Below are 215,727 nucleotides of genomic sequence, written 5' to 3' on the forward strand. Positions count from 1 at the left end.
ATAAAGTAGAAATTGCGAAGCCGGCGCCGATACAACCATTTTCTTTAAGTTCATTAATAAAAGGCTCAATTTTATCATTTTGAAGCATAAATTTATTTTTCTCGATCTCATCTTGGTTAGAGTCTTTATATTCAGTTGCTATTTTTTTTATTTCTGTCGTCAGTTTTTTAATATCTTCTTCGAGGGCTTTTATATTAGGGTAATGCCGCCTTTTATATTCATATAAAACTTTTTCAAAAGAATTATTTGCGTTAAAAACGATGTTTTCCAAATCTTGTTTAACGTTATTAATCTTTTTAAATTCCTTGGCTATTACAAATTGCTTATTTTTATTGTACTCTTGGTATACTTGCGCTGGAATAAATAATTGTTCTTTTGATATCTCTTTTAATAGATTTAAAGCACTTTCTGACTTTGATGGTGCACCCCTATATAAGTCAAAAATAGAACTAGTATCAATTATTAGAATAGGTTTTTTTCCCCATATACTTTCAAATTCCTCCTGAGATAATTTTTCCAAAATATTACACCCGCCTTTATTTATTTCTAATTTCAAAAAGATGAACTTGATTATTTTATAATATTAAAGGAAAATGCTAAAGATAATACATAAAAACTAGTATCAATTACCGTTAAATAGTAATTGAAACTAGTTTTATTATCCATTATTACCTAATTAAACTATAACATTTCAGCATCGGGTTTCGTGGAAACTTTAATTACATTCACAATTTTGCAAGACTTGCTTTACTATTAAACGATTCGTTTTCTTTGGAATTTCATTTATAAAGTCATAAGTTATCAATTCAAGCAATCTCTCTAAACTAAAGTCATGATCGGGATAAAGCTCAGCCATATCATCCAAGAGTACTTCACCCCGAAGCGCCTCATTTCGATCTAACTTAATGGGCACACAACCCATCCGCTTCTTATCTACGTCTTTATATATACCTGTGGCAGTTCTTACTATTGGTAAAGAAGTGGTGCGCACCAACACTCTATTGTATAGTTGATCAAGCCCCTCTCCGTTTCGAACTTCCAAAAGGAATTGATCATACAACAAACTGATTAAGTCAGAAATGGTAAATGCCTTTTCTAAATTCCCAATTATACTAACGTCCTCACAAAGTACTTTTGCTCTAATAATGGATGACGAAGGCAACCTAAGTGTAAGACTTACTTTTCTACTCTTTAATAAAGTAGAGAGAAAACGATCTATAAATCCATTATCTTCGAATGCACTCATTTCTTCTTCTAATAAATCCAATCTGCTATAAACCCTTTCCATTAAGCAACACTCCCACGTTTTTCAGTTAGAAGACTTATTAAGATACGGTGAGTAGCACGCCGAATACTACAATCCCATTCTGCAGCTAGAACAACCAATTTATCGTAATGTTCTTTCGATAACTTCACATGGACATATAATCTTTCATTAGGATAATCAAGCTCTGGCAAAAAGTTTATATACCCCCTTGATAAACCTTCTTCTACTAATGTAGAAGTATAGCTTGTAATACTCGGCGAGATTGATAGTGCTCTTATCTTTAGTTCGGATTTTTCTACTAAAGAAACACGTACTTTTATATCGCGCTTTGAGTCACTCCTCTTCTTTCTAGATCCCCTTTCAGATGATGATGTTCTCTTAGTCACAGGTTTAGAAAACATAGGATTTAAGTTTTTACTCATAAGTGTTTTCCTCGCTGATGCTAATACGAATTATTCCGTCATAACTGGACGTATAAACTGGCTTTACAGGCTTTTTCATATCATCATGAACCAGGGATTTTATGTAAGCCTGGAAGTTTCCTTTTGCATTGACAAACTTTAAGATCTTTTCATCTTCCACCTTATCCAAATTAAATTTTATCGTTTTCACCTTTTCCATAATCTTATATCCTCCTGTCCTATTGTTCTTTGTTCTAAGCTATGAGAACAGGAAAAAGATAATTCACATCATACTCATTTAGTTGTTTGCATATACTGAACAACAAAAAGGCCCCTACAAAGTAGGAGCAATGTGTGGGAGCTGCGAAGCATTTAAAGTATCACAGCTTTCGATATAGAAGTTGCAATTGTTCTAATTATAATTTACGTCCATTTTCAACTGCTTTTTTTAATTTTTGGGTTTTAGATTGTTTATAACGAATCATTAGTAACACCTCATTTACTAATAGTAATTAAAATTAGTATCACCATTAAAAAGGAGGAACATACATGGATAAAGTTGTTTATCAAATTGAAGTAAGTAAAACTACTGATTCAAAACTTAGAGATTGTGTTATTAACCTACAATGGGGACAATCCAACACTAATGAACCACCAATTACAGTCGAGGATATTATTAAAGGAGCAATTTGGGAGTTTTTATCGCAATTTGAAGAGCCTAAACAATCTAATTCTATAATGGCCATCTTGCTTGATGCTAAGAATACTAATTATCTGATACGGAACAATTTTAAAAGTATTATGCGAGAAAAAAAGATGAGACAGGTGGATCTTGTTGCTGAAACAGATATCAACAAGACCAATCTCTCTCAAATTTTAAATAATAAGTACGCTCCTGGCCTCGACTCTTTCCTCCGAATATGGGCAGCTTTAGATTTCCCTAAGATTACTGATTGCATTTATATAGAATATCTAGATTGATCATGACTATAACTAATTTGATACCGATAAATAAGTTGGTCTAGCTCATGACTGACTGCTAATGTTGATTGATGTGTAAACCCATATTCATTCACTTGATTACTTAATATTGTTTTCTTCTCCTCAATAAGAGTAAGAAGGTCTAGTTTTTCAAAACATCTAATTGGCGATTTCATCGCTTCCTTTCTTTAATTTGGTGTTAGATGCTGAGGAATGTTTAAATAGGGTATTATATATCAGTTTTAAAGTGTAGGCCAATAAAACCGAACCAAGAAGTATGACAATATAAATGACCATTAATACTAGAAATTCGGCAAGCAACATCAATAAAATATTATCAAAGTATTTCAAGTAATAGTAATTCATGTAAGAGTCTACTATATTCTGTAAGGAAAAAACATAGAAAAAGAAGTAAAGCGGGAAAAGATATTTGTGTGGCAGGTCTAATAGCTTATTTAACATTATTTTGTCTCCTTATTCCATCAAGCCTTCAAGTAGCTCAAAGGCTTGAAATAGATCATTATAGTTTGTATCCTCAATATGTTCTACATCTATGTATGTATTAGTAACGGATACATCAAAACCATAATCCGTAACATACCCAGGTATAGAGTGAATCTTAATTTTATTACGTTTTGCTACTTTTTCAGCCTGCTTATAATCATCTACATATTTGAACTCATCATGTAAATAAGCCACTCTTGCATAACCACGTTCAAGTAATATTTTTTGCACGCTTTCGCCTTCTAATGTGAAAAAGTGAGCAAGGAGTCGGCCATACTTATCATATGTTGCCTTATTATCGATTTCGATGAAAACTGATTTGTCTTCAAGAAGAGTTGCAGCGAATGTGGACGCTTCTTTTCCGTATGGTTGAATAACGTTGATGCTTTCCGGTCCGTCTATTGCGATCAAACGTGTTGGAATACGCCCAATTAAATTTAAATCTGATATAAGGGCTTTAGTTTCTTGCGATGGATCTATTCCCCTAAAGTCATATAATTCAGCGGTATCGGCATCGACCTGCTTAGCAACCTTTGCCTTAATCCACTCATTATTAGAAGCACGCTTCAATAAAAGTTTTTTCTTTTGTGAATCCAAATCACTTTGTTTTTGCGACAACTTCGTTAGTACTTCCATTTGGTTTAGGTAAGCCTTCTGGTGAACTGAGAGCTTGATAAAGCAAAAATAGTAAACTGCTAACTAAAATGGATAAAATAAAAATTTTGCGTCCCTTGCTCACTATACTAATTCCTTCATTTCTAACGTGGTGTCACTTATTTTCGCTATATATTCTAGACACTCTTTCACTGGGTATTTAACCAAACTATCATGCTGGGAAAAAATAACCCCTTTATGCTTCATTATACTTAGTAGTTGATTTAGGGTTATATCCCCCCGCTGAATACGATTAAAATGGATTAATACAATGTGCTTCCATTCGCTTGAATCAGTTGCAATGTACGCTTCTCCCGTCACTTGATAACTTAGAATTAACTCTGTTTTCTTAGTACGTTCTTTCATTTTTTTATCATCCTGTTGGTTCACTTTCTTTTCCCCTCCCAACAAAAATAGACCCCTTTAATGAAAGCAGCAGAACTTTATCCGCTGATTTATTAAAGGGGTCTTCCCTAATTATTAATTTAGTATATAATACCATATTTTTGCAACTTAAACTACAGATGTTTGAATTTAAGTAATTATTAGGCATCATTTCTAGTTCATCAATAGCTTTACTAATTTATGATTAAGATAGTTAAATGACGAATTCTTTAATGCGAATTAATCTTCACAAGCGACCTCTTTACATTCCTCTTTAATTTCTGGAAATCCTTCTCCTTCACTAATTCCTCCTATAAATAAACTATCGTCAACATCCATTTCGAACTTAGCATTACCATTAACCGTCCCTCTAAGTGCAAAATTCCCCATAGGACTACTGTGATCATCACTAAACTCCACTGTCTCTACACCATTATAGTTATTTCTTATATACTTTTCTGCCTTCTCTTCAGCTTTTGCGACAAAATCTTCATTATGAGTTTGATCGTTAGAGTTCACACTGCATCCTCCTAAAAGTATAATGAATACAATAGCAAAAATATGGATTTTTTTCATAATATCACCTCTTTTTGGGAAATAGTAACTTTAATTTGAGGAGGAAAAAATGATGAAACTAAGAGATTATGAAGCTGCTTACATTTCTTTTACCACATATTCTCCTTTTAAAAAAATCATAAGAATAAAAAATGTGAACGGAGAAATTTCTACTTGGAAAACAATTGATAAGATTACGGATGTTGATACTGGGCTTCAAGGCTTTGTTATACAAAATGTTAATACAGAAGAAGTTGTTATTAGTTTCCGAGGTACAGAAATGCCCACTTCAGAAAAGAAAGAAATAAAATCAAAATATGTTGGTTCACCATACCAGGATGCTATGTTAGCGTCTGGAGAGGCACAAATTGAGAGCGGCAATATCATATATGAAAAAGAATCTATGAACCCGGCTAGTATAATTGAAGCCGACAAAGACGTCACCGAAGACGTGGAAGGGATCATCCTTGGAGATTCCAATTATACCAAAAAGAGGTATGGAACAACAGTTTATTCGGGTACACCTTCGCAAGACGCTAGTCTAGTAAGTGGTAAAGCTGAATTGGATCATAAAGCAGGTACAATAACTTACATCCATAAAAATCAATTTACGGAAGCAAAGGATAAAGTAGATCAATATGTAGAAAAATTTGGTGCAAAAAACATTACTTTTGTAGGTCACTCATTAGGAGGAGGTTTAGCACAGTATTTCGCTATTACTAACGACTCAAACTCAGTAACATTTGCAGCAGCTGACATCTATTCTTTGCTAACTCCAGAACTACAAAAAAGGGTGGATAATGGGGAGTATAAAGACAACTCAATAAGTTACACGTTTCCTGACGATGTTGTAGGCACACATTATAAAAAATCAACAGGTTCCGTTTATTACATGAGTGATCCTAGTAAATCAGGTATGCCATGGATCGAAAGTCACGGAATCACAAACTACTTATCAAAGAAACTATATAATGAAGATGGATATTTTGTGCCGGAAGTACTTTACGATGAAAATATTCAAGCCCAACTTACCACCTCTCCTCTTGCACTTAAAAATAGTGGAGTTTCTGATTTTCAAATAAAGATTCAGGAAGGTTTAATGAGGGTTTATGTCCAAGAGATGAAACAAAGCGAGGAACAAATAGAAGCAACTAAACAGGCTCTAATAGAATTCTTAGATACTTACATGAACAAAATGAGAGATATTAAAAGCAAATACCTTAATGCAGTGGGTAGTGGTCAATTTGATAAATTAAATACATCAGATGTAGAAGGGAACTTTCAAGAGTTCACTAGACCTCCAGAAGAAGGAGTACCTATGCTTTTTGATATCCAAACTTTTGATAGCTTGATGACAGCTTTGGGTGAGACTCATCAGGATACTACAGACCTTGCATATAACATGGAGAGAATGAGCGATGACTTGGAGCGAGCAGACCAATTACTTGCCCAATGGCTACGATACGAATCTTAATATGGATGGTGAGACAATGGATTTTGATATTGATTGGTGGGATAATTTCTGGGAGAAACAAAGGCAAAAAGAAGCATTGAGAATACAAATTAAAAACGAACTAGTTTCCGAAGCAGAACTATTAACTTTACATCTTGAGCATTGTTATGCGGTTAGTAATCTGAGCGAACGCCATAGAACAATAGTCGATCAGTTAGAACATAATTTTGATGGCCAAGCAAACAAAGCTATCATACAGCGTTTTGAAGAAAATCAAACGAAGTTACTTCAACTAAAAATGATATATGAAATGCTCCGTGACAGCATAAAAGTTCGATAAAAATAAGAAGCCTTTAAATATAATAACGGGTGCGTTTTGAGGTGCAAAAAAACATCCGTTGGGTAGTGACCCCTAAAAGTTAGAGTTTTTATTATGCAGCTGTTTGGCTGGTTTGAGTTCGGTATTGGATCGGACTTAAACCAACCAATTTTCCTTTTACGCGTTCATGATTATAATAGTCCACGTATACTTCAAGTTTTCTTTTCAGTTCTTCATAAGATACAAGTTTTTCTCCATAATACATTTCTTGTTTGAGAATCCCGAAGAAGTTCTCCATTGCCGCATTATCGGCACAGGTTGCTTTTCTGGACATACTTTGAAAGATTCGATTCTTCTTTAATGTTTTCACCCATTTGTTGTGTTGATAATGCCAGCCTTGATCTGAGTGAATGGTGGTCCGGTATTTGGCTTCCGTTCGTATGGTGGCCAACGCTTCAGTCAATGGCTTTAATACAAGGTCGAGAGTTGGTCGGTTGGAAATCCCAAACGAAACAATTTCTCCATTGAATTAGTCCATGAACGGGCTCAAATAAAGCTTTTCATTTCCTGTACATTTAAATTCAGTCACATCGGTGACGAGTTTTTGGAGCCGGATTGGCGTATAGAATCTGCGTTTCAATCGGTTTTGAGCCACTTTCCCCACCGTACCTTTGTACGATTTATACCGGAATTTCCGAGTGAACTTTTCACACTTTAATCCCAATTCATTCATTATCTGTTGCACTTTTTTATGGTTGATGACATACCCCTGGTTTCGAAGCGCTAAGTGAATGCGACGATAGCCGTATTTTCCCTCGTGCTCATCGAAGAGTTTGGTGATTATTTCTTTCCACTCTTGATTTGGGTCTTCGTTCTTTAATTGCTTTACCTGGTAATGGTAGGTGGCCTCGGGAATGGCTACGCTCCGTAAAGCATCTTTTAATTTGAATCCTTCTTTTTTGAGTTCGAATACCAGCGCTGCTTGTGCTTTTCGAGATAGGCATTCGGGTTCTCCTGAAAAGCTTTTAACTTTTTTAGATAAAAATTCTCTAATCGCAGAAGCTCATTTTCACGCTCTAGTTGTTCTTCCCGCGTTAACTCTTTTTCTGTTTTCGATGACTTGTTTTTATGATTTTTTGACATAGAGGGCCGTCCTTTCGCTTTTTCGTGGAGGCATCCGATTCCTTCCTTCTGTAATGTCCTGGACCAATTCGCGATTAGTGAAGGATTGTTTATTTTGAAGGCAATCGCAGTCTCCCGATGAGAAGCGCCTGTCTGTTTCATAAAGTGTAATACATTTAACTTAAATTGGACAGGGAAGACTTGTCTTGAACGCTTTCTCCTCAATCCCTCTTTTCCAAAAGCTTGATAAGCACGAACCCAACCCATGATTGGAGATTTATCAGGCATTCCGTACTTTTTAGCTAATAAAGTGTACCCTAAAGACCCTTGGAGATACTCCATTACCACTTCTAATTTAAAATTCTCACTATACTTTGCCATACAAAAACACCCCGGAAGTTAGTTTTTTAACTCTAACTTCCGGGGTGCACTACCTTGGTGGTGCTTTTTTTAGAATTACCTTATCTGTTTAATATATCTTGTATTAACCCAACCTCTTTCAAGTTCACCATCACCATTCTCATATTCCACAAACGTCCAATTACGGTTCTTTTCAATAATTCTTACTATGTTACCAATGTTTAGTACATCTACAATATTAGACTGTTTCTTCTTATTAGAACGAACATAAAGATTATCCTTTATCACTAAACGATGTTGCATCTTAAAGTAGGTGGGAATTGTCATATCTTCTACTACTCTCTCAGCTACTAAAATCTTTTCTTTAGATGATACATTATCTGAACTATTGATAGCTATAGTTATTTGTCCAGATGCAACACTAACTATTAGACTTAAAATCAAATTAATAACAAGATGTTTCTTACCTGCACTTGAGTCTGTTGCCCAATAAACTATTTTATTAATTAAATTCGGGAAAGCACTGACCGACTCCATATTCTCTTCTTCAGTGATTCTGCTAATTTCTAATTCGATTTCTCCAGAAATCTCTCTTAACTCTCCATCATCTAAATAGCCTATATCTGACTCTATATCAACACTATCTATAAAAGCATTAAGTGCTTCAAAGTCAATACTTTGGGTAATACTTCTTAATGTGTTTGCTTGTTCTGCAACTGTTAAAAGAATTTGATGAAGTGCAGGACGATAACTAATCATACTCTTACGAATATCAGAAAGAACAACAGTAGTAACCTTTGCCATTTCGCGAATAGTATTATTATACTTTCTATTGGCTTCTATTATCATGGGCCTTAGCTCTCTAAAAGATTCGATTTGTTTAACAGTCTGCCTTATCACTCTTGCAATTTCCTGATCACTATAAGAGAGATTAATATTCATTCGATCACCTCAACTAATGATAGATTAAGCTTACCAGAAAGTTCAAGTTAAAATAAAAATTTGTAGAATGCATTCAATTATATCTATACGCTTTTAATAGGCTCAATAATCAAGTTAATACCTTCAACTGTTCCTTCCCTATATCTTCAACTATCACTATTAAGGTTTTGAAGTTCACCTATAATTTTTACCCCCAATTAGAATTTCGGAATTAAGATTATGTTTGTCTATTAATTTTCTCATTCCCTTATCAGAATAAGATATGTTATATTTTTCCTTCGCTATATTTATTAATTGCTTAATGGTATAACTGTTATCTTTGATGATCTTTTTAAATTCTTTTAACTCATTATTAGATAACTTACAATTTGGACCTGGAACAAGGTGCGGTTTGGATAAAGTAGGGTCAATTCTGTGTATTTCTATGTATTTATCTATGGTTACTCTACTCATACCTGTTATTAGTGAAATAGTTTTTTTATTATATCCCATAAAATAAAGCATGCACGTTTGATAAAATACATATTTAGCATTTTCATATCTGTTTATTTTCATTAAATCTCTCAGTCTACTAACTTCTTCATCAAGCTTGAAATCATTTTTTGTACTAATCATATTTACACCTCCTATCGATTACCCTTCTAGAATCAATAAAATTCAAGATTTCCGCGTACACTAATAGTTCAACCTTAGGAAAAATACATAAATACTCATGCTATCATTTTTATATACTACCAATCAGGAGGATTATTATGTTAAACAATTACCAGGATTACAATAGTCAATCACAACACGGATTCCATCAAGACCATTTCAATCAAAATCATCAAGACCTACAAAAATATCAACAACCAACCCAATATTTCCATCAGTCCCAATGGGATGATTATAATCAGAACACTCCGCAAAATTATAGTGTCGAAACTCATCCAATCCATGAATACCAATATCAACAGAACTATCAAGAGCAACAGCAGCCTTACTATCCAGAGGATCATCATGGATACGATCATGATCTCGTTGAAGAAGTTTTTTCGACTAATAGATTAAAAAATATACTTCAAACAGATTTATCTTTCACTATTCAAAATATTGCTGACGAAATAAGAGAAATGAACGGTTATCAATTACTTATATTCAAATCATATGACTCAAAGAAAAAACTCATAGAGTTTAATACCACGAACAATGTTAGTTTCCCTTCTTCGAGTAATCAAATGTACAAAGTAGATAACGTAATATTACGTTCACTTGGCGAGGTAAAAGTGTATTTTTCATTAGTGAAACGTGGAGTCATGATTTTCCCTAATTGCCTTGCTGTAATAGGAGAAGAAAAGACCGAACCGGATTATATTGTTCAAACTAAAAAAGGTAATGCTATCTTAGATATATTAAACAAACTATACTCATAAAGATAGGGAAAAAGATGCTTTATTAACTAGAAAGTATCAAGATTCTGGCTTACAAACTAGATCATATACTTCTCAAGAATGTTTGGAAAAGCCTGATTGGGTTGTTAACGATTTCCTAGAATGGTTGTATACTAAATAAGAATTAGAAAGAAATGATAAAAAAAGACTTATCGGAATAAATTCATAAGCCAGGAAGCTACAATTTAGTCGCCACCTGGCTTATTTAAACGAAGATTCTCTAGTTATTCAGTAGAAGCAGCTTTTAATATTTAAGTAACCAAAGAATCATTTCAATGTTTTCTTCTTCAATTTCTTTATTTGACTTCATTTTTCTCTCTTCGTTGCTATTCTATATACTTTTTGACATCTTCTTCATAGAAAATTCCTAGAGTTTGATTTGGAAACCCAACCTCATAACAAATTTTTCCATTTGGTAATATTTTAACACTTTTTATTGTCCCTTTTTTTCCGGCAAATGAGGAAATATAATGAAAGTCTTCTGGATCGAGGGAAGGCTCCGGCTGTCGTACTTCAATCATCTCTTGTAACTTATAAAGTGGTGAATCATCCGGTATGGGAGCAACTTCAACTGTCTTTTCATTTACTTCTTCAAATAAATTTAATTGATCAAAGCCCATGCCTTGCCGCCTTTCATTTCATTTGTATTCTTCACCTATTTCAATCAATTCCCTTAAGTATGCTTCTAATGAAGTGTTGTGTTCTTTAGCCTGATTCATTAATTCTTGTTTCTTATTAGAAGTCAAATAGATAGGAACAGGTTTTAAATCACTGTCTATATAGACATCTTCATTTCGATTAATGATTTTTCCCTCAACTAAATTACTCTCTAATAATGATACTTCTTTCGAATGTTCTACTTCATTTAATGGAAGCAAGATAGGCTTAACTTTCACTACTATATCTGAATCAGTATGACTTACTTTAATGTTTCTTGGTCCCAGATACTGATAAAGAAGTTCAATTAATGCGTAAATTGGAGATGAGATGTGTCTTGGTTTAGTGAAGGAAAACGTGGCATAACCTTTCTTGCCACCGATGTATTTCTTAAGTTCAATTGGATGTTCAATTTCATAACCAGATTTTTCTGCTTCAGATATAGGCAATACTTCTCCATCTTCAGTAGTTATTAAAACCTGACTTCCGTCAATTTTGGTAATTCGCGCAGCCCCATTGCTAGGATGAATTAATCGTTGATAGAGAAAGTACTTATACTCTTTGTCCTCTACCACATAAAACTGCTTTGCATCTTTGTATTCGATATATAACTTACTTTCAATAAATTTTTCTAGTTCTTCCTCCGTTACAAAATATCGTTCTAGCCCTCTGTAAACTTGTTTGAACGACTTTATAATCCCTTTGTTGAGATAAGATTTGACCGTAGGCAAAGGCATGTCTAACTTATTTGCTATATCTCCTGATGTATAACCTGGTTTCTTACGGCTATCTTTAAGAGTTTGAACATCTTCTTTTCTGAAGAGCTTAGTATTATCGATCCGCCAATCTTCATGAACAGGTACAAGCTCCTTTTTCTTAATCCAGCTGTACACCGTTTCAACTGCTACATCTAATTCTTCAGCTACTTGTATTGTTGTAAGGTAATTTTCATTATTCATGTGGGACAAACTCCTTATTTGTTCTAATATCATCGATATTTTATTTTTCTGTTACTATACAGTATATCGTAAATTGGTAGGTTACTTTAGGCATAAAAAACCATGAATTTGCCATGAGTTATTAGTTAAAGCATAAGTTTTCCATTTTTAAAGCAGACGTTTACCAATATCGATTCAAGTTCTTATAGTAATGAAATTTCCCTGCTTGCCTTATCCTCGTAATTTTAGCAGCAAGCGCTTTAGGTGGCCTTGCTAATGCCATCCCCATCGAGTTCATACCATCGGAAGCATATTTGCATAGGTACTCTTTTTCTTCTTCCGTAAACCGCTTTCCAAGATTTTGGTGGTAACAGGGGTGATACTTCATATATCCTTGATCATCGTATTCCACTCCAGGACAGAAGATCCCCTTTTCACAATGACAAGGTTGGAAAAAGGTTAATTGTTCCTGCAATTGTCTTTCACCCATAATCATAACCTCCTAATACCCTTATTAACTAGACAAGTTCTCTCAATCCTTTGTTCCACTAAGAAAGTAAGGAAGCCACTACTTTTTACGTGACTTCCTTACTGAAGCTACCTTTTTTGGAATGCTTCTGCTTCTTTTCTTGTAGGGAATATCATTGCAAGCTGGTTGTTTGTCAGTTTGTAATAGGTACCATTTGGTTCGTGAGTAATCGGAAATACGTGATGAGAGGATTTGGTTACTTTATTAAAGACGATCGGAATAACTCCCTCGTTTGTTGATATAAATGCCGTGTCACCTTTTGTATACCCTACGTCTTTTCGCCATGCTTCTCTCTCAGCCACAAACTTATCAAGCTTATGTCTTTTGTGGATCTTCTCAAGTGATGCCGGTAACCCCACCATACTCTGTCCATTATTAAGAATATAATCAATCGGAAGTTTTTTCTTAGGGTTGATGCTGATAATAATGCCTAGTTCACCGGATTGTTTATCTCTTATTGGCAAACCTGGTATCGCTTCTTCTAAGGTAAGTGAATCTCCACTAGTGATCATGTAAGTAATAGGAGGAAATTTCTTCTGAAGTGTTTTTATTACTTCTTCTTTGGCACTCGACAGTATTTGAGTTTCCGTTAACGTCTCCTCTCCATTTACAGTTACAGTAAATGGTTGTTCAAATCGAATCGTTACAGTTCTTACTTCGTTCATTTGGAACACCCTCTCTTAAAGTTTGTTATGGAGGTCTCAAAATCTTTCCACCCATTAGACCTCGGCAGCCCTATATCAATGTGTACTAGATTACTAGCGACACATAAAAAAGGACGAGCGCATTGTACAGATAGTCATTTCTTCGAATCTGACCATCCAATATATATCGATAATTCCAATTAACTATTTAAATAGTTATATTTATCTGAATTACCAACTTAATGAAATTGTATCACATACTTTAAATATTAAAAAGCATTATATATATAAATGGATATATTAATATTATTTTAAATATCTATTAATATAAAAGAGCAAGACTAATTTAGTATTTTTCTGTTCGTATGTAATTATTAGATATACATACATGATAGAATGTAAATATGTTGTCTTATATAATAATTAAATGTCTAAAGTGTTATTTTGTTTTCCGCAATGTCTTTCACATTAAATAATTTAAGTGATATATCTAGTCTCAATATCTATATAAAGCTAATATCTGAATAGGAGGTTAATACTTATGAATGAGCAAGATAATTATGAATTAGTTCTGGATTCACATGGTTTAGCAGAACAAAAGAATGCCATCCTTCCCAACCGTATGCTATCGCTTCAAAAACAGATGCTGGATAGTAGTCGTTATACTCAATTAATGGACCAAACTGAATACGATCCCGACTTTGATTACTCTGCTGTTTTCAATGACCTCGAAATGATTTATTTGTTTGTACATCATGAGCGCGATCTAGATAAACAAAAAAACCGAACAAAAAAAACAAAAAAAGAATATTTGCGAGAGTTGCTCTTCTTCTATAACCAGATATCTGCTGTAGGCGACTTGTATAACTTTGATTCTACAAAAGCAGACCTTTTTACATTATTGAAGCAATTAAAACCTAAGCATATAAGGAAGTATCAAGCCTGGTTGAAAGAAGTAAAGTTAGGAAGAGTAAAAAAGAGGGATAACGATAAGCTGGTAGAAAATAAAGAAAATGAAGACAAAAAAGGAACCTATTCTGTAGCAACCTTATCGAGAAAAACGGTCATACTAAAAGCTTTTTTTGAATTTTTATATAAACGGAAGTACATATCTAGAAGACTTCATGAAGCACTTCAGACTAGTAATGTTCATGAAAAGGACCGTCCTAATCGAGATTTATACGAGGCTGAAGTACTGCAGTTGCTTAAATACTTTAAAAATAATATCGTAGAGCATACCATCATCAGTGTTCTAGCCAGTACTGGACTTCGAGTGAAGGAATTATGTCAAGCTCGTATTTGTGATCTTTCATATTACGAAGGTAAACTGTTTTTAGAGGTTATTGGGAAGGGTAATGAAAAAAGAGAAGTATTAATTCACCCTAAGATATGGGAGCGGATTGTGACTTACCGTTCGAGGAGAAGGTATCCATCTGAACTAGATGGGAGTGATAAGACCCCCTTATTACCAGATGCAAAAGGAAAGGCTTATAATGAGAAATACCTTTCATCATATATATCCAAAGTAATAAACCGTGCGCCTTTGCCGTTCCTTAAAGCAAGAAGTGATAGAATTTCAGCTCATCATTTCAGACACTTTTTTAGTATATATAGTTCTCAACAAGGTGCTAGTATAGAAAGTATATCAAAGACCCTTGGCCATAAGAGTCTTGCTACCACACAGATCTATTTACAAAAACGATTATCTCGAATGGATAATGCTGCCCACACATGGATAGATTCAAGCTTTATTGATGATATGTAAATAAAAAATATGGGGTGACGATGACGATATGTTAGATGCTCTAAAAAGGTTATTCGGAGGAAGAGATAGTGAGAAATTTCGTGCTGACCATAATACCGTTAGGCATATAGAAAATAATTAAAACCTTACAAAATCAAAAGAAAAAAGGCTATCAAAGAATTCACCTTTAAGGGAGACATGGTTGAAGTATAATCATGGAGAACTTTCTGAACATAAAGGGATTAAGCTATTAGCAGAAGAGGCTGAAAAATATGAAGGTCAATATCCAATAGATATGCATTATGTGTATTTGACACTTCAGAAATATTTTTATACAAAGCGAGAAAAAGGAGCAAATTTAAAAAGATGTCAAAATATACCAGAAAAGGATATGGCCATTTATCCTGAGTTTAAAAAAGCGTACTTAGAAGAACATGATTACTTCGTAAACTATCCTGCATTTAAACTAATGGCTATAATACTTGAGAAGCAAGGGAAATTTGAAGAAGCTATCCAAGTATGTAATAGAGCGATAGAGTTAGGTGTAGAATGTGATACGAAGAGCGGATTTGAAGGTAGAAAGAAAAAATTAGAAAAGAAATTAAATGATTGAATGCAAGATTCATACATGATTTGTGAAATCCCTTCCTTTAAACGCTACATATATTAGAGCATTTACGTTAACTACATAGATTAAAGGAGAACTACAATTGAATACATCAAAGATAAACGTAGGTGTTCCTCAAGACTATCAGGAAGAAACTCTCTACCAGGATCTTGCTAAGTGTCAAAAGATTAAGCTCACAGATATTAAATTAAATTCAATAGATTTTTTCTTAATAGAATTACGAGACTTTTTTCAGATTTTACCGATTAAAAAGTCTTGCAACTGCAAAATTATAGTCCTATTTAATAAAGGTGAAGAGAAATGGGTAACGGATGTAATTAATAGCGGTGCAGCAGCTTATGTAAAAAAGAATACTTCGCAAATTTATAAAGCTTTAAAGATGATATCAAAGTACAAAATATATATAGATGAGATTGCTATGAAATATTTTATAAATGACTATCGATTTATTAAAGATGCTGATATTCCAGAACCGACAACTATTACCATAAAAGAAAAAGAGGTATTACAAAGCTTAGTTGATGGATATAGTACCTATTTAGAACTATCTAAAGTACTTAAAATTAGTGAAAAGACTGTAAGCAATCACATCCATAACATTCTCCAGAAGTTAAATGTAGAGAGCCGTACTGAAGCTATAGTAAGGGCTTTAAAACAAGGTTGGATAAACATAACCAAGTAGAAAAGCAGCTCAAAAGGGAAACCTTATGTGCTGCTTATTTATCTCTAAAGCTAAGCTATTTAAGAAGCGCCACTGATTTCGCCAGTGATTACACTTACTAGCTTTGATCTATATCTTCAAGTTTTTTGGTGCACCTGGTTTACTGGAATTTTCAAACCTAGATTTTCTCTTAAAGTCATTCCCTGATAATCAACTCTAAATAATTCTTTTCGTTGGAGAATAGGAATTACTTGTTCAACAAAAATGTTTAAATCCTCAGGAAGTGTTACAGGCATGACGTTAAAAGCATCCGCTCCTTTTTCTTTAAACCAGACTTCCATGTGATCTGCCAAAGCTTCGGGTGTTCCCACAAAATAGTTATGACCATTTCTACTTGCTACGTACTGACCTAATTCACCTAAAGTGAAGTTGTATTCATCACTAATTGTCAATAAGTACTCATACTTGATCTCTAACTCCCAATTAAAACTAAAGTCTATATTTTTCGGCAATGGTTTTTCAAAACTATAATTGTTTAAATTAAACTCATTTAGATACCTCGAGAGAGTCTTTTTGCCCGTAGATAATGGAATTAATCGAAGAAGTAAATCATATTTAGCCCTCGCTTCTTCATCGGTATCTCCTAACAAAGGCGTGATGCCTGGCATGACAATAATATCCTCTTTACTTCTACCAAATACTTTAGCCTGCTCTTTAATACTTTTATAAAAAATTTTAGCATCCTCTAAAGAAACTTGATTCGTAAAAACTACTTCTGCATACTTTGCTGCTAAACGTTGACCTCTAGGTGAAGATCCTGCTTGGATTAACACTGGGTGCCCTTGCTTACTCATTGGTAAGCTTAATGGACCCTTAACAGAGAAAAATTCACCTTCGTGTTCTATTGAATGAAGTTTATTATCGTTAAAAAACTCTCCGGTTTTTACATTTCTTGTTAGAGCATCCTCTTCCCAAGAATTCCACAAACCTTTAACGATATGAACAAACTCATCTGCTCGTTCATATCTTTTTTCATGTTTCATATGTTCTGCATTACCAAAATTACTAGCTGATTCTGGATCTGCAGTTGTTACAATATTCCATGCAGCCCTACCATTTGATAAATGATCTAAAGAGCTTAATTGTCTTGCGGAATTATAAGGTTCGCTATATGTAGTTGACATAGTGCCCGCTAAGCCAATATTGGTAGTAGAATCTGAAAGGTTAGAAAGCAGAGTAATAGGTTCAAAATCGACTAAAATGTTTGGGTGAGATTCTTTGTTTATTGATAACCCATCGGCAAAAAACACAAAATCAAACTTTCCTTTCTCCGCTTTTCTTGTTAAGTCTTTAATAAAATCTAAATTTAACGCTCCGTCTGATGGACTCGTTGGATACCGCCAAGAGGAAATATGATGTCCTGTACCTGCGATGAATAAAGATAATTTCATTTCTCTTTTCTTATTAAACATATTAAACTCCTCCTCTGTTCATAATTACTAATTCTACTAAACATTATACATAAAGTGAAATTATGTTTAGTTTATTAAACTACATTTTTCTCTAAAATATGCACGGTTTATTTTTAAAAAAATTCAAATAAATTGATTTTTCGAGTATTTAAGAGGAAATAACCGGAAATTAAAGGAAAAAAGATAATTGTCGAGTTATTTAACATTATACAACATTTTACTAAAATTACAGCAAGTATTAATATAGTTATTGAGATCAAGCAAAGGAGGCGATATTATGTTGAAAGAACTAGCTAAAGCTATTAAGGAAAACAACGCACCAGCTTCAGTTCAAGGTTATGCTAACGATTATTACACTCGTCAAAGCATGTGTGACCGTCAAGTAGAATGACACAAGTTCTGCTGATTAATTTGAAACACCTTGTTCACCAAAAATCGTTTTTCTATGCTTCATTCTCCAACTATCTTCATTTAAATGAATAATTTCTACTCGATGTAAGATTCGATCCAAGATAGCTGTCGTAATCGCTTGGTCGCCCAATAGTTCTCCCCACTCTTTTGGCCCTTTATTTGACGTTAATATGATCGCTGTTTGATTGTATAGGTTATTAATCAGATGGAAAAACATATTCGCTTCCTGTTTATTCATTGCCATAAACATCAAATCATCTATGATAACTAAATCTGCTTCTCTAATTCGCTTCATTCTTGTTTTCGATTTCCTCGTGATTTCTTCTGTTTTTAACGCTTGAATTAGGTCTCCCATGGTCGTGAAAATGACCTTATAACCTTGATTTAATGCCTCAATACCCAGACCTATCGATAGGTGGGTCTTTCCGACACCTGGCGGTCCAAGAAAAATAATGTTATAAAGCTGCTCAATCCATGTTAAATCTTTTAATTGGTTTAACTTCTTACTACTTAAGGATTTTTGCTCCTTTACGTCATAATCATCGATTGTATTATGGAAAGGGAAGGTCGCCCAATTAAAACGTTTTTCCAGTTGCTTCTCATCTCTGCGATTTTGTTCATAGGTGGCAAGATCCAGGAGAAACTGAGTAAAAGATAAGTTCTTTTTCTCAGCTTCTCTGATCAATTCAGGCAATTGATTTGCGGTCTCAGCTAGTCTTAAAGACCTTAGTAAATCTTGTACTTGCTGGAACTGACTCAATTTGCCTCACCTTCTTCCAATAAAACCGTATAGGTATCTACGTTTCTTTTTTGTGCTTCTGTTTCCATCGCCCAACCAGATACGCTCTTTAATGGTGAAACAATCTTAGCGTTATCATTCGGTGTCTCATGATCCTGTCGTTGTCGTTGAAGGTATAAAATGATATCGCTGAAATCTGTTGCACTATATAAGTTTCTTTTTATACATTCTTGTAGAGCTGCCGTTAGAATCTGTGCGTTTTGTTGTTTTGTTTCTCTTAGGATCATTTGTAACTGATCGCGAATATATCGTGGATACTTCTCACGAAGTTTATCCAGGTAATCAAACGCCATTGTTGTTTCCTCAAACCGTTTAGCTACGTTATCTATAAAGGCATCTATCCCTTTTGTACGATCTCTCGCATGCTGGCGATCTTTCATTAAGCGTCCTCTGCCATCCGGGATCTGATGTTTGGCTAGAAGTTCTCCTGTCTCTCGGTGATAGATTAATAAGTGTCGGTCATCTGTTGCCTTGATTGAGACCGTTTCATATTTATGAAACGTTCCTAATGGAAGAGAGTACCTGTTAGACAAATACCGTATGGTATTGTCCTTATGCACACTTCTTGTTATACTGTTTTCATAATTGTTTAGGAAATGAACATTTCCTTTGACTGGTCTTAAGTGTTGCTTTTCCAAGGAGAACACTTCGACCGGTCTTTTTTTGTTGTATTGTGGATTTTATAGTTACCTGTTCGATGCAACCATTCCCACCCTTGTTCATTCCACGCATCAATATTCTGGAACACTCTATGTTTTGCGAAATTGTACTTGATAAATCCGACCACATTTTCGATCTTTCCTTTGCTTTCTGGATCAGCTTTACGACAAACCCGGAGGTTTAATTTCCTCGTTTCTCTATATTGCTGAAACTCTTTCGTCAAAATAAGATCGCCACCATTTTCGCTCACCACTATAAGGCTATCCTGGTCATAAACTAATTCTTTTGGAATCCCACTGAACCATTGAAACGCATTTTCATGTGCCTGAATGACATCCTGAGTGGTAAAAGGTCGATCTAACCATTCCTGGTATTTATATCTTGAGTTAGACAAAACAAAGGCAATAAAGTTTAGTTTCATTTCTTTATTATCAGATGTTTTTTGTTTTGTATGTCCAAAATCAACTTGAATCTGCTGCCCCATGGGTGAATCAGGTATCGCTTCGTATTCTCTTGGTGACGTTTCTTTTGTTATTTGATAGTCTTTTCGTAACTCTCTTACGAAAGCACGAACCGTGCTCTCACCAACTTTAAGATCTTTGTGCCTCTCCATTAACCAATCTTGTACCTGGGCTGCTGTAAGATCAGGATGCTCATTCAACCAAGATAAGATTAACGCCTTATAAGGGTCTAGAATCTTCTTTCTTGTTTGTAAGGATTCTACCCATACGGCCATGTCCGAAGGAGATTTCTTAAGGTGTCGATAGACAGTCGATCTTGATACTCCTAGCTTGTTTGCCACTTTAGACTTACTAAATCCCTGTTTGATTAGCTGTTGAATTTCCATATACATTTCCCACTTATCCACCTTTGTTCGGCCCTCCACTGATCTATGATATAAACTATCTAATCATACAATGGAAGAGCTTTCTATTTAACTGGTATATTAGGGTAAATAAGTGTTTCATCTTAAATAGCGAAAACTGTCTACTTTAGTTTAGCAGTCACAGCATGCCACTAGACAAAAAAGACAAGTAATAATTTGTCTTAATAACAATTGAGTAGTACCACATTTATTGTGGTACTATTCTAATTTATGGAGGAGTTAAATAATGAGTAAACTTCCCTTTCTATTAAATTTCCCTAATAAAGTGATTAGTTTAAATAACTTAGGTGGCGGTCTAGATTTTAGAGCGAATATGGTTGAAGTGTATGGTAAAGAGATTCTATCCTCTAAGTATGATGAAGAAACGATTCTGATATTAACCAGAATCCATGATCAAGAAGCAGATATGGTAGGTTTAGAACTTGCTTCAAAAGGGATAAATTATATCCGCATTAATATTGATGAGGTTCCTCAGAAATATAATTTATCAATTCATTTTCAAGAAGGTGCTCCCAAAATTACAATAGAAGGACCGGACTTCAATAGACTATCTTTAACCGATGTAGACGTTGTTTGGCTTAGAAGGTTCGTAGATTATGATAACTTCGGATATAAGTCAAACAATATAATTGCTGACAAATATGTTCTAAATGAATGGAAATACCTTTTTGAATCTTTGTATACAAGCGACAAAGTAAGATGGATCAATCATCCTCAATCAGAAATTCGACTTAATAAAATAAAACAATTAGAGGTCGCTGCATCAAAAGGAATGGTTACTCTTCCTACATTAATCTCCAACGATGAAAATGATATAAGAGATTTCCGAAACATACATAAAAGGGTAATCGCCAAAACCATGTATTCTCACTATGTTGAGCATAACGAAGAGTTACATTCTATCTTTGGTAAAGAAATTACTGAAGATGAATTAGAATATATGGATACCACTGGTGACGCTCCAGTTATTTATCAAAAGTTCGTTCCGGATGCACAAGAAGTAAGAGTTACTGTAATTGGAAATAACGTTTTTTCTGCGCTCATTCCCAAAAAGAGTCATACAGATGATTGGCATAGGGATGAAATTAAAGATGTAAAACTCATACCGATAGACATACCTGATGAATTAAAACAAAAATGTCTTTCTTATATAAGCTCAGTAAAACTGGACTACGGAGCATTTGATTTTATGTTAACTGAGGATAATGAGTTCATCTTTTTAGAAGTAAACCCAACAGGTGATTGGCGCTGGGTTGAAATATGTACAAATCAAGCTATCACAGACACGGTTGTAAACCACCTGATCCAGAAAGCAAAACGGTGTCTAAATTGAGCATAAAAATTAAATTGGTAGATAACATTGTCTTGTTCTGGGAAGGTGACGTACTCGTTTGTGACGATTATGTGCAGCATAAACAACATACTCTCAATCCATCAGTTATTGAGATTTTAGATTATTTTAAGAGTTGGAAAGATATAAATGAGATTTCCGAATTAAGAACAGAAGAAGATGATGATTATAAGGAAGTAATAAATACGATTGGCTATTTAATGAATGAGAAAATCTTAGTAACTAACGATGATCAAGGTAAACCTGATTTATCCCTCTGGAAAGAATGGGGAAAGGCCGCAGAGTATTTTCATTATTACTCACGAGGAGGCAAAAACGATTCGTACATTTTATCAACAGACGATTTCGAAAGACTTAAGAACAAAACAGAATACCAAAAGCCTCCAGAGATCACAAAAAATTATCCTAATTCCTTAAAAACAAGTTTGCCCCTTCCAATAGTCGATTATAAAAAATCTTTTTTAGATGTTCTATTTAATAGGCAAACCATTAGAACGTATAACCCTTCAGAATCAATAAATAAAGAGGAGTTGTCTTCCGCATTATACTACGTATGGGGAGCTGTCGCTTGCTGGTTAGATCAAGGCATGGGAAAAGCTTTATTGAAAACCAGTCCTTCTGGAGGTTCCAGGCACCCCATAGAAATTTACCCTTGTATCATGAACGTTGAAGGTGTTGAATCTGGTCTATATCATTATTCTGTGGAAAATCATGAACTCGAACTAATTGACAAACCAAATGATATTCGTAGCCTATGCAAAGAGATGTGCGGAGATCAAAAACATACTCAGTTGCCTGCAGTGGTCTTCTTTTATAGCGCAGTAATAGAAAGAGAAGTTTGGAAATATAGCGTTCCTAAGGCTTACAGAGCACTCTACATGGATCTCGGACATTTAAGCCAAACATTATATTTAGTAGCTTCTTATCTACAATTAGGTTGTTTTTATACCGCTGCACTGAGGGATGAGTTAGTTGAAGAAAAATTGAAATTAGATTGGACTAACGAAGTAGTTATTGGAGCATCGGGTATTGGAGCATTAACCGATGAAGTAAAGGGGCAAAATAACTTAGGCAGATTTGTTAGAAACGATGTAAATTACTAAAAATAAGCTATCGATTAGATAGCTTATTTTCAAATGAATATGGGAAGAATGTCCTCTTTATCATTCTGTTTAGTACTGTTTAATAATAAATTAGCAGCTTGTTGAAAGTCTTCTAATTCATAATGAACCTTGGACATCCTTTTTATAGCTACTTCTTCTCCCCACCATATATCATTGGATTCAAATATGTCAAAACCCTTCGTATAATTTTCGAGTGCTTTTTGATGGTTAGTTCTTATCATTTCAACATCTCCAAGTATTAAATAAGTATAGCCACGATATTGTTCTTCCAGCGGTTGTGATATTACTTCAAAACATGTTTTTTCTGACTCTCCATATTGTCCATTTAAATAAAAGGCTTGAGCTAATCCGGTTTTAGATAAGAGAACTCCCTTGGAATGTTTAATTCGTTCAAAAATTGAAATTGCCATTAAATATACTTCAATAGACTTTTGATAATTACTGAATTTCATATACAAATTGGCTAGGTTATTATAGACACTGGCTTTACTTTCAGAATCTTCAACGGACTCAAAGAAACTCAATGCCATTTTGTTAGATTTTTCTGCTTTTTCTAATTCATTGATTTCCTTATAACATAGAGCGAGTAATAAATTTATTTGTCCGGTCTTAACATATACATGTGTTTCTTGATTAATTACCTGGGCTTCTCGTAAAATTCTGATCGCTGAATGGTACTCCTTCATATTTAAATGAGCAAACCCTAGATTAATTAACAGAGATGTTTTAATAGCTCCACCAACCTTTTGCTGGATGGAAAATTCATAAGCATCATTTAACAACTTAAAAGCTTCAGCATGTTTCTCTAATTTGATCTTAGTATACCCAAGAGAATCCATCGCTCTTACTTTTTCTTTGTGACTTTGAGTTACATTCATTATATCTATGCTGATCTCAAAATTCTCCTCAGCGATTTCCCAGATTTCTTTATTTTCGGCAATCTTTCCTATGATCCAATAATATAAACCTCTATCATAATTACTTAAATCTTCGATGTCAGTTATCTCAGAAATAGTCCTTTGCGCATCAAGAAACTTTCCATTTTCAATTTTACTTTCGGCTAATACTATTTTTTGTTTAGTTTGAGAAGTTATCAACGCTTTATTCCGAGGCTCTTGAAAAAAGTCCTCGACGCTACACTCTAACTTTAATGCAAATTTCTCTAAAGTGTCATAAGAGGGTTGAAATGAACCCTTTTCAATTTGACTTAAATAACTTCGGGTAATTATATCCTCTGCTAAATCTTTTTGAGTAAATCCTTTCCCTTTTCGTAATTCCTTTATCCTTTGCCCAATAACAGACATTTTCATGTCCTCCATTTCAAAATTATATTCTATTTAAGTTCACTATAACATAGAATGATCATTACTTAAACAACTTAAACTTTCCGTGTATAAAATAATAATGTTCAATAAAGTAAATAAAATAGAATTAATCATTAAGTAGTTCGATTCTTTTTTAAGTATATTCCTATCAATGTTATTAGTTATTTGTTAAACTGATTTAAAGATATTAACGAAACTAAACAAAATAACAAGATAAGCATTAATGTTATATAAATTAAATAAGGGGGATGAAAAATGTTAAAGATGAAATTTCTTTCTGATTTAAAAACACTTCCATTAACTCTTAAATTCATGTTTGCTTTAAATTTTTTAGTGTCATTTTCTAAATTTATGGTAATTCCCTTCTTAGCAGTATTTTTTAAAAATGACTTATCAATGAGTGCCTCTGAAATTGGATTTTTACTTGGCCTTACCCCGCTAGCATCTATGATATTTAATTTATTAGGTGGAAGGTTAAGTGATGTTTATGGAATTAAAATACTATATGTAATTTCTTTGTTTGTCTCTGCTCTTACCATGGCGTTATATGGGGTATCAGTAAACTATTTATTCCTAGCATTTGTTTCTGTTTTCTCAGGGATTGGCTGGAGTATTTACAATTCAACTAACCAAGCTTTATTATCTAAATTCTCTCCCAAAGAGCTAATCCAAAAAACTTTTAATATCAATTATTGGTTTTTTAATTTAGGAGGCGTAGCTGGTCCTCTTGTTGGAGCAATACTTATTGGATATAGCAGTTTTAAAACCCCCTTATTTAGTTTTGCAGGTATCCTCTTTATTATCGCAATTATAGCAATGTTTGTAATCAAAATTAAGGGAAATGAAAAATCAGGAACAACAATTGAAGATCAAGACAATAAGTTAATTAGCAAGGAATTGGTTCATAAAATATTCAAGAACAAAAGTTTGCTCTTACTTTTCAGTTGTTATTTCCTACTTTATTTTATCGAATCACAAATGGATACTAATATTGTTCAATATGCAGAGGAATCATTTCAAAATGGAGTATTACTATTTGCGAAGTTACTTACTTTAAGTATGGTTTTGATCATTATTCTCCAACCTATCGTTGCTTTAGTCGGTGAGAAAATAAAAACCTCTGTTTTAGTTTGGACAGGAGGCTTAATGTATTTTACTGGTCCATTATTATTACTAGGTATCAACTCAGAATTTTTTTGGTATGCAGGTTTCACACTGATAACCTTAGGTGAGATTATTTTAGCTCCCACGCTACAAGCACAGATTGCTAAGCTACCTGATGATGGTTATAAAACAACCTACTTTTCCTTTGTAAACATGGGCGGTAATATGGCATTTTTTGTTGGACCTTGGATAGGCGGAATCATATTTGACAGCATATTTATCGGCATACTATTTGGAATTATGTCTGGAGCAGGTCTTTTAGCTTCTACATTAATTCTATTGGCTAATAAAAAACAAAAAACGAAAGTAGGTAATCTGAATTACACCAGTAAAACAGAACAAACAAGTTCTTCCTAATCTTTAAGATAGAATATATATTGAACAACGCTATTCTTCTTTAAAGAATAGCGTTGGTTTATTAAGAGTATTTTTAGCAAAAAAAAAGACAAGAGTTAACTTGTCGCAAGTTTAAATCCCCTGGTTATCTAGTTCTTGTCTTAGAATTTTTACGCCCGTAGAACTTAAAACTAGTTTCCCGTTACCATATGTTTTATTATCGTCATTAATCTCACCGGTAATTGCACATGCTAAATTTGACTTATGCTTTTCAAGAATGATCTTGTCATCATCTACAAGTATAGCTATTGGATCTTTTTCCTCTATCCCTAATGCTCTTCTTAACTCTATGGGAATAACGACTCTACCTAAACCATCAGTTTTGCGAACAATCCCTGTGCTTTTCAAATAGCTTCCCCCGATTCTCCCTAGTAATAAAATGCTTTAATTAACGAAATTTATATTTACTGATTCTATCTATAGTTCTTGTTTCTCCATTTTGTTTCTCTTCCACTGCATCTTCTTCTTCATTTTCTAGATTCAGTACTCGTAATCCTAATCCACTTAATAATTGAACTTCACCATCTATGGTTTTAGCAAATACAAATTCAGTATCGATCGTGTCTTTTCCCTCATACTTAAACGGTATAATTAATGCTGTAACATTGATAATTGGATAGTTTACTTCTTTCCATTCAGCCAGTAATACCTTGGATTTATCAAATACTAAATTCAACTTGCATCCTCTTTCATAGACTTCGCTTATCATGCCATCAGTTTCTTCTCGACAATCATTAGGATCTTCCACAAAATCATCTTTTCCGGATGTATTGTCATGATCAGCAGCAATGCTAACACTTATATCACGACCTGGAATAGATTCGCCAATTCTTTCAGTAATCATATTCTCTACTTTTTCATTGACCTCATCATCTTCAGAGGAGGTGAAATTTTGCTGTTCTTCCTCATACACGTTAAGTACTTCCTCAATCAAATGACGAACTGCATTCATATCATCACTGCTAAAAACACTTTCCTGAGAATTAGAATTTGAATTTGTTTCTTTGCTTAGTACTGACGTATTAGAATCGTTACTACAAGCTCCTAAAACCAATAGAAGAACGAATACTAAAGCCATCAAAGACATATTTTTCATTACATTTCCTCCATTATATAGAAATTTTTTACTGTAAGTCTATAAAAAAATGACTTAAAATCGAATTATAGTAAAGTTACTAATAAAAAGGGGTAGACTATGATTTGGGAAAAAATCGTTTTCATCTTTATAGCAGGTGTGGTTTCATATAATGCATTATTAGGAATTAAACTGCTCTTAAAAGGGCGCTATACAACCTGCATTTTCCCTCTATTCGGTGTAACTCAAGAATGCTATTATTGCGCCAATTAAAATAGCTGCAACAGGAAGAGACAAGTAAAAATATGTCCTCTGTCTCTCTTTCCTATATCTTATTTGTTCTGGAGTGTCCCACATGCTGCTTTTCATTAAAAATCCCCCTATATCTCTCTATTACCCATCAGTTTATGGACCTCTCTATCAATAATCGGCGCAAAAACCGAAAAAGTTTAGCAATTTTAAACAATTGCTATGAGAATTTAGATTCTTAATCTTTTATAATTAATATTTAGTACGGTATATGAAATTTTAAGGATATCATAATCTTGAACTGAAAAAACCAGTTATTGTAATCAGAAAACTATTTACCCTGGCGATAGTCATGAAAGAAGATATTAAAGAAATTATTGGAACAATAACAAGAGCAAAAATACCAAAAGCGATCCTCGCAGAATAAATAAGTTCTCTTAAAGGATTAGATGCTACTTTCAAATCGAAAAGTGCAAATAGGAATTCGTAAGGGTAGATATTATATTGGATGTATAAATAAGAGCAGGCTAACACAAACACCACAAAAATTGGTGAAATAAACAAAACGTAAAACTTAATAAACTTCTCTACTCTACTTCTCAAAAGATTTCACCTCTTTGATATTTCAAAAATTCATTGTTAGAACTTTATTTTTCCACAATACGCTCTATTGCAGTATAATCCTCTTTAAACTTTACTTTATATTCTTTCTTATCAGGAAGGCTAGCAATAAAATAATGATTACTTGAAGATTCGCTTCCCACTTCAGTTAACCAAATATTTTTTTCATCAACACTAAAATGTTCTCCTACTAATTTGTACATTTGCTCCTCAGCGTTCTTTGAGTCATTTACATCATTAATTGAAGGAATTACTATGATGGCCACAATTCCGGCTATACATATCATTACTAAAGCTAGTGTTTTCCACATTTTCAAATCCATCCCTACTATTTACTGAGTTATTTATACAAATTCTATAAATTTGTCTGATTTTATTATCATTTTTGTAGTATTTTTCTCGTTATATGTATTTTTCCTAAGAAAACCATACGAAAGGATGTTCTTTCCTATTAAGTTTGCATCCGTATAAGAAAAATTCTTCTCTTGATCGTCCACTATTGAAGAAATAGGAATTTTGTTACCTCTTACAGAGACCATAATTGAGCTTAAGATATCTGCTTCATAAGAAATTAGCAGTTTAACGATTTATTTAAGTGATCCTATACTAGACAGAGGTTTACTTTCTTGCTTTACTTTTACTTTCGCTAGGATCCTTTTTCTTTTGGTCCGTTTCTTCTCTTTCAATAATCCGACTTTCATAATCAGGATCTAACTTGTTCAAGTTAATACAGATGATCTTTTCACTCATTACCTGCTCTTCATATTCAGTTTGAAATTGTTCCACCTTCTTAACGGTTTCAAAGAAATTCAGAGGCTTGTAAAAAGCACAGTGTTCGTTATGACGAGAATCACTTTTTCCAGTAGTTTTGTAATGAACAGAAGGAATATATCTCAAGTGTTCATGGCACTCGGCTTTAGTGGTTTATTTCTTATTTCTTTCTGGGAAATGAAAAATCACCCTCTTTCGTTCTGCGCTCCATACTAGGAAGGCATCAAAAGTTCCTTCCCTATTTCTTTTTTTAAACCCTTTTATCAAAGGACTTACCCCTTTTTGTAACAGAACTTTAACCTGATGATTGGTCAACTCCTTACCGCTAACCATCTTGTTAACCTTAAATCTACAGTTTGTATCTTTGAAACTACTACAACCAAAAAACTTCCCTGCATCTAGCACAGCTGATCCACATTCCAGACAAGCACCTACTTCAACATTTACTTTACTTGCCTCTATGTGGTTATCTAATTCCCAATTATCAGCGCTTTCTATTGCTTTCTTGACTTCTTCTTGGGTGATCTGCTTCATTCGATTCATGAAAACGGAGAAATCACTCTTCCCTGCTCCAATCCCAGACAAATATTGTTCCATTTTTCCGGTTGTTAATACCGAAGTTAAATAACTATCTAATCCTAAGGATTCAATTAACATGCGACCTTTTGGCTCTATATAAACTTGGTTTCTCTCGATTCGAATATATTTACGTTCAATAATTTTAGTAATAATCGATGCTCGAGTAGCTACGGTACCTAATGATAATTCGTCACTCTTAAATCCTTTTCTCTCATCCTTGGAGAGGGAATTAGCAGCATTAGCCATTAAAGTCACTAAACTACCAAGAGTGTAACGAGCGGGAGGACTTGTTTTACCTTCAATTAATTGAACCTCATTAACGGTACCTACCGCGCCTTCTTCTATTGTTGGTAGTACAACAGCGTTATCTTCATCTAACTTTTCGTTCTCATACACTTTTCGCCATCCACGTTCATCAACCCGTTTACCCTTAGTCATAAAAGAAAATTTCTCATCCACTACACTGATGATTTCTGAGTGTGTCTCTATCGCATCAGGATAATGAGCAGCTATTAATGATTTTGCGATCATATCGTAGACAATGACTTCACTCTTTGATAAGCGGGTGAAATCCACTATCTTTTCAGTGGGTATAATCGCGTAGTGGTCATCTGTTTTCGATTCATCTATAAATCGCTTATCTTCCGAAATATCTTTATACGGTAACTTCAAAAAGCTTTTGTACTCAGCTAATGTAGATAAGTTATTAAGTATCTCGGGGAAGTGAACAGCTTCGGATGGATTTACATGAACGGGTGAGCTCCTTGGATAACTCACTAGAGATTTATCATATAAACCTTGCAGAATCTTCAATGCGCCATCTGGTGAAAGACCTAATTTCTTATTTATTTCAACTTGTATAGTCGTGAGGTTATAAAATTGTGGGGGACGAATTCTTTTGACTTCACTTTTAACAGAATGAACTTTTGCTTCTTTCCCTTCACAATACCCTTTCAAATCCTCAGCTAGATTTTTTTTAAACAAGTGATCACGTTCTAAGGTATACCATTTACTTCTAATTTCATTTTGATGGTATGTTATATTGGCTTCTAAATCCCAATAAGGTTTGCTTTTATGGGCTTCTATAGCTTGTTCTCTTGTGCTAATTAGCGCTAACAATGGAGACTGGACACGTCCACAACTAAAATTTGTATCTTTAAGAGACTCTTTCACTCCCTTTTTATTAGATAAAAGTAGAGTCATACACCTGGTCATATTCATACCAATCAAAAAATCGGCTCTCTGCCTTGCAAGTGCTTCATAATATAAGGGCATATCTTGGTCAATACTTCTAAGGTTTTTGAAAGCTTTTTGAAGAGATTCTTTCGTTAAACTGGAGGTCCATAGACGTTTAACTGGTTTTTTATTGTTCAAATACAGTAATACTTCAGTAACCAGCAGACTACCTTCTCTCCCGGCATCGGCAGCATGAATGATGTCACTGACTAGAGGATCGTTGAGATACTTTTTTATGTTATTAAACGCTTTATTTTTAGATGGTGTAACTTTTAATTTGAATTGGTCAGGGATGATAGGCAGCCTCTGAAGATCCCACGCCTTGTCTTCCGCATTATAATCTTCAAATGAATAAAGCTCCATAATATGTCCTATTGCATGAACAACAATAGCTCCACTTGGAAAAGTTGAACATTTAGGGATTTCTAGGTGAGTACCTCGGTCTACTCCGTTAAATGCTTCAGAATATTTCTTGGCTTGCGAATTTTTTTCAGCAATGATTAGCGACTTCCCCATGCCCTGCTCCTTTCGTCCTCTACTATTTCAACACATATTTACTATGCTGCAGATTGCATCTCAGACATTATAGTTATACAACTTTGGATAGCTCCAGAAGCTCCAAAACCATTATGGTAGACGATTGTTTTATTATTTTTCTTACTTATTTCTTTAACCACATCCATCGACACGTGACCGAGTGCACCAACTAAGCAAACCACTATATCCGCTTTTTTTATAATGTTCCTAAACTCCTTTTTGTTTCCACCATTCCTTGTTTTTCCTTGATGAAAAAGAACTTTACAACCATGTTTAGCGCCGATCTTTTGATACGTTTTCTCTTGGCTTCCTCCGAAAATAGCAATTGTTTTATTCATAGCAAACACTCCTTGTGTTATTAATTTATAACAAATATACCACAAATAGAACAGTTTGCAAGTATCATTGTCTTAATATCCTACTAAGGAGTTGTTATCTTATATGATTGTTCTTCCGTATTTCTAACTTTTCCAAAGTGTTCCTGGTAGTCATCTAATAGAATATTGGCGACTGATGGATGAATAAATCGGTCTCCCCCAAGAATAATTCTTATACATTCTAATAATTGCTCTGTTTTCATGTTTTTCAATAAAAAGCCTTGAATATTTCTTTTAAGCAGCTTAAGAATTGAATTATGATTGCTACTTTCTACAGTCGAAAGTACAATTACCTTGGCATTCTTATGAATCAGCGAATCAATCCAAGATAGATTTTTCTGGAAGTTCAAGCCTGGTTCAAAAATCACTAAATCGGGATGAAACTCTTTTTCCATTGGAAGCGATACGCTGGTGGTTTCAATTATAAAATTGGGAAATGTGAGCTCTAGAAGCTGTTTCACCCCTCTTCGATAATTAATTTGCTCATCAATAATCAATACCCTGGTCATAATGGCCTCGCTTTCTGAATTTGAATTAATAGCGCTCTTGAATCATATAAAATGATACAAATGAAAAAGGGATAGAGATAAACAATAAGAAGTTTATCGTTTTTTCCATCTTTCCTGGGATAAAGTAAAAATTGAAGTCGATAATAGCCATTATTAAAAAGGCTAAGAATAACGAAAGAACAAAAGTTAGGATATATGCGAAGGAATATTGCCCGACAATTTTAATAGTTCTGTTGATCATTCTTCCTAATTTGGACATTTAATTCATTCCTCATCAAAAAAAACGCACCCACAATATAATAGGCGTAAATCTACCTAAATATTATGGGTGCGTCCCAATCTATTAGTCTATATAACAATTATAATGTAATTTGTCTTAACAAATCAATATATCTTTATTCGGGCCAATTCAATGGTTTAGGATGAGATATCATAGAGATTTTACCAGCACACAATAAAGCATATTGTCCATACCCCTCGTTATCAACATACCAAACCATCCGTGATGATAGCGCTAAAGAAGAACGATGGTCATGTAAGGGATATGGAGACTTATATACTTTTTCATTCCACCCCTTCTTAGCTTGAGAGGTATCCGATACAGATAAGAACTTTTGTGGTGACTTGTTTACAATCCAGCAACCATATTGATTGTCTGGAGCTACATACCAAAGTGCATCATCTCTCTTTGCAGGAACATCTGGTTTCAAAGGATAATGAGTATGTTCATACGAAATTGTCTCACCTTTAAATTCGTTAAATACCTCATCCAGTTCATCTTCATTTTCAAATTCTTCGTTATAAAATTCATACTCCAGTGGTCTCTCCCAGGGAGTAATATCCTGATTTTCGTTGTCTTCTTTGTAAATTATATCTCCGCATCTATAAGCAATTTTAGGATTGTCAGGATCATGTACCTCATGAACTCCGCACTCGTTTGTAAGTGAATCAAATAGATCGCAATTGACGCGACAAGTTATTGGATTTTTCCTCTTATTAATCTTGGAATTATTTATGACTAGCTGAAGTGTCATTCTCCTGACCTCCTATAGTTGAATTTAAATTGATCTCAAGACAATTGGCATGATGGCTGTTAGTGCTATTAAACTAGATGAACCTATAAACAAACGCTTGCTCCATCTCCCGTATTCAGGATGATTGAGAAATTTATGAAAGAGTTTCATGAGCAGCCCTATAAATAACATGCCAATAGCTGCATAAAATGCTGATTTGATAAGTAGGTTCATTACATCAGTCACTAACTGCGGTATTTCTGATTCAGTTGTTGTAAATGAGATGATGAAAAATAATCTTATGGTTAAAACAAAAATTGGAACGCCTATTAATATCCCAGTAGACCCTTTAAGAACCATTCCGGTTTTAGTAACGAGAGCATACGCCATTCTTATGACGCCAATTAGGAACATGATACTAAATAATGTAGAGATGGTGAGAGATATCATAGGCGCTTTACTATTTAAATCATCTGTTAAGTTTGCTACAGTCTGATTCATAGTAGTTCCTTCTTTTTTCTCCCCGCTGTCATTTTGAAAAATCGGGAGATTATCCGATGCAGCTAGTACATTCATGGGTAAAGACCCTATGGACAGTAATAGAGTCAAGGCTAAGAAGAGTGACTTAGCCTTTGAACCTATCTTAAACATTTGTTGGATCCTCAAAGTTTAATGGGATATATTCTGACACTAATTCTCTAGTTACTTCGTAATGAATTTTTCCGCTTACCACGGGATACACCACTTCCATTACTTCTAAAGTGCGGTTATCTTCTCCACATTTTGCAATCATGTACATCCACTGCTCTACCATTTTTTTATTTCCTGGTGATTGCTCACGAATTGCCTTCGTGATCTTTTTGACATCAAAAGTAAAATCAAATTGCAGGGTGTGTATTTTCCCGCTCTTCCCTTTAACCTTTACACTATGTAGAAACTGGTTGAATTTCGACAAATCATTAAATCTACGATATAGAAAAGATGATCTCGATGATTGCTCATTCGGCAGAATTACATTTACAGATAGATTTACTTTATCATGATCAAAAGTTCCATCGGGCAATACATCAATTGTAATATCCATGCGCTTGAACATTTTTGCAAACTGATCAATCCAACTAAACCCAGAAAATGTGATGTGGTCACGAATATTTTCATAGTACTCTTCATCTTGCATTACGTTTGGTATAGCGTGTCCTTGCAACAGTACATATTGATGTGAATAACGGATCATAATTTCTTCAAGGTTACTACTGGTCTTTTTAATCTCTTCCACAAAATTATCTATTTTTTCGTCCTTTAAAATCATTAAGGCCACCTCTTTTTATTAGTAGTAGAATTGTAGCATTGAAAAAGCAATAATAACGACAGTATTTATAAAAACTTAATATTCTGATAACTTTAGTATATTACTCGTTTGATTTTCACTAAAAAGTCCTGAAAACTAACGATGACATCACCCATATTGAGTGATGTCATCTTTTTTATTATCTTATGTTAGTTTTCTAGCCCATTCCCCCACCTGGATCTCTAACCATCTTAGTGGTGATACCAGAATCAGTGGAGTCTCCTTTAACAAAATCATAATGAGCAAAAGGTGAGAACATAAATGCAACAATAGTTAAACTAGCAATAAAACGTGTTGTTTTAGACAACGTAATCCCCCTTGCATGAAATTATTCAACTATATTATACCATAGTAAATTGAAAAAATTTCCCTTAAATTCCAATTCACCAAATTAATTCTAACTTTTCATCTTTATCTTTACTAAGCTTCTGCAATTGAATAAGAGGCAATTTAAGATAGAATTTATTCCCTTGTTTTCTGAAAAGCTCAAGAGATTTTCTATACAGTAAAGCATCATTCTCTAGCAATCCCTTATAATAAATCTGAAAAGCAGATAGTCGACCATTCTTTTTTTCTAAGTATTCAAGTAAATTATGCGCCTCTTCTTTCTTTCCTTCTTTAACCATTAAATGAAGCCGTTCTCCATCATTAAGCTGCCTCTCTTCTTCCACATTCTTTGACCAGTAGACCATAGCAAAATCGTATGTTTTGTTAATTTCTTTTTTACGGGCAATCATCGTCGGGGAAGAATATTTTTCTAAAATGCTCAGACCAGCTTTAATGTTGTTTTCAATTTCATCGAAGTTTTCAAACAAATAAGATTGTCCTAAAACATGATAACCTGTCGATACAAACAACGGAAATTTCGTTGAATAACCCCCTCTTGTAAGCTCAAGCGCTGTTTTCCTTGCATTCTCTAAGTCATTATCTCTTAAGTAACCATGAGCGTAACCTTCAAGCATCCGAACGTAATAGGCTTCCTTTATGTAAGGATCTGAAATTGTACTAATGACTTCAGGGAGTTCCTTTGTTAATTTCAACATGCTACCATGTTCATCCATATCAAAGTAAGCGTACATTTTAATAATATGGACCAAGATGCGCATTTCATTTTGTTTTAATTTACGTTGAGTCGTCAAATCTTCTGTTGCTTTGAGAAGTTCGGCTCCTCGTAAATTTCCTTTGATTCTCATCAGTAGTAAGTAATAAACTGCCGCCCATTCATCATTTGGACGTTTTCCATTCAGTTCTTTTTCAATAATATATTGAAGGATCTCAGTTTCTCCGTTCATATACGCATATTCCAAACCTAATCGTAAATTAATTGGGCGATCTGTAGATCGAATAAAACCAAACAACAATTCCCTTTGAGTTTCTACATCATTCTCGTATACCAACTCGATTAATTTTGTGAAATGGAATAAACCTATTCTTATTTGTTCACCTTCAGAGAAATATTGAGTAACTGCCCCTCCTGATACTTTAAGAGCTTTGGCAATATCATTATTCTTAATTCTCATCCTTTTTTTATCCTGGCATATTTTCTTCATCAGGTCGTTACTCATACTAGTTCCCACCACCATCATTAAATTTTAGTAGCAATTACTGCTACAGGAAAATCATGTGAGAGCTATAAATATAGCTTAGCAAAAAGTAGTTACTTTAAGTATTGGGAAATGTATAGTAAAAACTGCTCATAAACCGGCACTTTTGACACGAGGTTTCCCAACATGGTTAAAAATAGAGGTTTCAATAGCTATCTACTAGGAATATTGGGAAACCCCTACGCTAGAAGCACAAAATTATACTTCTAGCGTAGGGGGCGACGAACCTTCGTCGCTTCCCTCCTATTGCGCTAGATTACTTCTTGTAAATCGCTATATTCATATCTCATTTCATCTGGAATCGAGTATTCTTCAGAGACACCAGTTTCCAAACTCATTATATGTTTTACATCGACCTTTTTACCTACTTTATTAATATCAATTGCTAGAACATTTCCTTTTTTTATTCTCGCTGCATAACTTTCCCCTACATTCAACCACATCCGACTACCGTCCGTAACATGAATGAAGTTCCCTTCGATTCCTACTACATTCACTACCCACTGTTGCACTCCATCTAAAGCATCACTTATTTTGGCTGTTGCGATCGTTGGATATGTCTCAGGGATAGATTCGACTGGTTCATCATGAATGTCATCAATACTTAGTAGATCTTCCTCCGCAAAATACGGTTCCATAGCAAAATTATTATGGTCAGTTGGAGGTACGTCTTCATCTGTATAGGCAAACATGTCATTAGTTGTCTGTTCGCTCGTTGTGATTTCATTTTCAGGTTTAACCGTTCCTAATTCTTTTTGAAGGTCATCCAAGAAAGAAATGGATTCATCATCAAGCTCTGATACTTCAGGCTTATAATCCAGATGCTCATTTTTTATGGATGCAAAATTATCTTCATTTGGAGCGAGATTTGAAATACCTTCCCGCTCCATTGTACAATCAGAAACTTTTAGTTCTTCTACCATTAAAAAGAACTCAACTTGCTCTTTCATACGCATTTCTATTACTCTTTCAAATACGTATTGTTCTATGAGCAAATAAATAATAATGTAAATATCCTGAAGAGCTATAAACATTTATATTCCTCCCAAAAGTTTAATCAAATAAACTGAATCCAAGCTGTCCATCAACTGGTGCGCTCCGTTTCTTTCGCTTCGAAATGGATTCCTCTTCCTGTACTTCAAAAATGTTGGCATTGTAAGAAGTTCTTTTATCAGCACGTCTTTCAACACTAACCAGATGAGAGAGAATTGCACCATCAGCAACCAGTTCAATTCCAAACGCTGCAATCAAATCTACTTCAAGCACTCCGTTGTGAAATTCAAAACCTGCAACTTCACATTTTTGAATATTGGCTGATATAGTATCTGCCTTTCTCACCAACACATTACGAGTTGCTTCAGTAGAGATATGCTGTCGTACCCAATTAATGAATTGGGTTTGAAGATTAGGTTGTTTCTTCTTACCGATACCAGCTAAAATGGCTCTCGCTCGATCGGACGTTTCTGCAACCCATTCCTCTGTAGAACCTTTCAGCTTTTTGCCTTTTTTAATGGATTTGATTAACATGCTCTGCAGGTCACCTTCATCTCCCAACATTGCGGAAAGGCCGTCTGTAGATACATCACCATTAATTGCGCTAGCTGCTTTATTTTTCATCGCGATCAATTCAGCCATTTGCTCTTGATAGGAATCTTTATAAGCCAGGTAATACAACCGGCATTCTTGATCCTGACCAATACGCCATGCCCTTCTTGAAGCTTGATTGATTGTAAAGAGTGACCAGGAGAACTGGTAAAAAATAAGTGTCGGCGTCACTAGTAAATCCAGCCCCACTTTTACTAGTTCCTGAGATACGATAATGACATCGTTGCCCTCTTTCTCAATCTTTTTCTTTAACCATTCACTCCGCTTATTAGTTTGAGTCGATGAAGTATCTAAGATGTCTACCTTAGCTCCAACTTCTTCTAATACTCTCTTAATGCGTGGTCTAACATCTCTTCCTGCTACTGAAGAGCCTGTATCTCGGACATAAATGATACTTTTCCGTCCCTCATTCATTTCTCCCTTGATAATTTCCTGTAGCTTTTTCTCTTTGTTCAACAACCGGTCCTGAGATAAGTGATCAGGTGTCCAAATGACCTCTCTATCGCCTTCCTCGTTTTTAAATAATACAGAAGGATAAGTGAATGGATTATCGGGATAAGCAATACCTGTAGAAGTAAGTGGTAGATAAAGCTTATGACCGTCATCTCTACTGTCAATTTCACTTTCAAATGTAGAGATCATTTTCTGATATTCTGTTCTTAACTCACTATCCATATCTACTAGAATCGTCGGGACATTGACCAACTCTACGGGATCTGGCCAAACATCTACCAAACGAACCAATAATGTATTTTGAACAAGGAATTTACCAAAGACAAAAGGAGATATACCAGGTAAAACCTTCTCCGTTCGTTTGGTCCCGCCTCTACTTTGTTTATTTGAATACTCGCCACGATCATCAAAGTCCACTGTAGTCGTTTCAATATTCCCGAACTCTTCATTCCATTTGCGAACCTCAGAATACTTATAACCATTCTTCACCATTTCATGTGGGAACAGGCGCCAAAGTAAGTAATAAACATCCTCTGCTTTTCCTCCGAAAAGAGTACCGGTTCCTCCAACTACTTTTTTAGAGGCTGCCACTAAACTCCCTAATGAATTTCCTTGAGCACTCATTCCGGACTTCAATAGCAATAGGTAAGGCTTTGAAATTATCTCCACCTTTTCCCCTGCTCCACACCGTACATGAACCTTTCAGCTCATACGGCGTTCCATCTAAATTTATCTAATAGTGATCCTTTCGAGTTTACATAGCTTCCTGAGTTGGTTTAGCTTATATATTTGTTTTGTGTGAAGGCTAAATCTATTAACATACTTAAATATGGTTTCTTCCTTAATAGCATGTACAGCAACATGAATATCCTTATGAACTATAACGAGATTATTAAATTCATCAGTACCACCTAGACCTACAGGTACCTTATGGTGACAATGAACGTCACTAGCTTTTAATGGAATACCAGTTATATGACACTTACCTTTTTGAGCTGAGTATTTTGATAGTCTATTATCCATATACTCCACACTTCGATTGGTAAGTCTGGATTTCATAAGCTCTGCAACTTCTTTATCCCAATCGAAATTTTTCTCGTCTTTATAAGGGTTTAACGACTGTGAGTAGTTAAAGTTATTTGTTGTCTGTACTTGTCCTATAGGAAATAGATAAACCTTTGCTATTCTATAAGTTTTACGAGTATTTCTATAAAACTTAAGATAAGCGCCCTTTTGCGGGAGGTTTTTAGGAATCCCATATTTTGATATATTCCTTAGCCGATTTTTCAGAGTGCGTAGAACCCTGTACTCTATGTCACCCATATCTTTAACAATATGAGTAGCATACTTAAAGTTGTTCTGAACACCTAGCACTACTGAATTGTAAAGGTTAACTTTACTAGCCGTAGGCTGTCTTTGTATGTCATAGATTCTTTCTTTAATCTTTCTGACGATCTGTTTCTTCTTTTCATCATCAATATGAGAGAAAAAAACGCGCTTATTCTTCTTGATAGCTGTTTTGAATTTATAACCAAGGAAAGTTGATGATTTCTTCCTAAGGTTAATAACCCTAGACTTTTCTGGTGATATTGCAAGTTTTAGCCTATTATTCAGAAAATCTGTAACAGCATGAAACCACTTTATAGCCGAATCATGGTTATTAGTCATGATCCGAAAGTCGTCAGCGTATCTCACAATAAATCCTTCTTTGAGCTTAGAGTTACGTCTAAGGTTTACATATTTGGAATAATTAGCAGAGTATTGGTGTTTTGTTTGAAAGGTTTCCCACTGATCCGATACCCAATGGTCTAAGTCGTTAAGGACAACATTAGATAATAACGGTGAAAGAATTCCGCCTTGCGGGACTCCTTTAGATGGGATACCTTCTCCTTTAATAGGAGCTTTTAGCATCTTTCCAATCACCGCAATTACCCTCTTATCTCTAATACCAATATTCCAAATTTGTTTAAGAAGAATCGAGTGATTTACATTATCAAAGAAGCCTTTAATATCAATATCTACCGTGTAATGGTATTTATTGATGTTAACTAAGGTTTGTACTCTTGCTACAGCATGTCTGGTAGTTCTTGAAGGTCTAAATCCATAAGAATGACTATAGAACTTCCCTTCACAAACGGGCTGAAGAACATTCAGAAACATCTGCTGTACAATTCGGTCTTGGAGACACGGAATACCTAAAGGTCTTTTTCCTTTTCCATAATTCTTAGGTATCCATACTCTTCTGACTGACTTTGGTACATAATTAAGCACGAGTTTCTTCATATAAATAATGAAAGCTTCCTGTTCCTTTTTAGCAAGATCCCAAATTATCTGATCATCAGTACCAGGTGTTTTTGCACCTGTATTGGATTTCACCTGCCGATAGGAAAGTAAGATATTCTCGTCTGAAATTATTAACTCCATTAAATTCTTGAAGTTTTGAGTTCCCTCACGACTTCTCTGAAATAGATTATTTTGGATTCCAGAAAAGTCATAGTATTGTTTTTGCCTCTTGGCTACTGTGCTCATTGGTGTAGAAATCAACTCCTTAAGTGATTTCCAACTCACCTTCTTACCCGAAAAATGAGCTACAACTCTTACTCGAATGACTATTAGTAAACTTAGACTTGGGTCTATCCCTCCACTATGTTTCCATAGCTTCACCGGTACTGTGACCCTACTTTCACAACCACAAACACACTTCGGTGCAATAAAGAACCTTATAGTGACCTCTCCACTGATAGGTGTTTATATAAGAGTTGGTTGCTTACCACGTTCCGATATATCTAGCTGTGCATATACCCTTAGATGGTTGCTTTACACCTGTGAGCCTTATAACCTCATAGTTGGTTATTCCGATTTTCATAACGAACATTCTTACTCATCGGTATCTCACCCTACTTAAGTAGTACGGTAGGTTTCCCAGCCGTTAATCCTCTAGGCGCGTACATTCGCAAACTTCGTCAGTTCCCCACGGAACATTCTCATCTTAGGTATTTTATAGCGTCCCGACCTATCTCTATCCATGACTTCCTATCAATGATAGTAAGCTTTAGGACAGATTCAGCCGACTTCACCTAGTTCCATACAAAATGCAAAAAGTTTCTATCAAAACACATGCATGTAGGAGTATCAGACTGTTGGTTTCAGCTCAACATGAAGGCTTTCATTCCCAACATCGATATATCAGTTGTACCTAGATTAAATTAGGCCACCTATTTCATATCCGCAGATATTTATAAGGTAACGTGTCACACATTCATGAATCTCATCTACTAATGAAATATCGAAGAAGTTATTCATCTTTCTTCGGATATACTCAATCGTAGCGATTCTCCTTGGCTTACCAGTTGCTTTAGGAATCTCCTGCTGAGTGGATTGTATTTGTTTAACTAAGCGTTCATTACCATCCTTCGCAGCATGAATGACTTTCTTTTCGTGCTTGCTCCACTCTTTAAAAGAAGAGTAGCGACTGATAACCTTCTTAGTCCAAAAACTACTACCACACTCATCACAAAAGGCATTTGCTGGTTGCTTTGAATTATGAATCCTTCTAGAGTTACCAAATTCACCGTGTTTCATAGGACGCTTGATTGTCTCGGTTACTTCCTCTCCATTTTCTTGCACATTAACACTGGAAGATTCTTTAACCTGGACCAAACCTCCACAATCTGGACAATAGTATCCATCGCGGTAAGCCTGAGTTCCTGAACTGATTTGCAACTCTGTTTTAACCCGTTTATACTCCGGAACTGCCTCTAAAGCACAATCCCCACGCATAGTAGTAAACGAAATAACAAAGAAAGTAGGACGCTTGGGTTTCGGACGTCCAGCATTAGTCCATTTCACATGAAAATCAACCAATTGTTTTGTTTGGCTAATGACATGTACCTCAGCATTCGGAATGATTTCTTTAATTTCCTCTGGCCATTTCTTTGTAAGGGATGGTGGAACCATCACACAAGAAAAGAAACCGCTTTTTTGTTTTCTTTGGTAAAATCCATCAGCTAAAGCTACAAGCATACTTGTTTTGCCTGTACTCATCTCCCCTTGTATAATTAAGCTTTTTTGCGTCTCCAGACGTTTTGCAACAGCTGTAGCCACATGTCCTTGAACTGGAAAAAGAGGCCTCTTATAAGAATCGAACTGTTCAAGCACCTCATCTTCCATCGGATTATGGGTTGGTTGAACTTGTTCTGACACTTTATCAACCATTTGGTCTACAAAGTCCCCCATATAGCCAGTAAGATCCTTAGTTTCTTCTAATGCCTGTCCGGTGCCGCTCTGAGGAAACGTTAAAGTTCCTTCAGAAATCAATTCCGATACCAGGGTATCTGCCTGCTCTTCTTCTAACATCAGCTTATGAAGCGCGAACCCATCATTGAATAAAGCGGGATCGCGATAAAAGTCTATCTCTTCAAGAAAGCCGCGCACTTTTAATTCTTCATAGATGCGATTCTTCCACTCGGGAAGGATATGAAGACCAAACTTTCCTCCGCCAAATATTTGACGAATATCTTCTGCCGGGTCTCCTTCAAAGGAAAGAACATAATCATTATTTCCTAAAAGGCTATCATGAACCATGGCAAGAGCTTTTCGGTTTTGGTTGATTGTAATAGGGAACTTTTCATAAGCTCCTTTTTCTGCAATCATCTGAAATTCTCTGTTAAATTCATAATCAGTAAGACCCTTAACTCCATGACCGAAAGATAAACCACTACTACCAATATCAAATGCTGCTTTAATCGATTGTAGTGTAGTATCATTTCCTGAAATAATGGCCATTAGAATCTTTGGAAACTGTCCTTCACGTTTTGGTTCTTCCAATGCTAATGCATAGCAGAAGGCATTCTGCCAGCTCTGATCCAGGTATACTTCCAACATCTTCGGTTGTTCATGTGTCTCTTCAATAGCATTCCAATCAATCGCGCTCATATAACTCCCTTATCGAAAGGAAGGTGAATGAGCATCACCTATCCTTGAGATAGGGAACACCTCCCTTTAAATGTTGATTATTGTAATCACGTTGTTAACTTGTAATATCCTTCAAATTAAGCAGGGACTGATTCCATCTTCTCTGCTTTTTCTTTTTCCTCGAGCTCCTCAAATTCTTCAATAATCTTCTTTGCAGTATCACAAATCTGAGAGCCGTACTTTAGTAAGGTTTCTTGTTCACCATTCGCCCAGCCTTTCACATAGCGAAACGAATAATCAGAGGTATCAAGATTGAAATAGGAACAAACGACGAATGCTGTTCCTTCAGCCACAACCTCTTTTTCCGTTCTTGATGAACTTCGATCATAGCGATGTACTTTTGAATGAACTAACTCATGTACCAATGTTTTGCATCGGTGATTCATTGGAACCTTATCCGACACCACAATACGATGTTCGGAAGGTACATAGTAGCCATAAGCATCATCTGAATTGCCGTACTTAATTGGACAATTATCTTTTTCAGCAATCGCCTCAGCCCAGCCAATGATTTGGCGGGCTTCCATACAATCACCATCTACCTCAATTTTGATACGCTCGATAGGTAAAGGTTCACCTTCAGTCTGCGAAACATCAAATACAGGTACAGGGATAAATCCAGTAAGCCTATTTTCGTCTTCCTCATCCTTCTTAAATCGAGGAGCTAAAATTCTTAAGCTCTTGGATCCTTTCTTTACTTTCCTACCAAGTGTATTCCAATGCTTAAATGAAGCTAAAAAGCGTGCTTCAGGTAGTTGAGCTTTAGCAAGAATCAAATTTCTAAACGAATAGGAAGGCATAATTGCTTTCATTTCCAAATAGGCTTTGAATTCGTCAGGCGTATATGAAAACTCTGCAACACCAATCTCCAATTTTTCGTTCAGCTCTTTAATTCTCTCTTCTCTAGTTTGTTCACCCATTTTTGTCTTCCAACGTTTTGTCGTCAAAAGAAACACCCTCTCTTAAAGTTTTATCTATATAAAAAACGAGAACGATAGACTCCTGGCAGGAATCTTTCATTCTCGTTTGGACATGCACAAAGATTTATATGAACACAAAAAAACCTTTGAGTTTAATAGATAAATAAGCACACATAGAGCGCTTATTTCTATAACCCAAAGGTTAGTGTCTTTTTTATAGTTACCGCTAATCCTCTAATGGATCGCACAAAATTTAAAATAAAATCAATATATGGGTATTATACCTTTGATATTGGAAATCTACAAGTCAAATAAACATCCATAATAGATTAATTCTATAGTTATCTTTAGACTCACTTCGTAATAAATATACTTCGTAATCCATACCTTGTAATACATAAAGATAGTAATACATTGGGTAAAATAATTTTACCACCCTGATAAAATAATTTTATTACCCCTCATAAAATTATTTTACTACCCCTGGTAAAATAATTTTACCGGGGAACATACATTCTAGGGGGTGAAATTATTTTACCACCCCCCTAAATCTATTTTACTGGGTTTTTATCCATATTTAAGGTAATAAACCCAGTAAAATAATTTTACTACCCCCCTGGTAAAATTATTTTACCCCCCCTAAATTTATTTTTTCATATATTTTGTGGATAATTGTGGATACCTATACATGTTAGCTGCGTCACTTTAATTTTGAGTTTAACTTGAACTTGACCCTTTCTTTATCAAATCCAAATAAAATAAGGCAAGGAGTGTGCTCACTCCTTGCCTTATTACTACGTATAGATAATCTATGAGAAATCTCTTTCTTGTTCTCAGGCGTTCTACTGGAAACCGTTATTTATTTGTTTTTCGTAGATATCAAACTGTAATTCGGAACACTTGAGGCTCTGCTCCTCCATCACTTTAAGAATCATTGATGAATACCTTGATTCAACCCATTCACAAACGAATTGATTAGGAAGCGTAATAAGCCAACTATGATTTTCATCAGTATAGGCAACTGATTTACTCAACCATGTTTCAAAGGAAGGTTTACTGATATGTTCTGAAATGACATTGAGCACGTTCTTCCAGGCGTCTTCTTCTAGAATAGTCATTTTCTTTTTAGCTGAACGATACTCTTCATCGTAATCCTCCAACTGGTCTATCTCTTCTTTTAGAACACCTGTAGGATTCTTAACGCTAATAACCTCATTACGCAGTTGCTCATACACATCATGGTAGTTATGACTTAAATCAAACTCAAGCTTACTTTCCCTCTTGATCTTTCTTAGGAAACGATCATGCTCTTTCCTAAGAGATTTAGGAAGTTCATTATACTGATTACGCGAAATGAGCGGGAGTGTTTGCCTTACTTTAACAAGTATAGTTCCGCTCTTTCTTTCATCATCATCTTGCTCTCTCCAAAAGCGAATAATAAAGCCTGCTTTTTCAAGGATCTCTAAATATTTCCGCACTGTTGGTCTGCTACTGGTTAATTGTTTAGAAAGCGTATCTAAACTAATCCATGTATAGTCTTTATCCCAACAATAGCTTAATAGAAGAATATATGTATACGAAACGATTCCACCACACTTGGAATCAAAACTTGGTCCCCAAAAACGCATAAGATAATTATTGACGATCGTCTTATTACCGTTCATGTCAGGGAGCAACTTCGCGTGACTTTCAAGATCAAATCTTAGGATTGAATCTTCACTATAATACTCTTTCTTTGATTGCCTTACAGGGACCTTTTTCTCTTGTACACCGTGTTTACGTTGATATTTTCGAGTTACTTCATTTACAACGTCAGATTCAACTAATCTGTAATATCGGTATTTTGTTGCTTCTCCAGTTTCTAGCCTTTTTTCATCTTGATAATCCATGTTCATTCCCCTTCTTTTCCACCTTGAAGGGTTGCAAAAAAGAGGGACTTCACTTGTAAAAATTTATTGGTTTGTGATAGAATCATCCTATAAACAAATACTTGTGAAAATCCCCGCCTCTCCATTTCATTTAATCTTTCAGCGGCCAAACTGTCGAGATTAAATGAAACCCTGGTGGGTTTTTTTATGTGCAATTTTGTCTCTAATAGAATAATAGAAAGTTCTTCCTTCTGCTCTATTCTTTATGGTAGCAGATTGGAGATTAAAATTCTATATTTCACTGGCCAAGAGACAATGTTTTTTAAGCTAATTGTGAAACAAATGCAATGACAGCACCCATAAAAATCGCACCGACTGGAATGAGCGAATAACCTATTTGCTTGTTTCGGTCTTTTCTTGCTTTAATTTCTTCTGGTGTAATCCATTCACGATTCATAATTTTCCTCCCTACACAAAAATCCCCACAACAAAAATGACCGTCTATGCGGCGTTTTTGTTGTGAGGATCTCTCAGCTACTTAATTTTATTTGTCTATCATTATATCATGAGATTGAAAAATTACAATATTAGTCAAAGCTACCCAAGGCGGTATTAAACCACCTTAATCCACCAAACTCACAAGCACAAACGGCTCTACAGCATTCATTTGTACAGATTAATAGAGCTGGGTTTTGTTTTTCACAATCTCCTATCAAGCACATCTTATAGTGGCAGTACTTACACTGCAAATCGGCTCCTCCTTATTAATAGTTCAGGAACGAAGATGAATATACCATAATATAAATTTATTTCCAAATGAAAAGCCAATCGTAATTTTATAAATTTCTTATGCAGATATGTTCAGTAGTTGTATAGGTGAAAATGAAAGGGTAAAAGCGGATGTAAATCACATCTAAAATTAACCCTTCGTATAAAAGGAGGAAATATAATGAATGAATTCGAAATGATTCCGTATGACTACTTAGCCATCCAACATTGGATTGAGTTAGAAGATGAAAAAGAACAAATGGACATTTATGATCTGAGCCATTACGAAAGTCGCGATGAACTTTTTGAGGAATCAACTAGATATCTAGATAAATTATGGATGGGGGAACCAATAAGTAAACCTAAACCAAGACGGAGTTCTTATATGGAGGTCTTGAATGGCTTTACTGCGAAATCTAACTTAAAGGAAGAATACCTCGTGAATAAGAAGGAAAAGTCTAGGGATAGAACACTAAGTGAAGAATTGAAAAGTCTTTATAATTTCACCTGTCAAATTTGTGCTACACGTGTAGAAACAGGAATTGATAAATATTATTGTGAAACTCACCATATCCATCCAAGGGGGGTAAATGGACCTAATGGGAATTCCGGCCCTGATATTCAAGAGAATATGATTTGTTTGTGTTCTAACTGTCATGATCAATTTGATGCTGGGGCTATCACTATTAATTTGAAAACTAAAAGCGTGATACATAAAAATAAAATTAATGAGATGAACAATTATGTTGTAACCATGAAACATAGTATTTCAGAGGAATATATCGATTTTCATAACAAGTACTTTGGTTTCGCAAACTAAGGAATCCTAATCTATATTAGCCCGTTTAATTACAATGCCATAAATAATCCTACTAATATAATAGCTAAACCACCATTAATCAACATGACTAAAGTTACTACTTTGTCTGTATTTTTAATTTTTTTCTGTAGTTTCAATGTAAGAAAAGCACTTAACAATCCAAATAGGATAATCACTAGCCAATATAAAAATCCCATGAATAACCTCCAAATTTTATGGATCATTACTGTAATCCATTTATTACAAAGCATTATATATTATTACATTTACCCTTCAAAATTTCTATATTTCTAGTTAGAAAAAAATAATAAAAAGAGCAAAACTCATGCTCTTTACACTTCGAGAATACTTTAGAAAGAGAGATCTTTTTCTATTTTCAATGACACTGTATCTTTAGATTGGTCTAAATTAATGATAGTGATTTTACCTTCATAATCAGGAGGTACAATTTTTTTATCCTTTTCAATCCGAAAAATTAAATTTCTAAAGTTGCTTTCTGATGAAGATACACCCTCTTCTGGATATGAAATAGATATTCTTTCTTCATCTATAAAGCCATCAAATACAAAACTATTATCTATGTTCTCACCAGGTGTTAAAATTTTTGTCTCTTCAGCTCGTTCAGCGACAGATATGAAACTTACGGCACCATTATAATCTGTAGTGACATTATATTTAATGCGATTAGTTGGATCCGTTACAATTAAATTTCCCGCTACTGATTTTTCTACCTTTAATTCTTCAATATCTTTCCCTAATTCATTTTCTATTTCTTGATAAAATATATCGGGTTCTGCAGAAAAAGCATCATCATATAGTTTAAGCCATGCCGGTACAAGTGCTCCAAAAATAAACACCAATCCTAAAGTTATTCCTATATTTTTCATTATGTATTACCACCCCTCACCATTAATAATAGCAAAGGTTTTTCAATACTTTTTCAAATGAACAAAAGGTATGCTTTAAAGCATACCTTTTGTTTATGCTAAGTAATGTCGATAATCTATGAAGCAGCTTTCACATTAACCATTCATATTATCAAAGTAACGTATTACCGGCTTTTCTTTTAAGTATATTATGTTTCTGATCCTAACATTATAGAAAGTATTATTTTGATGTGAACAGCTTACAAAGTAATAAAGATCTCTACCATGTCTGAATAAAGTTTTTTCTTGTGAAGCTTTACCTACGTTTTTGATATAGACTTTTCCAACAGCAATATAGCCTTGATCCTCCATCGCTGCAAAAACGCTAAAGTATTCTTTCGTTTCATCTGTTTCTATTGTTTTGTATTCTGGCATATGAGTATCCCTCTTTTAATTTGTACTTATTTCTCCATCCTCATTAATAAAAGAAGACTTAATTATTTTTACACCATCGAAAAGACTGCCCCCATCTTCATATGTAAAGCCAACCAGTTCTGGTACATCGTCCCTACAAATGAATACTGGGCCTCCACTTAATCCACCGAGTCTACTTAATTCACTAATTTCTTTCAGACCTAATGACTTTTTCCAATTCTCACGATTAAAGCCTGAAACTATACGCCTATCAGTTACATCCATTACTTCCTCACGAATTCCTGTATAATAAACTGAAGAAAACATCTTCTCATCTTCTCTAAAAACTCCTGGGAAACCAACTATAAATACTTGGTCCTCTGATTCACAAGTTGAAGATGGCCATGATTTAGGCTCGAAAAACATCTTTCCAGTATCCTCTAATTCCTCATTTAAGCCATCGGATAAGTCTAATACAGCAAGGTCTAACTCATCATTAATACTTAGAATTTTATTTTTAAGATCCTTAACCTCCACATTCCCAATTAATACTCGTTCTTCTTTAATTGCCCCTTTTATCACATGAGCATTAGTTACCAAAAAATCTTTATTTAATCTAAGCAAACAACCTGAACCATTATTTCTAGTCTCACCACCAAATACTATGGAAACAGTGAAATTCTTAAAGTAGGTAACAAAGATTTGTGCGATAGCGTTCGTTCTACTTTTCCCTTGTTGTAATTGCCTGGAATAATTTTTCACCACATTAATTATTTCCTGAATATTCTCCTGTTTTCTTTCTATATTTCCTTCATTATATGCTTGTTCCATTGCATCAATTATGATACTTTCAAAAGTTCTCTCCATACTAATTCCCCCTATAAACTATTTCACCCGTTTCTACGCTACAATACAAAAGTAGACCTTTAAAAGATAATCTTAATCAACAAGTATATTCGTTTATACAATCTATATACTCTCAAATAATACCATATAGATCCTATTTAGCCAGTTAATCAATTTTATTTAAACTCCTTATCTAGTGACGATATATACATATAAATCGCACATAAAAAAGGTGTGCTCTTCAGCACACCTTTTTTATAAAATACTAGAGTGACAAGTAAGTATTCTCCATTAAAGAGTCACCTACCACTTCACTGTTAAATACCACTTTATAAGCTCTTTCATCATTTCCAAGTTCCTCTGCCATCCTCTTAATTAATAGGTCCCGCTCAGCAAACCGCTGCATTTTTACTAAATCAAATTCAATTTCTTCTGTATTCATCTATTATCGCTCCATCCGGTTTCATAATCTACTCACTTAGTACTGTCGCACTTGAGATTGAGGTACTCTCCCCAGAACTTTCTTATCCGCAAGACAATGAGGCATATTCGCTTTATATCCAACAACGTATTCTTTATCTGAAATATTACTTCTTACTAAGAAGTGATACGTAGAAATAGTTGAATTAGGCTTTGTCTCGACTGAAACTAGCTTAATGACCGTCTGCGTATAACCTACTAGTGTATCTATGACGTCCCCCTCTTCGAACTCAGGGGGATATTTCATATCGTCGTAATAAGCCATCTTATGACTCCCTTTCCTCTGTATGTTAAATGTACTTTCTATTTTTAAAGCAACTCTATTTTCTTTAAAGCTTGAAAGAAAGCTTTAAAAGCAGTGTGTTGATCTCTTTGCGTTGTATCCCATTAGGATAAGCAAGGCTATGAGAAGTACGGAACACAAGGTAATCATTCTTTCTGTTCATACTTTTCAGAGTATCCTCAATAAAAGCTTCAAACGCGCGAGCTGCCAGTTCAACATCAGTAGCATAATATTTGATTTTCCCTCGATCTAACGTAACTGCGTTCGTAAAGAACTCACTTTTATCGGAAGGGAAAGGAATGGAATCGACCCGCTCACCTGTTCGCTTTTGATGTAACCAGGCAACTGCTTGAGCATACTTATTTAACTCTCTTTTGTTTCTCTTTAGTATCTTTTCTTTATCTTTCTCACTGTTTGAATTTAAGTAGTGGACCATACTTAAACGACGTTCCAACGACTGATCCAACTGTTTTTTGAAGTTCTCCATCACAAGAAACAGATCCCCATTAAAACGTTCGTAGACACTGGTTAAGCCAGTAGAAATACGCCAGGAGTCTTCCTCTTTGTTCTTATTAGGAATGTACTCTTTGCTATGTCCTGATTTAATAGCAGCCATTAGGTTTTGAATACAATCTTTTATAGTGGGATTCAATATTCCTAACCCGGATAATTCAGTTACAAACCCAATCTTCCCGTTCTTGTGAGAATGAGAATAATCAAAAAGGTAGTTGTCTAACGCATGAAAGAACTCATGAGCGAGTACACCATTGCAACCTTTATCTCGAGTTAAATTGATTACCTTAGCATTTGCATCAAAATGTCCAAGTGCATTACCGCGACCCCTAGATCCAAAAGAGACACTTAAATTTGCATTCAACGAAACTGCATAGTAATGGTCTAAGTCAAGGGCATCACAAAGGTCATAAAACCCTTCAGAGCTTCTTAAAATATGTTCTTCTGCTTTGGAGTCGTCTACATAATGTCCAAATTCGATTGATCGAAACCCATGATTCCTTTGCAAGTCTTCTGGCTTTCGAACACTCGATGCAATTCCACCTACTCTGTCCGGGCGTTCTGCAAAAGTTCGTTCCCATAGCTTTGTCGATTTTTTTCTCGTACTCGTATTGCTTTTTTTCTTAAGCAGGTCTTCCCAACTAGTCACACTTTTCTTTACATTGTTAATCGTGTTATTACCGCTCTTTGCATTCAAAAAGAAATTTACAAATTTCTTACCAAGACATCTGAGCGGGAGCTTATTAGCTTCCTTAATTTTTGCTAGAAGATTGGAATATTGTTCAAATGTGTCTTTAGCTTCCATCCACTCAGCAAAGCCTTCATTTACACGGTTAATGACTCTCTCAGATTCTTTTATTTTATTTAAAGCGTAAGAACAATCCGTATTTTCATAATGAATTCGCTTTCGAATTTCATAGTAAGTTGATAGAAACTCATCGAGTGTAGTAATGGATCTCATAATAGATTGAATGTTTTCGCAAGCTAACATGTAGGCCTTTCTTTCTTCAGGTGAATCAACAGCTGGTTCTTTATCGATTCTTTGAATGACTAATTGCTTTACCCTGGCCACGACTGGTTCAGTGCCCAACTCTTTTTCAGCTTCTAAGGAAAAGCAACTAAATAGTTCTTCCTTCTTTACTAGAGATGATGCGAGTAAAGGACTAAGACCTTCAAGCTCCTCTAGAGACGTTACTGTGTGATTTTCAAGAAAAGCTTTTCTAAGAGCTGCCTCATCCTTTCGAGACCCGCCAATTTTAACTCCTACATCGTAAGCAACTTTTCTGTTTTGTTGCTTCTCAGACCTAATATCCTCTTTACTCGTTTGTACTGCTTCTGCAAATAGGTTGATTTGTTGATTCATTATTCTCTCATCCTCTCAAATTTGTATAAAAAAAAGAGAAAGCCAGTATGCTTTCTCTTCAGACCTCTCTATAGCGTGTTGACTGTTAGGACAGCATCTTCTACTTCTTTACGAATCAAAGCCGTAAGACGCTTTGATGGATTACCTGTTATAAGAAGATTTACACCGATAACGTTCGGACTTCTAAGGAAACTAATACGGGTGAAACGCTCATCCTCGGTTTCCATAGTAAAGAAAGTCCAACCATTTCCTGACTCGATATACTCTCCTATACACTTGTAATCGCAATTTTCAAGTAAAGTAGCAAGGATGTGAAATCGTCGGTCAGCTGAATACAGGATTCTTTCCTTTTTTACACTCAAATTTTCTTGAACTACCGCCATTATTAATCCCTCCAGTATTGGTTTGCTAGATTGAATCTATTTCTGTTTCATTGAGTTTAATTACATATCGTTTCTCTTTACGTCTTAGACCAGCTTACGAACTAAACCGTTAGGCGTAATTACTTTGACACTGACACTTCTCTTTGTACGAGATTTAGTTATGATCGTCTTTCCACCGCTATCATGATGACGCACTTCTTCCTCATTATCTTTAGTTACAAGCTCCAATCCTTGTACAAGGTGGTAATGGTCTCCTTCTCCTACTTCTCCATTAACTGCACCAGAAGCAAGTAAAAGCGCCATTTGTCCTTGGTTAATAGGAAGGCAAGGGTCTCCACCGATAACGAGCTGTTTAGGCTTAGAGCGCGCTTTAAAAGCTGCAAAACCTTTAGAAGTTGAAATCCCTTCATAAAAGTTCTCTTTGCTCTCTAACTTGGTATAGAAGGTCTTCAACTCGGTTACACCGGGTGGAACCTCCCATTTATTTCTACCAACCATTAAATTGATCGGTGTGACATTTTTTTGCACAAATTCCTCTCGATCCATCATCGTCAGAAAATCAAAGAGTTTTTGATTAAATTGATTATGGTTTCCGGTCTTTTTATTCCCTATGAAAATGCACTGCTGGAAATCGTGATAATCCTCTTCAGAAAAGCGTACAATCCCAACATTATAGAAATGTGTAGCTAAGTACCTGGCAATTTTCTTATCTGCGAAACGGTAGCTTGGTATGGTGTATAACATTAAGCCCTTCTCCTTCAGATAACGAACATTCCGTACTAGTTCAGTCCATTCCTTGCGTTCCGCTCCATCATCACCCAGGGCTTTCATAGAAAAGTCATAAGGTGGGTTAAGATATAGCAATGAAACAGCGTCGTTAGAGATTACCATGCTTTCGATCGGAGCATTTAAACAATTATCAAGTAACTGTTCTGCTTCTTGTGCTCTCGCTTTATCTAACTCCACTCCATAGGTAGTAATAGAACAATCCTCAGAACGAACAGCAGCTGCTAATTGATGAAGAATTTCACCTTCACCACATGTGGGATCTAAAAAGCTACAATCGCCTTTTACTTCTATTAATTTTGATAAGTAATTTCCTTGTAGGTCAGGTGTTTTATAAAAACCACTGCGAAGTTTGTTTCCTATATGTGACAATGTATATTCCTCCCCAAAAAATAATAAAAGAGAATGGATGGCCATTCTCTTCGACTCTCAACAAGGGCTAAAAACCCCGAATTTGTTTGTTAAATATATAGTAATGAGGTGCTATCTGTTACAAGACCAAGGATATTAAAAACTACAAATCGCTGGTCAGAAACAGCCTCCCATATATCACAGTGGGGACACGTTATTACTATCAATTCAACCTCTGGTACCTTAATAATATTTCTCGCTTTACCATACTCAAATGGAAAAACCTTCATACAATCTACGCATTCAATAATATAAGTTTCAAATTCTTTCACAATGACATACAATCCTCGCTTATTATATTATTAATAGTTTTCTACTAAATCATTAGTATTTGATATAGAAAAAGAGTGCTTACCCTTAGGATAATGCACTCTTTAAAACGTTTACTTTACCGAAATGAATTACACGACTTTATAAAAGTCATGGTTCTCAAAACGGCAAATCATCGTCACTAATATCAACCGGCTTTCCATTATTTGCGAATGGGTCATCTCCATAGTTTGAAGAGCTACCCTGGTTGCGATTTTGATTACCGCCTCCGTATCCACTGGAAGAACCGCTATTACGTTCATTATCTCCATTGCCCTGGTTGGACCCTTTAGGCTCAAGAAACTGAACACTCTCAGCCATGACTTCTGTGACAAATACTCTTTGTCCCTGGCTATTATCGTAAGACCGAGTTTGCACTCGTCCATCTACACCCGCAAGGCTTCCCTTTTTCAAAAAGTTAGCCGCATTTTCTGCTTGTCGGCGCCATACCACGACGTTAATAAAATCAGCTTCTCGATCTCCTTGCTGATTTGTGAACGGACGATTCACAGCTAGTGTGAAATTTGCAACCGCTACTCCACTTGGTGTATAGCGTAACTCCGGGTCCTTTGTTAAACGTCCTACCAAAACCACTCGATTCATCATAATTAATTCCTCCCATTAATGTGTTTTTAGAAATACCCTAATTCTTTTAAGCTCTTAAATCGTCCATTACTCCCAATGATGACATGATCTAGTAGATCAACACCCATTGTTTCTCCGACATCTTTCAACCGTTTTGTAACTTCAATATCTTCCCTGCTCGGTGTCGGATCACCTGAAGGATGATTATGAGCTACAACAATAGAAGCTGCATTTACTCTAAATGCTTCTCTATATACATCACGAGGATGAACAATAGAACTATTTAATGTCCCTCTAAAAATGTTCTTTCTCGAAATAAGTAGGTTTTTTGTACTTAGATAAAGAACATCGAAATGTTCTTGTGGAAGTATACTCATGTCTTCCAAATAGTTAGCAGCATCTTCAGGCGAACGAACAATGTACTGTTCATCCTTTTCATACTTTCTAAGATAAGTTGCGATCCCAAAAGCTGAAAGAATTCGATTAGCTGAAATTTCACCAATTCCGGGATAACTAATCAATTCTTCTTTACCCATAGACACAAGTCTCTTTGCTCCAAGCGCGGCCAACTGTCCAGTAATAGATGGGTCGGCCTTACCTCCAATTAGAACAGCTAACATATTTTGAAAACTTGTACAATCTGGACCATATAAACTCATCTCTTCTTTTGCTACATCATAATAACTTTCCATAACGAAACACCCTCTCTTAAAGTTTCATAATCGTAATATTTAATTAACCAGTAAACGCAATATAAAAATCCACCCATGTTCGTTCTCCTGGTTAATAATGAATCTCATAAAATCAATCTTCTAAATCAAAAAATGAAAGAATCGCCGTTTTAAGATTATTTCCTCTAGATTTAGATACTGTTTGCTGAGTACTTAAACGATATTCTTTTTCACTTTTAATCCTCCACATCACAGTATCGCCAATCGCTTGTTCTAAAGATGCTACGAAGATAAGAATTTCTTGTTCAGCATCCTTTTTCTTAGTGGCGCGAGTGCGATACATACGTCGAGTCCCATCCCTTAAAATAACTTCTCCAAAAATACGTGGAGCAAAAGATGAAAATAAGGGGTTAGACTGAACTGATTGTTTACAATCCTCCACAACGTCTCTTCTACCAAAAACCTCTGCTAATGTTACTGCCATAATAAATCATCCCTTCTTCTAAAGTTTTTTGAAACGCAAAAAGCGCCCTCCAGAATGTCTCATTAATAAAACACTGATCATACGATCGGAAGATCATATGATCTGACAGTGTTTTATAGAGTCATCCACAGAGGACGCATACGTTTCATAAGTTAACCGCTAATCCATAAGGATTGCCAAAAAATAAAAACAAAAAGTAATACAACTTAATAATACTATTCAATTTCATTTATGGCAATGTTTTCTAATAATATTATTATCAATAATGATTGTCTTGAGTATTTTATTTTTAGGTTATAATGAGGACAAATATGAGGCTACAAGATGGAGGCTGCTATGACTTACATAGTCACTTTATGTGTTGCATTCTTAGTGTCAAGAATACCTGTTGTAGGGAAATACATTGGAGGTATTGATACACTTCTTCATGAAACTGGACATGCTTTAATGGCTTTAATTACGAGCGGGAGAGTAAGATCAATCCAACTTTTCTATGATAAATCGGGTCTAGCACAAACAGGACAATCTTCATGGCTTGGTGGTGTCTTAACAACATTATCAGGATATGTATTTTCATCCGCTATGGCATTTGGACTCTTTTATCTCTTTAACCTTCAGAAATACGAGTGGATCATTTATGTATTAGCATTTATTGTTCTTTTGAATTTAGTCCTATGGATCCGTAATCTATATGGTTTCTTTTGGTTAATTACATTTGGAGGAATTCTTACATATCTTTGGTTCCATCTTCAAGAACCATTTGTACCTCTAGTGCTATTATTCTTCATATGTGTAAACCTTATGGAGAGTATTTACTCTGCAGCTGTTATATTAGTTATGTGTTATAAAGATCGAAGAAACGCTGGCGATGCATCTATCCTTGCTAAAAAGACATTCATACCTGCTATAGTATGGGGCATAGTGTTCTTTGCACAATCTTTATATTTCGGATACATGAGCATCATGCAGATCTCTTAATGACTCTCTAAATAATATTTAATCTAAGCTCAATTACTACACAAAGAAACTCTTCCAAATTATTTGGAAGAGTTTCTTTTGCTAAAAATATTCAAGCATATAGGGATAAAACTTATATTTAGGTTAGAGGACTTTAACGCTTGGTATTAAAAGAACCACTCATATTAGACATATCTAAAATGTTTGGTCTTAATTTGATCTCATCTTCAACTAACGCTCCGAGATAACGGAATAAGTTTATCTCTGAAATTCCATTCTGGCTTTTTTGATAATGTCTTTAATGAATGGTTCTTTTTGTTGGGTGTATGCTGGTCTGTCATACTTGTATTTAGTAGCTAGTTCACTTTTTAACAGGGCATATTCCTCAGCAAATTCAGGGTACTTTCTAAGATAATCACGAAATACTGTTTTTTCAATCCATTCTGTACTATGTATTTCACAAATATGTAAGTGACAAGTCCCTTGCCCCCATAATCCCTTTCTGAAAAATCTTCTATCTGTTAATTCTGGTTTTGGAACATATTCAAATTCTATTTCACTTAAAGGTTGCACGAAAGCTGATGTACTTTTTAAATCCTTTATCCCTACCATAATGTCAATAATCGGCTTAGCTTTTAATCCTTTTATTGAAGTGCTTCCAATGTGTTCAATTCCAGTTATTGGATCACCAATAGCAGCAATAATTCGCTTTCTCTCATAATCGAATTGACTTTCCCATTCAGTATTATACTCATTCAAATTTACAATCGGTTTTGTCATTACTACTCCCACCAATAAATAGACCTTTAAATTAAATTCTATGTAATATGACACGAACCCTTCTATAATCTTATTTCCGTAAACCTACTAGAGCGCTTACTTTTATTAAATAAACGCTCCGATTTAACGGAACAATGGACTCAATTCACTATTCTTGAGTGGCCCCTAAACATAAACTCAGTTTCAAAACAAAACTACAGCTGCAATGAGTATAACCTGGTTCTTGTTGTTTGATATGGGAATTATTTGGTTACTAGTTATTATAAAGAAAGGGTGGCTATTATGGAATTCTTAGCAGTAATATTGATGACTATAGGATTAATCGCAGCTCCTGTGATCGGCTTCTATTACCCCAGTTGGAGGAGTATGAAAGGGACTGCTTTGTCAGAAAGTCAACTTTATGGAGTAAGAGCTTTAGGAATTGGAATTTTACTTCTTATGTTTGTTTTCAGTCAACTCATTTTATAAAAGGGCAAAGGTTTTATTATACTTCTACTTTTAATTTTTCAGCTATGTTAAAGATTATTGTTAATATTGGAGCTAAAAAAGGGAACCCCCGTCCAAAATGGGGTTTCTCCAGTTATTCAAAAATAGCTCCGAGTTTACAGAAGACTCGGATTCAAGATAATACACAAAGATTCATACAATAATGCATTACCTTCAATGTGATATATATTATTTATTTTTCTGTAACAAGTCTAACTTTTGTTCAAAGTAATCTAATTATTTTTTTGTTTTCCTTTTAAGTTTGCTCAATTAACAACCCGTTACGTGATGATTAGTAACGGGTTGTAAGATTATTTCAGTGATTCACTTTCTATTATTTTGCATATATTACCTTCATTATGATCTACAATGACTTCTACCTGCTCATATCGGTCAATTAGTTGGGACCTGAAATCTTCAAGCCTCTGGATACGGTTAATTACATCTCGAATATGGCGTTCCAGTAAGCTTTTCAGATGTTCGCACGGACGTATATTATTGGAACTAAGATTGATTAACTCCTTAATATCATCTAATGATAGACCGAATTGCTTTGCCTGTAAAATAAAGCGGAGCTTACTTTCGTCTTCATTAGAATAGATACGATACTTTGACTCTGTTCGCTTTGGAGGATTAATTAAGCCTATTCGTTCATAGTACCTTATTGATTGAGTACTAATATTAAATTTCTTACTTAAATCTCCAATTAATAGGCCCTCACTCAAAAAATCACTCCCTTAAATAATTAACAGTCTTAGCCCTGACCAATTCCTGCTTTCTCCAGTTCTTCACGAGTTATGCGTTGTTGCTGCTGACAACAATCTATAAGCATTCCATCAACCACTACTGCTGGGACTCGAGTAATCCCATATTCTTTTGCTTTTTCCAGACCTGCTTTTTCTTTACTTGTTTCATTTAAATTATAGTAAGAAATAGAACAGTGATCACAGCTTAACTCTTCCACCAAACTTACGGTTTCATCACACATTGGACAGCCTGCAATAAAAACCTCTACATTTCTTTTTCCCATTTCATAACACCTCCAGTAGATTTACCATAAATATAAACCTTATACTAAACTACAAGGTCAAGAGGTTAATTTAAAATCATATTGAACAAGGGTCAACCCTTACTTCTTCTGCTGTGTTTCGCCAATAAACCTTTCTTATAAATTTTAATTAAAACGATACTAACGATCAAAACGAATAAAATGATGAACCCCCAATTCGTTTGTAGCGAGTTTATATACAACCAGCCCATCACCATCATCGGCGGAATGATTCCCAAAGCTGTAGACCACGTGAACTGCCAAAAAGTAATGGATACTAATCCTGCCCCGTAATTGAGTAAATTAAATGAAAATAAAGGAATTAAACGTAATATAAACAAACCGAACGTTCCATTCTTTTGAAACCACCGATCAAACTTTTCGTGCTTTTCTATGGAAACAAATTTTTCTACTAATGGCTTTCCAAATAAACGAGCTAAATAAAAAGATAAATAGGCACCAAGCATTGAGCCAATCCAAGTATATAGGAGTCCTAATGCAAAACCATAAATATAGATATTTGCAAACAAAATGATTTCTGAAGGAACAAAAACGACGCTGTGTAAAACCATTAAAAAGATAGCGAAAAGTGGACCCCAAAAGCCTAATGATCTCATGTAAGTTTTCAGACTTTCAACGGCATCAGTTGAAAAGAGAATGGGAATTATCTCTCTAAATGATGGAACCATCCATACCATCAAAAAGAAAACCACGAGTCCTACCACAACAACCGAACGAATATGTTTTATACAATCACTTCCTTATTTTTAAAATTTGTTTATTCTTTTCGCTAGAAAAGAAACTTATTTTTTATTTCTTCTTTTGTACTTTATAAAGTCATAAACCATGTAGACGGTGGCGACGATTATCAATATCGTATTAATGGTTTGAAATTCTTTTCCGTAGTAGTTAGGATTCCAATAAGAAACGGGACCTTTTATCACAAAGTCACTGATTGGATAGAAAATCGGTGTAGCGTCTGTCACATGCGTCAGTAAATCTGTAATAATATGACCTACCCATCCAAATAAGAGCGCATGTAACCGGGTTAACTTTAGACCTTTTCTCCATACAACCCCACCGTATACAATTCCCCAGATAATGAGTGAGTGTCCCGTTTTTCGGAGCATATCTACTACTGGATTATTGAACATTTCAAGAATAAAATCGTGCAATTGATTCACTGATTTACTAGATGAATCCATTTCGAATCCAGACATGACTAACTGAAATACGTCTACGAATAACTGAGTGTTCAGAATTCCTTTTTCAATGGCAAGGAAGAAGAACATAATGAAATAAATCACATCTGGCCCAACAGCACCTAACAAAAACCATTTCACTAAGTTCTTTTTTTTTTCGAAAAACAACGTATGTCCAAAATCCATGGTGAATGGTATTCAATCTTTATGACCTCGTTTCTGGGTCTTTTAAGACCTCATTTATTCAAATCATGACTCATTAAAGCGTGTTTCACCCGGAACTACAATTCTATAAGGAATTTGTATTTCCTTTCCGTTTGTCAACTCAACCGAAATGTCCATCTTTAACGTCCCTGCTGCATGTAGTAAATTACCTGTTAGCTTATAGGTTCTGTCATCAACTGCAAACGCTTTTCTTTCTACTTTCCAGTTAGGAGGCATACTAAGAACAACAGAAACGTTGCGAATAGTTGAATCCTCTTGGAACTGTAAGGTAATTGTATTTTGTCCAACATGAAACGGCGTAACATCTACATCGAGAGCTAAGTCTTCTTTAACATTTTTCTCAAGATAGACCCCTTGCTCACCGGCACCAGGATTGGTTGCGACTAACGAAGCTGCAAAAAAGAGAGTGATAATTCCAAAAAACACCTCAGCTCTTGTTCTTACAAAGAAAGAATGATCAAATTTTGAACTCATATTCAGGATCGTTTTTCGCTGAACATATCCTATCACTACCAGGATAATAAATAATGTTGTTTTTATAACAAGAGCTCTTCCCCACTCACTTACGAACAGACTCCCTAAAGAAAAAGAAGGAAGAAATTGAAAGGTCATCGCGATTCCTGAAAAGATGATCACTAAGACACTTGATAAAGCCCATTTTGTAAAGGGCACTCCAGCAGTTTTTATCCATTTTATATTATTTAGGCCTTTAGGTTTTAACAATAATGCCAAAAGACCTCCCATCCAAATTGCAACGGCTAGCACATGAAGATAGGAAATAGCCATTGTTACATAACCACCATATCTTGGATAAGAGGCATGTCCTATGACAAATGGCAACATTAATAATGTTAGTCCAAATAATAATAGCCTTATCTTTTTGATTAAAAAACCAAAAGAAAGTAAAAGAAATTGAACTATAGGAATCCAAGTGAACTTTAGTTGAATGAATTCGACTATGGATAACTCATGTAACTCTGTCCTTTGATAAATCACCATTAAAGTGATACCTAAAGCACTAACTATAAAAAGTAAGATATTTAACGTTAAGGACTGATAATGCCAAAACTGATTTTTAGTCACCACAGTATGAAACCAGTTAAAGCCGAATAACAGTGATAAACCAATAAAAATGAACCAATATGCTATTTGTTTTAATTCAAAAGTAAAATCAAGTATTGACCATATGAGGCCTCTATCTACTAATCCTGCGCCTTGACTTAATGAAGAAAACTCATCGACTGCAAAATAAAAAACGCCCTGTTTATTGTTAGAGAATATCTGCTTGTCTACTTCAGACGGAGAGGCATACCAGGTAACCTGGTATGTTCCTTGATCAAGTTCTTCTGAAAATGGAATAATGATATGGGAAGGATTTTCGGAATTAGCCATTGGAATTTTCATTTTAATTACTTCTTGTTGGTCATTAAAAAGTCCGAATGCTGACACTTCTGCAGGATGATTAAACCATAATTCCAATTGGTCTGGGGACCCCTTAATGATTTCCCCATCTCTAATACTTGATCTTATTAGTTTGAAATCCATGTCTTCTTCTACTGAAGCCCTTTTCTGGATAAAAAAATTGAATTCTTCTTTAATCGAATATCCATCTAATGCTAAGACGTTTATCCTGACAATATATTTTCCAGGCTCTAGTTTACTTTCTAAAGCAACATTGATATTTCCCGCATCTTGTGAACTAAGTTTGGTTTCTTTTATTTGAACCTCGGATCAGGTTCCATCAATGATCTTAACCGATTCTGAATGTAAAATAACAGGATCTTGAAACGTAATCTCTATTACTGAAGGTGATACTTCCAATACCTCTCCATTTTTGGGAGACGTTTTTTCTAACGAAGAGTGTGCATCCACTATGGATGAATCAACAATAAGTAAGAATAATGCTATTACAAACAATGGTACTACTTTAGTAAGTTTTATCCTGTGACTCACTGGAACACTTCTCATAATTGTTCATGACCATTCTTAGGATTGCTATCAGTATCTTTTCTATTCACACCTTCTATGACCAAAAAAAGGCCCTTATAGTAAGATTCTACTCTCACAACTTCTATATTGGATGCTTTCAGTAATTCCAACGTATTGCGATTTAGATGACATCCATCACAAATTCGCTTCCATACTGGGGTCAAAATATCTTGTGTTTTCCCCAACAATGATTGATTCATTTTGACATGTTCAAATAGCAATATGGAAGAATTAGGTCTACAAACACGTTGGATTTCATCAATCGCTTTTTGAGGGTCCGGAATGGTGCAGAAGACAAGTGTCGCAACAGCAGTATCAAACGTGTTATTTTCATAAGGTAATATCTCAGCATTGCCATTGGTCATGTGTATAGAAATTTTTGATTGTTTCAACCTTCTTGTAGCTTGTTTCTTCATCGAGGGATTCGGTTCAATTGCATCTACTCTTGTTACTTTATGATAAAGTGGGAAATTCACTCCAGTTCCAGACCCAACCTCTAACACTCTTCCTGTTGCCTTATTGATTAGAGTTGCTCTAATTTTCCTAAACCTAACTTTCTCTAAAGGAGCCATAGTACAATCGTATAGCATTGGACCCCATTTCTTCATAACTCATCGCTCCCAACTTAACTGTTAATCCTCACAAAAATAGTTAAGGCCTCTAAACGAGGCCTTAACAAGATCGTGTATTACTTTGAAGTATTACTTTTTTCTACGTTGCCTTCTTGAGATTCCATAAAGTTACCACAAGCCTCTATCATTTTCTCTCCCTGAGGAGAATTCATAGCATTCATCATGCTAGACATGTTTCCATTTTCCATCATTTTCGTCATTCCGTTACCATTCATCATGTTCATCATACTGTTTCCATCCATATTGCCCATCATGTTATTGCCATTTGCTGAGAAACCCACTCCATTATTCTCAGCTCCTTCTGCAAATGCAGCTTGTCCGACTACTAAAAGTGCGGCTAGTGCAAAAGAAAATATAAATGACCCTTTTTTTAGTCTCATCATCTTCACTCCTTTTATTTGATAATCCTAAGTCTACTCTTTAAATTTGTTGAATTTGTGAAGATGGCTAACAGTATGTTATTTCTTACAACCGACATAAAGCACTCATAATAATTTAATCTCTACTCTTTAAAATGGCCCTTTTATCATTGTATTCTTTTTCATCTATTTCTCCTTTAGCTAAACGATCCTTTAATATTTGGAGAGAATGATCTTCCTTTTTATCAAAAGGCTTTCTAACTAGTACTGTGATTCCATATATGATAAAACCTAGAATAACTATCCATAAAAGCATGCTAATTACATCCCAACCCATCATCATATTTTCCACTCCTTAATTGGTATTATGAAACGACTGACACTAAAACAAGTCACATATAGGATTTAATTCTCATTTCGGTATTGCTTCCATATTCTATAGACACTACCTTAAGGCATCATGTCATTAAATCTGACCCTGTTTTGTTTGTTCGATTTTCAATTTATGACCATACATTTATCCTTTATTATCTTCACACACAGTAACTACGCTCCCCTATGGCACTTAGTAGATATGAATACAGGGTATCAATAGCAAATCAACTAAATGCTCATTGAACTCAAGGATTTTTTCCCACTAATCACTTTCATCAAAGTACGTGGTAGTGTACACAGATCTAAATTTATTTACTCAAAGTCGAAGATGAATCATCCCTCGTGACCAAATTTGAAAAAATCTGTAGTCTCAAACTTTTGGCCATTATTAGATGACGTTACTGTTTTATATTAGTTAGAAGTGGCCACTCCCTTTGTCGCTATCCGTTCCCAATTACTACCATTTTTCCTAGTGAGAAAAATATCTTTCAGGAAAGTTGTAAATACTACTTCATTTGAATCTTGCGGGTTTATTGCAACATAGGAAATCGCATCCCCATCACTTAGTCCAGGTATAGGAAGGGCCGTTTCTTCTCCTGAATTAATATTCACCTTAATTAAAGAAGCTTCCTCCGTAATAGTCCCTACGAATAAGTCTCCTTCTTCAGCAAAAGCTAAAGAAGTAGCTGCAATATCCATTAATATTTCAAAAGTATTTCCATAGTCTTTCGATAAAAACACCCCTTCATTTGTACTAATAACTATAATGTTCTCCAGAGTAGGATGTACAGCCATAGCTGCTGGTTGACCACTTACACCATTCATCTGACTTTTCTCCCAAGTTTTAGTATCATCTAATGTGTAATATAGACCTGTCTCTTCCATTCGTGAGTTTGGTTCAGGGTTCTGAACATAAATAACATGCGAATAATATCCAGCCGTCATGCTATGGAAGTCAATTTCACCATATAAATTTAGCCTTTCAAGATTTCTCCCCATATTATCGCTCTTTACAATTCCAAAGGGGTTCTTCATATTGGATGAAGGCGATGGATGACCGCTGCTGTAAAAGCCCTCATCAGTTATTGAAAATCCCATATAGTCATGTTTTTCTCCCTCAGGGATTCCCCATTCGTCATGGGAAAAGATCCTTAGTCCATCGTGCGCTGATATCTCTCACGAATTGCGAACTCCAATTTCATATCTACAGGGATATGCACAGGTATTACGAGAGGGTTACTACCAGAACAATGATGAAAAACAACAGTATCTAAAAATTATTCAGGATGAATCGAAGCGACTAACTCAATTGATTAATGACGTATTTGAACTATCTAAAATGGAAGAAGCTCGTATTGAACTCAATTTTGACTATGTAAATATAAGTGAAATAGCTGAGCAAGCACTTTCAAAGGTACAAAGAGAAGCTCAGATTAAAGGATTAAATACATCCCTTAGGGTAACCAATCATTTACCTCTGATAAAGGCTGATTCAGTAAGGATGGAACAAATATTTATTAATTTACTAAGCAATGCGATACGTTATTCAAATGAAGGATTGATCAAGATGGAAATAGTATTTAACCATAAATACCTAAAAGTAGATATTGCAGATAACGGGATCGGTATAATGATCCAATTTGATTCAATAATATTTCTCTTGTATACACTTGATTTGGTTGACTAACTAAAAGATGAAACAATTCAAACTCTTTCCGAGTGAACTCAACTAATTGCTCGTTAACCTTAACCTCTCTACTAACACTATCAATGGATAACCCATCTTGTATAAAATAAGGAGTAGAAGAGGATTGACCAATTTCATGGCGTCTTAAAAGTGCATTTACACGTGCCACCAATTCCTCAGGAGCAAACGGTTTAGTTAAATAGTCATCTGCACCCAAATTCAAGCCTCGAACACGATCAGTTATATCGGTTCTGGCTGTCAGCATCAGAATTGGGACATTTTGAAATTCTTGAATCCTGTAACAGACCTCCCATCCATCAATATCTGGCATCATAATATCTAAAATGACCAGGTCATAGGAAGATTGTGAAGCCATATCGACTCCAACAGTACCATCTCCTGCTTCATCGATTATACGAAAGAAGATGCAATAAATAATGGTGATATAACCCCTACGAATATAACCGCTACTCAGCGAAGTAAAATCAATAAATTTATGGAAAATGTTAAACAAAAAAAACCAGACTTCATTCGATTTGTTCAATTTTCTTCAAATAATGAGGCTATTATTACTGAATTTCAATTTAATGGAGAACTAATTTACTATCTTTACGACAGTAGCCGAAACAAGAGAGGAGAGCATAATACTATTTTAGAAGACGGGAGTCGTAAGGTAATTATGGAAGACTATTGTAGAGAATTAGTGCCAGATTCATATATGCCTTATATAACTGACTGTTATAGATACGAGGCTCACGAGTTTTAAACTTGAAAAAAATGAATTAATGGCAATAAATTTCAATACTTGCTCCAGAAAATCGGAACAATTGCTTAATAAAAGTAAGCGCTCTAACTAGGGTTAGCGCAGTTTAATTGAAAAGTAGTTTTGTTTGAGGAAGGAGGGAGAACAATGACCCAACTATTATGCTGAGATTCTTCGATCTTTGCCTCCTCCAATGTGCCAACCCCTTTGTTTTTCCATGATTGGAGAATACTTTTCACATAACCCTAATTTGGTTTATTTCGATACAAAGACCTCTTGAAATAATTCACTATGAAGGATTTTACGATGAAGTTTTATCCAGCCCTGCATCTTATACATCCTTTCAAACTTCGTGATGTTAAATTAAAGTCAAATCACCTGATGATTCATCTCTTGTTCTCGAACCCAAATATCTATCGTCTCTTTGGAGAAAAAAATTCTTCTTCTAATTCGAAAATGCGGAATTTCTTCCGTTCTAACCATTGTATAGATCGTATCATTGCATACACCTAAATAATCAGCAGCTTCATTTACAGTTAAGGTTCTTCTTTCCATTAAAATCCTCTCCTATTTTAGTTTTGATAAATTACTTATCATTTTTGAGATAAAAAAATCCCATCAGTAGACTTATTCCATTAGCATCAACTAAATTTGTGCCATAAATAAATTCTCGATCAGGATTGATAGTGAGTTATTATAATAGTAATCACTAGAGAATATGCTCTTGTCTCTGGTTTAAGCAAGCTTCTTCATACGTTTTCAATATATATATAATCTTATTGTTTCTATTTAGTCCCTCTCTACTGATAAATAATTTATCTAACTTAACTAAACCTTACATGATAAAAAACTTATCGCCAATGATTTTTGATAATTTTTTTATCTATACTAACGATAGAAGGGGTGTGAAAACCTTGTTAAGTAAAAGTTTAAAAGTATTGAGAGGATCAAAGACTCAAAATGAAGTGGCTGATGCACTTGGAATATCAAGGGCTAGATATTCTCACTATGAAAACGATCATGTTGAGCCAGATATTCAACTACTAATAAAAATGGCTAATTATTTTAATACAACGATAGATGATCTTCTTGGCAATACCGCTGGTTTGTATTTAGGGGTACCACCAACAGTTTGACATAAAACCCACGCTAAGCAAATTTCGAAATAAAATAAGCCGATGATTCCTACGCTAAGGAATCATCGGCTTATTAGTAACTATTCTAGTCGTTTTATTATCTGTATAAATCCAGACATCTTTCCATTTGGTTATTCATGATAATCAATCCAAACATGCTGGTACTTGCCATTTTTAGGGTTCCTTTGTGGTAACTCCTCAGTTTTTTCTATTGAAAGGGTAGTTAGCCCCTGTGTTGCAAAGTAATCTAATAGGGCTTCATAAGGTACACTCTGTATTAGTGACAGGATATGACCAAAGCTATTTTTACTTTAATGATCCACTAACAAACACAAAGAATAAAAAGGTCAAAATAGCAGACTTAGTTGGTTAAGATAGATTCCATTATTTGGAAGAAGAAAAACAAAAGCTCCCTACTGTTAACCAGAGGGACTTTTGAAGATTGTTTTTTAATTTATTAAACTCAAAAGGGCACTGAAAGTTTCGTTCTCCACCATGATATAGATTCCTAAACCAATAAAGACAATGGGTATAATCCACCTACCATAATTCTCTAAGGTTTCAGAGACATGTTTAAAAGCTGCCAAACGATATCCAATAAAACACCAAATTGCCACCATAATAAAGAAAGTAATAACCGTTACTGCTAATTGGTTCATGGTTAAAGTAGAGAAGAAAGGAACATATATTCCAATGTTATCTCCGCCATTAGCAAATGTTATAAATGCTACACTTAAAAAGACACTATTATACTTTCCAGAATTTAAACTTGAAAGAATTGCATTTTCATCATCGTCTTCTCCCTTGATAAACAACATACTCCCTAAATAGATTGGAATTAGTCCAAGTAATCCTACCCATTTCTCTGGAATTAACATAACTCCAAAAGTTCCTAAGAGACTAACTACTACTAACAAGGCAAAACCTAGATATTGCCCAATAACTATATCCTTAGGGGATATATGCTTATTCTCTGTCCGCTTACCTTTTAAACCTTCACTCGTTTTCACCTGTGCTTTTGCCTGTGAGAATAGCAGCATCAAAACAAAAATATCATCAATATTGGTAACTATAAATGCCCCTATTGCAGAAATAACGTTCAAAATTAAAGTCAATTATATCAACCCACTAACTGATTTTTTATTACGATAATTTAATTGTTAAGATTTATAGCTGGGAGTTATTTGTCGATAATTTCAAATTGTACTGAATTAAAATTTAGGCTTATTTATTTCCCTTAAGTTATTTTTTATTTAACATATGAATAGCATGTCCCATAACTCCTTCGGCTGCTTCCATAAGTGGTTCAGGCAAAGTTGGGTGTGCATGAATTGTAAGGCTGAGATCTTCTGCAGTTGCCCCTGACTCAATTGCAAAGACTGCTTCAGCAATAAGCGAAGATACATCTGGTCCTACCATCTGTACACCTAACAACTGATTTGACTCCTTATCCGCCACGACTTGGACAAATCCATCGGCATCCGATACAGATAATGCTCTGCCGTTGGCTTGGAATGGAAAACGGCTGGAAACTGTTTCGTATCCTCTTTCCTTAGCTCCCTTCTCTGTTATACCCGTATAGGCTACTTCAGGATCGCTGAAAATAACAAATGGCATGGACTGAAAATCAATCACACTGTTTTGACCGCAAATTACTTCTGCAGCTATCTTACCTTCATAACTCGCTTTATGAGCAAGGAGATAACCACCTGCACAGTCACCGATTGCATAGATCAATGTTTGTTTGACATTTATCATTAATCTTAATAAATTTTCGTTCATCTAATTCTACACCGATATTGTCCAGACCAATTTGCCCGGTATTCGGTTTTCTTCCAATGGATACTAAGCAATAATCACCTTTAACAATTTCTTCTTTGCCATTCACTTCAACACCGATTTTTACTTCATCACCGATATTTTCTCCGCCTTGTACGCGATGGAGTCAGTACCAGGAAGAATCGTATCTGAACCCTCTAGAATTGTTACTTTTGCACCAAACTTAGCATAATCTGTCCACAATTCCAAACCGATATAACCACCACCTACTACTACTAAATGTTTCGGTACTTCTTGTAACATTAATGCCTCCGTAGATGAAATGATTCTCTTCTTATCAAATGGCATACTTTTTAATTCGAAAGGTAGGGACCCTATCGCAAGGATTAAATCTTTGTAGGAATATACCTGTTCTTCGTTTCCCACTGTGACTTTTGCAGTATGGGACTCGGTGAGATAAGCTTCTCCACTAATCACCTCAACTCCATTGCCTTTCAGCAAGGTCCGAACCCCATTCGTTAGCTTGTTTACGATTCCTTCCTTCCACTTCACTACTTCCGGCATATCCACTTCAACTTTACCAGATACTTTGATTCCCATTGTATTGGCATGTTTAATATGCTTTACTCGTTCAGATGCACTAATTAGGGCTTTTGATGGAATACACCCACGGTATATTTATACCAATATGTAATATAAAAACTGATGTTTTACTTATACCCAATCTTTCTATTTTTAATTAGGCTGGAGGTTTAGAAGTTACACTATTAATGAAATTTTTTTTAGAAAAGGGCTTTCCTCTGTCTGGAAAGCCCTGTTTCCTTTATTCTTTCACTTTCATAAGTCGTAAACTATTTAATGCTACCAGAAGTGTTGCACCCATATCTGAAAGGATAGCAATCCAGAGCGTTAACCAGCCTGGGATAACCAATAGTAAGGCAATTAATTTAATAACAATTGCAAAAGTAATGTTAGTTTTGATGATATTTAGAGCTTTTCGGCTAAGCTTTACAGTGAATGGAAGTTTTGTTAAATCGTCTCCCATTAGAGCGACGTCTGCCGTTTCCAGGGCTGTATCTGTACCAGCTCCTCCCATTGCGATCCCAACTGTAGATGCTGCTAAAGCAGGAGCATCATTGACACCATCTCCAACCATAGCTACGTTTCCGTACTCGGACCTCAATTGTTTAATATAGTCTAATTTGTCCTGAGGCATAAGTTCTGCTTGAATATCTGAAACTCCGACATGCCCACCTATTGCACTCGCAGTACCCTTATTATCACCTGTAAGCATAATTGTCTTTTTAATACCAAGTTGATGTAGTTTTTGAATGATTTCTTTACTTGACTCACGTACTTCATCAGCTACAGCAATAATAGCGAGCATTTCTTTATCAGTTCCAACAACCATCGCTGTTTTCCCTTGATTTTGAAGAGTAGTAACATTTTGCTCTAAGTCTTTATCGAAATCAGCAGTCAATAATTCCTTAAAGAGTTTCGGGCTGCCTATATAATAAGTCGTCCCGTTTACAATACCCTTTATACCCTTTCCTGTTATAGAAGAGAAATCCTCTACCTTTACGTCAGAATAAGTAATGTTTTCTTCTTCTGCTTTTTTCATGATGGCTGAAGCAAGAGGATGTTGAGAACGATACTCCAATGCAGTAATAATGGATAGCAATTCTTTTTCATTTATCTGTTTGTTCAACACATTATAATCAGTTACAGCTGGGACCCCTTTTGTTAAGGTACCTGTTTTATCAAATGCAATAGCCTTTAAGGCACCCATTTCTTCTAAATACACTCCTCCTTTTACAAGGACACCTTTTTTCGCAGCATTTCCAATTGCTGATACAATAGAAATAGGAGTCGATATGACCAACGCACAAGGACAACCAACAACAAGAACAGCTAATCCTTGATAAATCCATGTTTCCCAACTGCCATCAAAGAAAAGTGGAGGAACAACTGCGACTAAAGCCGCAATGATCATGATGATTGGCGTATAATATTTTGCGAATTTCTCAACAAATGCTTGAGATGGAGCACGTTCACCCTGTGCTTCCTCTACAAGATGAATAATTTTAGAAATCGTTGTATCTTCCACAAGTTTCGTTATTTTTACTTCAAGTAATCCTTCTTCATTTAAGGTACCTGCAAATACTTCATCATCAACCGTTTTCTCAACAGGGACTGATTCACCTGTAATAGCTGCTTGGTTAACGGCAGAGTATCCACTTACAACTACACCATCCATTGCAATCTTTTGACCAGGTTTTACAATCATGATATCCCCAACAGCAATATCATCAACATGAATCATTATTTCTTGTCCATTACGTCTAACGAGCGCCTCTTTAGGAGCGATATCCATTAATGAACGAATCGACTGTCTTGCTCTATCCATAGAGAATCGTTCAAGTGCTTCACTAATTGCAAAGAGTATGACAACAAGGGAAACTTCAGCCCATTCTCCTATAATGGCACCACCTATAACAGCTACTGTCATAAGGGTTTTCATGTCAAAGTCAAAATGAATCAAGTTTTGTAAACCGACTTTAAAGAGTGATAATCCTCCGATTAACATAGATGCTACAAATAATAATGTAGTAACAATGTTCTCATCCCCATTAACAGATGAGGAAAGGTAACCAAAGACAAGAAATAAGGCTGAATAGAGTAAAGTGCTGTGTTTTTTATAGAACGGCACTTTTTCTTCTTTTTTAACCTCTTTCACCTCTTGTGAATCTTGACGAGCAAATTTTTCAGGAGTCACTTTAAGATTCTCAAATGCACCTGCTTTTTCTAGTTCTTCTATCGTTGCATTACCATAAACAGCAATTTTAGATGCACCAAAATTTACTTTTGCATCCTCAACTCCAGATAGCTGTTTTACATTTTTTTCGAATTTACCCGCGCAGTTTGCGCAAGTAAAACCTTGTACACGATAGGCCTTCATTTCTTGTTCAGATGTTATTGCCTTTTGATCAGACATTGACATTCACCTCTTTCTTATGTTCTAGTACAATCATCATTATTTGTCTAATATGTTCATCGTCTAACGAATAAAACGCTAGTTTTCCTTCTTTTCTATATTTTACAATCCCCTGCTTATGAAGGGTCCTTAAATGATGAGAAGCATTTGCCACCGTAATACCAATAATATTTGCTATATCACACACACATAACTCTTTGTCTTGACACAAAGCATAGGTAATCTTTGCCCTATTTTCATCCGCAATTGCTTTTAACAATTGGGCAACACTAACAATATCGATTGTTTTTAAATCACCTTGTATTCGATTGACCTTTTCCTCGTCATAACAAAAAATTTCACAAGTATCTTTCTTATTCACATTATCACCCCATTAATATTCAAGTGTTTACTTGAATATAGTATATCCCTTTCCTTGGTTAATATTCAAGTGAAGATTTGAATGAAAAACATAAAATGATTTTTTATAACAGTAATTCCCATTAACGAATGTTTAAGGGAAAAATTTTACCTATCTATAGTACACATGGTTTTTGGCGTTTTCTAATCCCTAAACCATTCCCGTATTCATCTTCCCTAAAATTGACTTATAATCCGAATTAGGGAACAATTATTCTTGGGGAGGGAATTTAATGGGGAAAGTTTTTGGATATGCTCGTGTTTCTACTCAAGATCAAATTTTAGATCTTCAAATTGATGCTTTAGAAAAAGCAGGCGCAGCTGTTATTTACAAAGAGAAAATAACTGGAACGAGAAAAGAACGTCCAGAATTAGAACAACTCCTAAAGGCTATAAGTAAAGGTGATTCTGTGGTCGTTTATAAGTTGGATCGTATCTCAAGGTCTACAAAACATCTAATTGAATTGGTTGAAACCTTTGAAGAAAAAAAGGTCAATTTTATTTCCATACAGGATAATATTGATACATCTACAGCTATGGGACGTTTTTTCTTCCGAACAATGGCCAGTATTGCTGAACTAGAACGAGATATTATCAGTGAGCGTACAAAATCAGGATTACAATCTGCAAGAATGAGAGGCCGAAATGGGGGGAGACCTTCCAAAGACCCCGAGTTGGTGGAACGTGCTTTAAAACTACATTCATCTAAACAATATAGCATCAAAGAAATTACGGATATGACGGGTGTTAGTAAATCAGTGTTGTATCGAGCTTTGGAAAAAAATTAAACCTTCGGGTTGGATTAAGGGGGATTTTCCTGTGTATCTAAGAGCAAGAGAACTACTTACACCTGAGATCAAAGAAAGGGTTTTTTGATAATCCCGTCTACTTTAAGTAATTGGGAATTAGCGTATTACTATACCCTTACACAAGATGATATTGAGGTAATAAGACGTAGAAGAAGAGATCATAATCGATTGGGATTCGCTATTCAAATTTGTCTTTTTCGTTACCCTGGTTGGTCTCTTTCAGATATCAAGAATGTTCCTGATAAGGTGATAAACTATGTTGCTAATCAGTTACAAGTAGATGCAAGTGAATTTAAGCTATATTCTGAACGAGTGCAAACGAAACATGAACATATGGAGGAAATACGAAAGTATTATGGTTTTTCTAATTTTTCAGCACAGTCATATCGGATTATTTCACAGGCATTACTCCCCCATGCAATTGAAAATTCAAATGCACTGTTCCTAATAAGGATGACTTTAGAAGAAATGCGAAAGCGAAAAATCATTCTGCCTGCTATGACAACGATTGAAAGATTAGTATGGGAAACAAGGCGAAGGGCAGAGGAGAAAGTATATAATTCACTCTATAAACCGTTATCTCCATGGCAAAAACAACAATTGGAGAAATTAATTGATACCCCTTCCGCTAAATCCAAAACTAGGCTTGGATGGCTAAGGGAAATACCAGGTCAATCATCACCAGATGCTTTTTTAAAAGTAATTGAGAGATTAGAATGTGTTCGTTTATTAAATCTTTCAACAGAGTCCGAAAATAATAGCGTACTTTTTATTCTCATTAAACCTCCGAAAGGAATGAGGTTCATATCGGGCGCCTAGCCTAGCAAGCTGAAGCAGCCTATTCGACCCTTGGGTGGACGATTACTAGACGCATGAGCAAGGTGTTCATCGAATCCTGTCCAATTTGAAACTTTCGCCATTTATTTATATGGTATGGTAGCTCCTATTTTCGCTACTAGGTTATATTTCTTCATAATGCGGCGAATTCGTTTAGGATTCATCCCCACTCCATAGTCATTGGATAGAAACATATTGATGGACAATGCGCCCACTTTTCCCTGGTGTTCATCATAAACGTCTTAATAAGACTATAATCGTAATCGTCTTTTTGCTTTTTCAACTTTTTCAACTGGCGCTTTTCCTCTGAATGTAACCAATTATAGTAACCTGAACAACTAACGCAGGGTCGACCTAAAGAACCTTTACCTCTTTTTCTGTATAAGATTTTTCTTCTCCAAATTACTTAAATAACTTACGCCAACGCTTTAAACTTTCTTTTGGTTTGTCAGCACCGATGACCGTCATATCAAAGCCACTCTCCGAAACATTTGATAAAGGCCTTTACCGTCTCAAGATTCTCCTTAACAGCTCTCACCCTAAAATCAGGATGATAAGTAATCGTTCGATCGGAAACCTCTCAACATTGGGGTTCGTTTCTAGTTGTCTCATTTGAAATCTATTAAAAATAATATTACTCATAACCTACAACTTCGCTCCAATTTATTAATATGATTATAAAGGGATTCATTCACTCTTTAAACACAAAACCCCGAATAATGGTTCACTTTTTAAAAGTGTCCATTGTTCGGGGTATAGTTCATTAAGAATCAAGAGAGTTATTTTTAATAAATTGGAAACGCTCAACCTGCATTATGGGTTAAGCTTTTAATAATTTGGCATTAACCGCAACAATAATAGTACTCAAAGACATGAGAACAGCACCTACAGCAGGACTTAGCACGATACCAAAAGGATATAAAACCCCCGCTGCAAGTGGAATCGCGATTATATTGTACCCAGCTGCCCACCACAGGTTTTGAATCATTTTCTTATAAGTTGCTTTCGACAAATTTATAATAGATACTACATCTTTTGGATTGCTTTTGACTAGTACGATATCTGCCGTCTCCATCGCGACATCTGTTCCTGCTCCAATCGCGATTCCAAGATCGGCGTTGGCTAACGCAGGCGCATCGTTTACGCCATCACCTGTCATGGCCACTTTTAATCCTTTTTCTTTCACTTTCTTAATTTGATCCGCTTTTTCGTGTGGCAATACCTCAGCGTAAACTTCGCTCAGATCTAGTTGATCAGCCACCCAGTTTGCTACTTGCTGGTTATCTCCAGTTAGCATCATAGAAGATACGTTTTGATCCTTTAACTGCTGAATGGCATTTTTCGCACTTTCACGAATCATGTCTGCGAGGGCAATCATCGCTTCTAATTTTCCATTAATTAATACGAAAACAACCGTTTTCCCTTGCTCGGCAAGTTCGGTATACATTTCTTTTTGAAAGTCGACTTTTTCATCATTCATGTAGCCAGGGCTTACTACCATCACCTTTTTACCTTCGACTGTTCCTTCTAGCCCTTTACCTGTGATCGATTGAAAATTTTCTACTTCATTCACTGAAAGGCTTCTCTTGTTTGCTTCCTCAACAATTCCCCGTGCTATGGGATGTTCAGATTCCATTTCAACGGATGCAGCCAGTTGAATAACCTGATCTTCATCCATGTTTTCGGTAATGACGTTCGTCACACCGAACTTCCCTTCAGTAAGTGTACCTGTCTTATCGAACACAACAGCACCTAACTGCCGGGCACCTTCAAAGCTAGCTCGATTCCGAATGAGCAGTCCTTGTTTCGCAGATAATGCTGTTGACCTCGCTACCACAAGTGGTGCAGCTAACCCTAAGGCGTGAGGACAGGCAATTACCATCACTGTAACCATACGTTCGAGCGCATACACAAAATCATACCCAAGTAAAAGCCATACGAATAACGTGGTAAAACCTGCTCCAAGCGCCAGGTAAAACAGCCACTTTGCAGCGCGATCAGAGAAATTCTGTGTTCTTGACTTAGATTCTTGTGCTTCCTTCACCATTGTCACAACCTGGGAAAGGTAACTATCTTCACCAGTTTTCTTAACTTTAACCGTTAGTGATCCTTCTCCATTAATCGATGCTCCGATCACTTCATCTTCTTTTCCTTTCTCAACAGGAACAGATTCTCCGGTCAACATCGACTCATCGATGGATGATTGCCCTTTTATGATAACACCATCTACCGGTACCTTTTCACCTGGTTTAATAAGGACATTGTCTCCTTCTTGTAGTTCAGAGGTTGGAACATCTTTAATTTCTCCATTCTGGTCGATCCGATGAGCTTCAGAAGGCATGAGCTTAACCAGTTCCTCTAACGCCTTCGATGCACCCATGACAGATTTCATTTCGATCCAATGTCCAAGAAGCATAATATCAATCAGGGTTGCGAGCTCCCAGAAGAAATTCTTGCCCGATAATCCGAATACTGTAAGTGAACTATATCCGTAAGCGACGATGATTGCTAGTGCAATCAACATCATCATTCCGGGGTTCTTATTTTTCAATTCACTCCAGGCACCTGTTAGAAATGGCCACCCTCCATAAAAGAAAATGAAGGTTGAAAGCGAAAATAAAATGTATAAATCCTCTGTAAACCTTAGATCGATGTTTACAAATCCTTGTAACATCGGGGATAGAATAAGAATAGGTAGCGTTACAAGCAATGAAATGTAAAACCTCTTCTTGAAATCCTCAACCATATGTGCGTGGTGTGAGCTATGGTCGTGCTCATTCCCCCCGCCGTGGTTATTTTCTGCATCGGCATGGTGATGACCATGTTCATGATTTGAGTGGTTCATATGATCCTTCTCCTTCTTTTCAATATTGGTATTATTATTCTCTCCTATATCTCTCATTAGTTCCCGATAATTGTCCAGAAATCATCAAGAAAGCGTGAAAATAAAAAAAACTGCCTGATTAGGCAGCTTTTGAAATGAAGTATAAGTGCACATAATAGAAGAAATTTTTGCTGTTGAGGGGCTCCTGATATATCGGCGATAATTTGAAAATTTATCAGCGAAACTGGATTAAATCCTATCTTACTAGTCAAATCTTAACCTAATTCTTCCACTTATAACCGACTCCCCAGATTGTTTTTAAATGTCCTTCAATCTGAAATCCTGATTGCCGACATTTCTCACGAAGGTTTCGAATGTGGGAATCAATCGTACGACCTTCTGTATTAGACTCGAACCCCCAAATCAATTGAATGAGGTGCGCTCTACTGAATACCTTTTCAGAATTTCTCATAAAAAGGCCCAGAAGATTAAATTCGATCGGTGTCATTGTAATCGTCTTTCCTTTATAGGAAACCCTGTGCTTATCCATTTCCCACATTAATCCATTCATGACTAGCGTGTTTTTGTCTACTTGATTAAAACGCCTCGTAATCGCTTCTATCCTTGCAAGAAGGACGTCTTCATCGAATGGTTTCGTTATGTAATCATCTGCCCCAAGCTTTAATCCTTTTACAATTTCATTCGATTGATCTCTTGCTGTTAACATAATAATCGGGACATCTGACATACTACGTATTTCTTTGCATGTTGTCCATCCATCCATTTCGGGCATCATAACATCCAGTAGAACAAGATCAATTTTGTCTGTTTTTATTTTTTCAAGTGCTTCAAATCCTGTGCTTGCTTTATAGATCGTATAGCCATGTGGCATTAAGAACAGAGCTATTAAATCCACCATTCGCTCTTCATCATCTACTATTAAGATACGCTGCATATTACTCAACTCCTGGGATCACTATTTGTACCGTCGTGCCTTCTCCTACCCTACTTTTAGCAGAAATCGTTCCTTGATGTTTTTCAATAATATCCTTAGCAATGGCAAGTCCTAGTCCTGATCCCCCATATTTACGAGACCTGGATTTGTCTACACGATATAGACGATCGAAAATATATGGTAGATCTTGTTCCGGAATCCCTTCTCCTTCATCAATGATTTCTACTTTTACCTCCCCCTCTATTTTTACTGCTTCAATGCGGACGGTTTTCCCGCTTCCTGAATAGTGGAGGGCATTGTCCAATAGGTTAAGCAAGACTTGGGAAAACCTCTCTGAATCACCTGAGATCGTAATATCTTTCTCACAGTTTGTATAGAGTGATAAACCTTTGTTTTCAAATGCTGGCATCACTTTTTCTCTAACTTCAAATATCAATGGACAGAGCTCAATGTCCTCACGTTCGATTGAAAATCCTTTTTGATCCATCTTTGCCATATCAAATAAGTCTTTCACAAGATTTGTGAGATTTTGCGATTCTTCCTTGATAATCGTCAAGTACCTGCTTCTATCCTCAGAAGAAAGGTTCTCCCGCTTGGCAATTTTTGCATATCCGCTTAAATAAGTTAAAGGTGTTCTCAACTCATGAGAAATACTTGATAGGAAATTACTTCGCTCGTTTTTTAAACGAAGCAAGTCATTCGATAAGCTTTGTATCGCTCTAGCCAATTCTCCTAATTCATCATCCCTCTTTTCTTTTAATGAAACGTCATGCTCACCGCAACTCATTTTCTGTGTAGCTTCCTTCATATGAATGAGAGGTTTCGTAATAATTCTAGACAAGTAGATAATCGTAATAATTGTGAGAAACAATGCAAGACCCATGACAATCAAGAATTGAGAAGTCAATCTGTCATGAACATCTCTGATTCCAGCAGTGTCTAAGAACATATATACATATCCGACGAGCTCGCCATTTACGTTCACAGGTGAAACCGAGGAGATGAAAGGCGATTTTCTCCAATCGCCGTCAATGATTCCACCATCTACCTGCTTTCTATCGACTGATTCGATGGTATCTTTTATGTCTGAAGTAATTTCATTAGAGTGTGAGAGGACATTGTTAACAGCATCCGTAAGGACAACCTGTGTTTCAGCTTCAGATTCCATTAACGCGACGTGCTCTCTCGTACTACGATCGAAATGTTTCTCCAGTACATCTCGGTGACTGTTCCCACGGGCAATCAAAGCATCCGTCTCCACCATCACTCGCTCATTTAAAAAGCCAAAATAGAGTACTACAAAAAGAATCCCTTCTAATAGCATGATACTTGTAAGAAAAAGCACACCTAACTTTGTGGCTAGTTTATTCTTTCTCTTGAATCGCATAGTAAAACCCTTTTACGACTTATCATATCACTGTTGTATCGAGAAATTGTGCATCTCGCTTTATACATTTCATCTAATAATACGTCGAATAAAATAATAAAAAAGCTACAACGACCGTTTTGTAAAACTGTACGGTCGTTGTAGCTTCTGTTAAAAAATCTGCTTTTATTACGCTGCTAGTTTTTTACACTCTTCCGCACATTTGAAACAAGCGTCTGCGCATTCTTGGCAATGTTTATGGTCATGTTTCTTACACTCATTACCGCAAGCTTCACAAATTGTTGCACAAGCCTGAGCCATTTCTGCAGCAAAAGGTGTACCTCTTACTAATGCTTGTTCAAGGAAGCCACAAATATCTGCACATTCTCGATCGAGACGGATACATTCAGCCATCATCTTAACATCATCTTCTTTTAAACACGAATCATAACAATGGTTACAAGCCGTCATACACTCATGAAGGGTTTCAATCATGGATCCATATTTTTCGTGTGACATATTCAAATTCCTCCTTAAATTTTGTTTACACTCTGATATTTTGCCAGAAACGATTAAAATAAAACATGAAATTGAAAAATAATGGATATAATTGAAATTTCATTCTTTATGCATAGTTTCTCGATATTTTTTGGTTATTTATAAACGTTACAATACTTAATGAAGGAGCTGTAGCAACGATGTCGATGATGAACAAAACGGAGGGAATCGAAAGTAGTCAGGGTACTACAAATGGACAGAAAGTGAAGGTCATCTTACTACTTGCTTTTCCAGCGATTATAGAAAATTTCTTTCAAACGATCCTGGGGTTTGTCGATACCTATTTTGTATCTAAGCTAGGCTTAATCGAAGTATCAGCTGTAGGGGTGACAAATGCCCTACTGGCAATTTATTTCGCTTTATTTATGGCTCTTGGTGTAGCCGCTAACGTCTATATCGCAAATTTTATTGGAGCAAATAAAGTAGAGAAAGCAAGACACATTGCTCAGCAATCGATTATCATTGCTGTTACGTTCGGCATTTTAACGGGCATCATTACTTTGTTGTTTGCTGAACCATTACTTAAATTGATGGGGATAGAAGATAATGTCCTCGATTCTGGAGCTACATACTTCCGTATCGTCGCTATTCCATCTGTGTTCATGTCATTAATGTTTGTGATCAGTGCGATTTTGAGAGGGGCCGGAGATACGAAATCTCCTATGAAGGTCAGCATCTTCATTAACGTCATTAATGTAGGTTTAGATTATATATTGATTTTTGGGCTTTGGTTTATTCCAGCGTACGGATTATCTGGTGCAGCAATCGCAACAGTCGTAGCCAGGTTGATTGGTGCAATAGGTTTACTATTGTATACACAGAAATCTGAACTCTTGAAATTCAAGCCAGAGTACTGGAAACCAGACCCCGTTCATTTAAAAGAATTGATGGAATTAGGTAGTCCTGCGGCAGGTGAGAGATTAATTATGCGGGCCGGCCAAATTATTTATTTCGGATTTGTTGTAACACTCGGAACAAACGTGTTTGCCGCACACCAAATTGCAGGAAACATCGAGGTGTTTTCCTATATGATGGGATATGGATTTGCCACAGCAGCAACAATCCTCGTAGGCCAACAAATCGGTGCAGGTCGTCTAAAGGATGCGAAGCAGTATGCAAAACTTAGTTTGTATCTAGCTGTCGGGGTCATGACGTTGTTTGGTGGTGTTCTATTTTTTGCAGGGGCATGGGCCGGAACGTTCTTTTCTGAAGATCCAAATGTTACAAGTAATATAGGGACTGCCCTAAAAGTTTCTGGCGTTTTCCAACCATTTCTTGCAGCTGTGTTAATTCTAACTGGTGCCTTTCAGGGAGCAAATAATACTAAATTCCCTATGTACTTAACTGGAATCGGAATGTGGGCGATCCGAACATTGTTTGTTTACTTACTAGGTGTCAAACTAGGCATGGGGTTAATGGGCGTATGGATTGCGATAGGACTCGATATTGGATTTAGAGCAATCGTCCTTGCTATTCAATTTAGTCGAGACAAATGGATTATTCAAAAAGTGGATCCAATAGAAGTTCCAGAAGCTCATTGTCATCCGAAAACCACAAAGGACGATTTACCCGCTTGTGTAAATAGTTATTAATCTTCTTAAAATCTTTTGGATGGGAAATCAACTATGCAACTAAAAAAACTGATCCAGAAGGAGTGCTGGATCAGTTTTCATTATTTTAAAGTTAAATTAATGGCCACTCCCGGATTCGGGGACAATTTCTAACTTATCATCGATAATACCTTGCGTTTGAAAGGAAACTTCTTGAACAGTACCTACAAGATAACCATGATTATAAGGGCCTGTTGTAGGATCTTCTGTAAAAGTCGGCTTTATTAAAGCTAAAAACTGATATAGCTCTTCGGTTATTTCACCATTTTCTAACCAGAGAAGTGGTGCATGCTTACCAAGGTGTGAGAACGGAGCAGCAGGGATAGCCTGGTCTGAATTTGCGGTTGAAATGAAAGAAATCCCTCTGCCTGGTTCATTGATGCCCCATCCGAACCCCGTTCTTTCATCCTTGAATTTTGCAAAGGCTACAGATGTTGTGATTGGATCATCTCCTGAAATCCGAGTTACTTTTCCATACTCTCTGAGTTTTTCCTCTAGTTCTATACTTAGAATCTTCTCAGGACCTAAAAGATATAAATTGGCGTTGTTATTTCGCTTCTCTAATGCTTTTATCGTTTCCTCCGGGATCTCGTTCTTTTTGACATACAAGATGGGCTCTTGCATATGAGCGATCCAATTAGACGCGATCAATGAATAATCCTTTGCCTCTTCTTCTTCAGATACGATAATGACACTGCTCGGGTATTCACTGTTCGTAATATTTGCGTATTGTTCATCAATTTCCGCTGCAAACTCTGCTGAACTCTCAAATGGAATTTTCTCGATCCTGAATTCTTCTAACTGATCATCCACCTTTTCAGGAGCAGCTCCGACGACCATAATCTCTATGTTTTCGACGTTGCCTTTTGGATTTAATCGATGTATTTCATTTAATACATCAATCGGCACTTCCTTATGATCATAATACATAACCGGTCCATTATTAGGATGATGCACCAAATCAACCGATGCAAGGCCGATTTGCCATTTATCAAGCGGTAATAGAATAACGGTGCCCGGTCTATTATTGGCATGCGTTGATGGCCATATCGTTTGTGAAACTAGAATAGAAGTTGTTATAGGGTCATTGCTTGTTATCCTTGTTACATTCTTAGTATTTAACGTTTGGAGATTCTTAGAAGCTCCTTCATTTAATTCTTCTGGAACTTGTGCAAATTGCTGTTTTTCTTCTACTTTCATGACGATCCCTCCTATTTGTGATTCATAAGATGGTGTACCCAGTACTTTTGCAGAAACGATGCATTTTGCTATACAATTCTAGGAATTACGATGGAAGAGTCCTTCCACTTATTGACTTCTTTGTTTTCACCAAACAACTCATACATATCATGAACACGATGGTAGTCCAGATCATACTCGAGGTCCCAGGGGTCAGGCACGCGCCTGAGCCCTTCTTTATAAATTTATGGGATAACTAAAGAGAGACAGAGGAACGGAAGAACCTTTCCTCTGTCTCTCTTATACTACTAATCACTAAATAACCTGTTATCTTCCTATACAACATCAACTATCGTAAATATAAATTTCTTTGTAGAATATCAAATTAGCATTATTTATATTCTAGAGCTGTCATCATGCCTCCATGACCTTCAGTACCATTATTAGACATATGATGAGGTGTATGACAATGGAAAGGCCAAATACCAGGATTATTCGCATTTACAATTAAATCAAATATTTCACCTGATGCCAGAGTTACACTGTTTCTTTTCATTTTCATCGCTTCTGGAAGGGGATTACCATCCTGAGTTTCAATGTAAAATTGATGGCCATGAATGTGCATAGGGTGCGAACCATGTCCTAAACTTCCAAGTCTAATTCTCACCTTTTCTCCATGTCCTGTTTCAAGATGACTTAAGTGAGGAAAGCAACGACCATTGAGTGTGTAGAAATTGAATGAATGGGAATGTGGATTTATTGGATAGGTACCCTTTTCCAACTTTCCATGTTCCAAATCTTTTACTGCGAATTCCTGTAATAATAAGAAGTAGTCATTATTAATTTCGTCATTTTTTTCCTTGATGATGAACCCTCCACCAAGACCCATCATCAATTGCTTCATTGAATTAACATGAGTATGGTACATGTGGGTGCCTGGTGGATTGGTAATCTTGAACCGATAATCAAAATATTCACCTGGTTTTATGCTAGGAGAAGACTGAACCTCCACTCCCCCGTCTACATTTTCGTGTAAATCCATTCCATGCCAGTGTACACTTGTTGATTCCGGTAATTCATTGTGCACTCTTATGGATACTTCATCACTCGGATTTACAACTAGTGTTGGTCCAGGAATTGAACCATTATAACCCCATCCTTCAATAAAAATTCCATCCAATATTTCTTGTCTTACAGGCTCGGCTGTAAGTTCAAAATGTTTTACTCCATTCACCATTTCTCCAAAAAGTTGATTATTATTAGGTGTCAACATGAAAGTCCTCCTTCTTTTATCTTTTTACTAATTCTACTATTGACTAACCCTAAACAATTAAGCTTAAACAAATAATTACATAACGTTCACTAAACACCCGTTTGGGCTTCATAGCCATTCTTCACTCTTCCCTTCTATCTCGTAAGAAAACCCGTTCTACAACAAAAATAAAGATGATAAACATGACAGAGACAACGACGATTAACCAGTCGGTTGTGGCTTTCACCCATAAAAAGGCTAATAATACGACCATATCAAGAATTAAAGCCGTCCATACAATTCCGATTTTTGCATTTATCTTATCACGTAAATGCTTAAGAACTCCCCAATGTACGATCATATCCATTACAAGGTAAAGGATTGCTCCAACTGAAGCAATTCTACTAAGATCAAATACAACTGTTAAAATCATTGCGAGTACAATTGTATATACAAGTGTGTGCTTCTGTATTTGTCCTGGCATGCCAAAATGTTTATGGGGAATGAGCTTCATGTCTGTTAGCATGGCAAGCATTCGAGAGACGGCGAAAACACTGGCAATTATTCCAGAAATTGTGGCAATAATAGCTATTCCCACAGTGAACCATACACCATACTCTCCAAAAGCCGGTCTCGCCGCTTCAGCTAATGAGTAGTCTTTTGCAGCAATAATTTGACTTAATGGAAGGTTGCTTGAAACAGCCCAAGCTAATAATAAATAGATGACCAAACTAATTAAAATCGAGGCAATAATAGCGCGTCCAACATTCTTTTTTGGCTTTACAATCTCTGAACCACTATTTGTTATTGTGGTGAACCCTTTAAAAGATAATATGGTTAAAGCTACTGAAGCAATGATGCCAACCGCAGTAGAATTCTGAGCTCCACTACCACCCTCGGCCGGCGAAATAGAAAAACCTGCTACCCATAATCCACCTATTGCAAAAATGACTAACCCCATGATCTTCAAAAGTGAAACAATTGAAGTAAAAGTTTGAATAAAACGATTGCCTGAAATATTAACGATAAAAGCAAAGACCAAAAGCCCAACTCCCAATAATGGGACTAGAACGCTCGATTGATCAATTTGAAAAATCTGCAATGTATATGTTCCAAATGTTCTCGCAACTAAACTTTGATTTATGACCATTGATATGGCCATCAACAGAGAAGCTGAAGCTGTTAATGTCCCTTTTCCATAAGCTTTAACTAAGAACATTCCAATTCCACCAGCTGATGGAAATTCATTGCTCATCTTCACATATGAATAAGCACTAAACCCTGTGACAATGCCTCCGACAATAAATATAAATGGAAACCACATTCCCGCAAGCTCTGCTACTTGACCCAATAATGCAAAAATACCTGCACTAATCATTACTCCAGTTCCTAAACCAATGGCACCTAGTAATGTGAGACTGTTCTCCTTATAATTAGACAATTTCCTCACCTCTTCAACATCGTTTACAAGCCCTTCCCTTATAGTATGCAGATATTGTGCATTTTAATAAATGACTACTATGTTAGCTTGTTTTGTTGATTGTTCGATTTTTTTGGCTCATAAAATGAAAAAACCAGAGTAACTGAATGAATCACCGTTAATTGGTTAATAATAGATTAGTAGTTGGGAGGGGAGATTAGTGAGATACATAAGAACAAAAAATACTCTACTTATTATTAGCATTTTGAGCTTATTCCTATTTTTATTCAACTTTGAAAATTTATTTAATCAGCCTTCCAATGAATACCCTTTATCTTTCATCAATGATATAGAGAGTTTTAGTGGTACTGTTACCGAATTTAAATTAGCTCATTCTAGTGAAATTTCCGAATACTTGAGTGAAAAAAAGTTTCGATCCATGAGAAAAACCTTTCAAGAATCTTATGACGTGAAACTTCTTCCTGTCTTTCATCCAAGAAAACATAATGTTATTGAATATTTTGGAGAAAAAAGATTCTCAGATTCCACAAAAGTTCAGGTGAAGTGGGTAGCAAAAGAAATGAATGCTCTTAAATTCCCTGGAAAGTATACCGGGTATCTTTTGATAAATATATCAGGAAGTAAACGAGATGATTTTCAAAACGAATGGGTTTTTCTAACGCGTACATTGCAAACCATGAATATCAATCCAAGCCTTAATTTTTCTATAGCTATAGAACTAAATCAATTGATGTCTCAAACTAAGCAAACCAAATACTTAGAAGATACATTCCAATCATTAGAAGGGAACATCTTGAATAGATATAAAGACAATAGTCAAATGATATATGATGGCTATACAAATGAAATTAGTAGTTATGTTATGGCTAACGATAAAAAAACCAACTTACAGTTGTCTACACAAACGGACATAGCCAATGAAAAAACGGTCGTTAACATAGGATCCCCTTTGCTAATCCTTGAATAGAGAGAATGGTCGCTTTACTGAGAATCAGAAAATCCTCCTATAAATTTGTGAGCGTCAACTAAATAAGCATAAACATAAAAGCTCCAAATCCCTATTTATGATAATGGGTTTTGGAGCTTTTGCTGTATTAAGACCTCGGAGATATCATCAAGTTCCTTCTTACGGTTACTTTAGTATTTTTCCTGAAATGAATAATCTTAACCGGCATTTCGAAAAAAATGATGATGATAAGAACTTCCTAGGTCACGAAAATACAACTAACAAATGAATATTCTTGCACTGCTTAAAATACTACAAAACCTATGCATTTTGTAATTCAGCCGGATCGTCGGCGCCCTGTTTATAACGATGAAAATTTTTCATTGATTTTACTTCTTTATTTTCAATAAACAACTGATGCCATAATATGAACACGAGAGTAGTCCAGATTTTACGGCTGTAATCCTTCTGTCCAGTTCGATGTTCTTCAAGTAGCTTAAAGATCTCATCTTTGTTTAATAAATAATCCATTTGGCTTTCTGAGATCAATTGATATGCCCAAGGATAGAGCTCGTCTTTAAGCCAGTGTCTAATCGGAACGGGAAACCCTAATTTCTTCCTATTCAGAACGTGTGAAGGGATTACTTCTTTCATAGCCTGGCGTAATAAATATTTTGTCGTATTATTCGAGATATTATGAGTCGTCGATAATTGAGAGGCGATCGTAAACACTTCTTTATCAAGAAATGGAACCCTTAATTCCAGCGAATGAGCCATGGTCATTTTATCAGCTTTAACGAGAATATCGCCTCTCATCCAGGTACAGATGTCGATATACTGCATTTTCTTCACATCATCATATTTCTTTGCCTTTTGGTAAAATGGCTCAGTGACTTTTCTGAAATCAAACTTAGATTCATATTGCTTTAGTATTTTTCTTTTCTCTTGTTCGTTATAAATTTTTGCGTTACCAAGGTACCGATCTTCAATTGCTGTACAACCCCTTTCAATAAAGCTTTTCCCTTTTGTGCCTTCAGGGAGCATATTTGCGAATGAGGTCAACATCGTTTTCGCTTGAGCTGGAAGATAATTAAAGGAATTTAACGATTGAGGCTCTCGATAGATGTTATAACCTCCAAACAATTCATCTGCGCCCTCACCCGAAAGAACAACTTTCACATGTTTACTTGCTTCCCTTGCTACAAAGTAAAGAGGTATAGCTGCTGGATCTGCAACGGGATCATCCATATGCCAAATAATTCTGGATAGTTCGTTAATGAAATCTTCTGGGGTAATTTTGTAGTGAATATTTTCAACACCTAACGCCTCAGCCGTTTCTTTCGCCACATCGATCTCACTGTAGCCTTCTCTTTCAAAACCAACGGTAAACGTTTTGATAGCAGGATTAAACTTTTTTGCGATTGCAACAATACTTGTTGAATCGATTCCACCAGAAAGGAACGCACCTACTGGAACGTCACTTCTCATATGAGCCTTAACTGATTGATGCAAGCTTTTCTTTATTTGTTTCATTTGTGTTTGTGCGTCTGTAGTGGAAACGTGAAATTCAGGTTCCCAGTAAGATGTTACCTCTAACGGTTGACCTACTTTCTTTCTAATATAGTGGCCAGGCTGAACTTTATGAACGTCTAGTAACATGGTTTCAGGCTCTGGAACGTATTGAAACGATAAGTAATGATGTAGCGATTCTCGGTTCACTTGATTGTCACTATATTCCATGAATAAACTTTTTTGTTCTGATGCGAAATAAACTTTTTCATTTTTTTGCATCATGTATAACGGTTTGATTCCGAATCGATCTCTTGCACTAAATAGCTCTTTATCCTGCTTGTCCCAAATAACGAACGAAAACATTCCTCTTAAATCTTCTAAACACTTTTCTTTTTTATAAGCATAAAGAGCAAGTAAGACTTCTGTATCTGAGTTGGTTTTGAATGTTAGACCAACTTGAGTTAATTGGTTTCGAATTTCAACATGGTTGTATATTTCACCATTAAATATGATCCAGTAACGATGATCTTCAAAAGATAGTGGTTGATGACCGCTTTGTAAGTCTACAATGCTCAAACGCCTAAACCCGAATCGAACGTGGTTATCAGTGTAATAACCTTCATCGTCAGGTCCTCTATGAGTAATGATTCGATTCATATTCATTAAGTTGTTGTACTCTATTTCACTAATTTCTTCGTTTTTGTCTTGTATATATCCAATAAAACCGCACATCTCATTTGCACTCCTTTTAATATCAAACTAACTCACTTTAAAGGATACGTTGCAAATGAGAAGATTCCGTGCAGAAATGGATAAAATATGATTACATTTATGGCAAAAATAAACCCCTTAAACGAGCAGAGGTTTAGATGTTGCTGTATATTTATTTAGAAACAACCATACTCCCAAGCATGCCTGCTTCCTTATGTCCTGGTAACGTACATTCAAATTGATATGTTCCAACCGGTAAGTTAAGGTGTTTTTGCTTTTCTTCTCCTGGAAGGGCGTGAAGATGAATAACCGATCCATCTGCAGCGGTTAGTTCTAAATCATGTTCAATGTCGCCAATATTTTTCATAATGAGAGTAAAAGGTTTTCCGCCTTCAATTTGTATGGTTTTGGGTGAATATGAAAATTCCCTAGCAACTACCCTTGTTATGTTGTCTAAAGAAGCAACACCTCCCTTTGCATTTGATACTTCTTTCCCTTCCTCATGTATCGTATGTGAGTTAGTCCTCTCCTCTTCATTGCCCACTTCTTTAGGAACGTCAAGTTGTCCAATAGCTAAAAAAAATAATACGAGGGTGATCGTAAGAAGTATTGGACTTCTTATTAGTAATGGTAATTTGAGTGTGATAACATCATATAAAAGATAAATCAGGATAAGTGTAAAACATATAAACAGCCAAAACATATATTCAAGAAGAATAGACTGCAGATTGGATGCGACCATATCTCCAAGCATCACTCCCATCATGCCTCCCATCAGCCCTGATAAACCTCCATCTAGCACAGCCATCGTTGTAAATGGTAAACCTGTAATAAACCCACCAACCAAACCGATTAATACCCCAATTATAGTAGAATGCAAGAGTCCCCCAGGATTTAATACCCCAACAGTCACTCCACCTAATAAGCCAATCAACATTCCCATCGTCATGGCAGTCATCATACCTGCACTGGGTGATATTTTATTTCTATATGTGAAGACCGTTTTCATTATCCACATCACAATAATGGCTGCTATAACAATTTCTACGGATATCATCATGTCCATTCCATTCATCCTCCTTCACGGTTGTCCTCTCTTATTTATATAAGGTTTGATGATTGTACATGACAGATCTTATGGCAATAAAAAGAAGCAACGATCTAATAGCATAAATGCTACTATTAGATCGTTGCTCTTTTAAAGATTTAATCAATGTTTCAATAATACATAACCTTTTATTCTGGCATATTCTCAACATCACCACTACTTTTATAAAACTCTTTAAAATCGTTATATTTTACCATCGTTACCATTCCGTTAGATGCATGGTGTAAATCGTGGCAATGAAATAACCAATTACCTGGATTATCAGCTAAAAAGGCAACTTCGTATGTCTCACCCGGCTTGACGTTAAGCGTATCTTTAATGATCGGAGCACCTTTTAATTCTTTCCCGTTTTTACTTAAAACTTGAAAAAAGTGACCGTGGAGGTGCATAGGATGAACTGATTTATCTTTACTGTTGTTTGTTAAGGTTACTTTCACTTTATCATCTTTATTCACTTTTAATGGACTGGTATCGGGGAAAGTTTCATTGTTGATAGTCCATTCCATATCCATTGACTCATGGTTCATTTTCACACCCAGGTCCATCTTATATTCGACATCGAACTGATCATCTAAAGAAAATGGTCCTTCTTTATTTTCTCCGAGTTTGTTAAAGTCAATTATTGAATCTTCATCATCCTGATGGCTGACCATGTTAAGAGATTCTCCTTCAAAGACGACATTAATTTTCATGTTTTCTGCGCCTTTCATTTCACCGTGACAATCAATCGTAAAGTTTCCATTTTGATCTGCTGTAAACTCAATATCATATCGCTCTCCTGGAGCAATTTCTAGTATAGACGGTGACTGAGACTTTGGTTTATTTATTTTTTGACCGTCAACATGCGTAACTCGGTAGTTTACTGGAATGTGCATTTTGTGAGCCATATAGCCTGCATTAATAAATCTCAATTTAACTTTTTCGCCTCTTTTAACTTTTAATGGTTCAACACTTTCAGATGTTTTTCCATTTATCGTAAATAAGTCGTAAGAACTCATATCATGTGCCATCATCTCATCCATCATTCCACCAGAACCTTCATCTTCGCTATCCGTACTTTTGGGATCACTCGACTCGCTCATCATATTATGGTCTTCAGAACTTTCTTCACTTCCTGACTCCCATTCATCAAGAACTAACGTATAATCCTTGTTCACACTTTCTCCTTCTTTCGGCTCAACTATGAGAGTCCCATATAATCCTTTATCAATTTGGTTTACACCATCTTGATGAGAATGGTACCAATATGTTCCGGGATCATTTGCTACAAACTCGTATGTGTAGTCCTCCCCGGGTAATACAGCATCTTGAGTAACCCCCGGAATACCATCCTGTTTATTTGAAAGGGGAACACCATGCCAGTGAATGGAGGTTGGCTCTTCTAATTTATTGATTAATGTCGCACGAATAGCTTCTCCTTCTTTTACCCTAATTTCTTTACCAGGAACTGTTCCACCAAATGTCCAAACAGAAAGAGATTGTGTGGAGTTGAATTCCCACTCCCCTTCTTGGGCAATTAGTTCAAATTCTTTAATTTCCTTGCCATCCAAATTTTCATTTTTTGCTTCCACTTTCACCTGATTATCATTGTCCGTTGAGACTGTCTGAGTAGACTTATCATCTGCGCAAGCTGCTAAAACAAATAGTAATGATAAAAACAGAGGAATTGCTGTTTTGTTCACAATGAGTCACCTCCAAAAATGTTTCTTCTCCATTGCATTATATGGAATCATTATGCAGAGATCGTGCAAGAGAAATGTATTTTTGGACAAATTTATGTTGTAATATACCGCAATCATTGCGATAGTCTCTTAATTAGTAGACTAGCAACTGTTAAAGAAATCAAAAAAGTAGATTCACACAACTTATCTTTTCATTCTTTATTGAATGGAGGCAAAACACTAATCTACCAAATAAAAAAGGTTGCGAAGAATTATACCGCAACCTCTCATACTTTAATTGATATAGCTAAGTGGATTCACTGCATTTGACTTAGAAGAGTTCCAGGCACCCTTATGAAGTTCAAAATGTAGATGTTGTCCAAAGGAGTTTCCTGTGTTTCCTTGATTCCCAACCTGTTGGCCCTGAGAAACGCTTTGCCCTGTACTTACCGTACGGTCTCTCATATGTGCATAGACTGTCGTGTATTGCTGCCCATTAATATAATGAGTGATAAACACGACATTTCCATAGCTTGTTGAATAATAAGATCGACTGACAGTACCCGCAGCTGATGCTACAACTGGAACAATTCCAGATTTCGCTATATCAATACCTGCATGAAATTTATTCCATCGTTCCCCGATAGTTGAAGTTAATCTTCCGGCTGTAGGCATCATAAATCCAGATTCACTCTTCTTTACTAAAGCTTCGGCGGTCTTTTCATCGTTGGTAGAACCCTCTTTTTGAGGTGAGTGATTCTCATTTGATGAGTTGTCATTGTTTTCTCCTGAATTGGATGTAGCGTTTGATACTGGTTTTTGCATTGTTTTTGGTTGTTCCTCTTCAACTTCTTTTTCTACATCTTCCTTAGCTGCTTCTTTTTCTGCCCTTTCCCTGGTGGCTTCTTCCTCTGCTTTTTTCCTTGCAGCTGCTTCACGTTCTTGCTGCTTTTTCAATTCTAGTCGAAGTGCATCCTCTTGAGCATTTAAATTCGATTCGATTTCTCTAAGGTCAGTAATCTCGTTCGAAATTTGCTCCTCTTGTTCTTGAAGGCTATTCATTAGTCGGTTCTTCTCTTCAATCTTGCTATTTAAAGCATCTTTTGCTTCTTCAAGTGCAACCAACTGATTCTCTAACAATTTACTCATACGTTGCATTTCCTTTTTTTGTTGTTCCAACAACTTTAAATCAGCTTCATGTTCTTCTATAATGGTCTTATCATGCTCCGCAATTGTGCTTAGAGTAACAAAGCGCTGAACTAAATTCCCGAAATTTTCAGCACCTAATAATACATCTATGTATTGAATTGAGCCACCTTTTTGATATATCGATCGAACTCTTCCTTTTAATAACGTATTTCGTTCCTCAATTCGTTCTTCAACCTTATTAACTTCCAACTTCAAGGTTGCTATTGCATCTTTATTATCTTTAATCTCATCTTGTTTGTTTTCTATTTCTTCACTTGCTTGAGTAATGTCTTCATCTAGTCTTTTTATCTGTGTTTCAATAGTCATTTGCTCACTTTGATTTTTTTGAAGTTCGTCTTGTTTTTCTTCTGTAGTGGTTTTTGTTTTATCTTTATCCTTTTGTATTTGATTAATCTTTTTCTCAATTTTATTCTCACTAGCATATGTAAAACCGGGTGGTGAGGCTCCTACTATTAAAATAGTAATTCCTAACAAAGTAAATATTCTTCTCAATTTGTTCATCCTCCTATTAGTTACATCTTTAGATATTTTATCTACTGAATATGCAGAAACCGCCAATTTTCGATGTCAGTAACATTTCAATCTTGTTACATACCAAACGAATTAAAACGGAAATTGTCTATTCATACAATCATTTTGGGTAGATTTACACTACTAAACAATAAAAAAACCAGACCATTCTCTGGCCTAGTTTTCAAAAAAATATTGCCCCGATTCGTAAAAGTAAGTTCACCTTTCTGTCCTTTCATGAGAGTTATCTACATTATGAAAAAGAAATCTTTTCAAAGCTTAAGACTTATCAGCATAGTTAGGTAGTGAATTTATTTGTTTTCTACGATAGTAGATTAAGATCATACTCAATATAATTAACGTGACTGATATAGCCTGTGCCATTCTAATAGAAGAAGTTAACATCAAACTGTCTGTACGCATCCCCTCGATAAAAAACCTTCCAATTGAATACCAGATCACATAGCTAAGGAACAACTCTCCTCGTTTTAAGCTCACTTTTCTTCGAATAATAAGTATCAGGATCAAACCAAGCACATTCCAAAGTGATTCATATAGAAAAGTAGGGTGGTAATACGTCCCCTCTATAAACATTTGATTCACTAACCAATCAGGTAGAGCAAGACCTTCAAGAAAGCTCCGTGTGACTGGACCTCCATGAGCTTCCTGATTCATGAAGTTTCCCCAGCGACCTATTGCCTGTCCAATTAATAAGCCTGGAGCAGCAATATCAACTAGTTTCCAAAATGAAACTTTTTTTATTCTCGAAAAAACCACTGTTGTTAAGACAGCACCAATTAAAGCTCCATGGATCGCGATACCGCCTTCCCATATTGCAATAATATCTCCTGGATTATCTTTATAGTAATCCCAGCTAAATAGTACATAATAGATTCTCGCAAATATTATTGATATAGGAACAGCATATAAGATTAAATCTATAAATATTTCTTTATTAAAACTTAATCGTTCAGCTTCCTTCAGAACAAAAGATAATCCAAGAAATGCACCAAATGCAATAATTACTCCGTACCAGTAAACGGTGACTGGACCTACTTCAATTGCAATACGACTTAGTGGTTGAATGGTAGACTCCATCTAAAGCACTTCCTTTTCCTACTATATTCTCGTTTTATATCATTTGAATAAACGAACGTTCTGTCAATCATCACTCCCTTGATCTTCTTTTATCATTAATGGATTTGGAGATAGATTACTAAATAATTATGTAGAAATGATGCAGTTTTGCCATTTTAAGTTTTTAAAGAATAAACAGCCACTCCCTGCCAGTATGCATATCATTCAGTCTCATCGTAAGAAAGACATGTTCTGATCGTCCATTGTTTTAAATTTCCCTTGTTGAATTATACCCCTATATGGGTATAATTGGTTTGATATTGAAGAAAGACAGATTGAACAAAAGTCAAGTCCAATATATGATTTTAAAGTTATTAGTAGAAAGTCTATTTATTAAAGTTTGGAGGTGAAGTCGTGGTTGATGTGAGTATCTTTCTGGCGTTCGGAGCGGGCTTGCTTTCGTTTATTTCTCCCTGTTGTCTACCTTTATACCCTGCTTTTCTTTCATATATTACTGGGATTTCTGTAGATGAAATCAAAGAAGGAAATGGGATGTTACAGCGCAGGGCAATTCTTCACACCCTCTCTTTCTTACTGGGATTTTCCATCATTTTCGTCGTACTAGGTCTATCAACATCCTTAATAGGGACTCTTTTTATTAAATATAACAATCTAATTAGACAGATTGGCGCTGTTATCATCTTCTTTTTTGGGTTGGTAGTCGTAGGGATTTATAAGCCTACATTTTTAATGGGTGAAAAGAAAATCACTCTTAAAAATCGGCCTTCTGGTTACGTTGGTTCTAGTTTGATTGGAATGGGTTTCGCTGCCGGATGGACCCCATGCACAGGTCCTATACTAGCTGCGGTAATTGCGTTAGGAATTTCGAACCCAGGTCAAGGATTAATCTATATGATTGCTTATACGGCTGGATTTTCAGTCCCCTTTCTATTAATGTCTTTTTTTATTGGCAGAATGAAATGGATAAAGAAATACAACCGCAAAATAATCAAAATAGGTGGTTTCACAATGATGTTGATGGGCGTTCTTTTATACTTTGATTTCATGACGAAATTAACTTCATTTTTAGCTGGGCGTTTTTTTGATGGATTTACTGGATTTTAGATGTAGGAGTAAAGGCTGAACGTCGATTCGTTCAGCCTTTACTCAATTTCTAACGATTCTATTGTTAAAATGATATACCAACCCATTTTTAGACTCATCCAATCCACTCAAATCCTGTGCACCAGGATTCATATCACATAAGTACCCTTTATCATTGAATATAAAAATACCATCAATACTTGAATCGAATAGTTGTTTTGCTTCTCTTTCTTTTTTCATTCCTGGGTGGTGATTCATTATTTTAAACGTTAACAGATCGCCTGCCCTTTTCTATTAAACAATCCTGGATGCATCTGGCATATTTAGAAAACTTCATTTCAGAAATAGAAAAACGAATTGACCAGCTCTAGAAGTAACAAGAAGAAGTGAACCTTCTGATCATAATGCCTGGAATCAAAAAAGACACAGCTACCATCATTATCACTGAATAGGGGTGGCCATGGGCCAATCCCCAATGGCCAAACACCTTGCTTCCTGGACAGGATTATCACCAGGAAATCATGAAAGTGCTGGAAAAAGAAAAAGCACCCAATCTATCAAAGGTAATCCTCATATTAAAACCGCCTTATGTGAATCTGACTGGGCCGTCTCAAAAAGTCGAAACAAACGATTAGGTATCGTCTGCTGTTATTAGCCTCAAGAGGAAGAAAGAAAAAAGCACTCGTTGCCGTGTGGCATCGAATGCTTACTATTGTCTATCACATGCTTCAAAAACGTGAGCCTTACCACAAGACATCAGTAACGTAACAGGATAGACAGAAAACACTATCGACTGGAAAAAAGCGCAGTTTCAATGGATGTCGTTAAACGTTTTTCAATATCACTCGCTATGTCGCTCAATTTCTGATTATTAATAAAATCAATTAAAGCAGTTGGCCTTGGCAGACCAACAAATGTTTCACCATCTTCTTCGTAGACGACAATTTTACAAGGCAAGAAGTATCCGACCATTTTATTTTCATTCAGCACACGTTCAGCTTCTTTAGGATTGCATACTTCAAGTACACGATATGGCGTATTGAAATCCATGCCCTTTTCCTGAAGCTTACCTGTTAAATCAAAATCCCAGAGAACTCCAAATCCATCCTCTTTAAGCGATTGCTCAAGTGAACTTACAACTTCATCAATTGCTAAAGATGTTTTGAGCGTAAAATCGAATTTCACGACTATCTTCTCCCTTCATTATGGTTTAAATATGTTGTCTGTTACTATACTTTAAAAATGTCGAGAATCTGTGAATGAATTAGGAAGATCGTTAAATACCTACTTTTCCGTTAGCTTTTACAGCTATACCACGTCATATCCTTGATCTTCGACTGCTTCATTCATATCAGAAACAGTAACCTTTGATGAATCGTATGATACATCTGCTTTACCTTTTTTCACATCTACCTCTACTCCTGACACACCATCTAACTCAGTTAATGCCGTTTCAACCGCCGTTTTGCAGTGATTACATGTCATCCCTTTGATAGTGATTGTTGATTGTTCCATTAAGAAAAACTCCTTCCAAGAATGAGATTATATTTTAACTCGCTTCAAACGAAGTGAGTTCGTAACTACAGATACTGAACTGAAAGCCATTGCGGCACCAGCTACCCACGGTGCTAATAGACCGAGTGCAGCGATCGGAATCCCGATCGAATTGTAGAATAATGCCCAGAATAAATTCTGACGAATGTTTGTCATTGTTTTTCGGCTTAAGTTGATTGCTTTTGGAATATGGTCTAAATCCCCACCGACGAGGGTAACATCGGCCGTCTCAATCGCAACATCTGTGCCAGTACCGATCGCCATTCCTATATCAGCTGTCGCAAGAGCTGGCGCATCGTTAATACCATCACCTACCATAGCAATTCGTTTCCCTTGACCCTGTAATTCTTTTACTTTATTTGCTTTGTCTTCTGGAAGAACTTCTGCAAATATACCAGTGATATTTACTTGCTTTCCAATCGCTTCTGCCGTTCGTTTATTATCACCAGTAATCATATAAACATCGATACCAAGTTCTCGCAATTCATGGATCGCTTGTTTCGATGTTTCTTTCACTGTATCAGCAACAGCGATGATACCCATAACGTTTTGCTCAATGGCGATGAACATGGCAGTTTTCCCCTCTGTTTCATAGGCTGCCATCTGATCTTCATGATGAGTATACTCCACATTCTCACGTTTCATTAGTTTTCTGGTTCCGATTAGAACCCTTTTGCCATCGATCATAGACGTAATTCCGTGGCCAGGTATCGCCTCGAAACTCTCTGCCTCTTCCAATTTAATTTTCCTCTGTTCACCATATTGGACAATCGACCTTGCAAGTGGATGCTCAGAAGCTTTTTCTGCTGCAACAAGAGAGGCTAAGACCCCTTGTTCATTTCCTTCAAAAACAGTGAAGTCCGTCACTTCCGGTTTCCCTTTTGTGATCGTTCCCGTTTTATCTAGAAGAATTGCATCGATTTTGTGTGTGCCCTCAAGATACTCGCCACCTTTGAATAGTACACCCATTTCAGCACCTTTCCCTGTGCCAACCATGATCGAAGTAGGTGTCGCTAGTCCAAGTGCGCATGGACAAGCAATAACTAGAACGGCAATCGCCACTTCAAGTGCTTGTGGTAGATTGTATGGGTTCACCCATAAATACCATACGAGAAAGGTTACGACTGCGATCCCTACAACGATTGGAACAAAAATCCCAGAGATAATATCTGCCATTCTTTGAATAGGTGCTTTGGAGCCTTGAGCTTCTTCTACAATTTTGATGATACCTGCTAATGCAGTATCTTTCCCTACTTTTTCTGCCGTTAACGTTAATGTACCATTTTCATTCATAGTCGAACCGATGACGGCATCACCATCCGTCTTTTCAATTGGTATCGACTCTCCGGTAATCATCGATTCATCTACGGACGATTTCCCTTTTTGGACGGTACCATCTACAGGGATCTTTTCACCCGGCCGAACGATAATAGTATCCCCAACTACCACCTGGTCAACAGGAATCTTCACTTCTTCACCATCTCTGATGACACTAGCCTCTTTCGCCTGTAAGTTAAGAAGCTTTGTGATCGCCTGAGTCGTCCTACCCTTAGCAAGATCTTCAAACAACTTACCGACAAGAATAAGGGTAATCAATATAGCACTCGTTTCAAAATACAATTCAGGATTATACCCTGGTGTAATAAGTAGTCGAATGCCTTCCACTACACTATAAAAGTAGGCAGCAGATGTCCCTAGTGCAACGAGAACATCCATGTTTGCACTTTTATTAATGAGTGCGCGATAAGCTCCGACATAAAACGGAGCACCGATATAGAACTGTACAGGTGTAGCTAATAGGAATTGAAACCATGGATTCATAAAGAGTTCAGGTAATGGAAGAGCAACATCAAAAGGAAGATGAGCAATCATGGTGTAAAGCAGTGGCAATGAAAGCAAGATCGATATACCGAGCTTTACCTTCTTCTTCTTTATTTCTTCTTCCTTATGCGATTTCTTCTCTTCGCGATCCTTCTTAACGATTGCATCGTATCCTAATTTCTTTACTTTCTGAATGATCTCATCTACCGTAACCTCACTTGGCTGATACTCCACAATTCCTGATTCTGTCGTAAGGTTTATTGATGCTGAATCTACTCCAGAGGTACGATTCAACCCTTTTTCGATTCTAGTCGAACAGGCAGCACAGGTCATACCATGTATGTCTAGTTCAACTTGTTCTTTACGAACACCATAACCGAGCTTTTCTATTTTATTTACGATGTCAGAAGCTTTAACTTGTTGTTCATCAAATTGAACATCAGCTCTTTCCATCGCGAGATTCACATTAGCTTCAACACCGTCCATTTTGTTTAGGACTTTTTCTATACGCTGAGAACATGTAGCACAGGTCATACCAGTTATATCGAATGAAACTTTTTTCGTACCATCCATTTCATCACCTTCTTATTTGGAGAATTGTTGGATTACTTTCATCAATTCCTCTATCTGATGATCACCTTTTCCTTCTTTAATCGAGCTCGCTACACACGTTTTAGTATGTCTCTCAAGTAAGGAATATCCTACTTTTTTCAAAGCTGCTTGAATGGCAGATAGTTGAATAAGAATATCAACACAATAGCGATCATCACCGACCATTTTCTGAATTCCACGAATTTGCCCTTCTATTCGCTTCAAGCGATTTTGTAATTGTTGCTTCTCTTCTTCCGTTCTGTCCTCAGAAGGCTGTTTATCCGGTTGAAGCGGAAGATCAAGGTCCAAATCATCATTCATTCAGTTCATCTCCTTTTTTCTATTTTAACTATAATATACCCCCGTTAGGTATTATAGTCAAGATATAAATCTTAATTATCTTATACTGTATTAGACTTAACCGCACTTAATTTTTTATACCCTCATAGGGTAATTGTTTAAACGCTATAATTTATGGGTAACACCTTAAAAGATCGTTCATAGCGAACATATTAATTAAACTATTTCAGGAGGGATTCACAATGCTTGAAAAAATCGGAGAAGCTGCCTTCTCATCAGTCGGTTTTTTCTGGAAAACTGGTTGGGCTTTTGTACTAGGATATTTAATCAGTTCGATGATCCAGACATTCGTTTCAAAAGATAAGATGGTGAAGTACATGGGTGACGATAGCTTAAAATCTGTTAGTTTATCTGCCCTGTTTGGAGGAATTAGCTCCTCTTGCTCATTTGCAGCACTAGCTGCAGGAAAGAGTTTATTCAAAAAAGGAGCTCATTTTATTCCTACCCTCGCCTTTCTCTTTGCATCCACGAACCTAGTTGTGGAATTAGGTATTCTAATTTATATTTTCCTGGGTTGGCAATTTGTAATAGCAGAAATCATTGGAGGAATTCTCCTTATCCTTATTATGTGGGGTATTGTGAAAGTTACATACCCAGAAAAGTTAGTCAAAGAGTCTCGTGATCGTCTTGATGATGAGGAGAAAGAAGAATTTAACTGGAAAGAAAAGATAAAAAGTAAAAAAGGCTGGTACCAGGTTGGCATGGAGTTCGTGATGAATTGGCAGATGGTATGGAAAGAGATAATTATCGGATTTACTGTTGCTGGAATAATGAAAGCTTTTGTACCCGAAAGTGTTTGGAAAACCATTTTCTTGGCCAATCAAGATAACATCGGTTTTTGGAAACTCCTTGAAAATGTACTTATCGCTCCATTTGCCGCGGCTTTGACATTCATTGGTTCGATGGGGAATATTCCTATTGCAACGATCATTGCTTCAAGTGGTGTGACGTTCGGAGGAATCATGGCCTTCATTTATTCGGACTTAATGGTGCCTCCGATTGTTAAAGTTAATGCCAAATACTATGGTAAGAAAACAGCTATGTATATAGCAGGTGTTTTCTTTATCGCTATTGTTATTACAGCATTAACCCTGCATGGCGCGTTTTCTGCCCTAGGTATATTGCCTGACTCTGCGAAGCAGATTATGAAGGAAAATCCTTTCAAGATTAACTACACGTTCTGGTTTAACATGTTGTTCATCGGATTAACCATCGTAGCTCTTGGATTAAACCGTAAGTTTAAGAAGTCAAACAGCGGAATGCACATGAATCATCATCATAAAGATTCAGTATTTATGAATATTGTTACGTATGCTTCTATTTTATTTGTAAGTATTGGGTTTATCTTACATTTTGTACTCTGACTATGAAAAGGAGCTGTCCCTCCGAAGATGGACAGCTCCTTTAATATTAGTTCTTTAGAGAAGAAGAGATTTGATCCTTTCTTCATTGTTTTCAAAACCGGTAAATTTGTATTCTTTTCTTTTTAATTCCAATAACGAAACGACAGTGATAATTATTCCCGGGACGATTCGATTTCCAAATTGTTTAATCATGCCTTTTTCTTCATTGGGAGAAGAGGATACGTCGTGTTCTTCAAAAGATATCGATGAATTTGAAAGAAACTCTTTCAACTTTTGGCAATCACCTCAAGTTGGCCTTGTATAAACCGTGACTACTGTCTTTCCCATTTATATTTCCCTCCCTTTTTTCATAAAACTTTTTAGAACCAGTACGTGATCGCATCGAGGAGCCCAATCACAATAAGTGTAATTCCCGCAATTCTTTGTAAAGTAACTCCAATTTTTTTACTCCTTTTAAGAAAGGCGCCACTTAATCCGAAATACCAGATCAAGAACATCGCGAACATGAACGGCAATGACGTGCCTATCGCGAAAGTAGCCGGGAGGAATGCACCATACGGACTTGCAAGAACAAGGGGCATAAGTAATATAAAAAACAACGAAAACATTGTAGGACAAAATCCTAACGAAAAGCTTCCTCCCATTAGAAAAGCTCCCCATTTGCCCTTCTTCAGAAATCTTTCTGGAACCTCACCAAGCTTTACACTCCAGTTCATTTTAAATACCCCTAACAGATATAAACCTATTGAAATGACGAGAGGTCCGAATAATTTCCTTGCTACTGGTAAAACCTTTGTGAGGCTTTGCTGAAACTCTTGCCCAAGGATCCAAACGATTAAGCCCAAGCTTGAGAAAACAACGATTTTACCTAAAATAAATGAAAATACTTCGCTCCAGGCAATTCCTTTTTGAAATGAACGACTCCCATAGAACGTAATCGCGCCAATATTTCCTGTAAACTGGCAAGGCGCGGTCGCTCCAAGCACTCCAAGAATGAAAGCTGATAACAAAGGAATCGAATTAGTCTGGTATGCCAGTGTAGTCAGAGGTCCACTAAGAATTTGACTTAATGAATTAAAAACATCATACATTTTAAGCTCCTTACTTCAGCCCCGCTTAATCAGCGATTTCCCCTTTTTAACGAGTTGTTCCCATTCTTCCCCTAGATTGGTCGTTCGATAAATCGATTCGTTTGTGGTATGAAAAACAATCTCTTTTTCATTTTGAGGATTCACAGCGATATGATCGATCATTTCAATTTCATCATTTGGCATTGGTAACTCCTTCTCATCCCCCATACTAAGATCTTGAATAACTAACCTGTTATTTTCTTTAGCATAAACAAGTTGGTTTCCCATAAATGAGACTGAGCTTACAGCTACTTCATCAGAAACACGCTCAAAAGAACTTCCCTTATTACTTGAAAAATATAAACCAGTTGGAGATGTTATTGCTAGTACGTTTGATTCAACGGGGTGAGTCGCTATTCCAGATAATTGATTAGGAGTCCCTTTTAGCTGAACTTGTTCCCATTCTTTTGCATCTTCACTAAAATAAACTCCAATATCCATCTCACTATTCTTTTCTTGATTCACTGCATAGATAGCATGACTCTCATAACCTACTGTGAGGTAATGGAAGTCTGATTCTCCCTGGAACCCTAGCTCTTCTATCGTATTTCCTCTATCCGTACTTTTAATTAGCCCCATCGGGTTTAGAAGGTCTGATCCCACTCCTGGATGGCCACTACTATAAAATCCATCAGATACCGCATTAAACCCCATGTAATCATTTTTATTTTCTTTCGCTTCATACCATGTATCCTCATAATTGATGAGGGGTCCATTGTGAGTCGCAATCAATAATTCATTGCGATTGCCAGGGTATCCGATCCCATGAACATGTTCTATTTTTTTATCTTGTAATTCCCCATATAAATTAGACTCTTTTAATGAAACAAGCTTTGCTTCTCCCTCTTCGACTTGAACTACTTCAGTGTTTTCTTCCGTTTTTGTTTCCTCATCATTCTGACATCCTGCACTAATTAGTAAGATTGTTGTTCCTATTAAAGGAAACCATTTTGTTTTCAAATCATGACCATCCTTTTTCCTGTATTCACATTCACAAATACTCTAACAAATAATTATTGAGAATATGTGCAAAATGTTAATTGTTCCACTTTTTAAGGCAGAATAGATGCATGATAAAAAACAGGGCTAGAATAATTTCACTCTATTTAACGGTTAGTTCAGATTCTGTAACCCATTTATGATTGGTTACTTCCTCTCCACCTGTAGTAGGCATATAATCTACCATATAGACAGTGGTAGAATTTTCCGAATCGATGATGGCTTTAGCTCCGTTCATACCCTCCATGTGTGAAGCCGTAATGGTAACTTCCATTCCTTCTTCTAAATTTTCACCGCCAGCTTCTTCTATTTCCTCTTGTATGACCCACTTGTGGTTATCTACTTTTTCACCACCGGAAGTAGGTGTATACGAAATCACATATGCTGTCGTTTGATAAGCACCTTTGATCGTAGCCTCAGCACCGTCCATCCCTTTCATATGATTTGCTGTGATGATGGCATTACTACCAACTTCATATGTTGGGTTGTTTGCTTCCTTTAAGCCTTCTGGAATGTCACTAGACTCTGCATGATTCATGCTGTCCATACTTTCTCCTGAATCAGAATCCATGTTTGAAGATCCCGTATTTGTACCCTCATTCATGTTTTCATTATTACCGCATGCAACCAAAAATAATGAGAGTATAAAAAGTGTAAAGGCTATTGCGCTTATATTCTTCTTCATAGTACTCCTCCTACTTCCGTTATCTTCCTTTTATTATACCGTAATGTGATGGCTCAAGAAAATATTGCCTTCAGAGTATGAATTTAATGTGCAGAAAATATGTTTTTTTAAGACAAAAACTATGATTGAATCAAACTGATCTATAAATCTCTCGCTCCCTTGACAATTAAACTCTACCACTCTTACAATCACTACCGATTTATATGTTATTCCAATTATAATCGCAAAGGCTTTATCGTTAGTCATGGTATCTTGGATTGTTTCAGAACTCTTCTACGTAACAAAGAGAATATTATTATCAAATAAAAAGGACCCCGATATTATACCGAAGTCATCCAGAAACAATTTTAATTTGGCTGGTTATTGTGCTCTCCACTAAGCTCGAAAGGTGAATAGACACCTTTGTAATCTACGATTGTTACCATTCCACGAGCAGCGTGGTTGTTATCATGACAGTGAAACAACCATTCTCCTTTGTTATCAGCTTTGAAGTAGATTGTGTATTCTTCTCCTGGCTTAACGTGGATTAAATCCTTTACACGCGGTGCATCATATTTGTTGCCATTTTTTGAGGCTACCTGGAATCGATGGCCGTGTAAATGCATGGGATGATTCATATTTCCTGTATTCGTTATTTTCACCTTAACGATATCTCCCTCTTTCACGTCGATAGGAGGGGTATCCGGAAAGACCTGATCATTAATTTGAAAAGCTACACCTTCCCCCATGTCCATTCCCATGTTCAAGTCCATATTATACGTGACGTCAGGTTCAGGTACTTCTTCAAAAATCACCTCTTCACTTCCAAATGAAGTGCCAGTTGCAACATCAGAGCCAGAGGATGAAATCGATTGATTGCTTGGAACAGAAGCATCCTCTTCACTGGAGACAACAGGGATTACCATATCATCTGCATTTTCTCGATTAGAGTTCTCTTTAATTATTGTAGCTTTACTACTCTGTCTTGTGTATTCTACATCGATCCGTTCGCCAGGCGCGATTTCTAGTACGTTCGAGGTACCACCTGAATTCTTAACCTTTTCACCATCAACTTCGATCACTTTCATTGCATTTTCAGGGAACACCAATTGATGTTGCTGGTAACCTGCGTTGACGAAGCGCAATCTTGCCGTTTCTCCTTCTTTCATAACAAGTGGTTCAACGGCCTGTCCCGCTTTTCCGTTCACTGTAAAGGTATCATACATCTGTTCGGTATCAGCTTCGCCGTTCCCTGACATAGCGCCCTTCATCATGCCACCCATATTCGTGATGTCTCTTTTCTCCTGGTTGACGGCCCATTCATCAAGGATGAAAAACTCCTCTTTTTCATATTCTTTTTGCTTCTCTTCAATCACTAGTGAACCATATAGACCTTTATCCACCTGTTTAGAACTATGCTGGTGCGAATGATACCAGTATGTTCCCGCATCATTGGCAATAAATTCATATGTGAATGACTCTCCTGGTTGTACAGCATCCTGTGTGAGCCCTGGAACACCATCCATTTTATTTGGCAGTAACATCCCGTGCCAGTGAATTGTGACTGGCACATCCAATTCGTTCTTTAAATTAATTCGAATGAAATCTCCTTCTGTAACACGCAAAGGTTCCCCAGGCACCGTCCCGTTGTACGTCCACGCATTGACTTTCTTACCTTCACTGATGTCCCATTCAGTCTCCTCTGCAATTAGGTTGAACGTCTTTACAGGTCGATCCTCTGGCCCCTGTGCATTCACTTCTAGAATACTCGTCTCCCCTTGTGTAACCCCCTCAGGTAAGGTTGAACCTCCACTACTATAGAAAGGAGAGTTGAGAAAGACCGCTCCACCAATAACGAGTAGAGTGACGATTAAGATTGATCCGATTACTTTTCGCTTCATTCCGTTTCACCTCTTATATGGTTTTGTTGACGTTAATATGGAGTTCATCATTTAAGGATGAACTCCAGGATATTTTTAACATTATAAATTAGCTATTAAGTTTCCTTTTTAACCGGTCATATTCTTCTTCTGTAATTTCACCTTTCGCGAGACGTTCTTTTAACGTTTCCGCAGAATTAGTTGAAGAAGACTTACTACTTGATCCCGGATTCCTCATCCAAAAAACGACAACGATTATTGTAATAATGATAAGAATAAAAAGGAAGCCAAAACCAAAGAAGCCACCTCCCATTCCACCCATTCCGCCACCGTTCATCATCTTGATCCACTCCTTTTAAAACTTCTAATATTAGATTCTATCTCTTGTAAATTACAAGCTATTAGTCTTATCCCCGTACTTTATGCAGATTTCATGTATTTTCAATAAAAAATGCTATTCTTTTGTTTGCCCCCTATTACTCGAAGCCGCTACTTTATTACCATTCACCTTATCTAAAAATAAACCGCTACTTTTTTTAATAAAACGCGTAACGGTTTTAACAATTGACTATGAATTATCCTAAAAGCTCTATCCAGATTTTGATCGCGGTTCCCAAAATCAATAGTGCTAAAATAATCTGGAGAATTTTCGTATTTACTTTCTTCCCGAAGTTCGCTCCTAATGGAGAAGCAATTAAGCTTGCTACGATCATGACCACTGCAGGAATAAACAATACCTGTCCAGTAAAGACTTTACCTGCCGTCGAACCTATGGAAGAAATAAATGTTATTGCAAGTGATGATGCGATCGTCATACGAGTTGGGATTTTTAAAACTAACAGCATGATTGGGACAAGAATAAAAGCACCTGCTGCCCCAACAATTCCAGCTCCGATACCGACTAGAAATGCAAAAAAAGCTGCTAACCATTTGTTAAAGGTTACTTGATCCATCGGCATATCATCATTATCTTTCTTAGGAATAAACATCATGATCGCAGCAATGGTAGCAAGTATGCCATAGACGAGATTTACGCCACCATCTGTCATGAATTTTGAGCCAAATCCACCGATAAAGCTACCGATCAAAATGCTAATCCCCATGTAGATGATCAATGTTTTGTTTAAATAACCGCCTTTTCGATATGCCCATACACCACCAATTGTAGCAAACAGGACTTGGACTGCACTAATACCTGCCACTTCATGGGCAGTGAAGGCGGAAAGTCCTAATAATGCCGGGATATAGAGCAGCATAGGGTACTTGATAATCGATCCACCAATTCCTACCATTCCAGATACGAAGGAACCGACAAAGCCGATTAGAAAGATGACGGTTAAGAAATAAATACTATATTCCATTTCCATGTTTTCACCTTCTTATTTAAATAAGGACCCAATGGGCCCTTATTATTTTTTTATGCTTTTTTAATCCAGAATTTTAGTATTCCATCTTCTTCTGTATCTTGTAGTAGTTCATGGCCTCCAGATTTCACCCAAGCTGCAATATCACTTTTTGCACCTTTGTCTGTCGCATGAACCTCTAATACTTCTCCTGAGTTCAATTCCTGAATTGATTTCTTAGTTTTAACGATCGGCATAGGGCATGCCAGTCCTTTTGCGTCTAATACTTTAGTTGATTCCATTGGTATCCTCCTTATTATCCGTGAACCGCACAGCGGTTTGGCCCAATTTCCATGTCTCTCTGTTCTTCATTATCAGGGGTTACTTTCCCCATGTTCGTTTTTCTGATTTTTTCATAAGCATTAGGTTGCGGTGGAAGGTTGTCCGTCACCATACTTCTGAACTTCTCTTCATCCTCAACCCGAAGACCTGCGTTCTTCTCATAAAGATCTCCTAAACGTGCAGATACTTGTCCACCTTCACCTAATTCACTAGAGAATGAGAAGTGTGCAGGTAATACGATCAAGTCATCTGAAAGCTCTTTATAACGTTTATATAACGTGTTACGTAAATCTCTTACCCAGTCTTCTGCTTTACCTGCAAGGTCAGGTCGTCCAATGGACTCAACAAATAGAATGTCTCCTGTTAGAAGATACTGATCATCGATAATGAGCGACGTACTTCCAATTGTGTGACCAGGTGAGTACAATGGCTGAACTTTCATAGTCGTATTTCCCACAACTATATCGTTACCTTCTTCAAGTGGATGATATTCAAACGTCACTTCTGTAGCATCCTTTGGAGGAAGATTGTATGTTCCACCAGCTTTTTCTGCCAAACTACGTCCACCTGAGATATGATCAGCATGAAGGTGGGTATCGATCAAGTGCTTGATTTGCACACCCTTTTCTTCAGCGAATTTTTCATAATTACCAATCATTCTGTTGGCATCGACAATCGCAGCTTCGCCATCAGATTCAATAAAGTACGATAGACACCCTTTTCCTAGGCGTACGAATTGATATAGGCTTCCACCGCCAGTAAGATCTGCGATTTTTGTCGGCTCTAAATGTTCACTCCATGCTTTCATTCCGCCTTCAAGGGAATAAACATCTGTAAAACCAGCTTCATCGAACATTTCTGCTACCATTTGTGAGGAGCCGCCCTTTGCACAGACGACGATTATTTCCTGATTCTTACCAAGTTTATCTTCTACATCTTCAATTCCATCTAGTAAATTAAAGTACGGTTCATTAATAACATCTACTTTTCCACCTTCAATTTTCCAATCATCAAATTCATCAGTGTTTCGAACATCTAGTATTGTTGTTTCTTCGTTATTGACAACCTTTTTTGCTATTTCATTTGTTGTAATCGTCTTAACAGACAAGCCGAATTCCTCCTTTGTTTAGAATGTTAAAGAGATATTAGCATCTTTCGCATAGTCAATGTATGAGGCTGCGCCGCCTACTTCAATTCCATCAACGAATTCTTCTTTTTCAAGCCCCATAACGTCCATTGTCATCTGACAAGCGATTAATTTAATATCTAACTCCTGTGCAACACCAATAAGCTCTTCGATTGAAGGTACGTTTGTTTTTTCAAACCCTTCCTGGAAGTGCTCTTTTCCTTCAGGAATTGGTAAGTTTTTGTGTCCTTCTTTATGAATTAAATTAAGACCTTCAAATGTAAAAAAGATACCAACAGCTGCATCAGAAGCTGCTGCAGCTGTTGCCACATTTAATACTTTATACGCGTCAAAGAGACTTCCGTTCGATGCGATAATTGCTACTTTTGTATTAGCCATTATAAATTCCTCCACTTAAAAATAATTTAGTTATTTTTCTTTGTAGGTCCCTGCCACTCAGACATCCCTGGCACAATATTCTTCACGTTTTTATAGCCTTTTTCACTTAACTTTTGCGCAGCTAAATCACTACGGTTACCTGTACGGCAAATAACGTGGATCTCATCACCTTTGTTTAGTTCTTCATAACGTTCTTCTAATTCCCCGAGGGGTATATTAACTGCTCCTGGGATATGTCCGAATGCATATTCAGCCGGTTCACGTACATCTAGGATCGAAATGTTTTCTTCTCCATCTATCTTGTTGCGAAGACCATCTAAATCAAGAACATCTTCATGTTTTTTTTCTTCAGACGTTTCTCCTTCACTTGCTTTTCTTATATAGTGCTTCAATACTTCTCCATCTTCCACAGTCCCTAAATAGTGATGTCCTGTGGATTCGGACCATGCTTTAATGTCTGCAGTTGATCCTTTATCAGTTGCTTGAACTTCAATAACTAGACCTGGACCCAAATTTTTCATTGCTTTTTTTGTTTTTACAATTGGCATCGGACAAGCCAACCCTTTTGCGTCCAATGTTTCATTTGCAACAACACTCATCTTGAATCCTCCTTTATTTATCGACTTCATCTTTCCATTCAAGCATGCCGCCTGTCATATTCCGGACGTTGTAGCCTTGTTCATCTAATAATTGGTATGCTTTTCCGCTTCGTCCACCTGAACGGCAAACCATGATATGTTCTATTGATTGATTGATTTCATCAAGACGATCTGGTAATTCACTTAAAGGAATATGAGTTGCGCCAGAAATCTTACCCTGAGCCACTTCTTCGTCCTCACGCACATCAATGATACTTACACTCTCATTACTATTTACTTTCTTTGCTACTTCATCTGGTTTAATTTCCTTCATGTTTCTTACCTCCTTGATTATAGATTATTACTCATTCCCAAAGATAATAAAGATTATAATTACCCCAGTGGGTATAAGAGAGAATAAAAAAATATAAAATATTGTTTGTTAAACAGTGATGCCATTATATACCCCTACGGGTATATTGTCAAACCCAGTTGAACAATAAATTCAATCAACCTCCTTAGTACTATTACCAATTAGCTTATAGACTTAAACATGAAATATTTTTATGAATTATTCTATATGGTGTTTAAATAAAAAAACGTTACGCTTTAACAGTGGCTAACAGCATCGTACAGCTTATTTTATTCACCCCCGTCTCACTCGTTTTATTACCATTACCTGATTAAGTTAAAGGCTTAAATTTATCTGGTTGATCTTGAATAAAGATCGACTAGTTTATATTAGCTGCTATAGTTTATAAAAAAGTTAGTCAATACTTCTATTCTAATTTTCTATGTTGTTCATTCCCTTAGCAATTGAAGACTTCTTCCATCTTCAGTTTTTTATTTGGTTAATTAGATATGAAAGATGAAGTTCAAGGTGAACAATACATAAATTAATGAATAGCTGTTGTTTAGGGAAAAAAAGTAATAATACACAAAAGTAAATGTAAAAACTGCAAAAAATTCTCCTGTAAATAGATACACAAGCCTATTTTTTACCCCTCATTTCCTCCTTCCCTTGACTAAACGAGCTCTATGTTATTGTATTTCATAGTCAACGATATGCTCCTTCCTCATTAAATCATTTTAAACTCAACCATTTACTCCCCTTTTCATGAAAAAAGGGGGAATTTCTTTCTGTGGAATTGGGACCGATAAATGAAAATCGTTCATCAACATATACGTTGCTATGATTTTGCAGAATTGCTCCCTTTTTTAAGAATGAGCACAACCAACCTCATAAGAATGCCCTCTTCAAAATATCGTGATTATTTTATTTACAAACAGGTAATGAGAACGTGAAAGTGTGACAATTCCCTTCTAACTTAACGCCAATTTCACCTTTATTGTGTTCAATGATTTCTTTTGATATAGCGAGTCCAAGTCCTGTTCCCCCTGAATAACCCCTTCCACGTGAAGAATCTACACGATATAATCTCTCGAATATTTTTTCTTTTGCTTCTCTTGGAATTGTTTGTCCGGACCACCGATAGATAACATATTGCTTCCTTTTTCTATTTCCCCTTTTACCCTTATTGGTCCTGTTCCTTCATAATACCTAATAGCATTGTCAAGCAAGTTATTCATCACTTGTGGGATACCCTCATTATAAACATTAACTATTCCTGATTCGGCTTGAATTTCCACTTTAATTCCTGCATTCTTTAATGACCAACGAAACATCCCAACAGATTGCTCTACTAGAAATTGCATATCCATAGGTTCTTTCTCAGAGTATGTTTGTTGAGTGAAATAATCCCATTCCTTCAATTGTTCAAGCTGTTCAACCATGTGAATAAGTCGTTCTGATTCATTATGAAGGGATTGATACATTTTTTGATCCACTTATCACACCATCTTTTAAAGCACCCAGGTAGCCCTTTAGATTGGTTAATGGTGTACGAAATTCGTGAGATAAATCTAAAATCAATTCTTCCCTATGTTGTTGTGTATCTTTTAATTGTTTCACTAAGTCATTAAAATGACTGATCAATTGTCCCACCTCATCCTTAGAATTCACTTGAATAGGTCTGGGATATTGACCTTCTTTCATTCTTTTAGTAGATTCTATCAACTCTTTTAATGTAGGTATTACTTTTTTTACTAAGTAATAATGAATGAGGCAACACTAAATATCTATAAATATTGAAAATTCGTTGGTATCATCTGTTGACATGGTAGAATCATATAAAGCACAACCAAACATACCTTTTACAATAATAATAAGAATTGTTTTTTTCATCTTTGTTGCACTTGACGATTATTTATCCTAACTGCGGCGAGACCAAATCACAACAGGTATAAGAACTAATGATAAAAGCCCGCCACCTAAAGATAATGTAGTGAAACTTGTATTCGCTACTACCATTCCCGAAAGAGCACCTCCGGAAGCACCTGCTAATGCAATAAAAACATCAAGTGTTCCTTGAGTTTTCGCACGAGTGGCAGGCATTGTCGAATCAACAACTTGAGCAGTGCCGCTGATCAATCCAAAATTCCACCCTAATCCAAGTAAAGAAAGAGCGATTACTAATAGAACGACAGAATCACTTGGTGCTAATGCTGCTAATAAACCAGCAAATAACAATGTAATACCTGAAGCTATACTCATGGCTATTCGTCCTATTTTATCAACGAGGACTCCTGTTATAAGTGAAGGGAGATACATTGCGCCTATATGAAAACCTATAACAATTCCGACTTCAGATAAGCCATGACCTTGATTTCCCATATGGACAGGTGTCATGGTCATTATTGCGACCATAACAATTTGGGTTAGAACCATGACTGTAGCACCGATCGTAAGTCCTCTTTTGTTTAATGTTTTATCAATAGAATCCAAATCAATTTCATACTCATTTTCTTGATTATATACTGCTATCTTGTTTGCAATAACTAGTGGATCTGGACGCAACATAATAAAAAGTACCAGACCGGCTAGGATATATGCTATAGCAGATAAAATAAATGGACCTGCAAGTGCCGGAACACCAATGAAAAGCGCAATTCCCCCCATAACATCTACTAGATTCGGACCTGCAACGGCCCCAAATGTGGTCATAACCATCGTAATGCTTATAGCAGTTGCTCGTTGTTTCTGATTAGCTAAGTCAGTGCCTGCGTAACGAGCTTGTAAATTTGTAGCTGTACCTGCACCGTAGACCAACAAAGAAGCAAATAACAGTATTACACTATTCAACACGGCTGCAAAAACAATTCCAATTGAACCAAGTCCCCCTACAATAAAACCCGTTGCTAGACCTGTTCGACGTCCATATCGTTGTGAAAGTCTTCCTACGATTAAAGCTGCACCTGCAGACCCTAAAGTAAATAAAGCTGCAGGTACCCCTGCAAAAGTGTCATTACCAAGCATTTGTTGAGCTAAAAGGGCCCCTACAGTAATACCTGCTGCCAGGCCAGCCCCTCCAAAAATTTGCGATATACTCACAACAACTAATACTTTTCTATACATCTTTTTTAATTTTTCAGGAGAAGCTATAAAATCCTGAACTGCATCACGAATGTTATCGGCCACATAAAACACCTTCCGATTCCTTTTTTACCTTCACCCAAAAAAAATTCTAAAAAAACACCAAATAAGTATAATTTCACACTTACTTAAACATTCAACTAAACAATTGAATAGTTTTAGACTAGAGTGAAATGAAACAATTGTCAATAATTTTATACACGATAAACCGCACATCAATATCCTACTCATTCATTATTCTTTACAAAACCTCTTTCATAATGATATTATTCAACCATTCAGTTAAATAGTTAAAAATAAGGAGATGGATTTAAATATGAATGCAAGATCATTTAAAGATACCATCTATAACGAATTCGCTCGGATTGGTAAGGTTTTATCTAGCCCTAAACGATTAGAACTGCTCGATTTACTCTCTCAATCACCGAAATCCGTCGAAGTTTTATCTAAAGAAACAAAAATGTCTATGGCCAATACATCTAAACACTTACAGGCATTACTGGAAGCTCGTTTAGTGATTTACAAAAAAAATAAAAATTTTGTCATTTATCAACTCGCAAACCCTAAGGTAACGGACCTTCTATTCTCTATAAAATCCATTGCTGAAGAACAAATTGCTGATGTCAACCTTCTACGCAAAGACTTTATTATGAGAGGCGATGAATTAGAAACGTTGGAGCTGGAAGATTGGGCAGAATGTAAGGAAGAGGAAAGCCACGTTTTAATTGATGTCCGACCAAAAGCAGAATATTTAAATGGACATTTAGATGGAGCGATTTCCATCCCTATGGAAGAGCTAAATGATTATATACGTGACCTTCCAAAGAATAAGAAAGTAATTGCTTATTGCCGTGGCCCATACTGTGTCTATGCAACAGAAGCCGTTGAGTATTTGAAAGCAGAAGGCTTTGAAGCAGCACGTTTGGAAGCAGGTATTCATGAATGGAACCTGTATAAAGAAAATTTAACACACTAAATCAAGGAGGAATTGAAATGCTATTTCGTCAATATGTGCACACAAATCCTATCGCAGTTTCCTATTTATTTGGATGCGGTAGTAAAGCATCAGGAGTTGTTGTAGACCCGTAGCAAGAAGAAGTTGATTTCTATATGGAAGAAGCTAAACGTTTAGGAATGAATATTGAGTATGTCATTGATACTCACCTTCATGCCGATCACATCTCAGGAGGACGTTCTTTAGCGCAAAAAAGTGGAGCAAAGTATATTCTCCACGGTTCTGCTGATACCGATTATGACTTTACTGCTGTAGAAGATGGTGAAGAACTTATGGCAGGGAACACGAAATTAACTTTCTTACACACACCCGGTCACACACCTGAACATCTATCTACTCTCGTTACAGATACGACGAGAGGTGATGATCCGTGGTTTGTATTAACAGGTCACACATTAATGGTAGGAGATGCTGGGCGTACGGAACTGGCCTCTTCTCTTGAAGAAGGTGCAGCGAATCTTTATGAAAGTCTTGAAAAGATTACGAGTCTAGATGATCATATCGAGCTTTATCCATGCGCGTTTTCAGGTTCCGTATGCGGGCGCAAGTTAAGCGGAAAACCTGCCTCAACCGTTGGGTTTGAAAAACGCTTTAACCACGCTTTACAAATAAAAAACAAAGATGAATTTATCAACCATATGACCAAGGACGTGCCTCCTCAACCAGAAAACTTTAAGGAGACACGTAAAACAAATCAAGGAAAATAACAGACTAAAGAACCTGATGACTCGATCAGGTTCTTTTTAAGGAGGAATATGATTTGGGAAATGTTCAAGTAGGTGTCAGAGAAAACATTACTCAATTTGTTTTATTAGTGGTCATTAACCTATTTGTCGGATCGATGGTCGGTTTAGAGAGAACCATTCTACCGATTATAGGAGAAGAACGGTTCGGATTAGCATCCATGAGTGCAGCACTATCCTTTATTATCAGCTTTGGTTTTTCAAAAGCGATCGTCAATTTCTTCGCAGGTGATCTCGCCGATCGGATAGGAAGAAAACAAGTGCTTCTCTTGGGATGGGGAATCGGTTTATTCGTTCCCATCATGGTTATTTTCGCTCATGCTTGGTGGGTCGTGATTGTCGCAAACATCTTGTTAGGGATTAACCAAGCGCTCACTTGGTCGATGACCGTTAACATGAAAGTCGATCTTGCCAAATCAACCCAGAGAGGTTTAGTTGTTGGTTTTAACGAATTCGCTGGCTATATCGGTGTTGCGATCATGGCAGTTGTATCGGGTTATGTCGCTTCTACTTATTCTTTAAGTCCGGAACCTTTCTATATTGGAATCGCACTCGTCATCGTTGGATTTATTTTATCTCTTATCGTCCAAAATACTGACCAACATGTGAAAACACAGACTAAACAACAGAAGGCAGGTTCAGATCCTGTTTCTACATGGGAAGTTTTCAAACGTACGTCATGGAAAACCCCTAATTTAGCAAGTAATAGCTTCGCTGGACTGACAACAAACTTAAAAGACGGAATGGCCTGGGGACTTTTCCCGATTTTTCTTACTTCCGGCGGGTTAAGTGTCGGACAGATTGGTACAGTGGTCGCGATTTATCCAGCAGCCTGGGGATTGTTTCAGTTATTTACCGGTTTGTGGAGCGATAAAATAGGACGAAAAAAACTAATCGTGCCCGGAATGTTTGTTCAGGCATTATCTTTGTGGTTTATCTTAATCGTAAATACTTATTCTTTATGGATCATTGGTGCAACACTACTAGGAATAGGAACGGCCATGGTTTATCCGACGATTCTCGCCTCCATAAGCGATGTGGCTCATCCAGAATGGCGTGCCACATCCATGGGGGTTTATAGGTTCTGGAGGGACAGTGGATACGCCTTTGGTGCATTAATCGCAGGAATCATTGCAGACATCATTAGTGTCAATTGGGCCATTGCCCTTGTTGCCGTCCTCCCGTTTATTTCCGGAATCATAGCCTGGTCAAAGATGAAAGAAACGCTTCTAGCGAAAAATTAAATATAGTTAAAAGATATAAAAACACGCTCCCCCAAAAAATGGATAGATCGTGTTTCTGTAAATACCCGATTAAATGATAATTATCTCGAGACTGAGTCTTCCACAATGCTGCCCAAAACCTATATAGGACGCTTACTTTTATTAAGCAAACGCTCCGATATAATTGAATAAACAACTTCTATCTATTTTCTAATGGTTTACAAACTTTAGTATAAATTAAATTTTGAATTTGAATATTCTATTTAATCAAGTAAAAAGTCATTTACTTTTTCAACAGTTATCTGTATCTTCTATGTGGGGTATTTTATGAAAATATAAATTCATATTTTATATTTCATAACGAAACTACAGGAGGATACCATTAAATGTCCAATGAATTTAAACACTTTATATTGGCACTTACTTTAACAACTATCGGCATGGTTATTATTTTTAATAGTTTCAATCTAAGTGTATCTACTTACATTTGGTTTTGGAATGAAGCTAGCGACAGTAAAGAATATTATCACCCGTATACTATTGGTTTTATTGTTTACCTTGCATTTGGGATCTTGATTAGCAATACGGGACTGAGGATTTTTGTGAAGTGGCTATTTAATAAATATTAAATAATTTTTACTCGAACAAGAATATATGATAATCAGCCATTCCTCAATTGAGGAATGGCTTTATTTCTATAATACATTATTAAGTTGTGTAGCTTAGTTGGATGCAATTCTAAAAACCTCTATAATGATAACAATGCCTCACCTATAAAGTACTATACAATTCAAACAAGATGATCGGTTTAACCACTTCTGAAATTGTCCTAGAGCTAACATTCAAAATTATATTTTCAGTTTTTTTATCCTCTTTTATATTGAATTCAAGTCTTCAGCAATGCTGCACTAAACCTCCACAGAGCGCTAACTATTTATTAAGCAATTGCTCCGAGTTAAATGAAAACTCAGTTTCAAGATATATTAACAGTTATAATTCATTTGTTTTTTTTATTTTCTCCCTGGATTTAAAAGTTTAACATCCGGTTTTGGAGAGATTTTAATTTCCCACGGTGTATTACTTTCCTGTCCATCTTTCAATTATGTGTTTAAAACCTAAATCACCGACCCAACTTTTTTGCCATTCATTATGAAAGTCTACGCTTTGTGATTTTGGGGCAGGGTTAGGCATTTCTTCTTTCGCAACAGAAGGTATTATTACAGCATCACCTACCATAATAAACTCCCCTGAAGATAAATTTGGAAGTATGTTAGCAACCCCATTAGAAGTGTCCGGCAACAACCTTCTTATATAATTTTGGTCATTATAATTAGTAAGTCTAAGTGCAATGAAATTATTGCATTGTGCAAATATTGTCTCAGAAACTTCTGATGGTCTTTGACTTACTACCATTAGACTTAAACCATATTTTCTTCCTTCTTTAGCGATTCTTTCAATGGATTTTTTCGATGATCTGTACTGAGCACTTGTATTATTGGGCACATAAATATGTGCTTCTTCACAAACTATCATTATTGGAACATCATTTAATAAATGATCACTATGTCTAATTTTAGAATAATGAAAACTAAAATCGAAAACTACCCTAGAGATAAGACTAACTGTAATACTTAGTACTTCGAAGGGGATACCGCTTAAGTCAACAATTGAAATATTAGATTTATCCAAATATCCAATAAATTGTTTTATTATATCCTCAAATTTGTCGTCTTCTTGTTTAGGAGATTGAAATAAGAAGCTTAACCTTTTATCCTCTATTTTATTTTTTAGTCTTAAGATAAATCTATTAAATTCACCGTAGTAAGGACCACCTGAAGCTTTATCAGCTTTTGCAGTTGATTGGGGAACAAACTCGTATAAATCTTCGAAATAACTAACCCGATCTGAAATTAATTCTCCATTAGTCAGTTTGGGCAAATTTTCCCCCTCTAGCTTACTAATCATTTCGTTGTTTAGATTTTCAATATATTTACACACTTCTTCCATACTAAAATATACTGGTGTATCGTATGTTAGATCATTCAAATCCGGGTTGTATTTCTTTTTATTTAATATTACTGCCCTTCTAAATTGTGATACTTGATTATGTGAATTTGATTCATTGCTTTCAATAAACATGTCTTCCAGTTCTTCAGAGTTCATTAGCCAATAAGGTAGTTTAATATTATTTACATCTAAGATATTTAGATTGAATTTTTCTTCCTCTCTCAGAAAAAAAGCTGATGCATATTCAGAATGGATGTCAAAAATAATTATATGGCTGTTTTTTTGATCTTCTTTGTTAGTATTCATGTTATCTTCAATCCCAACGCTCTTTTGGAGTAACTTTGCAACAGTGCTTGACTTACCCGATCCTGTGGATCCAACAACCCCAACATGTTTACTGAAAAATTTATTACCATCTATCATTAAATTGATTTCATTATTTTGTATAAGTTTACCAAACTGAAAGTTATAACTCCCATTGCCATTGAAAATTTTATACATGTCAGATTCGGAAACTATATATGCTGGTTCAGTAGGTACTGGTAATGTCATATTCCCTCTTTTAAAGTTTCCATCATTATTTAACACACCCACAGGTTGAGTATGTATGTTAAATCTGAAATAGGGATTATTATCTTTATCTAGTTGGTGTATCGCCTTTACATTTGAAATAGAACTTATTATATGCTTTGAATTACCATCGAGGATTTTAATATATTGGCCGACCTGTAAAAAGCTTTTATTCTTTTCGAAAGTTCTAACATCCTGAACTTCTATTACTATATCAAGCGGAGAACTGTCAATAACAATACCTAATACTTCATTACTCATAGGTATCCCTCATTCCTAATACAAATTTTATTGCATTAAAATCACGAAGCTCAATTTTTTCATAGTTAACATCATTACTATCAAGCAAATAATCATTATCTGATAGGATAAATAGATCATCAGCTTTATATCTATTCAAAATTTCATGCCGTTTAATATGTAACATTCGTATTTCAAATTCTCTACTAATGATTTGGCTCTTTTTATAGTTAATGATAGGGTCTCCAAAGAAATATGCTTCATCAAAACAATCAGATGCAACCAAGCCATGGTTTGCTTTTACATTTTTCTGACGTAGCCTTACTAAAATTTCATTAAATTTATGTTCTGAACAATCTAGGCAAAATAACGGTGTTCTATCATGTACAATTTTAAAGTGATATTTATCTACATATTCCTTAATGAAAGTTACAATATTTTGATCAAAATCCTCTATGAATTCTTCTTTGATAATAAAGTATCTTAGTCTAGAATTTTGATGCAAATTTACATTAAGTTGTTTTTTTCTAGTTTGTAATATTGATCGGAAATTCCTTAAGGATAGAGTCCATTTTGACAATGCTGTTTTTTTTATTTTTTGTAAATGTTTTAAGAATTCCCCAATGTTTATCGTTCTTTCTTTTTCAGAATGGAGTGTACTAGTTTCTGCAATGAAATTCACCGCATTTGGATATATTAAATTATCGACATACTCTTCTTTAAATCCTAAGTCTATGAAGTTCGTGATAATTTCTTTTTTTATATCGTCCATCGAATAACCAAATTCAAACTTAAAATTCTCTAAGAATTCTTTAATGTTTACTTTTCCTTTTAGGTTTGCTGCTTTAATGGATAATTTCTCATTTTTAGTAGATAATATTTCCTCAATATTTTCTGTTGTTAAGTTTATTTTCTCCTCAACCATTTGAGGAAAATACGCATAAAGTATGTATGTTACGCCATTATCTTTATTTCCAGAATTATACCAGTGTTCCAACATCTGAATAATAGGTTTATATACCTGAGATAGCGTGAACTTATCAATAGATTCATGATACTTGCATTGGATTGCTTCTGTTCTACCAGCAGTGGCTACCTCTACATCTTCAATAATACCTTCTATTGAAACAAACGCCTCAGATGGCTTGCTTTGAATTTCCAATAATGTTTTGTGAAATTGATATAAGAATCCCTGTATTGTGTAATCAGCTGTTCTTGAAATAAAAATCACCCTTCAAACTTACAATTTATATATTATTAATTGTGTCAAATTCTAAATATTTCCACAAGATATTTTTTCAGAAAACAGTCTAAATCTCTTTTATTACACAAAAACCTTATTCAACAATCGTAGCAATAGGTAAGCGTTTGAAGTTATCTCCGGCTTTTCCCCTGCTCCACACGGAACGTGCTAGTTTCCCAGCATTCCGCGCTCCATCTACTGATTTGTACTAGATTATAAGTTCCTCGTTACATTGGCGATTAGGATATTACGATTTTTTCCTGTTCACATACCTTCCGGTATTGATTGATTTTATTTAAAATGGGTCTTGAGATGTTGAGCTTACTAAGGAATGACTCTATCTTCTCCATGTCAGTAAGGTGGATTAATCGGTGTATGTCCTGATGAAGAATTCGCAGGTTATGAAACTTATCGTTTCCTCCTAGTGACTTTGGGAGATAGTGATGACAATGCACTTCAAATGCCTGTAAATCCCAGCCTGTAATTTCACATTTCCCCATTTTCATACTGTATCGGCTTATTCTATTATCCGTGTATTCAACTGACCGATTAGGAAGATAAGAGTTCATCAGTTTACTGATTTCCTTTTGGATATCAGGATGAAGTTTTTTATATAACTTGTTCCGACCTTCCTCCGTATATGGTGTTAGCTTCGGGCTGAAGTTCATCGAGTTGACCGTTTTAACAATTCCCAGTTGGAACAGGTAAACTTCAGCTACTTTAAATGTCTTCATATTTACACTGAAGAACTTTTTAAATAGAGGAGGTGGGTTACTTGGATGTTCGTGCTTCCCAACCGGTTGAAGTCGGTTGTATATGAACGACTTTAAATCGTAGGCAAGACGTGAGAACTCCGGATTCACATGTGTCGCTCGCTTAAAATAATTTTGGGTGCCTAGTACAAAACTGTTAAACCGTAGAACATTTTGGGAAGTTGGTGAAGCTTTAATCCGACGGATGAGCCTTTTAGCTTCTTGTTTGATTTGTTTCTTTTTCTTTTGTATAACACCGGTATGTGCTACTCGTTTCTTCCCTTTTTTGTTCGCTCGTATTGTAAATCCGAGAAATTCAGATTCCCTTTTGCGCAAGTTAAGAATTTTAGATTTCTCTGGCGAGATATCAAGATTGAGCCGTTCCTTTAAATAACGACGAACCGCATAATACCATTTTTGAGCAGTCTTTCCATCACGACAAAGAATTTTGAAATCGTCCGCATAACGGACGAGGTATCCTTCCTTCAGATTAGTCCGTTTCTTTGCGTATCGTTCGCCAACTTTTGATTTGTATGATTTGTGCAGGGGAAAGTACTCCCATTGGTCAGCAATCCATTGATCTAAATCATTTAACACGATATTAGAGAGAAGGGGAGATAAAATTCCACCTTGAGGTGTCCCTTTTTCCGGGATTCCTTCTCCATCAATTTCTGCTTTTATCATTTTAGAAATACAAGCTAATACTTTATTATCCTGTATTCCTAGATTCCAAAGCTGCTTCATTAACCGTGTGTGGTTTACATTATCAAAGAAGCTTTTGATATCAATATCAACGACAAAATGAAGGGAGGCTTGGTTAATTAAAGATTGAATCCTTGCCATTGCATGATGGGCAGACCGTAGAGGTCTAAATCCATAACTGTGCTTATAAAACTGAGCTTCCGCAATGGGTTCGAGAACTTGCTTGAAACTTTGTTGGATAATCCTATCCAAAATACAGGGAATACCTAGCGGTCTTCTTTTTCCATTATCCTTTTCAATCCATTCTCTTCTGACTTTCTTTGGTTGATAGTTTTCCAGTAGTGTACGCACCTTCAAGACGAGTTCATTTTCGGATGATTCCTTGATATCCGATATCGTCCTTCCATCAGTCCCAGGTGTGTTTGAGCCCTTGTTGGACTTGATGGTACGATAAGCAAGTAAGATGTTTTCCCTTGAAATGATGATATTATAAAGGAAGGAAAAATTGTATCCTTCCTTAGCTCACTCATATAGTTCTGTGAATGTCTCCGTCATATTGTAGTAATCCCAATATCGCATTGTTGGCACTGTGGCACCCCTCCTTATAGAAGTGATGTCCCCACATTCTTACCCGACCGGCACCATTCACTTATAGGAAAATAATCGTTTCATTCAGTAGACTTGGGGCTGTTCCTCCACTTTCATTACAAAAGCTTCTTCAATCGTACCCCTACCCTCACAAGGATAAATGCCTTTCGGAAACCTTATAACAAACGTTTTGAGTGACAGCTCTTTTCTCAACGTTCCTTGTTTTCCAAGTACCTTTCAACATAGCTATACATACTAGAAACAGGTGCTTCCTTTAAGCCTGTGAGCATGATACCGCCATTGTCCGGTATAGCGTATTTCAGAGGGCAGAATTTTACTCTACACCACTCACCCCATCGTAAGATGGGACATAAGTTTCCCTATGCTTTAACTATAGACCCTTACATTCAGAAGTTCGTCAGTTCATCCCTCGATGAACAATTCTCACCATATCCAGTTTTTCAGCCGTGCGGCATATCCATTGGCATACCTCATCTAACCATAGATTGGCTTCAGCCTTTGTTCTGCCGGTTCTATCTGGCTTCACACCCTAAAACCTGTCAGTCTTAACGCATGCAGAAGTCTTGACGAGATGGTTTCCAGAAACGTGGTTCTGTCATTCCCACCTTCTGTTGAAAAGTTAAGAATTTATATTGAATTCTCCTGAATTTCGTGCAAATTACACTTATATCAGAACTTGTCGCGCCTGCCCTTTAACGGAATTGAGATATTATCTGCTTCACAATCACAAAATTTTTACTCACCTACAAGTCCATCACCATCTCGATCGTCCATAAATTTATATAGCCAATGATGATTGTCTATGGGCATACTGAAACCTGCTGCTTCTGCTTCTTTAATAGTCACTTGACCATTACCATTTGTGTCAATACTAGAAATATCACCCTCTGTGTCTGAACTAGCTGAATCTTCAGGTTCACTCTCAGTTAAACCGAGTGCCGCATTGACTTCATCAGGGTTCACATTGTCAAATGTATCTTCGATCACATTTCCGTTCAAAGTATAGGTGTACTGATAACTTGAAGGAATCTGCGTTTCCGTATTCGGATAAGTGATGATTGCTTCAAAATTAGTAGCTCCACCTGCACTACGGATCGCCTCTTCTAAATAAGCTTGATCACCATGCCGGTTGAGTGTACTTTCTTGAGGAGTAATATTATAAGCATTCGATACACCGCCGAGAGAATCAGCAATGATGTGTCCTTCGTCTAGGACATCACTTTCGACCCCAGGAACTTTTGCCTCATCAGAGAAATATCTACCTGACGAAAGTACAGGCTCGTTACTGTCATCTTGTAGAACAATACGTTCAGCAATAACTTTCACAAGCTGTCCATATTCGTTAGTAAATGCCCAGTATTCTCTATCTCCAAAACCAATATCAACAACGACATTAGATTCGCGGTATCCGGACAAATCTCCACCGTCCACCTCGATTAATTTGTATCCTGAGAACAGATCATTATTGGATTGGGCTGTTGTTTCCTCTACTGATGAGTCATCAACTGATTCCTTATCAACTGTATCATCAAGAGTTTCTTCTTTTGTACTTTCCTTTGTTTCATCTTTAGAATCTATTTTTCTAATTGTTTCATTTTGTTTTTCAGTTTTTGCTTCTGCATTTCCATTTCCATCTGTAGTAGATACATCTTCTACATTTGTGCAACCAGCCATAAAGGTAATCAATAAAAGTAAGATTAAATAAGTTTTTTTCATTTTATGACTCTCCCATAATATTCAACCGTTTCATCTAATTTTGAAAATGGTTTAGCTAAAGCAGTAAATAAATGATTTGCTAATAACTCGTTTTTTAATTCTACTTTACTATCCTGATCAAATGAAATAAAGTGACTGTCTTCTTTTACTTCAATAGTTTGCTTTACTGGAAAAAATGAAGGTTTCTGTAAGAGGAAATAGGTCTTTTCTCCATGATTGTCAACTTCTATGTAAGGTCCAACAAAAACTTTCACAGGGTTAAGCCCTAAAAACCTTCTGACAGAGCTCCATTTGTAGTGCAGCAGCCATCGTTCTGGTTTATACTTTTTATAAATTTCATTGTTTTCATTAAAAGAAATATTAATCGTAGGTGTACTATTTTGTGTATTTAACTCCCAGTAACTGATCATACTATTCTCTCCCATTAGGTTTCGTCATATAGAGTACTCTGATTACTATTCTCTAATTCTAATAGTTTTTTATGTTCTGCTTGTTCAGCCTCTTCTATAAAAAATTCTACCATTCCTTCCATTCTATTTACATTAGGCACTTTGTTTTCGAGAATATTAATGTATCGTTGCTTCCTGACTGGGTTGAGATATTCCGATTCTATGACTCTTTTCATAAAAAACTGCTCAGATTTGTTATGTAGCTCTTTATCATGCAAGCTTTTTCTCCTCAAACTCCATACGAAAGAGGTAATTAAAATAATGATTAAGATACCAAATAGGATTTGAATACTTGTAGAAGCCGCACTTCTAATTTGATTTATATCCAAAAACAATGTAAACAACATAGATGTTAATATTGAATTGATAATTAAAGATAGAGTATTATACCTCTTCCTCCACTTTAGATGTTCATTTAATTCAGAAATCATAAATTCCTCTCCCTACATATATTCTATTTAGTGATATCGGAAATTGAGTGTAATTGTTTAGGCTATCTTTATTGTACCAATATTCCGCTTTTGTTTATAATTACTACAAATGGCAAAATAAATCCTAAAATAAGAAGAAATATCTTTATTCCTGGTGAGCTTAAAATGCCTAGAACGTAATAAATTGAATCGTTTGATGGATCACTTTCAGCAGAATTAGTAAATGTTAAATTCTTCACATCACTGGGGTCTTCTTGATATACTACTTCCTCTGTTCTCTCTTTTTCATTTGTTTCCTCGCTTTTCTGATTTAAGTCGTCTAGTTCCACTAAAATAAAAAATAAAATTACTGCAATAATTAATAAAAATGTTCTCATGTCTGCTCCCCCTTAGTTTTGTTTAAAATAAAGATATCATTGAATTTATCTCTCTTATACAATTTTAGTTAAAATTTCCCAAAAGATGCTTTTATGTAAATGTAAACTGATTTACTTTACTTATTCAAATAAAAAAACGTTCACTAAAAGTCTTATACTGACTAATAGGAACGTTTTCTTATTCTATATGGCAAGCCCTAATTGTCCATAATCATTCTCGGTGAATGTTGGAAAAGAATATTGAATTTTACTATTCTCTTCTACTTCTTTTAAGCGCAATAATAATAAGTTTACTCTATCTAAATAACTCATTTCCTTCACAAGATTACCAGACTCTAATAGATAATCATCTTCTTTCCAGATTAATTCTATATTTAAGTCATGTTCGATTAATTCTATTAATCGGTTTGCCGATAACGTTTTGGAATATGCAAGTTGGTCTTCTTCTAATTTTGGTACATACATACCTTCTACTTCTGAATCCCACTCTTCAAAGGGAGGATCGTATAAATCTGAATTAAAGTTATCTTTCCAATCTAACCAGGAATACACATAATGTTCGGCTTCTTGTAGAGTATTAGCAAATGGGCTACATACGATAAACGTATATTCATTAAAGGCCATTTGGTGTTCCTGACAGTCCATGGATTTAGAAAAGTAATGAATGGATTTATTTGTCTCCTTAACTTTGTTCTGAACATAAGTGACAAATTCAAAGTCATTGAACTGAGTCTGAACTTGTACATAAAAGAGCGGGAATGATGTAACTGTAGATTCTTTTTCATTCACCGATCCATCAGGTAATAAGATAAGCTTTTCATCATGTTTATATCTGTTTGGAATTACATCTTTGGGATCAATATCATATCCATCTTCTTTCCACGTTTGATATATCGCTTGAAGTTCTTCGTCTTCAATGAGTTCTTCTCCTATCTTGTTTTGCGTCCATAATAGATACTCCAGCATTCTTTTACGAGCTTCAATTGTAAAACCACCAGGTGCATAATTGAATGTTGCCTTATTAAATGTCTCATAACGGTGGAGTCTTCTTTGTTGGGAATCTTCAATACAATCAATCGAGAAAAGTGAAAAATCATCTTTCGATAGCTCGGCCTTCTTTTGATGTTTATTAAATTTTTGACGTTGTGTTGGTAGACGAAAGCGAACATCGTTCCGAATATCTAACATATAGTTTTTCCACTCTTGTAAATAACTATAATTTGTATACCCCTCATCAATCATGGCACTTAGCATTTTGTCATTCTTTCCGGCAAGAGGACATGTGAAACAACCAGTTCTTGATCCAACTTGCCCGCAAGAAGCACCTACTCCACCTTGCGATCCTTCGGTAATCGAACATTCATGACCAGTTTTTCCGTACATCTTCATCATGTCTGATACGTTACCACCATAAGGAAATTCACCGTTTGGTAGAGCAAGCAAGTAACTCCATAGAGCATCCAATTCAATGTTCTTAATAGGGTGCATAACTCGAATACGGTCATCTGTAGCATGTTTCGCATAAAAGTCTTCAACTGAATGTTTTTTCATACTTTCAGCACGCGAAACACTTTCAGAAGTCCGAACTCCCAGGATAGAAGTGATAGCATATGAGTTCTCGCTAAAACAATCCTGCTTTTGAATTGTTTGATTAATTATTTCATTAAGTAGGCGTTGTATTGGTAGGATTTTCATATGAAATGTGCAAGGACGAGTTCTAGAGTTTGGTGTTGCTGGTGGATATCCTCTACCCAAGGTTCGAAAAAAGAACCTTCCTTTAATTGAAGGTTTTACTAAATGAACTTTAAAAATATGGTCTAATTTTTGTTCAACCACTGTAGTTTCTATGATTTTCATAATGCCTCTTTGATACCGACTCATCACCGGAGTCTCAGCCGCAGCATCACTCATAACGACGTGAATTTCTCTTTTTAATAAATCGGTAGGTAATTTCATGATCATTTGCCAAACTAACGTTAGCACTAAAGAACTATCTTTTCCACCAGAATAAGAGATAATAAAGGGTTTTATATTATCCTCTAGGTATTCATTTTTCAAAAACTCTTTAATTTCATCAAACTCTTGAAATACATTAACTTTTGAATATCTTTCTTCCCATTCTTTCAATTTCGCGTTATTCATTTAGCTGTCCAATTCGCATAGAAAAAGAGATAGGGGCGTACGTCCGCTATCTCAATCTCTAGCGAAGGGACTACCCTCCCTTTTTATGTTTTCTACGCTCTCAGACGATTCTGAGCCGCCTGCATTTGTCTTCTCTGGAATGCCTCAATGATTCGTCGTTCTGAATCAAGATCCATCACTACGAATTCAAGAGCAATATCCTTTACTGTTTTAAATTGTTCAATGTCATTTTTAGTCAACATACCTCGTGTCATAAAGTATTGAAGCTGTTCATGATTAGGTTTACCGTATTCAATTAGCAAATCGCTTCCCATTTCGTTATAAATCGAAGCAATATCGTATAACGGTGCGTTATTGACAAGTGAAACTGAACCATATTTATAAGCTAGCTTTTTGTCTGTTTTTAATTTCTCGCACTTTATCATTTCTTCTTTTAACGTTTCGTATTGCTTTTTATAAGAAGAGTACTTTGCATCCATCGTGCTACAGGTGAAAGCAAGCTCTTCAACGCTCCAACCCTCGTTTTTTAATTCAGGAACTTGATTTAAACTCTTTCCCAATTTATTAAAGGAGGGTTTAACATAGTGAGTGGGCTCCAACTGATAGGCTTTTAATTGCTCCAATATCATAGGTTCTTTTTTCACTCGTTTATGATCAATTTCAAGTATATGTGCCAATAATCCAAGATCCTCAAGATAAGTATTCAAACCTACATAATCTATATCGCTTATTTTTTTCGGAACAAATTTAGCAACCAGATTCACTTCATTGAATTCATGCCTTCTTTCTTCTGAAGAAAGCAATTTAGATTTCAATGTGTCTTTAACCTGCTTCAAATGTTTCTCATAAAGTTTTAACGTAGGATAGGTACCTTTCATCATGAAAGATTCCATCAAATCGGCAGCGGTAGGAATTGGTTCAAACAATGCCTTTTCCGTTCTGGAGCAACGCTTGCACCTTTTGAGGTCAAATTCAGGTCTTCCAGATTGAAAAATGCAATTATCACATTTCTTAACTTCTGACATAACGTTCATTCCTCTCAATATGCACTCCCCACCTAGTACCTAGGGAGTAAAATTGAACTCCCTACTAGGAAGGGATATATTGATTACTTGTTAAGTTGTTTATTCATGGTCAATGTCATTAGGACGCGCTTTGCCACATCTGGCTTTAATCGTTCTACAATTGTGAAAATCTCAAATTCTGTTTCAGCTGAAAGAATTTTTCTATAAGCTTTGGAAGATTCTTTATCGATCATCGCTAATGAAGAAGAACGATTACTCATGAGATTTTCTCCTTTCTTCTTTTACGTTCCACACTGACAATTTTTATGTTTTTATTCTTGTATCGTTCAAGTACAAACCTTTTTGCTGAGTTACTGTCTACAGCTTCCATATCGTAGACTATTGGCACTCCATTAAGGGAGTACTTTACTCTATATAAGAACTTCTGAGGCTCCCGCTCACCATCGAAATATTCATGTGAAGGCAAGACGGACAGAATACAATCTGTTTTAATAACAACAGGTGGTACAAAGTCATGCTCATGCACAATGAGATAGGCCGGGAAACCTAAGAGAACTTGAAATAGAAATACTTTACCTTCAGCGATCACTTCACCGTTTTTCAAAACACTATTCTCTGCAATAGTAAACTTAGACACTTTCGTATAGAAATCGAAAGTCATATTGCCACACCTTCTTCCAACATAGACAATAGATCTTGTTCTACCGGTTTTAATTCTTCCTTAATCGATTCAATTTGCTTTAAGCTAGGTAATAGATTCAATTGACTTCCCTTTGAACTTCTCAACTGAAGAACAACTTCATCATTCACGACAACAATACCAATTGGTCCTTTTTTAAAGATCCCCTTAGTATCAACTGTTGAAAATGAAGAGCGGGACATTAGATCTTTAATCCAATCCTGGCTAGTAATATTAGAGTGAGAAAGTGAAAATTCAATACCAGTTATAGCAGGATTGATCCAGCTAAGAGCAAAATCATAAAGAAAAATTGCACCATCAATAGAACCATTAAAATATACTCGGTAACCCTTCATGTTAGTGCGTGATTGATTCTTGAATGGTTCAATGCGAAAAACATGCCCATCAAGATACCATTCAAATCCCTCTTTCTTCTTCGTGAATTGTAATCCTTTTAAACCATCCCATAACTTATCTGGAGTAATAGGAGCAAAACATGTGACTTTAAACATGCAGCTCACCTCGCTTGCAACAATCTTCGTTCTTACTCTTTAATAGAAACATTCTGAACACCCTTTCAATTAAGTTTTTTAAACTCCACCCATTTAATTGACAATCTACTTATCAATGTAATGCTTTTTACATCACCTCCTTAAGAGCACAAAAAAAGCCCCTGAGAGAAGGTTTCAAGCATACAAAAAATGCTTGAAATCCAGCCCCAGAGGCTTCATTATGTTTAGTCGTTTTACCCGCAAATCTCTATAGAGATCGCACAAAAAGGAAAATTAAATCTTAATGGTTAAATTATACCATTGGATAAAAACGACCACAACTTTATTTAGTTTGTATATTAATTTCAAATTAAGAGGAGATAATTTTGAATGATAATTAATTTAGTTGATAGAATCTAATAACTCTTTATTCACATCAAATAAGTTATTTTTATATTTATTAAGAACAATATCTGCCTGATTTTTACTAAGTTTATATTCTTCAATAATGGTATCTTCAACCTTCAAATATTCGATAAATGATTTAGATATGTTAGTAGTAGATACTTCTCTGGAATCTGATTCTACAACTTCTGTTTCTACTTTTGATCTTTTACCAATTTGACGAGTCGATTCCATTACTAACGTCACCATTTCAACATATAAATTTGCATCTAATAAGAAATAGGTTCTTCTGAAGTAATATTGCTGATTCATATTTATATAGAATGTTTTCATTCTAGTTTCGTTACTCATACTGGACATAAAATCCTTTGATAACATAAGAAACACCTCTCTACAGATAGAAGAATCTATCATCATTTTAAATTTAAATTCATCTATAAACTACCTTTATCTTTGATTTATAAATATCATAGTATATAAGCTCTATAAAAATTGTAGAATTCCAAAGTAAAAATTAAATTTTTTTGGTATATTTAGTCGAAAAAAGACATAATTAGATAAAATTCCACCAATATAAGTGTAATATAAATAACGGAATAGTGTTAGTTTAATGTTGGAAATAGGTACTAAATGGCTAGCAAACAAATCCTTTATTTCACTTTACCCTAATAAATAGTAAAAAAAACCATTTAATAATTAAAAAAGCCCTATATATTCAACAGTTATAAATTGTTAAACATACTAAGGCTGGTTGCACTACTTGCTCCTCTATTTCCAAGTGCCCAGATACGGAAATAAAATCATTGCATCCTTTATGTAGAAAACCTACATTTCAAAATCGAAAAGGTCCATTATTCTTATGTTTAAACTTTTTGAAAGTTTATTGATGTTTTCTAAAGTTATATTCCGTTGTCCTCTTTCTAACTCGCTAATATATGTACGATGTAAACCTGATATTAAAGCTAAATCCTCTTGAGAGTACTTTCGAAACAGACGATAGTATCGAACTTTAGAGCCAAATTTTTCTTGTATGCTCATATTACTCTTTATATTACAAATTATACTGACACCTCTTTCTTTTATCCACTGTATAAAGTAGACATTTAAACAAATTTTATGTTTTTATTTGGAATAAAAAAGAAAATATGTAGTAAATTATTATCATCATTAATTAATCTATTAATTTACTTATGTATTTAAACACAAATGTAATTCTTTTAGTCTATTTATTATGAGGTTTTTTACAATAAATTGAAATATAGTGGGTAAAAAGAGGTGTGCGCATTATAAAATGGTTTATTTTTACTATAAACATAATTATTCAAATTTACAATAACCAAATATTAACTATAATGCTTTTTTCTTTCTCTACAATTCTTCCACAAACAAAAAAGCTGCAGTATACCAGTACTAAAATCAATCATAGTACTCATAAACTACAGATTTTCGTATGGTTATTCCTTCTCCTGCAAAGTATCTTGGACTTTTAGTAGATACAACCGCGATGATGCTTGGTCCATTTAGTGTATCTAAGATATCATACTTAGGATTTGAATAAACTTGAGGAAAAGAACCATCATCATCGTCAATAAACTCTAAATGTTCTACATAAAATGGTTCCTGATAATAAGAGCTTTCTTTTGGGAAATATACATATCCAGCACCAGATTCAAGAGCGAGATTCGCTTCTAAGCTCGCTTTAAAGTTTTCTACCGCTTCCCACTGGTCAAATACGACTTTTCCTTGAGAGAGTTGAGAGTTGTCTAATGCTAAAGCCGCATCGTGAACCGCTAGCTCTAGTCCATTCTTCATTTGTCTTGTTGAGGTCCGATCTGAATCTAAATTGTATTGCATTATCATGATTCCAGCAAACAGTAGCATAAGGAACATGACCTTTAATGAATGCGCCATTTACCCTCACTCCTACCCAATGTATTCACTCATGACCTTTGTATTTTTCTTGATTTTATCTGGACCAGAATTAAAAATATTAAAGATGAAAATGATTCCTCGTGGTACCTCAATGCTTGCTTCAATATACTCATTTCGAGTTTTTAAGGTTTGAGTAGCATCTATTATAATTTTATCCTCTTCAAAATTATAATTATCGACTAACTCTTGTTTCATATCGTCAACTAATTCATTTGTAAATCTACCTTCAATCGCTGCTTTTTTAGCACCCTCTTGTAAAACAACTTCTACCGCTTCTCTATGTAAGCTGTCTATATAAGCCAGGATTGGAGCAAACATAATATTGGCCATAATAATTAAGGTCATCCATTTTGCTAATGTTGTAGACAAATTATCCACCTCTTATAAGAAAAATAATAGGAGGGACAAGCCCTCCTTATATTCGTAAAGAATCATAAGCTAACGTTTAGATAAATACCTAGTAAAAAGGTCTATTGTTAAGGTGTAACCGATGATGTAGTTGGAACATCGTTTGTTACTGCATCAATTTGTCCTTCATATTCTCCTGCCTCTTTATCGAGCATTTGGAATCCTACTCCGAATACCAAAATGGAAATGATCAATGCTGTAGCTGCTAGTCCTAGAAATGTGCTTAGTGAGTTTTTCATTTGTTAATTCCCCCGATTAGTGTTTTATTTTTAAATTCTGAGTGACAATAGAAAGTTTAGTTATGGAGTTACCGAAGAAGTTGTTGGAACATCGTTTGTTACTGCATCAATTTGTCCTTCATATTCTCCTGCCTCTTTATCAAGCATTTGGAATCCTACTCCGAATACCAAAATGGAAATGATTAATGCTGTAGCTGCTAGTCCTAGAAATGTGCTTAGTGAGTTTTTCATGTGAATTAAATCCTCCTATTTATTAATTAATTTTTAGATTGTACTCATCTTTAATAATTTCTTGATGTTCATCATTTTTGTTAAATAAGGACGAAGAAACACTGCCAATTAAGACAAACAATATAACTGCTGTAACTGCAATGATCATGAAAGTCGAAAGTGATTTATTCACTTATAACCCCCCTTCGATTAAATTAGTTCTTTTCAATATAAATGCTTATACCATCTGACACATTTCCCATCTTGTCATAAAGTGCACCATACACTAATAGTCCAATGACTAAAGCGGTAGCTGCTAATTTCATAAAGGTCGATAAGGATTTATCCAATACTTTTCCTCCTTTATCTTAATCACCTTAAATAGTACCGGACTTACCCATGATCAAATTAACCATGACTATAATGACCACTAAAAAATTGAGTACTATTAAAAAGTGAGTAATTTTAATTGGCATTGAAGCAAAATCAGTTGTTACTTTCCTTCTACGACGATAATTTTCAATTTGATTTCTGGCAAACATGTTATTCATGCCTCTAAGAGACTGTAATGCTGTTTCACGTTCAACCTCATCCAAGGTTTTTAAGACACTTACTAGGGTTCTAGCTTCTTTAGTACCTAGTTCCTTTGCAAATGTTTCAAGCGCTCTGCTTGGCCCTTCATCAGTACTCCAACCTGTTAGAAGTTTGTTAAAAGGAGTGCTGATCATTTCAAAATACGGTTGTATGTTTCTTAAAATGCTATATGCGTTGATTCTTGAATGTTCCATCATGTCCAATTCGTTTATAAGAAGGTCGTACAGCATAAAAACTTCAGCATTACGCTTAGTTTGCTTGTATTCTGCTAAACGCTTTAGAAGAAATCCTATTAATAAGGGGCGCCAGGGCTGTAGAATGACAAAGATCCCTGTAACCATCAATGCACCAAACAGCTCGTATTTACCATTTAATATAATAGGAACAATGATATAGTTTACAATCAAAAACAAGAGTATTAAACCAAACAAAATATAGTATCTAAATGCATTGAATCCAAGCGGATAATCCGCTATCTTTAAACGTTCCTCCAAGGAAGATTGATTGACCGATTGAATCATTTTTTCGCGATTGGATCTCATAGATTGTTTAATTCTCAATCTGGTTTGAATTCGTTCTGTTTGTGATGACATGCCACTGTAAACCAGTCTTGCAGAAGTGATGGCCAAGATGAATGTAATGCCATAAAGCACGTAAGGAATTAACTTAAAGAGTATCGAAACTGACAAACAACCACCTCTTTACAAATCGTTTTTAGGACGCTTCACAATAGATGAAATTATGAGTGAAAATACGACACCTATTGAAGATAGCGTTAACGTTAGTAAACTCCACTTATCCTCAAATTGGAGAGCCACCCAATCTTGAGCTCCCGATACATAGAATCCAAGAACAAGCGATGCAAGGAGAATCACCAGAGTAAAATAACCATTGTATACCGTATCAAGTGCAGTGGACTGTTCTTGTTCTAGCATTTCTTCTGTATCCTCTATTTGCTTCGTTAGGATCAATAACGTTTTCAAGACATTTTCGTTATATAGATAAGACTTGATGATGATGTTTCCTAGTCTTTTCGCCCAGCTGGTACCGGCGGTGTAAACAAAAACTTGAACTGACATACGTAACTCGGACTCGTTTCTTGCTACTTGAAGATCAGAAACCAGCTTTATCATTACTTTACGTAAATGCTTGTCCTCTATACCTTGCTGCGTTTCACGTAATGCATAATACATATCATAGTGATTGGCATTGTAATTCTGAGTTAGCGAATGGACAATTGGCAGAAATTCATTTCCCATCAAAAACCTAAGTTTCCTTAGTTTTATATGAAGCATCATGTAAGGTACTATACTGACAAGAGTTCCTAGAATAACTCCCAGAAAAGCATCCTGATACTTTAAAACAACAATGAAAGTTGAAAAGAGAAAAAGTAAGGTTGAAACTATTAAAAAGGAAACAACATTCATTTCTGTATTCTGCTTACTTGTCGTTTTAATCAGGAGATATATGTGTTTTAAAAAACGATTTTCGTATTCTATAGCCGTGTTTTTTTGCTCTGTCGCTCGAATTTTTCTTAAGCGGTTTAAATACTGCCACTGACTAAATCGTTCTTTGAAAGGCAATTCAATGATGCTTTTAGTTGTCCATAATCCAATTACTATTAAGATAAAGTAAAGCGTATAGAAAACGCCGTTTGTCCAAATCCAGTGAAGTAGCTCCTCCATTTAAAAGTCTCCTAATATATCTTTTAAAAGGTCATCTGCAATTTGTTGATAATCACTCATGGGTGAAGTCTTTTCACGCATTTTGAGTAATCTCACAAGATTTTTCGTTTCTTCTAAATTCTCTTCAGCCATAAGGTGTACCAAGCGATTGGTAATGTTAGAAGCATAATAGTATTTTTGGGTAACGTTGCTATACCTAATAAGGTCATTGGTGGAATACTTTCTTTCATCTGGATCCCAGATAATTTCTGTGACACCAACCACACGCTTTTTACGGCGATCTCGTTCTGTGCTCATTGTAATTATGATGTCGATGTTACGGGCTACACGCTCCAGTTCATTCTCAAAGTTACGGTTTGGGAATTCATCTAGTAAATGCCGTGTGATTTGTGGGACAATACTTTCAACGTCAGTTAAGTGATAAGTTGAAGCAGCTCCACGCTCTCCACGTTCACAAGCCATTAGATAACCTTCTGTCTCTAAACTTCTAATTTCTCCTACCACTATATAATCGTGTTCCATTCTTAATAGGCGTGGTACGGCTTGATGAAGGTCTCCTTCTTTTGCTTGAATTTCAAAACATAAACGGTCTGGAAGTTGAGCGCTCAACCCCAACTCGAAGTGCTTTTCCATTGAAGCCACTACATATTTACTATCACGTTCTCGAAGTAAACTCTTCATAAAAGTCGATTTAGCTGAACGCACCCTACCAGCAATAATAGTGTTTGGCATTGTTCTAGATAGCGCTTTGAAAATATCAATATCTTCCTCCTTTATGGTGGATAGATTAGCCTGCTCATAAAGGCTGATATCCTTTACAATAAAACGACGGAACATAATATAGTTCTCTCTTGATCGAGGACTCTGCAACATCGTAATCCGGCTACCGTCTTCTCTTTCCATCTCAGCTTCAGGGGTTTGTTCATTAATGACAACATCTTTAGAACGCATCGTGAATGCTTTCTTAACACGTTCCACAGCCGTATTGTTTTCAAAACGCTCTGGCTGTCGAATAAACTGGCCATCAATATCAATCCAAAGTTCAGTACCTCTTATTACAGCAGCTTCACTCTTAGGATAGTTCTCCCACTTGTGAAGAATACTGATTCCCCAAACTTCATGAAAGATAGCCTCCTCTAATGTGGAATAAAAATTAGGGTATTCAGTAGATGTAATGTTCTTATTAGAAAGGACTTGTTTTATTTTATTAATAAAGTATCCAACCGCTTGCTCATCTCCGATTACAGCCCTATGTTGGAGGTCAACAAATTCAATCTCTCGTTTCTTTTGTTCATCCTGTTCTTTACTTTTAGTAGTACTGGGTTCACTATCGTAGATCTTTTCTAGTTCATTCCTTGTAATTGAACAGATGTCTTTAAACTTCTTTTTAAGCGCGTAAGTGGTAATCGTTCCTTTAGGTGATAACCCTTGCTTCTCAATCTGATCACTCACCCAAACATTTGGATCATACGGTGTATCATCAACGAGCAGAGTATCAAGTTCTTTAAATATGTCCTCTGTATTTTTATCTAATACCTTTGACATTAGGAAACACCTGCTTTCTTTCCAAATAACCCGAACAAACCTTTTTGTTTACGTCCTTCTTCTTCAAGCGGCTTTTCGGTTAACTCTCCCTCTGAGATAATCAGGTTGCATATGGTATCAACTCCTCTTTTGTATTTAGTATCTGCTAAGTCATAAAGAAACTTTTTCTGTCGAAGTGCCATTGATCCTAGAATATCCATGTCAGGAATAGTTGCGATTCGATTCATATCAAGCTCTGATTCGAGGTCCTTTTCATTAATAAGAGACATATTTGTCTGGAAACGATTTAGAATTAACATGAAGTCAGAACGCTTACCACCTGCTGGCTCAATCAATTGTTGGAAGACATGGGGGAAATACCCTCTATATCCCTTATCATCTTGATTAGTGACCACAAATCGAAGATTGCTCGAAACATATGCTTGTGTCGCACAAGCCGTATCAAAATGAGTTCCTCCATCTATAAGGATGAGGTCAAACATTTCTTTTGCTACATCAATTAAATGTGCAATTTCCTTATTGGTATAGTACCTCTGAAGCTTAATATCTCGATTTCCAGCAAGATGATATAAGTTCTGATATTGATGAAGTGATTCACCTAGTTTAGCTTGAGTTAAATTTTGTGACTTTAAATCAAGTTTTAAATCGTTTAAATAAGCACCCTTGTATTCCGTAAAGTAATCAGCGGGGTCCCAGGCATTCAAACTAAGCACCAAAACTTTCTCGTGTACTCGGTCAGCAATGGCTTTTCCTACATTCATAGTTGTGGTGCTTACTCCCGCTCCACTGTGAGTTCCAAAGAAACTGACGATTCGCTTTGATGAAAAAGTATCTGAACCAAAAAGCTTCGAGCACATATCACTCACAACTTGCTCCATCGTATAGTTCTCATGAATAGGTGTAATCCGATGCCCGCTGCAAATTCGTTCAATATTAATCGTGCGAACGTGACTTGAAATATTATGCATTTTATAGAAAATAGGGATTTCCGGGTAGACTTCACGGATAAAAGATAATTTATCGTAAGATACAGCTTTACCATCTAGCAAAAGTGCTTCTAGTTCGACTGGAGTATTATGGTCCTCATTTACCTTATCGAATAGCGGTGCTAATTCAATTTCTTCCTGGGCTTGTAGCAATTCTTTATATTTACTATCAAAACTAACGACACCAACGATCATGGTTAGTTTCCCCTTTCCTAATTGTAGGTAATGTAGAGTTTGTTCTTATTTTCAATTACAGCACTCATTAATTTGTCAAAATCCTCTTGATTTAGAATTACTTCTAAATCTGAAATGTTTCCAGTAGCGTTCAACCGTTCGTTCTCTTCTTTTGATTTAGTTTCAGTGTCTGTTACAACTTCCTTATTCGATGAGTCCTTTGCATAAACAACTTTCACATCTGTTAGCAAGGGGTTTTTAAGAGTTGCTCCGCTAGCGACAGCTTCTTTCTTTTTATCTGAAGATGAAGAAGATGCTGCACTGTCCTCTTTGGCGTACTGACCAATTAATGAGTTACTTACCAAGTAAATATCGATTGTGTCTTTACGTCTTACAGAACCCGGCATAGCAAAGATCATGTCGCTTACTATTGGACGAATAGCCTCTCCATCTTTCTCATTAGGCACTAACTTATCGTAGTCCACCATGTTTTTTGAAATAATGGCATTTCCGACTAATAACTGTCCTGCATCATAACCAATAACTTGGTTAATATCACTTGCTAAAATGGTTCCTTCTACGAGATCTTGCTTTCTTCTACTTTCAACCTGTAGCTTATCAGCTGTAATGGGTTCAGTCGCTTCTATTTCATTACCTGCTTTAACAACCACAACATCTACACTATCGATTCGATCTTTTATGTAAATGTCATATATAGGTGTAAAAGCCATTACGATGACCGCCAGTAGAATCCCAAACGCTATTTTTAATCCTTGTTTCATGAGTTTCCTCCCTCACTTGCCTGTTGAATTGTGATTTTTTTATTGAATAATCCTTTTACCAGTCCATTTTTTCTGCGCCGAGCTTTATTTAGAAACTCTTTTGGAAGGAATTCCGATAGGAGCGGGTTCAATTGTGTCGCTATCAGCTTCGAGTATTGCCTGGTATCATTCAAAAACGAACCTTTGTATTGAGTATCAAAAACATCTTTACTTGGAAATGTTGGAATTGATGCAATCAGCTTATCCGCATATAGTTCTCGAATGACTTCATTTTTCAATATTTCTGGATCAAAGCGGTTCCCAATAAGAGAGCTTTTCTCATTCTCCATATATTCATGAAAATAGGCTGTTGCTGTATTTTCTGGGTCTTCTAAATGTTGAATAGAGCTTATATCCGGTTCTACTACAAAGAAGGCGTTTGTCGCGATATCAAAAATATCTCTATAAATTGGTTTATTCCAATCTGTCCCTACGTCGATAATTGTGACGTTTGTGGGAGCAGAAAGGATGACTTTGATAAAGATGTCAAAAGGGATGTCATCTGTCTCGTAATTAGGCTCTTCTGAAGGATTCCTAATGATTAAATTAATACCATCTTGAATCCAATCAAAGGAAAGTTCGTCCTTATACTTTGGATTTTTAGCCAGTTGATAAAATTTACTTCGATAATTACTTGTTCTCTCGTGGCCAATAAATCGATCATAGGTATAACAAGACCCGTAAGGATTCTCGATATAGGAAACTGTCACACCTAGCCGCGCTAATTGCCTAGCAAGTAAGTGAGAGATAAATGTGCTCCCTGTACGAGAAAAGTGACTCCCAATCATCACTAATTTTTTTTCAATAGGAACTCCTACGATCCGCTCAACTTGGTTACTGACTTGAATATTGAAATCGCGTTTAACAACCTGTTTATTGACAACTTTCTTGGTGATTTCTTTCTTTACGATTGGTCGTGGTGGCTTTTCAGGCTTCTTTTCCTTAGGTGGTCGGGGTTCTTTTTTTTCCTTAGTCTTTTTCTTAGGGGGGGCGGTTAACTCTTCATTTTCTTCCTCATCTTCTTCATCTGAATGTGGAGCAATTGGCACTTCTTTGGTAACGAATTTTGCTACTCGTTTAAAACGAGGCTTATCTTTAAGCTGCTCAATAAAGTCTTCCATATCGATCATGCGACTATTAAAGATGTCTAAAACGTTCGTGCTGACCAAGTAACTGAGAAATGGATCACCCTTCTCCCGCTCGCATAAGAAGACAATGCGTAAATGATTATCATACTTAGCTCTGACGCGTTGAATAAATGAAAGCCACTCTTCTTCCCTTTCTTCTTGAGTGGACTTGTCACTTGGTAGATGATAGTCATGGACAATTAAGATATCCGGTTTTTCAACCTCGATCAGTTCTTCTAAATACCGATGATGCATCACTTCTTGGTTGGCAATGTGAAAGGAATCTAAGTTATTCTCCAGGTGTTTCAGTATGATAGAACTAAAACTCTTATTACCAATGGCTAAAAGTACGTTTTCCATAGAATCACTCCGCATAAAAAAATCCCCGAAAATTTTATGAGGTTACCAGCTTAATAGCTTGGTAGCTCATAATATTTTCGGGGATCTCCCGTCTATAATATAGTTTAATAGTTAACTTGTGTAAGTCATGATTGGTAGTATGTAGATACCCCGCCGAATGGGTGGTACGGCAAGGGTAATGAAGGAACTACACTCTTAAAAAACTTTAAGAGAGGGTGTTCCTAATGAAAATAGTACCATTAGACCTATGGATAGTCAACTAGTGTGAGGGAAATATTTCCTATTTAATTGAGTGCAACATCCTCTCAAAGTCCTCAATAAGACCTGGCTCATATGCACGGCCTTGTAAACGAGTCATGTCATTTATAGCTTCCGAAACAGTAGATGCATTTTGATAAGTACGCTCATTTGTAATGGCATCGAAACTATCTACAATTCTAAGGATTTGGGCAAAGAGAGGTAGTTGACCACCTTTCAATTTGAATGGATACCCGGTGCCATCATAATTTTCATGATGATAGAGAAGGCCACTCAAGATATTACTTGAATAGCCTTCTCCAGTTAACATGTTATAGCCAATGACGGGGTGCTGCCTTAACAACTGCCATTCATCCGTTGTGAGAGGCTTACTTTTATTCAATATTTCACGTGGAATCTTAGTTTTACCTATATCATGCAAGGCTCCGAGTTTATATAAATCATCCTGATATTCTCTAGGCATGTTTAAAAATTCACCAAATCGCTTAAGGCGATCGGCCACTCTAAGCGAGTGTTGAAATGTATATTCATCATGCTCCCAAAGTTCTTGGAGAGGTTTAAATAATAGTGATGGTTCAATTACCTGAGTCATGCTGCCTCCTTTCTCCAACTGGCTTTTCACTCAATACATTATGGATTTCCCACAGGCTCTTTCTTTTCTAATTTCTTCAAGAAGTCTAGAGTAAATCTTTGTAAGTCCTCTTTAACTGGACGATAGAAGGCTTTATCTAGTCCATCTACAGTCATATCTTCTTCGATACAAAACCATACTATATACGGAAATGTGTCTAACATGACTTCTTTATGAATTTGTTGCGCCATTGAAATTGTCGAAGCAAAGATAATAACTGTGGGAACGTTTTCTGCAAAATCACTAATAGGAAGCTTATTACCGTATTTTTGATAAACTTTCTTCCAATTGTGCAGTTTATCTTTTAAATATCCTATATAATTCTGATTCATCTGAGGACGATCAATTAAAAAGTTAATATTTCCTTTCGGAGTTACAATTTCAGCTACACCCATTGGTTTTTTAATAAGTTTGTTATCAGCGATGAGAGCATTCCACTTCCAACTGGAAGCCGCTCTAGCTTCAATCAACCGGCATCGAAATTCATTTACTGCGACATATCGCTGTACTGCCCCAATTCCTAACGAATCCCAACGGTTCGGGTCCATGAAGAAGTCTTGATTATAATAGTGTTTTAATAACTTGTAACCAGCAATTCCTAATACGAAGGGAGCGGGTGGTTTATACTCTTCGTCTGTCCTAACCCTGACCTTCCATCGTTCAACAAAAGCCATTTTACGTAGCTTATCCAGGCGTTTCGATACCTGGGAGCTCGTAAGTTTAGTAGAAAAATAACGTCTCAGCTGATCCTCATTGCAGCAGATCGCATCTCCAAGCACTTTTAAAATCATTATATCGGTTTCGTCTATCCGCTTTCTAGCATATAGGGATAATACTGCTTCAATCGTCGCCACAGGTCTATAATCTTTAGGAAGAAACTTATAACCGTACATCTGGGGATGGTCCCAAAAAGGTACCTCCCCTTTCTTTGTATATAGGTACGGATATTCAATGGATTCATCGTGCAAGGCTTCAACGGGCATTTGTTTCAAAGAGAAATGCTCCCATATCTTTGCGTTTCTTCTTCCCTTGCGGATAACCTGTAATGACTACCTTACAGCGGCGATTGTCTTTATCAATAGCTTGTATTCGACAGCTTACAATATCATCTACCAGTGGTTCCTCAAGATTTCTGGGCTTGCTCCCTTTGACTTCCAATCCATTTGCTAATTTAACGAAGATACCATGAATTGGGTGAACCGCGCTGATTTTTCCTCCAATGACATCCATGCTTTTCAGTTTTTCTAGTTCGTCGAATGGATCATCAAACGTTGCTTTGCGACTAACCTGGACTAACTTTCTTTCAAGATCGATTCGTTCCACCTTTACATCGACTCTGCTACCTCGGTCAATTTGACTAGCAATATCCCTAACACGGCCATGATCCCAATCGTATTTAAGCATGAAGCAATCGACGCCATTAATACGAACAAAGATACGTTCAGTTTCTGGATTAAAGCCTGAAATAACTCCTTCATAAGTATTTTCAGATAAAATCCCTTTCTGTTCCTCGTACTGCAACTGACTCCAAAATTGATCGTGTTTCATTTGATCAGCTTTCTTTACACTGACAATAGCAATGCGATTTTCTAAATCTAATTCATCAATGATAAATTCTTGTTGAGTCGTTACGAATCCGGATAAAGAGCGGTACTCTCTTTCAGAAAACTCATGAACAGGACAGTATGCTCTTACTCCGCTTCTAAGGTCAAAAATAGCGACCTCTACATCTTTTGTAACTCTTCGTCCATTTTCCTCAATGGGCATCTTTAGAAATCCTACTGATTGAACAAATCCAGATGTGATTGTTCTATTACGGCGAATCCTCGCAAGTTCTTCTAGTTCTTCATCACTCTTCCATGATTGCTTAAGTTCTTCCATGGTTATCCTCCCTATTAGTAAGTACTCTGCTGAAAGTAATGAAAAACACAAAAAGCCCCAAAACTATACATAGCGCCTAGTAGCACTACATAGTTTTGGGGCAGTCCCATTATTTATAGAGTTGTGTCTTTAAATTTGAATTCATTACTTTACTTACCAATGATTTTACATGAGAGATAATGAATAGGCAAGAAAGTTTAAGTAAATGATGATAGAAAATCCCCGGAAAAAGGTGATTTAAAAGTAGTATAGTCATCCTTCCATCTTTTTAGACCAGGTATTTCATTTTTCTCCCGTATTTATTGCTAATAGACTAGACGGTGCAAATACTTAAATAGGTGGTGCAAATGTTTATTCAACCAATGCTATTACAACCCAGTCTCCCATTTAATGACTCAAATTATTTAACTGAACTTAAAGCTGACGGGATAAGACTTATTTACTCTCACTTTGATAACAAAGTTAACTTATATAGCCGTCATCACAATAACATTACTTATACATTCCCCGAAATTATATCTGAGAAGATACCGAGCGGGACAATTTTAGACGGAGAACTTATACAAACTGATGAGAAAGGCAAGCCCGATTTTGAATCGCTAATGTCTCGCTTTCATCTAGCGAACTCCAGCAAAATTAAGTATAGATCCGTACATGAGCCAGTTACATATTTACCTTTTGATATTTTATACCATCGAGGCGTATCAGTCATGAATCTACCTCTAACGGAAAGAAAACAATTGCTTCATGAGCTTTTACCGGAAGACACTGGTCAAATTGTAAAAGTACGGTACCAGATAGGGAAAGCGGAAGAACTATTTAATCTGTGCAAGGAAAACGACTTAGAAGGTATAGTGATGAAAAGGCTAAGCTCTGTGTATGAGGTCAATAAGCGCTCACATTCGTGGAAAAAAGCTGTTAACTATCATAAAGAGACATTCTTTATTATGGGGCAGCGGAAGAAAAAATATGGCTTGCTTCTCAGTGAAGAAACTGAATCCGGCCTTCGTCCAGTAGGCGTGATGGAATTTGTACCTCCCGAGGCCCGAAGAGCTATTTATGACTTAAAAACACAATTATTGGACCGAGAAACAAGTGAGATGATTTACTTTAAGCCACGTTTACGCTGCTTAGTAAAATACCGCAACCGTACTAGTAACGGTAATCTTAGAATCCCTTCTTTTGTAGAATTCGATATATAAATTGACTCAAATATACCTTGAACCATTGGGAAAAGGTTATGCCTATCTTTATTCCTTTATTTTCTATTATGTTTTTTTTTTGTTGAGAGAAACTAAGGAAAAGTGAATGGAATAGAAAGGATGAGCTTCATGCATACGATGTGGAAAGGCGCTATTAGCTTTGGGTTAGTAAATATCCCTGTGAAGCTTTATGCTGCGACAGAGGATAAGGATATTAAGATGCGCTATCTTCATAAGGAATGTCATACTCCGATTAAATATGAAAGACGGTGTCCAGAATGTGATAAAGCTTTAGAATCCGAGGATATCGTACGTGGGTATGAATATGAAGATGGAAAATACGTCATCATGGAGAAGAATGAAATTGAAGAGCTAGCTGGAGAACAAAATAAATCAGTTGAGATAGTTGATTTCGTTGAACTGACTGATATTGATCCAATTTATTTCAACCGCTCTTATTTTATTGGTCCAAACGAGAATGAAAGCAAACCATACATGCTATTGAAACAAGCAATGGAGGAGTCTGGAAGAATCGGACTTGCTAAAATTACGATTCGTTCCAAAGAGCATTTAGCAGCAGTCCGTGTGTATGAAAAAGGGCTAATGCTTGAAACCATGTATTTTCCAGATGAAGTGAGAGACTTTAGTAACGTTCCTGATATTCCAAGTGAGTTAAAGGTTAGTACAAAAGAAAAAAAGTTGGCTAAACAACTGATAGAACATCTCACAACTAAATTCGAACCTACGCAATACAAAGATGAAAGACGTGAAGCTATTCTTGCCCTTATAGAAAGTAAAATTTCAGGGAATGAAATTAAGGTTGTAGAAGAAAAGCCTAAGAGGAAGGTGGGGGATTTGATGGATGCTCTTCAAGCTAGTCTGGATACAGGCGCCGCTTCAAAAGCTCCGCAAAAGAAAAAGGCACCATCAAGAAAGAAAAAGGTCGCTAAGTAATGCCCTCTTCAATCTCATGATACCTGACTATAATTGCTTTAAGATGAAATATTACTTTCCTTCCGGGATAAATTTCCTTCAGGGATAAAAGTTCCCATTAGGGATTCAACACCATCTTTATCCAATTCATCTTCTTTATCGTTATTAGATAGTTCTTGCTCCATCTCTTTAAGGAGTTCTTCATGTTCTTCTGATAATTGACTAACCTCAAGTTCTTTTTCCTTTTTGAGTTCGTTATGAAGTTCTTTACCTTCATCAGTCCCAAATATATCACTTAAAGGGTCATATTCACCATCACCAATTTCTGAAGCGTCGGTATCTTCTTCTCCAGAAGCAGGGACTGCTAAATTCTCTGGTACAGTAGGTGAACTTACTTTAGTTACTTCCGCTCCTCCCCCTTCATTATCTTTCTGAAAGTCATGGTCACTTATTCTATCTGATTGTTGTTCCAAAGCTGAATTATATTTCGTACTCGAAGAGCGGTATTTCAACTCCATCGGTTGTTCATTTGAAGGTACGATCGAAGCAAACGTGTCTTCTTCCTCTTCTTTAAGAGGTGTAGTTTCAGGTTCAATTTCCTCTAACTCTACCTTTTCAATACCCTCTTCCATTAATTCAATTGTATTGTTTAAAAAGCGATTCCGTTCTAACATCCATCTGTCTCCAGCTTCTTCAACAACTTCAAAAAGTGATGCCTTAAATTCCTCTCTTGGAACAAAGTTAGCATCGATTTGTCGTACAGGTATAGGTCGGTTATTTTGAACAATCTTAATGGCACATTGGAATTCTTTCTGATACATAATATCTGACGGCGACATGATAGCTTCAACTGTTTTAGTATAAGAACTTCCCGCCCGAGTAACGGGCTGCTCCTGTAAAGCAGATACGGCTTGTTCACTCATTGATTCTTCAAACCGCTCCTCTTCACCAAATATCTTTGAAAAGATTTCAGCATCATAGTCTGGAATATCCCCATAAACCATTTTGTGACGAAGAGTACCTAAAAGAGTGTGCATATAGCTTTCTCCGTATTTATCAGCTAACTGTGCGATGGTTTGAGCAACCACAGTAACAATGGTTTTGTATTTTCGGCTTTGAGCGGGGAATTCTTTAAAGGGCTGATAGATATAATCAGGAAATTCATCGACTAGAATGTGATGGAAATTTGAAGTTGCAGGCTCTCGACGGAAAACGGCATTTTGCAGACTAAGTAATACCAATTTACCCAATACGTTGGATAGTCCCGCTAACTCCCCTTTTGCTGTATTGACGAGTAATACTCCTCCAAATTCAAGATGTTTATCAAAATTAAAATCTGACTTTCCGAACAGCACTCTACGAATGAGCAAATTGGATCCGATGTCATTTAGGATGTTTCGGAGCCCTTGTACATACTCTGATTTTGCATCGTAGTAAGCATCCTCTCCTCTATGAATTCCATGTGTGACTTTTACAGGTGCTCCATTCCGCTCAGTCATAGGTAATAGATTAGCATCAAACCACTCATCAATTTGTTGAACGATTTTCCAGTGGTTCCGTTCATCTCTTCCTTCAATGGAATCAATGTTCTCTGGAAAAGTTGCTTTTAGAGTCTCATGCATTTTTCTTACGAGTTGAGAGTTGTTATACATATCAAGCAGCATATCGAACGTTACTTCTTTCGTAGGTTCATGCAATTTCAATAGATAGATATAATGTTTTAGGTGATTTCGTTCTGATTGCTGGAAGAAGAAATTCCCGCCGTCTCCCCCTTCAGCTAGACCCGCGATTACCATAGCAAAAGCTTCCGCTACCTGCTCAACTGGACCTTGCATTGGATTTATAGATGGCGTATTTGGATCAGTTGGGTCAATATAAAAAACGGCTTCTTCTGGTATATGGTGAGCTTTAACTAGCTGAAAGAGTTTTTGACACAAATCATTCGATGGCTCGATAACAGAAATACCATTAAGGTAACTCCCTTTCACATCTTCGGAATGATAATCTTCTCTCTCATAAAGAGATGGATACGCGTTAATAAACTTTGTCATCCAGTGTAAGTCCTGGTTCAAAATTGGGAGAACTAGAGCAGCTGTTTTACCTGTACCGATACTACCGATAATGCAATTGTTCAATGTCCTATCTTTACCTAGTTGAATGATCGATTCATTTGTATCACTATCTGGACCTAGAACAACATCTGGAAACTTCTCTTCTTCCACCTGTTTGAAAAATTTTTGTAGCTTTCTTGATTTAAATTCAAACTCTTCAAATCTCGTTTTCAAGTCTTCATTATGCATCGAATACTGTCCAGTTGCCCAAAGCATTAACATAGTAACAATGATGGATGGTACGAATACTAAAAGAATGATCAGGTTGTCTACATTTCCGGTTAATATACCATGCCATACGTTTACTACATCGAGTTTTGATTCCTGTTCTAGCAAGTATGGTGCAATATGGTTATATACAGGAGCGGTTACGTACCAAGTGTAGTATGTAGTAATACCTAGCAACATAGAGAAAAAGATCGTATATCGCCAAGCAATGGTTTTATAGTTTTCAAGTTTGGTTGAAATTAACCAAGCCGAAATAGAAATTAGCGTAAAGAGAATTAAGCCTACGAGAGTTGGTTTTGTAGGGTCACCTATGAAAGGAATGACGGGAATTGTCTCTCTAAACTGACCGATCATTAGGAATGCGAAATTAATTAAAGTCCTTAGTGCTAGTAGGATCATTAAGACAATTAAGGCTGTAGTAATGGAGAATGGTGCTTTTCTAATTAAGTTATCGCGCATGTCCTCTGGGATTTTATCTTTTAATTTCTCGATTAACGACTCAAGAAAATTTTGTTCCTTTTGAGAATCTATTGCAGCCTCTTTTTTAACCTTCATAGGTTGTCTCCTCCACAAGTAGTTTCGTCTTATGTCTATAAAAAACAGGAACCTGGTCTGATCCTTCCATTAGTGATTGGTTATCTATATAAAGGACATTATCAGTGAGCATACCAATTACATCATTTGAAAGCTGCTCTTTATCTGGATAGATCCCCATTATCTTATGGACTTTCTGCTTAAAATAGTTTTTATCTATAGCGGTAGAGAGGTATTGAAGTCTTTCGTAAACTTGCGCATTTCCCTCATCTAAAACAATGAACAGTACTATTTCTTTAAAATTACCCAGTGGGTGAACAACTTCATAAACTCGGTCTGCGTATAAAGAATGATCTACGTCATGTAAATAAACGTCCTTGTCGTCAATAGGATTTAATTCAAATGCAAAATATTCGTTATGTTCATGGAGAATACTCCAGGTTGTATCAAGTTCCATATCCACATAAGACACCGGTAATGGCTTGTCACCTGTAAGCAGTTGAGGTATTACTTCACTCGCTCTTGAAGAATGTAAAACATATACGCTAAGATTGCTCTGCAAAAGGTTGGATAATTGATATAGTTTTTGTTTCATGTTATCAATTCTTACTTGACGTTGTTTCTGCTCTTCAGATGGTGAGAAAAACACATCCTTCTCCTCTATTACAGAAAACAATACAATGTGATTCCGCTCAGGATACTTCAAACTTAATTCAATGTATTTTTTCACTTTGTTCTCAATTACCTGGAGTCTTTCACTTCCGCTATCGACTTCTATATAGACATATCTGTTTTCCGAACGTAAAACCCAGTCAGGAACAATGAACTTCGGTTCGATTTTATTAACCAGTTCATGATAAGGCTTATCGTAAGGATTAAACGATTCAACCTTATCTTCCTCGCATTGTAGTACCGCATCCAACACTAGCTGTTTTGTTCCAAACAAATGAGCAAGTTGTTTTCTTTCATAACCGTTTTGAATTTTAATAGGAAGTGCACTTTCAGGAATCATCCCTTCATTGACTAAAATTTCAGCTCCCCATTTTCCTAGTTGGTATATATAGAATGCAAAACCATCTTGCCCCAATCTAACCTTCTGGCCATGAACGACATCATAGTTTCTCCATCTAGCCATTTTGTTTCCAAAAGATTTCTTAGTAATACTAAGCTGATTTGTAAGGAATGCATAAAGGTCCTCTCCTCTTAACATGCTTTGTTCGAATAAAAAGGAAAGCATTTTCAGTTCAACTTGAGTTAACTCGACCCCTTTTCGGTTCATTCCCTTAATAAATTTCTTTTTCTCAAAGTCGTTAATATGCTTCAAAACAGAACCTCCTAAACTAAAAAAAGATGCACCTAACTTCATAATTGATCTGTTTGATCAATTACGAAAGTTTAGGGTGCATCCCTTTTGATATTAGTTAACTGCAAAATACTGAAATTGAATGAACTAAAGTTTAACTCCAACGATTATGAGCGTTATATACAGTACCTCCAATTTCTTGTCTAAAGTTATCATACATTAAGGGCTTATATATGAAAAGAATGAAATAGGAAAATCGATATTACGAGGGCAAAAAACAATTTGCAATTTCTAATAAAAATCTACAGGAATTTAGGGTAATAACAGGTTGCTTCAGATAGTTAAGTCTGGGTTATCTGTGGGCTAAAAAACCTACTTATGAAAGCCTGTCACCCTATGGAAGCAAATATAGACCCAAATCCACAGGGTGCCATATGCATTTGAGCTTGTAGTTTTGACCCTATGGATGGATCGATTAAATTATCTCTTAAGAACAAGCAAAATAACCTCTACTCCCCACCTCTGAAGCACTCCCCTTGCGACCGAACGACCAAACGACCCTGGGATAAAACAGATTATATTCAATTTCAATCAAACAAAAAGGAGCGCTTTTGATTGTCCATGATTGCGCTATAACCTATAAACGATTTATAGCGTTAATTACTTTATTAATATCAAAGCTGCATCGAGATCAAAAATCATTACAAAGATACAAAAAAATGTACTTATAAACATTTATACAAAATTACATATGTTTTTTTGTCTTTAAAGTATAGGTTTTCTTTTGTTGGGAACAATGGTTAACAGATAACCAGTTATCCAGTTAACTCAAATATTGAAAGGAGTATTTGTATGGGGAAGGAACAATACGCTCAAAAGGTAGATCCTTATGTGAAAGCTGCAATTGAAGGATTAACTCAGCAATATATTTCTGATAACCGAATACAAGAAAAGGGAGAAATGATTTCTTTGCTTTACAACGATCATTTAGAGAGAGAGAAAGAACGATTAATTGTTAACAGCATTAGTAAAGGTGATGTGCTTTCATCGTATTTAAAACGAATCGCTGAATTGTTCTTATCAAGCGCTAGAGAGCATGACTCTATCATTGAAATGTTAACGTCTAATCATCAAGAAGAAATAGAGTTTTTAGAAATGAAGATGAAAAAATTAGAAGGAACTGTTTCAGAATTGACTAGGCAATTAGAAGAGAAAACAATTGAGAAGAAAAATGCAGAGGTCATAATAAAAAAGTTAAAGCAAAAGACTTTACAGTAAGATCAATGGTCCGGGCATATTAAACTCAATATTTACCGCAGGGACAGTAACTATCTAAAGAAATCATGTATAGATACATCTGGATATCGTTAGAAGAAGATGAAAAACAATTGGTAATCACATAAAAAGCGATGAATTATGCAGCACTGGTTGAAAACAATTAGGCGTAAATGGAGGAATGAAAATGGAATTAGACAAGAAATACACTGCAAGTGAAGTAGACTACGCTTGGATCGAAATCGCCTGGGAAGTACGGTCATTTTTGCAAAGCGATAACCCCGATAGGCTATCTGAACCAGTGTTGAAAATCTCTCATGATTACTATAAGAGTTGGAATACAAATGAAGCGATTGTTGATTACTACTTTCTTTTCATGTTGGATGCTGACATTTACACGATGATTCGTTACGACGCACGAACAGGAAGTACCATCAACTTACCTTTTAACAAATTTGATTTACGAGCAATCAACGCTCTTTGACCGCTTGGATCGTCCAAGTGGTATTTATTTTGTTAATACGTACACATGTCATACACAATGGGAACATAAGCATAACTGTCTACTTCTAGCGGTTCTTATTCCCAAAATAACACCTATTAACATTATTATACTTTTGGAAGAACACCTAACAGAATAATTACTTCCCATTTTACCCCAACCAAGAATATATACAGCAGCCTTATCCTTATCCTGATCTTAAATAGCTCAGTGAATACATCTTTTGAAATGTCATTATTAGTATCAATCTCCATGATTTATCTCAGTTTTAATCTCCCAAACAAACATCTCCTTCTTAGAGTGTAATTATTTCTATCATCAATCACAAAAGTATGAAAACGCAAAAAAGACGGCTGGCAACCGCCTTTTTTTAAATAAGATTTGCTAAAAAGATTAAACTTTATTTACCAACTTGATACATCTATATTCCGTTGAACCTTCTTTCCTTTCTTCTTATCTGGATTATCATTCTCTACGGAATCGCTTTTAACTTGTATTTCTTCGCGACCTTCAGCCAGTTCCTCAGTTACAGGATTGATTACAGATTCAGAAACATTTTGCAATTCATAATTCTTCTTCTCCAGGTGAACCTCTGGAGTTCCTTCTTCTTTTTCACTTGAGGATATAGGCTTATTACCTTCGCTTGGTTTTAAAGCTGAATGTTCCACAGGTCTATCGACTTCATGTTCTTTATTGGCCACTGGAGCTGGTGTGCCTTGTGGTGTACCAGGATGGATCTGTTTGTACATCATTTCTTCTTTTAAATCGCGTATCCCATTCTCTGCAACATCCTTTTCTATGAGATGACGAATAGATTTACTGAAATTTGACTGGCTATTTATCCAATCCATAATGTACTGGGGTTCATTTTGCTTTGTCCGTAACATACAGCTTTCCCCACGCACTTTTGGTTTTTTACGCAATTACATTCACCACCATTCTAGAGAAAGACAGACATAACAAAGTGTTATGCCCGCCAATTTTTTTATTTAAGCTAACTCTTTCTTCTTTAATTCCGGTAATACTGTCTTTAAGAAGATGTTCAATCCATTCACATTCATTAATGGAGCGTACTTTTCTGGTACCCATAACAGCTCAGCTTGTAACTCAGAGCGGTCACATAGCTTTTTTAGCATTGGATAAAGGTGATCTTTCATCATGATAGATCCTCCCCCGTAAACACATATTACATCAACCTCATTGGAAGCTCTTTTTACTTCATCTTGAATATGTGAAAAGATAGTTTGTACTTCAGACCTCATTGATTGTTTTAACAACCTTACTGTATCGTCGTGATACTTGTGTCCGGTATCTTTTATATAATCAATAAATTGCTGTCTTGATACATTGATGCTTGATACCTCTTCTTTAAATAGCTCAATTGCTTTGTTTATCGAATGACCAATGCCAGTTGAAATACCATTTACGAAATCTCTATCATACTCCCAACCTACTGTAAGAGGTGTATCCGTTGTTCCATCGCCAATATCGACATGTTTAATTCGTTTCCCTTGGAAATACTCTCCATCGACTTCCTTTTTATATTCCCAATTAAACTCTTCAAACAAATCATCAGAACGGTAGTTACCCTCTTGATCCTCAATAAGAGTAAATAACACTGGTGTTCCTTCTGGAATAACCTTAACGTATTCGAAGTTCAAAGATACCTTAACTTTTTGGTGTCCAATATAAACGATGACAGTATGAAAACCTTCTGTAAATTTCTTAGCGAATTTATCAGCATTCTCTCTAGTCCATTGGTTAACTGGAAGCGCTGTGGCCATATCAACTGTAAGGTTAATCTCTTTTGGTATTTCCTTCTTATTTTTAAACGCTTGTTGGACAGCCACTGCAGACAAATTACCTAGCGTAGTTATCATTGGCAAATCGTGCTCATATTTCGTTTCACTCTCAACACTCATAGTATGGGAAACATGTTTGCTTTTAATCGCCTTTCGTCCAATAAAGTAAAGACCTCCAAAGTTCATGCTATCAGATTGAATGTCTACTTGAAGCTCTTCTAAAAGGCCATCTACTAGTTTATGAGGTTCAGTATTATCTTCGAAAGATGGTTTGTTTGGTAATGCATATGTATTAGGTTGTCTGTAGAGATCACCGTTAACAATTAACGCTTGTTCACTATTTCCATTATCATTTGCTACTTTAAAATTCATCTTCATTATTCAGCACCCTTTCTTTTATCAGTACATTTGTATTGATTATATGATATAAATTCTTCAATGTCCATGCTTTACCAACTTTAACGCAAGTATACTTATATATGTATTGATTATTATACATATAAATATCAATACAAATAATTTAATATATATAAATGTATTGATGTTTTTATATACAAGAAAACTCGTAAAGTTTAACTATTTACTACTTGAGAGTTACAACTTCGTTGATTGAGTTGTAGCGCGCTGAAACTCAATCGAATACTAACACCCAGTCACTATAGGTATCGACTGGTGATAAGACCACCAATTCACAGTCATATTCTCTTTTTATTAATTTTGATTTTTAATCTATCAGAAAATCGCTCTTCATTTCTGTTTAACCTTTGATGTGTAAATTTTTATCGGATCAGTCGATATGAAAAGTTTAATCTGCAAATCAGGAATCTCTAGCGCTATGCAGCGCAATACAACGGTAGCGCTACAGAAAAGCCTTTGAGAACAATGTGCGCTACGGTAAAATCAACTACCCAAAACAACTATAGTTGCGCTACAATCACACAAACGATGTGCAGCTATGCCGCTTCCTATCGTTTCCTAAGCTATCAACCTCGCTTGAGTTAAAACTAACGAAATAGAATTTTATGTAGCGTTGCGGAACGCTTGCGTTACATTCAACAAACTACACGTAACTAGTGAGCTGTGAATCGTTTGTGGTTTCATAGCGCGCAAGCAATCCTTGATATATTGCTGGTTTGCAGATAAAATAAAGATAACTTAATACGAGATTGCGCTATAGCGGAGGAGGTGCCTCGATGGAATACAATATGAAAGAACTATTGGAAGAAAATTTTAACGATGATCCCATATTCAGAGAAATACAGATTAATAAAATTGATTTGGATGACGTCTTCACTGAGAGTATTCTAGAAATGCATCCTGAAACTACATACAGTACGGTGGAAGCTGGGAAAATAATTGGAAGAAAAGACAGTACTTTAAGAAATTACTTTAGAACAGAACTCGAGGATTATGTAGCACCAGAGAGATCCGGTAAATATTACAGATTAAACTACCAAAGTGTCTTCCGTTTACACATGATTTTACTTTTAGTAGAGAAAGCTAACAAAACAACGGTAGACATTGGATATGCACTAGGGATTTCTGCATTATCATCCACTGGTAGCAGTATTAAACCCAAACGACGTACGACTGATAGCGCTTTGGAACCATCTCAAGAGAATAATAATGCCCAACTTAATGAATTAAAAAAGATGATGCTTATTCAAAACATGAGACAAGTAGAGCTCCAGGAGAGGACAAGCCTTACCGACTTGAAGGTTGAATTAACAAATTTGAATAGAGAAATAGATTTTATAAACCATAAAATTGAGATTGTAAAGCTAACGAAAGAAAAAGAACATGCTACTAATAAATACTATAAAGTCTTAGATTATTCACTCAGAAATACGAGAGCAGGAAACAAAGATACAAAGAAGGGCTTCTGGAGCATTTTTAAGCCTCAAAGTGAAGAGGATGAGGTGGACATTGATCAAGTTCTAAGGGAAGCTTCTATTAATGCAGAAAAAGAAGTAGCAGCTACAACAGAGTTAGAAGAGGAAACTAAAGAACTAAAAGCAAAATTAAAAGAATTAGACGAAGAAAAAAATAAAAAAGAAGAGGAAATTGAAAACCAAGTATTGAAAATTTCCAAGGTAGAAACAAAAGTGAAATATCTAAATGATCCTAGTAACGAAATATCGATTGACCAGCTATCTAAATTTTTGATTAATTCCAATGAGGATAATGATGACATGTTAACATAATACTATTAATAAATAGTAAGGTGAGGTGTTTAAATGCTAGCTTTATTAAAAGATAAAACGAAAGAAAAATTGGATACAGCAATATTGGGCCTAGCTTTAGTTACCCTAACAAGTGCAATAGTTATTACTATTTTTGAAAAGTTGAATTGATCTATTGTTTTAAATGATATTAATAAGAAAAGGCACTCTCAAAATGAGAGTGCCTTTTCTTATTAATATGTAGTCAATGGTTTTTTTCTAAAGTTATTTGGATCTAATTCTTCTTCATATTTCTTATAAATTTTAAATGCTCCATGATAATCAAGGTTAAATTTCATCTCGATTTCTTTAATAATCTCGGATAATATAATTCCATGACTTTTATTAAGTAATTCATTGCGATAACCTTTTAATTTAAACTTATTTTTTACTTGGGCAACCACCTTGGTTTCTTGCAATTCCAGGTCAACTTGTTCTTCCTCTTGGTTATCTTCTTCTGATCCTTTTTCAGGATGATTGTACCCTTTTTCTAAAACGGAATTAATGTATCCCCCCTTATTTTTAACATGATCCCGTTCAATTGAATATTTGATAACTTCAATTACTGCTTCCTTACCATGTGAAGATAACCACCGTTCCAACACATCGTTAGAAACGTCAATTTGGTTATCTAACAATAATTTCTGAATAATATGCCCCGATGACTCATCAAACATAGATAATTGATGGTTTCCTTTGGGTACTGTTTTATTCTGAAGGATGATAAACTTCAATTTCACTACTTTTCTTCCTTTTTTTATCTCTTCTAATTGGAAAGAAATATCAGTCTTATCCTTAAGTTCTTCTTGGGCGCGGAGAAGAACTCTTTGCTTAAAGTTTCCGTACACTGGATACATATCTTCAATGCCCAGCATTTCCCTGAGTCGTGATAGTTCAAATGTCCGTTCTTTAACACGCTCATATTGTTTCAATAATTCATACAGCCGAATAGAGTAGGAGCTTTTTAACTTAATGACGTTTTCAAGTCGGTAACTTGTGAAATGACTTTTTAGTTCTAATAGATATGGTTTAAGGAAGGGATCGAATCTTAAATCTACTGTTCCTTCATTTTCGTTATAAGTAACAGAAGAGAGCCAGCTTACCTGGTGAACCCGATTATCTACTCGGACCTCAAAACCTTTTTTTACTAAAGCATAAGTGATTTTTCTGATTTCTTCGTACTTGGATTTACTTGATATACCTAATAGTTTCGCAAATTCATTTACACTGAGACTGTAAGTCTTAAATTCTGTATCACTAGGTTGTAACTTGCTTGCAAGCATAAGTATAATCTTCTGCTCTAAGACACCCAATTTATAGTTAGCTTCAACTAATGCATTAGACTTCGTTATTAGATGTTTCTGATCTACTGACACATAATTCACCTACCAAGCTTTTCCTATCTTAATTTTATTATGAAGGGCAGACTTAACTATTACAAGACCCTGTTTTTGTTATAGTTAAAAGTTAACGATTGAAAGATTACTGTCTAGAGCCCTGTTTTTGTTATATTTCACTATTTTTATTGGAAATCGAGAATAATTAACCCTGTTTTTGTTATAGTTCGGGACTTAAATCCTTATTTTTGACTATATCTTATAAGTATTGACCCTGTTTTTGTTATATTTCAGTGCTAGACAACATATTTTTTATGGCTCATTATCTTGTATCTTATTAAGTTCGCCCTGTTTTTGTTATAGTTAATTGGTTTTGTACGCTAAAAAATAAGTGATGACCCTGTTTTTGTTATATTTCACTCAAAAAAACGCCACTATACAACATCTGGAATCTTTTAACCCTGTTTTTGTTATACTTAGTAACAATATTTAACCAGATTCTACCTAAAAACAATTATTCAACCCTGTTTTTGTTATATTTAAAAAGAAGACTTCGTCTGAAACTAATAAAATTTACTTGACCCTGTTTTTGTTATACTAACCCTGTTTATGTAATGTTGACCCTGATTTTGTTATCTTTAACCCTGTTTTTGTTATAACTAAGACCCTGATTTTGTTATACTTAACCCTGTATAGGTAATATTTAACCCTGTTTTTGTTATCTTTAACCCTGTTTTTGTTATAGCAAACTACTATAAACGCAATGCTGACAGTAGTTTAATAGATCCGAAAACAAACAAATCATTTAAATATATTAAAACAATATAATATAAAACAACAAAACAAGACTCTAAATGTCTTGTTTCCTCTTAATTTTTGTATTTTTTAATTAAACATAATACTGAAAGTCGAAAATCACTAACTATAACATCTATATGAATAGTGTGGTAATACATTCTTTATAATGGAGTGATAGTCATGCCATACGGATATACTTCCTACATGGAAAGAGAAGGATATAGCACTGAAACTATAACAAGCTACGTTAAAACGGTAAGAGCTTTCTTTAGGTATATAGATATGAAATATGAGAAAAATAAAGAAGTCTTTGAGATAACACCTAAAGATATTAAAACGTTTATTGATTCATGTTTGAGCGATGGCCATAGCAAAATGACATGTAATAAGTACTTGTCTATCTTGAAGAGCTTTTTTGATTACTTGTGGCAAAAAGATAAAATTGCTGCTGATCCAACAGTTAAGATAAAACGATTAGTGCTAGAAGATACTAAAAAGACAGAAATAACCTATCAACAGTTGCTAGATATACTTCCAGATATTTTATCTAATCCAACTTATAGTTCACTTCGAAAAGCGATATATGTTTTAACACTTAAAGGATTACGACATTCTGAATTCCAATTTATTAAAGAGAATGTAGTAGATATGGGAGATAGTGTAACTATTAAATTAAAAAAGCATGAGATTAATTTAACACATGATGCGGCTGAAACTTTTATGAGTTATTATTATGAATCACAGTTTAACGGAACTCCATTTGTTTTTATTACAAAAAAACATGATTCTACTTCAGTACCCATAGAAATTATGTCTTTGTATGCTCATATAAATGCGATATCCAAAGATTACGGTTTACCTACTAAATTGAATTTAAATATGATCAGGAACGCTTATGCTTATTATTTATATAAACAAAAGAGATATACCATTGAAAGTATCTCAACTATTCTTGGTATAAAGCCAGCAAGTGCAGCCCAATTAGTAAAAACTAGTATGGTACGTTACCAATAAAACAATTCTTACCTTGAAGAAACTATTAAAAGAGTAGTAGAATAAAAGAATAATATAAAAAGCGAGAAGGTCTCTCAAATAAATCACAGCCATTGGTCTGTGATTATTGAGAGGCCTTTTTTATTTTGAAAGGGGGCCAGTAAATGCTAGTAAATGAGTTAGCAAAAGAAGATCTAATAACAGCAGCACTAATTGGTGAAGGGTATCTTGATACGTACAACAATGAGGCTGAATTAGTGATTCCATTTGCAAGAGAAAAATCCTTTTACTTATATAATTTACTCAAAGATAAAACTTACAAAGATTCTATAAAATTCGAAGCGAGAAGAGGGCAATTTAAAATTGATATAAGTGACAATTTCTCTCTAGTTGATTCCTGGTATGAAAAAGGGCAAAAAGTTTTTAAAAAAGAGTTAGCTTTTAAGTACCTTTCTTTTAGATCTGTAGTAATAGCAGTAAATATTTTTGGCGAACGAAAAATTGAGGGTATATCAGTACCCTCAACAATTCCTTCAAAATATATAAGAACTCTCTCATATTGCATTGAGCGCAAACTTAATCTCACCGTTGTTTCAGGAAAGAATTGCATTAAGATTCCAGAAGTCCCAATTCTCTTTTTAGACACTTATAAAAATCTGGACACTTTTGACAGCACACAACTATTAAGCTACTTAACTAAAGCAGAGAAGAATAAATTAGTTGAAATTAGTATCAGAAAGAGTGGGGAGTATTATGTCGAAAATTAAAGCGCCTATTCTTCTGCTTGTTCTGACCATGACGATAGGTTGTAGCAATAAATTAATCGATGAGGCTGAACAAGTAAAAGCACAAGCTGAAAACTCAGTTGAAGAAAAATCAGAGGACACGAAGAAGTCTCAAAAAGATCTTGAAAAGGTTTATGAAGACATGGAACGACCAGTTAAAGAGGTCTTCGAGGAGAATGACTTCGAAAAAGTTAACCAGTTGATAAATGAAGATGGAATCGAATTAAAAAAACACTACGAGGATAGTACTGCTTTTGCTATTTTTGCTGGAAACATGCTTTATAATTTCCAAGCATCAGAAATATCTCCCTCAGCCTTCTATGATTTCTTAAAACAGTATGGGAGTGAATCCATTCAAGAGGGATTACAAATCGATAGAAAAGATGCCATAACAAGTTTTGAAAATGTACAGGATATTTATAAAAACAGTAAACAACAGCCCAAGTCATATGAATTATCAGAAGTCCAAATAACTGCTGGTTTTAGAGAGGGATACTTTTACAGAAAAGTGGCTACCAACAAAGGCGATGACTATTACATTACTACAATAAAGCAAGAAGATGGAAATTGGAAATTTGTTGACGATAGCCCGTCACCGCCTTATGAAGCAGCAGAAGTAATGGAAAAAGGGGAGGAAGATTCTAATGACAAATCAACAAATTAATCATCAAGATATCTTGACCTACACAGAAAATAAGTTGAAAGTACTTTTTCAAAATGACCGCGAATTCAATTTGCAGTTTATGATCATGTTTGAGTTTTATCGAAAGAAATTTAACCAAAATATTAAAGAAACATATAGAGAAGAGTTTAAAGACCGTTTCTTCAAAGTAGCGAAAAGTCAATTTTTTAGTGGATACTTTATAATCCGGGAGTACCTAGAATATGATAGTAGTTTCATATCAAATGAATGGTTGGAACAGAAGGAAGGGCTCATCACGGAACAAATACCAGAATTGATTCGCCAAATTAGTTCCGGTGATTATGAGGAAATTATTGTTACAGCTGAAACTAAGCAATTTACAGGGTGGGCGATTAGGACTTTTGAAAATGTACTAACACTAATAAAGCAAGCATCGTTTGATATCGCATGTCTAGGTGCAAGACAAGCCTTGTTAGATGAAAGAGACCTTAGAAACATAGAATCGCTAGAAGAGACTAATCAGGGACTTTTAGCGCCATACAATGATCTTTCTTTCGTTTCTCCACAAACATATTTATCTCTTTCAGTGATAACAGATGAAGTAGAAAAGTGGGATTTAAATTGGTGGAATGCCTTAAATAAGCAAAATACTAAGAATGGCGAGATAAATATAACTCGAATATTTAGTGGTGATAGAGTCGAAGATTCAACTTACTTAATGGATGTATACCTCAGTGTAGAGCTGAACGAAACAGAATACACGATGCTCCTTGAAAGTATTCTGGCACTTTTCATGGAAAGAAGTAAGGTACCAAGAGAAAATATACAATTAAACTTTGCAAGAATTGAAGAGTTCTATATTTTCAGACCATAAAATCGAGTAAACTTTGCAAAGAAAAAGGATCGAGACAATAGCTCGATCCTTTTATTAATTCTCCTGATATTGCACTGTTTGCATAGTTCCTTCTTTTGCATTGAAAAAAGTAATATGCTTTGATATGGTCTGGTTCTCTAAAATCTCAGATAGATAGCAGCCTAATGTTAAAGTAGCCATACGATTCGTCATAATCCTCTGACGGTCATGAGAAGCGATATTGCTACATGCTACTTCAGAAGGTGCTATTTCATCTTTGTCTTCCATCATTTCAGGGAATACTTCTCCAACAGGCGGCAACAAAGTTTTTTCTTCTAACTTCACTCCGCAAACTACTTGGCCATTCCATCCTGTGGCGTTGTAAATATTCTTTTCTTGCTTTGTCCATTCGGACATGGGACGTCGAGGGAAGTCCTTGGGTACAGAGGAACTGCCATTGCCCGCATCAATTAATATCATTCTATTAACTTCACCAAACAATTGATTCATAATTTGACGTGTATAGTTATTATCCACCGCTCCGATAAGGATGGGAAGGATTAATCTATTCGAATACCCTCCGCTCAAATTGTGATAATCAGTAGTAAATAGACTTAATAAGGTGTCTTTATCTTCTATATATCCCTTCGTATAACTCGCAATTTGTAGATTGTAAGCTGCACGATATCTATTTGCCAAAACAGAAGCTTTGCATTTACCTACGTCCCTTGGTAAGAAAAGCTGGTTGCTTAAATTCTTCTCTTCTACAACATCTGGGTCAGCAATCAAGTAACTTCCGGTTACATTTGTTGAAGATAGTAATTGTGCTATCTGCTGTACAAGAGCTGCTCCTGTGCCTCCCGCTCCCAGCTGTACAATTACTGGGTAGAGGGAGTTATAAGTACGAAGGCCATGATTAAGTAAATCTATTGTGTGGCTCATTTAACCACCTCCACAACAGTTAAGTCATGCTTTATTTGAGACATAGAAAAAGGATTCTCGAAGATCTTCCAGGCATTTAAAACAATATGTTTTTGATTTGTCATATCGAATGTTCTAACTGTTATATCCGGGAAGAACTTTTGTATATTCCCTACGATTGCATAAAGAAGGGGACCTCGTTCACTTTCATTATCCTGTTGAGAAGGGAAAGGTTGCATTGTGTGATGTGAGTGGATCTCCATCACTTTCACCCAATGATTTTCTATTGCTTTCAAAGCGGATATCTCTGGTTGCTCTGTGACAACTACCCAAACAGGATTAGCCAGTTGCTTAGGAATATCCAATGAAAACGATCCGTCATTTGGATGAAAGTATACATCACCATGAACCTCAATACCCAAGTCATCAGATAACTTCTTTGAAATAGCGATGAATTCCTGCAAAATAGGAAAGGGAATTCTCATAAAAGGAGAAGAGGACCCCGTAGTATCGGGCTCCTCTAAACAATTTCCCTTCTTCTTTCCTTGAAGGATTATACTCAACATATTCTTTTTTTCGACAAAAACTACCATTGCTCCAGCATCCATTACAGGATAGCTCTTCTTCAATCGCTTTTTCACTTCTGATTCATCGATCTTTTTGTAAGAGATTTCGCCAGTATCAGTGTCTTTTCTCTCAAGCCCATTAGTAATTTCTTCTACTGAAAAATAATCAGTGATAGGAGACTGTTGAGTATAGAAGAATACTTGAGTTTCTAGATTCAAGTTATATTCTTCTTTCTTCGCAGTCTTAGAAGAAGATGAGCTGTTAGTAGTTGTTGTTTTTCTCGCCTCAGCAAGTTGCTTTTGCGCTTCTTCCGCTTTCTTCTTCCGCTCTTCTTCTTCTCGTTTCTTCTGCTCTGCATACTCGTCGTGAATATCGAACATAGAGAAGATGTTAGTTTGATCTACAGGATTATTGTTATTGGCCATTATAGGTTCCTCCTAAGGAATCAATTTTTTATTTGTCATATCCAATGTGAAAGAAGTCATTAAATGATGCTTTACTGGGAACTAACCAGTCATCATTAAAATCCTTATCTTCCATATCTTTTATCAGTTCTTTCATACTCTTTCCCGTTAGCGTCATAGTTCCGTAATCAGTGCCAAATTCAGCTGCTAAAAACAGAAAATGCATTGTTTCTAGGTGAGTTAAACACTCCACTTTAGGAAATACATTTGTACCCATGCAGATTTCTCCAGAAGAATGATAAACGTTAGGTAAAGGGAAGTAGAATACTTCAGTTTCACTTTGAACGCTTTCAGTACCCTTTACACATATCACTTTTACGTTTACGATACGTTCCGATTCGATCCGATAATTAAATATCATTCGCGGTAATCCTACCATTACTCTTTTACCTTGAAACTCTATCTGCCATTTTTGCTTAGAAACATCAATAAAGACTTCATGGCGACTATGATTTCTAGTGATGTACTTAAAGCAGTTTTTGGGCAACAAAGGAGATTCATATGATACTCCAGATTCCATGGATGAAGTAAGTGCTGCGATGAAATCACTAAACCTCAAAGAATAAGAGTCAATTTCAGCTCCATTCTCATGCTGCTGAACCACTTGTACATGCTCTTGGATACTACGCAACTGATCGGATATCTTTATTAGAAATTCCATTTTCGTCCTCCAATTTTTTCTTTATCTCCTTAGCTTTTAATAAGCAGTTTACTATCACAAAAGCCATCTCATGTAGATCACCTGGAAAGTAAATAGCAACATAGATCCCTGTATTATCCGGGAGAAGTTCATATGATGCTTCCAAGTCTGTAAGGGAGTGGCTCTCAAAACAATCTTTCATTTCTCCTCGATACTTACTTTCTAACACCTCTTTAAAGACAGAATGATGTAATAGAAAGGTATGCTCGGGCTCATGTTCGCTTATTAGGTCTGGATATTTCTCATCTACACTTTTATTATCTGAATCATAAATAGCAGATGATTCTTCCTGGTAACCAAATGATTTCACTTCTTCAAAAAGTTGCACACTACAAGTGTGAAAAATATCGAAGTCTGTATAATACTCAAATTGAATGTCAGTCATAAAAAATTTATTGTCCTTTTTCACATCTACACCAGCATCATGAAAGATCTTCATCATTGCCAGATTAGAAATTGATTTCAAATAGGAATAATGTTCTTCCATTCGCATCTCTAAAAAACTCATTGTAAACCGCTCCTTATTATTAAATAAAAATCTCATCGTCTTCCTGCGTATACAACCGTCCTTTAACATTGTGTAGGTTGAATATGAGTGTTTCGATATCGTTATAAACCATAAAGGCATTCCCTGGATCGCAAACGAAGACTTCACCACCATCATCGTCACAATATCCTTCTATGTTAGCCATTTCATCCAAGGCTGAAATTACGTCCTCGTATGTGAAAGAATCAAAGTCAACACTGGAAACACTAGCATGGTTCCAGATCTCTTTTATAACGACAGCAGTTCCTGGCCTCCGTTTCGACCTAAATTGCTCGGTTAAATCGGCTTTTTTTATTTCTTCCAGAAACTTATCCGTGTTAAATTTCATATTTTACCTCTCCCTTAAAGAAAAGAGGGGAGTATCCCCTCGTGATTAGTAAGTTCTTACTGGCAGAATGAGTTGAACTTCATCTACATCTGATTTTTCGGTTGGTTTCAACAGAAACGGTTTCATATCTCCTTGAAAAAGGAAAGAGACTTCATCACAATCAAAAGCTCGCAATGCTTCAATTAGAAACTTTGCTGAGAAGTTTATCGTGAACTCATCCTCACCTTCAAGCTGGTTATAAATCGTTTCCACACGTCCCTTACCCGTTTGAGCTTGGTGTGAAGAAAGAGCGGCGACACCGTTAACGTGAAGCTTAACAACCCCACCTTTACCGTTATCAGCCACATTCGCAATTTCTTTCACATGCTCAATTGAGTCTAAAAACTCTTTTCTAGCGATTCTCATATCCGCTTTGTAACCCTGGGGAATCAATCTACTCGTATCCGGATAATTCCCATCAAGTAAGCGCGAAAGAAACTTGGTCTGGCCATTCTTAAGTAGTATCATTTGTTCATCAGCAATAAGCTCTACATCCAGTTTAGAATCGAAAATTTTAATGCAATTTTCTAGCGCTTTAGCCGGAACAACTATATTAAATTCCTTCTTGCTTTCTTTCTGATACGATAATTTTCCTAGCCTATGGCTGTCCGTACTGACTAACTCAATACAATCAGATTTAATATTGATTGAGACACCAGTAAGAACAGGTCTAGTTTCGACTTTACTAGTCGCAAAAGCTGTCTTTTTTACAAAGCTTGAAAATCGCTCACCCGACAACACAAGGTGAGGTTGTTTTTCATCCATTTCTGGAAACTTTGGATACTCTTCAGGATCAAGACAATTAAGCTCAAATTCGCTTTTACCTGAAGTAATCGTTGTTTGGAATCCTTCTAATGAGAAAGTAATCTGTTTTCGAGAACGTTTTAGAATATCTAAAAGTTGTCTAGGAATTACCGTTTTACCAGTATCAATTACTGAAACAGATTGACCGTCCACAGGAATAGAGTGAACAATCGTTTCGTCTGCATCAGAACCAGTTAAACGGATTTCATCAACATCTACTTCGAATAGAACCCCTTGTAAAATAGGGAGAGAAGCTTTAGCTGAGACAACTTTACACACCTTATTAAGTCCTTCTACAATCAGATCACGGTTAATTTCAAATTTCATTTTTAATTCCTCCTAAAGGTTTAGTTAAAATAAAAAGCACAAAGAGAGCATGTTTAATCGCTCTTTTGTGCTTTATCCCAAGTTAAGCAGTCTGTCCGGATTGGTAGTCTGCTTTTATTTTGTTTAATACGGTCCCCACATCGTTTTTATTAATATTAAAAAAGAGGTGGAAGATGCCGCTATAATGATCTCTGTGTCCTAATTGATTGACATAGTTAAGGACTGTTTCTTTATCACAATGGTGTTCCAGACCAATTTGAATCAAATCATAAACCGGCCTCAAAGCATCATAATAGTTTTTCATTTCACTAAAGGCAGCCTTTCGAATCTCTTGAGGTAATCTAATTTGATGATTAGGATTAGCCTTGTTGAAGATCCGCACCATAAAATCAGGTTGACTGTTCAAGTCAAGTTGTGGCTCCATCTGATTGAGGTAATTGATCATCTGTCTCAATTGATTATTGCTTACGTCCTGGTTACTCCTGTCCTCTGGTACATTCGTAGTTTGATTTGATGCTGATTGCTTATCATCTTGTCCCTTAACGTCTACTTCAGGCAATGCCCATTTTGGAAGACGTGGAGGAGCGAAATAACCTTTAATTTGAGGAGTATTTCCCTTCGCCTTTTGAAAAACATAAATCGCATCTGGAGTAGGCTTGTTCTTTTTTATTTCAACAAACTCTTCGGAAAGATCGTAAATATATCGACCAATTCCCCACTCCACTGCAGCTCGTTTCATTGCACTTGAAACGCCGCCCTTAGTTGGTTCGATATTGGTTATATCAGCACCATCCCATTTGATACGAGATTTTGTATCTGAATAATGAATTCGTATGCCACAAATTACTCCATTAAGAAGTGGTTTAAATTCATTCTCCCAATTTTCCGGTCCAACAACATCGTCCAGGCGGTTCATAATAGCCCTGTTTTGCAAATAGGCAACTACAATCGCTTTAGGTACCTTATCTTGAATAAAAGTCCTAGAGACACGCCATTCAATGTCCTCAGCAGGAAAAGGAGCAGCTAACCTTTCTTTGATCACGTTTGCTTCCATACAATTTCCACCCATTTAGAAAACACCCTTCTTAAAGTTTTTTTTATCCATCCATCAAAGTTTTTGACACGCAAAAAGGCCTTTGAAGTATCATGATTAAACCTTTCTACGCAGAAATGCGTAAAAAAGTACCATAATGCCTCAAAGGCCTCTAATTGTTTGGTTATAATCCCGCGAACTCAAATAGAGTTGCTCAAAAACTAAAATGTAAATGAATATATTGTAAGTATATATGATGTTTTGAAAATTCTCAATGCAATATAAATTAGTTTATAGATAACTAATTATCTAAACCACAGCATTCAATAAGTCGTCATATCTACTTAATGAATTTTCTAAAGCAATTAGAAAGACATCCACTTTACATGAAATCACAGGCTCTGAAACTTATTTCTTGGTTATTAACAAGGATCATGTAGAGGAATATTTTAAGAATGGTGAAGGTAGAGCAATCTAGTTTTATAGATTATTTGTATTTACAATACCTTTGTTGTGTAAGAAGGTGTGTTATAATTTTGAAAGAATAACTATTAAGTATAAATTAAATACACATAGCGAAGACCGCTAAATACCACAAGTCGTGGGTATTTAGCGGTCTTTTTTGTTTATTTGTAGAAAGGATTGGACCTTCATGATTGATAAATTTGAAGAAATTAAAATAGTAGAAAGCGATGTAGAACGACTAATAATATTAAGAAAACGCTTGGGGAAAAGCCAATATCAATTTTCTAAAGATATAGGGGTTTCCTCAAGTTACTTAGGACAAATTGAAAACTATAAATATCCTTTCACACTAAATTTGAAACAAAAAATCAATAAATTTTTGAGACAGGAGAGGGCGGTTGATGAACGAGATTTATTTAGCAGCTTCAAATAGAACGGAGATAAATCTTCTAGCTAAAGCCATCTACAATAGATCAAAGGATGCAAAAGTCACTGAAGTCGCTACGGAAGACTTTCAAAGGGTTCTTTATGGTGAATATCAATTACTAGTGATATCCCCTGAATATTTAAAGGATCCTTCTTCGATGGACTTTGATAAGTTAGTAGGGAAACAGATTTGCTACTGGCACTCAGATTATATACCTCAAATTGTTAATGAAAAGTTATATGTTTTCCCCGATGTGAAAGCAGCTTATCAGTGGATCTATCAAGGGGAAGCATATAACGATTCTATTGCATTTACACATACTACAAACAACGAAATACTTAAAAAAGGAGAAAAGAAATCATCCGCTCCAGCCCCAAGGAAAAAAGATGATGTTAAAAACGATGAGGAACCAACCAAAAAGGATAATAAAGTTGAAATAAAGAAAAGTAAGTCGGAACAAGAATCAGCTTCTTCAGTAGAAGAGGATGCTAATGAATTTAAACCAGTTTCAGTAAGCGATCCCTATCCCGCATTAGATAATGAGATAAAGGAACGAATCAAAAGTGAAATTCCAGATAACGTGGAAGAGGAATTTGAAGATAAAGATATAACCGAAGAACATCATTCATCTCCACAAACTGATGTTCACTATGAGCACGATCCTTTTTCTGAGAGAGCAGTAAAAATTCGAAAAGAAGCTTTTTCACATGCCAATTGGGATAGGAATAAAACGATCGGAATATGGTCACCTCTTCATCGAGTCGGCGTCACTACACTTATTTTCACGATAGCTTTGCATTTCGGTAAACTCAAGGTTCCCACTGCAGCTGTTGAAGGACTTACAAATAACCAACTATTTAAAACCTTGTTAAGTCAGTATTGTAATGTACCAGAAGGGTGGACTTCATTTTTATCTGCCTTGCAAGATGAGAAAGCTGAAGCTCACAAAGTAGAATGGACATACAATAACGTTCATTGGTTACCAATCGGGGATAGAGATATTGATAAGCATGAGTGGAGTAAAGAGCATATTAAGCATTATCTCCGTAGTGTTAAATACTATGATGTAGTATTTGTAGATTTACCTACAGGAAAAATGGCGCAACATACATTAGATACACTTGAACATCTGGACGAACTGTTCATTTTAATCGACGGTTCCTATCAACAAGTATTAGCATGGAAAACTTATATTCAGTCAGTCATAAAAGAGTACAACATTCCAGTTAATCTTATTTTCATAAAAAAGTACTCTTTCAGTAAACCCCAAAAAATAGCAGAAAAACTGGAACTCCCGCTTCTAACAGTTTTTCCAGATCTATCAGAAGCTATTTATCGAAATTACCACGAGAAAATACCGCTGATTGACCAAAGCGACTCCTACCGCTTATTAGAGAAGCCTCTTACTACTATTACTGAGCATATCCTGGGTGAAGAGTATACGTTTAATCAAAAAGTTCCCATTCTCAAAAGGCTCAAATGGTTTCTCAATTCGTAACGTTCTTGATTCTTTCGATTCCATAGGATATAGTTTAATCATTCAGATTTTACTTTGACTTTTATGGCTACCCTCTTTGGGTTAGCGGGAATGAATGAATCAATAAGCGGTCCTTGGATCGGTAGTAGTGTTCCACACTATTTCTTTTAGTGTGCACACGTCACAAACTACCTCCAAGACCGCTTTTTTGCGTGTCAAAAATGAGGAGGTGTGCGAATTGAATCAAGAACAAATGAAGAAGAAACTAAAATTAATTAAGAAGGTTTTAATGAGTGGAAATGGGTACATTCGGTTAGGATCACATACGAAAGAAAGGCTCTTTAAAAGAGGTTATACAAAAGGAGATTTGGTATGTGGCATCATGACAGGAAGCATTACGAGAGTACAGACTGGTTTCAATCATGCGTTAGGAAGAACAGCTCTTACTTATACCATCGAAGGTCAAGATAGGAGTCATAACCCAGTAGTCGTTATTCTTTCTGAAGAGGGGTCTCACGGATTCTTGATTGTAACTGTCATGCCACCGATTGATCATTCGCGATTTCATGACTGTATTGGTTAACTAAACTATTTAGAGAGGTGTTTTCTATGTTACAGGATATGCGTAGAACGAGAATTAATGGATGGTTTGAGTATTATCGAATTGCATGTCCTATATGTGGTCATACAGGTGGTTGTATGCAACATAAGGACGGAAAAGCTATTGCATGTATTCGTATCCAGAGCGATCGTTACTTCAGCAAAAATTCAAGCCTTCCTTCCTATCTTCACATCTTAGATAGCGAACAACAAAGGAATAGAATTAAAGATTCTCAGGTAGCGCCACAAGGATTGCAGAAGAAAGAGGATACCATATTACAAACTGTCTATTCAACAATGTTAGAATGCTTAGAGTTAACTGATGCTCATTATACTCATTTAACTTCAAAAGACAGGCAGCTAAGTGATGAACAAATTAGAATAAGAGATTATCGCTCTTTTCCAGAACAGCCCTGGAATACCGTTAAAGAAATGCAGGAATTGCTTGGTGTTCAGGGTTTTGAAGGAGTACCAGGATTTTATTTAGCGAAAGGAAAGTTTGGACAATATTGGTCTATAAGTGGTGTAGACGGGATCTTAATCCCTTACAGAAACGTTAGAAACGAAATTGTTGGGTTCCAATATAGACTGGATTCACCTCCTAATGATGTGAAGGTACAGCAAATTCGCGATGGACTTTCTGCTAGGGTCATTAAACAACCCAATCTAGTGCAGGTTACTTACAAAGGAGAAATTGTACTAGAAAAAGAATTTACAATGAAAGAAACTGAAAAAGTAAAATTAGGAGATGATGTGATCGGGTGGGTTACATTAAAGAAGGGTAACCGCTATTATTGGTTAAGCTCAGCTAATAAACCTCAAGGTACCGGTTCTGGAAATCCCGCTCCCGTTCATATCTCAGTTCCAACCAAAAAACTGAGTTCTTGGGAAAGCGGAAAAACGTTAAAAGCTAAAACGGTTTGGCTATCCGAAGGTCCACTGAAAACGGACATTGCAGCGGATTGTATAGAGAAGCTGTTTGATCCCGAAGAAATAGATGTAGTAGGTGATACATTTATTGCTTTACCAGGTGTTAATTCTTGGAGAGTTTGTCTACCCGTTCTAGAACAGATGGAAGTGGAAGAAATAAACTTATGCTTTGATTCAGACGTTGTTAGCAACCCTTTCGTCCGTAAACAACTTATGGAAGCTGCGAAAGAACTTCACAGCCGAGGCTATAGAATGAACATGGTAATCTGGAATGCTAAGGACGGTAGTGGAATAGATAATTTATTCTTGAGATCAAAGCTTCCCCAGCTAAAAAGACTAATGTGATTTCTAAATTGTTGATTTTTCGAAGTCGTGACCAATACTAGTATTTAGACAATGCAAGTAGACAAAAAAATGGTGTCATATTAAATAAGTCTAATAATCATATCAAAAGAGGTACAGCCATCGTTTGCGCTGTGCCTTTTTTAGTGCGCGTATATAAACTTAGCCATGATTGTTGTAAGATAAAGTAAACAGAGTATAAATATTGGAGGTTTAATTATGGAGTTTGAACAGTATAGTACGGAAACTAGACTTAATAATTTGGAAGAGTGGATGACTAAAGGAAAAACAGAATGGGAAGACCTCCAAAAAATATATTACCATTACATAGGAATTGAATCGGACTTATATAATGCTGGTCACTACTTAAGTGAAAAACTAAAAAAATCTCCTTCATCCCACATTGTACATTACAGAACTAAAAACCCAATACACCTTATTGATAAGGTTGTACGCAAAAGAGCAGAGAAGGAAATTGATATAAACCAGGATAACTATTTACAAGAAATTACTGATTTAATTGGAATTCGAGTTATTCATCTTTATAAAGAGGATTGGTTAGAAATTCACAAGTACATAAGCGAGATTTGGACTCCATATGAAACTGCTACTGCTATAATCAGAGAAGGAGATAAATACGATCAATACAAAGAGCATGGCTGTGAAATTAAGGTCAGTAGTGCAGGTTATCGATCAGTTCACTACTTATTAGAAACGAAGCCCTTTAATCAAATCTTTATAGCGGAAGTACAGATTAGAACGATCTTTGAAGAAGCATGGAGTGAGGTAGATCATGATATACGCTATCCGCTTCACACTGACAATGATTTAATAAACGGTTACTTAGTCAATTTTAATCGTATTGCTGGAAGCGCAGACGAATTAAGTAGTTTTTTAAAGCAGTTAAAAGGCCATATTGAAGAAGAAGCTAAAAAACATAAATTAGAACTTGAATCAAAGAATCAAGAAATAGAAAAGCTTAAAAAAGAAATAGAAAAACTGAGTATAGATACTGAAGATAAAAATAAATTAACGGATATGATAGAGGAAATAGGTGAAAAACTATCTTCCACTTTGTGGAATAATAATATTGATCTAAGTCAGTATGATTTTTCTAACAAGGTTAAACTACCAGATTTTGATTTATTTTCAGATCAAGAGAGATTAATTGCTATTCAAGCTAAAAACATTTCCAATAGTGTTGATGACACCTATAAACCACCAGAAGAACATTAAGGTGAGCTAAAAGTTTCTATGGCAACTAATTTACTTAATTTCACCTCTTGCAATTTCCCTTCTATTACAATAAGATAGTAATATACTTCCTGAGAAAAAATTGGAAGTGCTGAAATATTACTTAAAATAATAATTAGTTTAATAGACCGGGAGGCCCCCGAAAATTTAGCAAAATGCTTTCAAAGCATTGGCTAATATTTTCGGGGCCTTTTTTTGTGTCTATGGAAGGAGGTGAAAAGAGTGAGCAGTAAAAAGAAAAATATCTTTGCATTCCTTGCGCTAGTGACGATTCTTGCATTCACTTTTACTTTTACAGGTGGTGATATGGCTAGTGCAGCATCAAATGATCCTTGGGCTGAAGCTGGTATTGAAGATGGCGGTGGATTTGAAGGTAGTGGTGTTTATGGTGATTTAACAAACATCGTATACTTCGTTATGGCACTTGGAGGCTTCTGGATCATTGCAATGCTTGTAATTGGTGGAATGCTTCTAGCTGGATCTAACGGAAACGCTCAGAGACGTACTGCTGGACTAGCAAGTCTTGCGTGTACTTTCTTGGGTGGTTGGGTAATTATGAAAGCTTATACCATTGCCGGTTGGATTAACGGCTTAGGTGGCGGAACAATCTAGCTTCAAAAATAATGACATCTCGAACCCTTACTTAACTCATACTCCTTAATTGATGCCCCTCTATCCAGTAGAGGGGTCTACTTATAGAAAGACGAGGTGATATCGCTTTGAAAAAGGTTACTGTTCCTATTGATATGTCGAGTGAACAAAAGGAAATCTTAGGTCTGATTTCTAAACGTCAACTCATCTATATGATAGCGGGAGGTGGGCTAATTTATTCATATATACCAGTTGTTTATAATCTTATCCCTAACTTCTTTATCGGCGCCGTTATGTGTGTATTCGCTGCCTTACCTGTAGCAGTACTAACAGCAGTGTTAGCTTTCGTAAAAAAGAGTAAGTACCACTTAAACTATGATCATTACTTACTTATTAAATTCAGCTATAAAACACAAATCGGTGTTTGGCGAAAGGGACCTAAATTAACCAAATAGGCTGGAGGAAATTTGATGGAAATTCTTATGATGGCTGTATTAGGCATTATTGTCTACGTAATTGCGCGAATGGCAATGAAGGAACCTATTCTGCCCTGGAAAGATAAGAAATCGCAAGGAACAAAATTTACAAAAAAGCAAGAAAAAAAGAAGAAGCATAATGTAGAGCTGGATGAAGAACCAAGTATCTTTCAAGACCTACTTCATGATGTTAAAGAAATTAAACACCATATGATTCGACACCATGATGACACTTTCATCATGTTTGCTGAAGTAGAACCGGTAAACTATTTTCTTCTGAGTGATAAAGAGCAAGAAGCCATCGATGTAACAATGGAAACCTGGCTCTCGCAAGTTAATTATAATGTAAAACCCTATTTGCAAAATCGCTTCATTGACCTTTCAGATCCTATTGAAGAAATGCGCCAAAACATGATGAAGGCAGAGGATTTACATGAAAATGCCTTAGAGTATGGAAAATCAATGGTGGATGATCTTACTCGTTGGCAGGCGATAGCACCAAGGTATGAAACAAAACGATATCTCATTTTTTCTTATAAAGTCAAAGTTAGTGATATTACAGCAGATGATAAAGAGGAATTCGAAAATAAAATCATTGATAAAGCATTTGCGGAATTATACAGGCGTGTGAATACAGCTAAAAGTCAGCTAAGAAAAGCAAGAATGTACGTTGAATTGCTACCTGATGAAGGAATTCTGGACGTTCTATATCACACTTTTAACAGAAGAAAAGCAGTTCGAAATCGCTTTAAAGATTTTGGAGCAAATGAAATGTTAGCTCTCTACGTTACAGCTGATCAAGATGATACACGCATTGAATTAGTGAAGGAGGCCATTGAAAATGAATTTTCTGAAGAAGAAATCGAACTCAAAGATGAAGAAAAATCCGAACTCGAAGAAGATGAAAAAGCAAGCTAAAAAAGATCACAATTCAGAAGAAGAGATTGATACACAACTTGACACAAAACCAACGACTTGGGATCTTATTGCCCCCGATGGTTTAACAATCAATTCAGAAGATCACGGAGTAATCAAGCAATCTTTAGGAACAAAAACGTATTTCCGACCGTGGTATATCCCAAGAGACGGCTATCCTCGAAAAATGCAGACGAATTGGCTTTATTCTATTACATCTAGTGGGGAAGCGGATGTGATGATAGACATTAATAAAATGCAAAAGTCCGCTGCTATCCGCTCATTGCAAAGACAATTGACCATTCTTCAATCTAACTTAAACTTCCAACGTAAACGGGGCAACATCGATCAGATTAAAGATATTGAAACCAAAATAAATGATACAGAGATTTTAATGGATGAAATCCAATTCTCAGAAAATGATATTTACAACGTTTCGACTATGGGGATGCTCTACGGTTCAAGCGAAAAAGAACTCAATCATTATAGTGAAGCACTAGAGGATGAGATGAGTGGGATGTTCTTCAAACTGGCTACAACATGGAGTCGGATTAGAAAGGGACTTCGAAGTACGATTCCAATTGGACTGAATGAAATCCCTGATGCTCAAAGAAATATCGACAGACGCGCATTAGCTACCTTCTCACCTTTCATTAGTGGTAGTGGAAAGTACATAGGCGGTGTCCCGCTAGGTATAAATAAAATAACCGGACAATTAGAGTTTATTAATAGTTTTGGTACACCTGAAGTACGCCCACAAAACTACAATATCGGTATTACAGGAATACCAGGGAGCGGTAAATCACTTGCTATGAAACTTAAAATTGCTCGTGAGAAAAGCGGGGGGGATGTATGGGCAGCGATTATCGATCCCGAAGCGGAATTTGTGAAGTTAACCAAACGTCTTGGAGGAATCAACCTCAATATAAGTGAGGAAGAAGATATTTGTATTAATCCATGTGCAGTTAGTACGACTGACATTTTACTTGATGATGAAGATGAAGAGCTGGAATGGTTAGAAGAAAGTGATGAAAAAGAACTTGTAGAAAAAGAAGGGAAAATGTATGTCCGATTTGTCCCTCTTAGAGAAAAGCAAAATGAGATCCTTAACTTTTTTGACATCATTGCCAGAGGAAAAGATGGTGAAGACGAGGGACTAGATGTATTTGAGCGCAATTTCCTTGAAGAATCTATTAAAGCAGTTTTTGAGAATGCTGGTTTTACTTCTCATCCTTCTTCACTTTATGAAAATACTGTAGCTGAAATAGATGGACAATTGATCCAGTCTCAAGTGAGAAAGCCTGAACCTACTATTTCGGATATCAATAATCACCTTGTTGAAACATATGGAGAAGATAACAAAGCGGAAAGATTAATAGCGATAATTCGACCATTTCTTAAAGATGGTAGTAAGCCAATATTTGATGGCCAAACCTTCCTGGGTAAAGGAGTAACTCAATCTCTCACAAGTGCTCGGTTAATAAACTTTAATATCAGTCAAATGGAAGAAGGCTTTCTTCGTCCTATTGCCTATCACGTTATTCTTAACTATCTATGGGAGTATTTCGCAAAAGCAAGTGAGAACGCAACAAAGAAAAAGTACATTTATGCCGATGAACTTTGGCAATTTATTGATTCAGAAACAACCGTCACTTTCTTTGAAAAGGTTGCTCGTCGCGCTCGTAAGCGGAACTGCGGTTTATGTTGGGCAACTCAAGATTTTGTCAGGATATTAGAAAACCCAAAATCAAGGGGTATCCTTTCTTCCACCTTTACGATCCTCTTTATGGAGCAAAACAAAATTGATAGAAAGAAAGTTAAAGAGAATTTTGATTTAAGTGATGGGGAGTTAAATATCCTTTTTAACAATCCGGATAAAGGTGAAGGGATTTTGAGGACTGGTAAAAGTTCAGTCTGGTTGCAAACCAATCCTTCAGAAGATGAGTTAACCTTCATTGAGTCAAATGCTGCTGTCCTAGAGCAAATGATGAAACGTAAAAAGATGAAGCAGACGTAAGGAGGCGGTAACTATGATGGATATAATCGGCGATAAGCTCGCGGATGTATTTAATCCATTATTTTCAGTTATTTATGCATGGATTGTAAAGCCTTTTTTGGAACTCAAATTATTTAAGACGTTAATCTATGGAAGTTCTGAAGATGAAGATTTAGTATTTAATACTTTCACTCCTGATGAAATAGAAAAAATAGTGAAGCCAGGAATGGATGTCATAATGATATTAGCCGTGTTTTTACTGCTAATCGCTATAGTTTTGGCGGGAATGAAAATGTCCTCTGTCGCCATCAATCCTGCTAATCGGACATATATTATTGAATTCTTTAAGGATTTCGCGATCGTTGCCATTCTTTTATTAAACTTACCAACACTTTATAGCTTGATTTTTGGAGTAAACGACGCTATTATCTCTGTCTTTTCCGTAGCTCATGACGATGCTCTCATGGAAATGAAAGAAACCATTGAGCCGGGTGATGACGTCCTAGGTCAGATGATCATTCAACTTTGTTTACTCGGTCTTTTTATTTGGGGTAATTTTTATTACATGATGAGGAAGTTAACACTAGTCTTATTTATGATACTAGGACCGCTTATGGCAGTTATGCTTCTTATCCCCCAAACAAAAGGAATCACGATTGGGTGGTTAAAAGAATTCATTGGTACCGTTTTTGTTCAATCAGTTCATGCCTGTCTTTACTGGGTTATTGCTCTAATGAGTATTACAGAAAGTGGACTTGAAGCAGTAATTCTCTATATTATTTTCATTCCTACCGCAGAAGCACTTCGATCATTATTAGGTTTAGGAGGACAAATGAGTAATGGACTTTCAAAAGCAGGCGCAATGTTTGGAATGTCAGCTCTTGCAGGTATGTATGGAAGTATCAAAGGTGCTGCTAATGATAAGTCAGTGACTGGTGCTTTGCGTGGTGCTGCTAATGGAGTTAAAGATGGTGCAGGACGTACTGGCGAATCGGGTTCAGATGAAAACACAGAAAATAACGTTAAAAGCGCCCTCGGTGGAAATACCGGAACCGACACGGGTACAAACTCTCTTGCTGAAAGAATGTTAAAACCAGGTGATGTAACTAGTAAAATGGGAAAAATGGCACTTGGTATGGCTGGTTCTATTGCTGGCTCTCCTATGGGACCTGCAGGAGCTATAGCTGGTTCAACAGTAGGCTTTGGTGTAGGAGGAGTTGTTGGAGGTGTAGCTGGTCGTGTAGGTGGAGCAGGAGTAGAAGGAGTCAAATTAGGTGCTAAACAGCTAGCTAAAGGCGCGAAAAGCGGTTGGCAAAATGCCAAGGATAGTTACAATGCAGAATCACTAGCTGATGAAAAATTAGCTAACGAACTTGCCGATGCTGATACCACTTCCTGGGCTTCCAACAATAAAGAACAATTTATGGAACAAATGAAAGAAAAGTTTCCAGACGCTCATGAGGAATCTTTAGAAGGAATGTGGAATAGCAAAGTCAACGACAAGAAAAGCGATTTCTTAAAACAAGCACGTCAAACGGTTGGCGATATTAAAAAGAATGATGGTGCTTTTGGTAAGGCACAACAGGTCGCAGATAAAGCAACCGGTCGTTTAACTGAAGCATGGGCAGATAACAATAAAGAGCACTTTATGAATGAGTACGATAGAAATAACCCTATAACGGAAGAGAATGACCTAGCTACACACAACATGAATAAACAAGCCTCATGGAATAACGCTCTTGAGAACAAGAGAAATGAAATCGCTGATCTTTCGAACGAAACTGCTAAAAGCATGAGTAACGGTCTCCCTGAAAACCACGCCTACATTAATAAAGAAGATTTTGCGAATATGGTCGGCGCTAAAATGTTAAACAATGAGAAATCAGCATTTAAAGAGCAATACCGTGAGCAATTTAATCCGGACGCTACGGATAATGAAATCGACTCGCATTTTGATCAACAGCATGGTGGTCAGAGAGAAGCTTATGTCTTAGCAGCTATGGGAGCTGTTAAAGGAAATAAACCTGTTAAAGCAAGTGATTTGGTCAATGAGTCTACTGAAAATATGACTCAGCAATGGGCAAGTGATAACAAAGAACAGTTCGTTTCAGCTTATCAACATAATAATCCTTCCGCTAGTCCTCAAGAGGTATCAGAAGCATGGGAGAAGGAATTAAGGAGCCAAAAAGCTGTATTCTCTAACGTGTCTAATAAGGCAGCTAAAAGTATGACAGATGGAAACGATCTTTCACAAAACATTGATCCTAATCAGTACGCAGAGCATGTAGGAAATGAACTATATAATAGCGAAAAGGCCAAGCATGTGGCTTCAGCCCCTCCTATGAGTGAAATGCAACAGGAGAAGCGATTTGATGAAGAGCATGGCGATAAAAGGCAACAATATATTCAGTCTGCTAAAAAATCCGTTTCCACAGATTCCGGAGTTCAAAATGCTCAATCTCTTGCAACTGCTTCGGCAGACAATATAACAAAGCAATGGGCGGACCAAAATAAAAATCAATTTGTGACTACTTATAAACAGAGTAATCCAGGTAGTAGCGAAGAGGAAGTTGAAACAGCGTGGAGTAATGCTGTTAAATCGAAACGTACTGAACTTGGAAACATTGCCAATACGGTCGCGAGTAAAATGGCGAACGGTAAAGATCTTAGCTCTACAAACATTGATTCTGATCAATTTGCCAATAATGTTGGTCAACAAGTATATGACAATGAGAAGGCAGCTTATGTAACTACTTCTACTTCAAATTTACAGAAAGAGTTTGATGAAAACAATCGAGATAAAAAAGAACAATTAGTTCAAACTGCAAAGCGTTCAATTTCTAATTCACAAGGAAGCCCTAATGCTCAATCACTTGCTTCTACTTCAGCTGAGAATATGACAAAAGAGTGGTCTGACAACAATAAAGGACAATTTATCACCTCATATAAACAAAGTAATCCTGGCAAAAGTGAAGCGGAAGTTGAGAAAGCTTGGAGCGAAGCGGTAAGTGGTAAAAAACAAGAATTTGTTGGTATGACCAATATGGTTGCAAGTAAAATGTCAAATGGGAAAGATCCATCTTCCACAGAAATTAATCCAGACCAATTTGCTACTAATCTTGGAAAGCAAATGTATGACAAAGAAAAAGCAAATCATGTTTCTTCCGCTACAGGTACTATACAAAAAGAATTTGATAATAATTTTGGTAGCACAAAACAAGATTATATACAATCTGCTAAGCAATCGATACCTACTAAAAACGCTAACCAAAATGCTCAAACTTTAGCTACTACATCTGCAGATCATATGACAAACGAGTGGTCTGCGAATAACAAAGGACAATTCGTTACTTCTTACAAGCAAAGTAATCCTGGCAAAAGTGAGGAAGAAGTTGAGATTGCATGGGATAACGCTTCGAAAGAAAAGAGAAAAGAATTTGTTAGTATGGCTAATTCCGTCGCGAGTAAAATGACGAATGGTAAGGATATTTCATCTACTAATATTAGTACTGATCAATTCGCTACTAATTTAGGACAAAGAATGTATGACAATGAAAAAGCAAACTATGTAGCCTCTGCTCCTCGTAAATTGTCTAACGAGCAAATAGAATTAGAATTTGATAAACAGAATGGATCTAAAAGAGTAGCTTATGTCCAATCTGCAGAAAAAGCAGTAGGGAATTTCACGAAGGTTAATGCTTCGCAATTAGCTAACGAAACTGCGGAAAACATGACTAATGATTGGGCAAATAAAAACCAATCGAACTTCTCTAAGGATTACAAGGTTCAAAAGCCTGGTGCAAGTCCAGCTGAGGTTGACGTAGCATGGACCAAACAAGTTGATGATAAACGAAAAGAAATGATCACCGTAACAACTGGTTTGGCTCAGAAAATGAGCAATGGCCAATCGATTCAAAATACTCAACTAGATAGTAAGACTTTTGCAGGTAATTTAGGAAAAGAACTATACGAAAATGAAAAGATGAATTATCGATCGAATTACAAACAACAAGCTAGCGCTTCAGACCAACAGCTTGAAATTGAATTTGAGAAGGGACAAGCAGGAACAGGGAGAGCTTATTTCAAAGCTGCTCGAAATGCTGTAAAAGATGTTAATGGTGCCCAAATTTATGATAAGTCCGATCTATCTCATGAAGTAAATACTCCTTATCTTGTTTCTCAATTGGCAACCAGGGCAACTAATCAGGAGAAGCAGAAATATATTACGGAACAGATTTCTAATATCGTTCCTAAAAATGTGGCGGAAGAAAATTGGCAAACACAAAAAGCTGGTCCTACTTATCAAAGAAACCTCAAAAGTGTTTCTTCTCAACTACCTAATCGGATTCCTCTGGATAAACGAATTAATGATGGAGCCGTTAAAAAAATGGTAGGCGCCGGTTATAACGGTGGGGTTCACGCCATTTCTTCAACTCTGGAACTTCCTAAAATCACGAATTTTGTACAAGATACAAAATTAGGTAAATTGGCTGTTGCTGGAACACAAGGAGCGCAAGCAGGCTATCAAAATGCTTTATTAAATCCTCCGAATGGTGTCGTTTCTAAAGCAATAAATCCCATTGTCGGTGGTACTTCTGGAGCAATGTCTGCTATGAAAACATCTTTCCAAGAAAAACATGTACCAGAAAATGCGGTTGAAAAGCAAGCAGGTTTCAGAAATGCTGCTGCTTACGCAACGGGTATCGTTGGTGGAGTACGAGGTTATAAGAAAGCTAGCACCCTAGCATCTAAACATAATCCATATAATCGCCCGGTTAATGATCAAATCGCAGAAGTATCGGATATCAAGCATCTAGCCCAACAGGTTGATGACGGTAACGGAAATATGGAAATTGCTAAAGGTTCCGTTCAAATGGTCACGACAAACGACAAAAGCTTTATACAAGTACGTGATCGTACTGGCCAAACACGGGTTATTTCTAGGCATGGTTCCGGAGATAGTGCATTGAAGGAAGGAGATACAGTATATCAGGATTTAACTGTTAAGGATGATACTTTATTACAAGATTCTAACCCATATCGTTATGATTCTGCCGGTGGAAAATCTGAATTAAATCGTCGTATTAACGTTTCTCCTAATAATTTGTTGGCAAATCGAAATACACGAAAAAATCCAAGAGTCGTTCAAGAAGTTCAGGCTTATAATCAGCAAGTCGATAGTGGACAATTCTATTCCAATGATGTTCAAACTCAAATGAAAGACCTGAAAATGGTAGTAACAAAAGAGCGCAGCTATATGATAGGAACAGATAGTCAAGGACAAAACCATCGTGTTTCTCCGTATGGATCAGGAGATGCTCGTTTAAATCCAAATGAAGCACGTAAAGTAAATTATTCTGTTAGAAACAGAAGATATAATCAGGAAGATGCATTCGATGAAGCAGATGAATCTATTAGTTACACTACATCTCTTACCCCGGATGATTTGATTCCAGTTAAGAGCAATAAAAGAGCATCTCGAAGGAATGATTTTGAGGCGGTAAGGCATAAGTCTCTTGGAGGTACTTTTTAATGGCACTTCCAAAACCTCCCGACGAGAATCAAGGGTCGCAACTACAGCAGATTGCGAAAGATAAAATTAAAAATGCTGCCGCTAAAAAAGGTAGAAAACTAGCTAAAAAGATTGCAAAAAAGGGTGCTAAATTAGCTCTTAAAGTTGTTAAACACGCAGTGGCCGCTTTAGTAAAACTTCTATTATCCTTATTGGGAGGCGTTAGCCTCCCTGTAATAGGGATCATGATTGGAGTATTTGTAGTAATTGTGGTTGCTTTTATGGTTTCTTCTCTAATGTTTGGAACAGGAACAGGATTAGAAGGGGATGAATTAGACCTTCATAAGTATATAGTTGAACAATCAGAAGGAACTGTCGATATGGATGACCCCCTTCAAAGGCCATATAGAGTACCTGAAGAATTAATAGCAGCTGTTATTCAATTGGATACGGTTAAACAAAAAGATGAAGATGAAATTAAGGAACTCATAAGAACAATGGCTGATGCACTCGCTCCAGAATTTATGTATGATGACTTCAACGAATGGACGGAAACGAAAACCAAAGTATGTGAAGATGGAGACTGTGGCTCTTGGAGCAAAGTAAAAAGAAAAGATAAGTGGGTTACCAAATTAACCTCGGTTGATTACTGGAATGGTTCGACAACCTTTACCCACACTCAAAGAACCACTGATTGGAAAAGTAAAACAAAAGTAAGCTATCGAACGGACACTTGGACTGAGACTGAGGAGTACGAAGTCACAGAACGATATCCTTACGTAACTTATGAAAATGGTGTGAGAGTAATTAGGTATCGCGATCGTGTTGTTACGAAAACGCGAGAAGTAGAAAAATCAAAGAAAGTAAAAATCGAAACAACAACTAAAACACGTTATCAAAAATTCGACACCTCTGAAAACACTACTGAAGATTACAGCACATTTGATGCTATTTTGAATTCAAATGGATTTACTATGAATGATAAAAGGGTCGTAGAAATTAATTATCTTTTTGCAGATGGACAAATGGCTTATATTGACTGGCTATCAGGTATGGGAAGTGGATTTGGAAATTATACTGGGTTTGATGGAACTATCATTCCTGGGGAGGGAGTACCTCCACAATACATGCCATTCTACTTAGAGGCAGAAAAAAAATATGCAGTAGATTGGTTTGTTTTAGCAGCTATTCATTTTGTAGAGACCGGTTTCTCTACCCACCCAACTATGACTTCAGGAGTTGGGGCAGAAGGTCCGTTTCAGTTTATGAAATGTACTTGGCTAGGATGGGCATACCCAGGTTGTACTGGCGGTTTAGGGAATGCTTCTATCCCAAATGAAATTAAAACTAATCCTGCAATGATCAATAGATATAATGGATATGGTCGAGATGCAAATGGAGATGGAAAAGCAGATCCTTGGGATATTGAAGATGCAGTAGCAACAGCGGCTTATTATTTATCAAAAAACGGGTATTCCTTAGATCAACGCAAAGCAGTATATGCTTACAACCATGCAGGTTGGTATGTTGATAAAGTCATGAAAAATGCTGATAAGTTCAAATCACAGGCTACGTATGTACCAGGTGAAGGCAATCTACCTCCCGCTACTAGTGGTGATTTTATGAGACCAGCTACAGGTAGTATTACATCAGGGTATGGAGGAAGATGGGGGAAGCTCCACGCTGGTGTAGATATTGGTGGAGGTGGAAGAACTCAAGCAGTTCCAATTGTTGCAGCTGCTGATGGTGTAGTAGTGCGATCATACCTTTCAAGTTCCTATGGTAATTGCGTTATTATAAGGCACAAAATAAATGGTGTGCAATATGAAACGCTTTATGCTCACATGACTCACAGGACCGTTGCAAATGGGCAAACGGTTAGTAAAGGACAAATGTTAGGGAATATGGGTAATACAGGTCATTCGACCGGAAAACATCTACACTTCGAAGTCCATAAGGGTTCTTGGAACATAAATAAATCCGATAGTATAGACCCTGTGCTAGTAGTGCCATTTTAGTCTAATACTGTCGAATTATGTCGAATATATTATTAAATTACAAAAGAATCCTTAAATTACAAAATAAAATATTTAATTCTCTATAATAAAGAATCCTTAATTTAGTTAGCTTATATTTATTATACTACCTAAAGTTTTAAATGCAAATTTTAATGAAATCCCTTCAAGGAGTTAAAATGAAAAAAATTATATTAAGTTGTCTTAGTTTGATGACAATCACTGTGGTAATTTCCTTGTTAGTTTATTTAGGTAGAGACCATGCAGAAGAGCTTCCTATAAATAAAGAATCTCAAAATGAAATATTACAAGAGATTAAAAAAGTTGAAGCTCAAGAGGAGATAGTAAGGAAATGGGTGAATACTTCGGATTATGATGGAGGGTTTGTAGATCATCCCGATGAAGAGATTTTAGCTAAATACAAAAATAAGAAGGGAGTAGTTGAATATCTTTTCGCCACAGTTTTAATGGATAATCCTGAACTCTTTATCCAGGCATTTGATACTGAAACTATCTCAAAGGACTTATTTAAAGATGATGAAATAGATAAAAAGATAGTAGCGCAAAGAATGATGGATCGTATCTCCAGAAACAAAACGCTGGTCGGAGTTGGCTATACACCACTAAAAGGTTCTTTTGGAGCAGAGAAGGATGAGTCAAAAGTAATTTTGCGTTATAAAGATGATTTAGAGGTTAGCTTAGAACTTAGCTTTGTTAAAGGTGGTACAGCCCATGCAGAGGATGATGAAATTTATTCAGTTAGCACTTCTGCCTGGGACATGATTGATCAAATAGAATCGCACTAACCTTTAATGGTTAGTGCGATTCTTGTTTTTATAATACTGAATTTCTTTTGAAGTTAAATACTTATACAGCGTACTATAGGATGGAAGGTTGTTCGTCCTGGCATATTGGTTCCAATACTCTCTACTTACAAAAAAGTCAATATGGTCATTGAGAATCTGCTCAATATCACTTTTAGTATACCCGCTTTTCCTTATCTTTGAAGCAGGAGGCAAGTTGAGTGCTTCACGAGTAGAGTTCCATGAACCAAACTCGTTAATATACGTTTGAGGTGAAGGAAGGTGTTGCTCACTAGCATACTTTTCCCATCTTCTCTTTGTTGAGAAATGGTTGATATTCTTCTTACCAATATGGATTAATTCATCCCTGGTGTATTTCTCCCGCTGCCTTATCTTAGGTATCTCCAATAATTGCTTTGTTTTGTTCCATGAACCAAACCGCTTTATTAACGTTATAGAGCGGGGGAGGTTATGGGTATTAGCATATTTATCCCATGCTCTAACAGTCGTCATAGCCTGTGTATGAGGTTTGAGTAATTGTATTATTTCTTCATCGCCAAGTTTCATTCTATTCATCCTTCTGCTTGTCGAGCGTTTTGTTCTTGTTCCCAAATGTACTGAACAGCGCCTTCGTTACTTGCATTATACTTTTTGATTTCTGATACAAAGTGATCAAAATCTTCTTTATTCGTAGCATCTGAAATTTGTTGTTTCAAATACTCTTTACCTGAAAAGTATAGATTTTGTTGTTCTTCAATGAAGTGAATAAAGTGTTTATAATACCTGTAAAACTTCAGTTTTGGATGAATTTCTTTTGCTCTAGACAAATCTACATAAGTTTCGATTTCATCGTATTTAAAATAAGTAAATGTATGTCTAAAAGGGTCAAAATCTACATTATTAGAACTTTGGGTATCAGGATAGTCAGTCTTCCTGATATATTCTTTATGTTTATCTAATTGAAATTTACCATCTTTCATAGAACCAGTAAGTTTAATTTTTTCACCAACAAAGGTATCAGGATCATTAAAGATTGGTAAGCATTTCGGAGCAACTGGCTTTGGAATTAAGATACATAAATCTCGTTCATAAGTAATTCCTAATAAGAAAAAATAATCACCTTTTGTGGGAAGTCTGTTAAGTCTATTATAGGCTTCCTCAAAAGTAAGGACATTATTTTGTACCATTATTTCTTCGTCTAAGTTTGGGCGTTTCTCCTGTGGCTCTTTTCCATTTATAACATTAGTAAATAATTCGTCTCTTTCTTTTTCCAATCTCTTTTTTTCATCTTCTATACCAGCATTTATAAAATAATCAATTACCTCTTTATTTATCGCTAATCTTTTTTTCTCCACATAGCCCTTAGGATCAAGTCTTTTTTCATCCTTATCGGCTATAAATCCTAATAAAAGAATAAACCAATACAGTAACACTAGAGGAAAGAATACTACAGACATTAACCCAATTAGGATCTTCTGAAAAAATTCGTTTTGAGTAATAGCAACTATAAAGAGGGTAATGGCCAGTAATATCGAACCTATTAACATTAAAGCTAGTGATAGAGCAAAGGCAGCCACCATAATTCGATAAAATGTCATACCTGGTGCTCCATCTATAATAAGTCCCATTGAATCTAATAAAGATACGACTCCTATAAATTTAAATAACGGAAGTACTTGGTCCCAATAAGCCGCTATTACAATAGTGAGTATAATCCCCATAAGTCCAGCTAAGCCAGTTTTTTTACCTCTATGATACATAAGTGCTGAATCCACAAAATGTAGTACTGTATTCATATTTTCACCGCCAATCTAATTGTATAACGATTATACCACAAATAAATAAAGTTAGCGTAATTTCTAAAAATCATTCTATTTTTCAAAAAACCTCGCTATCAAATGTTCGTTTTTGATAATAACCGTGAAACTCACCTCTATCCGTTCAAAACTCCTCTAAAACAAGTATCAAAAACCATCTCATAATCAAAGTTCCAATATATACTACTGCTAACCTTTTTGATAATATAGAAGTACCACCAATCGAAAAGGGGAGATCGTTATGTTATTTGGATACGCTCGAGTCAGTACGAAGGATCAAAACTTACATATGCAATTTGACGCTCTAAAGAAATACGGAGTTGAAGAGAAAAACATCTACTCAGAGAAAATCACTGGAACGAAAAAGGATCGTCCTGCGTTTATGGAAATGCTGAAGTATCTAAGAGAAGGGGATACGGTCGTGGTTTATAAACTTGATCGAATCGGTCGGAGTACGAAGCACCTGGTGGACCTGATTAACGACTTTCAGGAGAAGGGCATCAACTTTGTTTCGATCAATGAAAACATCGATACGACTACGGCGATGGGGAAGCTCGTATTTACAATCTTCAGTGGCTTGGCACAGTTTGAGCGCGACATTATCTCAGAGCGAACTAAGTCAGGGTTGGATGCAGCGAGAGCGAGGGGACGAAAGGGAGGAAGACCGAAAAAAGACCAATCCAAGTTGGATATGGCCTTTCGGATGTATGATAGCAAGGAGTACAGCATTCAAGAGATATTGAATGCGACTGGTATTAGTAGAGCTACTTTTTATAGATATCTTAGCGAACAAAGAGAATCAAAGTAGTTTATTTTAAACTTATTATATCTGTAGTGCAGTATTAACCCTGGTTAATATTTCATCACCAATCCATTGCGTAAAATCTTCAATAGAATTGGTATTCCAAGTATTTTGATTTCTAGCAATTTCGTACCCTTGGAATAAACTAGGAATTATTTTAGTGTAAGCTAATATGGTTAGTAATATTTTTCTATTATCATCAAGATATGCATTGCTAAATCTTCCTTCATATTCGTATTCCGAAATTTGAAGATTTCCCTTCGCTCCCAGGACTAATGGAAGACGTTCATTTTCATAATCAATAGAAACACTAAGCGCTTTTAAAGGATCATTCATAAATAAAAAAGCTAAGGTTCCAAGTATGGCCGATATTCTTTCACCATCTCCTGATAAATTATGTGTAGAATCTTGTGTAGTCCCATGAAAACCTGTCCATGATCTTATGGCTGTATGTGGAGCTCTATTTACTATTCTATTTCCACGTGTAAAGGCATTGAGTATCCAATAAAAAAAGTCGTTTTGAATTTGAAATGTTTGTGGGTGTCTTATAGTTTCTCCCCATATATCGCTTGGAAGTAAATCGTTGGTGAAGGTATTCAAAGAAGAGCCCGGTGGAAGCCATGGAGCAAAATAGACTTTTTCTTCGTATTCAAAAAATACTGATTTGACTTCAGTAATATTTACTCTATCACTTTTTTGAACTAAGGAATTTCTTAGTTGTGGATCTTCAAACCATTTGTCTTTTCTCTTGGTTCTTTCATTATAACCCTGGATAAATATAAAACGAATCTCTTCTCTAGTACCAGCTTGGAGATTTTGAATATTCATTCCTCGATTATTGATAACATTCCAACGTTTAGTTAGCACCTCATGATCTGGCCAATCTTCATCTTCTACAGGCTCATCTAATACCGAATTATGTTCTAGCAGTTGTGCAGCTTGATTTAAGTCATTGATGTCTGTCAGACAAACCAGTGAGACATTAAACATACTACCACTCCTCTTTTTTAGATGGAAAGCTTAATAGTTAATGGTGTTACCTCATAAAAGATGAATTTTCTTGATAACCAACTCAAAAATAGGTGATTATCTTTTACTTTTGTACAGAGTATTAAATTGGAAGTAATGTAACCTTTTTTTACTTGATCATGGTCTATAGAAATGTACATTGGTATATCTAAACTAGTATCAAATTGGTTTTTGGGTAGCGTATTAGCAACTTTACACTTCCATACTCCATCTTTAATGTTCTCACCTTTTACGATAGAGTTAAAGTTTATACTTACCCACTCATAGTTCCAGTAAAATTCAAGATATTGTTCTTTCCCAAAAGTAGAAATGAACTTTCCAAAGGTATTTTTATAATCAATTTCTACTTGTGCTTTGATTGAATTTAACTCTCCACCTGGTTCGCACAATATAAAATTAGATTTGTCTGGATCTTTTGGATTAATGATAGATATTTTAACTGATGGAGTATACTTATAAATCAATTCTCTGAGATACAGTAATAACTTCCCTAATAAATTTATTAAAAATAGCAATACTGCTACGTCAATACCACCCTTAATTATTTCTGGTTTGGCGGCCTTAATTTCCCATTTGAAAATATCAGAGAGAATAGAAAACGGTTTTAATCCATAAACCCATACTATAAATAATGAAAGAGGAGAAACTAGAGACTTTAGAAAATACATCAAAACTCTCTTCATTGATTTACCTCGTCAGCCAATTGAGAAAAAATAGGGTTTAAATACTCGAATATTTCAATATTATCTGTGTGAAGCACACCATTATTAAAAATACTAATGGAATCGCCATCTTTACTAATCAATAGTTTTTTAGGAATGATATCTTGGTTTAGATCAAAGTTATTTATTTCTTCGTCTAATGGATTATTAATATCCGCTTTGATTAAATCGTACTGAACAAATTTTGCTAAAAGATCATTAATGTAAGCTTGATCTTCCTCATCTATTTCGTCATTAAATTCAATTGTTTTGGGTTTGAGATTATAGTCTTTAGCCAGTTTAATAAGTTTTAAGTATTGTTGAGGGTTGATAATAAATTGTTTAGTTCCAGCATAAAATGCATTTTTAAGTGTATTTAGATATGAGTCTTTGTTTGAATAATTATATGAGCATATTAAATAAGATTCTCCAGTGTACTCAATTTTAAGATTTGAATTTTTTTCATCAAATAAGTCTGTTTTCAAAAACAATTTGTAATTATTAGCTTGTATAGTCATCTAATATTCTCCTGACAGTATTTTTTTTAGGAGAAGCTTAAAATATGTTTATATTGATTAAATCAATTTTTTACCAAATAAACAAGGCAATTGTTATTTTTCATGAAGAAATTAAAACGATTTGTAATCGTTTTATATAAGGTAGTCTTTTAAAAAATCCTTTAATTAACTATTCGAAAAACCCAAAACTCTTGAAATCAATATAGTATATACTTATGTAACGACCAGGGTTTAAAAAATTATTGTTGTCATTTGAAAAAAAGACAGTCGCTTACTCAATATTAATCATATTACCAAAAGAAAAGGAGATGGTTATATGGCTGCTAGATTTGTTACAGAGGAATTTAGAAATGAAGTGAAAGATCTCTTGGAATTCTTTGAAAGTCACAATATTCGACATGACTCTGATCATCTTGGCAAGTTTTATGAAGATGTGGATGGTGATGACGAAGAGGAGTTTGTATACGATGAAGATACTGAATTAACACCATGGATTCCGGATTCAGAATTTGAAGAAAAGCCATACCATTAGTGATCTTCTTGATATGGTTTATGAAGCTAAAAACACCGTATTCTTTGACGAATACAAGTTTGTTGGTAAAAGAACTGCTTTAATTCATATAGACTATCAAATACTAGAAGAAATTTTTCTGTTTGGAATTAATATACCTACTGTTAAAGAGGTAATAGATGAACAAGAATACACTATAAATATTGTTAATGGCTTAACTAGCTATGGTATAAAGCTGATAATTGACGGAAACTATAACGAGCAGATACCGGCAGTAGAAAACGACGACACTTTTATAGAAATACGTGGTGAAGATAAAATAGATGAAAGAGTTATTGATAGCTTGGTTGAGTCATATTTATTTGAGTTAAAGTCCACCATCAACATTAGTATTCATATAATGCCAAGAGTATCTTATTATACAGAGCAGTATGAGGAATTTAGAACAAATGCGACAAGGCTTAGACCATTATTGCGGGGAAAAGGTGTTCATAAATTGTTAAAATTGTATAATTCGTCCCTTTCGACTACGAATTTTGAGATACTCGTTTTAACATATACAAAAGTAATAGAATATGTCTCTCAAACAGTTATCCAACAAGACCTTATTAAATCTGCAACAAAGAAATTATTTAGTCCAAAGGCACTTAATCCAGATGCCAATTACATACTTGAATTAAGTGAAATTTTTGAAGGCAATAGAAATAACCAAAAAGACTACGCCTCTATTAAGTTAACTATAGAAACATGCTGTGACCTTAATGAAATTGTAAGAGTAGCACCGAGATTTTTAAAGTTTACAAATAAATTAACTAGTAGTAGTAAAGAAACAGAAATAGTAAAGGCTTATGAAGAAGTTGCGAATGCCATTAGTAACACGAGGAATATGTTTGCTCACGCTAAAACTAATTATGATAAAAAAGGAATGGAGTGTCCATTGGATCAATTACACGAATTTACCACATGCTTAGATATCCTAAGTCAACAAGTAATAAGATGGTTTGCAAAAGAACATGAAGATAACAGAGTGATTTAGGCATTTACACTATAGACTTTGGATATGTTATTAAGATATTTTAATGTAAAGAAATATAAATTTTAAATTTATTCTTATTTAATCAACATTCTGTAGCGACAAGATATCCATTCAGAAATAGGTCTGTCTTATTAATTCTAGAGAGAGTGTGTACAAACAGCAAGATCCTAACTTTAAAGTATTGAGGGTTGCAGGACAATCAGGACAGAAATTCGATTTAAAAAAGAAGGTTTTCTATCTAAGGGAGTTTATCTGATTTTAAATTAACCTTTTAATATTAATGTTGCATGTTTTTCTATTTTAAATAAAACAGCGTTAATATTTCTGTTTATTTGTCGTCCAGTAAACCGCAATACCTTCCAACCTTCAGAACGCAAATATTTGTCTTTCCGGCGGTCGTTTTCCTTCTGATGAGGAAATGAATGATATTCCTTTCCATCACATTCTATAGCTAGTTTGAGGGGAGGGATTGCTAAGTCAATACGATACTTCCCTACTGTGTATTGCGTTTCAACATAGTAGTCGTTGAAAACCAGTGCATCATATAGACGGCGTTCGATTGGTGACTCGCACTTCACCCGTTTTGATTGTGAAAGTGGAAGGTTAACTTTTTCGAATGTATTATCAATTATTTTGTTTAATGGCCAAATTAAAATCACAAGGATTAAAATTGCAAAAATTAACATGTAATTCACCTTATAAGCTTTATTAAGCTGTCCCTATCTACTAATTTTACATCAGATGTTTTTGCTAACTTTTTAGCGTTATGGGTAAAGTAACGGTTTGTAATAACCATTGCTTCTTTAGTGCGCCAATAAATGCGCCCAGCGATAACTTCTTGAATTGCATCCACCCCGATATTACTTGTATAACATTTTACTTGAACTGCTATTTTGTTACGTCTTTTACGTAAAATTAAATCAACCCCATAATCTCCAGAACGAGGTGTTAACTTGATGTTATAACCTTTGGTTTCGAAAAAATCAGCTAAATAATCTTCAAATTCTATACCTGTCATTGTATCAATATCATTGATATCAGTGGTTAAAGTGTGTTTTTTGAAATGAAAATAATAAAGCTTCTTAGCTACCTTTATTAAAAGTAATAACAATACAGTAAGAAGTAGTGCTTTTGTTATTTGTTTACCGTATAGAATTATTATGACGTATGTAACACTTGCCCCGATAATAATGGTTTCTTTATTTAGTGTTTTTACAAATTTTATTACTTTAGTTGTCATGATAAACACCTCATTGTTTACCTATATTTTGGGGAAAGTAATTATATTTTAAACATTAAAAAGGACAAATCCAACACTAATTAATCCAAGCAGAAAATATGGATCCAGTGAATTATAGAAGGTAATTATATGCTGATGACTAGAAGCTTTATTACGAAATTAAATCTTTGGTGAGAATGAAGAACAGCAACGAAGAACAATTTAATGAGAATGAATTTTGAATAGGAAGATACGTCAACATGTACATTTCAATTGAAAGGGGAGATTGTTAGGTGGCCTTTTTTTCGTAGAGAGGATAGAAGTGAAAAAGAACCTCTGTCTGTGATAGTATCAGTTCATAGTGACGAATTTGGACAATCTGGTTACTAATAAAGATGCTACTCTTCTTAAGTAACTTCGTGTATAATATCAATTTTGCGAATACTCTACAAAATTTTTCTTATAGTATAATCTAATCAAATGTTAGGATATAGTCTGTTTTTTGTGGTGTTGTAATTGGTTGGCAAAAACATTAATTGTACAAATATAAAATCTACATATAATTCTTTAGCAAGTATTCTTGGAGAAACTTTTACAGAGGTAGGAGACTTTGTTGAGTTAAATACATCACGAATTTCATTTGATGAAAAATATGGTTATTCAATATTTATTAGGACCAAAACAAAAGATAAAAAAATATTTTGGTGTACGAGTGTTGGACTTTGATAGTGTAACCATTTATCACGCATTACTTAATAATCAAAGTTATTACACTTAAGGGATTTATATTTTATAAGGACTTGCTCATCAAGAAGAAGGGGTCAGGTACTTACCTGACCCCTTCTTCATTTTATAACGGGGGCAAATCAAGCTTCCCTTCAGAAAACAATTCCTTTATCATATGCTGAGCATAGCCTTTTGCCTGGCTAAATGTTAAGTTACTTGGAAGCGGTGCTTCATTTGCATCCACAACAACGTCTACAATACAAGGTTTTGACTGAAGTGCTGCTTTTTTTAGAGCTGGCATCAAATCTTCCGGTTTTTCTACTCGGATTCCTACTCCCCCACAACTTTCTGCGTATTTAGCAAAGTTCGGATTGTGTAGATTTGTTCCGAATTCAGCATTCCCCATTACTTCTTGCTCAAATTTAATCATGGCAATCTTATGGTTATTTAAAATGATGACCATCATCGGCAAATCATATTTAACGGCTGTCACAAAGTCGTTCATTGTCATTGTAAACCCGCCATCTCCACATACAGCAACTACTTGTCTTGATGGGTAAGCAATTTTCCCAGCAATAGCACCCGGAAGCCCACAGCCAAGAGTTGCTAGCCAGCTAGAGATAACAAATTTCTGATTTGTCATTCTGAAATGTCGAGCCATCCATACGGTTACGTTCCCCACATCACAGGATATGATGGCATCACTGGATGTGACATCTTGTAAAGCTTTCACCACGCTTTGAGGTTTAATCGGAACACTCTCCACCTCTTCTTCCTTCTCCATCTTGCCCCACCAATCGGCCATACGTCCCTGACAACTTTCTAAGAATGTTTGGTCTTCCTTTACTTGTAGTACATTTAATAATTCCTTTAGCGTCTCTTTAGCTTCTCCTACCAAACCAACATCGATTGGGTACCGTTTGCCGATTTGAACAGGGTTCGTATCGATTTGAAGAGTTCTCGCTTTTTCAGGAAGAAATCCGGTGAATGGAAAGGACGTCCCGATAAGTATTAATGTGTCTGCTTCTTTCATCGCCTCATAAGCCGGTTTTGTCCCGATTAACCCTAATCCTCCAAGGCAATAGGGATGCTTGTCAGGAATAACACCTTTCCCAGGTAACGATAATACTATGGGACATGCCATTCTTTCAGCAAATTCCACAAGTTCTGCACTGGCTTTCCTAGCTCCTTTTCCTGCTAAAATAACTGCTTTTTTTGACTGACGAAGCAGTGCTTCAGCTTTTATCAAATCTTGTTGATGAGGAAAGAATTTAGGCTTGATAACAACGGGACTTGTAAACCGAGCTCCCTTCTCAACTTCAGCCTTCTGAACATCATCGGAAATTGTAATAACAGCAACGCCACTTTTAGCATACGCCGTACGAATTGCCTGATTTATCACTCCTGGAAGCTGCTCAGCTGATGTAATCCGCTGATTATAAACGGCAACATCATCAAAAAGGCGAGAAAGATTAACTTCTTGGAAGTAATCTATTCCCATAAGGTCCGATTCCACTTGCCCGCAAATAGCCAGTAAAGGTGCCCCATCCAATTTTGCATCATAAAGCCCGTTAAGTAAGTGAATTGCTCCTGGACCAGCGATGGCTGTGCATACTCCAATCTTACCAGTTAACTTGGCATAGGAAGAAGCTGCCAATGCTCCATTCTCTTCGTGGCGAATTTGGATAAATTTAATTTTATCCTCGACTTTTCTTAATGATTCTATGATTGAATTAATGGAATCTCCAGGCATACCATAGATATGATCTATGTTCCAGTCAATTAACAATTCCATCAAAACGTCTCCTGCATTCTTTCTAAACAATGTGATCCTCCTTCAAAATAGTGATACCGTTATTCTTTGCATTTCTGATTTTACAATACAATTGAGTTGAATTTTAATCATTCGTGAAGCTATTATCTATTCGTAGTAATGCAAATCACCTTCAAAGCATATTGGAATTTACTAAAAACGAGTATAAAAGCTAATTCTCTATATATAAGTTGAATTAATGATTCTGTGGGGTATGAATTTTAATATATTCGAATGGATGCATGAGGTATATGCTAATAATTTTGTTGACGCGGAAGTGTTTGAAACATATATTATAATAAACAAATATCCAAACAACCATTAGAATGAAGGTGAAAAAATGAGTGAAGAGGTTATAAAAAAAGCTTCTAAAGATACATGTGATACGTTTTGTTACGATGAAGTACTTGTTCAACGAGTGCAACCAGAAATTGAAAAAGTGGAAGGGGTAGAGTTGATTTTCAAAGCTTTATCAGATGCCACACGTATGAAAATTGCGTATGCTTTAACCCTGGAGAAGGAACTTTGTGTTTGCGATGTGGCCAATATTATTGGCTCAACGACTGCCACTGCTTCTCATCATTTAAGATTATTGCGTAACATGAAGTTAGCCAAGTATCGCAAAGAAGGAAAACTTGTTTTTTATTCCTTGGCTGACAATCATGTTCATCAGTTAGTTTCGATTGCTTTACTACATTCAAAAGAAGTCTGAATGGATTAAATGGGGGGACATCAATGAGTCGTGTAGAAAAAGAGACACAAGCAAGTTGTTGCTCTAGTCAGCCGGAGCTTAATGAAATAAGCGCAAGTTCCTGCTGTGCTGAGCAAGAAGCTTTTACTTCTTCATCTTGCTGTGGAAATGATACAAACACCAAAGAAGAACATCCAGAAAGCTCTTCAACCTGTTGTAGTAACCGAGAAAATAAAAATGAACAAATTGACGCAGTGAATAGTGAGCCAAAAGGGCAGAAACCTGTGGAATACAAGATTGATGGAATGGATTGTCCTTCCTGTGCCGCAACCATTGAGAAAGGGTTACAAAAAATCAAAGGAATTCAGTGGGTTCAAGTTAATTATGGAACCGGGAAGATGACAGTGAGTGCTAATGATCGCTCTGTGTATAATCTAGTTCCTGATCAAGTGCATAAACTAGGCTTTAAAGCAGAGCCTTTAGGCAAAACCAAAAATATGCAAACGTATAAAATTGAAGGTATGGATTGTGGCTCTTGTGCGATGACAATTGAAAAGCATTTAAGTAGGAATTCAAATGTTCAAGATGTGCAGGTGAATTTTTCGACAGGAAAAATGCAAATTGATCATACAACAAATCAAAACGAAATTATCAAAGAAGTCCAAAGAGCCGGGTTTGATGCTTCATTAGATTCAATTAGTAACAAAAGTGAAGGAACTTCCGATAAAAAGGGAAAGGGGATCTCAACGACCACCCTATCCGGCATATTGCTGGCTGCTGGTTTTATGGTCTCATTTACTAGCGTAATGCCCGGCTTAATTACGTCATTATACGCTGCATCTATTCTGATTGGTGGATATAAACCGGCGAAAAGCGCCTTCTACGCTATTAAAAGTGGTTCCTTAGACATGAATGTTCTCATGGCCTCTGCCGCCATTGGGGCAGCCCTCATTGGCGAGTGGTTTGAAGGAGCAACGGTCGTATGGCTTTTCGCCTTAGGCAACACTTTACAAAACAGGTCGATTGAGCGTACAAGAGAATCGATTCGAAGCCTGATTAATCTCACTCCATCAGAAGCTACTGTTAAGTCTGGGGATCAGCTTATCCGAAAACCAGTAGAAGAGGTAGGAGTCAATGATTCGATCGTCATTAAACCCGGAGAGAAAGTTCCTCTGGATGGAGAAGTTTTAACAGGTACATCCAGTATCAACCAGGCCCCCATCACCGGGGAATCCTTGCCAGTAGATAAGCAACAGGGAGACACGGTTTATGCAGGTACAGTGAATGAAAGTGGTTCCATAGAAGTTAAGGTAACAAAATTAGTAGAAGATACAACGATTGCAAAAATCATTCATCTTGTAGAAGAAGCTCAGGAGAAAAAAGCACCAACTCAAGCGTTTGTGGATCGCTTTGCAAATGTCTACACTCCTATTGTCTATACTCTTGCTCTTCTTATCATGGTGGTACCGCCATTATTTGGATTCGGGTCATGGGGAGAGTGGGTCTATAAAGGCCTTGCTTTATTGGTAGTCGCTTGCCCTTGTGCATTGGTCATATCTACACCAGTGGCCATTGTATCTGCGATTGGAAATGCAGCTAGAAATGGCGTCCTAATCAAAGGGGGAACTTTCTTAGAAAAGGCTGGAGCTATTCAAGCAATTGCTTTTGATAAGACCGGGACCCTTACAGAAGGTAAACCAAAAGTTGCAGAAGTCATTTCTCTTCAAAACAATCGTGAAGAGTTAATTGGAATTACTCGAACCATTGAAGAACATTCCACGCATCCCATCGCTCAAGCCATCACGAGTTATGCTGTAGAGCGAAACATTGGTACTAAACAGGGGGAAGACTTTAAAGCTATTGCTGGTAAAGGTGCACAGGCTACAATTAATGGAATTATGTACTTTGCCGGTAATCCAAAATTGTTTAAAGACATGGAGGTCCCTCTTCATGACATAGCAGAGCGTATTGATTCATTACAACGCCACGGAAACACGCTTGTAGTGGTAGGTACTCGAACCGAGGTTCTAGGTCTCATTGCTGTTGCGGATACGATACGTGACATCACAGTTCAGTCCATTCAAAAACTCAAGAAAATTGGGATGAATGAAATGGTGATGTTGACAGGTGATAATGATGGAACAGCGAAAAAAATTGCGGCCGAAACAGGTGTCGATCGCTACTTCTCTGAGTTATTACCTGAAGATAAAGTGACCGCCGTAAAGAAGTTACAGGCGGAAGGTAAGCGTGTTGCTATGGTAGGAGACGGAATTAATGATGCTCCGGCCCTTGCGACAGCTGATCTTGGGATTGCCATGGGCGGCGCTGGAACGGATACAGCCATGGAAACTGCCGATATCGTCCTGATGGCAGATAATTTGGAAAAACTTCCGCATACGATTCGATTGAGTCGTAGAGCCATGAACATCATTAAGCAGAATGTTTGGTTTTCTCTGCTTACCAAGTTGGCAGCATTAGCCCTAATCTTTCCTGGATTTTTAACCTTATGGATGGCTGTGTTAAGTGACACCGGTGCTGCGCTAATCGTTATTCTTAACAGTATGAGGTTGTTAAGACAGAAATAGGGAGGAGAATTATTCCTCTCTATTTTTGTAGATTTAAACTGACTCCTAAAGAGCCAAGGAGACCCTGCCAATCAACTTAAACCTTAAATGTTCTCCCATGTCTTTGGTAGAAAGTGGGGTAATTAAAATGATGGATTTTAATACGAAAAATCATTGGAATAAAACGATATATAAAATGTGGGCACCCGTTTATGACAACTTCTTTAATTCTGGGAAGTTTCGTAATGCTCGTAAAAGAGTGTTTGAGAATGTGATCTTCGAGAAGAATAAAAAAATCCTTTTTGTTGGAGTTGGGACCGGGGCAGACCTTGAATGGTTCAATCATCTTGAATCAACTGTTATAGGGATAGACTACTCTACTGAAATGTTAAAACAAGCTAAAAATAAATTCAAAGACACACCTATTAAGTTCTTACAAATGGATGCTCAGAATATGCAATTCCCTAACGATTCTTTTGATTTAGTGATTGGAAGCCTCGTTTTATCAGTAGTTCAAGATGCTAATCTATGTTTAAAAGAGATGGCAAGGGTTTTAAAACTAGAAGGTCATATCATAATCTTTGATAAATTTTCTCCAAAAGGTAAAAATCTATCACCTTTGACGAGAATCTTCAGACCTATCATCATGTTACTTGGCACAGATATAGGAGTAAAATTTGAGAGTCTGTTAGAAGGGAATAATAAAACTCTGACTGTACAAGAAGATGAGGATGTCATGTTTAATGGGATGTATAGAAAAATCGTTATTAAAAAATCGCATCATTAACATCTTGGTTAATGATGTTAAACAGAGCGAAATCTAAGTTTAAATTCTTCCATATGGAGCGATTCAGGAATAGTATTCCAGTTTATGTGTTGGGAAGATATTCTTGAATTATAAGTATTAATCGGAGGAATTAACGATTTGTGAAACCTAATCTGTTAGAATACGTAAAATTAGTGAGAATTGGAATGAGGGGGCTAAAATGAGTAAATCATTATTACATATTGAAGTATTGATCGTCTTACTTGTTTCAGTGTATTTTTATGCCAGTATAGACGCGAGTTGGTGGCTAGTCTTCCTTTGTTTACTTGTACCAGATCTATCTATGTTGGGTTACGTGATTAATAACTCAATAGGTTCAACTATTTATAATTTTGGACATAAGTATGTCATTCCGTTAATACTTATCATTCTTAGTGTTATTTTACATCAAGATTTGATGTTGGCATTATGTATTATTTGGGTCGCACATATTGGAATGGATCGGACAATCGGCTACGGTTTAAAGTATCCAAGTAACTTTAAGGATACGCACTTACAAAAAGTTTAGATACCATTTGAACTCTAAGGTGTGATTGTGATGTCAAACCTTTCTTCAACAATCTCGGAGCTTATCTGTAATAGAATAGCAGTTATATATTTTGTTTTGGTGCAATCCCTTATAGAATTCGGATATCCTGTAAAGGAGTTGAGAGGGAAAGTCTCGAAAGAGAAGATTTACATTATGTTATAATGGGACAAAAAGAGGAAGGGATAGTATGGGATGTCCTGTTGATTTACGAGGGCGAATTTTGGAACAATTAAAATCGATTTTGAATGAGCAACTCACTAAGGAAAAAGCGCGTGTTTATTTATTTGGATCTTGGGCTCGCCAGGAGGAAAAACATAGTTCGGATATCGACATTGCCATTGAATCCCCTTCCCCGATCTCTCCATTTAAATGGAATAAAATTATCGAGCAAATTGAGGATTCTACCATCCCTTATAAGGTGGACCTCGTGGATTTACATCATGCCAAAGAAGCATTAGTCCAACAAGTGAAAGAGGAGGGGATCTTATGGAAAGATTACGCCAACGATTAGATGCAGCAGAGAAGGCGTTGGCTACCTTTGAGAAGCTAGCGACTCTTGAAAATCCAAATGATGTGGAACGAGACGCGTCAATTCAAAGGTTTGAATTCTCTTTTGAGGCCAGTTGGAAAGCGGCGAAGCAATATTTATATGATGTAGAAGGGGTTGATGTCGGCTCTCCGAAGGGTGTCATTCGCAGTTGTCGGGAGGTCAACTTGTTGCAGGATGACGAGACCGTCCTGGCTTTGGAAATGGTAAATGATCGAAATTTGACTGTTCATACTTATAACGAAGAAGTGGCCATTAAAATTCATACGAATTTGAAACGGTATTATGGCCTTCTCCAGCTATGGGTTGATCGGATGGATAATAAAGTGATGGAGTAACCATCAATAAAATAGAGCTCCATACAGTAGTATTAATGTATGGGGCTCTTTATATAGTTAATAAAAGTCTTGAAATCGAGATTTCAACTATCTTGAAGCAATTCTTTAATAAAGATTTTAAATATAGAGGGTAGCTAGGTGAAGTCACTATAAATTATTAATGTAAGAGAAAACCCAGAGTATAAAGAAGCAGCGATTAAGTATTTTCAGAATAAGTGGGCAAATGAAAACAACATGAAAGTATATGAGGACAGTATTACCAACAGTATAAAAACAGATAGTCCTCTTCCTATTTGGTATTTAATGCTGGAATCAGACGAAATCATTGGGTGCGCAGGTCTAATCACCAATGATTTTATAAGCCGAATGGATTTATTGCCTTGGATATGATCTCGGAGCGATTCTGTAATATCATAGCAGCGTAATACGTTGGGGAAAAGGTTGAATAAATGGCAGAGTTTTGAAATGAATAATTGGAATTAGTCATTCGTGCAGCATACCCATATGAAGATATTGTAACCACCAGCAGTTTGTGAAAAGTAAGAAAAGGGCTTTTCATGAAAACTACAAATTACTCTACAATTGCTGATAACTATGAAAAAATCAATTTAGAAGTGATGAGTTAAAACTAGAACGGGGATTCCCTTACTTATATCAGTTATGGAGGTTCATCGTTTAACAATTATGATGGGTATGTGGATCCTCTTGAATATCTCGAGTGCTCATAAAGTAAGACAGGTCACCGAATGATTGTTTTCAGTAGAGGATTATATTTTACATGAACGAAATACGGAATTTCCTTTATAACCTATATAAATTACTTGAGTCATGAAAAGATGGTTTATAGAAAAATCCTCTGATAAGCAACAAATCTATTTGGAATTAATAGGTGGTGTGAATCGATGAACTCCAAAAATAGAGCCAAAGAGTTTTTCTGTAAAGATTGCTTCCGGGATTTTGACCAAGATGAGATCGTCATTTTGCTTGAGAAAGAGAACATAACCGTTTGTCAGTTCTGCGCCAATAAGTATTTAGACAAGGATAAGCGATTACAACTGGTTAAACGGCATTGTGATTAGATTCTAGACAAGAAATATTGACCGTACCAGGAAGAAAGTATCATGGATTCAATCTTTAAAAAGGTAAACTAACGTTTCTTAGCAGAAAAAGGTTAAGCAGATGTGCGTAACCAATGAAAACTAATTACCTCTAGAGAACCTCGATGGACATACCAACATACACAAGACAGAAAGAAGGCGATTAACCTTATACTAGGTGATTGTCTTCTTTTTTTATTGAATGGACTTTAACAGTGGTCTGGATTTTTTCGTAACCACATTCTAATGTAATACAATCGAGTTTTCGACTCATGACTAACAAAGCATGTTTAAAAAGTTCAAAATATTTATAGATTGTGTGAACATAAGAGGAAAAATGCTTTTTAATTGATAAGATAGAGGAAAAGGAGAGATGACCAATGAAAAAAACAATATTTTTAGCCCTTCTACTATATTTTATATACAGTCCACTTACTAATGCTCATTCTGTTTTAGAAGCATCTAACCCTCAGGAAGGTGAAGTAATATACGAACCATTGACAAAGGTTGAGTTAGATTTTAATACAAAAGTAGAAAATGGAAGTAATATCACCCTAACTAATGAACTGGGGGCTCAAATGAAACCTGACCGCCTTCAAATAGAGGAGAGTAAAATGATTGGTACCTTTAACCAACCGTTGTTAAATGGTTCTTACTCAGTCGACATTGAAATTATTGGTGCTGACGGGCATCTAGTCAAAGAAAGCTACTCTTTTAAAGTAAGGGCAGAGAATACCCCGTCTAATGAAAAAGAAGATAATGAAGCCAAAAAAAATGATCAGCATGTTGATGCCAAACAATCAGATGAAGAAGATAATACTGCAACCATTAACGATGATAAAGAAAAGAATACAACTGCGCTATCTTTACCTCTTTCTAATATCACCTTTTGGCTTGTTGTTATATTAGGACTGTTTGCTGTATATCTTTTTTACAGGATTATTCAAAAAAAATCATAGGAAATTTGAAGGAAGCGATTGATATGATAGTTATAACAGAATTGTTATTATATTTAAGTTTTTCCGTTTTGATTGGATCGTTACTGGTATTAGTGGTTCCGATAAAATATAGGCCAGAAATCAACATATCGAAACCAGTTTTATTGATATGTACAGCTTTGATACCTATTCTATCTTTTGGACCGTTATTACGCGTTAGTTTAATTTTATCTAACAATGTAGGAATGTGGGTTAGCTTTCGAAATGTCTTATTTACATTTGAAATCGGACGAGCGTGGCTTTTTACACTGATTTTAGCTGTTCTATTATTCTTATTATTGGCCACCATTAAACTCGATACAAAGGAACCTTTAATTAAAGTTGCACTTGTTTTTATTGTTTTGTTAGCATTTGGTGTTGGAAAAGCAGGGCATGCGGCATCCATTACCCCTTGGACAGGGTTTATTGCCCATTCGGTTCACTTTTTAGCCGTTATAATCTGGATTGGTATACTTCTCGTGATTGGTTTTGGGTCAAAAGATTTTAAGAATTGGCCTTTATTTCTTAAGTGGTTCACGCCACTTTCGATTGTATGTGTATCAGTAACGTTTATTGCGGGTTATTTATTAATGGAAATCGATATTCAATCCTACAACGATCAAAACGCTTTTATTCTAACAGAATATGCAAATGGATTAGTTGTTAATTATGGACAGGCTCTTTTACTTAAACATCTTTTTTTCATTCCCATATTGTTATTTGCTTTTTTAAATGGGGTGGTACTTAAAAAACGTTTGGCAAAACATTCAAATGTAAATATCGCCAGATACTTACGAATAGAGGGGATATATGCCCTTATTGTTTTTGGAATAACAGCATTTATGGGACAACAATACCCTCCGCATCAGGTTGATAAGCTTGTTCAATCAGATGGTGTATCACCGTTGTTTGAATTATTTTACCAAGATGCTATTGATCCTACTATTCAAGTAAGCTGGGCACTTACCGGTGACAGTTTAATTTTTTTCACTTTTGCTTTTTTATTCTTGATATTAAATATTTTCATGTCAATTAAACGATTTCCAACCTATCTAGTAATTCTTGTAGGAACAGTAGTCCCAATTTGTATGTATTTGGGGATTATGCTGGGGGTTAGATAGTTTCAGGCGAAATAGAAACTTGAGTAGGTTATACTTGCGTGTTCTTTTGTTTTTAAAGCTTAAAAGCAAACAAAGAAACTACCCAAACGTTTTATAAGAAAATAAACTGAATCAAGTAAAGAAAGAGGCTGAACTTAACCACACCATGTTTTGTGTGATAAGTCAGCCTCTTTTAATTTTTGGATTAGTTATTGTAGAAGCGCAATAAATCGCCATAAATAATTTTATCTGAATACATTAGATCATTTTTCCCTTTTTCTACATAAGGAGCACATTTTTCTTTGGGAGCTTCAGTGCCATCTTTAGATTGATAGCACTTATCTTCTGTATAAATGTACTGATCGGTTATGACACTACCATCTCGAAAAACCGCAAAGTCTTTCTTTTGTTTTGAGAACATATCATTCCCAAATTGCAGATTATTGGATTTGATGCCTAGTAGATTTAATAGGGTTGGTTGCACGTCCACTTGACCAGAAACGGTATCAATGGTTTTATTCCCTTCATCTCCTGGAATGTGGACGATAAACGGAACTTTCTGCAATTGAGCGGAAACCATAGGCGTGACTTCTTTTCCTAAATATTTACCCATTGCTTCATTGTGGTTTTCAGAAATACCATAGTGATCACCGTAAATTATAAACATCGAATCTTTATACATGCCTTTCTCCTTAAGCATATTAAAGAATTTTTTCAGCGCTTCATCTTCATATCGAACCGTTGTAAAGTATCGATTGACTGTGCCATCATCAGAAGTCCATTCGGGAATCATTTCATCTTCTTGTTTTAATGTGAATGGAAAATGATTGGTTAAGGTAATGAACTTAGCGTAAAAAGGTTCCGGTAAAGTTGTTAGGTATTTCATGGATTGCGCATAAAATTGGTCATCCTTTAATCCCCAGCCAATTGAATTTTCTTTATTTGTTGTAAAATATTTTAATGAATAATATTTATCATAACCTAATGTTTGATACATAATATCACGGTTCCAAAAACTCTTGTTGTTCGCGTGGAACACATAGGAAGAATAGCCGCCTTTTTCCTTAATTATTTCAGGTGTTGCATTGTATTCATTCTGTGCATGGGTAAAGAAAGCAGCCCCACTAGGTAATCCATACATTGAGTTATCAACGATAAACTCCGAATCCGAAGTTTTACCTTGTCCTGTTTGATGGTAAAAATTATTGAAATAATAGGTGCCTTTCTGATCAATAAGATCATTTAGGAAAGGGGTGATTTCTTTTCCATCCACTTTGTTATTTATGACAAAATTCTGTGTCGATTCCAACGATATAACAAATACATTTTTCCCTTTCGCTTTTGCCGTAAAGTTGGGATTTACGGGGACATTATTACCGCGAATGTAATTTTCTACTTCGGTAATTTCACTGCTATCTGCGAAGGCTCTTTTTGCTCTTGTTTTGGTTTGCATTACCGAATCATAGATATGGTAATTAAACGTCCCAATGTTTTTCACTAACATTTCTCGGTCGAACGTCCGAGTTAATAACTGCGGTCGTTCCATTTCAGCTAGTCCAATATTTATAGCAAACATAACAAGAGCACTGGCAAAAATGAGCATCGTTTCTTTCTTTCTCACAATCAGTTTATTAGTGAATTTGGTACTTACTAAATAAGCTAGTATTGGAATGTCGATAAACAAAAAGATATCTTGCCATTGAATTAATTCAAAAATACTTCCACCTAAATCTCCCATATTGTTTGTCTGGAATAGAACTGGGATCGTGATGAAATCGGAGAAAAACCGATAATAAACCACATTGGCGTATAAGATAATAGTGGCTACCAAATCGATAATTAGTAAACCATACTTTTGTAATTTCCCTTTAAACATCGTACTAACTGCGATTAATAATAGAATAGAACTTATGGGGTTTAAAATGAGTATGATCTCCTGTAGAAGGTTTTCCATCGGTAAATCAAAAGAAGACTTATAAACAATATATGTCTTTAACCATATTGCAAGTCCAAAAATCAATAATAGGATCATTCGTTTTTTCTGGGCAATCATATGAATCCTCCAAATCTATAAAACTAATTATGTGCATCTTAATTAATAAACCCGGTTATTAAAAACATAACCGGGTTATTCTGAAATTAAGATGTTTGCAGGTTACTTTCTACATCGTCTTTTGAGCTATAACCTTTATCCTCTTTCCCTTGCCAGAGGATTGTTAAACTTATAAGGGTAACAAGTATTGTCGCTCCCATGTCCGCGAGAATAGCAATCCAAAGGGTCAACAGTCCAGGCACTGTCAATAATAATGCAATTAATTTAAGGCCAAGTGCTAAAGAAATATTTAGTTTGATCGTTCGATTCACACGTTTGGCGATTGAAATTGCATCTGGAAGTTTTTCAAGGTGATCTTGCATCAGTACAATATCAGCAGTTTCTATGGCACTGTCTGTTCCTTTTCCCATCGCTATTCCTAAGTCGGCAGAGGCGAGGGCTGGTGCATCGTTAATACCATCCCCAATCATGGCTACTTTCCCTTGTTTGGTTAGGGCTTTAATCATCTCAACTTTTTCTTCGGGAAGTAGATTACCATAATAACGTTTAACTCCTACTTGTTTTGCGACTTTTTCTGCTGTTTTTTCATGGTCTCCTGTTAACATCACCGTGTTTTTAATTCCCGTTTCATGAAGAGCTTTAACAACGGAGTGACTTTCTTCTCGGATCTGATCGGCTATACCGAAAATTCCTAGTATTTGATGTTGACTAGCCACTATTACCAGTGTCAATCCCTCTTTTTTCATTGCGGTTATTTTGTGTTGAATAGGGACTGGGATAGTAAGGTGTTCTATATTTTTTTCGTTGCCAACCCAGTACTTTTGACCATCCACTTGAGCAATAATGCCTTGCCCTGAGACTGTTTCAATTTCATCTGCTTCTTTATGATCAATTGAATATTCTTCAATTTTTTTCATAACGGCTTTTGCTAGTGGGTGAGAAGAGGACTTCTCAATGGCTGCAGCCACTGTGAAAAAGCTTTTTTGATCAAAAGCTTCATATTCCTGGACATATGGTTGGCCTTTGGTGAGTGTCCCTGTTTTATCAAAAGCCAGGGTGTCAATTTTACCTAATTGCTCTAGAAACACAGACCCTTTTACCAGGATACCGTTCCGTGCATTTGATGTGATTCCTGAAATATTTGCAATAGGAGAAGAAAGAATCAGGGCACATGGACAGCCTACGATGAGAACAGCTAACCCCTGATAGAACCACTCACCCCAACTTCCTCCAAATAATAATGGGGGAACAACCATTACAATACCCGAAATAATCATGATGGAAGGTGTGTAATATTTTGAAAAACGGTTGATGAAGAGCTCAGTAGGAGTTTTGGTATCTTGAGCTTCTTCCACAAGGTGGAGAATTTTTGCTAGTGAAGAGTCTTCATAGGCTTTCGTGATTTGTACTTTTAATACACCTTCATTGTTAATGCTACCGCCAAAAACCTCTTCACCAGATGACTTTTCAATAGGCATAGATTCACCGGTAATGGCCGATTCATTTACGGAGCTATTGCCAGATACAATCATTCCATCTGAAGGTATTTTTCCACCGGATCTGACTAAAACAATATCGTTCACCTTTAGGCTTTGGATCGAAACGACTTGTTCCATTCCATCCTGAATAATAGTGGCTTCTTTTGGTGCGATATCCAATAATTTTTCCATAGATTTTCTTGCTTTTTCCATTCCATAACCTTCAAGTAGTTCATTCAATCCGAACAAGATGGCGACAAGAGTTCCTTCTTTCCATTCTCCAATCGAAACTGCCCCGATCAATGCAATTGTCATTAATGTTTCGATGTTAAATTTAAAACGGAATAGATTTTTGAGTCCTTTTAGAAATGTTTGGTAACCACTTAATGCCATCGCTAATAGATAGAAGATTACAAGAGAAGTGTCCACTTGATTTTCCATAAAGAGAGTAACTAGGAAAATGGTTGCTGAGATAGAGAGCAATAGAATCAAAGTTTTCTGATTGCCATGATCATGATCATGGCCGTTATGGTGATCGTGATTTACTTTCATAATAGAGGCGTTATCAGACGCAAGAACTTTTTCCACTTCTTCTATATTAACCTTTTCATCAACATTCAGTTTTCCAGAATTGTAGCTAATAGAAGCTGAATCACCGTTTTCTAGTTGTCTAATTTGTTGTTCCAATTCCAGGGAACAGTTCGGACATGAAAGTCCTTTTATGCGATATTCTTTCATTATGTCCACTCCTTTTTCTACTTCTTAATCATGTAACGCATGATCAATGGATTGTTTTAGTAAAGAAAGAACATGTTGATCTTCAGGGGAATAATAAATTGATGCTCCAGCTCTTCGGGATTTGACCAGACGAAGGTTTTTTAAGAATCGCAATTGATGCGAAACCGTTGATTGTAATAGTGATAATTCTTCAGCTATTTCGTTTACTGAGCATTCTTTTCGAGATAATAAATGAAGAATCCGAATTCGTGTAGGATCGGATAAAGCTTTGAATGTCTGAGAAACAATAAATAACGTTTCTTCATCAAGGTCGTCTTCTATGGTAGTACTGTCGCGGTGTTCCTCGTTTTCCATTACGTTCAACCTCATTTCCCTTATTATACACAACATATGAGCATGTGTTCATATGTTGTGTATAATTCTACAGATATTGATCCAGGATGTCAACGTAACCCAAACAAACGTAAGTATCCCATAATAATTACAAAACCTACTAGGATATAAAAGAGAAAATCTCGCGTAGTGAGTCTTCCTTTTACTTTCCATAATATTTCATACAATGCTACAAAACTAAATGAACCAACAGCCGTTCCAAGAAGCAACCCATTCCATTTCTCAGTTGAATCCAAATGAATGCCTAAGTATGTAGAAACAGAAAGAACCAGAGAAAGAATGAATGTGATTAATAGAAAGAATATAAAGCTTACTTCCTCAAATATTAACGTGTACAAAAGAACCATACCCTCTGGGATATGATGGACGAACAGAGTCGCGAGTAGTGTTAAACCAAGGTCATTTGTACTGAAGGTGGTCCCTAATGAAATCCCTGCTGGAATATTATGAATTGCTATGGCAACAACTAGGAGGATAATAGAACTCCAGAAATGCGGCCCATCAGCTTCTGAATAGATTGCCAAGACATTCTCCATGCCTACGAGTACAAGAACTCCCAAAAGCGCACCAAGCGTGATCGGGATATTACCGTAAGTGGCTAAACTTTCAGGTAATAATTCTAAAAGGATTACCCCAATTAACATACCACCACACATGGCGTAAAGTTCTTCCACCTTATGTTGATAAAGATGATAAATTCCCTTGCCAGCTAGACCACCGATAGACATCCCTATGCATCCAGTCAGAAATGCCATCACGGAGAGTAGTACTATGTTCTCCATAACATCACCTTTTCCATACGATTTAGTAGTATAAAAAGGATATTCAAATATCGTTTAAATAGACGAGTTTTTTAGCATAAAATAACTGGATGACCTTATCTAGAGCGACAAATATAAAAATAAATTTAATGAAGAAATTTAAAAATGGAAATTGGAATACCTATTACAATTGCTAGCATGATTATTAATACTAATTTAAACTGCCATAGAATATTTTTGTCTTTTTTATATTCTTCGATAAACATTGATACATGCGGAATATATTTGATCCATTTTAGTTTCAATTGATTTCCCTCCAGTGTGTTTTGCAAATCGTTTGCTTATAAAAATTTCAAAAAACAAACTCCATATTGCGTGGAATAATTTAAAACAAAAGATCCAAACTAATAACACCAAAAGATCTTACAGGAAGTGATTCGTTCCATGAATGGTGGAAGTTTGTTGAATTTAAGTGATCTAACAATAATTCTTGTAGCAATCTTAACCGGCTTTGTTTCCCGGTTAGTGACCTTAAAAGAAGACTACCGACAGTACCCTAGTTATCCGAATGGATATATGATTCATCTTGTAACGGGGTTCATTGCTTCTGCTCTTGGAGCAGTGGCTTTACCAGCTCTTCTAAGTAAAAACTATGTAGCAGTTACCTTCCTAACGGTTGCTGTTCAGCAATTTAGAGATGTTCGAAAAACTGAAAAGGAAAGTCTTGAAAGTCTAGAGCAAACTGAATATACATATCGAGGAAGTGCTTATATTGATGGGATTGCTAAAACCTTCGAGGCTAGAAACTACCTTTGTTTAATTGTAGCGCTGGTCACTTCCAGTTTCATCTTATTTCTTTCAAAATTTACACAACTCCAACTGTGGGTAAATGTACTAACAGGCATGATTGTGGGATTTTTCGTGCTGTATTTGCTCATTCGATTTTCAAAAGGGAAGACCATTGGGGACATCGCTTCTGTTAAGCCAGGTAATGTCGAAGTAAAGGGGTCAGAATTGTTTGTTGATGGCATTTATGTCAGCAACTTGTTAGGAACAGAGAACGCTGAAACCCTTGTGAAAAATGAATGTATGGCTGTTGTTATTTATCCCAATGAAGAACACTTTCGAATTACGCTTGATAATTATGGCCAACGACGAGCTGCGTTATTTGAAGCTACAAGAGCATTAGGTATTAAACGGTATCATTTTACTCGTAAAGATTATGAGAAGGGAAGAGTAATTATCGCATTAGTTCCTTTAAAACCCGATATTAAGGCTTTCGTAGAAGTAGTAGAAAAATGCCCTCTCTTAGAAAGCGCCAAAAAATCGCATAATGTAATGAAAACCAAACTGAAAGGGGATATTTAAATGGGACGCGAATCGTCCATGAAACCATCCTATGAAATATTAGCTTACCTCTCTACTAATAAAGAACGAATTCTGTCAGGTGGTAACCTCTGTCTTTATTCTGAAAACGAAAAAGAACTAACCACAATGATGCGAGATATCGCGAAAGGCCTAAAAGCTGATGTGGTTAAATTAACAAATGGGGATTACATGGTGATAAGAATCTAGGAATTTTGTTTTATATGCTCAAAGAGAAAATTTGCATCAGCTCCAACACCTTGTAAAAGGGAAGAGCCACGTCGGTATTGCCATGGCAAACCCAAGAAGTAGAGTCCTTTAACTGGTGAAATGCCTCTATTATGGATGGGAGCACCTTTTTTATCAAAGGCACCCATTACATTTATCCAAGAATAGTCAGCCTTAAAACCAGTTGCCCAAATGATGTTTTGTATAACCATAGTTGATCTATCCTGGAAAATGCATTGAAATTGAGATGCATTTATTAACCTTGGATGGATTTTAACAATTTCATTCCGTATATAATCTTTCAGATAAAAATAGGGTCACCTTTTTTTTGAAGCTGTTTTCCTACCCACGAACTTTTCGTTGCTTTTAGAATTCCTATTTTATCAAACCACCAAAAAATGCTTTTGTTTCCCACTGACAACGGCATAAATGTCAGTCCTTCACTTATGGATAAGTGAACAGTCCTTTCTCTAGCTATCTCGCTAGTAATTTGGGATCCTGAATTGCCCCCACCAACGACTAGTACATTCCCATCTTGCAGTTGCGTTCGATTTTTGTACTCAGAAGAATGGAGTTGAACTATTTTTTTCGACATGACATTTGAAAAGTCTGGGACTATCGGCGTCTGGAAAGGTCCTGTTGCAATGATAAGATTCTGACATGTAAAGAGACCTTGGTCCGTTTTAACGGAAAAAACGCCACCTATTTTCGATACGTTTTGAACACACGTTTGATTCTGGATGGGGAGATGAAAGGTACGGGCATATTGTTGTAAATAGGACGCTACATCATCTTTTGATGGGTAGTCCCTTTTTTCTCCGGGAAATGATAAGCCGGGCAACTTGTTATATTGTCCTGGTGTAAAGAGCACTAATGAATCATAACGATTTTTCCAAGTTTATCCAACGCTTTCTTGCTTATCAACGATTAAATAAGAGAAAGTACTTTGTTTTAGCCAGTATCCCATCGCCAACCCTGCCTGGCCTCCACCTATTACAATAACATCAAAATACACAGGTTTTCTCCTCGTTTCTATCTCTATTTTTTCTGGTTATGCTTCCTTTATTTCTTTTTTTTTGGTAAAAAAAAGAAATAAACAGATGGACTAAACACAAAAATTCTCATAAAAATCATGTCATTGTTGTTCTCATGTCCCTCTCTACTTTCCAAACTATATGTATAATTAAATGAATAACGTTTATGTCTTGAACTAACAAAAGTATTATATGAACATATTATCATGTATTAACTAATTCATTCATGACAAAACCTTGAACATCTTGGAATTATTATATATGTGTCAGCGTGTAATCTCATTGAAACGTATTTGTAAAGAAAAATAGGTTTATTTGTCGAAATATTTCCTGTTATACTATGAAACGTATTAAGTTTGTCATATTGTACTTTCGATAGATGATTAGGTGTTCATATATTCATTTAGGAGGAGTAACTTTGAAAATAAGTGCTGTATGGTGTTCGTTAGTTTTGATTACGAGTTTCATTATTACATATTCTTCACCAAGTGTTGCGATGGCCAATTCGTTAGAAAAAAAAGTAGACAACATTGAAAAAGAGGAATCTGAAAATGTAAATAAGAAAGAGAAAGTGGAAAAAGAAAAAGAAAACTTAATTGCTAAACAAAACGAAACTGAAAACAAAATTGAAGAACTGGATATGGCCATTTTAGAAAATAACCAAAAAATGACCAAAACAGAAGAGCTAGTAACAAGTACACAAGAAAAAATCAATGAACTAAAAAAAGAAATTGAACAGATTAAAAAACGAATAGAAGAAAGAGATAAATTATTAAAAAATCGAGTTCGATCTATGCAACAAAGTGGAGGAAGTGTAGAATACCTGGAAGTATTGGTCGGATCTGAGGGCTTTGTTGATTTCATTCAAAGAGTTAGTGCGCTAAATACAATTGCTGAAAAAGATAAAGAGATGTTGAATGAGCAAAAAAAAGATAAGCTCACAGTTGAAAAAAGATCAGACTCTCTTCAGCAAGCCCTTTCAACGTTAGAGGACGATTTAAATGAACTTAAGGCTTTAAAAGTGGAACTTGAAGATAAAAAAGAAGAAAAACGAAAGGTCATGAGTAAGTACAAAGAAAAGGAAGGACAGCTAGAGACAAGCTTAAAAGATATAGAAGAATCTAATGATTTATTGAGGGCTCAAAAAATTGCGATTAAACAAGAAATAAAACGAAATAAAGAAGAAAAACGAAAAGCTGAGGAACAAAAAGTGAAAGAGAGAGAGCTGAAAAAGCAGGAATCCAAACAGGATGAATCTCTCAAACTTAAAGATGAAAAGAATAAGCCTAGCTCTTCCAGTGGTTTCAGTTGGCCTGCGTCTGCTTCTGTTACATCCTCATTTGGTAATCGTTCAATGGGATATCATGAGGGGTTAGATATCGCTAAAGGAGGGGTTGTACCAATTAAAGCAGCTGCTTCAGGAACTGTCCTTAAGTCTTATTATTCATCAAGCTATGGAAATGTGGTATTTTTAACACACAAACAGAATGGTCAAACCTATACTACGGTTTATGCTCATATGAGAAACCGAACGGTTAAAACGGGGGACAGGGTTTCCAAAGGGCAACGATTAGGAAAAATGGGGAATACAGGCCGTTCGTTTGGTCAACATCTTCATTTTGAGCTTCACAAAGGGGCTTGGAATGCGGAAAAGTCGAATGCTGTTGATCCTCTTTCCTACTTACCATAAGGATCAGTGGTCATAATTAATGTGAATTTAAACTTGTACACACATGTGCTTATAGAAAAATGGATTTCTCATATAATAATGAATACAAAGGAAAAGAAGTCTTTAAGAAGGGCTTCTTTTTCTTTGTTGCTTATTGTGATGTCTGTCACAAACTCGTCAATCAGTTAAGACATGAAGAATGAGAAGTAGAGATATAGGGATGAATGTTGTGAATTGGATTTAGTGATGATTATCAGTTAACACTAATTCTTATGTCATTTTTGCTTCACTTGCTATTTGACTACCACTGATATTCAGTTTAGGTGAAAATCATCAAGTAAATGTACAAAAACAAGATGCCAATCTCAAGTCGACATCTTGTTTATCGCAAGTCAAATTCCAGAAAATAAAATACTCATTAGGATAATAAAAGGAAGAACAAAAGCGATGATTATGACCGAAATAACAGTTTTATTTTCCTTCAAATTCAAAATTTCCACTCCTTTTCTCATATGCGTCTATTTCTGATAAAACGGAATCATCTTGACGCTTTTCTTTTTTTGACCAACTCATAAAAATAACGCACAATGCAATACCATAAACAATTTCTTGAATGATTTTCATGATGATGCCAGCTGCTTGTTGATCATCTAAAGGTTGGAAAATTCTAAATATCGTTGGAGCATTCCGGTACGTTTCATATAATAATTCTTTTGAGAAAATAATTAACGCACACGCGGGTGTTAACAGAACGCCTGCCGCAAAAATATAGCCGAGCTTTTTTATGTGAGAAACTTCATTCAATTCTGGTAATGGCGATACAAGAGGCCACCAAAAGAAAAAGGCCAATAGTAATAATACATAGTTCATGAAGTGCATGTAAACCATGCTACTCATGATGTAATCGAAAATGACTGGTATGTGATAAAAAGATAATACAACATTAAACAATATTACCGAAACAATCGGATGAGTAAAAAAAGAAATACTTTTTTTTAATATTTTTGTTTTCAATATGGGTTGGAATACCCATTTTGGTATACTAAGTAACAGTAAAGGTGGAACAATAAGATAGGATATAGCCATACTAGTCATGTGAAAGCTAAACAGATAATGACCATATGCCTTAAGTGGACTTCCCTCAGCTATAAAGTAAAATACCAGTGCTAGAATAAAGAGGATTGTTTTTTTCTTTTGAGAATGCTTTTGAACTTTGTTAGATTTTGATTGTGTAATTATGTATCTAAAAAATAGTATTGCCAACAAAATTAATAAAACAAATAGATAGGGGTTCCATAAATCAAAAAAAGTAAGCTGATGATTCATTAATAAGTTTTCCTCCCTTAGCAAGATAAGTTCGTTATATGTTCATATTATCATATATTGATAGACTATTAATTAATTTGTTCCTAAATTTTCGTGTTTTATCAAATGTGTGGTTTGTGTATACTCTTAATCTAATTTAATTTCCTGCTTTTCAGAAAAAAGAAAAAACAGTTTTTAAGCGCCGTATATTCCCTCTAGATAAAGACTCTTTTAACAATTTGATCTACGAATAACGTTACGGAAATGGATATGGACGTTGGTATATCTCTAGATGAAAGATAATTTCCAAGTTTAAGTTTGTCAGAAAATTGTCAAGGTATAAAGAGATTCTTCAATCAGTTATAAGTATAATGATTAATGAAAATCTAATAATTTGTCTAATTTGATAGAGTATTAATTGTTAATCCTCAAAAGATTGACAGGGATCTTCATAGGATAGTGGTGTTGTACTCTGGCAGAAGTATTATGGAAGAAAAAGTATCCCGCAATTTCCTTAACGGGATCTAGGCAAAGAAAATTTGTACGAATTGCTGTACTGAAAGAAAGGGGGATATGATGCGTAATTATTTAGTTTTTTATATTGCTATTAGCATATTTCTCATCACAGGTTGTGCTTCAAACCAACAAGAAGAACAAGTTCAAGCGCCAGAAAACAGTAAGGAACTCAAATATATTGTGGGATCAAATGATTGGGGTGCCATAGAGGAGTTAGGTGCACAAAACGAAACGAAAGAAGCTTATCAGTTTGCGGTAGACCACCCGGAAGTTTTAAATTATGTGCCCTGTTATTGCGGTTGTTATGAAGAAGATGGCCATACCAGTAATACAAACTGCTTTGTTGATCGAGTAGAAGATAACAAAGCAATTCTAGATGACATGGGCCTTGGCTGAGGTATCTGTGTTAATATCGCCCGTGAGGCGAAATCAGAATATGAAAAAGGTACGGATCTAAAAACCATTCGGAAGATGATCGATCAAAAATATGGAGGGAATGGGGCAACACCTACTCCGACTCCAATGCCATCTTAAAGGATTATAGGAAATTAGGTATCTTATTTGTTAAGTCTAAGAACGCTACAATTTTGAATGAACAAAGAGGGCAACCATCATTAATTGTTGGTTGCCCTCTTTTTATATCAGATTTTAAGTGTTTTACTACTAAGAAACCTTTTAATGATGGTGTTGGCTATGTTCTTCTCCATCATTAACTTTACACATAATTGACCCCTCATGTGGATGGTGCTGATTTTCTAATTGTACTGTTACATGATTTATTTTATGGTAAGCTAGTTTATCTTCAATAGTTCGTAATAATTGCTGTGACTTTTCAAATGAAGTGCCTTCATTAACTACCACATGACAAGAAAATGCATTTTTGTCACTAGTTATACTCCAAATATGTAAATCATGAATTCCTATAACTTCAGGTAGTTCTTCAAGTGAATTGATGACACTATCCATATCAATATTTTCGGGCTTCCCTTCCATTAGGACATGGATGGATTTTCGTGTTACGCGCCAACCACTGATTAAAATGAGAATTGCTACAATCACACTTGCGAGAGGGTCAGCCCAACCCCACCCAAAAACCATAATAAGTAAAGCAGCTACAATTGCACCTATCGAGCCCAGTAAGTCACCTAAAACGTGTAAAAAGGCAGCACGTAAATTTAAATTCTCCTTGGTATCGCCTCGCATGAGAATCCAAGCTACAACAATATTTACTATGAGACCGATACTAGCTACAATTAGCATCCCTGTAGAGGCTACTTCGGGAGGATTGATGAACCGTTGATAAGCTTCATAACAAATGTACAAAGCAATGAGTACGAGCGTCACTCCGTTAAATAACGCAGCCAGTATTTCAAAACGCTTATAGCCATAAGTTTTGCTATAATTAGCTGCCTTTTCCCCCATTACAAAAGCTAAAACACCAACTCCTAAAGATACCGAATCACTTAGCATATGTCCAGCATCAGAAAGTAATGCAAGACTGTTTGTAATTAAACCACCAATCACTTCGATGACCATATATACAGTTGTAATAATTAAGCTTACTATCAGCGCTTTTTTATTTGCACTATGTCCATGATCATGTCCATGATCCTGATTGTGATTATGACTCAAAAAAAACATCTCCCTTACTATTAAATCGTTAATATGAATACATGTTCATATATATACCCAATAGAAGGTTGATTTAATCGTTTTTAAATATTTATGATCTCTATATCTAATAATTATCTGGTATGCTTTCTTAATGGAATACCTTTTTCCCGCAAGAACATTGCTTTTAAAGCATTCTTTTCCTGGCTGCAGGGAAAACTTCTTGTAAATCGTGGATTTGTAGTGTAACAATAGTTTCTTGAATGTTTTATCGAATGACTATATGTTAACTATAGGCTGAATCTTTATCTAGATTATCTAAATATATAATATTGCTATGTACATGCTAATATAGAAATCTTAATTTATTTAAATTGGAATTATTTTCAGGAGAGGAAATACAT

215 protein-coding genes, 6 pseudogenes and 1 riboswitch (1 of these 222 cut by a window edge) are annotated in these 215,727 nt (G+C 35.9%); of the genes and pseudogenes, 61 read left to right on the plus strand and 160 right to left on the minus strand.

Annotated elements, in window-relative coordinates; genetic code table 11:
* From IQ283_RS08225 to IQ283_RS08240, 4 genes are all read right to left on the minus strand, one after another.
* A protein-coding gene (locus tag IQ283_RS08225; RefSeq protein WP_194219714.1) for a PIN-like domain-containing protein crosses the window boundary here: on the minus strand, positions 1-520 show its 5' end (the start). The gene continues 998 nt to the left of window position 1, outside the view; only the first 520 of its 1,518 coding nucleotides appear in the window; its start codon is at positions 518-520; the stop codon falls past the left edge of the window.
* Between the two features lie 195 nt (positions 521-715).
* Positions 716-1,288 (minus strand): hypothetical protein, encoded by a 573-nt coding sequence (locus IQ283_RS08230; RefSeq protein WP_206759442.1) that lies wholly within the window; start codon positions 1,286-1,288, stop codon positions 716-718.
* Positions 1,288-1,689: a hypothetical protein gene (locus IQ283_RS08235; protein ID WP_194219716.1), complete on the minus strand. Its 402-nt coding sequence runs from the start codon at positions 1,687-1,689 to the stop codon at positions 1,288-1,290. The genes IQ283_RS08230 and IQ283_RS08235 overlap by 1 nt, the downstream gene beginning before the upstream one ends.
* On the minus strand, positions 1,682-1,888 hold the full coding sequence (locus tag IQ283_RS08240) for a hypothetical protein (RefSeq protein ID WP_194219717.1): 207 nt from the start codon (positions 1,886-1,888) through the stop codon (positions 1,682-1,684). Before IQ283_RS08240 ends, IQ283_RS08235 begins: the two co-directional genes overlap by 8 nt.
* Positions 1,889-2,217: 329 nt before the next feature.
* Here IQ283_RS08240 and IQ283_RS08245 point away from each other — a divergent pair, with 329 nt between their 5' ends.
* Entirely contained in the window at positions 2,218-2,649 is a 432-nt protein-coding gene (locus tag IQ283_RS08245) for a helix-turn-helix domain-containing protein (RefSeq protein ID WP_194219718.1), read from the plus strand.
* Here the strand turns inward: IQ283_RS08245 and IQ283_RS24380 are convergent.
* From IQ283_RS24380 to IQ283_RS08265, 4 genes are all read right to left on the minus strand, one after another.
* Complete coding sequence (locus tag IQ283_RS24380) at positions 2,628-2,825, minus strand: Spo0E family sporulation regulatory protein-aspartic acid phosphatase (RefSeq protein ID WP_194219719.1); 198 nt, start codon at positions 2,823-2,825, stop codon at positions 2,628-2,630. The two genes, IQ283_RS08245 and IQ283_RS24380, sit on opposite strands and share 22 nt — an antisense overlap.
* 298 nt (positions 2,826-3,123) lie before the next feature.
* Complete coding sequence (locus IQ283_RS08255; protein ID WP_194219720.1) at positions 3,124-3,789, minus strand: thermonuclease family protein; 666 nt, start codon at positions 3,787-3,789, stop codon at positions 3,124-3,126.
* Between the two features lie 102 nt (positions 3,790-3,891).
* The gene (locus IQ283_RS08260; RefSeq protein WP_194219721.1) at positions 3,892-4,197 is read right to left on the minus strand and encodes a hypothetical protein; all 306 of its coding nucleotides are present in this window, start codon (positions 4,195-4,197) and stop codon (positions 3,892-3,894) included.
* 234 nt (positions 4,198-4,431) lie between these two features.
* Positions 4,432-4,710, minus strand: a complete 279-nt coding sequence (locus tag IQ283_RS08265) for a DUF1433 domain-containing protein (protein WP_194219722.1) — start codon at positions 4,708-4,710, stop codon at positions 4,432-4,434.
* Positions 4,711-4,819: 109 nt separating this feature from the next.
* Between IQ283_RS08265 and IQ283_RS08270 the strand changes: the two genes are divergently transcribed.
* Entirely contained in the window at positions 4,820-6,220 is a 1,401-nt protein-coding gene (locus IQ283_RS08270; RefSeq protein WP_194219723.1) for a lipase family protein, read from the plus strand.
* Positions 6,221-6,236: 16 nt separating this feature from the next.
* A complete protein-coding gene (locus IQ283_RS08275) occupies positions 6,237-6,539 on the plus strand; it encodes a hypothetical protein (RefSeq protein ID WP_194219724.1) in 303 nt (100 codons plus the stop codon).
* Positions 6,540-6,630: 91 nt separating this feature from the next.
* Here IQ283_RS08275 and IQ283_RS08280 read toward each other — a convergent pair whose 3' ends face one another.
* The 5 genes from IQ283_RS08280 to IQ283_RS08300 form a co-directional block, all read right to left on the minus strand.
* The gene (locus IQ283_RS08280) at positions 6,631-7,035 is read right to left on the minus strand and encodes an IS3 family transposase (RefSeq protein ID WP_194219908.1); all 405 of its coding nucleotides are present in this window, start codon (positions 7,033-7,035) and stop codon (positions 6,631-6,633) included.
* A 12-nt stretch (positions 7,036-7,047) separates the two neighbouring features.
* Positions 7,048-7,572, minus strand: a complete 525-nt coding sequence (locus IQ283_RS24385; RefSeq protein WP_194219909.1) for an IS3 family transposase — start codon at positions 7,570-7,572, stop codon at positions 7,048-7,050.
* Positions 7,458-8,021: a helix-turn-helix domain-containing protein gene (locus IQ283_RS08290; RefSeq protein ID WP_194219725.1), complete on the minus strand. Its 564-nt coding sequence runs from the start codon at positions 8,019-8,021 to the stop codon at positions 7,458-7,460. Before IQ283_RS08290 ends, IQ283_RS24385 begins: the two co-directional genes overlap by 115 nt.
* A 75-nt stretch (positions 8,022-8,096) precedes the next feature.
* Complete coding sequence (locus IQ283_RS08295; RefSeq protein WP_194219726.1) at positions 8,097-8,942, minus strand: SH3 domain-containing protein; 846 nt, start codon at positions 8,940-8,942, stop codon at positions 8,097-8,099.
* Positions 8,943-9,116: 174 nt separating this feature from the next.
* Positions 9,117-9,557, minus strand: coding sequence for a hypothetical protein (locus IQ283_RS08300; protein ID WP_194219727.1), 441 nt, complete (start codon positions 9,555-9,557; stop codon positions 9,117-9,119).
* 137 nt (positions 9,558-9,694) lie between these two features.
* Between IQ283_RS08300 and IQ283_RS08305 the strand changes: the two genes are divergently transcribed.
* Positions 9,695-10,354, plus strand: coding sequence for a hypothetical protein (locus IQ283_RS08305; RefSeq protein ID WP_194219728.1), 660 nt, complete (start codon positions 9,695-9,697; stop codon positions 10,352-10,354).
* 344 nt (positions 10,355-10,698) lie between these two features.
* Here IQ283_RS08305 and IQ283_RS08310 read toward each other — a convergent pair whose 3' ends face one another.
* The 4 genes from IQ283_RS08310 to IQ283_RS08325 form a co-directional block, all read right to left on the minus strand.
* Entirely contained in the window at positions 10,699-10,992 is a 294-nt protein-coding gene (locus tag IQ283_RS08310) for a hypothetical protein (protein ID WP_194219729.1), read from the minus strand.
* Positions 10,993-11,010: 18 nt separating this feature from the next.
* On the minus strand, positions 11,011-11,988 hold the full coding sequence (locus IQ283_RS08315; protein ID WP_194219730.1) for a helix-turn-helix domain-containing protein: 978 nt from the start codon (positions 11,986-11,988) through the stop codon (positions 11,011-11,013).
* 160 nt (positions 11,989-12,148) lie between these two features.
* Positions 12,149-12,457, minus strand: a complete 309-nt coding sequence (locus IQ283_RS08320) for a hypothetical protein (protein WP_194219731.1) — start codon at positions 12,455-12,457, stop codon at positions 12,149-12,151.
* 107 nt (positions 12,458-12,564) lie between these two features.
* Complete coding sequence (locus IQ283_RS08325) at positions 12,565-13,161, minus strand: hypothetical protein (RefSeq protein WP_194219732.1); 597 nt, start codon at positions 13,159-13,161, stop codon at positions 12,565-12,567.
* 520 nt (positions 13,162-13,681) lie between these two features.
* Between IQ283_RS08325 and IQ283_RS08330 the strand changes: the two genes are divergently transcribed.
* From IQ283_RS08330 to IQ283_RS08340, 3 genes are all read left to right on the plus strand, one after another.
* Positions 13,682-14,905, plus strand: coding sequence for a tyrosine-type recombinase/integrase (locus IQ283_RS08330; protein WP_194219733.1), 1,224 nt, complete (start codon positions 13,682-13,684; stop codon positions 14,903-14,905).
* A gap of 181 nt (positions 14,906-15,086) precedes the next feature.
* The gene (locus IQ283_RS08335) at positions 15,087-15,497 is read left to right on the plus strand and encodes a tetratricopeptide repeat protein (protein ID WP_194219734.1); all 411 of its coding nucleotides are present in this window, start codon (positions 15,087-15,089) and stop codon (positions 15,495-15,497) included.
* A gap of 97 nt (positions 15,498-15,594) precedes the next feature.
* Positions 15,595-16,194 carry a response regulator transcription factor gene (locus IQ283_RS08340; RefSeq protein ID WP_194219735.1) on the plus strand — a complete coding sequence of 200 codons (600 nt, stop codon included), beginning with the start codon at positions 15,595-15,597 and terminating at the stop codon, positions 16,192-16,194.
* Between the two features lie 116 nt (positions 16,195-16,310).
* Here the strand turns inward: IQ283_RS08340 and IQ283_RS08345 are convergent, their stop codons facing one another.
* The 4 genes from IQ283_RS08345 to istA all read right to left on the minus strand — a co-directional run bounded on the left by IQ283_RS08345 (position 16,311) and on the right by istA (position 20,383).
* A complete protein-coding gene (locus IQ283_RS08345; RefSeq protein WP_194219736.1) occupies positions 16,311-17,645 on the minus strand; it encodes an LLM class flavin-dependent oxidoreductase in 1,335 nt (444 codons plus the stop codon).
* 406 nt (positions 17,646-18,051) lie between these two features.
* Positions 18,052-18,816, minus strand: a complete 765-nt coding sequence (gene istB, locus IQ283_RS08350) for an IS21-like element helper ATPase IstB (protein ID WP_194219737.1) — start codon at positions 18,814-18,816, stop codon at positions 18,052-18,054.
* A complete protein-coding gene (locus IQ283_RS24115) occupies positions 18,813-19,493 on the minus strand; it encodes a Mu transposase domain-containing protein (RefSeq protein ID WP_242057294.1) in 681 nt (226 codons plus the stop codon). The genes istB and IQ283_RS24115 overlap by 4 nt, the downstream gene beginning before the upstream one ends.
* Positions 19,475-20,383, minus strand: coding sequence for an IS21 family transposase (istA, locus tag IQ283_RS24120; RefSeq protein ID WP_242057295.1), 909 nt, complete (start codon positions 20,381-20,383; stop codon positions 19,475-19,477). Before istA ends, IQ283_RS24115 begins: the two co-directional genes overlap by 19 nt.
* A 244-nt stretch (positions 20,384-20,627) precedes the next feature.
* Between istA and IQ283_RS08360 the strand changes: the two genes are divergently transcribed.
* On the plus strand, positions 20,628-21,734 hold the full coding sequence (locus IQ283_RS08360; RefSeq protein WP_194219738.1) for an MvdC/MvdD family ATP grasp protein: 1,107 nt from the start codon (positions 20,628-20,630) through the stop codon (positions 21,732-21,734).
* Complete coding sequence (locus IQ283_RS08365; RefSeq protein ID WP_206759443.1) at positions 21,722-22,855, plus strand: SagB/ThcOx family dehydrogenase; 1,134 nt, start codon at positions 21,722-21,724, stop codon at positions 22,853-22,855. The genes IQ283_RS08360 and IQ283_RS08365 overlap by 13 nt, the downstream gene beginning before the upstream one ends.
* Before the next feature lie 29 nt (positions 22,856-22,884).
* Here the strand turns inward: IQ283_RS08365 and IQ283_RS08370 are convergent, their stop codons facing one another.
* Positions 22,885-24,180 carry a helix-turn-helix domain-containing protein gene (locus IQ283_RS08370; RefSeq protein ID WP_194219740.1) on the minus strand — a complete coding sequence of 432 codons (1,296 nt, stop codon included), beginning with the start codon at positions 24,178-24,180 and terminating at the stop codon, positions 22,885-22,887.
* A gap of 276 nt (positions 24,181-24,456) precedes the next feature.
* On the opposite strand from IQ283_RS08370, the gene IQ283_RS08375 reads away from it, so the two are divergent.
* Positions 24,457-25,722: an MFS transporter gene (locus tag IQ283_RS08375; protein ID WP_194219741.1), complete on the plus strand. Its 1,266-nt coding sequence runs from the start codon at positions 24,457-24,459 to the stop codon at positions 25,720-25,722.
* A gap of 111 nt (positions 25,723-25,833) precedes the next feature.
* Here the strand turns inward: IQ283_RS08375 and IQ283_RS08380 are convergent, their stop codons facing one another.
* The 19 genes from IQ283_RS08380 to IQ283_RS24260 all read right to left on the minus strand — a co-directional run bounded on the left by IQ283_RS08380 (position 25,834) and on the right by IQ283_RS24260 (position 45,957).
* The gene (locus tag IQ283_RS08380; RefSeq protein WP_194219742.1) at positions 25,834-26,109 is read right to left on the minus strand and encodes an AbrB/MazE/SpoVT family DNA-binding domain-containing protein; all 276 of its coding nucleotides are present in this window, start codon (positions 26,107-26,109) and stop codon (positions 25,834-25,836) included.
* Positions 26,110-26,149: 40 nt separating this feature from the next.
* Positions 26,150-26,857, minus strand: a complete 708-nt coding sequence (locus tag IQ283_RS08385; RefSeq protein WP_194219743.1) for a hypothetical protein — start codon at positions 26,855-26,857, stop codon at positions 26,150-26,152.
* Between the two features lie 875 nt (positions 26,858-27,732).
* Positions 27,733-28,017, minus strand: a complete 285-nt coding sequence (locus tag IQ283_RS08390; protein ID WP_194219744.1) for a hypothetical protein — start codon at positions 28,015-28,017, stop codon at positions 27,733-27,735.
* A 307-nt stretch (positions 28,018-28,324) separates the two neighbouring features.
* Positions 28,325-28,603, minus strand: a complete 279-nt coding sequence (locus tag IQ283_RS24035) for a hypothetical protein (protein ID WP_206759444.1) — start codon at positions 28,601-28,603, stop codon at positions 28,325-28,327.
* Positions 28,604-28,630: 27 nt separating this feature from the next.
* On the minus strand, positions 28,631-30,808 hold the full coding sequence (locus tag IQ283_RS08400) for a type IA DNA topoisomerase (protein ID WP_194219746.1): 2,178 nt from the start codon (positions 30,806-30,808) through the stop codon (positions 28,631-28,633).
* Between the two features lie 41 nt (positions 30,809-30,849).
* Complete coding sequence (locus IQ283_RS08405) at positions 30,850-31,167, minus strand: DUF2325 domain-containing protein (RefSeq protein ID WP_194219747.1); 318 nt, start codon at positions 31,165-31,167, stop codon at positions 30,850-30,852.
* An 83-nt stretch (positions 31,168-31,250) separates the two neighbouring features.
* Complete coding sequence (locus IQ283_RS08410) at positions 31,251-31,715, minus strand: response regulator transcription factor (RefSeq protein WP_206759445.1); 465 nt, start codon at positions 31,713-31,715, stop codon at positions 31,251-31,253.
* 395 nt (positions 31,716-32,110) lie between these two features.
* Positions 32,111-32,749: a hypothetical protein gene (locus tag IQ283_RS08415; RefSeq protein ID WP_194219749.1), complete on the minus strand. Its 639-nt coding sequence runs from the start codon at positions 32,747-32,749 to the stop codon at positions 32,111-32,113.
* Positions 32,750-32,773: 24 nt separating this feature from the next.
* On the minus strand, positions 32,774-33,229 hold the full coding sequence (locus IQ283_RS08420; protein WP_206759446.1) for a hypothetical protein: 456 nt from the start codon (positions 33,227-33,229) through the stop codon (positions 32,774-32,776).
* 142 nt (positions 33,230-33,371) lie between these two features.
* The gene (locus IQ283_RS08425) at positions 33,372-34,037 is read right to left on the minus strand and encodes a hypothetical protein (RefSeq protein ID WP_194219751.1); all 666 of its coding nucleotides are present in this window, start codon (positions 34,035-34,037) and stop codon (positions 33,372-33,374) included.
* Between the two features lie 196 nt (positions 34,038-34,233).
* A complete protein-coding gene (locus IQ283_RS08430) occupies positions 34,234-34,383 on the minus strand; it encodes a hypothetical protein (RefSeq protein WP_194219752.1) in 150 nt (49 codons plus the stop codon).
* A gap of 76 nt (positions 34,384-34,459) precedes the next feature.
* Positions 34,460-35,662 (minus strand): AimR family lysis-lysogeny pheromone receptor, encoded by a 1,203-nt coding sequence (locus IQ283_RS08435; protein ID WP_322098164.1) that lies wholly within the window; start codon positions 35,660-35,662, stop codon positions 34,460-34,462.
* Between the two features lie 269 nt (positions 35,663-35,931).
* Positions 35,932-36,714, minus strand: a complete 783-nt coding sequence (locus IQ283_RS08440; RefSeq protein ID WP_194219754.1) for a hypothetical protein — start codon at positions 36,712-36,714, stop codon at positions 35,932-35,934.
* 19 nt (positions 36,715-36,733) lie between these two features.
* Positions 36,734-38,407, minus strand: coding sequence for a helicase-related protein (locus tag IQ283_RS08445; RefSeq protein ID WP_242057296.1), 1,674 nt, complete (start codon positions 38,405-38,407; stop codon positions 36,734-36,736).
* A 60-nt stretch (positions 38,408-38,467) separates the two neighbouring features.
* Entirely contained in the window at positions 38,468-40,267 is a 1,800-nt protein-coding gene (gene ltrA / locus IQ283_RS08450) for a group II intron reverse transcriptase/maturase (RefSeq protein WP_194219911.1), read from the minus strand.
* A gap of 672 nt (positions 40,268-40,939) precedes the next feature.
* Entirely contained in the window at positions 40,940-42,673 is a 1,734-nt protein-coding gene (locus IQ283_RS08455) for a hypothetical protein (protein ID WP_194219755.1), read from the minus strand.
* Positions 42,674-42,789: 116 nt separating this feature from the next.
* The gene (locus tag IQ283_RS08460) at positions 42,790-43,659 is read right to left on the minus strand and encodes an ArdC-like ssDNA-binding domain-containing protein (protein WP_242057297.1); all 870 of its coding nucleotides are present in this window, start codon (positions 43,657-43,659) and stop codon (positions 42,790-42,792) included.
* 815 nt (positions 43,660-44,474) lie between these two features.
* A complete protein-coding gene (locus IQ283_RS08465) occupies positions 44,475-45,521 on the minus strand; it encodes a DnaA N-terminal domain-containing protein (protein ID WP_194219756.1) in 1,047 nt (348 codons plus the stop codon).
* A 301-nt stretch (positions 45,522-45,822) separates the two neighbouring features.
* Positions 45,823-45,957 (minus strand): hypothetical protein, encoded by a 135-nt coding sequence (locus tag IQ283_RS24260; RefSeq protein WP_276511811.1) that lies wholly within the window; start codon positions 45,955-45,957, stop codon positions 45,823-45,825.
* 492 nt (positions 45,958-46,449) lie between these two features.
* Here IQ283_RS24260 and IQ283_RS08470 point away from each other — a divergent pair, with 492 nt between their 5' ends.
* Entirely contained in the window at positions 46,450-47,088 is a 639-nt protein-coding gene (locus IQ283_RS08470; protein ID WP_194219757.1) for an HNH endonuclease, read from the plus strand.
* A 29-nt stretch (positions 47,089-47,117) separates the two neighbouring features.
* Here the strand turns inward: IQ283_RS08470 and IQ283_RS08475 are convergent, their stop codons facing one another.
* The 12 genes from IQ283_RS08475 to IQ283_RS08530 form a co-directional block, all read right to left on the minus strand.
* Positions 47,118-47,285 (minus strand): hypothetical protein, encoded by a 168-nt coding sequence (locus tag IQ283_RS08475; RefSeq protein ID WP_194219758.1) that lies wholly within the window; start codon positions 47,283-47,285, stop codon positions 47,118-47,120.
* A gap of 153 nt (positions 47,286-47,438) precedes the next feature.
* Positions 47,439-47,975 (minus strand): hypothetical protein, encoded by a 537-nt coding sequence (locus tag IQ283_RS08480; RefSeq protein ID WP_194219759.1) that lies wholly within the window; start codon positions 47,973-47,975, stop codon positions 47,439-47,441.
* Between the two features lie 135 nt (positions 47,976-48,110).
* Complete coding sequence (locus tag IQ283_RS08485; RefSeq protein ID WP_194219760.1) at positions 48,111-48,389, minus strand: hypothetical protein; 279 nt, start codon at positions 48,387-48,389, stop codon at positions 48,111-48,113.
* Between the two features lie 15 nt (positions 48,390-48,404).
* Entirely contained in the window at positions 48,405-49,235 is an 831-nt protein-coding gene (locus IQ283_RS08490) for a S1 family peptidase (RefSeq protein WP_194219761.1), read from the minus strand.
* A 244-nt stretch (positions 49,236-49,479) separates the two neighbouring features.
* Entirely contained in the window at positions 49,480-49,656 is a 177-nt protein-coding gene (locus IQ283_RS08495) for a hypothetical protein (RefSeq protein ID WP_194219762.1), read from the minus strand.
* Between the two features lie 36 nt (positions 49,657-49,692).
* On the minus strand, positions 49,693-49,959 hold the full coding sequence (locus IQ283_RS08500; RefSeq protein ID WP_194219763.1) for a hypothetical protein: 267 nt from the start codon (positions 49,957-49,959) through the stop codon (positions 49,693-49,695).
* A gap of 64 nt (positions 49,960-50,023) precedes the next feature.
* Positions 50,024-51,853 (minus strand): LPD1 domain-containing protein, encoded by a 1,830-nt coding sequence (locus IQ283_RS08505; protein ID WP_194219764.1) that lies wholly within the window; start codon positions 51,851-51,853, stop codon positions 50,024-50,026.
* A 68-nt stretch (positions 51,854-51,921) separates the two neighbouring features.
* A complete protein-coding gene (locus IQ283_RS08510) occupies positions 51,922-52,236 on the minus strand; it encodes a hypothetical protein (protein WP_194219765.1) in 315 nt (104 codons plus the stop codon).
* A gap of 84 nt (positions 52,237-52,320) precedes the next feature.
* Positions 52,321-53,394 carry a DUF6094 domain-containing protein gene (locus IQ283_RS08515; protein WP_242057298.1) on the minus strand — a complete coding sequence of 358 codons (1,074 nt, stop codon included), beginning with the start codon at positions 53,392-53,394 and terminating at the stop codon, positions 52,321-52,323.
* Positions 53,395-53,862: 468 nt separating this feature from the next.
* A complete protein-coding gene (ssb, locus tag IQ283_RS08520; protein WP_194219766.1) occupies positions 53,863-54,348 on the minus strand; it encodes a single-stranded DNA-binding protein in 486 nt (161 codons plus the stop codon).
* A 26-nt stretch (positions 54,349-54,374) separates the two neighbouring features.
* The gene (gene radC, locus IQ283_RS08525) at positions 54,375-55,019 is read right to left on the minus strand and encodes a RadC family protein (protein WP_194219767.1); all 645 of its coding nucleotides are present in this window, start codon (positions 55,017-55,019) and stop codon (positions 54,375-54,377) included.
* A 112-nt stretch (positions 55,020-55,131) separates the two neighbouring features.
* Complete coding sequence (locus IQ283_RS08530; protein ID WP_194219768.1) at positions 55,132-55,482, minus strand: DUF6018 family natural product bioysynthesis protein; 351 nt, start codon at positions 55,480-55,482, stop codon at positions 55,132-55,134.
* Positions 55,483-55,818: 336 nt separating this feature from the next.
* Here IQ283_RS08530 and IQ283_RS08535 point away from each other — a divergent pair, with 336 nt between their 5' ends.
* Positions 55,819-56,460 carry a M50 family metallopeptidase gene (locus tag IQ283_RS08535; RefSeq protein ID WP_194219769.1) on the plus strand — a complete coding sequence of 214 codons (642 nt, stop codon included), beginning with the start codon at positions 55,819-55,821 and terminating at the stop codon, positions 56,458-56,460.
* A 237-nt stretch (positions 56,461-56,697) separates the two neighbouring features.
* Here IQ283_RS08535 and IQ283_RS08540 read toward each other — a convergent pair whose 3' ends face one another.
* The 11 genes from IQ283_RS08540 to IQ283_RS08595 form a co-directional block, all read right to left on the minus strand.
* The gene (locus IQ283_RS08540; RefSeq protein WP_194219770.1) at positions 56,698-57,219 is read right to left on the minus strand and encodes a GrpB family protein; all 522 of its coding nucleotides are present in this window, start codon (positions 57,217-57,219) and stop codon (positions 56,698-56,700) included.
* 797 nt (positions 57,220-58,016) lie between these two features.
* Positions 58,017-58,430: a MerR family transcriptional regulator gene (locus IQ283_RS08550; protein ID WP_194219772.1), complete on the minus strand. Its 414-nt coding sequence runs from the start codon at positions 58,428-58,430 to the stop codon at positions 58,017-58,019.
* A gap of 29 nt (positions 58,431-58,459) precedes the next feature.
* A complete protein-coding gene (locus IQ283_RS08555; protein ID WP_194219773.1) occupies positions 58,460-58,735 on the minus strand; it encodes a thioredoxin family protein in 276 nt (91 codons plus the stop codon).
* A 92-nt stretch (positions 58,736-58,827) separates the two neighbouring features.
* Positions 58,828-59,451: a TVP38/TMEM64 family protein gene (locus tag IQ283_RS08560; protein WP_206759448.1), complete on the minus strand. Its 624-nt coding sequence runs from the start codon at positions 59,449-59,451 to the stop codon at positions 58,828-58,830.
* Positions 59,452-59,556: 105 nt separating this feature from the next.
* A complete protein-coding gene (locus IQ283_RS08565) occupies positions 59,557-60,096 on the minus strand; it encodes a hypothetical protein (protein WP_206759449.1) in 540 nt (179 codons plus the stop codon).
* A 108-nt stretch (positions 60,097-60,204) separates the two neighbouring features.
* Positions 60,205-61,725, minus strand: a complete 1,521-nt coding sequence (locus IQ283_RS08570; protein ID WP_194219776.1) for a CopD family protein — start codon at positions 61,723-61,725, stop codon at positions 60,205-60,207.
* Positions 61,726-61,911: 186 nt separating this feature from the next.
* The gene (locus IQ283_RS24390) at positions 61,912-62,148 is read right to left on the minus strand and encodes a copper resistance protein CopC (RefSeq protein ID WP_408962580.1); all 237 of its coding nucleotides are present in this window, start codon (positions 62,146-62,148) and stop codon (positions 61,912-61,914) included.
* Positions 62,145-62,777 (minus strand): class I SAM-dependent methyltransferase, encoded by a 633-nt coding sequence (locus IQ283_RS08580; RefSeq protein WP_194219778.1) that lies wholly within the window; start codon positions 62,775-62,777, stop codon positions 62,145-62,147. The genes IQ283_RS24390 and IQ283_RS08580 overlap by 4 nt, the downstream gene beginning before the upstream one ends.
* Positions 62,778-62,857: 80 nt before the next feature.
* On the minus strand, positions 62,858-63,181 hold the full coding sequence (locus IQ283_RS08585) for a hypothetical protein (protein ID WP_194219779.1): 324 nt from the start codon (positions 63,179-63,181) through the stop codon (positions 62,858-62,860).
* A gap of 115 nt (positions 63,182-63,296) precedes the next feature.
* On the minus strand, positions 63,297-63,503 hold the full coding sequence (locus tag IQ283_RS08590; protein ID WP_194219780.1) for an SHOCT domain-containing protein: 207 nt from the start codon (positions 63,501-63,503) through the stop codon (positions 63,297-63,299).
* Positions 63,504-63,946: 443 nt separating this feature from the next.
* Positions 63,947-64,708 (minus strand): F510_1955 family glycosylhydrolase, encoded by a 762-nt coding sequence (locus IQ283_RS08595; RefSeq protein ID WP_408962585.1) that lies wholly within the window; start codon positions 64,706-64,708, stop codon positions 63,947-63,949.
* Between IQ283_RS08595 and IQ283_RS24395 the strand changes: the two genes are divergently transcribed.
* Positions 64,707-65,222, plus strand: a complete 516-nt coding sequence (locus IQ283_RS24395; protein WP_408962586.1) for a sensor histidine kinase — start codon at positions 64,707-64,709, stop codon at positions 65,220-65,222. The two genes, IQ283_RS08595 and IQ283_RS24395, sit on opposite strands and share 2 nt — an antisense overlap.
* On the opposite strand, the gene IQ283_RS08605 is transcribed toward IQ283_RS24395, so the two are convergent.
* The gene (locus IQ283_RS08605) at positions 65,116-65,766 is read right to left on the minus strand and encodes a response regulator transcription factor (RefSeq protein WP_322098174.1); all 651 of its coding nucleotides are present in this window, start codon (positions 65,764-65,766) and stop codon (positions 65,116-65,118) included. The two genes, IQ283_RS24395 and IQ283_RS08605, sit on opposite strands and share 107 nt — an antisense overlap.
* On the opposite strand from IQ283_RS08605, the gene IQ283_RS24400 reads away from it, so the two are divergent.
* The gene (locus IQ283_RS24400) at positions 65,683-65,988 is read left to right on the plus strand and encodes a DUF4362 domain-containing protein (protein WP_408962587.1); all 306 of its coding nucleotides are present in this window, start codon (positions 65,683-65,685) and stop codon (positions 65,986-65,988) included. The two genes, IQ283_RS08605 and IQ283_RS24400, sit on opposite strands and share 84 nt — an antisense overlap.
* 366 nt (positions 65,989-66,354) lie before the next feature.
* Here IQ283_RS24400 and IQ283_RS08615 read toward each other — a convergent pair whose 3' ends face one another.
* Positions 66,355-66,540 (minus strand): helix-turn-helix domain-containing protein, encoded by a 186-nt coding sequence (locus IQ283_RS08615; RefSeq protein ID WP_098444748.1) that lies wholly within the window; start codon positions 66,538-66,540, stop codon positions 66,355-66,357.
* 359 nt (positions 66,541-66,899) lie between these two features.
* Between IQ283_RS08615 and IQ283_RS08620 the strand changes: the two genes are divergently transcribed.
* Complete coding sequence (locus IQ283_RS08620; protein ID WP_242057299.1) at positions 66,900-67,121, plus strand: helix-turn-helix transcriptional regulator; 222 nt, start codon at positions 66,900-66,902, stop codon at positions 67,119-67,121.
* 449 nt (positions 67,122-67,570) lie between these two features.
* Here the strand turns inward: IQ283_RS08620 and IQ283_RS08625 are convergent, their stop codons facing one another.
* The 4 genes and pseudogenes from IQ283_RS08625 to cadC form a co-directional block, all read right to left on the minus strand.
* A complete protein-coding gene (locus IQ283_RS08625) occupies positions 67,571-68,236 on the minus strand; it encodes a CadD family cadmium resistance transporter (protein ID WP_194219783.1) in 666 nt (221 codons plus the stop codon).
* A gap of 127 nt (positions 68,237-68,363) precedes the next feature.
* Positions 68,364-69,572 (minus strand): annotated as a pseudogene (locus IQ283_RS24350) (dihydrolipoyl dehydrogenase); the annotation flags it as partial.
* Between the two features lie 151 nt (positions 69,573-69,723).
* Complete coding sequence (locus tag IQ283_RS08635) at positions 69,724-71,895, minus strand: heavy metal translocating P-type ATPase (RefSeq protein WP_194219784.1); 2,172 nt, start codon at positions 71,893-71,895, stop codon at positions 69,724-69,726.
* Positions 71,888-72,256, minus strand: a complete 369-nt coding sequence (gene cadC, locus IQ283_RS08640) for a Cd(II)-sensing metalloregulatory transcriptional repressor CadC (protein ID WP_194219785.1) — start codon at positions 72,254-72,256, stop codon at positions 71,888-71,890. Before cadC ends, IQ283_RS08635 begins: the two co-directional genes overlap by 8 nt.
* A 271-nt stretch (positions 72,257-72,527) precedes the next feature.
* Here cadC and IQ283_RS08645 point away from each other — a divergent pair, with 271 nt between their 5' ends.
* Positions 72,528-73,082: a recombinase family protein gene (locus IQ283_RS08645; protein WP_194219786.1), complete on the plus strand. Its 555-nt coding sequence runs from the start codon at positions 72,528-72,530 to the stop codon at positions 73,080-73,082.
* Between the two features lie 31 nt (positions 73,083-73,113).
* Positions 73,114-73,859, plus strand: a pseudogene (locus IQ283_RS08650) (DUF4158 domain-containing protein); the annotation flags it as partial.
* A gap of 164 nt (positions 73,860-74,023) precedes the next feature.
* On the opposite strand, the pseudogene IQ283_RS24405 reads toward IQ283_RS08650, so the two are convergent.
* The 5 genes and pseudogenes from IQ283_RS24405 to IQ283_RS08675 form a co-directional block, all read right to left on the minus strand.
* Positions 74,024-74,167 (minus strand): annotated as a pseudogene (locus tag IQ283_RS24405) (transposase); the annotation flags it as partial.
* A gap of 593 nt (positions 74,168-74,760) precedes the next feature.
* The gene (locus IQ283_RS08660) at positions 74,761-76,785 is read right to left on the minus strand and encodes a heavy metal translocating P-type ATPase (RefSeq protein ID WP_242057302.1); all 2,025 of its coding nucleotides are present in this window, start codon (positions 76,783-76,785) and stop codon (positions 74,761-74,763) included.
* 259 nt (positions 76,786-77,044) lie between these two features.
* Positions 77,045-77,719, minus strand: coding sequence for a response regulator transcription factor (locus tag IQ283_RS08665; RefSeq protein WP_194219789.1), 675 nt, complete (start codon positions 77,717-77,719; stop codon positions 77,045-77,047).
* 1 nt (position 77,720) lies between these two features.
* Complete coding sequence (locus tag IQ283_RS08670; RefSeq protein ID WP_194219790.1) at positions 77,721-79,106, minus strand: HAMP domain-containing sensor histidine kinase; 1,386 nt, start codon at positions 79,104-79,106, stop codon at positions 77,721-77,723.
* 168 nt (positions 79,107-79,274) lie between these two features.
* Positions 79,275-79,604, minus strand: coding sequence for a four-helix bundle copper-binding protein (locus IQ283_RS08675; RefSeq protein ID WP_194219791.1), 330 nt, complete (start codon positions 79,602-79,604; stop codon positions 79,275-79,277).
* A 185-nt stretch (positions 79,605-79,789) separates the two neighbouring features.
* Here IQ283_RS08675 and IQ283_RS08680 point away from each other — a divergent pair, with 185 nt between their 5' ends.
* On the plus strand, positions 79,790-81,235 hold the full coding sequence (locus IQ283_RS08680) for an MATE family efflux transporter (protein ID WP_194219792.1): 1,446 nt from the start codon (positions 79,790-79,792) through the stop codon (positions 81,233-81,235).
* A 96-nt stretch (positions 81,236-81,331) separates the two neighbouring features.
* On the opposite strand, the gene IQ283_RS08685 is transcribed toward IQ283_RS08680, so the two are convergent.
* From IQ283_RS08685 to IQ283_RS08695, 3 genes are all read right to left on the minus strand, one after another.
* Positions 81,332-82,453: a cell wall-binding repeat-containing protein gene (locus IQ283_RS08685; protein WP_194219793.1), complete on the minus strand. Its 1,122-nt coding sequence runs from the start codon at positions 82,451-82,453 to the stop codon at positions 81,332-81,334.
* 370 nt (positions 82,454-82,823) lie between these two features.
* Positions 82,824-83,705 carry a multicopper oxidase family protein gene (locus IQ283_RS08690; RefSeq protein ID WP_194219794.1) on the minus strand — a complete coding sequence of 294 codons (882 nt, stop codon included), beginning with the start codon at positions 83,703-83,705 and terminating at the stop codon, positions 82,824-82,826.
* 121 nt (positions 83,706-83,826) lie between these two features.
* Positions 83,827-85,125, minus strand: a complete 1,299-nt coding sequence (locus IQ283_RS08695; RefSeq protein WP_194219795.1) for an APC family permease — start codon at positions 85,123-85,125, stop codon at positions 83,827-83,829.
* A gap of 199 nt (positions 85,126-85,324) precedes the next feature.
* Here IQ283_RS08695 and IQ283_RS08700 point away from each other — a divergent pair, with 199 nt between their 5' ends.
* Entirely contained in the window at positions 85,325-86,092 is a 768-nt protein-coding gene (locus IQ283_RS08700) for a YwmB family TATA-box binding protein (RefSeq protein WP_194219796.1), read from the plus strand.
* 300 nt (positions 86,093-86,392) lie between these two features.
* On the opposite strand, the gene asnB is transcribed toward IQ283_RS08700, so the two are convergent.
* The 5 genes from asnB to lgt all read right to left on the minus strand — a co-directional run bounded on the left by asnB (position 86,393) and on the right by lgt (position 93,880).
* On the minus strand, positions 86,393-88,315 hold the full coding sequence (asnB, locus tag IQ283_RS08705; RefSeq protein ID WP_194219797.1) for an asparagine synthase (glutamine-hydrolyzing): 1,923 nt from the start codon (positions 88,313-88,315) through the stop codon (positions 86,393-86,395).
* A 151-nt stretch (positions 88,316-88,466) separates the two neighbouring features.
* Positions 88,467-89,360, minus strand: coding sequence for a plastocyanin/azurin family copper-binding protein (locus tag IQ283_RS08710; protein WP_194219798.1), 894 nt, complete (start codon positions 89,358-89,360; stop codon positions 88,467-88,469).
* 170 nt (positions 89,361-89,530) lie between these two features.
* Positions 89,531-91,084: a multicopper oxidase family protein gene (locus IQ283_RS08715; RefSeq protein ID WP_194219799.1), complete on the minus strand. Its 1,554-nt coding sequence runs from the start codon at positions 91,082-91,084 to the stop codon at positions 89,531-89,533.
* Positions 91,085-91,357: 273 nt separating this feature from the next.
* On the minus strand, positions 91,358-92,764 hold the full coding sequence (locus IQ283_RS08720) for a murein hydrolase activator EnvC family protein (protein ID WP_194219800.1): 1,407 nt from the start codon (positions 92,762-92,764) through the stop codon (positions 91,358-91,360).
* A 297-nt stretch (positions 92,765-93,061) separates the two neighbouring features.
* Positions 93,062-93,880 carry a prolipoprotein diacylglyceryl transferase gene (gene lgt / locus IQ283_RS08725; protein ID WP_194219801.1) on the minus strand — a complete coding sequence of 273 codons (819 nt, stop codon included), beginning with the start codon at positions 93,878-93,880 and terminating at the stop codon, positions 93,062-93,064.
* Between the two features lie 393 nt (positions 93,881-94,273).
* On the opposite strand from lgt, the gene IQ283_RS08730 reads away from it, so the two are divergent.
* Positions 94,274-94,984 (plus strand): cytochrome c biogenesis CcdA family protein, encoded by a 711-nt coding sequence (locus IQ283_RS08730; protein ID WP_194219802.1) that lies wholly within the window; start codon positions 94,274-94,276, stop codon positions 94,982-94,984.
* Between the two features lie 42 nt (positions 94,985-95,026).
* Here the strand turns inward: IQ283_RS08730 and IQ283_RS24410 are convergent, their stop codons facing one another.
* Entirely contained in the window at positions 95,027-95,221 is a 195-nt protein-coding gene (locus IQ283_RS24410) for a PAS domain-containing protein (protein ID WP_408962581.1), read from the minus strand.
* Between the two features lie 202 nt (positions 95,222-95,423).
* On the opposite strand from IQ283_RS24410, the gene IQ283_RS24135 reads away from it, so the two are divergent.
* A complete protein-coding gene (locus tag IQ283_RS24135; RefSeq protein ID WP_242057303.1) occupies positions 95,424-95,618 on the plus strand; it encodes an IS110 family transposase in 195 nt (64 codons plus the stop codon).
* 131 nt (positions 95,619-95,749) lie between these two features.
* On the opposite strand, the gene IQ283_RS08745 is transcribed toward IQ283_RS24135, so the two are convergent.
* From IQ283_RS08745 to IQ283_RS08760, 4 genes are all read right to left on the minus strand, one after another.
* Complete coding sequence (locus IQ283_RS08745) at positions 95,750-96,148, minus strand: DUF302 domain-containing protein (RefSeq protein ID WP_194219804.1); 399 nt, start codon at positions 96,146-96,148, stop codon at positions 95,750-95,752.
* Between the two features lie 123 nt (positions 96,149-96,271).
* Positions 96,272-96,478, minus strand: a complete 207-nt coding sequence (gene copZ, locus IQ283_RS08750; RefSeq protein ID WP_194219805.1) for a copper chaperone CopZ — start codon at positions 96,476-96,478, stop codon at positions 96,272-96,274.
* Positions 96,479-96,505: 27 nt separating this feature from the next.
* Complete coding sequence (locus IQ283_RS08755) at positions 96,506-98,911, minus strand: heavy metal translocating P-type ATPase (RefSeq protein ID WP_194219806.1); 2,406 nt, start codon at positions 98,909-98,911, stop codon at positions 96,506-96,508.
* 12 nt (positions 98,912-98,923) lie between these two features.
* Positions 98,924-99,250 carry a metal-sensing transcriptional repressor gene (locus IQ283_RS08760; protein WP_194219807.1) on the minus strand — a complete coding sequence of 109 codons (327 nt, stop codon included), beginning with the start codon at positions 99,248-99,250 and terminating at the stop codon, positions 98,924-98,926.
* 221 nt (positions 99,251-99,471) lie between these two features.
* Between IQ283_RS08760 and IQ283_RS08765 the strand changes: the two genes are divergently transcribed.
* Positions 99,472-100,653 (plus strand): permease, encoded by a 1,182-nt coding sequence (locus IQ283_RS08765; RefSeq protein ID WP_194219808.1) that lies wholly within the window; start codon positions 99,472-99,474, stop codon positions 100,651-100,653.
* Between the two features lie 54 nt (positions 100,654-100,707).
* Here the strand turns inward: IQ283_RS08765 and IQ283_RS08770 are convergent.
* The 16 genes and pseudogenes from IQ283_RS08770 to IQ283_RS08845 form a co-directional block, all read right to left on the minus strand.
* Positions 100,708-100,926 (minus strand): annotated as a pseudogene (locus IQ283_RS08770) (glutaredoxin family protein); the annotation flags it as partial.
* Positions 100,927-101,012: 86 nt separating this feature from the next.
* The gene (locus IQ283_RS08775) at positions 101,013-101,744 is read right to left on the minus strand and encodes a sulfite exporter TauE/SafE family protein (protein WP_194219810.1); all 732 of its coding nucleotides are present in this window, start codon (positions 101,742-101,744) and stop codon (positions 101,013-101,015) included.
* Between the two features lie 15 nt (positions 101,745-101,759).
* Positions 101,760-102,743 (minus strand): F510_1955 family glycosylhydrolase, encoded by a 984-nt coding sequence (locus IQ283_RS08780; RefSeq protein WP_194219811.1) that lies wholly within the window; start codon positions 102,741-102,743, stop codon positions 101,760-101,762.
* Between the two features lie 142 nt (positions 102,744-102,885).
* Positions 102,886-103,467, minus strand: a complete 582-nt coding sequence (locus IQ283_RS08785; protein ID WP_194219812.1) for a YdhK family protein — start codon at positions 103,465-103,467, stop codon at positions 102,886-102,888.
* Between the two features lie 347 nt (positions 103,468-103,814).
* Positions 103,815-105,347: a multicopper oxidase family protein gene (locus tag IQ283_RS08790; protein WP_194219813.1), complete on the minus strand. Its 1,533-nt coding sequence runs from the start codon at positions 105,345-105,347 to the stop codon at positions 103,815-103,817.
* Positions 105,348-105,435: 88 nt separating this feature from the next.
* Positions 105,436-105,666, minus strand: coding sequence for an SHOCT domain-containing protein (locus tag IQ283_RS08795; RefSeq protein WP_194219814.1), 231 nt, complete (start codon positions 105,664-105,666; stop codon positions 105,436-105,438).
* Between the two features lie 235 nt (positions 105,667-105,901).
* Complete coding sequence (locus IQ283_RS08800; RefSeq protein WP_194219917.1) at positions 105,902-106,687, minus strand: sulfite exporter TauE/SafE family protein; 786 nt, start codon at positions 106,685-106,687, stop codon at positions 105,902-105,904.
* A 56-nt stretch (positions 106,688-106,743) separates the two neighbouring features.
* Positions 106,744-106,971, minus strand: coding sequence for a sulfurtransferase TusA family protein (locus IQ283_RS08805; RefSeq protein ID WP_194219815.1), 228 nt, complete (start codon positions 106,969-106,971; stop codon positions 106,744-106,746).
* Between the two features lie 14 nt (positions 106,972-106,985).
* Complete coding sequence (locus IQ283_RS08810; protein WP_194219816.1) at positions 106,986-108,119, minus strand: MBL fold metallo-hydrolase; 1,134 nt, start codon at positions 108,117-108,119, stop codon at positions 106,986-106,988.
* 18 nt (positions 108,120-108,137) lie between these two features.
* The gene (locus tag IQ283_RS08815) at positions 108,138-108,536 is read right to left on the minus strand and encodes a DsrE/DsrF/DrsH-like family protein (RefSeq protein ID WP_194219817.1); all 399 of its coding nucleotides are present in this window, start codon (positions 108,534-108,536) and stop codon (positions 108,138-108,140) included.
* A gap of 26 nt (positions 108,537-108,562) precedes the next feature.
* Positions 108,563-109,135, minus strand: coding sequence for a sulfurtransferase TusA family protein (locus IQ283_RS08820; protein ID WP_194219818.1), 573 nt, complete (start codon positions 109,133-109,135; stop codon positions 108,563-108,565).
* A gap of 13 nt (positions 109,136-109,148) precedes the next feature.
* Positions 109,149-109,448 carry a rhodanese-like domain-containing protein gene (locus tag IQ283_RS08825; RefSeq protein ID WP_194219819.1) on the minus strand — a complete coding sequence of 100 codons (300 nt, stop codon included), beginning with the start codon at positions 109,446-109,448 and terminating at the stop codon, positions 109,149-109,151.
* Positions 109,449-110,390: 942 nt separating this feature from the next.
* Entirely contained in the window at positions 110,391-110,612 is a 222-nt protein-coding gene (locus IQ283_RS24415; protein WP_194219918.1) for an ATP-binding protein, read from the minus strand.
* The gene (locus tag IQ283_RS08835; RefSeq protein WP_194219820.1) at positions 110,540-110,962 is read right to left on the minus strand and encodes a HAMP domain-containing histidine kinase; all 423 of its coding nucleotides are present in this window, start codon (positions 110,960-110,962) and stop codon (positions 110,540-110,542) included. Before IQ283_RS08835 ends, IQ283_RS24415 begins: the two co-directional genes overlap by 73 nt.
* Positions 110,931-111,191 (minus strand): HAMP domain-containing protein, encoded by a 261-nt coding sequence (locus IQ283_RS08840; RefSeq protein ID WP_276511815.1) that lies wholly within the window; start codon positions 111,189-111,191, stop codon positions 110,931-110,933. The genes IQ283_RS08835 and IQ283_RS08840 overlap by 32 nt, the downstream gene beginning before the upstream one ends.
* Positions 111,192-111,386: 195 nt before the next feature.
* Positions 111,387-112,589 (minus strand): MFS transporter, encoded by a 1,203-nt coding sequence (locus IQ283_RS08845; RefSeq protein ID WP_408962588.1) that lies wholly within the window; start codon positions 112,587-112,589, stop codon positions 111,387-111,389.
* A gap of 334 nt (positions 112,590-112,923) precedes the next feature.
* Here IQ283_RS08845 and IQ283_RS08850 point away from each other — a divergent pair, with 334 nt between their 5' ends.
* The 3 genes from IQ283_RS08850 (at position 112,924) to IQ283_RS08860 (ending at position 115,609) form a co-directional block, all read left to right on the plus strand.
* Complete coding sequence (locus IQ283_RS08850; RefSeq protein WP_194219920.1) at positions 112,924-113,583, plus strand: ArsR/SmtB family transcription factor; 660 nt, start codon at positions 112,924-112,926, stop codon at positions 113,581-113,583.
* 134 nt (positions 113,584-113,717) lie between these two features.
* Positions 113,718-114,329 carry an MBL fold metallo-hydrolase gene (locus IQ283_RS08855; RefSeq protein ID WP_322098184.1) on the plus strand — a complete coding sequence of 204 codons (612 nt, stop codon included), beginning with the start codon at positions 113,718-113,720 and terminating at the stop codon, positions 114,327-114,329.
* Between the two features lie 53 nt (positions 114,330-114,382).
* Positions 114,383-115,609, plus strand: a complete 1,227-nt coding sequence (locus IQ283_RS08860; protein ID WP_194219822.1) for an MFS transporter — start codon at positions 114,383-114,385, stop codon at positions 115,607-115,609.
* A 1,056-nt stretch (positions 115,610-116,665) separates the two neighbouring features.
* On the opposite strand, the gene IQ283_RS08865 is transcribed toward IQ283_RS08860, so the two are convergent.
* The 29 genes and pseudogenes from IQ283_RS08865 to IQ283_RS08995 all read right to left on the minus strand — a co-directional run bounded on the left by IQ283_RS08865 (position 116,666) and on the right by IQ283_RS08995 (position 142,277).
* Entirely contained in the window at positions 116,666-118,426 is a 1,761-nt protein-coding gene (locus tag IQ283_RS08865; protein ID WP_194219823.1) for an ATP-binding protein, read from the minus strand.
* The gene (locus tag IQ283_RS08870) at positions 118,419-119,636 is read right to left on the minus strand and encodes a hypothetical protein (protein WP_206759450.1); all 1,218 of its coding nucleotides are present in this window, start codon (positions 119,634-119,636) and stop codon (positions 118,419-118,421) included. Before IQ283_RS08870 ends, IQ283_RS08865 begins: the two co-directional genes overlap by 8 nt.
* Positions 119,637-119,887: 251 nt before the next feature.
* Positions 119,888-121,681: pseudogene (gene ltrA, locus IQ283_RS08875) on the minus strand (group II intron reverse transcriptase/maturase).
* A 765-nt stretch (positions 121,682-122,446) separates the two neighbouring features.
* Positions 122,447-123,427, minus strand: coding sequence for a DNA/RNA non-specific endonuclease (locus tag IQ283_RS08880; RefSeq protein ID WP_194219825.1), 981 nt, complete (start codon positions 123,425-123,427; stop codon positions 122,447-122,449).
* On the minus strand, positions 123,424-123,837 hold the full coding sequence (locus tag IQ283_RS08885) for a hypothetical protein (protein WP_194219826.1): 414 nt from the start codon (positions 123,835-123,837) through the stop codon (positions 123,424-123,426). The genes IQ283_RS08880 and IQ283_RS08885 overlap by 4 nt, the downstream gene beginning before the upstream one ends.
* 14 nt (positions 123,838-123,851) lie before the next feature.
* The gene (locus tag IQ283_RS08890) at positions 123,852-124,307 is read right to left on the minus strand and encodes a DUF5392 family protein (RefSeq protein WP_194219827.1); all 456 of its coding nucleotides are present in this window, start codon (positions 124,305-124,307) and stop codon (positions 123,852-123,854) included.
* Positions 124,308-124,375: 68 nt separating this feature from the next.
* Positions 124,376-124,684 (minus strand): hypothetical protein, encoded by a 309-nt coding sequence (locus IQ283_RS08895; RefSeq protein ID WP_194219828.1) that lies wholly within the window; start codon positions 124,682-124,684, stop codon positions 124,376-124,378.
* Positions 124,685-124,867: 183 nt separating this feature from the next.
* Positions 124,868-126,826: a phosphoadenosine phosphosulfate reductase family protein gene (locus tag IQ283_RS08900; RefSeq protein ID WP_194219829.1), complete on the minus strand. Its 1,959-nt coding sequence runs from the start codon at positions 126,824-126,826 to the stop codon at positions 124,868-124,870.
* A 92-nt stretch (positions 126,827-126,918) separates the two neighbouring features.
* A complete protein-coding gene (locus tag IQ283_RS08905; protein ID WP_194219830.1) occupies positions 126,919-127,851 on the minus strand; it encodes a hypothetical protein in 933 nt (310 codons plus the stop codon).
* 83 nt (positions 127,852-127,934) lie between these two features.
* Positions 127,935-128,111: a hypothetical protein gene (locus IQ283_RS08910; RefSeq protein ID WP_194219831.1), complete on the minus strand. Its 177-nt coding sequence runs from the start codon at positions 128,109-128,111 to the stop codon at positions 127,935-127,937.
* A complete protein-coding gene (locus IQ283_RS08915) occupies positions 128,108-128,512 on the minus strand; it encodes a hypothetical protein (protein WP_206759451.1) in 405 nt (134 codons plus the stop codon). Before IQ283_RS08915 ends, IQ283_RS08910 begins: the two co-directional genes overlap by 4 nt.
* Entirely contained in the window at positions 128,509-129,042 is a 534-nt protein-coding gene (locus tag IQ283_RS08920; protein ID WP_194219833.1) for a hypothetical protein, read from the minus strand. The genes IQ283_RS08915 and IQ283_RS08920 overlap by 4 nt, the downstream gene beginning before the upstream one ends.
* Positions 129,043-129,423: 381 nt before the next feature.
* Positions 129,424-129,804, minus strand: coding sequence for a hypothetical protein (locus tag IQ283_RS08925; protein WP_194219834.1), 381 nt, complete (start codon positions 129,802-129,804; stop codon positions 129,424-129,426).
* Positions 129,805-130,162: 358 nt separating this feature from the next.
* A riboswitch (cyclic di-GMP riboswitch) is annotated at positions 130,163-130,246 on the minus strand.
* A gap of 5 nt (positions 130,247-130,251) precedes the next feature.
* The gene (locus tag IQ283_RS08930) at positions 130,252-130,464 is read right to left on the minus strand and encodes a helix-turn-helix domain-containing protein (RefSeq protein ID WP_194219835.1); all 213 of its coding nucleotides are present in this window, start codon (positions 130,462-130,464) and stop codon (positions 130,252-130,254) included.
* Positions 130,465-130,842: 378 nt separating this feature from the next.
* Positions 130,843-131,337 carry a peptidase M23 gene (locus tag IQ283_RS08935; protein ID WP_194219836.1) on the minus strand — a complete coding sequence of 165 codons (495 nt, stop codon included), beginning with the start codon at positions 131,335-131,337 and terminating at the stop codon, positions 130,843-130,845.
* Between the two features lie 12 nt (positions 131,338-131,349).
* Positions 131,350-131,727: a hypothetical protein gene (locus tag IQ283_RS08940; RefSeq protein WP_194219837.1), complete on the minus strand. Its 378-nt coding sequence runs from the start codon at positions 131,725-131,727 to the stop codon at positions 131,350-131,352.
* 107 nt (positions 131,728-131,834) lie between these two features.
* Positions 131,835-132,005, minus strand: coding sequence for a hypothetical protein (locus IQ283_RS08945; protein ID WP_194219838.1), 171 nt, complete (start codon positions 132,003-132,005; stop codon positions 131,835-131,837).
* 60 nt (positions 132,006-132,065) lie between these two features.
* Positions 132,066-132,236: a hypothetical protein gene (locus tag IQ283_RS08950; protein ID WP_194219838.1), complete on the minus strand. Its 171-nt coding sequence runs from the start codon at positions 132,234-132,236 to the stop codon at positions 132,066-132,068.
* Positions 132,237-132,258: 22 nt separating this feature from the next.
* Positions 132,259-132,408 carry a hypothetical protein gene (locus IQ283_RS24040; protein ID WP_206759452.1) on the minus strand — a complete coding sequence of 50 codons (150 nt, stop codon included), beginning with the start codon at positions 132,406-132,408 and terminating at the stop codon, positions 132,259-132,261.
* Positions 132,409-132,430: 22 nt separating this feature from the next.
* The gene (locus IQ283_RS24270) at positions 132,431-132,565 is read right to left on the minus strand and encodes a hypothetical protein (RefSeq protein WP_276511816.1); all 135 of its coding nucleotides are present in this window, start codon (positions 132,563-132,565) and stop codon (positions 132,431-132,433) included.
* Between the two features lie 27 nt (positions 132,566-132,592).
* Positions 132,593-133,498 (minus strand): hypothetical protein, encoded by a 906-nt coding sequence (locus IQ283_RS08955; protein WP_194219839.1) that lies wholly within the window; start codon positions 133,496-133,498, stop codon positions 132,593-132,595.
* A gap of 12 nt (positions 133,499-133,510) precedes the next feature.
* On the minus strand, positions 133,511-134,494 hold the full coding sequence (locus tag IQ283_RS08960) for a hypothetical protein (RefSeq protein ID WP_194219840.1): 984 nt from the start codon (positions 134,492-134,494) through the stop codon (positions 133,511-133,513).
* Positions 134,495-136,039, minus strand: coding sequence for an ATPase, T2SS/T4P/T4SS family (locus tag IQ283_RS08965; protein ID WP_194219841.1), 1,545 nt, complete (start codon positions 136,037-136,039; stop codon positions 134,495-134,497). It abuts the gene before it with no gap.
* Positions 136,039-137,220 (minus strand): ParA family protein, encoded by a 1,182-nt coding sequence (locus IQ283_RS08970; protein ID WP_194219842.1) that lies wholly within the window; start codon positions 137,218-137,220, stop codon positions 136,039-136,041. The genes IQ283_RS08965 and IQ283_RS08970 overlap by 1 nt, the downstream gene beginning before the upstream one ends.
* Positions 137,221-137,237: 17 nt before the next feature.
* Positions 137,238-137,981, minus strand: a complete 744-nt coding sequence (locus tag IQ283_RS08975) for a hypothetical protein (protein ID WP_194219843.1) — start codon at positions 137,979-137,981, stop codon at positions 137,238-137,240.
* Positions 137,978-139,507: a hypothetical protein gene (locus tag IQ283_RS08980; protein WP_194219844.1), complete on the minus strand. Its 1,530-nt coding sequence runs from the start codon at positions 139,505-139,507 to the stop codon at positions 137,978-137,980. Before IQ283_RS08980 ends, IQ283_RS08975 begins: the two co-directional genes overlap by 4 nt.
* A gap of 280 nt (positions 139,508-139,787) precedes the next feature.
* Positions 139,788-140,357: an HD-GYP domain-containing protein gene (locus tag IQ283_RS08985; protein WP_194219845.1), complete on the minus strand. Its 570-nt coding sequence runs from the start codon at positions 140,355-140,357 to the stop codon at positions 139,788-139,790.
* 38 nt (positions 140,358-140,395) lie between these two features.
* Positions 140,396-141,379: a replication-relaxation family protein gene (locus tag IQ283_RS08990; protein ID WP_194219921.1), complete on the minus strand. Its 984-nt coding sequence runs from the start codon at positions 141,377-141,379 to the stop codon at positions 140,396-140,398.
* Entirely contained in the window at positions 141,369-142,277 is a 909-nt protein-coding gene (locus IQ283_RS08995) for a S1 RNA-binding domain-containing protein (RefSeq protein ID WP_194219846.1), read from the minus strand. The genes IQ283_RS08990 and IQ283_RS08995 overlap by 11 nt, the downstream gene beginning before the upstream one ends.
* Positions 142,278-142,624: 347 nt before the next feature.
* On the opposite strand from IQ283_RS08995, the gene IQ283_RS09000 reads away from it, so the two are divergent.
* The gene (locus IQ283_RS09000; RefSeq protein ID WP_206759453.1) at positions 142,625-143,479 is read left to right on the plus strand and encodes an ATP-dependent DNA ligase; all 855 of its coding nucleotides are present in this window, start codon (positions 142,625-142,627) and stop codon (positions 143,477-143,479) included.
* Between the two features lie 129 nt (positions 143,480-143,608).
* Positions 143,609-144,433: a Ku protein gene (locus IQ283_RS09005; RefSeq protein ID WP_194219848.1), complete on the plus strand. Its 825-nt coding sequence runs from the start codon at positions 143,609-143,611 to the stop codon at positions 144,431-144,433.
* Positions 144,434-144,471: 38 nt separating this feature from the next.
* Here IQ283_RS09005 and IQ283_RS09010 read toward each other — a convergent pair whose 3' ends face one another.
* Together IQ283_RS09010 and IQ283_RS09015 are read right to left on the minus strand one after the other, a co-directional pair.
* Positions 144,472-147,306: a type IV secretory system conjugative DNA transfer family protein gene (locus IQ283_RS09010; protein ID WP_194219849.1), complete on the minus strand. Its 2,835-nt coding sequence runs from the start codon at positions 147,304-147,306 to the stop codon at positions 144,472-144,474.
* Complete coding sequence (locus tag IQ283_RS09015) at positions 147,296-148,609, minus strand: replication-relaxation family protein (RefSeq protein ID WP_194219850.1); 1,314 nt, start codon at positions 148,607-148,609, stop codon at positions 147,296-147,298. The genes IQ283_RS09010 and IQ283_RS09015 overlap by 11 nt, the downstream gene beginning before the upstream one ends.
* An 831-nt stretch (positions 148,610-149,440) precedes the next feature.
* Between IQ283_RS09015 and IQ283_RS09020 the strand changes: the two genes are divergently transcribed.
* A complete protein-coding gene (locus IQ283_RS09020; RefSeq protein WP_194219851.1) occupies positions 149,441-149,866 on the plus strand; it encodes a hypothetical protein in 426 nt (141 codons plus the stop codon).
* Positions 149,867-150,050: 184 nt separating this feature from the next.
* Positions 150,051-150,347 (plus strand): hypothetical protein, encoded by a 297-nt coding sequence (locus IQ283_RS09025; protein ID WP_194219852.1) that lies wholly within the window; start codon positions 150,051-150,053, stop codon positions 150,345-150,347.
* Positions 150,348-150,769: 422 nt separating this feature from the next.
* On the opposite strand, the gene IQ283_RS09030 is transcribed toward IQ283_RS09025, so the two are convergent.
* Both IQ283_RS09030 and IQ283_RS09035 read right to left on the minus strand, forming a co-directional pair.
* Positions 150,770-151,288: a hypothetical protein gene (locus tag IQ283_RS09030; protein ID WP_194219853.1), complete on the minus strand. Its 519-nt coding sequence runs from the start codon at positions 151,286-151,288 to the stop codon at positions 150,770-150,772.
* 66 nt (positions 151,289-151,354) lie between these two features.
* Positions 151,355-152,545, minus strand: a complete 1,191-nt coding sequence (locus IQ283_RS09035; RefSeq protein WP_242057304.1) for a ParM/StbA family protein — start codon at positions 152,543-152,545, stop codon at positions 151,355-151,357.
* An 815-nt stretch (positions 152,546-153,360) separates the two neighbouring features.
* Here IQ283_RS09035 and IQ283_RS09040 point away from each other — a divergent pair.
* On the plus strand, positions 153,361-154,371 hold the full coding sequence (locus IQ283_RS09040; RefSeq protein WP_194219854.1) for a hypothetical protein: 1,011 nt from the start codon (positions 153,361-153,363) through the stop codon (positions 154,369-154,371).
* A 212-nt stretch (positions 154,372-154,583) separates the two neighbouring features.
* Here the strand turns inward: IQ283_RS09040 and IQ283_RS09045 are convergent, their stop codons facing one another.
* The gene (locus tag IQ283_RS09045; protein WP_242057305.1) at positions 154,584-155,765 is read right to left on the minus strand and encodes a replication initiation protein; all 1,182 of its coding nucleotides are present in this window, start codon (positions 155,763-155,765) and stop codon (positions 154,584-154,586) included.
* Positions 155,766-156,704: 939 nt separating this feature from the next.
* On the opposite strand from IQ283_RS09045, the gene IQ283_RS09050 reads away from it, so the two are divergent.
* From IQ283_RS09050 to IQ283_RS09065, 4 genes are all read left to right on the plus strand, one after another.
* Positions 156,705-157,538: a tyrosine-type recombinase/integrase gene (locus tag IQ283_RS09050; protein WP_206759454.1), complete on the plus strand. Its 834-nt coding sequence runs from the start codon at positions 156,705-156,707 to the stop codon at positions 157,536-157,538.
* Between the two features lie 143 nt (positions 157,539-157,681).
* The gene (locus tag IQ283_RS09055; protein WP_194219857.1) at positions 157,682-158,284 is read left to right on the plus strand and encodes a hypothetical protein; all 603 of its coding nucleotides are present in this window, start codon (positions 157,682-157,684) and stop codon (positions 158,282-158,284) included.
* A complete protein-coding gene (locus IQ283_RS09060) occupies positions 158,271-158,966 on the plus strand; it encodes a hypothetical protein (RefSeq protein WP_194219858.1) in 696 nt (231 codons plus the stop codon). Before IQ283_RS09055 ends, IQ283_RS09060 begins: the two co-directional genes overlap by 14 nt.
* Positions 158,947-159,819: a hypothetical protein gene (locus IQ283_RS09065; RefSeq protein ID WP_194219859.1), complete on the plus strand. Its 873-nt coding sequence runs from the start codon at positions 158,947-158,949 to the stop codon at positions 159,817-159,819. Before IQ283_RS09060 ends, IQ283_RS09065 begins: the two co-directional genes overlap by 20 nt.
* 54 nt (positions 159,820-159,873) lie before the next feature.
* Here IQ283_RS09065 and IQ283_RS09070 read toward each other — a convergent pair whose 3' ends face one another.
* From IQ283_RS09070 to IQ283_RS09100, 7 genes are all read right to left on the minus strand, one after another.
* On the minus strand, positions 159,874-160,740 hold the full coding sequence (locus tag IQ283_RS09070) for a ThiF family adenylyltransferase (RefSeq protein ID WP_194219860.1): 867 nt from the start codon (positions 160,738-160,740) through the stop codon (positions 159,874-159,876).
* Positions 160,737-161,711 carry a Mov34/MPN/PAD-1 family protein gene (locus tag IQ283_RS09075; RefSeq protein WP_194219861.1) on the minus strand — a complete coding sequence of 325 codons (975 nt, stop codon included), beginning with the start codon at positions 161,709-161,711 and terminating at the stop codon, positions 160,737-160,739. The genes IQ283_RS09070 and IQ283_RS09075 overlap by 4 nt, the downstream gene beginning before the upstream one ends.
* Before the next feature lie 28 nt (positions 161,712-161,739).
* A complete protein-coding gene (locus tag IQ283_RS09080) occupies positions 161,740-162,411 on the minus strand; it encodes a hypothetical protein (protein ID WP_194219862.1) in 672 nt (223 codons plus the stop codon).
* Positions 162,374-162,958 (minus strand): hypothetical protein, encoded by a 585-nt coding sequence (locus tag IQ283_RS09085; RefSeq protein ID WP_194219863.1) that lies wholly within the window; start codon positions 162,956-162,958, stop codon positions 162,374-162,376. Before IQ283_RS09085 ends, IQ283_RS09080 begins: the two co-directional genes overlap by 38 nt.
* A 19-nt stretch (positions 162,959-162,977) precedes the next feature.
* Positions 162,978-163,325: a hypothetical protein gene (locus tag IQ283_RS09090; RefSeq protein ID WP_194219864.1), complete on the minus strand. Its 348-nt coding sequence runs from the start codon at positions 163,323-163,325 to the stop codon at positions 162,978-162,980.
* 45 nt (positions 163,326-163,370) lie between these two features.
* The gene (gene dnaN / locus IQ283_RS09095) at positions 163,371-164,495 is read right to left on the minus strand and encodes a DNA polymerase III subunit beta (RefSeq protein ID WP_194219865.1); all 1,125 of its coding nucleotides are present in this window, start codon (positions 164,493-164,495) and stop codon (positions 163,371-163,373) included.
* Positions 164,496-164,577: 82 nt separating this feature from the next.
* On the minus strand, positions 164,578-165,549 hold the full coding sequence (locus IQ283_RS09100; RefSeq protein ID WP_194219866.1) for a Rad52/Rad22 family DNA repair protein: 972 nt from the start codon (positions 165,547-165,549) through the stop codon (positions 164,578-164,580).
* 631 nt (positions 165,550-166,180) lie between these two features.
* Between IQ283_RS09100 and IQ283_RS09105 the strand changes: the two genes are divergently transcribed.
* The 12 genes from IQ283_RS09105 to IQ283_RS09160 all read left to right on the plus strand — a co-directional run bounded on the left by IQ283_RS09105 (position 166,181) and on the right by IQ283_RS09160 (position 183,334).
* A complete protein-coding gene (locus tag IQ283_RS09105) occupies positions 166,181-166,426 on the plus strand; it encodes a helix-turn-helix transcriptional regulator (protein WP_194219867.1) in 246 nt (81 codons plus the stop codon).
* Positions 166,395-167,918 carry a hypothetical protein gene (locus tag IQ283_RS09110; RefSeq protein WP_194219868.1) on the plus strand — a complete coding sequence of 508 codons (1,524 nt, stop codon included), beginning with the start codon at positions 166,395-166,397 and terminating at the stop codon, positions 167,916-167,918. The genes IQ283_RS09105 and IQ283_RS09110 overlap by 32 nt, the downstream gene beginning before the upstream one ends.
* Before the next feature lie 217 nt (positions 167,919-168,135).
* Positions 168,136-168,480, plus strand: coding sequence for a DUF4258 domain-containing protein (locus IQ283_RS09115; RefSeq protein WP_242057306.1), 345 nt, complete (start codon positions 168,136-168,138; stop codon positions 168,478-168,480).
* A gap of 26 nt (positions 168,481-168,506) precedes the next feature.
* Entirely contained in the window at positions 168,507-169,772 is a 1,266-nt protein-coding gene (locus IQ283_RS09120; RefSeq protein WP_194219869.1) for a DUF3854 domain-containing protein, read from the plus strand.
* Positions 169,773-169,988: 216 nt separating this feature from the next.
* A complete protein-coding gene (locus IQ283_RS09125) occupies positions 169,989-171,005 on the plus strand; it encodes a RelA/SpoT domain-containing protein (RefSeq protein ID WP_194219870.1) in 1,017 nt (338 codons plus the stop codon).
* A gap of 240 nt (positions 171,006-171,245) precedes the next feature.
* Entirely contained in the window at positions 171,246-171,635 is a 390-nt protein-coding gene (locus IQ283_RS09130) for a hypothetical protein (RefSeq protein ID WP_194219871.1), read from the plus strand.
* A 107-nt stretch (positions 171,636-171,742) separates the two neighbouring features.
* The gene (locus IQ283_RS09135; protein WP_194219872.1) at positions 171,743-172,069 is read left to right on the plus strand and encodes a PrgI family protein; all 327 of its coding nucleotides are present in this window, start codon (positions 171,743-171,745) and stop codon (positions 172,067-172,069) included.
* 15 nt (positions 172,070-172,084) lie between these two features.
* Positions 172,085-173,008, plus strand: coding sequence for a hypothetical protein (locus IQ283_RS09140; RefSeq protein ID WP_242057307.1), 924 nt, complete (start codon positions 172,085-172,087; stop codon positions 173,006-173,008).
* Complete coding sequence (locus IQ283_RS09145) at positions 172,932-175,022, plus strand: VirB4 family type IV secretion system protein (protein ID WP_194219874.1); 2,091 nt, start codon at positions 172,932-172,934, stop codon at positions 175,020-175,022. Before IQ283_RS09140 ends, IQ283_RS09145 begins: the two co-directional genes overlap by 77 nt.
* Before the next feature lie 13 nt (positions 175,023-175,035).
* Positions 175,036-180,534 carry a hypothetical protein gene (locus IQ283_RS09150; protein WP_194219875.1) on the plus strand — a complete coding sequence of 1,833 codons (5,499 nt, stop codon included), beginning with the start codon at positions 175,036-175,038 and terminating at the stop codon, positions 180,532-180,534.
* Entirely contained in the window at positions 180,534-182,531 is a 1,998-nt protein-coding gene (locus IQ283_RS09155; protein WP_194219876.1) for a peptidoglycan DD-metalloendopeptidase family protein, read from the plus strand. The genes IQ283_RS09150 and IQ283_RS09155 overlap by 1 nt, the downstream gene beginning before the upstream one ends.
* 176 nt (positions 182,532-182,707) lie before the next feature.
* Positions 182,708-183,334, plus strand: a complete 627-nt coding sequence (locus IQ283_RS09160) for a hypothetical protein (protein ID WP_194219877.1) — start codon at positions 182,708-182,710, stop codon at positions 183,332-183,334.
* Positions 183,335-183,337: 3 nt separating this feature from the next.
* Here the strand turns inward: IQ283_RS09160 and IQ283_RS09165 are convergent, their stop codons facing one another.
* Positions 183,338-183,898 carry a hypothetical protein gene (locus tag IQ283_RS09165; RefSeq protein WP_194219878.1) on the minus strand — a complete coding sequence of 187 codons (561 nt, stop codon included), beginning with the start codon at positions 183,896-183,898 and terminating at the stop codon, positions 183,338-183,340.
* A gap of 5 nt (positions 183,899-183,903) precedes the next feature.
* Positions 183,904-185,127: a hypothetical protein gene (locus tag IQ283_RS09170; RefSeq protein WP_194219879.1), complete on the minus strand. Its 1,224-nt coding sequence runs from the start codon at positions 185,125-185,127 to the stop codon at positions 183,904-183,906.
* 262 nt (positions 185,128-185,389) lie between these two features.
* On the opposite strand from IQ283_RS09170, the gene IQ283_RS09175 reads away from it, so the two are divergent.
* On the plus strand, positions 185,390-185,956 hold the full coding sequence (locus IQ283_RS09175; RefSeq protein WP_194219880.1) for a recombinase family protein: 567 nt from the start codon (positions 185,390-185,392) through the stop codon (positions 185,954-185,956).
* Positions 185,957-185,971: 15 nt separating this feature from the next.
* Here the strand turns inward: IQ283_RS09175 and IQ283_RS09180 are convergent, their stop codons facing one another.
* The 3 genes from IQ283_RS09180 to IQ283_RS09190 are packed head-to-tail and all read right to left on the minus strand — an operon-like array spanning position 185,972 to position 188,198.
* Positions 185,972-186,940, minus strand: a complete 969-nt coding sequence (locus tag IQ283_RS09180) for a hypothetical protein (RefSeq protein ID WP_194219881.1) — start codon at positions 186,938-186,940, stop codon at positions 185,972-185,974.
* A gap of 17 nt (positions 186,941-186,957) precedes the next feature.
* A complete protein-coding gene (locus IQ283_RS09185; RefSeq protein WP_194219882.1) occupies positions 186,958-187,662 on the minus strand; it encodes a hypothetical protein in 705 nt (234 codons plus the stop codon).
* A complete protein-coding gene (locus IQ283_RS09190) occupies positions 187,659-188,198 on the minus strand; it encodes a hypothetical protein (RefSeq protein ID WP_194219883.1) in 540 nt (179 codons plus the stop codon). The genes IQ283_RS09185 and IQ283_RS09190 overlap by 4 nt, the downstream gene beginning before the upstream one ends.
* Before the next feature lie 316 nt (positions 188,199-188,514).
* Here IQ283_RS09190 and IQ283_RS09195 point away from each other — a divergent pair, with 316 nt between their 5' ends.
* Both IQ283_RS09195 and IQ283_RS09200 read left to right on the plus strand, forming a co-directional pair.
* The gene (locus IQ283_RS09195) at positions 188,515-188,730 is read left to right on the plus strand and encodes a hypothetical protein (protein WP_194219884.1); all 216 of its coding nucleotides are present in this window, start codon (positions 188,515-188,517) and stop codon (positions 188,728-188,730) included.
* On the plus strand, positions 188,708-189,745 hold the full coding sequence (locus IQ283_RS09200) for a hypothetical protein (RefSeq protein WP_194219885.1): 1,038 nt from the start codon (positions 188,708-188,710) through the stop codon (positions 189,743-189,745). The genes IQ283_RS09195 and IQ283_RS09200 overlap by 23 nt, the downstream gene beginning before the upstream one ends.
* 263 nt (positions 189,746-190,008) lie before the next feature.
* Here the strand turns inward: IQ283_RS09200 and IQ283_RS09205 are convergent, their stop codons facing one another.
* The 3 genes from IQ283_RS09205 to IQ283_RS09215 all read right to left on the minus strand — a co-directional run bounded on the left by IQ283_RS09205 (position 190,009) and on the right by IQ283_RS09215 (position 193,515).
* On the minus strand, positions 190,009-190,431 hold the full coding sequence (locus IQ283_RS09205) for an endonuclease domain-containing protein (RefSeq protein ID WP_194219886.1): 423 nt from the start codon (positions 190,429-190,431) through the stop codon (positions 190,009-190,011).
* Between the two features lie 5 nt (positions 190,432-190,436).
* Positions 190,437-190,985 carry a restriction endonuclease gene (locus IQ283_RS09210; RefSeq protein ID WP_194219887.1) on the minus strand — a complete coding sequence of 183 codons (549 nt, stop codon included), beginning with the start codon at positions 190,983-190,985 and terminating at the stop codon, positions 190,437-190,439.
* Between the two features lie 829 nt (positions 190,986-191,814).
* Positions 191,815-193,515 carry a pyruvate oxidase gene (locus IQ283_RS09215; RefSeq protein WP_194219888.1) on the minus strand — a complete coding sequence of 567 codons (1,701 nt, stop codon included), beginning with the start codon at positions 193,513-193,515 and terminating at the stop codon, positions 191,815-191,817.
* A 328-nt stretch (positions 193,516-193,843) separates the two neighbouring features.
* On the opposite strand from IQ283_RS09215, the gene IQ283_RS09220 reads away from it, so the two are divergent.
* The 8 genes from IQ283_RS09220 (at position 193,844) to IQ283_RS09255 (ending at position 202,193) form a co-directional block, all read left to right on the plus strand.
* Positions 193,844-194,215: an ArsR/SmtB family transcription factor gene (locus tag IQ283_RS09220; protein ID WP_194219889.1), complete on the plus strand. Its 372-nt coding sequence runs from the start codon at positions 193,844-193,846 to the stop codon at positions 194,213-194,215.
* 23 nt (positions 194,216-194,238) lie between these two features.
* Positions 194,239-196,779 carry a heavy metal translocating P-type ATPase gene (locus IQ283_RS09225; protein WP_194219890.1) on the plus strand — a complete coding sequence of 847 codons (2,541 nt, stop codon included), beginning with the start codon at positions 194,239-194,241 and terminating at the stop codon, positions 196,777-196,779.
* A gap of 127 nt (positions 196,780-196,906) precedes the next feature.
* The gene (locus IQ283_RS09230; RefSeq protein WP_242057308.1) at positions 196,907-197,545 is read left to right on the plus strand and encodes a class I SAM-dependent methyltransferase; all 639 of its coding nucleotides are present in this window, start codon (positions 196,907-196,909) and stop codon (positions 197,543-197,545) included.
* A 199-nt stretch (positions 197,546-197,744) separates the two neighbouring features.
* On the plus strand, positions 197,745-198,092 hold the full coding sequence (locus IQ283_RS09235; RefSeq protein ID WP_194219892.1) for a DUF4260 domain-containing protein: 348 nt from the start codon (positions 197,745-197,747) through the stop codon (positions 198,090-198,092).
* 241 nt (positions 198,093-198,333) lie between these two features.
* A complete protein-coding gene (gene mntA / locus IQ283_RS09240) occupies positions 198,334-198,624 on the plus strand; it encodes a type VII toxin-antitoxin system MntA family adenylyltransferase antitoxin (protein ID WP_194219893.1) in 291 nt (96 codons plus the stop codon).
* Positions 198,600-198,998 (plus strand): HI0074 family nucleotidyltransferase substrate-binding subunit, encoded by a 399-nt coding sequence (locus IQ283_RS09245; protein WP_194219894.1) that lies wholly within the window; start codon positions 198,600-198,602, stop codon positions 198,996-198,998. The genes mntA and IQ283_RS09245 overlap by 25 nt, the downstream gene beginning before the upstream one ends.
* 1,477 nt (positions 198,999-200,475) lie before the next feature.
* A complete protein-coding gene (locus IQ283_RS09250) occupies positions 200,476-201,054 on the plus strand; it encodes a copper resistance CopC family protein (RefSeq protein ID WP_194219895.1) in 579 nt (192 codons plus the stop codon).
* Positions 201,055-201,077: 23 nt separating this feature from the next.
* Positions 201,078-202,193 (plus strand): copper resistance D family protein, encoded by a 1,116-nt coding sequence (locus IQ283_RS09255; RefSeq protein ID WP_194219896.1) that lies wholly within the window; start codon positions 201,078-201,080, stop codon positions 202,191-202,193.
* A gap of 184 nt (positions 202,194-202,377) precedes the next feature.
* Here the strand turns inward: IQ283_RS09255 and IQ283_RS09260 are convergent, their stop codons facing one another.
* The 4 genes from IQ283_RS09260 to IQ283_RS09275 form a co-directional block, all read right to left on the minus strand.
* Entirely contained in the window at positions 202,378-204,225 is a 1,848-nt protein-coding gene (locus IQ283_RS09260) for an LTA synthase family protein (protein WP_194219897.1), read from the minus strand.
* 86 nt (positions 204,226-204,311) lie between these two features.
* A complete protein-coding gene (locus tag IQ283_RS09265; protein ID WP_194219898.1) occupies positions 204,312-206,441 on the minus strand; it encodes a heavy metal translocating P-type ATPase in 2,130 nt (709 codons plus the stop codon).
* Between the two features lie 24 nt (positions 206,442-206,465).
* Positions 206,466-206,795, minus strand: a complete 330-nt coding sequence (locus IQ283_RS09270; protein WP_194219899.1) for an ArsR/SmtB family transcription factor — start codon at positions 206,793-206,795, stop codon at positions 206,466-206,468.
* A gap of 89 nt (positions 206,796-206,884) precedes the next feature.
* A complete protein-coding gene (locus IQ283_RS09275; protein WP_194219900.1) occupies positions 206,885-207,616 on the minus strand; it encodes a ZIP family metal transporter in 732 nt (243 codons plus the stop codon).
* Positions 207,617-208,039: 423 nt separating this feature from the next.
* Here IQ283_RS09275 and IQ283_RS09280 point away from each other — a divergent pair, with 423 nt between their 5' ends.
* Together IQ283_RS09280 and IQ283_RS09285 are read left to right on the plus strand one after the other, a co-directional pair.
* Complete coding sequence (locus IQ283_RS09280; protein ID WP_194219901.1) at positions 208,040-208,963, plus strand: YIEGIA family protein; 924 nt, start codon at positions 208,040-208,042, stop codon at positions 208,961-208,963.
* Complete coding sequence (locus tag IQ283_RS09285; RefSeq protein WP_194219902.1) at positions 208,964-209,170, plus strand: capping complex subunit for YIEGIA; 207 nt, start codon at positions 208,964-208,966, stop codon at positions 209,168-209,170. It abuts the gene before it with no gap.
* On the opposite strand, the pseudogene IQ283_RS09290 reads toward IQ283_RS09285, so the two are convergent.
* Positions 209,167-210,155: pseudogene (locus tag IQ283_RS09290) on the minus strand (flavin-containing monooxygenase). The gene IQ283_RS09285 and the pseudogene IQ283_RS09290 sit on opposite strands and share 4 nt — an antisense overlap.
* A 485-nt stretch (positions 210,156-210,640) precedes the next feature.
* Here IQ283_RS09290 and IQ283_RS24275 point away from each other — a divergent pair.
* Entirely contained in the window at positions 210,641-211,912 is a 1,272-nt protein-coding gene (locus tag IQ283_RS24275; protein WP_194219903.1) for a murein hydrolase activator EnvC family protein, read from the plus strand.
* A 450-nt stretch (positions 211,913-212,362) separates the two neighbouring features.
* Here IQ283_RS24275 and IQ283_RS09300 read toward each other — a convergent pair whose 3' ends face one another.
* Positions 212,363-213,217 (minus strand): cytochrome c oxidase assembly protein, encoded by an 855-nt coding sequence (locus IQ283_RS09300; RefSeq protein WP_194219904.1) that lies wholly within the window; start codon positions 213,215-213,217, stop codon positions 212,363-212,365.
* 555 nt (positions 213,218-213,772) lie between these two features.
* Between IQ283_RS09300 and IQ283_RS09305 the strand changes: the two genes are divergently transcribed.
* Positions 213,773-214,246 (plus strand): PCYCGC motif-containing (lipo)protein, encoded by a 474-nt coding sequence (locus tag IQ283_RS09305; RefSeq protein WP_276511819.1) that lies wholly within the window; start codon positions 213,773-213,775, stop codon positions 214,244-214,246.
* 141 nt (positions 214,247-214,387) lie between these two features.
* Here the strand turns inward: IQ283_RS09305 and IQ283_RS09315 are convergent, their stop codons facing one another.
* Positions 214,388-215,344, minus strand: a complete 957-nt coding sequence (locus IQ283_RS09315; RefSeq protein ID WP_242057309.1) for a cation diffusion facilitator family transporter — start codon at positions 215,342-215,344, stop codon at positions 214,388-214,390.
* Positions 215,345-215,727: the final 383 nt, after the last annotated feature.

The organism is Pseudalkalibacillus hwajinpoensis, from assembly GCF_015234585.1.
Classification (GTDB): Bacteria; Bacillota; Bacilli; order Bacillales; family Guptibacillaceae; genus Guptibacillus; species Guptibacillus hwajinpoensis_B.

Bases quoted from the DNA above. Each gene is read 5' to 3' on its own strand.
- IQ283_RS08800 (WP_194219917.1), bottom strand. From the start codon at position 106,687: ATGGAATATAGTATTTATTTCTTAACCGTCATCTTTCTAATCGGCTTT.
- IQ283_RS08935 (WP_194219836.1), bottom strand. From the start codon at position 131,337: ATGGCGCATTCATTAAAGGTCATGTTCCTTATGCTACTGTTTGCTGGA.
- IQ283_RS24380 (WP_194219719.1), bottom strand. From the start codon at position 2,825: ATGAAATCGCCAATTAGATGTTTTGAAAAACTAGACCTTCTTACTCTT.
- IQ283_RS09110 (WP_194219868.1), top strand. From the start codon at position 166,395: ATGAACGAGATTTATTTAGCAGCTTCAAATAGAACGGAGATAAATCTT.
- IQ283_RS09205 (WP_194219886.1), bottom strand. From the start codon at position 190,431: ATGTTAATTTTTGCAATTTTAATCCTTGTGATTTTAATTTGGCCATTA.
- IQ283_RS08925 (WP_194219834.1), bottom strand. From the start codon at position 129,804: ATGTTATCAAAGGATTTTATGTCCAGTATGAGTAACGAAACTAGAATG.
- IQ283_RS08645 (WP_194219786.1), top strand. From the start codon at position 72,528: ATGGGGAAAGTTTTTGGATATGCTCGTGTTTCTACTCAAGATCAAATT.
- IQ283_RS09225 (WP_194219890.1), top strand. From the start codon at position 194,239: ATGAGTCGTGTAGAAAAAGAGACACAAGCAAGTTGTTGCTCTAGTCAG.
- IQ283_RS08475 (WP_194219758.1), bottom strand. From the start codon at position 47,285: ATGGGATTTTTATATTGGCTAGTGATTATCCTATTTGGATTGTTAAGT.
- IQ283_RS08320 (WP_194219731.1), bottom strand. From the start codon at position 12,457: ATGGGTGAAAGACAATTGCAGGAACAATTAACCTTTTTCCAACCTTGT.
- ssb (WP_194219766.1), bottom strand. From the start codon at position 54,348: ATGATGAATCGAGTGGTTTTGGTAGGACGTTTAACAAAGGACCCGGAG.
- IQ283_RS09050 (WP_206759454.1), top strand. From the start codon at position 156,705: ATGCCATACGGATATACTTCCTACATGGAAAGAGAAGGATATAGCACT.
- IQ283_RS08760 (WP_194219807.1), bottom strand. From the start codon at position 99,250: ATGAATGATGATTTGGACCTTGATCTTCCGCTTCAACCGGATAAACAG.
- IQ283_RS09160 (WP_194219877.1), top strand. From the start codon at position 182,708: ATGAAAAAAATTATATTAAGTTGTCTTAGTTTGATGACAATCACTGTG.
- IQ283_RS08235 (WP_194219716.1), bottom strand. From the start codon at position 1,689: ATGAGTAAAAACTTAAATCCTATGTTTTCTAAACCTGTGACTAAGAGA.
- IQ283_RS09025 (WP_194219852.1), top strand. From the start codon at position 150,051: ATGGAATTAGACAAGAAATACACTGCAAGTGAAGTAGACTACGCTTGG.
- IQ283_RS08535 (WP_194219769.1), top strand. From the start codon at position 55,819: ATGACTTACATAGTCACTTTATGTGTTGCATTCTTAGTGTCAAGAATA.
- IQ283_RS08385 (WP_194219743.1), bottom strand. From the start codon at position 26,857: ATGAAAAATATGTCTTTGATGGCTTTAGTATTCGTTCTTCTATTGGTT.
- IQ283_RS08825 (WP_194219819.1), bottom strand. From the start codon at position 109,448: ATGAAGGAAATTAAACCAGATGAAGTAGCAAAGAAAGTAAATAGTAAT.
- IQ283_RS08585 (WP_194219779.1), bottom strand. From the start codon at position 63,181: ATGAGACTAAAAAAAGGGTCATTTATATTTTCTTTTGCACTAGCCGCA.
- IQ283_RS09150 (WP_194219875.1), top strand. From the start codon at position 175,036: ATGATGGATATAATCGGCGATAAGCTCGCGGATGTATTTAATCCATTA.
- IQ283_RS08660 (WP_242057302.1), bottom strand. From the start codon at position 76,785: ATGAACCACTCAAATCATGAACATGGTCATCACCATGCCGATGCAGAA.
- IQ283_RS08795 (WP_194219814.1), bottom strand. From the start codon at position 105,666: ATGATGAACGGTGGCGGAATGGGTGGAATGGGAGGTGGCTTCTTTGGT.
- IQ283_RS08885 (WP_194219826.1), bottom strand. From the start codon at position 123,837: ATGATCAGTTACTGGGAGTTAAATACACAAAATAGTACACCTACGATT.
- IQ283_RS08670 (WP_194219790.1), bottom strand. From the start codon at position 79,106: ATGCGATTCAAGAGAAAGAATAAACTAGCCACAAAGTTAGGTGTGCTT.
- IQ283_RS09005 (WP_194219848.1), top strand. From the start codon at position 143,609: ATGCATACGATGTGGAAAGGCGCTATTAGCTTTGGGTTAGTAAATATC.
- IQ283_RS09265 (WP_194219898.1), bottom strand. From the start codon at position 206,441: ATGAAAGAATATCGCATAAAAGGACTTTCATGTCCGAACTGTTCCCTG.
- IQ283_RS08305 (WP_194219728.1), top strand. From the start codon at position 9,695: ATGTTAAACAATTACCAGGATTACAATAGTCAATCACAACACGGATTC.
- IQ283_RS08325 (WP_194219732.1), bottom strand. From the start codon at position 13,161: ATGAACGAAGTAAGAACTGTAACGATTCGATTTGAACAACCATTTACT.
- IQ283_RS08405 (WP_194219747.1), bottom strand. From the start codon at position 31,167: ATGAATAAAACAATTGCTATTTTCGGAGGAAGCCAAGAGAAAACGTAT.
- IQ283_RS09085 (WP_194219863.1), bottom strand. From the start codon at position 162,958: ATGAGTTTTTTAGAGATGCGAATGGAAGAACATTATTCCTATTTGAAA.
- IQ283_RS08970 (WP_194219842.1), bottom strand. From the start codon at position 137,220: ATGATCGTTGGTGTCGTTAGTTTTGATAGTAAATATAAAGAATTGCTA.
- IQ283_RS09235 (WP_194219892.1), top strand. From the start codon at position 197,745: ATGAGTAAATCATTATTACATATTGAAGTATTGATCGTCTTACTTGTT.
- IQ283_RS08330 (WP_194219733.1), top strand. From the start codon at position 13,682: ATGAATGAGCAAGATAATTATGAATTAGTTCTGGATTCACATGGTTTA.
- IQ283_RS08580 (WP_194219778.1), bottom strand. From the start codon at position 62,777: ATGAAGAAATGGGGTCCAATGCTATACGATTGTACTATGGCTCCTTTA.
- IQ283_RS08415 (WP_194219749.1), bottom strand. From the start codon at position 32,749: ATGACACTTCAGCTAGTCATAAATAATTCCAAGATTAATAAGAGGAAA.
- lgt (WP_194219801.1), bottom strand. From the start codon at position 93,880: ATGGAGTCTACCATTCAACCACTAAGTCGTATTGCAATTGAAGTAGGT.
- IQ283_RS09075 (WP_194219861.1), bottom strand. From the start codon at position 161,711: ATGGCCAATAACAATAATCCTGTAGATCAAACTAACATCTTCTCTATG.
- IQ283_RS08980 (WP_194219844.1), bottom strand. From the start codon at position 139,507: ATGGAAAACGTACTTTTAGCCATTGGTAATAAGAGTTTTAGTTCTATC.
- IQ283_RS08275 (WP_194219724.1), top strand. From the start codon at position 6,237: ATGGATTTTGATATTGATTGGTGGGATAATTTCTGGGAGAAACAAAGG.
- IQ283_RS08945 (WP_194219838.1), bottom strand. From the start codon at position 132,005: ATGAAAAACTCACTAAGCACATTTCTAGGACTAGCAGCTACAGCATTG.
- IQ283_RS08255 (WP_194219720.1), bottom strand. From the start codon at position 3,789: ATGGAAGTACTAACGAAGTTGTCGCAAAAACAAAGTGATTTGGATTCA.
- IQ283_RS09280 (WP_194219901.1), top strand. From the start codon at position 208,040: ATGAATGGTGGAAGTTTGTTGAATTTAAGTGATCTAACAATAATTCTT.
- IQ283_RS08400 (WP_194219746.1), bottom strand. From the start codon at position 30,808: ATGGGGAAGTCGCTAATCATTGCTGAAAAAAATTCGCAAGCCAAGAAA.
- IQ283_RS08310 (WP_194219729.1), bottom strand. From the start codon at position 10,992: ATGGGCTTTGATCAATTAAATTTATTTGAAGAAGTAAATGAAAAGACA.
- IQ283_RS09020 (WP_194219851.1), top strand. From the start codon at position 149,441: ATGGGGAAGGAACAATACGCTCAAAAGGTAGATCCTTATGTGAAAGCT.
- IQ283_RS09175 (WP_194219880.1), top strand. From the start codon at position 185,390: ATGTTATTTGGATACGCTCGAGTCAGTACGAAGGATCAAAACTTACAT.
- IQ283_RS08485 (WP_194219760.1), bottom strand. From the start codon at position 48,389: ATGCCAGAATACAAAACAATAGAAACAGATGAAACGAAAGAATACTTT.
- IQ283_RS08540 (WP_194219770.1), bottom strand. From the start codon at position 57,219: ATGACAAAACCGATTGTAAATTTGAATGAGTATAATACTGAATGGGAA.
- IQ283_RS09060 (WP_194219858.1), top strand. From the start codon at position 158,271: ATGTCGAAAATTAAAGCGCCTATTCTTCTGCTTGTTCTGACCATGACG.
- IQ283_RS08315 (WP_194219730.1), bottom strand. From the start codon at position 11,988: ATGAATAATGAAAATTACCTTACAACAATACAAGTAGCTGAAGAATTA.
- IQ283_RS08435 (WP_322098164.1), bottom strand. From the start codon at position 35,662: ATGATGGTGGTGGGAACTAGTATGAGTAACGACCTGATGAAGAAAATA.
- IQ283_RS08880 (WP_194219825.1), bottom strand. From the start codon at position 123,427: ATGAAAAAAACTTATTTAATCTTACTTTTATTGATTACCTTTATGGCT.
- IQ283_RS08900 (WP_194219829.1), bottom strand. From the start codon at position 126,826: ATGAATAACGCGAAATTGAAAGAATGGGAAGAAAGATATTCAAAAGTT.
- IQ283_RS09165 (WP_194219878.1), bottom strand. From the start codon at position 183,898: ATGAAACTTGGCGATGAAGAAATAATACAATTACTCAAACCTCATACA.
- IQ283_RS08965 (WP_194219841.1), bottom strand. From the start codon at position 136,039: ATGTCAAAGGTATTAGATAAAAATACAGAGGACATATTTAAAGAACTT.
- IQ283_RS09195 (WP_194219884.1), top strand. From the start codon at position 188,515: ATGGCTGCTAGATTTGTTACAGAGGAATTTAGAAATGAAGTGAAAGAT.
- IQ283_RS09065 (WP_194219859.1), top strand. From the start codon at position 158,947: ATGACAAATCAACAAATTAATCATCAAGATATCTTGACCTACACAGAA.
- IQ283_RS08685 (WP_194219793.1), bottom strand. From the start codon at position 82,453: ATGAAAGTAGAAGAAAAACAGCAATTTGCACAAGTTCCAGAAGAATTA.
- IQ283_RS08990 (WP_194219921.1), bottom strand. From the start codon at position 141,379: ATGCCCGTTGAAGCCTTGCACGATGAATCCATTGAATATCCGTACCTA.
- IQ283_RS08765 (WP_194219808.1), top strand. From the start codon at position 99,472: ATGCTTGAAAAAATCGGAGAAGCTGCCTTCTCATCAGTCGGTTTTTTC.
- IQ283_RS09190 (WP_194219883.1), bottom strand. From the start codon at position 188,198: ATGACTATACAAGCTAATAATTACAAATTGTTTTTGAAAACAGACTTA.
- IQ283_RS08510 (WP_194219765.1), bottom strand. From the start codon at position 52,236: ATGGCGGTAGTTCAAGAAAATTTGAGTGTAAAAAAGGAAAGAATCCTG.
- IQ283_RS09040 (WP_194219854.1), top strand. From the start codon at position 153,361: ATGGAATACAATATGAAAGAACTATTGGAAGAAAATTTTAACGATGAT.
- IQ283_RS08480 (WP_194219759.1), bottom strand. From the start codon at position 47,975: ATGAAAAATATAGGAATAACTTTAGGATTGGTGTTTATTTTTGGAGCA.
- IQ283_RS09275 (WP_194219900.1), bottom strand. From the start codon at position 207,616: ATGGAGAACATAGTACTACTCTCCGTGATGGCATTTCTGACTGGATGC.
- IQ283_RS08790 (WP_194219813.1), bottom strand. From the start codon at position 105,347: ATGAAGCGAAAAGTAATCGGATCAATCTTAATCGTCACTCTACTCGTT.
- IQ283_RS08905 (WP_194219830.1), bottom strand. From the start codon at position 127,851: ATGTCAGAAGTTAAGAAATGTGATAATTGCATTTTTCAATCTGGAAGA.
- IQ283_RS09100 (WP_194219866.1), bottom strand. From the start codon at position 165,549: ATGGAAGCAAACGTGATCAAAGAAAGGTTAGCTGCTCCTTTTCCTGCT.
- IQ283_RS08375 (WP_194219741.1), top strand. From the start codon at position 24,457: ATGTTAAAGATGAAATTTCTTTCTGATTTAAAAACACTTCCATTAACT.
- IQ283_RS08500 (WP_194219763.1), bottom strand. From the start codon at position 49,959: ATGGCTTATTACGACGATATGAAATATCCCCCTGAGTTCGAAGAGGGG.
- IQ283_RS08775 (WP_194219810.1), bottom strand. From the start codon at position 101,744: ATGTATGATGTTTTTAATTCATTAAGTCAAATTCTTAGTGGACCTCTG.
- IQ283_RS08680 (WP_194219792.1), top strand. From the start codon at position 79,790: ATGATGAACAAAACGGAGGGAATCGAAAGTAGTCAGGGTACTACAAAT.
- IQ283_RS08690 (WP_194219794.1), bottom strand. From the start codon at position 83,705: ATGTTGACACCTAATAATAATCAACTTTTTGGAGAAATGGTGAATGGA.
- ltrA (WP_194219911.1), bottom strand. From the start codon at position 40,267: ATGAGCACAGTAGCCAAGAGGCAAAAACAATACTATGACTTTTCTGGA.
- IQ283_RS09270 (WP_194219899.1), bottom strand. From the start codon at position 206,795: ATGGAAAACGAGGAACACCGCGACAGTACTACCATAGAAGACGACCTT.
- IQ283_RS09000 (WP_206759453.1), top strand. From the start codon at position 142,625: ATGTTTATTCAACCAATGCTATTACAACCCAGTCTCCCATTTAATGAC.
- IQ283_RS08495 (WP_194219762.1), bottom strand. From the start codon at position 49,656: ATGAATACAGAAGAAATTGAATTTGATTTAGTAAAAATGCAGCGGTTT.
- IQ283_RS08850 (WP_194219920.1), top strand. From the start codon at position 112,924: ATGAATGCAAGATCATTTAAAGATACCATCTATAACGAATTCGCTCGG.
- IQ283_RS08950 (WP_194219838.1), bottom strand. From the start codon at position 132,236: ATGAAAAACTCACTAAGCACATTTCTAGGACTAGCAGCTACAGCATTA.
- IQ283_RS09090 (WP_194219864.1), bottom strand. From the start codon at position 163,325: ATGAAATTTAACACGGATAAGTTTCTGGAAGAAATAAAAAAAGCCGAT.
- IQ283_RS08390 (WP_194219744.1), bottom strand. From the start codon at position 28,017: ATGTGGAAAACACTAGCTTTAGTAATGATATGTATAGCCGGAATTGTG.
- IQ283_RS08995 (WP_194219846.1), bottom strand. From the start codon at position 142,277: ATGGAAGAACTTAAGCAATCATGGAAGAGTGATGAAGAACTAGAAGAA.
- IQ283_RS08420 (WP_206759446.1), bottom strand. From the start codon at position 33,229: ATGAATCAGACTGTAGCAAACTTAACAGATGATTTAAATAGTAAAGCG.
- IQ283_RS09105 (WP_194219867.1), top strand. From the start codon at position 166,181: ATGATTGATAAATTTGAAGAAATTAAAATAGTAGAAAGCGATGTAGAA.
- IQ283_RS09300 (WP_194219904.1), bottom strand. From the start codon at position 213,217: ATGAATCATCAGCTTACTTTTTTTGATTTATGGAACCCCTATCTATTT.
- IQ283_RS08530 (WP_194219768.1), bottom strand. From the start codon at position 55,482: ATGGCAGTAACATTAGCAGAGGTTTTTGGTAGAAGAGACGTTGTGGAG.
- IQ283_RS08890 (WP_194219827.1), bottom strand. From the start codon at position 124,307: ATGATTTCTGAATTAAATGAACATCTAAAGTGGAGGAAGAGGTATAAT.
- IQ283_RS08465 (WP_194219756.1), bottom strand. From the start codon at position 45,521: ATGGATTATCAAGATGAAAAAAGGCTAGAAACTGGAGAAGCAACAAAA.
- radC (WP_194219767.1), bottom strand. From the start codon at position 55,019: ATGGAAAGTTATTATGATGTAGCAAAAGAAGAGATGAGTTTATATGGT.
- IQ283_RS09255 (WP_194219896.1), top strand. From the start codon at position 201,078: ATGATAGTTATAACAGAATTGTTATTATATTTAAGTTTTTCCGTTTTG.
- IQ283_RS24260 (WP_276511811.1), bottom strand. From the start codon at position 45,957: ATGAATCGTGAATGGATTACACCAGAAGAAATTAAAGCAAGAAAAGAC.
- IQ283_RS24390 (WP_408962580.1), bottom strand. From the start codon at position 62,148: ATGAGAAGTGTTCCAGTGAGTCACAGGATAAAACTTACTAAAGTAGTA.
- IQ283_RS09010 (WP_194219849.1), bottom strand. From the start codon at position 147,306: ATGAAGGTTAAAAAAGAGGCTGCAATAGATTCTCAAAAGGAACAAAAT.
- IQ283_RS08455 (WP_194219755.1), bottom strand. From the start codon at position 42,673: ATGAGCGCGATTGATTGGAATGCTATTGAAGAGACACATGAACAACCG.
- dnaN (WP_194219865.1), bottom strand. From the start codon at position 164,495: ATGAAATTTGAAATTAACCGTGATCTGATTGTAGAAGGACTTAATAAG.
- IQ283_RS08245 (WP_194219718.1), top strand. From the start codon at position 2,218: ATGGATAAAGTTGTTTATCAAATTGAAGTAAGTAAAACTACTGATTCA.
- IQ283_RS09080 (WP_194219862.1), bottom strand. From the start codon at position 162,411: ATGGAATTTCTAATAAAGATATCCGATCAGTTGCGTAGTATCCAAGAG.
- IQ283_RS08920 (WP_194219833.1), bottom strand. From the start codon at position 129,042: ATGTTTAAAGTCACATGTTTTGCTCCTATTACTCCAGATAAGTTATGG.
- IQ283_RS09250 (WP_194219895.1), top strand. From the start codon at position 200,476: ATGAAAAAAACAATATTTTTAGCCCTTCTACTATATTTTATATACAGT.
- IQ283_RS08230 (WP_206759442.1), bottom strand. From the start codon at position 1,288: ATGGAAAGGGTTTATAGCAGATTGGATTTATTAGAAGAAGAAATGAGT.
- IQ283_RS08960 (WP_194219840.1), bottom strand. From the start codon at position 134,494: ATGGAGGAGCTACTTCACTGGATTTGGACAAACGGCGTTTTCTATACG.
- IQ283_RS24135 (WP_242057303.1), top strand. From the start codon at position 95,424: ATGGGCCAATCCCCAATGGCCAAACACCTTGCTTCCTGGACAGGATTA.
- IQ283_RS08865 (WP_194219823.1), bottom strand. From the start codon at position 118,426: ATGAGTAATGAAGTATTAGGTATTGTTATTGACAGTTCTCCGCTTGAT.
- IQ283_RS08855 (WP_322098184.1), top strand. From the start codon at position 113,718: ATGGAAGAAGCTAAACGTTTAGGAATGAATATTGAGTATGTCATTGAT.
- IQ283_RS08290 (WP_194219725.1), bottom strand. From the start codon at position 8,021: ATGGCAAAGTATAGTGAGAATTTTAAATTAGAAGTGGTAATGGAGTAT.
- IQ283_RS09170 (WP_194219879.1), bottom strand. From the start codon at position 185,127: ATGAATACAGTACTACATTTTGTGGATTCAGCACTTATGTATCATAGA.
- IQ283_RS08915 (WP_206759451.1), bottom strand. From the start codon at position 128,512: ATGACTTTCGATTTCTATACGAAAGTGTCTAAGTTTACTATTGCAGAG.
- IQ283_RS08470 (WP_194219757.1), top strand. From the start codon at position 46,450: ATGAATGAATTCGAAATGATTCCGTATGACTACTTAGCCATCCAACAT.
- IQ283_RS08635 (WP_194219784.1), bottom strand. From the start codon at position 71,895: ATGTCTGATCAAAAGGCAATAACATCTGAACAAGAAATGAAGGCCTAT.
- IQ283_RS09210 (WP_194219887.1), bottom strand. From the start codon at position 190,985: ATGACAACTAAAGTAATAAAATTTGTAAAAACACTAAATAAAGAAACC.
- IQ283_RS09070 (WP_194219860.1), bottom strand. From the start codon at position 160,740: ATGAGCCACACAATAGATTTACTTAATCATGGCCTTCGTACTTATAAC.
- IQ283_RS24410 (WP_408962581.1), bottom strand. From the start codon at position 95,221: ATGAATCACCACCCAGGAATGAAAAAAGAAAGAGAAGCAAAACAACTA.
- IQ283_RS09145 (WP_194219874.1), top strand. From the start codon at position 172,932: ATGAATTTTCTGAAGAAGAAATCGAACTCAAAGATGAAGAAAAATCCG.
- IQ283_RS09230 (WP_242057308.1), top strand. From the start codon at position 196,907: ATGATGGATTTTAATACGAAAAATCATTGGAATAAAACGATATATAAA.
- IQ283_RS08710 (WP_194219798.1), bottom strand. From the start codon at position 89,360: ATGGACATGATGATATCCGTAGAAATTGTTATAGCAGCCATTATTGTG.
- IQ283_RS08295 (WP_194219726.1), bottom strand. From the start codon at position 8,942: ATGAATATTAATCTCTCTTATAGTGATCAGGAAATTGCAAGAGTGATA.
- IQ283_RS08895 (WP_194219828.1), bottom strand. From the start codon at position 124,684: ATGAGAACATTTTTATTAATTATTGCAGTAATTTTATTTTTTATTTTA.
- IQ283_RS08930 (WP_194219835.1), bottom strand. From the start codon at position 130,464: ATGAGCATACAAGAAAAATTTGGCTCTAAAGTTCGATACTATCGTCTG.
- IQ283_RS08975 (WP_194219843.1), bottom strand. From the start codon at position 137,981: ATGAAACAAGGATTAAAAATAGCGTTTGGGATTCTACTGGCGGTCATC.
- IQ283_RS08555 (WP_194219773.1), bottom strand. From the start codon at position 58,735: ATGGGAAAAAGAAATGTAGAGGTTTTTATTGCAGGCTGTCCAATGTGT.
- IQ283_RS08560 (WP_206759448.1), bottom strand. From the start codon at position 59,451: ATGGTATGGATGGTTCCATCATTTAGAGAGATAATTCCCATTCTCTTT.
- IQ283_RS08675 (WP_194219791.1), bottom strand. From the start codon at position 79,604: ATGTCACACGAAAAATATGGATCCATGATTGAAACCCTTCATGAGTGT.
- IQ283_RS08590 (WP_194219780.1), bottom strand. From the start codon at position 63,503: ATGATGATGGGTTGGGATGTAATTAGCATGCTTTTATGGATAGTTATT.
- IQ283_RS08615 (WP_098444748.1), bottom strand. From the start codon at position 66,540: ATGGAAAGAAGAACCTTAACTGTAAATGAAGCTGCTGATTATTTAGGT.
- IQ283_RS08490 (WP_194219761.1), bottom strand. From the start codon at position 49,235: ATGGAGAGAACTTTTGAAAGTATCATAATTGATGCAATGGAACAAGCA.
- IQ283_RS08820 (WP_194219818.1), bottom strand. From the start codon at position 109,135: ATGAGTGTTGTTGCAAATGAAACATTGGACGCAAAAGGGTTGGCTTGT.
- IQ283_RS08665 (WP_194219789.1), bottom strand. From the start codon at position 77,719: ATGCAGCGTATCTTAATAGTAGATGATGAAGAGCGAATGGTGGATTTA.
- IQ283_RS08845 (WP_408962588.1), bottom strand. From the start codon at position 112,589: ATGTATAGAAAAGTATTAGTTGTTGTGAGTATATCGCAAATTTTTGGA.
- IQ283_RS09245 (WP_194219894.1), top strand. From the start codon at position 198,600: ATGGAAAGATTACGCCAACGATTAGATGCAGCAGAGAAGGCGTTGGCT.
- IQ283_RS08240 (WP_194219717.1), bottom strand. From the start codon at position 1,888: ATGGAAAAGGTGAAAACGATAAAATTTAATTTGGATAAGGTGGAAGAT.
- IQ283_RS08755 (WP_194219806.1), bottom strand. From the start codon at position 98,911: ATGGATGGTACGAAAAAAGTTTCATTCGATATAACTGGTATGACCTGT.
- copZ (WP_194219805.1), bottom strand. From the start codon at position 96,478: ATGGAACAATCAACAATCACTATCAAAGGGATGACATGTAATCACTGC.
- IQ283_RS08985 (WP_194219845.1), bottom strand. From the start codon at position 140,357: ATGACTCAGGTAATTGAACCATCACTATTATTTAAACCTCTCCAAGAA.
- IQ283_RS08815 (WP_194219817.1), bottom strand. From the start codon at position 108,536: ATGGCTAATACAAAAGTAGCAATTATCGCATCGAACGGAAGTCTCTTT.
- IQ283_RS09220 (WP_194219889.1), top strand. From the start codon at position 193,844: ATGAGTGAAGAGGTTATAAAAAAAGCTTCTAAAGATACATGTGATACG.
- IQ283_RS09180 (WP_194219881.1), bottom strand. From the start codon at position 186,940: ATGTTTAATGTCTCACTGGTTTGTCTGACAGACATCAATGACTTAAAT.
- IQ283_RS08570 (WP_194219776.1), bottom strand. From the start codon at position 61,725: ATGGATTTCAAACTAATAAGATCAAGTATTAGAGATGGGGAAATCATT.
- IQ283_RS08505 (WP_194219764.1), bottom strand. From the start codon at position 51,853: ATGAATCAACAAATCAACCTATTTGCAGAAGCAGTACAAACGAGTAAA.
- IQ283_RS08785 (WP_194219812.1), bottom strand. From the start codon at position 103,467: ATGAAGAAGAATATAAGCGCAATAGCCTTTACACTTTTTATACTCTCA.
- IQ283_RS09035 (WP_242057304.1), bottom strand. From the start codon at position 152,545: ATGAAGATGAATTTTAAAGTAGCAAATGATAATGGAAATAGTGAACAA.
- IQ283_RS08410 (WP_206759445.1), bottom strand. From the start codon at position 31,715: ATGACCAGGGTATTGATTATTGATGAGCAAATTAATTATCGAAGAGGG.
- IQ283_RS09185 (WP_194219882.1), bottom strand. From the start codon at position 187,662: ATGAAGAGAGTTTTGATGTATTTTCTAAAGTCTCTAGTTTCTCCTCTT.
- IQ283_RS08910 (WP_194219831.1), bottom strand. From the start codon at position 128,111: ATGAGTAATCGTTCTTCTTCATTAGCGATGATCGATAAAGAATCTTCC.
- IQ283_RS09155 (WP_194219876.1), top strand. From the start codon at position 180,534: ATGGCACTTCCAAAACCTCCCGACGAGAATCAAGGGTCGCAACTACAG.
- IQ283_RS08345 (WP_194219736.1), bottom strand. From the start codon at position 17,645: ATGTTTAATAAGAAAAGAGAAATGAAATTATCTTTATTCATCGCAGGT.
- IQ283_RS09285 (WP_194219902.1), top strand. From the start codon at position 208,964: ATGGGACGCGAATCGTCCATGAAACCATCCTATGAAATATTAGCTTAC.
- asnB (WP_194219797.1), bottom strand. From the start codon at position 88,315: ATGTGCGGTTTTATTGGATATATACAAGACAAAAACGAAGAAATTAGT.
- IQ283_RS08270 (WP_194219723.1), top strand. From the start codon at position 4,820: ATGAAACTAAGAGATTATGAAGCTGCTTACATTTCTTTTACCACATAT.
- IQ283_RS08425 (WP_194219751.1), bottom strand. From the start codon at position 34,037: ATGATTTTAAAGGACGAAAAAATAGATAATTTTGTGGAAGAGATTAAA.
- IQ283_RS08440 (WP_194219754.1), bottom strand. From the start codon at position 36,714: ATGTTTATAGCTCTTCAGGATATTTACATTATTATTTATTTGCTCATA.
- IQ283_RS08805 (WP_194219815.1), bottom strand. From the start codon at position 106,971: ATGGAATCAACTAAAGTATTAGACGCAAAAGGACTGGCATGCCCTATG.
- IQ283_RS08300 (WP_194219727.1), bottom strand. From the start codon at position 9,557: ATGATTAGTACAAAAAATGATTTCAAGCTTGATGAAGAAGTTAGTAGA.
- IQ283_RS09055 (WP_194219857.1), top strand. From the start codon at position 157,682: ATGCTAGTAAATGAGTTAGCAAAAGAAGATCTAATAACAGCAGCACTA.
- IQ283_RS08360 (WP_194219738.1), top strand. From the start codon at position 20,628: ATGAGTAAACTTCCCTTTCTATTAAATTTCCCTAATAAAGTGATTAGT.
- IQ283_RS08370 (WP_194219740.1), bottom strand. From the start codon at position 24,180: ATGTCTGTTATTGGGCAAAGGATAAAGGAATTACGAAAAGGGAAAGGA.
- IQ283_RS09260 (WP_194219897.1), bottom strand. From the start codon at position 204,225: ATGATTGCCCAGAAAAAACGAATGATCCTATTATTGATTTTTGGACTT.
- IQ283_RS09120 (WP_194219869.1), top strand. From the start codon at position 168,507: ATGTTACAGGATATGCGTAGAACGAGAATTAATGGATGGTTTGAGTAT.
- IQ283_RS09125 (WP_194219870.1), top strand. From the start codon at position 169,989: ATGGAGTTTGAACAGTATAGTACGGAAACTAGACTTAATAATTTGGAA.
- IQ283_RS09140 (WP_242057307.1), top strand. From the start codon at position 172,085: ATGGAAATTCTTATGATGGCTGTATTAGGCATTATTGTCTACGTAATT.